Genomic DNA, 207,597 nt, shown 5'->3' with positions numbered 1-207,597 from the left:
ATGTCGCCGGTGCGGATGCCCTTGTCGAGCACGTTGGCGATCGCCTTTTCGAGGTTGTCGGCTTCCTTCACGAGGTTGAAGGAATAGCGCAGGCACATGGCGAAGGAGGCGATCATGGCGATCGGGTTGGCAATGCCCTTGCCGGCAATGTCCGGTGCCGAGCCGTGCACGGGCTCGTAGAGCGCCTTGCGCTTGCCGGTCTTCGGATCCGGCGCGCCGAGCGAGGCGGAAGGCAGCATGCCGAGCGAACCGGTGAGCATGGCGGCGACGTCGGACAGCATGTCGCCGAAGAGGTTGTCGGTGACGATCACGTCGAACTGCTTCGGCTGGCGCACCAGCTGCATGCCGCCGGCATCCGCCAGCATATGCTCCAGTTGCACATCGGCATATTTCGCCTTGTGCGTTTCGGTCACGACCTGGTTCCAGAGCACGCCCGATTTCATCACATTGCGCTTTTCCATCGAGCAGACACGGTTGTTGCGCGTGCGGGCGAGTTCGAAGGCAACGCCGGCGATGCGCTCGATCTCGTAGGTATCGTAGACCTGCGTGTCGATGCCGCGCTTCTGGCCGTTGCCGAGGTCGATGATCTCCTTCGGCTCGCCGAAATAGACGCCGCCGGTCAGTTCGCGCACGATGAGGATATCGAGGCCTTCGACCAGCTCCGGCTTCAACGAGGAGGCGTTGGCAAGCGCCGGATAGCAGATGGCGGGCCGCAGGTTGGCGAAGAGCTCCAGATCCTTGCGCAGGCGCAGCAGACCGGCTTCCGGCCGCACCTCGTAGGGTACCGCATCCCACTTCGGTCCACCGACGGCGCCGAAGAGCACGGCATCGGCGGCAAGCGCCTTCGACATGTCCCCTTCCGAAATGGCCGCGCCATGGGCGTCATAGGCCGAGCCGCCCACAAGGCCCTCGTCCGTCGCGAAGCCGGCGCCAAGCTCGGCATTCATGTAGGCGATGATTTTGCGGACTTCCGCCATGGCTTCCGGGCCGATGCCGTCGCCGGGCAGAAGGAAGAGTTTGCGCACAGTCATGGATAGTCCTTCTCAAGGGGAAACTCGGGCGCGTTCTTAGCGCAACTTCGTATCGAGGGAAATCTTTGTAACGAAAGATTTGTGCGCGGCGCGGCGGGTTCCCCGCGAAACAGGCGTGCTCGTCCGCCTGTGAGAAGGTGTTGGGCGACACCAGTTCCGGGTCGCGCAAAGGCGAAAGAAAGTCCCATGCGCAAATTCGTTCGGGCCGTTGCGGACCTGATCCGCGCTACGATCGACGCCCTCACCTTCCGCAACCCATCACGTGGCCGCTGATGATGCCACAAAATGCGGTGTCGCGCCGCCGTTTCACGATCCATTTCCGCTTGACGGAGTAACTGCCGGACGCTCGAATGGCCGGACTCTAAACGGGGATTCCAGATGTCCGAGACGCTTCTTGTCAGTGCCTTTCTCGCCGCGCTTTCCTATACGCTGATCCCCGGCCCCGCCTTTCTGGCGCTGCTCGGCATCGGTGCTGGCCAGGGCCGGAAGGCCGGTGCGCTGTTCATGGGCGGGCATCTCGCCGGCGACATCGTCTGGTCGACGCTGGCGCTTGTCGCGATCGTCGGTGCGCGATCGATCGGCACGGCAATCTTCGACATTCTCGGCCTGTTCTGCGGCGCCTATCTCGCCTGGATCGGCTGGACCGCCCTTCGCGCCCGGCCGAAGGGCGAGAATCGCGCCCTGCTGACGGTGGAGCGACCGCTGCGCCGCGGGCTGATTTTCGGGCTCACCAATCCCAAAGGCTATCCGGTGGCACTGGCGACCTTCACGGCGCTGCTTGCCGGTTCCGCCAATGCGCTCGAGTTCAACGCCTTGCCGATGCTGCTCGCCGTGTCGCTCATCGGGTTCCTCGTCGCCGACGTGATTTTGATCGCGATCATCGGCGCGTCCGTCGTGCGCCGCTTCTATCGCCGTCACGAACTGGCCATTGTCCGGCTTTCCGGCCTCCTGTTCATCGGTTTCGCCGCGCAGGCGGTCTGGCATGCGGCGCCCGGTCTTTTCGGGGTGCGCAAGCCTTGACGTTGATCAGGTTGCCAACCACTTCAAACGTCTCCGCCGGCACGCCGATGATCTCCTGCGTCCGCCGGTCCTGCATGCGAAAGGAATTCTCATGACTGCAAGCGCTTCGCTCAACCCTGCCCTGGTGAACTGGACCGGACACGAAGGCCTGCCGCGCTTCGATGCGGTGAAGGACGAAGATTTCGCGCCCGCCTTCGACGCGGCACTCGCAGCCCATGAAGCGGAGATCGATGCGATCGCCCATAATCCGGAAGCGCCGACCTTCGAAAACACGGTCATCGCCCTCGAAATCGCCGGAGACGAGCTTTCTCGTGTCTCGGCGCTTTTCTGGAACAAGGCCGGCGCCCATACCAACGACGTGATTCAGGCCCTCGAGCGCGAGATCGCGCCGAAGATGTCGCGGCATTATTCGAAGATCGGGATGAATCCGGCCCTGTTCAGCCGCATCGACACATTGTGGGAGAAGCGGGAAGAGCTCGGCCTCGACCTTGAGGCGATGCGTGTCCTCGAGCGCCACTGGAAGGGCTTCGTCAAATCGGGCGCCAAACTCGACAAGCCTGAGCAGGAGCGGCTTGCCGCCATCAACGAGAAACTTGCCGGCCTTGGCGCCAAGTTCGGTCAGAACGTGCTTGCCGACGAGAAGAACTGGGCCCTGTTTCTGACGAGCGAGGAGGAACTCGCCGGCCTTCCGGAGTTCCTCAAGGATGCCATGGCGGCCGCCGCCCGCGACCGAGGCGAAGACGGCAAATATGCGGTCACCCTCTCGCGCTCGATCATCGAACCGTTCCTGACCTTCTCCGACAATCGCGAGCTTCGCGAGCAGGCCTTCAGGGCATGGACGGCCCGCGGTGAAAACGGCGGTGAGACCGACAACCTCGGTATCATCGCCGAGACGCTGTCGCTCCGGGCCGAGAAGGCAAAGCTGCTCGGCTACGAGAATTTCGCGGCGCTGAAGCTCGATGACACCATGGCAAAGACTCCTGATGCCGTGAACGGGCTGCTGATGCAGGTCTGGGAAAGGGCTGTGGTGCGCGCCCGCGAGGAAGAGGCGGATCTTGCCAAGATGATCGCCGCCGAAGGCCGCAATCATGAGGTCATGCCCTGGGATTGGCGCCACTATGCGGAAAAGCTGCGCGCCGAAAAGTTCAGCTTCTCGGAAAGCGAGCTGAAGCCCTATCTCCAGCTCGAGAAGATCATCGACGCCTGCTTCGATGTTGCCCATCGCCTTTTCGGCGTGACGGCCACGGAGAAGAAGGGCGTTCCCGCCTATCATCCCGATGTGCGCGTCTTCGAGATACGCGACGCCTCCGGCAAGCTGGTGGCGCTGTTCCTCGGCGATTACTTCGCCCGTTCCTCCAAGCGTTCCGGCGCGTGGATGAGTTCATTCCAGTCGCAGCACAGGCTGAAGCTGAAGAATGGCGGCATCGGCGAAATCCCGATCGTCTACAATGTCTGCAACTTTGCGAAGCCGGCCGACGGCAAGCCGGCGCTGCTCTCGATTGACGACGCGCGCACGCTGTTCCATGAATTCGGCCATGCCCTCCACGGCATGCTCTCCAACGTCACCTACCCGTCCGTCTCCGGCACCGGCGTTTCGCGTGATTTCGTCGAGCTGCCTTCGCAGCTCTACGAGCACTGGCTGACGGTGCCGGATATCCTCAGGACCTATGCGGTGCACTATCAGACCGGCGAGCCCATGCCGCAGGCCCTGCTCGACAAGGTGCTGGCGGCGAGAACCTTCAATTCCGGCTTCGCAACCGTCGAATTCACCTCCTCGGCGCTGGTTGACATGGCCTATCACACGGCGGAAACGCTCCCCGAGCCGATGGCGCTGGAAGCGGCGACGCTGGAAAGGATCGGCATGCCGAAGTCGATTGTCATGCGCCATCGCAGCCCGCATTTTCTGCACGTCTTTTCCGGCGATGGTTATTCCGCCGGCTACTATTCCTACATGTGGTCGGAGGTGCTCGACGCCGACGCCTTCGCCGCCTTCGAGGAAACCGGGAATCCGTTCGATCCGCAGACCGCGCAGAAGCTCAAGGACAACATCTATTCGGTCGGCGGCGCCATTGATCCGGAGGATGCCTACAAGGCTTTCCGCGGTAAGCTGCCGGATCCGGACGCGATGCTGAAGAAGAAGGGGCTGGCGGCTGTAGCGCCGCCCTCGCCCGCCACTTAGATCACGATGATTTAGGTCGAATCGACCTAAATCATAAACGTGATCGATTCTAATGAGTTAGAGAGCGGGATGCGGGCGGAGAACCCTCGGACTTTCCTCGTCCCGCTCTAGTCCGCCTGCTCGACGCCGAGGACGGCGAGAAAATTGCGCATCCGCGCCACTGCCAACTCCGGCTTGTCGAGCACATTGGCGCGGTCAGCCAGCCGGAAGATGTCAGCATAGTGCAAGAGCCCGCGGGCGGACTGCAGGCCGGCCGGCAGGGTGAAATGGCGCTGGTGGCCGTTCAGCCAGGCGAGGAAGACGACGCCGGCCTTGTAGTATTGCGTCGGCGCCTCGAAGATCTTGCGCGACAAGGGCACCGTCGGCTCGATCACACCGCGGAAGGTGGTGAGATCGCCGTCTGCCAGGGCGGCAAGCGCCTTTGAAGCCGAGGGCGCCACGGCGTCGAAGATGCCGAGCAGCGCATGGCTGTATTTCTGGCCGTCCCCCTCGATCAGTTCCGCATAGTTGAAATCGTCGCCGGTGAAGCAGAGCACGCCTTCTGGAAGGCCGTTGCGCAGCGCCACTTCCTTGGCGTTGTCGAGCAACGATATCTTGATGCCTTCGACCTTGGCGCTGTTCTCGGAGATGATCGACAGTACCGTTTCCAGCGCTTCCTCGAAATTCTCCGATCCCCAGTATCCCCTTAGCTGTGGGTCGAACATGTCGCCAAGCCAGTGAAGCACCACCTTGTCCTTGGCCTGGCGCAGGATATGGCCGTAGACACGGCGGTAGTCGTCGGTCGATCGTGCAATGCGGGCGAGAGCGCGGCTCGCCATCATGATCGCCCGGCCGCCCTCACCCTCGACGAATCCGATCTGCTCCTCATAGGCGGCGATGACGTCCTCGATCGAGCGCGCCGCGTCCGGAGAAAGATGGTCGGTGCCGGCGCCGCAGGCGAGATCGGCGCCCGCAACACTCTTCGCCTCGGCAAGCGAACGGCGGATCAGCTCCTGCGCGTCGGCCCAAGCAAGCCCCATGCCGCGCTGGGCAGTGTCCATCGCCTCGGCGATGCGGAAGCCGAGGCTCCAGAGGTGATGGCGAAAGGCCATCGTCGCTTCCCAGTCGATTGCCGGCCTTCCCCAAGGATCGCTGTCACGCAGCGGATCGGAAACGACATGCGCGGCCGCATAGGCGATGCGGTTGAAAGTCGGGACACTCGTGGGCCGGGCGATCGGCGTCCCCTGGAGCCGGTAGGTTTCTAGCGAGCCGTCTTGGCGCGGCAGGAGCAGGCTGGTCATGAGCGTGAATCCTCCTCAGGTTTGCGCCATGGAATAATTTAGAACGTTCCAAATATCAAGTTCGAAAATCAGCCACCGCATCTGATTGCGATCGTTTTAGATCCCGTCAAAGGCCGGCGCCTTTCATGTGGAAGGGTCGTCATGCTACCTAAGTGTCGAAAAAACAAGCGTATTTTCCGTTTAGCGTCGCGCTGACTGGTTCCCCAGAGCCAAGTACAGGGCCGTAAAAATGTGAACAAAAGCCTCTTGACGAAATTGGAACGTTCCAATTATTAAGTGGGAGAGAGATGAAATGCAGGTCGGGAGGATATTGATGGCAAAGGAGCGGGTGACGGTTATCGACATTGCGCGCGCCGCTGGCGTGTCGAAGTCGACCGTGTCGCTCGTCCTGCAGGGCAGCTCGCTGGTCAACGAGGCGACGCGGGCCAAGGTGAACGCGGTGATCCGCGAGCTCGGCTATGTCTACAATCGCAGCGCCGCCAACCTGCGCCAGGCGACATCGAAGATCATCGGCATCGTCGTTAACGACCTGACCAACAGCTTCTTCGCGGAACTCGCCGTCGGCGTCGATGCCGTGGTGCAGTCCGCGGGTTTCGTGCAGTTCCTTGCCAACACCGGCGAGAAGAGCGAGCGCCAGCGCGAGGTCATCGCGTCGATGCGCGAGCATGGCGTGTCAGGGCTCATCATCTCGCCGGCGCGCGGAACGGAAGCCGCCGATCTCGCGCCGCTCGTCGAGAGCGGCATTCCCGTGGTGCTCGTCGTGCGCGACATCGCCGGCGCGGGCGTTTCATCGCTGATCTCGGACAATCGCGCCGGGGCGCTGGCGGCGGTCCGCCACCTGATCGCGCGCGGCCATCGCCGCATCGCCTTTCTGGGCGGCTTTGCCGATACCGCGGTCTTCGAGGCGCGCGTGCGCGGCTATCGCGATGCGCTCCGCGAGGCGGGCCTTAACGCGGGAGATGACCTTGTCATCGGCTCCGCGCCGTCGCGCGCCGGCGGCGTGACTGCGATCGAACAGGCAATGATGCTGGAGGAGCGGGCGACCGCGGCGCTCTGCTTCAACGATGCCGTCGCCTTCGGGGTCTGCGACGGGCTCAGGGCGCGGCGGCTGGAGCCGGGCGCGGATTTTGCCGTGATCGGCTTCGACGACGTCATCGAGGCGAAGACGGCGGTGCCTGCGCTCACCACGGTCTCGGTCGATCCGCAGGGCATGGGCGAGCGTGCTGCGGAATTGCTCTTGAAGCAGATCAAGGCGGGCCGGGCGGAGCCGGAGGCAATTGTCAGTCCGGTGCGGCTCGTCGTTCGCCAGAGCTGCGGTGCAGCGATCGAACGAAGATTGAAGGAGGTTTCGTCATGATTCGCTGGGGATTGATCGGTGCGAGCACGATCGCGCACGAATGGGTAATCGGCGCCATCCGCGCCGCGGGCGGAGAGGCTGTTTCGGTGATGAGCTCCAGCGAGGAGCGCGGCCAGGCCTATGCTGCGGAAAACGGCATCGCCACGGCCGTCACCAGCGTCGCGGATCTTGTCGGCGATCCGGACGTCGATGCGGTCTATATCTCCACCACCAACGAACTGCATCACGACCAGGCGCTGGCGGCAATCCGTGCCGGCAAGCACGTGCTCTGCGAGAAGCCGCTGGCGATGAACCTCAATGACGCCTGCGAAATGGTGCTCACCGCATGCGAGGCCGGTGTCGTGCTCGGTACGAACCACCACTTGCGCAATGCCGCGACCCATCGCGCCATGCGCGACGCAATCGCCGCTGGCAGGATTGGTCGGCCGATCGCCGCACGTGTCTTTCATGCCGTCTATCTGCCGCCGCATCTTCAGGGCTGGCGGCTCGACAGGCCGGAAGCGGGCGGCGGCGTCATCCTCGACATCACCGTGCATGACGCCGACACGCTGCGCTTCATCTTGAACGACGACCCGATTGAGGCCGTGGCGATCAGCCACAGTGCCGGCATGGGCAAGGAGGGGCTGGAAGACGGCGTGATGGGGGTCCTACGCTTCCGTTCAGGCGTCATCGCCCAGTTCCACGATGCTTTCACGACGAAATATGCCGAGACCGGTCTTGAAGTGCATGGCACCGAAGGCTCGCTGATCGGCCGCAACGTGATGACGCAGCGGCCGGTCGGCACCGTCTTGCTGCGCAACGAAGAGGGCGAAAGCGAACTGCCGCTCGACCACAGCAATCTCTACGAAACGGCGCTTTCCGCTTTCCATGCGGCAATCGAAGGCAAGGGCGCCCCCACCGCCACCGGCGAAGACGGCGTTTGGTCGCTGGCGACCGGCCTTGCAGTGCTCAAGGCGGCGGCGACTGGCACGGCCGCGGCAATCGAAACGGGACTTTGAACTCCATGAACAAGCATATTTCCCCGGCGGAAGCGGCAGCCCTGATACCCGACGGCGCGGTCGTGTCGGTCTCCTCCTCCAGCGGTCTCGGATGCCCGGACTTGATGCTGAAGGCGATCGGCGAGCGTTTCGATGCGACCGGCCACCCGCGTGGCCTGACGACACTGCATCCGATCGCGGCCGGCGACATGAGCGGGATCAAGGGCGTCGACTATATCGCCAAGAAGGGCTTGCTGAAGAAGATCATCGGCGGATCCTATCCTTCCGGCCCGTCGAGCGCCGAGCCGCCGCTGATCTGGCAGATGATCGGGGCCAACGAAGTGGCGGCCTACAACATTCCTTCCGGCATTCTCTTCGACATGCATCGCGAGGCGGCGGCGAAACGCCCGGGGGTCATGACCAAGGTCGGGCTCGACACCTTCGTCGATCCCTCGCGCGAAGGCTGCGCCATGAACGCGTCCGCCGCGGCCGAGCCGGTGGTGAAGAAGATCGCCTTCGAGGGCGAGGAATGGCTCTATTTCAAGGCGATCGCGCCTCAGGTGGCGATCATCCGGGCGACGACCGCCGACGAGCGCGGCAATCTTACCTACGAACACGAGGGCGCCTATCTCGGCGGGCTCGATCAGGCGCTCGCCGCCCGCAACAACGGCGGCATCGTCATTGCCCAGGTCAAGCGCATCACCAAGGAAGGCTCGCTTAAGCCCCATGACGTGCGCGTGCCGGGCGTGCTCGTCGACTATGTGGTGGTCGACCCGGACCAGAAGCAGACGACGCAGACGCATTACGATCCCGCCATCTCCGGCGAGATCTTCCGCCCGCTCGACAGCTTTCGCGTTCCCGAATTCAGCATCCAGAAGGTGATCGCCCGCCGCGTCGCGCAGGAGCTCGAAACGGGGAGTGCGGTCAATCTCGGCTTCGGCATTTCTGCCAATGTACCGCGGATCCTGCTGGAAGAAGGCCTGCACGGCGCGGTCACCTGGGTGATCGAGCAGGGGGCGGTCGGCGGCGTGCCGCTCCTCGACTTCGCCTTCGGCTGCGCGTCGAATGCCGACGCCTTCATGCCGTCGCCCTACCAGTTCACCTATTTCCAGGGCGCCGGCTTCGATGCCTCGCTGCTTTCCTTCCTGGAAATCGACCGCACCGGCTCGGTCAACGTGTCGAAGCTCAGCTTCCGGCCGCATGTGACGGCGGGCGCCGGCGGTTTTGTCGACATCACCGCGCGGGCGAGAAAGATCGTCTTCTCGGGCATGTTCAATGCCGGCGCGAAACTCTCGGTCGCCGACGGTAAGCTTGTCATCGAAAGGGAAGGCAAGCTTAAGAAACTCGTCAATGCGGTCGAACACGTCACCTTCTCCGGCCGCCGGGCGGTCGAACAGGGGCAGGATGTCACCTATGTGACCGAGCGCTGCGTGCTGAAGCTGACGCCGGAAGGCGTCGTGCTCACCGAAATCGCGCCCGGCGCGGACCTCAAAGAACATATCCTCGACCAATCCGAATTTCCGCTGATCGTGTCCGACCGGCTGAAGCAGATGGATAGCGTGCTATTCAACGAGGCGCCGCTCGGTCTGACGCTGCCGGCGAAGGCTGCGCGGAAAATTGCGGGAGGCGCGCATGGCTGACGAGCGCATTCGGATTGAGGTCGAAGGCGCGGTCGCCATCATGACCGTGTCGAGGCCCGAAAAGCTCAATGCCTTCGACATCGATATGCTGAAGGCGCTCGCTGCCGCCTGCGACGCGGTCGAGGTGAAACGTGCTGTGCGCGTCGTGATCCTGACCGGGGAGGGCAAGGCCTTTTCCGCCGGCGGCGATATCAAGGCCTGGGGTGGCATGGATGCCGCCGAATTCGGCCATGATTGGGTGCGCTTCGGCCACCGCGTCTTCGAGCGACTGGCGACGCTCCGCATGCCGGTGATTGCGGCGCTCAACGGTCATGCGCTCGGTGGCGGGCTGGAACTGGCGGCGGCCGCGGATATCCGCATCGCTGAACGCCAGGTGAAGATCGGCCTCCCCGAAACGAGCCTCGGCATGGTGCCGGGCTGGTCCGGCACGCAGCGCCTGGTCTCCCGCTTCGGCGCACAGATCGTGCGCCGCATGGTGCTCGGCGGCGAAATGTTCTCCGCGGAGGAGGCGAGGGCGGAGGGGCTGGTTGATGCCGTGGTCGAGACAGGCACCGTCATGCAGGCATCGCGGGACTATGCCGCGCGCATCGCAAGCCGCGGACCGGCGGCGCTCGAAATATCGAAACTGATGATCGCCTCGGCGAATGGCGAGGACAAGGGCGCTGCGGTCGAGGCGCTGGGGTCGATCCTTGTCGCCAAGACCGGCGATCTCAAGGAGGGCGTCGCGGCCTTCAGCGAAAAGCGCGAAGCGCGCTTCAAGGGAGAATGGTGATGACGGTTCTGGTGAAACCCAAGGCGCTCGGCGATTACAAGGTTCGCGAATTCCGGATGCTGATCGACGGCAAGTGGGTTGATGGCGCGGAAGGCAGCACGATCGAGCGGGTTGCGCCCGGCCATGGCGTCACCGTCAGCCGCTACCAGGCGGCGAAGAAGATCGATGCCGAACGCGCGATCGCTGCGGCAAGGCGTGCCTTCGATGACGGCCCGTGGCCACGCATGACCGCGTCGGAGCGGTCACTCGTCCTGCTGCGCGCCGCCGACATGATCGCCGCCCGCGCCGATGAGCTCGCCTTTCTCGATGCGATCGAATCGGGCAAGCCGATCAGCCAGGCGAAGGGCGAATTGGCAGGAGCGGCCGATATCTGGCGCTACGCCGCAGCACTCGCTCGCGATCTTTCCGGCGAAAGCTACAATACGCTCGGCGACGGCACGCTCGGCGTCGTGCTGCGCGAGGCGATCGGCGTCGTCTCGATCATCACGCCCTGGAACTTCCCCTTCCTGATCGTCAGCCAGAAGCTGCCCTTCGCGCTTGCCGCCGGCTGCACGACGGTGGTGAAACCGTCCGAGCTCACCTCGGGCTCGACGCTCGTTCTCGGTGAAATTCTTGAGGCGGCGGGTGTTCCGGCGGGTGTCGTCAATATCATCGTCGGCACGGGACCGGAGGCCGGTGCGCCGCTGACGAGCCATCCAGACGTCGACATGGTCTCGTTCACCGGTTCGACGGGTGTCGGCCGGCTGACCATGGCGAACGCCGCCCAGACTCTGAAGAAGGTCTCGCTGGAACTCGGCGGCAAGAACCCGCAGATCGTCTTCCCCGACGCCAATCTCGACGAGTTCATCGATGCCGCCGTCTTCGGCGCCTATTTCAATGCCGGCGAATGCTGCAATGCTGGCTCCCGGCTGATCCTCCATCGCGATATCGCCGACGAGGTGACGGCGCGCATCGCCAGCCTCTCGGCCAAGGTGAAGGTCGGCGATCCCCTTGACCCCGAAACGCAGGTTGGGGCGATCATCACGCCGCAGCACCTCGAAAAGATCGCCGGCTATGTTTCTTCGGCTTCCAGCGATGGCGCGACTGTCGCCCATGGCGGTGCGGCGCTCGACCTCGGCATGGGGCAGTTCATGGCGCCGACCATTCTCTCTGCCGTCAGGCCGGAAATGGCGGTCGCCCGCGAAGAGGTCTTCGGCCCGGTTCTGTCCGTCCTCACCTTCGAGACGACGGAAGAGGCGATCAAGATCGCCAACTCCATCGACTACGGACTTTCGGCCGGCGTCTGGAGCCGCGATTTCGACACCTGCCTCACGATCGGACGGCGCGTGCGCGCCGGCACGATCTGGATGAACACCTTCATGGACGGCGCCTCGGAACTGCCCTTCGGCGGCTACCGGCAGTCCGGCCTTGGCCGTGAACTCGGACGTCACGCGGTCGAGGATTACACCGAAACCAAGACGCTCAACATGCATATCGGCCAGCGCACCAACTGGTGGATGCCGCGCTGAAGCCGGATTGGGAGGAGAGCTGACATGCGGACACGGACGGCAAGCGCGAAGTGGAGCGGGAGGCGATTTTCGCACTCCCGTGCGCGCCGGCCTGTCGCGCCGGGTTCAGTCAGCCACGCTCGCCGGTTGCGTCTCGAAGGGAAGCTCGGGGCTCAGCAGCAACTGCAGTTCGTTGACGTCGGTGCTGCCGGCAATGCGGCGCAGCAGGATGCGGCCCATATGCTCGCCGGTTGCGGTCAGGTCTTCGTAGATCGTGTCGACCCGTGGCTGGATCGCGCTCAAAAGCTGCGACGTCTGCTTGGCGACGATGTCGTATTCGAGCCCAAGCGTCAGGCCGCAGTCGGTCATGCCGGTAATCGTCGCAAGCGCGCAGACCTCGCCGCCGCAGGCAAAACCGTCCGGCGGGTCCTTCTCGGCGTAGCGCCGGCGGATGCGGTCGCGGATCGCGCCCGCCGGGCTGTCGAGGTCGATGTCGGAAAGGATCTCATAGGCGCAGCCGGCCTCGCGCACTGCGGTCATGAAGCCGTGCTGGATATGGCCGGCGAAGGTGTAGCCGGCGGGTCCGCTGATCAGCGCCAGCCTGCGCCGTCCCTTGGCGATCAGCCGGCGCGTCGCTTCGTAGGCGAAGGTGAAATTGTCGTAGTCGACGAAGGGATGCGGCGTCGCGAGTTCGGTGCGGCCGTGCGTGACGAAAGGGAAGCCGTTTTCGGAGAGCAGCATGACGCGGGCATCGAGCGGCTCCGTACGCGAGAAGATCAAGCCGTCCGCCATGCTGTTGCGAATGATGTAGTTGATCGCATCGATGTTCGCCGAATTCAGGAAATTCGGCATGACGATCAGGTGATACGACGTGCCCTGCAGCGCCTTGGCGATGCCGGCCATGACGGAGGTTCCGTATCCGAGTATTTCCTCATGGGGCTCGAGCAGGACCGCAATGACGTTGGTGCGGCCGGTTTTCAAGCGTTGGGCCGCACGGTCCGGCGAGTAGCCGATATCGAGCGCCACCTGGCGAACGCGGTTGCGCGTCTCGATGGAGATTTGCGGGGCGTTGGCGAGCGCCCGCGACACCGTCGTGACGGCAAGACCGGTAATGTCCGCTATGGTGCGCAGGGTCGGCTTGCCGCGGCCTTTTGCCGGGCCGTTGCCGGAACTGACGGGTTTGGAGCGAGCGGCCAAGGGTTCCTTCCTGCGAACGATCAAGAGCGGCTTTGTAACGTGACGCGAACCATTAGGCAATCGTATGATGAAAACGTTTTAAATGGATAGAAGGAGCCGGATTTGTTGCGTTGCACCATGTCGGTGTTGCCGTATAATCCAGCAAATTCAGTTGGTTTGGCTGGCAAAGCATCAGAAAGGGCTTGTGCGCTTGACTTGGCTGTATTTGTAACGTTTTAAATTGGCCGGGCGGCGCATGCCGCAGGCCCATTGCCGTCCGGGGAGAACGGGCGGCATCGAATAAAGCGGGAGGAGATTCCGCTTCGGTAACTTGCAAACGGGAGGATAACGATGCGCAAGTTGATGACGACGACGGCTGTTGCAGCACTGATGTTGGCGGCGACGGCCGTGCGCGCAGCAGAGAACGTGGAAGTGTTGCACTGGTGGACGTCCGGCGGCGAGGCTGCGGCACTCGACGTTCTGAAAAAGGACCTGGAAGGCAAGGGCATCGGCTGGACCGACATGCCGGTCGCCGGCGGCGGCGGCACGGAAGCCATGACCGTGCTTCGCGCCCGCGTCACCGCCGGTAACGCTCCGACGGCGGTGCAGATGCTTGGCTTCGACATTCTCGACTGGGCCAAGGAAGGCGCGCTCGGCAACCTCGACGACATCGCCGGCAAGGAAGGCTGGGACAAGGTCGTTCCGTCCGCGCTGCAGCAATTCTCGAAGTATGACGGCCACTGGATCGCCGCACCGGTCAACGTCCATTCGACGAACTGGGTCTGGATCAACAAGGCCGCCCTCGACAAGGCCGGCGGCAAGGAGCCGACGAACTGGGATGAGCTGATCGCCCTGCTCGACAAGTTCAAGGAGCAGGGCATCACGCCGGTCGCTCATGGTGGCCAGCCCTGGCAGGATGCGACGATCTTCGATGCCGTCGTGCTCTCGCTCGGCAACGACTTCTACAAGCAGGCCTTCATCGACCTCGATCCGGCAGCGCTCGGTAGCGACAAGATGAAGGAAGCCTTCGACCGCATGACGAAGCTCCGCTCCTATGTCGACGATAACTTCTCCGGCCGCGACTGGAATCTTGCTTCGGCCATGGTCATCGAGAACAAGGCCGGCCTGCAGTTCATGGGCGACTGGGCGAAGGGCGAATTCCTGAAGGCGAAGAAGGTGCCGGGCACCGATTTCGTCTGCATCCGTTTCCCGGGAACTCAAGGGTCCGTCACCTTCAACTCCGACCAGTTCGCGATGTTCAAGGTCTCGGATGACAAGGTTCCGGCCCAGCTGCAGATGGCTTCCGCCATCGAAAGCCCGACCTTCCAGTCGGCCTTCAACGTCGTCAAGGGATCCGTTCCGGCCCGTACCGACGTTCCGGACACCGACTTCGACGCCTGCGGCAAGAAGGGGATCAAGGACCTCGCCGAAGCAAACGCCAACGGCACGCTCTACGGCTCCATGGCCCACGGCCATGCCAATCCGGCCGCCGTCAAGAACGCGATCTACGACGTCGTGACCCGCCAGTTCAACGGCGAGCTCAGCTCGGAAGACGCGGTGAAGGAACTTGCCGCTGCGGTCGAGGCCGCGAAGTAAGCGACGCAAGGAGGGATTGCCCCTCATCCGCCTGCCGGCACCTTCTCCCCGCTCGCGGGGAGAAGGGACTAGGCGGCGAGCTCTAGCGTTCCCTGTCCCTTTGGGATCGGAGGCAAGCTGCGGCACCTTCGTCCCCTCTCCCCGCTGGCGAGGAGAGCGCTAGGGTGAGGGACAGATCCGCAGCACGAACGAAACGATACGGTGGTAACAAACATGGATAGCCGCACCCGGCTGCAGGAGCTTTTGCCCAAGCTCGTGCTCGCCCCCAGCTTTCTCATCGTCCTGGTGTTCGTCTATGGCTTCATAGCCTATACCGGTTTCCTGTCGATGACGGACAGCAAGATGCTGCCGTCCTACAATTTCGTCGGCCTGTTGAATTACAGCCGGCTCTGGGCGCTGCCGCACTGGTGGCGGGCGGTCAGCAACCTGGCGATCTTCGCGTCGCTCTACATCGTCATCTGCTCGGTGCTCGGCCTCGCGCTCGCCATCCTGCTCGACCAGAAGATCAGGGCGGAAGGGTTTCTTCGGCCGATCTACCTCTATCCGATGGCGCTTTCCTTCATCGTCACGGGAACGGCCTGGAAATGGTTCCTCGATCCCGGCATCGGGCTTGAGAACACGATGCATCTCTGGGGCTGGGAGAGCTTTTCCTTCAACTGGATCAAGGACCGCAACTACGCGATCTACTGCGTCGTCATCGCCGCGGTCTGGCAATCGACCGGCTTCATCATGGCGATGTTCCTCGCTGGCCTCCGCGGCGTCGACAATGAGATCATCAAGGCGGCGCAGATCGATGGGGCTGCGACCATGACCATCTATCGCCGGATCATCATTCCCCTGATGCGGCCCGTCTTCCTCTCAGCCTTCGTCGTTCTCGCGCATCTCGCGATCAAGGCCTATGACCTGATCGTCGCGCTGACGGGCGGCGGGCCGGGACAGGCGACCGAGCTACCGGCGACCTTCATGTATTCCTACACGTTTACCCGCAACCAGATGGGCATCGGCGCATCCTCGGCGATCATCATGCTGGTCATGATCTTCTCGATCATCATTCCTTACCTCTATTCCGAAATCCGGGGAGGAAAACGCTGATGCGCGCCCCCAGCCCAGACAATGTCATCTCGCACAACCGTCTCACACGGGCGTTGATCTACACAGCGCTCATCGTCTTCGCGCTCTATTCTCTGCTGCCGCTCTACGTGATGGTGGTGAATTCCCTGAAGCCGCTCGACGAGATCCGCCAGGGCGGCATGCTGAACCTGCCGCAGACCTGGACGGTCGAGCCCTGGCTTTCGGCCTGGTCGACGGCGCAGATCGGCGTCCAGCCGACGGGCCTTCGCCCCTTCTTCATCAACTCGATCCTGATGGTGGTTCCGGCCGTCGCGATCTCGACGATCGTCGGTGCGCTCAACGGTTACGTCCTGACAAAATGGCGCTTCCCGGGTGCCAACATCTTCTTCGGCATGCTGCTGCTCTCCTGCTTCATCCCGTTCCAGATCGTGCTGATCCCGATGGCGCGCATCCTCGGCGTCCTCGGCCTCGCAGGGTCGATCTGGGGACTGATCCTCGTGCATGTGGTCTATGGCATCGGCTTCACGACGCTCTATTTCCGCAACTACTACGAGGCCTTCCCGACCGAACTGGTGCGCGCAGCGCAGATCGACGGCGCCGGCTTCTTCCAGATCTTCCGGCGGATCATGCTGCCGTCCTCCGGTCCGATCATCGTCGTGTCGGTCATCTGGCAGTTCACCAATATCTGGAACGACTTCCTGTTCGGCGCCTCGTTCTCGGGTCCGTTCTCGACGCCGATGACGGTCGCGCTCAACAACCTCGTGAGCTCGTCGACAGGCGTCAAGGAATACAACGTTCACTTCGCGGGCGCGATTCTCGCCGCCCTGCCAACGCTCATCGTCTACATCGTGTCCGGCCGCTACTTCGTTCGCGGGCTGATGTCCGGTGCCGTGAAAGGATAAGCTCATGTCATTCTTGAAAATCAGCAACCTGCGCAAGTCCTACGGCTCACTGGAGATTCTCAAGGACATCAATATCGAGATCGAAAGGGGCGGGTTTCTCGTGCTCGTCGGCCCGTCTGGCTGCGGCAAGTCGACCCTCCTGAACACGATCGCGGGTCTGGAACCGATTACCGCGGGCGACATCGCCATCAACGGCCGGTCGGTCTCGGGGCTGCACCCATCGAAGCGCGACATCGCCATGGTGTTCCAGTCCTACGCGCTCTATCCGAACATGACGGTTGCCGGAAACATCGCCTTCGGCATGGAGATCCGCGGCGTGCCGAAGGAGGAGCGCGAGAAGGCGATCAAGCAGGTTGCCGACATGCTGCAGATCGGCCACCTGCTCGACCGCAAACCGAGCCAGCTCTCGGGCGGCCAGCGCCAGCGCGTTGCCATGGGCCGCGCGCTGGTGCGCAATCCGCAGGTCTTCCTCTTCGACGAGCCGCTGTCGAACCTCGACGCGAAGCTCCGCGTCGACATGCGTACCGAGATCAAGCGCCTGCACAACCGCATGAAGACGACGATCGTCTACGTGACGCATGATCAGATCGAGGCGATGACACTCGCCACGAAGATCGCCGTCCTGCGCGACGGCGTGCTGCAGCAGTTCGGAACGCCGTCCGAAATCTACAACAACCCCGCCAACATGTTTGTCGCGGACTTCATGGGATCGCCGGCGATGAACCTGCTGAAGGCCCGGATCGAGGCGGCAGGAGCGAACGTCGCGGTGACTTTGGAGCGGCCGAACAGCGAGCCCCTGAAGCTCGCGGTGCCCCATAATGGCGCGCTTTCGGCCTATGCCGGCAAGGACGTGGTGTTCGGCATTCGTCCGGAAGCCCTGACCGATCCGGACGGCGCCGACCGCAATGCGAAGTTCATCGCCGAGGGCGACTGCCTGATCGAAGTGGTAGAGCCGGCCGGCTCCGACACCTTTGCGGTCACTCGTCTCGGCGGCAAGGAGATCGTCGCGCGGCTGCGCGCCGATGCGCGTATCGCGCCGGGTCAAACGTCGCGGCTCGCCTTCAACCTCGACAAGGCGGTGTTCTTCGACCCGCAGAGTGAGATGCGGATCGCATGAGCATGGCAGGCCAACCGGATATCGTCATCGTCGGATCTGGAATCGGCGGCGCGACCGTCGCGGCGGGCCTTGCCCCGTCGGGCGCCGAGATCCTGATCCTCGAGGCGGGCGTTCACATCGAGGACCGTCCGGAAAACCGGGATCAGCGGGCGATCTTCCAGCGCGGGCATTTCCGGCCGAAAGAGACCTGGTACGAGGCGGGCGGCCTCGGCTTCAACCCGGGCAACTACTACAATGTCGGGGGCAACTCGAAATTCTACGGCGCTGTGCTCACCCGTTACCGCCGTGAGGATTTCGAGGAGATGCAGCATCTCGACGGCGTCTCCCCCGCGTGGCCGTTTCCGTACGAAGAGCTGGAGCCGTGGTATTCCAAGGCGGAGGCGCTCTATCAGGTGCGCGGCGTCCTCGGCGAAGACCCGACCGAGCCTTACCACTCAAACACCTACAGCTACGGCCCCGTTGCGGACGAGCCGCCGATCGCTAGCGTCCGCAAGCGTCTGTGGCGAAACGGCCTGCATCCCTATTCGCTGCCGCTCGGCATCGACATCGAACGCTGGCTCGCCAAAGCGAAGACGCCCTGGGACGCGCATCCGAACAGCTTTGACGGCAAGATGGATGCCGAGACCGCGGCGCTGACGACGGCGCTGGAATACCCGAATGTCAAGTTGCAGATCGGTTCGCGTGTTACCCGGCTGGCGACGGCGCCGGACGGCAAGACCATCGAGACCGTCTACTACGTCCAGGATGGCGTGGAGCGAGCCGTGTCGCCACGGCTCGTCATACTTTCCGCCGGGGCGGTGCAGTCGGCCGTGCTGCTGTTGCGCTCTGCGGATAGTCGCAACCCGACGGGGCTTGCGAACCGCTCCGATCAGGTTGGCCGCAACTTCATGAACCACAATTCAAGCGCGGTCATCGCGCTCAGCCCCTGGTATCGCAACGACTCGGTCTACCAGAAGACCTTCGGCCTCAACGATTTTTATCTCTCGGACGGAGAGGGCGGACCGCCGCTCGGCAATATCCAGCTCCTTGGGCGCGTGTCGGGCGCGATCCTGAAGGCGAACATGCCATCAATGCCGGAGTGGCTCCTGAACCAGGTGTCGGGCCACGCCATCGACTTCTACGCCATGAGCGAAGACCTGCCGTCGCCCGAAAGCCGCATCATGGTCGATGGCGACCGCGTCGTGCTCCAATGGGTGCGAACGAACTGGCAAGCCCATCTCAACCTGGTCAGCAAGCTGAAGAAGGTGTTGCGGCAGGCAGGCTTTCCGGTCGTGCTGGCGCGGGCCTTCGACAAGCGCACGCCGTCGCATCAGTGCGGCACGGTCAGGATCGGCAAGGACCCGAATGAGGCGCCGCTCGATGTCTATTGCCGGGCGTTCGATCATCCGAACCTTTTCGTCGTCGATGCCGGCTTCCTGCCGACCTCAGCTGCGGTAAACCCGGCGCTAACCGTGGCGGCGCAGGCGCTGCGCGTCGCGGATCACATTGCTAAAGAGGATCTTCGGTCATGACGGACAAGGCACGTCCCGTTGCGGTTGTCACCGGCGGCCGGCGCGGCATTGGGCGTGGCATCGCTCGCGCGCTCGCGGCAGGCGGTTTCGACATCGCCATCACGGGCATCGGTGATGCCGATGGTGTAGCACCCGTACTCGCCGCGCTCCGTACTCTCGGTGCCCGCGCGATCTTTCTTCAGGCGGATCTTGCCGACCTCGCCACCCACCAGGCGACCGTGGACTCGGTCATGGAGGCGTTCGGCAGCATCGATTGCCTCGTCAACAATGCCGGGATCGCGTCCGTCGTGCGCGGCGATTTCCTCGACCTGGAGCCTGAGAATTTCGACACGATCGTCGGCATCAACCTGCGCGGCACGGTTTTCTTCACCCAGGCGGTCCTGAAGGCGATGCTGGCCACGCAGCCCATTGCGCCCCGCTCGATCATCAACATCACCTCGGTCTCCGCGGCGATGACATCGCCGGAGCGGCTCGACTATTGCATGAGCAAGGCGGGGCTCGCGGCCTTCAGCCAGGGACTGGCGTTGAGGCTCGCCGAGACCGGTATCTCGGTCTTCGAAGTTCGGCCCGGCATCATTCGCTCGGACATGACCGCGAGCGTTTCCGGCAAATACGACGCGCTGATTGCGGACGGGCTGGTGCCTATGCGGCGATGGGGAGAGCCGGACGACATCGGCAAGATCGTCGCCGGGCTTGCCGGCGGGCAGTTCGGTTTCGCCACGGGGTCGGTCATCCAGGCCGATGGAGGACTGTCGATCAGCCGGTTGTGAGGTCGTCGCGTGGGGCGCTGCCCCTCAACCCTAACCCTCTCCCCGCAGGTGGGGAGAGGGGACGTGCCCGGCGAGATGCGATCGCTGTGAGGGGCCGCGAGTCCCTTCTCCCCGCCTGCGGGGAGAAGGTGGCGGCAGCCGGATGAGGGGCGGCCAATCGGCAAAGAGGCAATGAACTAATGATCGCGCCAAGGCGCGAACCTTGAGGACGATGTGAATGGCCTACGACTACATCATCACTGGCGCCGGCCCGGCCGGATGCGTTCTTGCCAACCGATTGAGCGAGGACCCGACGGTCAAGGTGCTGCTGCTCGAAGCCGGTGGCGGCGACTGGAACCCGCTGTTCCACATGCCCGCTGGCTTCGCCAAGATGACAAAGGGCGTCGCAAGCTGGGGCTGGCATACGGTGCCGCAGAAGCACATGAAGGGCAGGGTGCTGCGCTATACGCAGGCGAAGGTGATCGGCGGCGGCTCTTCGATCAATGCACAGCTCTATACCCGCGGCAACGCCGTCGATTACGATCTCTGGGCGCGCGAAGACGGCTGCACCGGCTGGGACTATCGGAGCGTGTTGCCCTATTTCAAGCGCGCCGAGGACAACCAGCGCTTTGCCGACGATTATCATTCCTATGGCGGGCCGCTCGGCGTTTCGATGCCGGTCTCGGCGCTGCCGATCTGCGACGCCTATATCCGCGCTGGCCAGGAACTTGGCATTCCCTACAATCACGATTTCAACGGGAAACAGCAGGCGGGTGTCGGCTTTTATCAGCTGACGCAACGCAACCGCCGCCGCTCGTCCGCCTCGCTTGCCTATCTCTCGCCGATCAAGGATCGAAAAAACCTCACGGTGCGCACCGGCGCCCGTGTCGCCCGAATCGTGCTTGAGGGTAGCCGAGCGGTCGGCGTCGAGGTGGTGACGGCCAAGGGGAGCGAAACGATCCGGGCGGACCGCGAGGTGCTCGTCGCTTCTGGCGCAATCGGCTCGCCGAAGCTGCTCCTGCAATCCGGCATCGGGCCGGCTGACCATCTGCGCGCGGTCGGCGTCGCCGTCCGCCACGATCTCCCCGGCGTCGGCGGCAACCTGCAGGACCACCTTGATCTCTTCGTTATTTCCGAGTGCACCGGCGACCACACCTATGACAATGTCGCCAAGCTGCACCGCACGTTCTGGGCGGGCCTGCAATATGTGCTCTTCCGCACCGGTCCCGTCGCCTCCTCGCTCTTCGAGACCGGCGGCTTCTGGTATGCCGATCCGGATGCGCGCTCGCCCGACATCCAGTTCCATCTCGGTCTCGGCTCCGGCATCGAGGCGGGCGTCGCGCGCCTCAAGAATGCAGGGGTGACGCTGAACTCCGCCTATCTGCATCCGCGCTCGCGCGGCACTGTCCGGCTTTCCTCCTCCGATCCGGCGGCGGCGCCGCTCATCGATCCGAACTATTGGGAGGATCCGCACGACCGCAAGATGTCGCTCGAAGGTCTCAGGATCGCCCGCGAAATCATGCAGCAGCCGGCGCTCAAGTCCTATGTGCTCGCCGAACGTTTGCCGGGTAACGATATCCGGACGGAAGAGCAGCTCTTCGAATATGGCTGCACCAACGCCAAGACCGACCACCACCCCGTCGGCACCTGCAAGATGGGCACGGACGCCATGGCTGTGGTCGATCTGGAGCTCAAGGTGCGCGGGCTCGACGGCTTGCGGGTCTGCGACAGTTCGGTGATGCCGCGCGTGCCCTCCTGCAACACCAACGGGCCGACGATCATGATGGGCGAGAAGGGGGCGGATATCATCCGCGGCCTGCCGCCGCTGCCGCCTGCGATCTTCCAGCATGAGCGCAACGACATGCGCCCGCGGGCGCGGGCCGAGGTTCGCTGAAGGAGGTGGGTGCGATGATCCGCGATTGCGTCTTCCTCGCCGGGAGCTCCGGATTTGGCCCCTCATCCCGCTGCCGCGACCTTCTCCCCGCAGGCGGGGAGAGGGTTAGGGTGAGGGGCAATCGCTGCCGTCGAACTCGCCAGCGCCTCGTAGAGGTGCATGACGCCTATCTCGACGACGCAGAACATCAAAAGACCGGCGCAAAAATCGTTGCGGCGGCGCAAGGCGGCGTCCAAGGTGTCTTCGTCTACGATCTCGAAATCCCGGACTGATTCCATGGCACCGATCGAGCCGCGCTCCTTCCTGATCTCCCTCTTCGAGGCTGCCGTGGTGGCGGCCGATCCTTACGCCGCCATCCGCGCGCATTTGCCCGAGAGGCCGAAGGGGCGCACGATCGTCATCGGCGCCGGCAAGGCGGCAAGCCAGATGGCCGCCGCCTTCGAGCGGCTCTGGGACGCGCCGCTGACGGGCGCCGTCGTCGCCCGGCACGGGCCGGTCGAGAAATGCGAGCGCATCAAGGTGTTGCAATCGGCCCATCCGGTGCCGGACGAGGCCGGGCTTGCGGCATCCTCCGCGCTTCTCAAGCTGGTCGAGGGACTCACGGCGGACGATCTGATGATCGCGCTCGTCTCCGGTGGCGGCTCGGCGCTGTTGCCCGCGCCACCCACGGGGCTGACGCTCGAAGACGAGATTGGCGTCAACCGTGCGCTGCTCGCCTCCGGCGCGCCGATCTCGGCGATGAACGTGGTCCGCAAGCATGTCTCGCGGATCAAGGGCGGGCGGCTAGCGCTTGCCGCCGCGCCGGCGCGCGTCGTGAGCCTCGTCGTCTCGGATGTTCCGGGTGACAACCCCGCCTTCGTTGCCTCGGGCCCGACCGTGCCGGATCGGTCGAGCCTTGAGGAGGCGCGCGAGATCGTCGCCCGCTACAGCATGGCCTTGCCCGAGCGCGTGATGGCGCATCTCGCGTCCGATGCCGCGCGAGCCCCCGGCCCGGGCGAACCCGCCTTTGCCGGCAACGAGGTCCATGTGATCGCCTCCGCGAGCGTTTCCCTGGAGGCGGCGGCGGCCCGCGCACGAGAATTCGGCATCGACGCCATGATCCTCTCGGATGCGATCGAGGGCGAGGCGCGCGACATCGGCCGCATGCATGCGGCGCTCGCCCGCGAGGTTGCAATGCGAGATCGACCCTTCGAAAAGCCTGTCGTGCTGCTTTCCGGCGGCGAGACGACGGTGACGATTTCCGGCAACAACTACGGCAAGGGTGGGCGCAACAGCGAGTTTCTGCTCTCGTTGGCGCTCGACATCGATGGCGTTGGCGGCATCGATGCGCTTGCCGCCGATACCGACGGCATCGACGGCTCGGAGGACAATGCCGGCGCCTTTGCCGACGGCGCGAGTGTCGCCCGCATGCGGGCGGCCGGCGCCGATCCGCGCGGCCATCTCGCCCGCCACGATGCCTGGTCGGCCTTTGCGATGAGTGGCGACCTTTTCGTGCCCGGCCCGACCGGGACGAACGTCAATGATTTTCGGGCCATATTGATCCGCTGAGTCGTTCGGCAAAGCGGATTGCCATGCTGGGACGGTGCGTGAATGCCCCTCCCCAACCCCTCCCCACAGGCGGGAGGGGCTTAACTTGCCGCACTGTTCCCCACCTCTCTTGATCGTTACGAGAGACTCGAAGCCTGGGGAATGGCAGTTGGGTACTGCAGGCGCCAAAGCCCCTCCCACCTGTGGGGAGGGGTTGGGGAGGGGCCTTATCTCACGCGTCAGTACCCTTACTTCACCCGCTTCAATGCGTCCGCGAGCATCGAGACGATCTCACCGAAATGCTTCTTTTCGACGATCAGCGGCGGCGAGAAGGCGATGATGTCGCCGGTGACGCGGATAAGGAGCCCCCTTTCGAAGCAATCGACGAAGACCTCGTAGGCACGGGCGCCGGGGGCGCCGTCGCGCGATTGCAGCTCGATGCCGGCAATGAGGCCGATGGTGCGGATGTCGATGACATGTGGCAGGCCCTTCAGCGAATGCATCGCCTCGTGCCAGTCCTCCTGCAGCTCGGCAGCGCGGGTCATCAGGCCCTCGTCGCGATAGATGTCGAGCGTAGCGATGCCGGCGGCGCAGGCGGCCGGGTGGCCGGAATAGGTGTAGCCGTGGAAAAGCTCGATCTGGCCTTCCGGACCGTGCATCAGCGCATCGTGCACCTTGCGGCTCGCAAAGACCGCGCCCATCGGGATGGCGCCGTTGGTGAGACCCTTGGCCGTGGTGACGAGATCTGGGGTGACGCCGAAATAGTCGGTTGCGAAGGCGGCGCCGAGGCGGCCGAAGCCGGTGATCACCTCGTCGAAGATCAGGAGGATGCCGTGCTTGTCGCAGATAGCGCGCAGCCGTTCGAGATAGCCCTTCGGCGGGATCAGCACGCCGGTTGAGCCGGCAACCGGTTCGACGATGCAGGCGGCGATGGTTTCGGCGCCGTGCAGTGCGACGAGCCTTTCGAGGTCGTCGGCAAGCTCGGCGCCATGTTCTGGCTGGCCCTTGACGAAAGCGTTTTTCGCTGGGTCATGGGTATGGCGCAGATGGTCAGAGCCCGGGAGTTGCGGGAAGACGCGGCGATTGTTGACGATGCCGCCGACGGAGATGCCGCCGAAGCCGACACCGTGATAACCGCGCTCGCGGCCGATCAGCCGTGTGCGCGTGCCCTGGCCGATCGAGCGCTGGTAGGCGAGCGCGATCTTCAGCGCGGTGTCGACGGATTCTGAACCGGAGCCGGTGAAGAACACGCGGTCGAGCTTGGCGCCAGCGGGGCCGGGCGCGATTTCAGCGAGCCGTTCGGCAAAATCGAAGGCGATCGGATGGCCCATCTGGAAGGAGGGGGCGAAGTCCATGGTCGAAAGCTGCCGCTCGACCGCGGCAGCGATCTGCCGGCGGCCATGGCCGGCATTGACGCACCAGAGGCCGGCGGTGCCGTCAAGGATCGTCCGGCCGTCGATGCTGGTATAGTGCATGCCCTCGGCCGAGGCGAGCAGTCGGGGCGCGGCCTTGAACTGGCGGTTGGCAGTAAAGGGCATCCAGTAGCTGTCGAGCACCGGGGCGTTGGGCTTGTTGTGGGCGTCCATGGCATCCTCCTGTCGAATTCACGATTGACGCCATGATTTGGATTGCCGAACAAGTCCTTTTCTTCGTTTGGCTAAGCCACTGTATTTTATGGAGGCGACTTGCTAGAGTTTCGATATTTCAAACAACGTCAACACGGAACCTGCGATGAGTGTCGATATCGGCAAACGCCTGCGCCATGTGCGGCTGATGCACAATCTCTCCCAGCGCGAGCTTGCCAAGAGGGCGGGCGTCACCAACTCCACCATCTCGCTAATCGAATCGAATGCCTCGAACCCGTCGGTTGGCGCCTTGAAGCGCATTCTCGACGGTATTCCGATCGGGCTTGCGGAGTTCTTTTCCTTCGAGCCGGAAAAGCCGCGCAAGGCCTTCTATGCGGCGGAGGAGCTGGTCGAGATCGGCAAGGGGCCGATCTCCTATCGCCAGGTTGGCGACAATCTTTTCGGCCGTAGCCTGCAGATATTGAAGGAGTGCTATCAGCCGGGGGCGGACACCGGCAAGGTGCCCCTGGTGCACGAGGGCGAGGAGGGCGGTATCGTGCTCTCCGGGCGGCTGGAGGTCACCGTCGATGACGAGCGGCGCGTCCTCGGGCCGGGCGACGCCTATTATTTCGAAAGCCGCCGACCGCATCGTTTTCGCTGCGTCGGGCCGGTGCCGTGCAAGGTGATCAGCGCCTGCACGCCGCCGACGTTTTGAGGTAGGGCAGTGTTGCGGGGCGGGCTGCACGTGGTGTTCGGTAAAGCTCGGGAAGGCCCCTCATCCCGCTGCCGCGACCTTCTCCCCGCAGGCGGGGAGAAGGTGTATGCCGCGCCGCCGAAGTCCCCCCGCACGCGGGGAGAGGGCTAGGGTGAGGGGCAGACTACGCCCGTTTGTTACTACTCTCACGACAGCCGCGCGCAGGCGGCGGCGATGCGGGTGAGCGCTTCCTTCAGCTCCGCTTCCGACGTCGCATAGGAGATGCGGAAGAAGGGCGAAAGGCCGAAGGCCGAGCCCGGGACGACGGCGACGTGGGCGTCGTCGAGCAGGTAGGAGCAGAAGTCCGTATCGGTTTCGATCGTCTTGCCCGATGGCGTCACCTTGCCGAGCATGCCTGCGCAGCCGGAGAAGGTATAGAAGGCGCCGTCCGGGACGCGGCAATCGAGACCTTCGATGGCGTTCAAGCCGCTGACCACGAGATCGCGGCGGCGCTGAAAGCTTGCGGTGCGTTCCTTGAGGAAATCCTGGGGGCCGTTCAGCGCCGCAACAGAGGCCGCCTGGCTGACCGAGGACGGGCAGGAGGTCGCCTGGCTCTGGACGACGGCCATCGCCTTGATGAGCTCGCGCGGGCCGCCGGCATAGCCGATCCGCCAGCCGGTCATGGCATAGGCCTTCGATACGCCGTTGACGGTGAGCGTACGGTCCTTCAGCCGAGGCTCGAGCTGGGCCGGAGTCACGAAGCGGAAGCCGTCATAGGCGATGTGCTCGTACATGTCATCGACGAGCAGCCAGACATGCGGATGCCTGAGAAGCACTTCGAGCAACGGCCGGTAATCGGCCGCGCTGTAGGCGGCGCCAGACGGGTTCGAGGGTGAGTTGAGCAACACCCAGCGCGTCTTCGGCGTGATCGCCGCTTCGAGCTTGTCGGCGGTGAGTCGGAAGCCGGAAGATGCATCGCAAGCGATCAGCACCGGATTGCCTTCGCAGATCTGGACGATGTCCGAATAGGAGGTCCAGTAGGGCGTCGGGATGATCACCTCGTCGCCGGGATTGATCGACGCCATCATGGCGTTGAAGAGAATCTGCTTGGCGCCGGTGGCGACCGTGATCTCGTCCGTCTCGTAGGCGAGACCGTTCTCGCGCTGGAACTTTTCGCGGATCGCCTTCTTCAACTCCGGCGTGCCATCGAGCGCCGTATATTTCGTCTCGCCGCGCTGGATCGCGTCCCATGCCGCTTGCTTGACATGGTCCGGCGTGTCGAAGTCCGGCTCGCCGGCGCCGAGGATGATCACCGGCTTGCCTTCGCGCTTCATGGCGTTGGCGCGAGCGCCGATCTTCAGGATTTCGGAAACGCCGATCGAGGCGATCCGCGAGGCGGGCAGAAAGCCCGCCTCCTTCACCGTTGCATTGATGGTCATGATCGATCCTATTCGAAGCCGCGAATTATTCGATGTCGAACGAAACGCCCTGCGCCAGCGGCAAAGCCTTCGAATAGTTGATCGTGTTGGTGGCCCGGCGCATGTAGGCCTTCCAGGCATCGGAGCCCGATTCACGGCCGCCGCCGGTTTCCTTCTCGCCACCGAAGGCGCCGCCGATTTCCGCGCCGGAGGTGCCGATGTTGACGTTGGCGATGCCGCAGTCAGAGCCGTCGGCCGCGAGGAAGCGTTCCGATTCCTGCATGTCGCGGGTGAAGATCGACGACGAAAGGCCGGCCGCGACCGCATTGTGGTCGGCGAGTGCGGCGTCGAAGTCGCTGTACTTCATGACATAGAGGATCGGCGCGAAGGTCTCTTCGAGAACCGGGCCCTCCTGCTTCGGCATTTCGACGAGCGCCGGCTTCACGTAGTAGCCGTGCTCATGCCCGAGTTCGACGCGCTCGCCGCCGGTGACGGCACCGCCATGGGCCTTCGCGTCGGCAATCGCCTTCTGCATATTGTCGAAGGCGGCCTTGTCGACGAGCGGACCGACAAGCGCTGTCGATTCCAGCGGGTTGCCGACGGACACCGACGTGTAGGCCTTCTTCAGGCGCGGGACGAGCTGATCGTAGACGCTTTCATGGACGAAGAGGCGGCGCAGCGTCGTGCAGCGCTGGCCGGCAGTGCCCATGGCGCCGAAGGCGATGGCGCGGAGCGCCATGTCGAGATCGGCCGACGCGCAGACGATGCCGGCATTGTTGCCGCCGAGTTCGAGGATGGCACGGGCGAAGCGCTTCGCAAGACGCGGGCCGACTTCGCGGCCCATGCGGGTCGAACCGGTGGCCGAGACGAGCGGCACCTTCGGGTGATCGACGAGCACTTCGCCGACCGTGCGGTCGCCGATCAGCACTTGCGATAGACCTTCCGGCGCATCGCCGAAGCGGGCGAGGGCACGCTCAAGGATCGCCTGCGATGCAAGCGCGGTGAGCGGCGTCTTTTCGGACGGCTTCCAGACGACGGCGTTGCCGCAGACGAGCGCCAGTGCCGCGTTCCACGACCAGACGGCGACCGGGAAGTTGAAGGCGGAGATGATGCCGACGACGCCGAGCGGATGCCAGGTTTCCATCATGCGGTGGCCCGGGCGTTCGGTGGCGATCGTGAGACCATAGAGCTGCCGGGAGAGGCCGACGGCGAAATCGCAGATGTCGATCATCTCCTGCACCTCGCCAAGGCCCTCCGACGGGATCTTGCCGGCTTCGAGCGAGACCAGACGGCCGAGGTCGGCCTTGAAGGTGCGCAGCTCCTCGCCGAGCAGACGGACGAGCTCGCCGCGCTTCGGCGCCGGCACGAGTCGCCAGGCGCGGAAGGCTTCGTTGGCCCGTTCGATCCGGGCCGCGGCTTCGGCGGCCGAAACGATCTTGAGGCTGGCGATCTGTTCGCCGGTGACCGGGCTGTAGGACGGCATTTCGCCGCTCACATAGAGTTCGCGGGCGACGCCCATCTTGTCGAGGAGGGCAGCGGCCTCTTTGGCGACGTCGACTTTCTTGGTTGCAATGTTCATCTCAACTGACTCCCGTTTTGTCTCATTTATTGGTTGCGCGGGATGCGGGCGGAAAACCGCTTCACACTTTCCTCACCCCAAGGGCTTAACCAAAACGTACGCTGCCGAGCTTTCCCGGCGATGTAAGTGTTTTCAGGCCGCGGGCCATCTCCTTCAGTTTCTCCGGCGTGTAGAAATCGTAGAAAGCCTGGTTACGCCGGCCGATTGCATGCTCCGCACTGAAGCTGCCGCCATATTGCTCGACGGCCACCGCGAAGACCCATTCGCGCAATCGCTGTTCGAAGCTCGCCTCAGCCAATAGCGGGCTATCCTTTGCCACGACGAGATTGAAATGCACGCCGCCGTCGCCGATATGGCCGAAATCGCAGACGGTGACGCCTGGGAACTTCTCCGGCATCTCGGTCTTCATATGGTCGCAGAAGGCCATGATATCACCTCTGCGGAACGAAAGGTCGAAGGCGATCAGCTTGCCGAGATGCTTTACACCTTCGGGAAGCGCGTGGCGAAGCGCCCAGATCTCGTGCGGCGGACCGACGAAGGCGTCGGCAAGCGGCGCCTCTTCCGATTCCCAGATTTCGGCGAGCACGCTTTCGAGAACGGCGTCGAGCGATTGTTCGCCCTCGCGCGGCGCCCAGGTGCGGGAGATCTCGGCGAGGATCACATAGTCGGGGACATTGCCGCCCTGGAAAGGATTCTTCAGCGACGGCACATGTGCCAGGGTCGCAGCGATCGCGTTCTTCGACATGCCTTCGAAGGCCGAAAGATAGGCGCCGAGCCGCTCTTCCATGGCGTTTAGCAGGTGCAGCACATCAGCGCCGCTTGCCGGGACGAGGAAAGCCGTTGCCGTCTGTTTCGGCACCCGCTCAAGGTTCAGCACGCATTCCGTGACGATGCCGAAGGCGCCGGTGGTTCCGATGAAGATCTGCTTCCAGTCGATGCCGGTGTTGTTCTTGCGCAGGTCGCAATCGAGGTCGAGAACGGTGCCGTTCTCGTCGGCGAGCACCACCTTCAGGCCCAGCGTATTGCGGCGCACGCCGCCGTACTTCAGGAAGCGCGAACCGCCGGTATTGGTCGCAATCATGCCGCCAAGCCGCGGATCGGAACCAAGGTCGATCGGGAAGAACAGGTCGTGTTCCTCCAGCCGCCGATTGAGGTCGGAGAGGCGAAAGCCGGCATCGACACGCACAGAGCGATTGTTTCTGTCGAGCTCTAGCTGCCTGGTCAGCCTGTCTAGACTAAGAACGATCTCCGTGCCGGTGTTGTCCGGCGTCGATCCCGACACGACGCCGGTATTGCCGGACTGCGGGATGAGCGCGAGGTCGTTTCGGACGCAATAGGCGACCGCGGCCGAGACCTCCGCCGTTGTCCCCGGGCGCAAAACGGCAGCCGCGCGGCCCTCATCGTAGCGCGCACCGGTCTCATAGGCTCGCATGTCTTCCGCACGCGCAACGACGCCCTTGTCGCCAAGGATCTTCGTCAGCGCGTCGATATGCTCTTTTCCAATCATCTCATCGTCGCTGTGTCATTCCGCTGCCATTGCGACGGAGAGCGCCTGAAGGCAGCTTTCGATTGATGCCTGTTCGATACCGGCATAGTGATCGAACTCGTTGAGGACGGCGACGCCCAGATCTGCCTCGAAGCGCTTCTGGTTCGGACTTGCGACGAACTCCTGCTGGGCGCCGTCGCCGAGGTTCGACTGGAAGATACCGGCGGCGCTGACCGGAAGGAAGTCCTCGTAGACGATTGGATCGAACTCTACGAGGCCTTCGGCGACTAGCGCGTCTATGTCGCGGCGTCCGGCGAGCTTCGTCTGCCGGCCCTTTTCTGTCAAAGAATAGCTGAAATAGCCAAGCCCCGCTTCACGGATCTCCGCCCAGCTGTCGGGGAAGGCCCCGAAGGCCTGGGCAAGGGCTGCTTCGTATTGCTTCGCGTTGGAGCCGTCGGCGGCGGGCCGCACGATCCTGCGCGATTCGTCGAGCAGCCGGTCGTAGAGGCTGCGCCCCTTGGGCGTCAGCGCGATGCCGCGCTGTTCGATCTCGCCGAAACGCGCCGTATGCGAACCGGTTTTCCACGCGCCCTCGCCGTCACGGAAGGAGACGGGTTCTCCCAGCGCCTTGAATGACGTCTGGCGAAGGAGGATCGCGCATTTGCGCGTCGGCGGGCCTTCGACGACGGCCTTCGGGGCAATGCCATATTCGGGCATCAGCGCTTGGACCTTGTCGATGTCGAGCGTGCGCGGCGTCAGATGGTTGATGTGCGGTCCCTTGAAGGAAACGACGTCGGCGATCAGCCGGTGCGCGTCGTGCAGGCGCTTGTACATGTCGGTGCTGACATTGGCCTTGTCGTGCCAGCGGAAGGTCTCCAGCACCTCCGCGACGAAGCGTTCGGCGTCGGCCTCGTCGAGCCCGCCGTCGCGCTCGGCTTTTTCGGTGAGCTCGATCGCGCCAGAGGTGAAGATCCGGCGCTCGCGAAGAATCACTTCCGCCTCGGCGCGCAGGCTCTCGTTGGCGATAAGGTCGAGCCTCAAAAGCGAGGTGAAGACGCGGAAGGGATTGCGCTTCAATGCGGCATCGCCGACCGGCCGGAACGCGGTCGAATGGACCGGTACGCCAGCGGTCGAAAGGTCGTAATAGCCGACCGGATACATGCCCATGACGGCGAATACGCGGCGCATCATCGAAAGTTCGGCCGGCGTGCCGAGGCGAATCGCCCCATGGCGCTCCTCCGAGATGCGGTCGAGCGAGCAGGTTGCCTCCAGGCGGTCCTTCAAAGTCGCGTCCGCCGCCAGCGTATCGGCATTGACCTTCGCCACCAGTTCCATGAGCGTGCCATAGGCCGGCACCTCTTCGCGGTACATGACCGACATGGCGGCGGAGAAGGCCGAGCGGATCTCGTCGGCGGATACGAAACTATTTTCTTTCACTGTGGCTCGCCTCGCGCTAAGGGTGAAGGACAAGGTCATTCTTATTTCTGATCATATCCGAACGACGCAGGCTTGGATCGCGCTGCTTCTGACTATGTTGATGCGAGGCTGGAATGAAGTTAAGCCGACGACTGGTTCCTGACGTGACGACGCTGCAGGCCTTCGAATGCGCCGCGCGCCACGGCAGCTTCACCCAGGCCGCGGCCGAGCTCAACCTCACCCAAAGCGCCGTCAGCCGGCAGATCAAGGACCTCGAAACCCAACTCGGCGTCCTGCTCTTCGAACGCGTCCGCCAACGGGTCATCCTTTCCGATGCCGGGCAGAAGTTCTTGCCGGAAGTGCGGCGGCTGCTGCATCAGACCGAGGAGTTGATGGTGCGCGCCATGGCGTCGGCGCGCGCCGACTCGACCCTCTCCATCGCATCGCTGCCGACCTTTGGCAGCCGCTGGCTGGTGCCGCGCCTGCCCGATTTTCTGAGGCGTCATCCGGGCACCGTCATCAACATAGCCTCGCGCTCGGCGCCGTTCGATTTCGATGAGCAGAATTTCGATCTGGCGATCCACTACGGCCAGCCGGTCTGGGCGCGGGCAACCTGCAGCTATCTCTGCAGCGAAGTCATCGTTCCGGTTGCCAGCCCGTCGCTCCTGAGCGCCAATCCGGTCGAGGCGCCGGAGGATATCGGCGGCGGTCCGCTCCTCCATCTCGCCACGCGTCCGAAGCTCTGGGCGCATTGGTTCGAGACAAACGGGGTGGACGGACATGGTGCCTATCGCGGCAACCGTTTCGACCAGTTCTCGATGGTCATCGAAGCGGCAACCGCAGGTCTCGGTTTTGCCCTTTTGCCTCGCTATCTGATCGAACAGGAACTCGCCGCAGGCACGCTGCGGATCGTTCTCGATCGACCGATGCAGACCGAAAACAGCTACTACCTCGCCATTCCGGAGGGCAAGCGTGAAAACCCGATCAGCCTCGCCTTCAGGGAATGGATTGCCGAACAGGTCGGTTGAGTTCGACCCGACGTGGACCGCCTGAAGCGGGATCTTCGCCGGCGGCTTAGCGTTTCGTGCCGCCATGCCGCAACGCACCAGGAAGGGGCTGACTTGACAGGAACGTTCTTCGAACCGGCGGGAGTGCGTGCAATGGTCCGCTTCCTCCCGTTCCGGGCTTGCCCAATTCGTCCGAACCTGCGCTCGCAATCCTTGCAAGCTGCTGACACTGTGGCTAAAAAATGCCATCTTCATGCATCACGCGGCCGTGAAATCCAACGTGCCGTCGGCTTTGCGATCTCCAATGCCCAAGTCCCAGGCGGCGCCCATTTCCGGCGCCTTCCCGCCTTCGGGAGGATGACGGCGGATGGGAGGGCACATGAACGTGTCTAGAAACGCGCCGACGCCGCTTGGACCATCAGGGCCGCAATCCGCCTGGCCGAACAACGAAAGCCGGGCCGAACAACATCGGTTGGAATCAGAAACCTCAGCCATGCTCCTTCAGAACAAGCCGTCTCATTCACCGCGCGACCCCGAAGCGAAACAAATCGATTATAACGATTCGATTCGCTCGACCTATTTCTCGATCGACGACCTTCGGCAATGCGGCGAGAACCTCGCCCTGAACGGCGCTTCGTCGCTGCCCGGCTTCTTTTCGTTCGATTTCCGCGCGCGGCACCGGGAAAACGAGAAGGAAATCCTCCGAGTCTATCGCGCGACGGCGGCCGACGTCGAAGCCGGCGCCTCGATCACGCCCGCGGCCGAGTGGCTGCTCGACAACCACCATGTGGTCGAGGAGGCAATCCAGGAGGTCCGGCGCGATTTTCCGCGCAGGTTCTATCGACAGTTGCCGACGCTTTCGGTGTCGGGTGTCGTCATCCCACGCACGATGGCGCTGGCCTGGCTCTATGTCGCCCACACCCACAGCATGGTTTCGCGGGAAAACATCACCGCGATGGTCGAGGGTTTCCAGCAGCATGAGACCTTCAAGATCGGCGAGTTGTGGGCGTTGCCGTCGATCCTGCGTTTCGTGCTGATCGAGAACCTGCGCCGGATCGCCATTCGGGTCGAGCGCTCGCGCGGCATGCGGCAGAAGGCGAACGACCTTGCCGACCAGATCGTGCGCCTGAACGATCCCGAAAGGTGCAGGGTACTGCTCGCGGAAGCGGAGGCGCTCTCCGCCGACAACACGTTCATCGCACAGCTTCTCTATCGCATGCGCGACGGTTCACAGACTTCGGGCGCGGTGATCGGCTGGATCGAGGAACGGCTCGAAAGGCGCGGCACGGACGTCGAGGAGGCGCTGGTTGCCGAGCAGAATCGCCTGGGTTCCGGCAACGCGACGATGAGCAACATCATCCGCAGCCTGCGCGAAATCGACGATACGGATTGGGCCGTCTGGTTCGAGAGCGTCAGCAAGATCGACGCGACGCTTCGCGAAGGCTCCGACTATGCCTCGCTCGATTTCGGCTCGCGCAACAAGTACCGCGACACGATCGAGAAACTGGCGCGCCGCTCCGGCCACAGCGAGCATGAAGTCACCCAGATCGCGATCGAAATGGTCGAGGAAGCAAGGGCGGCCGCGGCTGTCGAAGCCCCGTTGCAGGAGCCGAATGTCGGCTCCTTCCTCGTCGGCATGCGGTACAAGGAGCTGGAGGAAAGGATCGGCTATTCGCCGTCGCCGCTCCAGCACATCGTCCGGTTCGGCCGCAAGCTGGGCTGGTTTGCGATCGCCGGACCGAACATTCTCTTGACAATTCTCGCAATGGTCGCCGTCTACGCCTTCGTCAGCCCGATGGAGATCCCAAACGGCGCCAAGCTGATCATGCTGCTGCTTTTCGCGTTGCCGGCTTCGGAAGGCGCGATGGGGCTTTTCAACACGCTGGTCACGCTCGTCGTCAAACCGTCGCGGCTCGTCGGCTACGAGTTCCTCAACGGCATCCCGGCGGATGCCCGCACACTTGTCGTCGTCCCGTGCCTGATCGCCAAGCGTGACCATGTCGACGAACTGGTGCGCAATCTGGAGGTGCACTATCTCGCCAACCCCCGCGGCGAGATCTATTTCGCCCTGCTCAGCGACTGGGCCGACAGCAAGTTCGAGGAAACGCCCACCGACATGGATGTCCTCGAATATGCGAAGCGTGAAATCGCCGGGCTCGCGGCCCGCTACGCCTATGACGGCAAGACGCGCTTCTTCCTGTTGCATCGCCGCCGGCTCTTCAACGAGGCCGAGGGCGTCTGGATGGGTTGGGAGCGCAAGCGCGGCAAGCTCCACGAGCTCAATCTCCTGCTGCGCGGCGACCGTGATACCTCGTTCCTGCCGGGCGCCAACATGGTTCCGGACGGCGTCCAATATGTGATGACGCTCGATTCCGACACCCGCCTGATGCGCGACGCTGCGACGAAGCTGGTCGGCAAGCTCTACCACCCGATCAACCGGCCGGTCGTGAACACCAAGACGCAGGAAGTGCTGACCGGCTACAGCCTGCTGCAGCCGCGTGTGACGCCATCGCTCACCACGGGCAGCGAGGCCTCCGCCTTCCAGCGCATCTTCTCGATACACCGCGGTATCGATCCCTATGTCTTCACGGTCTCGGACGTCTATCAGGACATCGTCGGCGAAGGCAGCTTCACCGGCAAGGGCCTCTACCATGTCGACGCATTCGAGGCGGCGCTGAAGAGCAGGATCGAGGAGAATGCCGTGCTCAGCCACGACCTGCTCGAAGGGTCCTATGCACGTTGTGCGCTCGTCACCGACATCGAGCTCGTCGAGGATTTCCCGACCCGCTACGAGGTGGAAATGTCGCGCCAGCATCGCTGGGCGCGTGGTGACTGGCAACTGCTGCCCTATATCTTCAATCCGTCGAACGGCCTGTCGATGCTCGGCCGCTGGAAGATGTACGACAACCTTCGCCGGTCACTCATCCCGGTCGCATGGCTCGTCGCTTCGGTCATGGGCTGGTACTACATGGAGCCGACCGAGGCCTTGATCTGGCAGCTCGTGCTGATCTTCAGCCTCTTCGTTGCACCGACCCTGTCGCTGATCAACGGGATCATGCCGCGCCGCAACGACATCGTCGCACGGGCGCATCTGCATACGGTGCTCTCGGATATCCGCGCCGCCAACGCCCAGGTGGCGCTCCGCATCGTCTTCATCGCTCACAATGCCGCAATGATGGCAGATGCGATCGTTCGTTCGCTCTACCGAACCTTCGTCAGCCGCAAGCTGATGCTCGAGTGGCGCACCGCCGCGCAGGTTCAGAGCGCCGGTCATGGCTCGATCGGTGATTATTTCGGCGCGATGTGGACGGCGCCGGCCTTGTCGGTCATTTCGTTGGCGCTTGCCGCGGTGTCCGATACCGGACTGCCCTACATCGGCATCCCCTTCGCGCTCATCTGGGCGACTTCGCCTCTGGTTGCGTGGTTTGTCAGTCAGTCGGCCGAGACCGAGGACCAGTTGGTCGTGTCGGATGATGCGATCGACGAGATGCGCAAGATCGCCCGGCGCACGTGGCGCTACTTCGAAACCTTCGTGACCGCCGAACAGAACTTCCTGCCGCCGGACAATTTCCAGGAAACGCCGCAGCCGGTGCTGGCGGAGCGTACGTCGCCCACCAATATCGGCGTCTATCTCCTGTCGGTGATGTCCGCGCGCGATTTCGGCTGGATCGGCTTCGAAGACACGATCACGCGGCTCGAGCAGACGATCGCGACGATCGACCGCATGCCGAAATATCGCGGCCATCTCTTCAACTGGTATCGGACGCGATCGCTCGAAACGATGGAGCCGCGCTATGTCTCGTCGGTCGACAGCGGCAACCTCGCCGGCCACCTGATCGCTGTTTCGTCCATGTGCCGGGAATGGGCCGAGGCTCCCTCCGCCCATGTACAGGGCAATCTCGATGGCATCGGCGACGTGGCCGGCATTCTCTCGGAGGTGCTCAACGAACTGCCGGACGATCGCAAGACCGTTCGGCCGTTGCGCCACCTGATCGAAGAGCGCATCGCCGGCTTCCAGAACGCGCTTGCCGCCGTCAAGCGCGAGCGCGAATTCGCATCGATCCGCGTGATCAATCTGGCGGTGCTTGCGCGTGACATGCACAAGCTTGCCGCCAACCTCGATCACGAAGTACGCACCGCCCAGAGCGCCGAGGTGGAGAAATGGGCGGGCTCGCTCGTCTCCACCTGCGAGGCGCATATCGCCGACGGCGTCTTCGATCTCGGCGCGATCGAGGCGCTGCGCCAGCGTCTCATGGTGCTCAAGGAGCGCGCGCGCGACATCGCCTTCTCTATGGATTTCGGCTTCCTGTTCCGGCCGGAGCGGCGGTTGCTGTCCATCGGCTACCGCGTCAATGCCAACGAACTCGACGAGGCGTGCTACGATCTGCTTGCCTCCGAAGCGCGGCTGACGAGCCTTTTTGCGATCGCCAAGGGCGATCTGCCGACGGAGCACTGGTACAAGCTCGGGCGCCCGATCGTGCCGATCGGCGCACGCGGCGCTCTGGTCTCGTGGTCCGGCTCGATGTTCGAGTATCTGATGCCGCCGCTGGTCATGCAGGAGCGGCAGGGCGGCATTCTCAACCAGACGAACAATCTGGTGGTTCAGGAGCAGATCAACCACGGCCGGCGCCTTGGGACCCCGTGGGGTATATCGGAAGCCGCCTTCAACGCGCGCGACCATGAGCTCACCTATCAGTACACGAACTTCGGTGTGCCGACGCTCGGCCTGAAGCGCGGTCTTGGCCAGAATGCGGTGATCGCGCCCTACGCGTCGATCCTCGCCTGCATGTACGATCCGAAGTCTGCGCTCGCCAACCTGGCGCGGCTCCGGGAGGTGGGTGCTCTCGGCGCCTACGGCTTCCATGACGCCGTCGATTTCACGCCGACGCGCGTTCCCGAAGGGCAGAAATGCGCCGTGGTGCGCAACTACTATGCCCACCACCACGGCATGTCGGTCGCGGCGGTCGCGAACGTCGTGTTCAACGGGCGCCTGCGCGAGTGGTTCCATGCCGATCCGGTGATCGAGGCGGCCGAACTGCTGCTGCAGGAGAAGGCACCGCGCGACATTCCGGTGATGAATGCCAAGCGCGAGCCGGAATCGCTCGGCAAGGGCCAGGCCGATCTCCTCAGGCCGGAAGTCCGCGTCATCGAGGATCCGCTGACGCAGGACCGCGAAACCGTCTTCCTGTCGAACGGGCACTATTCGATCATGCTGACCGCGACCGGCGCCGGCTATGCGCGCTGGAACGGCCAGTCGGTTACGCGGTGGAAACCGGATCCGGTCGAAGACCGGACGGGTACGTTCATCTTCCTGCGCGACACCGTCACCGGCGACTGGTGGTCGGCCACGGCCGAACCGCGCCGGGCGCCGGGCGAAAAGACCATGACCCGTTTCGGCGACGACAAGGCGGAGTTCGTCAAGACCGTCGGCGATCTGACAAGCGAAGTCGAATGCATCGTCGCGACCGAGCACGATGCGGAGGGCCGAAGGGTCATCCTGCTCAACACCGGCACAGAGGACCGCTTCATCGAAGTCACATCCTATGCGGAGCCGGTGCTTGCGACGGACGATGCCGACAGCGCCCATCTCGCCTTCTCCAAGATGTTCGTGCGCACCGAGATCAGCCGACAGGGCGACGTCATCCGTGTCTCGCGCAACAAGCGCGGCGCGGGCGATCCGGACATGGAGGTTGCGCACCTTATCACCGACAATGCCGGCAGCGACCGCCACACCCAGGTGGAAACCGACCGTCGGCGCTTCCTGGGGCAGGGCCGCACCCTCGCGGAGGCGGCGGCCTTCGACCCCGGCGTCACCCTTTCGGGAACGGAAGGCTTCACGCTCGACCCGATCATGTCGCTACGCCGCGTCGTGCGCGTTCCGGCGGGCAAGAAGGTGAGCGTCATCTTCTGGACGATTGCCGCACCCAACCGCGAGACCGTCGATCGGGCGATCGATCGCTACCGGCACCCGGAAACCTTCAACCACGAACTGATCCATGCCTGGACGCGCAGCCAGGTGCAGATGCGCCATGTCGGGGTGACGTCGCAGGAGGCGGCAAGCTTCCAGATGCTTGGCCGTTACCTTGTCTATCCGGACATGCACCTGCGTGCCGATACGGCGACCGTCAAATCCGGGCTCGCCTCTCAGTCGGCGCTATGGCCGCTGGCGATTTCCGGCGATTATCCGATCTTCTGCCTGAGGATCAACGACGACGGCGACCTCGGCATCGCGCGCGAGGCGCTGCGGGCGCAGGAATATCTGAGGGCGCGCGGCATCACCGCTGATCTCGTCGTCATCAACGAGCGGGCATCCTCCTATGCCCAGGACCTGCAGCACACGCTCGACTCGATGTGCGAAAACCTGCGGTTGCGTGGCCTTTCCGACGGTCCGCGGCAGCATATCTTCGCCGTACGCCGCGATCTGATGGAGCCTGAGACCTGGTCGACGCTGCTTTCGGCCTCGCGCGCCGTCTTCCATGCCCGCAACGGCACGATCTCCGACCAGATTGCCCGTGCCACGGCGCTCTACGCGAGGCCTGCCGCGAAAACCACCGAGAGCACACAGATGCTGTTGCCGGTGATCGAGGAGGCGGGCGAGCGTCCCGCAGCCGAAATCAGCGGCGACGGGCTGGAGTTCTGGAACGGCTTTGGCGGCTTTGCGGATGAAGGGCGCGAATATGTCGTGCGGCTGCGCGGCGGTGAAGCGACACCGCATCCGTGGATCAACGTCATTCCCAACGAGCACTTCGGCTTCCACGTTTCCGCCGAGGGCTCGGCGTTCTCCTGGAGCCGAAATTCGCGCGACTACCAGCTCACACCGTGGACCAACGATGTCGTGGTCAACCGGCCAGGCGAGGCGATCTTCGTCCGCGACATGGCGAGCGGCTCGGTGCTGACCCCCTATGCCGCGCTTTCGCGGCGCAAGTCGGCCGTGTTCGAAGCCCGTCACGGCCTCGGCTATTCGAGCTTTGCAAGCACGCAGGACGAGCTCGAAATCGAGGCGATCCATACCGTACACAGGACATTGCCGGCGAGACTCGTGCGGCTCTCGATCCGCAATCGCGGCGCCTCCGCGCGCCAGTTGCGGATCTACGGCTATGCCGAATGGGTGCTCGGCAACAACCGCGGCCGGACGGCTCCGTTTGTCCTGCCCGAATGGCGCGAGGAAGCCCAGGCGCTCGTCGCGACCAATCCGTACAGCCTCGACTATGCCGGCCGTTCGGCCTTCCTCGCGATCGACGCTGAGGTCGCCTCCTATACGGCGAGCCGGCGGGAATTCCTGGGGCAGGCCGGCGGAATTCTGGCGCCGCAAGCGGTCATCGCCGGTGCTGCACTGGCCGGCTTCACGGAGACCGATGGCGATGCCTGTGCGGCCCTTTCGTCCGATCTCGTTATCGAGCCCGGTGCGGAACGGCAGATCACCTTCTTCCTCGGCGACGCCGACAGCGGCGAACAGGTGCAGTCGATCCTCACCGAATTGCGAGGGACCGCCTTCGACACGACGCTCGAAGCGGCGAAGGCGTTCTGGAGCGAATTCACCGGCGTCGTGAAGGTCGAAACGCCCGACAGGGCCTTCAACCACATGGTCAACCATTGGCTGCCTTATCAGAGCCTCGGCTGCCGCATCATGGCGCGCTCCGCCTTCTACCAGGCAAGCGGGGCTTACGGTTTCCGCGACCAGTTGCAGGATACCCTCGCCTTCCTCTTGCATCGGCCGGAGCTTGCGCGCGCGCAGATCCTCAACGCGGCCGCCCGGCAGTTCGTCGAGGGTGACGTGCAGCACTGGTGGCTGCCCGGCACCGGTGCCGGCGTCCGCACGATGATTTCCGACGATGTCGTCTGGCTCGCCCACGCGGTCGCGCATTACTGCGCGGTCACCGGCACCACGGACATCCTCGCGGAGAAGGTGCCGTTCATTGTCGGACTCGCCCTCGAAGAGGGCCAGCACGACAGCTTCTTCACACCGGAGAGCGCGGACGAGACGGCCGATATCTACGAGCATTGCGCCCGCGCACTCGATCTCGCGATCAAGCGGACGGGGGCGAACGGTCTGCCGCTCATTCTCGGCGGCGACTGGAACGACGGCATGAACCGCGTTGGTATTGCCGGGGAGGGCACGAGCGTCTGGCTCGGCTGGTTCCTCGCCGGTGCGCTGCGCGCCTTCCTGCCCCATGCCCGCGAGCGGAAGGATAATGCGCGCGCCAAGCTTTGGGAGACGCATCTCGAGATGCTGAAAGCAGCGCTCGACGGGCCAGGCTGGGACGGTGATTACTATCGCCGCGGCTACTACGACGACGGCACGCCGCTCGGATCCGCCGAAAATGTCGAGTGCCGGATCGACTCCATCGCCCAATCGTGGAGCGCGCTCTCCGGCGAAGGCGAGGCCGAGCGCTCCAAGCGTGCGATGGACGCAGTGATGGCGGAACTCGTCGATCCGGAAAAGCGGATCGTGCGGCTCTTCACGCCGCCGCTCGAAAAGACGCAACATGACCCGGGCTACATCAAGGCCTACCCGCCGGGCGTGCGCGAAAACGGCGGCCAATATACGCATGCGGCCACCTGGGTTGTGCTCGCCTTTGCCGCTCAGGGACGGGCGGAAGAGGCGTGGCGGACCTTCCAGATGCTCAACCCCGTATCGCACGCGCTCAGCCGCGACGATGCCGAGCACTACAGGGTCGAGCCCTATGTTGTCGCCGCCGATGTCTATGGCGAAGGCGAGCTCGCCGGGCGTGGCGGCTGGACCTGGTACACAGGCTCTGCCGGCTGGCTCTATCGCGCGGGCGTCGAGGGCATACTCGGCATTCGCATGAAGGGAAAGAAGCTGGTGATTCGACCCGTGCTGCCCGCGGATTGGGCGGGCTATTCCGCCGAGGTCCGGCTGAACGGCGCGACGCATCGAATTTCCGTGGATCGCGATTCAAAAACCGGTGAACCGATCGTCAGCGTAAATAATAGTGTCACAAAAAACGCGCATGAAGGCATTTTGCTGTAACCGCCGGAATTGAGCATGGGAGGAAGCCGGCTTTGTACCAGACGGGCAAAGCCGGTTTTCGTTTGCCGCACAGTTTCAGCCGCGATCCCCTGTCGCACTTTGCAGTGTTCGGGATCGCGCTTCATCGACGGTGCCGAAAGCCACTCGGAGATCGCCTGGGCGCGTTTTCGGCATCCTGTTTTCAACAGGGGTAGGGCGGGGCGCCAAATCCCGGATACCAGACCGCATGCTGCAAATGACATTTGGCAAGGAACCGATCAAGGCTGCCGGCTCGGATCACCAAGATCCCGGCTCCAACCAGTCCAGGATCAGCGTTCCTCGCCCTGTGCCGGCTACCGAGCGCGACACACGCCTCGACGTCTTCCGCGCACTCTGCCTGCTGACGATCTTCATCAACCACGTCCCAGGCCAGTATCTCGAATATCTGACGCACAAGAACATCGGCTTCTCGGATTCCGCCGAGGCCTTCGTGCTGATCTCAGGGCTGGCGGTCGGTGCTGCCTATGGCGGAAAATTCGTCGCCGGCGCAAGACTGGCCCTGACCCTGAAAATGTGGCGGCGTGCGCTGACGCTCTATGTCGCCCATATCATGACGAGCGTCGTGACGCTGGCGATTTTCGCGGGCGGCGCGCTCTATTTCGGCCGCCAGGACCTAATCGGCGAAATCAACATCCGGCCGATCGTCGAGCAGGCCGAGCAGGGCATCGTCGCGATGGTCCTGCTTGGGCATCAACTCGGCTACAACAATATCCTGTCGCTCTATGCAGCACTGTTCCTGATGCTGCCGGGTATCCTGTGGCTGAATGTGGTGGGGCGCTGGCTGCTCCTTGCGCTATCGGCGGCGCTGTGGCTCGCCGCCGGCTGGTTCAAGCTGGTGCCGTCCAACTTCCTCGACGAGGGCTATTGGTTCCTCAATCCCTGGTCTTGGCAGTTCCTATTCGTCATCGGCATCCTCTCCATGAATCACGTCCGCGCCGGCGGGCGCCTGCCGCGACACTGGTTGCTGATCGGGGTTTCCGCCGCCTATCTCACCGTCTCCGCCTTCTGGGTCCTGTTCTCCTGGTGGAACATCGACTTCTCCTTCGGGCTGCCGGCGGTTCTGACCGGCTTCGACAAGACCTTCCTGTCGCTGACGCGGCTCCTGCATGTGCTTGCGCTCGCCTATCTGCTCGCGATCACCCCTGTCATCAGCCGGCTGACCAGACTTGAGAACAATCATCCGCTGGTGATGATCGGCCGGCATTCGCTGGCCGTCTTCATCTTCGGGACGATTCTTGCGATGGCAGGCCAGGTGCTTCTCTTCGTCACCGGCAAAAACCCGATCATCGGCTCGCTCTTTGTCATCGCCGGCATCGGGCTCCACTTCGTCTATGCCTATTACCTCGAATGGCTGAAGGACGTGGCGGTGGCAAAGCCGCTCAGAGCTGTGTAGCAGAGTTGTCAGCGGCGTAGCGCGGATCGCCACGATCCGCGTTAACATGCCCACGCGATCATTGATTCGCGTGCAATAGGGCATTTCGGTTGAAAGTAGCGACAGCACAGAGTGACGTCTCGCCGGAGATTGCGGTGAATGGAGCAGTGATACGCGAGCTGATCAACAGCGCCGCGCGTCAGGCCGCGCGTGTGATCAACTTCTGCGAAGGTGCGCTGTCGGGCTATGCGAAGCCGCAAATAGGAAGTCCTGATCGCTGGCGGGATTTCGATTGGGATCGACAGGAAGCCGAGCTTCGGTCCATAGCCGAGGTCTGCCGACAACTCCGCATCTTTGCCGTCGTCGGTGCTGCGCATCGGCTCTCGGGGGGTTATCCGCCCCACAACAGCCTCTACGTGTTTGCGGACGATGGAAGGCTGCTTACGAGATACGACAAGAGATATCTTTCGAACAGCGAACTCGGCGGCTGGTATACGCCGGGAGTACAGCCGATCACGTTCGAGGTCGATGGCCATCGTTTCGGCTGCGCGGTATGCATCGAGTGCCAGTTTCCGGAGGTATTCGCCGAATACGAGCGTCTCGGCGTCGATGCGGTTCTGTTTTCCTCCTATGGCATTCCACCGCACTTCCAAATCGCGCTGCAGGCACATGCGGGGCTGAACTGCCTTTGGATCGCCGCCGCGACACCAGCACAAAAAGCCCACAAGGGCGTCGGAGGCATGATCGGCCCCGATGGACAGTGGATCAATCGATGCTCGCAATCGCTTGAGCCCAGCCTAGCGATCGCGACGCTCGACCGGGCCGATCCGGCTTACGAAGTCCCGCTTCAAAAGGCCCGTCCCTGGCGGGCCAGGGCAAGGCAGGGAGAGATCTACCGGGAGAAAATGGTGAATGATCTCAGAAGCCTCAACAGAAGCAGATACTGAGTCCCATTGACTAAAAACAAGAATGCCCCGGCATGGCCGGGGCATTTAATCTGACGTCTACCGATATCACGCCGCCGTGAGGCTCTTGCGGACATCCTCGTCCGTGAGAATACCGCTGGCGCGCAGCAGCGCGGCGAAGCGGCCGTTGCTCTGGCTGAGCTCGTTGAAGCCGCCCATTTCGACGACCCGGCCCTGATCCATGAAGACGACGAGGTCGGCCTCGCGCACCGTCGACAGGCGGTGGGCGATGATGAAGGTGGTGCGATCCTTGCGCAGCATATCGATCGCGTCCTTCACGCGGGCCTCGGTCTCGACGTCGAGCGCGCTTGTCGCCTCGTCGAGTACCAGGATCGGCGAGTTCTTGAGGATCGCGCGGGCGATGGCAACGCGCTGGCGCTCGCCACCCGAGAGGCGGTTGCCGCGCTCGCCGACGAGGGTGTCGTAGCCGTTCATGCGGCTTTCGATGAAGTCGGCGGCGGCTGCGGCTTCGGCGGCGGCCATGACCTCGTCGAGCGAGGCGTCGTCGCGGCCGAGGCGGATGTTGTCGCCGATCGAGCGGTTCATGAGGCCCGCATCCTGGAAGACCGTGGCGATCGACCGGCGCAGCGACTTGCGGGTGACCGTCGAGATGTCGACGCCGTCGATCAGGATCTGGCCGTGCTTCGGATCATGGACCCGCTGCAGCAGGTTGACGAGCGTCGTCTTGCCGGCGCCGGTGGGGCCGACGATGGCGATCGTCTGGCCGGCCTTCGCCGTGAAGGAGACGTTATGTACGCCCTGGTTCGTATTGGCGAAGTCGAAGGACACGTCGCGGAATTCCACCTCGCCGACGACGCCGGTCAATTCCTTGGCGCCGGCCGGCTCTTCGCGTTCGCGGACCGAATCCTCGAGGTTATAGAAGTCCTCGAGCTTGGCGCGCGCCTCGAAGATCTGGGTGGCAAAGGCCTTCATCTGGTCGAGCCGGCCGATCAGGAGGTTGGCAAAGCCGATGAAGGCAACGACCTTGCCGACGCCGAGCTCGCCGCTCTGCACCAGAACCGTGCCGATGACGAGGATCGCCATCATCGAGATGGTCGAGGCCATGCGGTTGAGCGCGCTGGCGAGTGCCCACCAGTCGAGCACCGGATACTGCGCCGACAGCAGCCGCTCGGTGAACTTCTTCAGTTCGTGCGTTTCAGCCTCGATGCGGTTGTAGCTGTGCACCACGGAAACGTTGCTGATCGCATCGGAGACGTGGGAGAAAACCGTATGGTAGTGGTTCTCGACGGACGCCTGGCCGTCCTTCGTGCGGTCCATCACGACCTTGCTGATCGCCACATAGGCCACGCCGAGGATGACGAGGACGATCGACAGGCGGACGTCCATGGAGAAGGCGGTCGGCACCAGGAGCGCGAGTGCGACGACGGTCGACAGGTGCTGCCGCATGCCTTCGAGCCAGAGACCGAAGAGGGTCTCGCAGGCGCGAAGCAGCGTGTGCAGCGCGTTGGAGGTGCCGCGCTGGCTGTGCCAGGAGAGCGGCATGGAGATGATCCGCCCGAAGGCTTCGGTCAGGAGCGACGCCCGCCGGCCATGCGCAAGGCGGTCGGCCCCGCGGGAGACGAGCACGAAGGCGACGGTATTGAAGATGCCGAAACCCGCCCACAGGAAGAGCACCGGCGCGACTTCCTTTTGCGACGAGATCGCGTCGATGATTCGGCCAAAGAGAATCGGCTCGGCAATCGTGACGACGGCAAGCACGATGTTGGCGATGACGATCGCCCCGACGCGGAATTTGTGAACGGCAAGATACTGAAGCGCTCTTGCATACACCTGGAACAAAGACACTGTCTCACCCCTTCTGGGCATCGGATGTTGCGCCGCAGCAATGTTTCGATGCGGCAGTGCATTTGCGCCTTTGGCGATCCGGGGTGGGGGAATTCTTCCCACCGTGCCGGGCCGTCAAAGCCCCACTGGGCGGCCTGTGAAATTCCTGCCGAAAACGTGGAGGCAAAACTCTGCTGACTTGCGGGAAGATCCGGTGCCAAGGGAGGATTGGCGGGATAATCCATAGTCCGCTATCTTTGCCTCCATTCCGATATTTTGCAGGTTTCGTACAAGACCGGGCGTGATAAGAAGAATTATCGCGGTTGCAACATGAATGGCTTCTGAACGGCGCGTTCATGTGAGGTCCTCATGCGCTGCGACCCTCGCATTCTCGACCTGAAGGTGTTCCATGAATATCACGTTGCTCGTTCAGTTTCTGGCGCTCCTGGAGGAGATGAAGACGCGCGAGGAGATTCTGCCCGAGTTCGAACGGCTGCTCGATCGTTGCGGTTTCGACTTCTACGGTGTCGTGCGCCAGCCCAAACCCCATGAGAACCCACTGAGGCTGCTCCTTGCCGGCCGCTGGCCGGACGGCTGGCCGCAGATCTACATCCGCAAGAAATATGTCGTCATCGATCCGACGATCCGCTATCTCGGCCATGCCCAGCGCGGCTTCCGCTGGCGCGACACGCTTGCGGCCTTCCGCTCGGATCCGCATCGCAAGCGCATGGAAAGCATGATGGTCGAGGCCCGCAATCACGGCCTCTTCGACGGCTATATTTTCCCGGTGCACGGCCGGCGCGGCCTGATGGGCAATCTCACGGTCGGTGGCCGCGTGGTGGACCTCAGCCCGGTCGAATTGAGCCTTTTCGACGCGATCGCCAAGAGGCTCTTCTGGAAGCTGCTGGAGCTCACCGATCCGGAAATCATGGCCGAGCTTATCTCGCGCGTCGAAGTCCAGATGACGCGGCGCGAAATGGAGGCGCTGAACTATCTTGCCGACGGCATGACGTCGAACGACATCAGCAAGGTCCTCGACATATCGAGCCACACGGTCGACTGGTACATGAACGGCATTCAGGAAAAGCTGAAGGCGAAGAACCGCCATCACGTCGTCGCCATCGCCTTCCGTCTGGGGCTGATTTCTTAGTCCGTTCTCAACCAGGCGCTGAGCCAGACCCCCTTTGGCCTGCCGGCCATCTCCCCCACAAGGGGGAGAATACTTGCGGCCTGCTCCTCGCTCCAAACAATACGGTGCTGCAACTGGGAACAGTGCTGACGAAGCGCAAAGGGGTGCCACATCTGTTCTCCCCCTTATGGGGGAGATGGCCGGCAGGCCAGAGGCGGTGGCCTCCGGCCCCGGGTGGGAACTGTTCCGACCTGGAGCCGAGTGACCGAATGGGCCAGGTTCGGTGTCGCATCTGAAATTGCACTTCCTCAAGTGACTCGCTAAAACTTTATTTCGCGGGTGCAGCATTCCCGCGTTTCAAGTCTTGAGGAGACCGACTTGCCCATCTCTAAGATCCTTGTTGCCAACCGTTCCGAAATTGCCATCCGCGTCTTCCGCGCGGCCAACGAACTGGGACTTAAAACGGTCGCGATATGGGCTGAGGAGGACAAACTGGCGCTGCACCGCTTCAAGGCGGACGAGAGCTATCAGGTCGGACGCGGCCCGCATCTTGCCCGCGATCTCGGCCCGATCGAAAGCTATCTGTCGATCGACGAGGTGATCCGCGTCGCGAAACTGTCCGGCGCCGACGCCATTCATCCGGGCTACGGTCTCTTGTCCGAAAGTCCGGAGTTTGCGGAAGCCTGCGCCGCCAACGGCATCACCTTCATCGGCCCGAAGCCGGAGACGATGCGCCAGCTCGGCAACAAGGTGGCGGCGCGCAACCTGGCGATCTCGATCGGCGTGCCGGTCGTGCCGGCGACCGAGCCGCTGCCGGACGATCCGGAGGAGGTGAAGCGGCTCGCCGCCGAGATCGGCTATCCGGTGATGCTGAAGGCTTCCTGGGGCGGCGGCGGCCGCGGCATGCGGGCGATCCGCGACCCGAAAGACCTGATCCGCGAAGTGACCGAGGCCAAGCGCGAGGCGAAGGCCGCCTTCGGCAAGGATGAGGTCTATCTCGAAAAGCTGGTCGAGCGTGCCCGCCACGTCGAAAGCCAAGTCCTGGGCGACACCCACGGCAACGTCGTGCATCTCTTCGAGCGCGACTGCTCGATCCAGCGGCGCAACCAGAAGGTCGTCGAGCGTGCGCCGGCGCCCTATTTGACCGACGCGCAGCGGCAGGAACTCGCCGACTATTCGCTGAAGATCGCCAAGGCCACCAATTATATCGGCGCCGGCACGGTCGAATATCTGATGGACGCCGACACGGGCAAATTCTACTTCATCGAGGTCAATCCGCGCATTCAGGTCGAGCACACGGTAACCGAGGTCGTCACCGGCATCGACATCGTGAAAGCCCAGATCCACATCCTCGACGGCTTTGCCATCGGCGCGCCGGAATCGGGCGTGCCGCGCCAGGAGGACATCCGCCTCAACGGCCACGCGCTGCAGTGCCGTATCACGACTGAAGATCCCGAACAGAACTTCATCCCCGACTACGGCCGCATCACCGCCTATCGCGGCGCCACCGGTTTCGGCATCCGGCTTGACGGCGGGACGGCCTATTCCGGCGCGGTGATCACCCGCTACTACGATCCGCTGCTCGAAAAGGTGACCGCCTGGGCGCCGAACCCGGACGAGGCGATCAAGCGGATGATCCGCGCGCTCAGGGAATTCCGCATCCGCGGCGTGGCGACCAACCTCACCTTCCTCGAAGCGATCATCAGCCATCCGAATTTCCAGGACAACAGCTACACGACGCGCTTTATCGACACGACGCCGGAGCTGTTCCAGCAGGTGAAGCGTCAGGACCGCGCCACCAAGCTACTCACCTATCTCGCCGACGTCACGGTCAACGGTCATCCGGAAGCCAAGGGCCGGCCGAAGCCCAATGACGACATCGCCGCGCCGGTAGTGCCGTTCATCAATGGCGAGGCGAAGCCGGGCACGAAGCAACTGCTCGACCAGCTCGGACCGAAGAAGTTCGCCGAATGGGTGAAGGCGCAGCCTCAGGTACTCCTGACCGATACGACGATGCGCGACGGCCACCAGTCGCTGCTCGCCACCCGCATGCGCACCTATGACATCGCCCGCATCGCCGGCACCTATGCCCGGGCGCTGCCCAATCTGTTTTCGCTCGAATGCTGGGGTGGCGCGACCTTCGACGTGTCGATGCGCTTTCTCACCGAGGATCCGTGGGAGCGGCTGGCAATGGTGCGCGAGGGTGCGCCGAACCTGCTCCTACAGATGCTTCTGCGCGGCGCCAACGGCGTCGGCTACAAGAACTATCCCGACAATGTCGTCAAATACTTCGTCGCGCAGGCGGCGAAGGGCGGCATCGACGTCTTCCGCGTCTTCGACTGCCTGAACTGGGTGGAGAACATGCGCGTCGCGATGGACGCGGTGGCGGCGGAGAACAAGATCTGCGAGGCAGCGATCTGCTATACCGGCGACATTCTGAATTCCGCCCGGCCGAAGTACGACCTGAAGTACTACACGGCGCTTGCCGCCGAACTGGAGAAGGCCGGCGCCCACATCATCGCCGTCAAGGACATGGCGGGACTTCTGAAGCCGGCCGCCGCTCGCGTGCTGTTCAAGGCGCTGAAGGAAGCGACCGGCCTGCCGATCCATTTCCACACGCACGACACTTCGGGCATTGCCGCCGCGACCGTGCTTGCGGCGGTCGAATCGGGTGTCGATATCGTCGATGCGGCAATGGATGCACTCTCCGGCAACACCTCGCAGCCCTGCCTCGGCTCGATCGTCGAGGCACTGGCCGGTTCCGAGCGCGATCCGGGCCTCAATCCGGAATGGATCCGCCGCATTTCCTTCTACTGGGAGGCGGTGCGCCACCAGTACGCGGCCTTCGAAAGCGACCTCAAGGGGCCGGCCTCGGAAGTCTACCTGCACGAAATGCCGGGTGGGCAGTTCACCAACCTCAAAGAACAGGCCCGGTCGCTCGGGCTGGAGGCCCGCTGGCACGAAGTGGCGCAGGCCTACGCCGACGCCAACCAGATGTTCGGCGACATCGTCAAGGTGACGCCGTCGTCGAAGGTCGTCGGCGACATGGCGCTGATGATGGTTTCCCAGGACCTGACGGTGGCCGACGTCGAGAACCCGGCGAAGGACATTGCCTTCCCGGAATCGGTTGTCTCGATGCTCAAGGGCGATCTCGGCCAGCCCCCGGGCGGCTGGCCGGAAGCGCTTCAGAAGAAGGTGCTGAAGGGCGAAGAGCCCTACACCGCCGTGCCGGGCTCATTGCTGCCGCCTGCCGATCTCGACGCGGAGCGCAAAAGCATCGAAGAGAAGCTCGGGCGCGAGGTCACCGACTTCGAATTCGCCTCTTATCTGATGTATCCGAAGGTCTTCACCGACTATGCGCTCGCCGCCGAGACCTATGGCCCAGTCAGCGTGCTGCCGACCCCGGCCTATTTTTACGGCATGGCGCCGGGAGAGGAGCTCTTCGCCGACATCGAGAAGGGCAAGACACTGGTCATCCTCAACCAGGCGCAGGGCGAGATCGACGAGAAGGGCATGGTCAAGATGTTCTTCGAACTGAACGGTCAGCCGCGCTCGATCAAGGTGCCGGACCGCAACCGCGGCGCTTCCGCGGCCATCCGCCGCAAGGCGGAGGCCGGCAATGCCGCCCATCTCGGCGCGCCGATGCCGGGTGTCATCTCGACCGTCGCCGTCATCACCGGCCAGCCGGTCAAGGCCGGCGACGTGCTGCTCTCGATTGAGGCGATGAAGATGGAGACGGCGCTGCATGCCGAAAAGGACGGCGTGATCGCCGAGGTGCTGGTCAGGGCCGGCGACCAGATCGACGCCAAGGATTTGTTGATCGTGTTTGGCGGATGAGGCTGCTCACCTTGTTGGATTGAAGGGCCGGCGTTCCAGGTGCCATTCTGCTGTGGATGTCGGCGTCGGGTTCCAGCCTGGACTTTGCCGGCCAAGTGCTTCTGAAGCTGCCTCTCAATGCCCCTTCGCACGCGAATTATGTTATTGTTGTGCGTTCCACGGAGCCTTTGAGGGGGGAACCGATGTCAAATGCATCCGCACTTCTTGGAACCTGGCGTATGCTGTCCTGGAAACGGAAGGCCGTCGCCACCGGCGAGGTCAGCGACGCCATGGGCGCGGACCCTGTTGGATACCTTTCGTACCACGCGGACGGTCGCATGATGGCGTTCGTGGCCAGTCGCGGACGTCCCATGCCCAAAGGCGCGAAGCCAACGGATGGCGAAAAGATCACTCTTTTCGATTCCATGCTGGCCTATTGTGGCTCTTACACCGTGGAGGGTGGCAGAGTCATCCATCATGTCGATGCAAGCTGGAATCCGGCGTGGGGAATATCCGATCTGGTCCGGCCGTACTCGGTCGATGGTGACAGGCTCGTCATCAGCGATGCTCCGGGGGTAGACCCTGGGACGGGCGAGGAAGTGCTTTACCGGATAGAGTTCCAAAAGGTCTGAGAAACTTTTATGTAGGTCCGCCTCGGCCGGCCTCGGGCGGCTGGGAGATGCTCCAGCCGCACGACGTGCGAGTCCGGCCAAGCGCGTCGCGTTCAATCGGACTCATGCGACGCGATTTAGGTCATTACTTTTATGCATGTCGTTGTCCCAAAACCGCTGCACACTTTTGGGCGACATGCATTAGATCAAATATCATAGCTCATCGGCGCGCTGAGCGAGGCGATGAACTTCTTCGTACGCTCGCGCTCGGGCGTCGAGAAGATCTTGCGCGGCGGACCGCTTTCGACCACGACACCGCCATCGAGGAAGATCACGTGATCAGCGACGCGAGAGGCGAGGCGAAGGTCGTGAGTCGCCATGATCATCGTCGTGCCTTCGCGGGCGAGGCGGCTCAAGACTTCCACAACCTCCTCGGCGAGTTCCGGATCGAGCGCGGAGGTCGGCTCGTCGCAGAGAAGGACGCGCGGTGAGGGCGCAAGCGCACGGGCGATCGCCACGCGCTGCTGCTGGCCTCCGGAAAGCGTCGAGGGCCAGGCATCCGCCTTGTGCGCCATGCCGACCTTTTCCAGGAGTTCGAGCGCGCGGGCGCGGGCGCGGTCGGCCGGCCATTTGAGGACGGTCACGAGACCTTCCATCACGTTGCCGAGCGCGGTCTGGTGGGGGAAGAGCTGAAAATTCTGGAACACCATGCCGGTTTGCCGGCGCAGCTTTTGGATCGCTCTCCAGCCGACCGTGCGGTGAGGTGCGAACTCCAGCCGTTCGTCGCCAAGCCGGATCGTCCCGTGTGTCGGGATCTCCAGCAGGTTCACGCATCTGAGCAGCGTGCTCTTGCCGCCGCCGGATGGGCCGACAAGCGCGGTTACCGAGCCTTCGGCCATCGTCACGCTGATTCCCTTGAGCACCAGGTTGGTGCCGAAGCGCTTTTCGATATCGGTGAGTTCGATCATGCGCGCGCCTCCAGGAAACCGCCATAACGGGCGAAGCGGTGCTCAAGCCTGACCTGCAGGGCCGACAGTACGGAGCTCATGGCAAGGTAGATCAGCGCCGCCTCGATATAAAGGATCAGTGGTTCATAAGTGGTCGCGACGATGCGCTGCGCCGTTTGAAAGAGCTCGGGCACGGTAATGGCTGCGGCGAGCGAAGTGTCCTTCACCAGCGAGATGAACGTGTTCGAGAGCGGCGGGATTGCGACCCGGGTCGCCTGCGGCAGGATCGTGCGTCGCATGACCTGGCTCCAGCTCATGCCGATCGAATAGGCCGCTTCCCACTGGCCGCGCGGCACGGAGGAGATCGTTGCGCGGATGATTTCGGATGTATAGGCGCCGATGTTGAGCGTGAAGCCGATCAGCGCGGCGGGGAATGCATCGAGCAATATGTTCATGCTCGGCAGGCCGTAGAAAATGACGAAGAGCTGGACGAGGAGCGGCGTTCCGCGGATCACCCAGACATAGAACCGCGCCACGGCGACGAAGGGGGCCGGCGCGAAGAGACGGACGAGTGCAGTGACGAGGCCCAGCAAAAGCCCGAGGGCGAAGGAAAGCAGGGTCAGCGGGACCGTGAAGATCAGCCCGGCCCAAAGCAGGGTCGGCAGCGATTCCGCCATCAGGTGAAGCCAGTTGGGCAAGGGAAAGCCTTTCAAAAAAGCGCGATCCGCTCCGGGGCCGGAACGGACCACGATTCATAAAGCAGGTTGGGGAAGGGTGTGAAGCCCGCATTCTCTGCAACTGCCCGTCGGGACCCCGGCCCTGCGGGCTGCCGCTCACCCTAGCCCTCTCCCCGCACGCGGGGAGAGGGGAATCTGGAGCGAGCCGCTTGTCCCTTCGCCCCGCTTGCGGGGAGAAGGTGCTGGCAGGCCGATGAGGGGCGGACGCGGCGCGTTCCCCAAGCTATTTTGAGACGTCGGCGCCGAAATACTTCTGCGATATCTTGTCGTAGGTGCCGTCGGCCTTGATTTCGGCAAGCGCCTTGTTGATCGCGGCCAAAAGGTCCGGCTCGTTCTTGCGGATGATGATGCCGGAATAATCGGCGTCGGCCTGTTCGGCGGCGATCTTCACGTTGGCGTCCGGCTTCTGCTTCTTGAAGTCGAGGAAGGATAGGCTGTCATTGATCGTCGCGTCGGCGCGCCCGGTCAGCACGAGCTGGATCGACTGGTCGAAGCCGTCGGTGCCGACGAGCTCGGCCCCGGAGGCCTGAGCGAGCTTGCCGAAGTTGCTGGTCAGCGACTGGGCGGATTTCTTGCCCTTGAGATCGGCGAAGCCCTTGATCTCCTCGTTGTCGCCCTTGACGATCAGCACGGCCTTGGAGGCGATATAGGGTTCGGAGAAATCGTATTTCTTCTTGCGCTCTTCGGTGATGCCGACCTGGTTGATGACCGTGTCATAGCGGTTGGCGTCGAGGCCGGCGATCAGACCGTCCCACTTGCCTTCGAGGAATTCGGCCTTGACGCCAAGACGCTTGGCAACTTCCTGGCCGATTTCGACGTCGAAGCCCACCAGCGTTCCGCCGGCATCATGATAGGTGAAGGGGGCGTAGGTGCCCTCGGTGCCGATTTTGAGAACACCGGCAGACTTGATCTGATCGAGGTTCGATTCCGCATGGGCAGGAGCGAAGGCGGCGACTTGCAGGAGCGCGGCGGCGAAAAGCGTCGGAAAGAGTTTCATTGTCTTGTTTTCCATCTCTTGTTCTCCGGCCCGTCGTCCGGATTGCGGCGAGATTCGCACAAATCCGGGCGCGCCTGAGCGCATAAAACACCAATTCATCCGGCTTTCGATGAAGATTTTTCCTCAAACAGCCTCGAAATCCCAGCGAAAACACTCCGTTGGGGAATGTGTTGAGGCAATTGAAGTTCCACGAGCGGGCGAAGTTCCACGTGCGGGGCAATTGAATTCTTCGCGAAAGACTGCTATTCACGTTTTGACCGATTCATGCACGTTTATGCACGATTTGAGATATGGCGACCGACCTGCTGCTGCGCGAGAGGAAATTCCTGATCCAGGAACGGCTGAAAACCGACGGCCGGGTGCTGGCCGCCGATCTCGCGCGCGAATTCGGAGTCTCGGAAGACACGATCCGTCGCGACCTGCGCGAGATGGCTGCGGCTGGCCTCTGTGAGCGTGTCTATGGCGGAGCCCTGCCGCTCGCGCCGATGGCCGGCTCGCTCAGCCAGCGCGCCTCTCTGGCGCCGGAGCGCAAGGCGGCGCTTGCCCGCGCCGCGGTCGGCTTTATCCGTGAGGGCATGACGGTTTTCCTCGACGCCGGTTCAGCCAATCTGGCGATTGCCGAGGCGATCGAGCCGAACCTTTCGGTGACGATCGTCACCAACACGCCGCTTATTGCGGCTGCATTGATGGACAAAGCGGGCGTGGAACTTATCCTTGTCGGTGGTCCGCTCGATCGCGCGGTCGGGGCTGCGGTCGGCGCGCGGGCGCAACGCGATGCCGAGCTTCTGCGCCCCGATCTTTGCGTTCTCGGTGCCTGTGGCGCCGACCCGGAGGCGGGACTGACAGCCTTCCATTTCGAGGACGCGGCGTTCAAGCGTCTCATCGCCTCGCGAAGCCGCGCGGTTCTTGCCGCTATAACGAGCGACAAGCTTGGAACTGCCGCTCCCCATGCGGTGATCGGCATCGAGGCAGTGGCGACGCTGGTGCTCGAGGCCGACGCCCCCGAAGCCGCGATTGCCGCCCTCCGCGCGCGCGGCGCTGACGTCATCCTGGCGAAGGAGCCTGCCCGATGAACATCGCGCATGTCGCTCTTTGGACAAAAGATATCGACCGGATCGCCGCCTTCTGGACCGACTTCTTCGACGCCAGTGTCGGCGAGATCTATGAAAGCCGCCGCCGTCCCGGCTTCCGTTCGCGTTTCCTGACGCTTGGGAGCGGGCCGTCGATCGAGGTGATGGAGGGGCCGTGGCTTGCTCCCCATGACGAGGCGACGGTGGAACGCGTCGGCTATGCGCATATCGCCCTTTCGCTGGGCAGCGGCGAGAAAGTGGACGACATGGCGGAGCGGGCCGGGAAGAAGGGCATTCTCGTTTCCGGGGTGCGATGGACGGGTGACGGCTTCTACGAGGCCGTGATCCGCGATCCCGACGGCAATCTCATCGAAATCACCATTTGAGCCGGACGGTTCCGGCTGCGGGAAGGTTACTCAGGGATCAGCGCATGGATCAGCGCACGCAAACCGCCTCTCAAGGCCTCGTCCGACAGGGTTACATGTCGAAGAACCGGCTTGCCGTATCGCTCCTGTTCCTGATGAACGGCTTCGTCACCGGCAGCTGGGCGCCGAAAATTCCGGAATTCAAGGACCGGCTCGGGATCGGCGAGAGCGTGCTCGGCCTGCTGATCCTGGTGTTCGGCATCGGCTCGCTGGTGCTGATGCCGATTGCCGGCGGCTTCATCGCCCGCGCCGGTTCGCAAAAGGTGGTCAAGGTCACAGCCGTCATTCTGTCGCCGCTGCTCCTGCTCCTGACGCTGGCCCCGAATGTCTGGACGGCGGCGATCGGCATGTTCCTCCTCGGCGGCTTTGTCGGCGCGATGGACGTGGCGATGAACGCCAATGCGGTCGAGGTCGAAAAGTCGATGCGGCGCGCCATCATGTCCTCCTGCCATGCCTATTGGAGTCTCGGCGGGCTGATCGGCGCCGGCATCGGCGGCGTCCTGATGGCGCGCGTCGGCGTCCTGCCGCACGTGCTTGTCGTCACGGTCCTTAGCCTTGTGTTTCTTGCTGTCGCCTGGCCGATGATCCTTGCCGACCAGCCTCATCCGGCAGCGGCGAAGGAGAAAGTGCGCCTGCCGCTCACGCCCCTGCCCTGGCTGATCGGCATTATGGCCTTGTTCTCGATGGTGCCGGAAGGTGCTGTCCTCGACTGGGGCGCGCTTTACCTCAAGAACGAACTCGGTGCCTCGGTCGAGCTTTCGGGCTTCGGCTTTGCCGCCTTCTCGGCGACCATGGCAACCATGCGCTTTGCCGGCGACCACGTGCGCGATCTGCTCGGCGCGAAGCGGACCTTGCGCATCTGCACGGTCACCGCGCTCGTCGGCATGGTCTTCGCCGGGCTTGCGCCAAATGCGTTCGTCGCGATCCTCGGCTTCGCCATCGCCGGGATCGGTATTTCCAACATGGTGCCGATCGCCTTCTCGGCCGCCGGCAACATGCCGGGGCTGCAGCCGGGCATCGGGCTCGCCGTCGCGACCACGATGGGCTATTCCGGCATGCTCTTTGCGCCGTCACTAATCGGCTTCATCGCGGAGCACAGCGGCTTCGCGATCATCTTCACCTCCGTCCCCGTGCTCTTCATTGTCGTGCTCTTGCTCTCGCATCACGCCGTTCATGCGGATCATGGCAAGGGGCATTAGATCACGCGGGATGCGGACAGGCCGCTATTCTCGTCCCGCTCAGAAGCGGAATGCCCCTCATCCCGCTGCCGCGACCTTCTCCCCGCAGGCGGGGAGAAGGGGCGTTCCGTCGGCGCCTCGCTTCTTGTTTTCTCGCAGCGTACCGCTACCTGCAGGCGCCAAAAGAAGCGAAGGAGCTGGGTGTGTGCCGCTTGTCCCCTTCGCCCCGTTTACGGGGAGAAGGTGGCCGGCAGGCCGGTTGAGGGGCCAATCGCCTGCCTTTACGAATCCCGCCATCAATTCGCCGTCAGCACATGATGTTGCCGTTGACAAGCGCGGATTCGTCCTCCACCTCAGGAGGCGAAAAGCGCGGAGCTTTTCTCAGTGCGTTTCCGCTCCGCTATGATGGGATAAAGAAGAGGCCTTCATGTCTTCTGCCTTCGATTTCGAGCCACAGCCACGCCGCGCCTCGGTCGCCGTCGATGTCGGCGGCGTGATCGTAGGTGGCGGTGCGCCGGTCGTCGTCCAGTCGATGACGAACACGGATACGGCCGATATCGACGCGACGGTTGCCCAGGTGGCGGCCCTCCACAAAGCGGGGTCCGAACTGGTGCGAATCACCGTCGATCGCGACGAAAGCGCTGCAGCGGTGCCGAAGATCCGCGAGCGCCTGCTGCGCCTCGGCATGGACGTGCCTCTTGTCGGCGATTTCCACTATATCGGCCATAAGCTCTTGGCCGATCACCCGGCCTGCGCCGAAGCGCTGGCGAAATATCGCATCAACCCGGGTAATGTCGGCTTCAAGGACAAGAAGGACAAGCAGTTCGCCGAGATCATCGAGATGGCGATGCGCTACGACAAGCCGGTGCGCATCGGCGTCAACTGGGGTTCGCTTGATCAAGAGCTGCTAACCCGGCTGATGGACGAGAACCAGGCCAAGGGCTCGCCGCTGACGGCACAGCAGGTCACGCGCGAGACGATCGTGCAGTCGGCACTTCTCTCGGCGGAACTGGCTGAAGAGCTCGGCCTGCCGCGCAACCGTATCATCCTTTCTGCCAAGGTTTCGGGCGTGCAGGACCTGATCGCCGTCTATGCGATGCTGGCCGCCCGTTCCGATCATGCGTTGCATCTCGGGCTTACCGAAGCCGGCATGGGAACGAAAGGCATCGTCGCATCCTCCGCCTCGCTCGGCATCCTGATGCAGCAGGGCATCGGCGATACGATCCGCATCTCGCTGACGCCGGAACCGGGCGGCGACCGCACACGCGAAGTGCAGGTGGCGCAGGAATTGTTGCAGGTCATGGGATTCCGGCAGTTCATTCCGGTGGTTGCCGCCTGTCCCGGTTGCGGCCGCACGACATCAACGGTCTTTCAGGAGCTGGCCCAGAAGATTCAGGAGGATATCCGCGCGAGCATGCCGGTCTGGCGCGAGAAATATCCGGGCGTGGAAGCGCTGAAGGTTGCCGTCATGGGCTGCATCGTCAACGGCCCCGGCGAAAGCAAGCACGCCGATATCGGCATCTCGCTTCCCGGCACCGGCGAGACGCCGGCGGCCCCCGTCTTCATCGATGGCCAGAAGGCGATGACGCTGCGCGGGCCGAAAATCGCCGAGGAATTCCAGCTTCTCGTCGCAGATTATATCGAGAAGCGCTACGGTCGCGGCCAGGCGGCCGCGGAATAGTCGGATCTATTCCAATAAGTGGAGCGGGATGCGAGCGGAAAGCCGCACAAACTTTTCCTCATCCCGCGCTAAAGTCGCGCGGTCAGCAGCTTCAGGCCGGCAAAGGCGAAGAAGCCTGCCATCAGGCTTTCGATCATGCGCCGCGATTTGAGATAGGCGCGGTGGACCGGCGAGAGCGAGAAGACGATCGCGAAGCCGCAGAAGCACACGAGTCCGAGGGGGCCAGCCTCAGAGAATCTCGTCGAGCGCCGCGACCAGTCTCGCGCATTCCTCGTAGGTGCCGATGGTGATGCGCAGGAAATCCGAGATCCGCGGCTTGGCGAAGTGGCGGACGATCACCGCGCGTTCACGCAGTTTCGCTGCCAGCGCTTGGCCCGCGTGGTCCGGGTGACGGGCGAAGACGAAATTTGCCTGGGATGGAAGGACCTCGAAGCCGCGCTTCTTGAGGTCGCTTGTCAGCTTCTCCCGCGACGCAATGATCTTGCCGCGCGTCGCCTCGAACCAGGCCTCGTCCTCGATTGCGGCGATCGCGCCGGCCTGGGCTGCCCGTCCGAGCGGATAGGAGTTGAAGCTGTCTTTGACGCGTTCCAGCGCCTCGATCAGATGCCGCTGGCCAATCGCGAAGCCGACCCGCAATCCGGCAAGTGCCCTCGACTTCGAAAAAGTCTGCACGACGAGCAGGTTTTCGTATTTCGGAACCAGAGCGGACGCTGATTCGCCGCCGAAATCGACATAGGCCTCGTCGATTACCACGGGCTGGTCGGGGTGCTCGGCGACGAGCGCCTCGATCTCGGCGAGCGGCAGGCCGATGCCGGTGGGCGCATTGGGGTTGGGAAGAATGATTGCGCCGGCGGGACGACGGTAGTCGGGGATGTCGATGCCGAAGGCGTCGTTGAGCGGTACCTCTACCGCGTCGATGCCGAAAAGCCCCGCATAGGTCGGATAGAAGCTGTAGGAGATATCCGGATAGAGCAGCGGCCGATCGTGTTTCAGGAGCGCGGCAAAACTGTGCGCCAGCACTTCGTCGGAACCATTGCCGACGAAGACTTCCTCCGGTTCGACGCCGTATCTCGCGGCGACCGCTTTCCGAAGGTCGAGCGCGAGCGGATCCGGATAGAGTCTGAGGTCGGCGCTTGCCGCGGCCCGGATCGCCTCGATCACCTTGTCGGAAGGCGCGTACGGATTTTCGTTGGTGTTCAGCTTGACGAGGTTCGCCATGCGCGGCTGTTCGCCCGGCACATAGGGTTTCAGCGCGGAGACGATAGGCGACCAGTATTTGCTCACGGGGCTCTAACTCCTGCGGTTGGCGATGAAGCGGGCGGTCTCGACGAGGATGGCCGAGCGGGCGCCATAGGGCTGGAGCAGATTTTCCGCCTGCGCCACCAGTTCCTCCAGTTCGCGCTCGGCCCAGGCCTGGCCGTGAAGCGCCACGAGCGTGCCCTTGCCACGCGCGGCGTCCTTGCCGGTGGCCTTGCCCATCGCCTGAGCATCCGCCGTCAGGTCGAGCAGATCGTCGGCGAGCTGGAAGGCGAGGCCGATCTTTTCGCCGAAGGCGCGCAGCCGTCGCCGGTCCTCGTCCGACGCATCGGCGATGATCGCACCCGCCTCGCAGGCGAAACGGATGAGCGCGCCGGTCTTCATTGCCTGCAGCGTGACAATGCCGGCCTCGCCGGGCGCCGATTTCTCGGCGGCGAGGTCGAGCGCCTGCCCGCCAGCCATGCCGCCGTGTCCGGACGCGCGCGCAAGCGCCAAAATCAGCGCCGTCTTTTGCCGGTCCGGAAGCGGCGTTTCCGGTGCGGCGATGATATCGAAGGCGAAAGTCAGCAGGCTGTCACCCGCCAGAATGGCAGTCGCCTCGTCGAAGGCGATGTGCACCGTCGGCTGCCCGCGTCTCAAATCGTCATCGTCCATCGCCGGCAGGTCGTCGTGGACGAGCGAATAGCAATGCACGCATTCGAGCGCGGCGCCGATCCTGAGTGCCGCATCGGCGTCGCCCCCGAGGAGCGCGGTAGATGCGCTCACAAGAAAGGGCCGCAGCCGCTTGCCGCCGTTGAGCACGCCATGGCGCATCGCGGCGAGCAGGTTTCGTGGCCGCGCGATTTCATCCATGCCGACGACCGGCCCCAGAAGGTCGGAAAGCAGTTCTTCCACGGCCAACGCATTGGCCTTCAGGTGTGCGGAAAAGGATGACGTCTCTTTCATGCTGCGCTCTTTGGCATGCGAGAGAGAGGCTTTCAACGGGCATTCGCGTCGCAGCTGCCTGCTTTATATGGGATGAGCGTGCAAGCGTCTTGCCTTTTGTAAGAAACGCCATTCAACTTTGCTCACCCATGAAATAAGAGAGGCGGATGGACAAAGAGGTGGACAGTCAAAGCGTGGACGTCGTTCCGGAAGCGTTGGAGGAGGGCCAGATGTCCGCCAACCGCTGGCCTGCCGCGTGGCAGGCGAGGTTCCGCCGCCTCGTTCTTGCCGTCCTTGCCCTCTTCGTGCTGCCCTATGTGCTGATCGTCTTCTATGCCCTGGACTTCGTTCGGCCGATCTCGACGCTGATGCTGCGCGACCTCGTGCTGCTGCGCGGCTTCGACCGGCAATGGGTTGAGTTCGACGACATCGCCCCGGTGCTCGTCCAGTCGGTGATGATGTCGGAGGATGGCCAGTTCTGCTCGCATGCCGGCATCGACTGGAACCAGATGCGCGGCGTCGTCGAGGATGCGCTCGACGGCGAACAGACACGCGGCGCAAGCACGATCCCGATGCAGACGGTCAAGAACCTGTTCCTCTGGAACGGCCGTTCCTTCGTCCGCAAGGCGCTGGAGCTGCCGCTCGCGATCGTCGCCGATTTCGTCTGGAGCAAGCGCCGGATGATGGAGATCTACCTGAATGTCGCCGAGTGGGGCGACGGCATCTACGGCATCGAGGCCGCCGCGCGGCACCACTTCGGCGTTTCGGCCGCCAAATTATCGCGCCGACAGGCTGCCCTGCTCGCCGTATCGCTGCCCAACCCGATAGACCGCAACGCCGGCAAGCCCGGCCGGGGCTTGAGGCGTCTTGCATCGCTCATCGAGCGACGCGCCAGCCGGTCCGGCGGTTACATCACATGCCTTTATGATTGAGATGACACCAATTCATTGGCCTCGCCGTCATTGATGTGGCAAGCCTGCGCCTCACAACGCAGGTGGGAGACACGCGCATGACGAAGCTCGTCCTTTATGTCGGCAACAAGAACTATTCCTCCTGGTCGCTTCGACCGTGGCTGGCGCTGGAAGCCTGCGGGGTTCCGTTCGAGGATGTCGTCATTCCCTTCGATTTCCCCGCTGGGAATCCGCGCTTCCGCGAGATCTCGCCGACGGGACGCGTGCCGGTGCTCCATCATGGCGATGTCCGTGTCTGGGAATCGCTGGCGATCATCGAATATGTGGCGGAGCTCTTCCCCGAGGCCGGGCTCTGGCCCGAAAACCGCGAGGATCGCGCCCGCGCCCGCAGCTATTCGGCGGAGATGCTCTCAGGCTTCCGGGCGCTGCGCGGCGCCTGCCCGATGAACATTCGCCGGCCGCGCCGGGCAATCGCGCTGCCGGACGATGTCCGGGCCGACGTCGCTCGCATCGAAGAGATCTGGCGGGAATCGATCGCCCGCTCCGGCGGACCGTTTCTCTTCGGTCGCTTTACGGCGGCGGACGCGATGTTTGCCCCGGTTGTCAACCGCTTTGACGTCTACGAGCTGGTGACAGAGCCCGACACGCTTGCCTATATGGATGCCGTCAAGACGCACCCGGCCTTCCGCAAGTGGGAGGAGGCGGCGAGGGCCGAGCCCTGGATCGTTCCGGAGGACGAGGCGTGAAGCTTCCTCGCGCCGCGCCGAGTCGAAAAAATATAGCCGGGGACTGGTCAAACCGTGGTTGGCCATGTATAAGCGCGCGAAATTTCCGAGATCGACATCTGTTTGACCCGGCCATTTTCGGCTGCTGAACAGTGTTTTGCCCGATAAGTGGAGAATGAAATGGCTGTACCGAAAAGAAAAACGAGCCCGTCCAAGCGTGGCATGCGCCGTTCCGCTGACGCCCTCAAGGCTCCGACCTACATCGAAGACAAGAACTCCGGCGAACTGCGCCGTCCGCACCACATCGACCTGAAGACCGGCATGTACCGCGGTCGCCAGGTGCTGACGCCGAAGGAAAGCGCATAAGCGCTGCCGTTCGCAGATGAAGTTCAAGGGCTGGCTTTGCCGGCCCTTTTTCTTTTGTGGCGGCAGGTGTGGTTGGATTTTTGAGTGGCGCTCGCGCCTTGTCCTGGCCCCTCATCCGGCCTGCCGGCCACCTTCTCCCCGCGAGCGGGGCGAAGGAGACTCGCGGCAAGCGCCAGCCCGAAGTCCCCTCTCCCCGCCTGCGGGGAGAGGGGACGGGTGCAGGCACATGCAAAATCGGTGCGATCGCTGGAGCCACTTCAGCCCAGATTGTCGAGCTTTGTCTGCAGGGCGCGCAACTGTTCCTTGAGCTCGTCGATGTCCTTGGCCTCAGCCTTCTTCGTTTCCTTGGCCGGCGGGGAGGCCATGAAGGGCGAGAACATCTGCATGGCCTGGTGGAACATTTCGGTGTTGCGCCGCACCTGCTCCTCGACCAGTTGCAGCGGCACCTGCAGGTTCTTGCCAAGCGGGGTGTCGCCAAATGCCTTGTTGATCTGCTCGCGCATCTGCGCCTGCTGTTCGGTGAACGCCTGCATCGAATGTTCGAGGTAGCTCGGCACCACCATCTGCATCTGGTCGCCGTAGAAAGAGATCAGCTGGCGTAGAAAGGAAATCGGCAAGAGCGTGTTGCCGGTCTTCGATTCCTGCTCGAAAATGATCTGCGTCAAGACGGAGTGGGTGATGTCTTCGCCGGACTTCGCGTCCTGCACCACGAACTCTTCACCCTTCTTTACCATCACGGCCAGGTCGTCGAGCGTTACATAGGTGCTGGTCCCGGTATTGTAGAGGCGCCGGTTCGCATATTTTTTGATAACGATCTGGCCTTCGTTCTTCGCCATCAGGGTCTCCTCTTACCCATCGTCCCGTCTTTATTGTATTTTTTAGAGTATCCGCAAAATCGAGGCTCTGACAATCTCTTTGTGCAATGCGGCGACGCACGTGCGAAATATGGTAACCGCGCGAATCGTGAAGCTTTTGCGGCGGTGCATCAATGGGTTTGACTTGCGCTCACGGCTTTGCCAGTCTGGGTACATCAGGCAAACGAAATATGAGGAAACGTCCCATGAACAATCCCTCCGTCGTGATCGCCAGCGCGGCTCGCACCGCCGTCGGATCCTTTAACGGTGCCTTCGGCAACACTCCTGCGCACGAGTTGGGCGCCGGCGTCATCAAGGCGGTGCTCGAGCGGGCGGGCGTCGACGCTGGGGAAGTGGACGAGGTGATCCTCGGCCAGGTTCTTCCTGCGGGCGAAGGGCAGAACCCGGCCCGCCAGGCAGCGATGAAGGCCGGCCTCCCGCAGGAAAAGACGGCTTGGGGCATGAACCAGCTTTGCGGTTCGGGCCTGCGCGCCGTGGCGCTCGGCATGCAGCAGATCGTGGTTGGCGATGCGGATATCGTCGTGGCCGGCGGTATGGAATCGATGTCGATGGCACCGCATTGCGCGCATCTTCGCGGCGGCGTGAAGATGGGCGACTTCAAGATGATCGACACGATGATCAAGGACGGCCTGACCGACGCCTTCTACGGCTACCACATGGGCATCACCGCCGAGAACGTCGCCCGCAAGTGGCAGCTTACCCGTGAAGAGCAGGATGAATTCGCGCTCGCTTCGCAGAACAAGGCTGAAGCCGCGCAGAAGGCCGGCCGTTTTGCCGACGAGATCGTGCCCTTTATCGTAAAGACCCGTAAGGGCGATGTGACCGTCGACCAAGACGAATATATCCGCCACGGCGCAACGCTCGATTCCATGGCGAAGCTCCGCCCCGCATTCGACAAGGACGGAACGGTGACCGCCGCAAACGCCTCCGGGCTGAACGATGGTGCAGCCGCGACATTGTTGATGACCGAAGCGCAGGCGGAAAAGCGCGGCATCCAGCCGCTCGCCCGCATCGTTTCCTGGGCGACGGCCGGCGTCGATCCGCAGATCATGGGGACCGGGCCGATTCCGGCCTCGCGCAAGGCGCTGGAGAAGGCGGGCTGGTCTGTCGGTGACGTCGAACTCGTCGAGGCCAACGAGGCCTTCGCGGCACAGGCTTGCGCCGTCAACAAGGACCTCGGCTGGGATCCGTCGATCGTCAACGTCAATGGCGGCGCGATCGCGATCGGCCATCCGATCGGCGCTTCCGGTGCCCGCGTTCTCAACACCCTGCTGTTCGAGATGAAGCGGCGCGGCGTTTCCAAGGGGCTTGCCACCTTGTGCATCGGCGGCGGCATGGGCGTCGCCATGTGCGTCGAGCGCCTGTAGCCCGGCCGCAATCCAATGCAGCAGGCCGGCCGAACAGTTTTCCGGTGCATTCGCCGGTCCGCTGGCCTGCTGTCCCTATATGACATCGGCGAAATTGATCGAGCAATTGATCGAGTAGCTGTGGCCCGTTTATGCCGGGGCACATGCCGATCACCTATGCAAAATTGAAATCAACCTTGTGGGAGGCGAACATGAGCAGGGTAGCGTTGGTTACAGGTGGATCCCGCGGCATCGGTGCGGCCATTTCGGTGGCTCTCAAAGCGGCGGGCTATGCGGTCGCCGCAAACTATGCCGGCAACGACGAGAAGGCCCAGGCCTTCAAGCAGGAAACCGGCATCCCCGTCTACAAGTGGGATGTCTCCAACTACCAGGCCTGCGCCGAGGGCATCGCCAAGGTGGAGGCCGATCTCGGGCCGGTCGACGTCCTCGTCAACAATGCCGGCATCACGCGTGACGCGATGTTTCACAAGATGACGCCAGAACAATGGGGCGAAGTGATCAGCACCAATCTGACCGGCCTCTTCAACATGACCCATCCGCTCTGGTCGGGCATGCGCGACCGCGGCTTCGGACGCGTGATCAACATCTCCTCGATCAACGGTCAGAAAGGGCAGATGGGCCAGGCGAATTATTCGGCGGCAAAGGCGGGCGATCTCGGTTTCACAAAGGCACTCGCCCAGGAAGGCGCGGCAAAAGGCATTACCGTCAACGCGATCTGCCCCGGCTATATCGGCACCGAGATGGTAAGGGCGGTGCCGGAAAAGGTGCTCAACGAACGAATCATCCCGCAGATTCCGGTCGGGCGCCTCGGTGAACCGGAAGAAGTTGCGCGTTGCGTCGTATTCCTCGCATCCGACGATGCCGGCTTCATCACCGGCTCGACGATTTCGGCCAACGGCGGTCAGTTCTTCGTCTGAACCTGGCAAACGCCAGGACATTGTCATCTCTCGCGGCGCCTTTCGGGGCGCCGCTTGTGTTTCACGTCAGCGAAATTTGCCGGCTCGATGCAATGGTTAACGACGCAGCCTTGCGGCGTGCCGATCGGAAAAATCGGAACGCAATTCTATTGATCTGCGAGTACGAGGGCCACTATATGTTGTGGTGAACAAAACGAGAAAGCTGGCGCGTCAGCGATTCGTCGCCGATTCGTTCCGGCTTTGATCGAAAGGTTAATGCGGCGATTCTTATTCCTCGACTCGCCGAGTCCGAAAACGAATCCGGGTTAAAATTTTCTAAACTTTCCAGAGTCTTGGATTCGGAATCCTTGATGGCAATTAATGCTCTGGAAGGGAAAGTTAACGGCGCCGGCGGCATTCGTTTGCACGATGTTCCGGCAGATTCAGCATGTGGTGCGACTCATGCCGCGGCAATCTATATATAGCCGTGAACATACAGTGAATCGAGGCGAGTCAGCGATTCGTCGCTGATTCGTTCCACGGCTGTTCCGAGTGTTAATGCGGACGGCACCAAATGTGGCTCGGGGAGGAGGCCGCAAACGGTTTTAATTGCCCGCGCCCCTTGCGTTTGGCCCTGCGCGTGGGCATGTGTTCCCCGCCGGCACGCGAAAGCGCGCGGGCTCGTTGAGAATGCCAGGATCGGTGAAGTGTCCTTTCAATCCATGATCCTGAGTGGTCGCGGCGTGACCGCGGTGCTCGGGCCAACCAACACCGGCAAGACCCACTATGCGATCGAGCGCATGGTAGCCCATGAGAGCGGCGTCATCGGCCTGCCGCTGCGGCTGCTTGCGCGCGAGGTTTACACGCGTCTCGTCGAGAAGGTGGGCCACCACAATGTCGCGCTGATCACGGGTGAGGAGAAGATCGCGCCGCATCGGGCGCGCTATTCCGTCTGCACCGTCGAAGCCATGCCGCGCGAAACGACGGCGTCGTTCGTGGCGATCGACGAGGTGCAGCTGGCCGCCGACCTGGAGCGAGGCCATATCTTTACCGACAGGCTGCTGCATCTGCGCGGCCGCGACGAAACGCTGCTGCTCGGTGCCGCGACGATGCGGCCCATTCTCCAGCAGTTGCTGCCGGGGATCACCTTCATCGAGCGTCCGCGCTTGTCGCAGCTTCTCTATGCCGGATCGAAGAAGATTACCCGGCTTCCGCACCGTTCCGCGATCGTCGCTTTCTCGGCCGACGAGGTCTATGCCATCGCCGAGCTCATCCGACGCCAGCGCGGCGGTGCCGCCGTCGTGCTTGGGGCGCTGTCGCCTCGCACCCGCAACGCGCAGGTTGCGCTTTACCAGGAGGGCGACGTCGAGTACCTTGTGGCGACCGATGCCATCGGCATGGGGCTTAATCTCGACGTCGACCATGTCGCGTTTGCGCAGGACCGCAAGTTCGACGGTTACCAGTTCCGCAATCTCAATCCGGCAGAGCTTGCCCAGGTGGCAGGACGGGCGGGCCGGCATGTGCGGGACGGGACGTTCGGCGTCACCGGACGCGTCGATCCGTTCGAGAATGAGCTCGTGCATCGCGTCGAGTCGCACGAATTCGATCCGGTCAAAGTCTTGCAGTGGCGTTCGAAGGCAGTCGACTATTCTTCGTTGAAGGCGCTCAGGAAAAGTCTCGAGGCAGCGCCGGCCGTTGCCGGCCTGACCCGTGCCCTTCCGGCCGTCGACCAGCAGGCGTTGGAGCATCTGATGCGTTATCCCGAAATCGTGGACGTCGCCACCACGTCCGAGCGGGTCGAGACGCTGTGGGAGGCCTGCGCCCTGCCCGACTATCGGCGCATAACGCCGGCGCAGCACGCCGACCTGATTTCGACGATCTACGCCGATCTCGTCCGCGATGGCACGGTCAACGAAGACTTCATGGCCGAGCAGGTCCGCCGCGCGGATCACACAGATGGCGAGATTGACACACTTTCGGCGCGAATTGCGCAGATCAGGACTTGGACCTATGTGTCTAATCGGCCCGGATGGCTTGCCGATCCGACACACTGGCAAGAAAAGACGCGGGAAATCGAAGATCGATTGTCCGACGCGCTACATGAAAGGTTGACGAAACGCTTTGTTGATCGCAGGACATCTGTGCTCATGAAGCGCCTGAGAGAGAATGCGATGCTGGAAGCTGAAATCAGTGTGAATGGTGATGTCTTCGTCGAGGGGCACCACGTAGGCCAATTAACCGGTTTCCGGTTCACTTTGGCGGCCGGTGGTGAAGGGTCTGATGCGAAGGCCGTGCAGGGTGCTGCCCAGAAGGCGCTCGCGCTGGAATTCGAGGCGCGCGCCGCACGCCTGCATGCGGCCGGCAATGGTGATCTTGCGCTTTCGTCGGATGGCCTCGTACGCTGGCTCGGCGATCCTGTGGCACGGCTCGCCGCGAGCGATCACGTCATGCGTCCGCGCGTCATCCTGCTCGCCGACGAGCAGCTCCAGGCCAATGCCCGCGAGCATGTGCTCGCCCGGATCGAACGCTTCGTGAACCACCATATCGGCACGATATTGAAGCCGCTTGACGATATCTCCCGTGCGGAGGACCTCGAAGGTCTCGCCAAGGGCCTGGCTTTCCAGCTCGTCGAGAATCTCGGTGTGCTCTTCCGCCGCGACGTCGCCGAGGAGGTGAAGTCGCTCGACCAGGACGGTCGCGCTTCCATCCGCAAATACGGCGTTCGCTTCGGCGCCTATCACATCTTCCTGCCGGCTCTTCTGAAACCGGCGCCAGCGGAGCTCATCACGCTGCTTTGGGCACTGAAGAACGACGGACTCGACAAGCCCGGCTATGGCGAACTCATTCCGATGCTTGCCGCCGGCCGTACCTCCGTCGTCACCGATCCGTCTTTCGAACGGACATTCTACAAGCTCGCGGGCTTCCGCTTCCTCGGCAAACGCGCCGTGCGGATCGATATCCTCGAGCGGCTCGCCGATCTCATCCGTCCGCTCCTGCAGTGGAAGCCGGGCGCAGAGCCGCGTCCTGATGGCGCCTATGACGGCCGCCGCTTCATGGCGACGACCGCGATGCTGTCCATTCTCGGTGCAACGCCCGACGACATGGAGGAAATCCTGAAGGGCCTTGGCTATCGCGCCGACAGCGTGACCGCCGAAGAGGCGGCCGCTTTCCTCGCAAGCCAGAACGGCGATGCGACCCCGGCGGAGACGCCGGTCGAAACTGTGGCAACCGAGAACGCAGATACGGATGTGAAGGGCGAGATTGAGCCGGCCGGTGTGGCGCAGACGGACGCGGCCGCGGCCGAAGCAACCGACGACGCGCCGGCGGAAGCAAGCCCGGCGGAAGAGCCTGCCGAAGTAAGGCCCGTGCTCCTCTGGCGTCCCGGCACGCGCCAGGACAACCAGCGCCAGGGCGGCCGCCACCAGGGTGACCATCGCCGTGGTGGCCAGCGGCATGGCCAGGGTGAAGGCAGAGAGGGTGGCCGCAAGGGCGGCGCGCCCATGCGCGGCAAGGCACAGGAGAGCAGACCGGGCGGCGGCCAGCGCAAGGATCGGCCCGATCGCCACGACCGGGGCGCCAAGCCCGGCGGCCAGAAGTTCGAGGGACGCCCGCCACGCAAGGAAAAGCCGCTGGATCCGGATTCGCCCTTTGCGAAACTTGCCGCGCTCAAGGAGCAACTGAAAAAGTAGGAAGGCAATGGAGAAACAGCCAGCGTCTGCGCCCGCACCTCGTCAGCGGCTCGACAAGTGGCTGTTCTTCGCGCGGCTGATCAAATCGCGCTCGCTTGCCCAAAAGGCGATCGAGGCCGGTCATGTCGCGATCAACGGCGCGCGGGTGACGCAATCGTCCGCTCAGGTAAAGGCCGGAGATACGCTTGAATTGGCACTCGAGCGGCGGGATCTCGTTCTTCGCGTGCTCTTGCCCGGAACACGGCGGGGGCCCTACGAAGAGGCCCGCCTGCTCTACGAGGACCTGACCCCGCCGGCCTCGTCCCGGAGGCTCACGGCTTTTGAGCAGGCGACGCGTGAGCGAGGTGCCGGGCGACCGACGAAGCGGGAGCGGCGCGATACGGATCGCCTTAAGCCCGATTTCGGCGAGGACGATTGAGCCGCGGGCGGCGGTCACCATGCCGCCTGGCCCGTGAAAAATCGGCGAAATCAACGATTTTGGATCGAAGCGATCGAAAATCATTCCACTCTGGAAAACTCTGCCTGCTTCCCGGCAAACGGCGCATGGATTATTCTTGCAAAGGGCCCTCAAAGCCGTTACCTGACAAACCACGTTGAATGGCATTCGGGGTCTGCTTCGGCAGCTATGCGCGCCGGACATTCCTAGCATGCACGGACGATGGGCATCACCATTGGTTGCCGTCTGCCATCAAATGTGAGCTTGGCTGGAGTACCTCATGACGTATGTCGTGACCGACAATTGCATTCGCTGCAAGTATACGGACTGCGTGGAAGTCTGCCCGGTGGATTGCTTCTATGAAGGGGAGAATTTCCTCGTCATCCACCCGGACGAGTGTATCGATTGCGGGGTGTGTGAGCCGGAATGTCCGGCCAATGCGATCAAGCCGGATACCGAGCCGGGGCTCGACATGTGGTTGAAATTGAACGCTGATTTTGCGACGAAGTGGCCGAATATCACGGTCAAGCGGGATCCTCTGCCCGAGGCGAAGGAGATGGACGGCGTCGAGGGCAAATACGACAAGTATTTCTCTGCCGAGCCGGGACAGGGTGACTGAAGCAATCGTCCGTGCTTGGTTCGCCGGCGCTGACGAACGGATACAAAGCGAGGGCCGAAATCTGGGGAAATCCGGCCTCAGCCTCACAATTGTGTGCGTGGTGGCTTGATCGCTGCCATGCAGCAAATTATTGATTTGCGCACTTTTTTGTGATAGCTTCCTGTTACTGATCCACCGAGGGTGTTTTTGCGCGCCCGAAAACCATCACGAAAGCAAACGATCTCCACGGCGCGGCTCTTTCCCAAATAAGCAACGTTCCGTTGCCTGTGACCGCGTTCCATGAGGCCATTTGCGTTCCGTTGGACGGACCAGGATTGACCCCACCCGGCGGTATCCCCGTCTATCCCGGGCCTGACCGACCCGGCCCCGGCCTTTGAGAGGCCGGGTGCGCAATAGGGAGTTTTTGAAACGAATGACGACCCAGCAGAAAAAATCTTCAACGCGCCAAGGCTTCAAGACCGGTGAATCGATCGTATATCCGGCTCACGGTGTTGGCCAGATCGTTGCGATTGAGGAGCAGGAAGTCGCTGGCATGAAGCTCGAGCTTTTTGTCATCGATTTCGAGAAGGACAAGATGCGTCTCAAGGTGCCGGTGGCGAAAGCCGTCAGCATCGGCATGCGCAAGCTGTCCGAAACCGATTTCGTCGATCGTGCGCTGAAGGTCGTGCAGGGCAAGGCACGCGTGAAGCGGACCATGTGGTCCCGTCGTGCCCAGGAATACGATGCCAAGATCAATTCCGGCGATCTCATCTCCATCGCGGAAGTGGTGCGCGATCTCTATCGCGCGGAAAACCAGCCGGAACAGTCCTATTCCGAACGCCAGCTTTATGAGGCCGCTCTTGACCGCATGGCGCGCGAAATCGCTGCCGTCAACAAGATGTCGGAAACGGAGGCGGTACGTCTCGTCGAAGCCAACCTGAACAAGGGGCCGAAGCGCGGCAAGGCCATCGAAGAAGAGGATACCCAGGACGAGGCCGCTTAAGCCGCAGTCTCGGAAACAGAAGCCACGACCAAGAAGCCCGGCCCTCGCGTCGGGCTTTTTTTTGCTCGCATGGCTACTCTATGTTTCCATTGAGGATGGAAGCATGCAGAACTTCAAACGTGCGACAGCGGCCCTTGCGCGTCTGATAGGACGCGCGGCTGCATGCCTTGGCCGCAATGCAGAAACACCCATCCCGAAATCATTGCAGGCAAGGGAACCTTTTGCGCCGGCGCGCGTTGGGAAAGGCCGGTGCGAAGGTGTTCGCCTTTGCGGCCCGGACGATCTTGGTTCTGTGATCTCTCACCGTGTCAGGTTCGTATCTTCGATTTAGGGCGCTGCACCGGTTCTTCAAGTACGACCTGGCGCTCACCGTTTCCTGTCGCCGGATGCTCCGACAAGCGTTTGGCCCTTCGTGTTCAATCGTTAACGGCGCCCGGGCGCCAGCTACGGAGCGATCGATGAAGACCCTTACAGCAGACAGGCGCATGATCAAGATTGCCATGGACGCGCCCTATCTCGAACGCGACGAGGAGCATGCCCTGGCGCAGGCCTGGAGGGACAACAACGATCAGGAGGCGCGCAACAAGATTGCCATGGCGCACATGCGCCTGGTGATCGCCATGGCGGCGAAATTCCGCAGCTTCGGGTTGCCTATGAGCGATCTTGTCCAGGAGGGGCATGTCGGCCTGCTGGAGGCGGCGGCACGCTTCGAGCCAAGCCGGGACGTTCGCTTCTCCACCTATGCCACCTGGTGGATCCGCGCGTCGATGCAGGACTATGTGCTGCGCAACTGGTCGATCGTGCGCGGAGGCACAAGCTCGGCGCAAAAGGCGCTGTTCTTCAATCTCAGGAGACTGCGGGCGCGTCTTGCCCAAGGCGACCGGCAGCTGACCTCGCAGGCGATGCACGAGGAGATAGCCGCCGCGCTGGGCGTCAGCCTCGCCGATGTGCAGACGATGGATGCGCGCCTGTCCGGAAGCGACGCGTCTCTGCAGGCCCCGGTTGGCCACGGAGATTCGGATGGCGGCGAGCGTCTCGACTTTCTTGCGAGCGAAGCGCCGCTGCCCGATGAACAGGTCAGCGACATGATCGACGGCGAACGCGCGCGTCGCTGGCTTCATATCGCCCTTGGAGAGTTGAGCGAGCGCGAGATGAAGATCATCCGCGCCCGGCGATTGTCGGAAGACGGCGCGACGCTGGAGGAGCTTGGCGTCGATCTCGGCATCTCGAAGGAGCGCGTCAGGCAGATCGAGACCCGGGCGCTGGAAAAGCTGCGTGCCGCGCTCGCCGCCAAGGCGCCGGCATTGACGGCCGGCATGCACTGACTACGGCCATCGTGGCGCTCTACAGCGCCGCGCGTCCAATCGGACGCGCAAAGATCGTTGTAGTACTTTGATTTGCTGCATGATTCCTTAAATCGATTCCGATTTAAGGAATCATGCAGTAGTGCCGTTCAGGCCAAACCAATCAATGAATCGTCGGTAGGTTACCGCAGACTACTCCGCGATGATCTTCACCTTGTCGCCGGGTTTGACGGTGGAGGTGATCTGCATCGCGTTGATCAGGCGGAAGAGATCGAGCTTGCGGTCCGTCCCCATCATCCGGGCGGCAAGCGTCGCCATGGTGTCGCCGGATCTCACCGTAACCACGCGAATGCGCAGCGGCTTCAGCGATTGAACCTCCGCTTGCGTCATCCGGCGGAAAGAGCCGCGCAACTGGCTCGCCGTGGCTTCGAGCGCGCGCGATCCCTTGGGTACCGCGGTCAGGAACCGGTAGATGCGGTTGTCGATGCGGATCACGGTGACATCGAAGTCCCACCGGTCGGCGGACGCGCGTGCCGTTGCCGCCTCGAGGCCATTGACCGAGATCGGACGGATGGTATCCGGCTGCAGACCGGTGACCCAGCCGCTGGCGATATAATCCGTGAGGCTGCGCCCTCCGGTGTCGGCGACGCCATCGAAACGGATCGCGATGTCACCCGGGCCGGTCGCGAGCACCGCCTCGGCCTTGTTGTCGATCTGGAAGCCGAACGGCACGTCGAAGCGGATGCCGAGCTGGCCGTGCAGGAATGTCTGGCCGCGGACATACCCTTCCTGCGGGCTGTCGCCATAGAGGATGCCGTCGATACCGGCGAGATAATAGTCGCGTCCGCGATCGCCGATCGTGCCTTCGGCGCCGAAGGCACGCGCGTGCCGGCGCGCCAGTTCGACGCGCTGCGGCGCGTTGGGGTGGCTTGACAGGAAGTCGAGGCTCTGGTCGGTTTCCGGGTCGACCGCCGTGAAGCGGGCGTAGGCCGCCATCGAATCGAGGAAGCGGGCGGCGGCATAGGGGTCGTATCCCGCCTCGCCGAGCATGCGCACGCCGATCACGTCGGCCTGGAGCTCCTGATTGCGCGAGAAGGCGGCAAGCCGCAGCTTGCCGCGGGCGAGCGCCTGTTTTCCGGCCAGATTGGAGGAAAGCACCTCGGAGACGACCCGGCTCGCGATCACCTCGGCCTCTTCGCGCTGCTGGCGCTCGATGCCGTGGTTAGCGGTGACGTGCGCCATCTCGTGCGAGAGCACGGCAGCGACCTCCGAGGCATCGTTCGCGAGCGCCAGAAGACCGCGCGTGACGTAGAGATAGCCGCCCGGGAGTGCAAAGGCGTTGATCGCAGGGGAATTCAAGATGGTAATGCGATAGGACTGCTGCGGATTTTCCGAAACCGCCGTCAGCGCGCCGGTGATGCGCGCCACCAGCCGTTCGGTCTTGGCGTCCTTGTATTCGCCACCGTAGCTCGCAACGATCCGCGGGTGTTCGCGTGCGCCGAGCTGGGCGCGCGGATCGTTCTTCTGCACTTCCTCGACGATCTGCGGATTTGACGAGGGGGAAACGGTCGGCTCGTAGGTCTGTTCGATCAGCGACTGGCAGGCCGACAGCAACGTAGTCGCCAGGAATGCAACCATTAATCGTGCATTCTTGCCGCCGCGTCGCGTCGGATTCCGGCCGTCGATGACTGTATGCCTAACCATGCCTCAGCCCGTTCCCCTCGCCGGCGCCTGCCACAACTTAAGCGCCGACGTTGAAAAATCCTACTTTTTCAGCCGGATACCGTGTTCCAGCCTGGGTGTTTCAGCCATGACCGTGCTGTAACGATTTCAGCGCAGTCTGCCTACTGATCCCCGCAGAAATAGTTGCCCCGTGGTATCACAGCAACGGATGCGCGAACATCGCGCCAACCGTCGGATATTCCGCGCGTCGCACAGCGCGGCGGTCAAATTGTGGCGAACGGTAATTTAGCGAAAAATTCCCACGGACGCCTTGCGTGTCTTCCGACGCGCCAGGGTCGCCGGAGCGCTTTGACTTGCTGCATGATTTCGTCCTCAAATCGGCGACGGCAAGCCTCATTCGCGGCCGAGGAAGCGGTTGATCGCCGTGACGTCGCGCCGTTCGACAAACCGATCGACAGGGTCGTGAGCGATGATACGTCCCCGGTCGAGAAAGAGCACGCTGTCGGCGAGCAGTCTCACGTCATCGGGGTGATGCGTGATCATCAGGATCGTATTGCCTTCCTCGTTGTGGAGGTCGCGCAAAAGTTCGCGCATTTCCGCTCTCATGCCCGGATCGAGCGCGGCAAAGGGTTCGTCAAGCAAGAGCAGCGGCCGGTGGCGGACGAGCGCGCGGGCGAGCGCGACCCTCTGACGCTCGCCGCCTGAAAGCGTCGGCGGCAGGCGTCCGCCGAAGCCATCGAGGCCGACGCGCTTCAATGCATCGGTCACCTTGGCCCGGTCGATATCGGTCAGGCGCAAGGCCGGGCTGATGCCGAAACCGACATTGGTTGCGGCGTCGAGATGAGCAAAGAGGTTGTGCTCCTGGAAGATGACCGACACCGGGCGCTCGGCCGGCAGGCGGCCCGCCATGTCCTCTCCGAGAACATCGACCGCACCCTGCTCCGGCTCTTCAAATCCGGCGATGACGTTAAACAGTGTCGATTTGCCCGACCCCGACGCACCGACGACCGCGACGATCTGCCCGGCCGGAATCACGCAGTCGAACGTGAGCTTCGTCGTTTTGAAACGGACTTCGACGTCCTTGAGTGAAACGGCCGCGGAAGCGGAGGCTGGCGAATTCATGCGTCTCTTCCTTCGCGCACGCCGTCCTCTCCCGCCGTGCCGAGCACCGTGAGGATCAGGCAGATGAGCCCGAGCAGCAATGAAAGTCCCGCGGCGTCGGCGGTGCGATAGCTTCCCATGCGGCTGTAAAGCAGCCACGGCAATGTCGTCATGTCCTGCGATCCGAAGAGCGCCACCGCTCCAAGATCGCCAAGCGACAATGCCATGGCGAAGGAAAAGGCCATGAGGAACGGTTTGCGCAACGGCGGCCAGTCGATCCATCGCAGACGATGAAAGCCCGCGATACCGAGGCTCGCCGCCAGCCGATCCGTGCGTGCCGCATGAGTGGCCATTGCCGGAGCGAGCACGCGATGGACGAAGGGAAGCGCCATCAGCGCATTGATGGCGATCACGACGGCCGGTGCAAAACGCGCGACATCGCCGAAGGGACGCAACAGCAGGAACCAGCCCGCGCCGAGAACGACCGGCGGCACCAGCAGGACGAGAGAGGTACTGGCGCCGATCATGCCGGAAAACCCGCGTGCGGCCGCTCCAACCTGCCGTCGCCTCAAGGTAACCTGCTGCGCGCGAATCATCATGGCGGTCGCGCCAACGGAGATCGCGGCCGAAAGCAGGGCAATCGCACCGCTGGTGGCGAACGCACGGTGGACAGCCGCATCGCGGGCGAGCCTCGGCAAATCCGCCTGCAGGCCGGAATAGGCGATCGCGGCGAACGGCAGTCCGACGAAGACGAGCGCAAGAACGAGCCAGAGGCCGTCGGCTAGTCGTGACCGTCCGCTCAAGCCATCGAACCGCCGCATTGCCTTGCCGGTCGTCTCGCTTTCAGGCGGTGGCGGCGCTAGGACCTTCAGAACGAGCAGCAGCGCACCCGTGAGCGCGATCTGAAGGCCGGAAAGGGCGATCGCGCGCGGCGGGTCGAAATCGAAACGCAGCGCCTGATAGATCGCCACTTCGATCGTGCTTGCGGCAGGTCCCCCGCCGAGCGTCAGCACGAGCGTGAAACTGGTGGCGCAGAGCATGAAGATAAGACCGGCGATGCCCGGCAATAGCCCGCGGATCGCCGGCCATTCGATGAAGCGGAAGATTGCGGCCGAAGGCATGCCGAGATTGGCGACAGTGCGCCAGTATTCCCCCGGAATCCGTTCGATTCCGGCAAGCATCAACCGCGCGGCAAGCGGCATGTTGAAGAAGACGTGGGCGAGAAGAATGCCGACGAGGCCGTAGATGCTGATCGGACCGTTGAGCCCGATCGCGACGAGAGCGCTATTGAGAAAGCCCTGCCGGCCCCAAACCTCAATGAGGCCAAGCGCCGCGACGAGCGCGGGCAGGCCAAGCGGCAGCGCCATCAGCCGCAGCAACCAGATGCGGCCGGGAAAGCGCGCCTGGCGGGCGAGCGCACGCGCCACCGGCACTGCGAACAGGATGGAGAGAATCGTCGAGAGGCTCGCCTGAAGCAGCGTGAAGCGGGTGACGCGCCAGACATAGGCGTCGAACGGGGCACCGGTATAACCGCCGCCCGACTGGGCGAGGAGGGCGACCACGGCGAGGGCGACAAAGAGCAGAATGCCGCCAAGGCCGAAGGCCCCCGCGGCAATCGTCATCCGTTTTTCGGCCGCAGCGGACAAGCTGGCCTCAGTTCTTGCTCATGGCCGCCAGCCATTCGTCGATCCAGGCCTTGCGGTTGGCGGCGACCTCCTCGGAAGACATCAGGAATGTCTTTTGCGGGGTGACGAGCTTGCCGAAGGCGTCCGGCAGGGGTTCCTTGGTCGCCGCAACCGGCATCATCCAGTTGGTCGTAGGAATGATCGACTGGAATTCCGGGCCGGTCATGTAGGCCAGAAACTTCTTGGCGAGTTCCGGCTCCTTGGCGTTCTTCGTCACGCCGGCCACTTCGATCTGGATGTAGTGACCCTCGGCGAAGGGAGCGGCCTGATAGCGTTCAGTGTTTTCCGCCACCATGTGGTAGGCCGGTGAGGTGGTGTAGGACAGCACCATCGGTGCTTCGCCCTTGGTGAAGAGGCCGTAGGCTTCCGACCAGCCGGGGGTCACGGTCAGCACCCGGTCCTTGAGCTTGGCCCAGGCGGCGGCCGCCTCATCGCCGTAAACCGATTTCACCCAGAGCAGCAGCCCGAGGCCCGGTGTCGAGGTGCGCGGATCCTCGATGACGATCTTTTGCGAAGGATCGCCCTCTACCAGTTCCTTCAAGCTCTTCGGCGGGTTCTTCAAGGTTTCGGTATCGTAGATCACGGCGAAATGGCCGTAGTCATAGGGAACGAAGGTGTCGTCCGAGAAGCCGCCCGGAACTTTCAAAGCTGCGGTGTCGAGACCGTGCGGGACGAAGAAGCCGGTCGCCTTGGCTTCCGCAACGAGGTTGGTGTCGAGGCCGAGCACGATGTCCGCCTTCGACTGCTCGCCTTCGAGCTTCAATCGTGTCAGAAGCTCGACGCCGTCGGCGACGCCGACATAGTTGACGTCGCAGCCGCAGGTTTTCTCGAAAGCCTCGGCGACTTTCGCGCCAGGCCCCCATTCACTGATGAAACTCTCATAGGTATAGATCGTCAGAGTCTTTTCGGCGGCATGAGCGGCGAACGGCAAAGCCGCGGCCATCGCCGTAATCGCCAGCCGGCGAAGCAACTTGGTGTAATTGGGCATGACGGGCACCTCTCTCCCTGTTGTTGATGTTGCGGGAAAAGGGCGCATCGGTCCGATCGCTTCTAATCCCTCCGCCGGTATGAGCCGGATCAGGTTCCGCGGGTTGGCTTGAGCCTCTCAGCCTTGGTTCCATGAAGCGGACCGAAGGCACCCCGTTAGAGCTGCAAAAGATTTAGCTTTCAGCGGCAGGTCTTGCAAGCCGGGTCTCGGCGGAAACATTTGCCGTCCGAGACATCTGCGCTATTAGACCAAACAATTGTCGGCGGCGTTTGTTCGCCAACCGCATGTTTCCTCAAGTCTTGGCCGGTTTGAGGGTAACCACATGCCGCAAGTCAAAGTGCGAAGGCGCGTCTGATTGAACGCTGCGCCGTAGCGGGGAGGTATTCTCATGCCAGACATGCTCGTCCGTCTCTACGCCTTGCCGGAAAGGCGTGCTTCCCGGCTCGGTCCCGGCATCAGCATTCGCCGGGCGATGGCTGCGGAACGCAGGATCGTCCTCACGTGGATCGAACAACGGTTCGGTGCCGGTTGGGCGGGCGAGGCGGAGGCCGCCTTCTCGTCGACTCCGACGCGGATTCATGTCGCCGTTCACGAGGAGCGGATCGTCGGCTTCGCCTGCCACGACGTCACCGCGCTTGGCTTCTTCGGGCCGACAGGCGTCGACGAGGCGATGCGCGGTCAGGGGATCGGCGAGGCGCTGCTTATCGAAAGCCTGATGGCGATGCGCGCCGCCGGCTACGGCTATGCTGTCATAGGCGGTGTCGGGCCTGCGGATTTTTACGTCCGCACCGTCGGCGCGGTGGAGATAGCGGATTCGACGCCCGGCATTTATGCCGGTATGCTTTTTCCCGGCGAAACGCTGTCGGAAGGCTGATCGCGAGCGATCGAGCTGCCGAAAAGCGCGACCCTTGCTGCCGCAAAATGGTTTTCGGCCCTTAGAGCGGGATGAGGAAAAGTGCGCGCGGTTTTCCGCCCGCATCCCGCTCTAATCCATTGGAATCGATCACGATGATTTTGGGTCGAATCGACCCAAAATCATCGTGATCTGGTCGTTTGTTTGCGCTATGGGCTTCTGCCATGGCCCAACAGACCTTCACCATCCTTCTCGGCGGCTCGCTCACCCGGACCGAGCGGCTTGCAAGCCAGCTCTCCGGCAGTCGCTTCATCGCGGCCGACGGCGGCATGCGTCATGCAAAGACGCTTGGTATCGTTCCCGAGCTCTGGGTCGGCGATTTCGATTCGACCGACGACGCGTTGCTGGCCGCATATGCGGAGGTGCCGCGCGAGCGCTATCCTGCGGCCAAGAGCGCGACCGACGGCGAGATCGGGGTCGATGCGGCGCTCGCGCGGGGCGCAACGTCGCTGATCTTCGTCGGTGCCCTCGGCGGCACCAGAAGCGACCATGCCTTCCTGCATCTTTTGCGCGCCGTGGCAATCGCCGAAGAGGGGTTGCCGGTGCTGATGACCTCCGGCGAGGAGGAAGCCTATCCCTTGCTGGTAGGATCTCAGGAGATCGACCTTCCCAAGGGCAGCCTCTTCTCGATTCTCGGGCTCAGCGCACTGTCCGGCCTCTCCATCGGAAATGCGCGTTATCCGCTCGACGATTTCGCTCTGCCCTTCGGTTCGTCACGGACCATTTCCAACGTTGCGGAGGGGGCGGTCCGCTTTTCCTTGAAATCCGGCCGGGCGGTCATTCTTGCCCGGCCCCATGATCTTTCCGGAGCCTGAAACCTTGGCGCCACCCATTCTGAAGCTTGATGACATCTTTCTGACCTTCGGCGGTGCACCGCTTCTCGCGGGCGCCAACCTGCAGGTCGAGCCCGGCGACCGCATCTGCCTCGTTGGGCGCAACGGTTCCGGCAAGTCGACGCTGATGAAGATGGCCGCCGGTCTTGTCGAGCCGCAATCGGGCGAGATCTTTCGTCATCCCTCGGCGACGGTGCGCTACCTGCACCAGGCGCCAGACTTCGAGGGCTTCGACACGGTCCAGGCCTATGCGGAAGCGGGGCTTGGCCCGAGTGACGATCCCTACCGCGTCGCCTATCTGCTGCAGCATCTGGGGCTGACGGGGCAAGAGGATCCGCGGCAGCTTTCGGGCGGCGAGGCGCGGCGCGCAGCGCTTGCGCGCGTACTGGCACCGGAGCCCGACATCCTGCTCCTCGACGAGCCGACCAACCATCTCGATCTTCCGACGATCGAATGGCTGGAAGACGAGCTCGTCCGCAGCCGCTCGGCACTGGTGCTCATCTCGCACGACCGGCGCTTCCTCGAAAAGGTTTCGACGGCGACCGTCTGGCTCGACCGCGGCCAGTCGCGCCGGCTCGATCGCGGCTTTGGCCATTTCGAGGCTTGGCGCGACGAGGTGCTTGAGGCCGAGGAACTGGAGCAGCACAAGCTCGGCAAGGCGATCGAGCGCGAGGAGCACTGGCTGCGCTATGGTGTTACTGCCCGGCGCAAGCGCAACATGCGCCGTCTTGGCGAACTGCAGGACATGCGGGCGCGCTATCGCGGCCACAAGGGGCCGCAGGGCACGGTGCAAGCGACGGCCGCCGACGCGAAGGAATCCGGCAAGCTGGTCATCGAGGCGGAAAAAATCACCAAGGCCTATGGCGATCGCATGATCGTCGCGCCGTTCTCGATCCGCGTACACCGCGGCGACCGGATCGGCCTCGTTGGCCCGAACGGCGCCGGCAAGACGACATTGCTCAAGTTGCTGACCGGCCAGATCGAGCCGGACTCCGGAACCGTCAAGCTTGGCACCAATCTTGAGATGGCGACGCTCGACCAGAAGCGCGAGGGCCTGAATCTCGACGAGACGCTGGCGCACTACCTGACCGATGGCCGTGGCGACAACCTCCTCGTCAATGGCGAGCAGCGCCACGTCACCGGCTACATGAAGGACTTTCTCTTCCAGCCGGAGCAGGCCCGTACGCCGATCCGTGAGCTTTCGGGCGGCGAGCGGGCGCGGCTTATGCTGGCGCGTATTCTAGCGCGCGCCACCAATCTGCTGATCCTCGACGAGCCGACCAACGATCTCGACATCGAAACGCTCGACCTCCTGCAGGAGATCGTCGCCGGCTTCGCCGGAACGGTCATTCTCGTCAGCCACGACCGCGATTTCCTCGACCGCACCGTGACGTCGACGATCGCGCCGGCCAATCCGGAGGCGCCGGACGGCCGCTGGATCGAATATGCCGGCGGTTATTCCGACATGATGGCGCAGCGCAAGGGCGCGATTGAAGACAGGCGGAAGGCCGAAAAGTCGGAAAAGGCCAAAGCGAACGATGCTCCGGCGGCTGCATCCGAAGCGCCGAAGGCCAAGGGTAAGCTCTCCTACAAGCAGAAGTTCGCGCTGGAAAATCTGCCGAAGGAGATTGCCAAGGCCGAAGCCGAGATCGCCAGGCGCGAAGAGAAGATGGCCGACCCCAATCTGTTTTCGAAGGACCCGAACGGCTTTGCCAAAATTGCCGCCGAGTTGGAAAAGCTCAAGGAAGGGCTCGCGCGGATGGAAGAGGAATGGCTGGAGTTGGAGATGCTGCGCGAAGAGCTCGAGGGCTGAGTTGTTCTCCAGATTACGACAAGACCCCTCCCAACCCCTCCCCACAAGGGGGAGGGGCTTTCGATGCCGCGCCCACATCCCTCTCGTGCCGAACGCTTGCGCGAGCTCAGAAGATAGAATGGCAACTATGCTGGCCGCGGCCGCCAAGCCCCTCGCCCTTGTGGGGAGGGGTCTTGGGCCTTTGGTACTGACGTTTCATCGCCCTGCGTTGAACGCATCCAGGGAATATGATAAGTAAAACTTACTATTCCCTATGAACGATTGAAATGCCGAGAAAACTTGAATCCGAAACGACCGGGATGCTGCTCAACGACGTCTCCCGCCTGCTCCGCGCCGCCTTCGACCGCAAGGTCAATGCGATGCAGCTCGGGATCACGCCGGGCGAGGCGCGCACGCTGATCCAGGTCGCCACGACGGAAGGCATCAAGCAGGCGGAAATCGCCACCCGCATGGGTATCGAGCCGATGACGCTCTCGGCCTATCTCGATCGCCTGGAAGCGCTGGGGCTCGTCGTGCGGGTGCCCGACCCGGCCGACCGGCGCGCCAAGAACGTCGTCGTCAGCGACCGGGCCGATCCGCTCATCGACGAGATGATGGCGGGTTTGCGTGAAATGATGGGCGCCTATACCGAGGGTCTCGGCGAGGGGGGGCTGGAATTGTTGCGCGGCAATCTCCGGATCCTGCGCGACAACCTTCGCCGGCTTGATCCCTGCCTTGCCGGCAAGGAAGGCAATCGGGAAAAAGGGGCGGCCGAATGACGCTCAGGATGAGCGAGCGACGCACGAGCATCATCGGTGCGTTCCTGGTGGCGCTCGGCCCGGTTTCCATGGCGCTCTACACGCCGGCGATGCCGGAGCTCGTACGCGCCTTCGCCACCAGCGAGGCGGCGATCAAGATGACGCTATCGCTCTATTTCGGCGGCTTCGCCTTTGCCCAGCTCGTCTCGGGCACGCTCTCCGACGTTATCGGCCGCCGCTCGTCGACGCTGATCTTCATGGCGATCTATCTCGCCGGCAGCCTGATGGCCGCCTTCGCTCCCTCGATCGGCGTCTTGCTGGCCGGACGTCTGGTGCAGGGGGTCGGCGCCTCCGTCGGCATGACGGTGGCGCGCGCCATCGTGCGCGACCAGTTCACCGGCACCCCCGCTGCCCGCATCATGAACATGATCGGCATGATGCTGGCGCTCGGTCCGGCGGTTTCGCCAACGCTCGGCGGCATCGCGCTCGGCCTCTTCGGCTGGCAGTCGATCTTCTTCCTGATGGTGGGCTTCGCCCTGATGGCTTGCTTCACCGTGCAGTTCTTCATGGTGGAAACGGTGACGCCGGACCGCAGCAAGGGGCGCTTGCGGCCGATCCTCAGGGCTTATGGCGAACTGCTGACGGACAGTCGCTTCGTGTCCTCGACGTTTGTGATCGCCGGTGCTGTCGGCGCGCTTTACGCATGGGCGACGATGCTGCCCTTCGTGCTGATCGGGCAAGTGGGCCTAACACCGACCGAATTCGGGGTCGGCATGCTCATGCAATCCGGCCTCTTCTTCTCCGGCACCGTCACGGTGCGGCTGCTGATGCGGCGTTTCACGCCGCAGGCGCTCGTGCCCGCTGGCCTCGCCTTCATCGGTATGGCCAGCCTTGCCCTCTCCTTCACGATGCATGCGCTCCAGCCCACCTTCCTCTCGGTGATGGCGCCGGTCGGCATCTACGCTTTCGGCATTGCTTTTGTGATGCCCTATATGATGACAGCCTGCATGGTACCCTTCCCGCATATCGCCGGCACGGCATCGGCCATGATGGGCTTCATCCAGATGAGCTCGGGGCTCATCGGCGGGGCGCTCGCCGCTCTCGTCGGCGCCCCGGCGCTGGCGCTTGGCACGATCATTCCGGGTTTCGGTCTCATCTCGATAGCGAGCTATTTCTGGTATCGAAGGACCGTACGTTTGAGGCCGCTCATCGCGCCGACGGCCGCGGAGACGCCGTTTCGCAAAGCGGCGGAATAGCGCAGGATCAAACGGCGGTGTTGTAGTCACGAAAAAGCCGCGGCAGATTGCTCCGCCGCGGGTTTCGTCTGAAATGCCAGTTCTTAACGGTTACGCGCCGCCAGCGTGCGCAGGCGCAAGGCGTTGAGCTTGATGAAGCCGGCGGCGTCCTTCTGGTCGTAGGCGCCCTGGTCGTCCTCGAAGGTGACGAGCTTGTCGGAATAGAGCGACTTCGCGCTCTCGCGGCCGGTGACCATTACGTTGCCCTTGTAGAGCTTCAGCGTCACTTCGCCCTCGACATGCTCCTGGCTCTTGTCGATCGCCGCCTGCAGCATCTCGCGTTCCGGCGAGAACCAGAAGCCGTAATAGATGAGCTCGGCATAGCGCGGCATCAGCTCGTCCTTCAAGTGCGCGGCGCCGCGGTCGAGCGTGATGCTTTCGATCGCGCGATGCGCCGCCAGCAGGATGGTGCCGCCGGGCGTTTCGTAGACGCCGCGCGACTTCATGCCGACGAAGCGGTTTTCGACGAGGTCGATGCGGCCGATGCCGTTGTCGCGGCCATACTCATTGAGCTTCGCGAGCAGCGTCGCCGGCGACATGCGCACGCCGTTGATCGAAACCGCGTCGCCGCGCTCGAAGCCGATCTTGATGACGGTGGCCTTGTCCGGCGCGGCTTCCGGCGAGATCGTGCGCATATGCACGTATTCCGGGGCTTCCTGTGCCGGGTCCTCCAGCACCTTGCCCTCGGAGGAGGAGTGCAGGAGATTGGCGTCGACGGAGAAGGGCGCTTCGCCCTTCTTGTCCTTGGCGACCGGGATCTGGTGCTTCTCGGCGAATTCGAGCAGCTCGGTGCGGCTCTTGAACGACCAGTCGCGCCAGGGAGCGATGATCTTGATGTCCGGGTTCAAGGCATAGGCCGAGAGCTCGAAGCGGACCTGGTCGTTGCCCTTGCCGGTCGCGCCATGGGCGATCGCGTCGGCGTCGGTCTTTTTGGCGATGTCGATCAGGTGCTTGGAGATCAGGGGGCGGGCGATCGAGGTGCCGAGCAGGTAGATACCCTCATAGACGGCATTGGCGCGGAACATCGGGAAGACGAAGTCGCGCACGAACTCCTCGCGCACGTCCTCGATGTAGATTTCCTTGATGCCGAGCATTTCGGCTTTCTTGCGCGCCGGCTCCAGTTCTTCGCCCTGGCCGAGATCGGCGGTGAAGGTCACCACTTCGGCGCCGAGTTCCGTCTGCAGCCACTTGAGGATGATCGAGGTGTCGAGACCGCCGGAATAGGCGAGAACGACCTTTTTCACGTCTTTATGCGATGCCATGGTTTCTGTCCGTCTGCTCGGGGGCGGCGATGCCGCATCGAAATCTGCGGCACTTTAGCCAGAACTTGAAGGGATACAAGCACTACAGTACCCCGCGTCGAAATTTGACGCGTCGGGAGTTGCCGCCGCAGGTGGTATCGCCAGCGGACATACGAAAACCGCTGGCAAAAGAGCCTGTCCGACGATATCACCGGCAATCGGCTCATCGAGGAATTCGCCATGGACTTCGTCCCCAGCCTGCCAACGCTGCTCACCTTTGCCGCCGCCAGCCTGCTTCTTGCGGCAACGCCCGGACCGGACATGACGCTTTCGATCAGCCGATCCCTGGCGCAGGGAAGAAAGGCGGCGCTCTTCGTCGTCCTCGGCACGGGGCTCGGCATCGTCGTTCATACGATGCTCGTCGCCTTCGGCATCTCGGCACTGATCACCGCGTCGCCGACGGCCTTTCTGGTGCTGAAGACAGGTGGTGCTGCCTATCTCTTCTGGCTCGCCGTCCAAGCAATCCGCCACGGCTCGACGCTCTCGGTGAAGAAGATCGAGGGAGCGAAGGGAACGGTCCTTTCGAACGTTGCGACCGGCTTCTGGGTGAACATTCTCAACCCCAAGGTCGTAATTTTCTTCATGACCTTCCTGCCGCAGTTCGTCAGCGCACACGATCCGTCGGTCACCGGCAAACTCCTGTTCCTCGGCTTCTTCTTCATCGTCATCGGCATGCCGGTGAATGCGATGGTGGTGCTTGCCGCCGATTGGCTTGCGGCCTGGCTGCAGAAGAACAGGCGCTTCATGCGTGCGCTTGACTTCAGCTTCGCCGGCGTCTTCTCGGTCTTTGCGGTCAAGATCTTCGTGACGCAGGCAAGGTGAGCCGATCGGGCTCACCCAATCAGCAGCGCGTCGTCGTCGAGCGTCTGGCCGCGGATGCGGCGGAACATGGCGATGAGGTCCTCGACCTGCAGGGTCTTGCGGCTGTCGCCGGCGACATCGAGCACGATCTCGCCGCCGTGAAGCATGATCGTGCGATGGCCATAGTCGAGTGCCTGCCGCATTGAATGGGTGACCATCATCGTCGTCAGCTTGCGCTCGGTGACGATCTTCTGCGTGAGGTTCATGACGAATTCCGCCATGCCCGGATCGAGTGCCGCGGTGTGCTCGTCGAGAAGCAGAACTTCCGAGCCCGCGAGCGTCGCCATCACCAGCGACACGGCCTGCCTCTGGCCGCCTGACAGGAGATCCATGCGGTCGCCCAGGCGGTTTTCCAGTCCAAGGTTGAGCTCGGCAATACGCTCGCGAAAATGCTCGCGACGTTTCGCGCCAAGCGCCGGCGTCAAGCCGCGGCTTTCGCCACGCCTGGCGGCAAGCGCCAGGTTCTCCTCGATCGAAAGCGCGCCACAGCTACCGGCGAGCGGATCCTGGAACACGCGCGCAACGAGGCCCGCGCGCGCAGCCGTTCCCTTGCGGGTGACGTCCGTGTGCCCGATCGTCACCTCGCCCTCGCTCGGCAGGACGTCTCCGGCGAGCACGCCGAGCAGCGTCGACTTGCCGGCGCCGTTCGAGCCGATCACGGTGACGAACGAGCCCTGCTCGATCGTCAGGCTTACGCCGTTCAGCGCCTGCTTCTGCAAGGGGGTGCCCTTGCCGAAAACGACCTTGATGTTCTTGACGCTGATCATGCGGCACCTCCGCGACGCAGGCGAGGAAGGACGAGCGCCACGGTGACGAGCGCCGCGGTCACGAAGTTGAGGTCGGAGGCCTGCAGACCGAGCATATCCGTCGAAAGCGCGAGCTGAATGGCGATGCGGTAGAGGATCGAGCCGAGCACGCAGCCGGCGAGCGCGATCAGAATGCCGCGGGCGCCGAACAGCGTTTCACCAACGATGACGGCCGCAAGCCCGACGACGATCGTGCCGACGCCGGAGGTCACGTCGGCAAAGCCGTTGGTCTGGGCGAAGAGCGCGCCGCCGAAGGCAACGAGCGCGTTGGAGATCGCCATGCCGAGATAGATCTGGCGGCTGGTATCGACCCCTTGGGCGCGCGCCATGCGGGCATTGGCGCCGGTCGCCCGCATCGCGAGGCCGGCGTCGCTCTCAAGGAAGCGCCAGACGATGACGACGGCGACCAGCACGAGAATGCCGACGAAGAGCGGGCGAACGTAGAAGTCCCTGAGGCCCAGCCCGTAGAATGGCGACAGCATGGTGTCGGCATTGATCAGCGCGACATTCGGCTTGCCCATGACACGCAGGTTCACCGAGAAGAGCGCGATCATCGTCAGGATCGAGGCGAGCAGGTTGAGGATGCGGAAGCGCACGTTGAGGAGCGCCGTGACGATGCCGGCTGCAGCTCCGGCGACCATCGCGACGGCTGCGGCGAGCCACGGGTTGACGCCCGCAATGATCAGGACCGCGGTGACTGCGGCACCAAGCGGAAACGATCCGTCGACCGTCAGGTCGGGAAAGTCGAGCACACGGAAGGCGAGGAAGACGCCGACGGCGACAAAGGCATAGACGAGCCCCAGTTCCACGGCTCCCCAAAAAGCGATTTGACTCAACGTCGCTGGTCCTTCTCTTCGATGTCCGCGGGCTCACCGCAACGCGCGCGAACTGCTGTTCCAATGTCAGGGCGAGGGACGGAACGCCGCGCGGGCTTTCTCGTCCTGCTCTATAAGCGAACCGCCCCCGTATGGAACGAGGGCGGCAAAAAGGCAACAATTCCGGTCCGAACGTATCGGGATTTGTTACTCGACCGTGCGGGTTGCGCGGCTGACGACGCTTTCCGGCAGCGTGACGCCCATCCTGGTTGCGGCCCCCTTGTTGATGACGAGGTCGGTGCCGGCAGCGACTTTGACGGCGATGTCGCCGGGGTTTTCGCCCTTGAGAACACGAACGACCACTTCGCCCGTCTGCTTGCCGACATCGTAGTAGTTGAAGCCGAGTGCGGCGATCGCGCCGCGCGAAACGGAGTCCGTATCGGCGGTGAAGAGCGGCAGCTTGCTTTCCTCGGCGACGGCAACGGCGCCTTCGAGCGCCGAGATGATCGTGTTGTCGGTCGGGATGTAGATTGCGTCGGCACGGCCGACGAGCGCGCGGGCGGCACCCTGGACTTCGGCCGATTTCGTCGCGGCGGACTCGACTACGGTCAGACCAGCCTTTTCGGCTTCGGCCTTGAGTGCTGCGAGGAGCGAAACGGAGTTCGCTTCACCGGAATTGTAGAGGTAGCCAATCGACTTCACGTTCGGCAGGATCTCCTTGATCAGCTTCACATGCTCGGCAACCGGCGACATGTCGGAAAGGCCGGTTACGTTGCCGCCGGGCTTCTCCATGTCCTTGACGAGTTGGGCGCCGAGCGGATCGGAGACAGCGGTGAAGACCACCGGAATGTCGCGCGTCGAGGAAACCACGGCCTGGGCCGAGGGCGTGGAGATCGGCACGATGACGCTCGGCGCTTCACCGGCGAACTGGCGGGCGATCTGTGCGGCGGTCGCCGGGTTGCCCTGGGCCGACTCGTAGATGAACTTGAGGTTCTCGCCTTCCTTGTAGCCGGCAGCAGCGAGCGCGTCCTTGACGCCGTCGCGGGCGGCATCGAGGGCGGGATGTTCGACGATTGCCGTCACGGCAACCGTAACCTCGTCGGCGCGCGCCGGGAGCGAGAGCGCCACGGTGGCGGCAAGAGCGATGAGAAGTGAGCGCATGGATGTCCTCCGTTTGGCGAACGGGATGCCGGCGGCTGAACCGCTTCGCATGTTTCTCATCCCGCTCCAGATGAATTCGCCGCCTTCTTAGGAAAGCGAAGCGGTGAAATCAATCGATGGAAAGAGCTTCATCCATCAAACTTCTTCATCGATCGAGATTGCGCATCGCGCTTCGGTTCTGCCCCTCACCCTAACCCTCTCCCCGCTCGCGGGGAGAGGGGACTGGAACGGCGCGGCATCCTCCCTTCTCCCCGCCTGCGGGGAGAAGGTGGCCGGCAGGCCGGATGAGGGGCGAACCTGAGCGCAACCCGCCCCGCGCATCTCCTTGCCCGGCCTCAGTCCTCGCCGTGATTGGCGATCATCATTGCCTCGAAGGCAAGGCGGTCGACCTTGCGCATGCGTTCCGATTCCGACTTGAGCTGACCGCAGGCGGCGAGAATGTCGCGGCCGCGCGGGGTGCGGATCGGCGAAGCGTAGCCGGCCTGGTTGATGAAATCGGCAAAAGCCTCAATCTGCTCCCAGTCCGAGCACTGGTAGTTGGTTCCCGGCCAGGGATTGAAGGGGATGAGGTTGATCTTGGCCGGAATGCCCTTCAACAGCTTCACCAGTTCCTTGGCGTCCTCGAGGCTGTCGTTGACATCCTTCAGCATCACGTATTCGAAGGTAATGCGGCGCGCGTTCGACAGGCCCGGATAGGCGCGGCAGGCTTCCATCAGCTCCTTCAGCGGATACTTCTTGTTGATCGGCACAAGCATGTCGCGTAGGTCGTCGCGCACGGCATGCAGCGAGATTGCCAGCATGACGCCGATCTCCTCGCCGGTGCGGTAGATCTCGGGCACGATGCCGGAGGTCGAGAGCGTGATGCGGCGCTTCGAGAGCGAAAGACCGTCGCCGTCGGACGCGATCAGGAGCGCGGTCTTGACGTTCTCGAAATTGTAGAGCGGCTCGCCCATGCCCATCATTACGATATTGGTGATCTTGCGGCCTTCGGCAGGCACGATGGCGCCTTGCGGCGTATCGCGTTCGGGGAAGTCGCCGAGGCGGTCGCGGGCGAGCAGCAGCTGGGCGAGGATTTCTTCTGCCGTCAGGTTGCGCACCAGCTTCTGGGTGCCGGTGTGACAGAAGGAACAGGTGAGCGTGCAGCCGACCTGGCTCGAGATGCAGAGCGTGCCGCGGCCTTCCTCGGGGATATAGACGGTCTCGATCTCGACCGGCCGGCCGGCACCACGCGGCGGGAAGCGCAAGAGCCACTTGCGCGTGCCGTCGTTGGAAATCTGCTCCTCGACGATCTCCGGCCGGGCGATGGTGAAATGCTGCTTGAGCATCTCGCGCATGTCCTTGGAGACGTTCGACATCTGATCGAAATCGGAAACGCCGCGGACATAGAGCCAATGCCAGAGCTGGCTCACGCGCATCTTGACCTGGCGCTCGGGCACGCCTCGTTCGACAAGCAGCTTGGCCATGTCTTCGCGCACAAGGCCGATCAGCGATGGCTTCTCGGCCTCAGGCATCCGGCGCACTTGCGGCGCCTTGACGATGTCCGCCCTGTTCAAGATCTCAGTGGCTGCCATGCTTGCGATGTCCTGTCATACAGCGAAGGTCCGTCCGGAGAAGGTTCCGGATCATGTTCCGATGCTCGAATTGAAACTGGCGAGCCTTCGGGCGCGGCAACGGGGCGCGGGGCTCTGAATTTGGCGGCGCTTTAGCATTCTTTTCGCCGTGAGTCGACATGAGCGGGCTTGCGATGGAGAAAAGTGTCGGTCTTCGTGCGGAGTTGCCCCTCATCCGGCCTGCCGGCCACCTTCTCCCCGCAAGCGGGGCGAAGCGGACTCCCCGCACCCGCCCAAGTCCCCTCGCCCCGCTTGGGGGAGAGGGCTAGGGTGAGGGGCAATTGCCCAATGCAAAAAGGCCGGTCCAGAGGGCCGGCCTTCGCGATATAGCTCAAGCACCAGCGGGTTACTTGCAGGCTTCGATCTGCTTCAACGCGGCGGAAATGCCGGAGAGGGAATAGGAATAGGAAGTCGCGGTTCCCTTGCGGGACTTCGCGTTGACCGACATGTCCTTGCCCGACTTCATCGCCGCCACCAGCGCCGGTTCTTCCGCAGCGTTTTCGACCCAGGCGGAATTACCCTTGGTAAACATCACGAAAGTCTTGCCGTCGATGACCACATTGACCTTGGAATTGTCCTGCAGCGGGTAGCCCATCATCGCCTGAGGCTCGTAGCTGATGTTCTGCCCCGGGCGCTGCGAGACGAGGAAGAAGATATCGCCATGGTCGACACCGGCAGGGCTCTTCTCCTTCGGAACGGACAGGACGTAGCAGACCTTGCCGGCGCCGGCCTGGTAGGAATAGGCGCCCCAGGCATTGAATTGCTGGATCCGTGTCGGAGATTGAGCGGAAGCAACGCCGGCTGCTGCCACTACGAGTGCGATTGCAGTTGCGATCTTTCTTACAAACATGAGGTCCTGCCGCTTGTCTTGCTTGCGATCGCCCGAAGGTGGGACGGGCATCGCATAGTCATGATTTGATTTATTTTGACTTAATTCAGGTTACTAAACCGTCAACGATCACCGCAATCCGCTCGTTTCCGCCCCAAAACAGGCCGGAGACACGCCCGGCAGTCGGAGTTAGCGCGCTCATCCGGCGGGCCATCTCTTCGTGTCTGCGGATTTGCCGGTTCGGTCGATCGTCAATTCCGGAGGGCCGTGGCCGGTAGGAGTCCCCTGTCTCAAATCTCGCGCAACGCACTGTCCTCAAGCCTATTCGCCCACAGCCGCTGCGTCTGCGGAATCTATGTCACAAAGAATCAGGCAAGAGTTTGTCTTTCCGGCAGAAATGCGGCGGTCCCGCATTCTGATAATCATTCCTCATCCGGCCTGTCGCGCAGGGCTTCGTCGGCCTTGTCGTAATGCGTTTCCTTGATCTGGCCGCTGATCGCGGCGAAGGCAGCCGTCAACACGGCGATGTCGTCGGAAAAGCCGACGACGGCCAGCATGTCCGGCACGAAATCGAGCGGCAGGACGAAATAGGCAAGGGCTGCAAGCAGAATGCCGCGCGTACGCGTCGGAGTCTTCGGATCCACCGCGCAATAAAAGGCGGCAACGAGATCGCGGCTGAAGGGAATCTGGCGGGCTGCACGGCGAAAGGTCGGCCAGAACCGGCGGCGTACCTTGCGCTCCCGCCGTTCCTGTTCGGATTCCTCGCCGGGAAGAAGAATTTCACCGATCTTGATATCGTCCATCGCGTCCGTTTCCGAGTTGGGCCCTGCAGCGCCGCGCGTCTTTCCGGACGCGCGGAGAAACATGCAGGAAGCTGATATGGGAAGGGTGCCGGCTATTTCAAATGGTCGGGCATTCGTCCGGCAGCCGCGCGATCCATCTTTGCCGCCAGCTTGAAATCGAGTTCCGTCAGTCCGTTCGCATCATGCGTCGAAAGCGTGACGTCGACCCTGTTGTAGACGTTGAACCATTCAGGGTGGTGGTCGAGCTTTTCCGCCGCAAGCGCGCATTGAGTCATGAAGCTGAACGCCTCGGCAAAATTCTTGAAGCGAAACGCCTTCCAGATCGATGCGCCATCCTCGGCCAGAACCCAACCTTCCATCTTGTGCAAATGCTCGGCGACAGCCTCGGCGTCCAGTTTTTCCGGCCTCATGCTGTTTCTCCCTGTGATCTTTGGTGCTTAACAACGGCCTAGAACACGCTTTTATCCTTAAATGGGTTCCGATTTAAGGATAAAAACATGCGGCAATTCGAAGTACTGCAGCGGCCTTTGTCCACTTGAAAAGACACAGGGCGCTTTCGCCACGGATAAACTCCGCCCATGCCATGCGGCACAACTCTCGATGCCAACGGGGTGACATGAAGCCGGTCAGAATTCTCTTCGTTTGTCTTGGCAATATTTGCCGTTCGCCGCTCGCCGAGGGCGTCATGCGGGACCTCGCGCAGAAGGCCGGCCACGGGCAGGCGATTTCGGTCGATTCCGCCGGCATCGGCGCATGGCATGTCGGCGCTCCGCCGGATCAGCGGTCGATTTCGGTGGCGAAGGCGCACGGCATCGATATTGCGGCCCTGCGCGGGCGCCAGGTCAGCGCGGCGGATTTTGCGGCCTTCGACCTGATCCTCGGCATGGACATGAGCACCGTCCGCGACTTGAGCGTGCTCGCGCCGCCCGCAATGGCGGGCAAGGTGCATCTATTCATGCGTTATGCCACCGGTCGGGCGGGAGACGTTCCGGATCCCTATTACGAAGCGGCGGACGTCTTCGAAGCGCTCTACCAGATACTGGAAGCCGGGTGCTTGTCCCTGCTGGCAAGGCTCGAGGTTCGCGCCTCGTGAAGCGGAAAAACCTCTTCGGTCAGGTACGGACCGCCGCCGACCGAATCGCGCGACGACAGGAGAACGAAGCGGGAGACCGCAAAAGGTGAGGTGAGGAAATTGCCGCGCCCGGAAAGATAATTCACGACATCCTCGACGCGCGAGGAACGCAGCCTCGCGAGCGTCACGTGAGGCGTGAACTTGCGCGGGTCCGGCGGCAGGCCGAGGCGCTGGCAGATGCGTTCGATTTCCGCCTGGAGCGCAAACATTTCCGGGTCGTTGCTGACACCGGCCCAGACCGAATGCGGCTTTTTTGAGCCGAAGGCACCGGTGCCCGTCAGTTGCAGCTGGAATTCGGGGCGTTCGATCCGGTCGAGCCTTTCAACGATCTCGTCGGCGGTACGTCCGTCGACATCGCCGATGAAACGCAGAGTGATGTGATAGTTCTCCACATCAATCCATCGAGCTCCGGGAAGACCTCCGCGCAGCAAGGAAAGGCTCATTGCTGCATTGCGCGGAATTTCGAGGGCGGTAAACAGTCTCGGCATGGCGAGCTCCCCGAATCTCTTGCAGATGTCTTAGCGAATCACGCATCGAGTCTGCACGCAACTGTTATTTGGGCCGACAGAGTGTTAACTTTCTCTTAACTGTGGACCGATTGATCAGTCTCCTTTCGCAAGCCCTGCAATAAATCGTTCGGCGGCGGGCAGGAAGCGTTCGACCATCTCGCCGACGCCCCGGCTGTTCGGATGCATGCCATCCTCGAGCTTCAGCGCGCCGTCAGTCACAACGCCGTCGAGGAAGAACGGATAGAGCTCGAGATCATATTTCTGCGCCAGCTCCGGGTAGATGGGGTTGAAGCGGGCGGCATAGTCGGCACCCATGTTGGGCGGTGCCATCATGCCGGCAAGAAGCACCGCGATGCCGCGCTCCTTCAACCGGGAAATCATCGCCTCGAGATTTTTCCGCGACTGTTCCGGCGGAATACCCCGCAATGCGTCGTTCGCACCTAACTCGAGGATGACGCCTTTCGTTCCATCCGGCACCGACCAGTCGATGCGGGAAAGGCCGCCGGAGGTTGTATCTCCGGAAACGCCGGCATTGGTGATCGTGACGTCGAAGCCTTTGTTTTTCAATGCCTTTTCGAGTCGCGCAGGAAAGGCGTCCTCGGGCGGGAGCTGGAAGCCCGCCATCAGGCTGTCGCCGAAGCCGACGAGGCTTACACTCTCGGCGCGCACCGCTGACGATAACGCAATTGTCATTGCCAGGCTCAAGAAAAAGCGCAGAAAATCTTTTAATGCCATAGGCTCGTTCCTAAATCCCCGAGGGCAACCGTTTCGTCATCCGATCCAATTTCATATAGGGCTGTTTCCGCGTGGCAAGAACCATCATCGAGCTGAAAAATGCCGACTTGACGCTGGGCGAGGCGGCGGCCGCAGTCCATGTCCTGAAGGCTGTGAGCCTTACGGTTGACGCTGGCGAATCCGTCGGGATCGTCGGCCCATCCGGATCGGGAAAGTCGACGCTGCTGATGGTGCTGGCAGGTCTGGAGAGGCTCGACAGCGGAGAGATCACCATCGACGGGACTCCCTTGCACGGCCTGAGCGAGGACAAGCTTGCGGATTTCCGGGGTCGCAACGTCGGGATCGTCTTCCAGTCCTTTCACCTCATTCCCAACATGACCGCACTTGAAAACGTCGCGGTGCCGCTTGAGCTTGCGAATGTCCGCAACGCCTTCGACGTCGCGCGCCAGGAACTCGTCGCAGTCGGCCTCGGTGACCGGCTGACGCATTATCCGGGGCAGCTTTCGGGTGGCGAGCAGCAGCGCGTCGCGATCGCCCGTGCGCTGGCGCCGTCACCGAAGCTGCTGATCGCCGACGAACCGACCGGCAATCTCGACGCCGAGACCGGCCGGCAGATCGCCGATCTTCTCTTTGCGGAACAGCGCGAACGCGGCATGACGCTGGTTCTTGTTACGCATGATGCAGCACTTGCCGGGCGTTGCGGGCGGCAGGTGCAAGTGCGCTCCGGCGAGATCGTTTCCGGCGGGCATGCCAAATCGACGGCCGCCGCGGTTCGCCAGGAGGCGGCATCGGCATGAGCGAGACGGGCGCCATCAACCGCTTTCGCCCGTTTCTCGCCCTCAGACTGGCGCTGCGCGAAATGCGCGGCGGCCTCAAGGGCTTCTACATCTTCCTTGCCTGCATCGCGCTCGGCACCGCGGCGATCGCCGGCGTCAATTCGCTTTCACAGTCGATCAGCGCGACGATCGCGTCGCAGGGCCAAGAGCTCCTTGCCGGCGATATTCGCTTCGAACTCAACAATCGTGTGGCGACAGCCGAGGAGCAGGCCTTTCTCGACAGTCTCGGCAGCGTTTCCGCTTCCTCGGGTCTGCGTTCCATGGCGCGCCTCCCCGATGGATCCAACCAGGCGCTGGTCGAACTGAAGGCCGTCGACGGTGCTTACCCGCTCTACGGCACTCTTGAGAGTGAACCGGCAAGGCCGCTCGCCGAACTCCTGTCCAAACAGGGAGAGGTGTTCGGCGCGATCGCCGCGCCGCTGCTGCTCGAGCGTCTGGGCATCAGCCTCGGCGATGAAATCCTGATCGGCAATGCCCGCGTTCGGATCAGCGCAACGATCGTGCGGGAACCGGACGCGCTTTCCGACGGGTTCGGTTTCGCGCCGCGGCTGATGGTCTCGGCCGACGCGCTTTCTGCCTCGGGGCTCGTACAGACCGGCAGCCTCGTCGAGCACGGCTACAAGGTGAAGCTTGCCGATCCTCAGCGCGTCGCGTCCGTTCGCGCCGAGGCCGAGAAGCGATTCCCGTCGGCCGGCTGGTCGATCCGGACGAGCGGCAATGCCACCCCGTCGCTCAACGCCAATATCACGCGTTTCTCGCAGTTCCTGACCCTCGTCGGCCTGACGGCGCTGATCGTCGGGGGCGTGGGCGTCGCCAATGCCGTGCGCGCCTATCTCGATGGAAAGCGCAGCGTCATCGCGACCTTCAAATGCCTCGGCGCCCCGGCGTCACTGGTCGCCATGGTCTACCTTGCGCAGATCCTGATGATTGCGCTGATCGGTATTGGCATCGGCCTCGTTTTCGGCGCGCTGATCCCCTTCATCGCGGCCCAGTTCCTTGCCGATGTGCTGCCCGTTCCGACGTCGTTCCAGCTCTACCCGTCGGCGCTCGGCCTCGCGGCGCTTTTCGGCCTGCTGACGGCGCTCGCCTTCGCCATCCTGCCGCTCGGCCGCGCGCGCCGGGTGCCGCCAACGGCGCTCTTCCGGCAACAGGGTTTCGAACCGACCGGCTTTCCGGCCTGGCCCTATCTCGCAGGGGCTCTCGCCTGTCTTGCCGCGCTCGCCGGACTTGCCGTCTGGACGGCCTATGATCGCAGCATTTCGCTGATCTTCCTCGGCGCAATCGCCTTTGCCTTCATCCTGCTCAGGGGCGTGTCGTGGCTCATTTCCTGGCTGGCGCGGCGCAGCCCGCGGGTGAATTCGCCGGCGCTGAGATTGGCGATCGGCAATATCCATCGCCCCGGCGCCCTGACCCCGTCGGTGGTGCTGTCGCTGGGTCTCGGTCTCGCCCTGCTGGTGACGCTGGCGCTGATCGACGGCAATCTCCGGCGCGAACTCACCGGCGACATGGCCGAGCGCGCGCCCAACTTCTTCTTCGTCGACATCCAGGGCAGCGAGATCGAGGGGTTCCGGTCGCTGCTTGCGCAGGCGATGCCGGAGGGCAAGGTCGTCGAGGTGCCGATGCTGCGCGGGCGCATCGTGGCGTTCAACGGCGAGGACGTGAACAGCCGCAACGTACCGCCCGGCGGGCAATGGGTGCTGCGCGGGGACCGTGGCATCACCTATGCCAAAAATCGGCCGGAGAACTCGACGCTGACCGAAGGTACCTGGTGGCCCGAGGACTACCAGGGGGAGCCGCTGGTCTCTTTCTCGGCGGAGGAGGCCCGCGAACTCGGCCTGAAACTCGGCGACGCGGTGACCGTCAACGTGCTCGGCCGCAACATCACCGCGAAGATCGCCAATTTCCGCAATGTCGAATGGGAATCCTTGTCGATCAACTTCGTCATGGTCTTTTCGCCCAACACCTTTGCCGGTGCGCCGCACGCCTGGCTCGCAACCGTCATCGATCCGGATGCCACGGCCAAGGAGGAAGCGGCGGTCTTGAAGTCGGTCACCAATACCTATCCCACGATCACCAGTGTGCGCGTCAAGGATGCTCTCGATATCGTCAACACGCTTCTCGCACAGCTTGCCACGGCCATCCGCGCCGCCGCCGCCGTCGCCCTTATCGCATCGGTTCTCGTTCTTGCGGGGGCGCTCGCCGCCGGCAATCGGGCGCGCATTCACGATGCGGTGGTGTTGAAGACGCTGGGCGCCACGCGCGGCACGCTGATCCGCGCCTTCAGCTACGAATACATCATTCTCGGCTTCGCAACCGCCGTGTTCGCGCTGTTTGCCGGGGGCGTTTCCGCCTGGTTCGTCGTCAGCCGCGTGATGACGCTGCCGTCCGATTTCCTCCCGGATGTCGCGGTCGCCACAATCGTGATCGCGCTTGTCATGACCGTCGGCATCGGTCTTGCCGGAACCTGGCGCATTCTCGGCCAGAAGGCCGCTCCGGTGCTGCGTGAATTGTGAGCGCCGAAATTAACCGTAAATCACCCTTGTTTGATGGCTCAGGCCCCGGCTTTGCGCGATTCCGGCTCTTGCGGGTCTTGTGCGTGATCCGTTTCAACATCATATTTGTCCACAGGCATGCTGGAGCCCCGCAGCGGCGCCTGGGCGCTTGAAGGACAAGCACTTACCGCCCGACACCGTCACTCCAACCGGGGCTTAAATGAGGAAACAATGGCTGATCTGAGAAACTACCAAACCCGAATGTCGCCCGCCGGCGCTCAGGCGGGTGCCGTGATCGACGAAGGCCTTCGCGCTTACATGCTGAAGGTCTACAACCTGATGGCTCTCGGGCTGGCGATCACAGGTGTAGCAGCTTACGGAACCTATGCGCTTGCCGTCTCCAATCCGGCATTCGCCCAGCTCATCTACGCTTCGCCCTTGAAGTGGGTCGTAATGCTGGCGCCGCTGGCGCTGGTCTTCTTCATGAGCTTCCGCATCAATTCGATGAGCGTCTCCGCAGCGCAGACGACGTTCTGGATCTACGCCGCCTTGATGGGGGTTTCGCTGTCCTCGATCTTCCTGGTCTTCACCGGCCAGAGCATCGTGCAGACGTTCTTCGTCACGGCCGCCTCCTTCGGCGCCCTGTCGCTTTACGGCTACACGACGAAGAAAGATCTGTCGGGCTTCGGCACGTTCCTGATCATGGGCCTCTTCGGCCTGATCATTGCGTCGATCGTGAACATCTTCCTGGCGTCTTCGGCGCTCGCATTCGCGATCTCGGTCATCGGTGTGCTGGTCTTCGCCGGCCTGACCGCCTACGACACGCAGAAGATCAAGGAAATGTACTACGAGGCCGATGACGTCGCGGTTGCTGGCCGCAAGGCCATCATGGGCGCGCTGACGCTCTATCTCGATTTCATCAACCTGTTCATGTTCCTGCTGCAGTTCCTGGGCAACAGGAACGAGTAGTCAGACGCGCATTTACAGAAAAGGCGGCTTCGGCCGCCTTTTTTGTTGTCGCGTCGTCGTGCGTCCGATTGGATGCGCGGCGCCGTAAAGTAGAGCGGCCTTGATCGCGCCGTCCGATCCATGCGATTTGATCGGGATCAGCCAACATCACGAAGTCCCATGTCTGTCACTCTCCGCGACGCCGTCGCTGCCGATCTTCCCGCAATTACCGAAATCTACCGCGAGTCCGTTCTGAACGGCGTGGCGACCTACGAGATAACACCGCCCTCCGAGGCGGAGATGGCGCTGCGCTTTTCGACGATAACCGGCAACGGCTATCCCTACATCGTGGCACAGGAGGACTACGGCAGAGCGATCATCGGTTACGCCTACGCTTCCGCATTCCGCACGCGGACGGCCTATCGCTTCCTGGTGGAGGATTCCATCTATCTTGCGCCGGAGGCCCGGGGCAAAGGCGTGGGCAGGGCGTTGCTGGCGGAGCTGGTCAAACGGTGCACCGCGCTTGGCTTCCGCCAGATGGTCGCGGTGATCGGCGGCGCGCATCCGTCATCGATTGCATTGCATCGCGCTCTCGGCTTCGAGCATCAGGGGTTCATGAAGGCGACCGGTTTCAAGCACGGGCGCTGGCTCGACACGGCGATCATGCAGCTCGCGCTCGGAGACGGAGCGGCTTCGGACCCGGACGAGGGCGCCTACCCCGATACGCTCTACCGGACCTAGCGCATCGGACCCGATTTTCGGAAGGCACGATGCGTGGAATCAAAGAGTTACAGCGTCCTTTGTGCGTCCTAAAGGATGCACGGCGCTGTAAGTCGCGTCGGGTCATCGCTCCTATGCATGTCGTTGTCCCAAAACCGCTGCACACTTTTGGATGACATGCGTTAAGTCAGGTCGGCTTTGGGTGGCGGGCTTGCACCTCTTCCCGTTCGCAAGAAGAGCGAACTTGAGGCGCACAAAGGCCTTCGACCCGCCTGCGGGGGAAGGCGCCGGCAGGCGGATGAGGGGCAATTCCACAGGAGATATCGCGTCAGGTCTCGACGAGTTTCAGGACCTTGTCGAACACCTTGAGCACCAGGGCAAGCTCATGGCCGCGCTTCAGGATCGTGCCATGGGCATTGAGCACGCTGTAGGCGCCCTGCTTTGCCGCAAGCTTCGGGTTTTTCTCGATCCGGTAGAGCGGTGTCTCCCCCGATCGCTTGAACACGGAGAAAACGGCTCGATCCTTCGTGTGGTCGATCGCATAGTCGCGCCATTCGCCCTCGCCGACCATACGGCCATAGACCCGCAAAATCTGGTCCAGCTCGCGGCGATGAAATGTAACGGGTGGGGGATTCCTGGCGCTCTTGTATTCGTGAAAGTCGACCACTTGCGACGTGGCCTGGCCCTGGCGACGCGTCTCGCCTTCCGGTAAATCCGGTTGATCAGTCATCAGTATTTCGGCCTTCTGATGTGACAGGACTACGACAGTGTGCCTGACACGAGCGGAAAAGCAAGTCGGAAGCCGGTGAACAATGCCGGCAATTCTTGTCCTTGCCGCAATTCAGTCAAATCGGCGCCCCAATTCACGGCAAGACTTCCACCGCTGCCGGACAGAGTCGTTGCCACCGTATGTCCGGACAGGTCGTCATGCTGCGGGAGATTACGAACGCAGACATGACCGGTTCGGTCCGGTAACTTCGAACCCTCAGCCCCAGCCCCTCGATGCTGCCGGGCCGAACCACCCCCTTCTCAGAAAATCCCCTGTGTCGGAAATCACCGGGTTCAAAGCTTGCCCTGCGGGCCGGCAAGAACAGCTGCCGCTCCGACAATGGCCCCCGGCGTTTCCGCGTCCTTCATCGATTGCAGCAGGACGGCGCAGCCACTGTTGCCCTTTCCCTCGATCAGGACGGAGGCGGGCAAGGTGAATTCGGCCGGCTTGCCATCCCACATGCCGATCGTCTGGATGTCGCGCACGGCATGCCAATAGGCGATCTGCTTGCCGCTGTTTTCGCCCTTCTCGACATCGACCACCTTGGCCCGCTCGAAATAGACGACGACGACATTTGCCTTGCCTTCGCCGGCCCCGACCTTGATCGAGATTCCACCGTCGCCAATCGCCGCCTGCACCGGAACGGCCAGTCCCCGGCCCTCCGTGTTCATTGCGTCGAGCCGACTCCTGATCGCCTGCAGGTTGGCGCCGTTGAGATGATCGCGCCCGTTGAGGACCGCTTGCGGCGTATAGACGCCGTTGCGGCCGAGCATGCGCGCATAGGCATATTGCCGTTCGGTATTTTCCTTGGAAGCGAGCGTGTCCGCCCAGCCGAGATAGTTCCAGTAGTCGACGTGATAGGCGAGCGCGACGACGTCGCCCTCGTCGACCAGCTTCTTGAGCGCCGCGTCCGCCGGCGGGCAGGAGGAGCAGCCCTGGCTGGTGAAGAGTTCGACCACGCCCTTGACTGTTTTTCCGTCATCCGCCGCAACCGCTCCGCAGCCTGCCCCCAGAAAGCCTATCGTCAGGGCGAGACGCCGGATGGTTGTGTTATAGGCGAATGTCATGGCGTCACTTTTTTATAGGCAGGCTCGAATGCTGGAGTTCATACATACGACGGCCATTCTTCAACGGAAAGTCACGTTGGAGTGAGCATTTCACCGCTTATCGATACGGGGACGTGAAAAAGCCGGGGCACCATTCGATGCCCCGGCTCTCAAGCCGTGAAAACGTCAGCAGGCTCAGGCTGCGAGGTCGCGCAGAACCGTCTGCAGGATGCCGCCGTTGTTGACGTAGGTGACCTCGTCAAGCGTGTCGATGCGGCAGATCAGCGGAACTTCCTTGACCGAGCCGTCGCCATAGGTGATCCGGGCCACGCGCTTCTCGCGCGGCTGGACTTTGGCGAGGTTGTCGATGGTCACGACCTCGTCGCCCTTCAAGCCCAGCTGCTCCCAGGTCATGCCTTCCTCGAAGACGAAGGGGATAACGCCCATGCCGACGAGGTTCGAGCGGTGGATGCGCTCGAAGGACTGGGCGATCACCGCCTTGACGCCGAGCAGGTTGGTGCCCTTGGCCGCCCAGTCGCGCGACGAACCGTTGCCGTATTCGACGCCGGCGAAGATGACGAGCGGAACGCCTTCTTCCTTGTACTGCATGGCGGCGTCGTAGATCGACATCTCTTCCTTGGACGGATAGTGGATGGTGTAGCCACCTTCCTTGCCGTTCGGGCCGAGCATGTGGTTGCGGATGCGGATGTTGGCGAAGGTGCCGCGCATCATCACCTCATGGTTGCCGCGACGCGTGCCGTACTGGTTGAAGTCGGCGACGCCGACGCCATGGCCGAGCAGGTAGGAGCCTGCCGGCGACTGAGCCTTGATCGAACCGGCCGGAGAAATGTGGTCGGTGGTGATCTTGTCGCCGAAGAGACCGAGGACGCGGGCGCCTTTGATGTCGGAAATGCCAGCGCCCTTCTTGCCCATGCCGACGAAGTAGGGCGGGTTCTGGACATAGGTGGAAGCCTCGTCCCAGGCATAGGTTTGCCCGGCCGGAACCTGAACCGCCTGCCAGTTGGCGTCGCCCTTGAACACGTCCGCATATTTCGTCGCATAGAGTTCGCGCGTGACATACTTGAAGATGAAGTCCTGGATCTCCTGCGAGGTCGGCCAGATGTCCTTCAAGTATACCGGCTTGCCGTCCTTGTCCTCGCCGATCGGCTCCTTGGTCAGGTCCTTCTGCACCGTGCCGGCCAGCGCATAGGCGACGACGAGCGGCGGCGAGGCGAGGTAGTTCGCCTGGACGTCTGGCGAAATGCGTCCCTCGAAGTTGCGGTTGCCGGAGAGAACGCCGGCGGCGATCAGGCCCTTGTCGTTGATCGTCTTCGAGATCGGGCCCGGCAGCGGTCCGGAGTTGCCGATGCAGGTGGTGCAGCCGAAGCCGACCAGGTTGAAGCCGAGCTTGTCGAGGTCGGCCTGCAGGCCGGACTTCGCCAGATATTCGCCGACAACCTGCGATCCGGGTGCGAGCGAGGTCTTGACCCACGGCTTCGTCTTCAGGCCCTTGGCGACCGCGTTGCGGGCGAGCAGGCCGGCGGCGATGAGTACCGACGGGTTCGACGTGTTGGTGCAGGAGGTGATGGCAGCGATCGTAACGTCGCCGTGGCCAAGGTCGAAATCCGTGCCTTCGACCTTGTAGCGGTTCGAAAGCTGGCCGGGCTTCTTGTAGTCGCTTTCGAGCGCGGTTGCGAAGCCGGAGGCGATGTTTTCCAGCGAGATGCGGCCTTCCGGACGCTTGGGACCGGCCATCGACGGCACGACGTCGCCGAGGTCGAGTTCCAGCGTGTCGGTGAAGACGAGATCGGAGCCATCGCCTTCGCGCCACATGCCCTGCGCCTTCGAGTAAGCTTCGACCAGCGCGATACGCTGTTCTTCACGGCCGGACATGGTGAGGTAATTGATGGTTTCGGCATCGACCGGGAAGAAGCCGCAGGTCGCGCCGTATTCCGGACCCATGTTGCCGATCGTCGCGCGGTCGGCGAGCGTCATGTTGTCGAGGCCCTGGCCGAAGAATTCGACGAACTTCGAGACCACGCCCTTCTTGCGCAGCATCTGGACGACCGTCAGCACCAGGTCGGTCGCGGTGACGCCTTCCTTGAGCTTGCCGGTCAGCTTGAAGCCAATGACTTCCGGCAGCAGCATGGAGACCGGCTGTCCGAGCATCGCGGCTTCCGCTTCGATGCCGCCGACGCCCCAGCCGAGCACACCAAGGCCGTTGATCATGGTGGTGTGGCTGTCGGTGCCGACGCAGGTATCCGGGTAGGCGGTGACTTCGCCGTCCTCTTCGCGGGTCCAGACCGTCTGGCCGAGATACTCGAGATTGACCTGATGACAGATGCCGGTGCCCGGCGGCACGACGCGGAAGTTCTTGAAGGCCTGCTGGCCCCACTTCAGGAAGCGGTAGCGCTCACCGTTGCGCTGGTATTCCAGTTCGACGTTGCGGGCAAAGGCCTGGGGCGTGCCGAATTCGTCGACGATGACGGAGTGGTCGATGACGAGGTCGACGGGGACGAGCGGGTTGATCTTCTCCGCGTCGCCGCCGAGCGAAACCATGGCGTCGCGCATCGCCGCGAGGTCGACGACGGCCGGAACGCCGGTGAAGTCCTGCATCAGCACGCGCGCCGGGCGGTAGGCGATTTCGTTTTCCGCAGTGCCCTTGTCGCTGAGCCACGCGGCGACGTTCTCGATGTCCTTCTTGGTGACCGAGCGGCCATCCTCATTGCGCAGCAGGTTTTCCAGCAACACCTTCATCGAATAGGGGAGCTTCGAGACACCGGCAAGGCCGTTCGCTTCCGCCTTCGGAAGGCTGTAATAGACATATTCCACGCCATTGACGGTGAGCGTGGAGCGACAATTGAAACTGTCTAGGGATTTGGACACTGGATAATACCCCGTTCCGTCTGATCGCCAAAAGCTGACGTACGAACGCCCGAGCGCCTGTGAAGCGCGAAATGGGATGCGGGTGCGGCCATTTCCGCTGTCCGTACGTGGAATGTCATTCCATGTTCGGCGCTTGGATGATATTCACGCCGACCGCTGGCGTGTTGGCCGCGTTATAGATAATTTCTCCAGATGGTGCCAGACCAACCAAGGTTCAATCGGAACTTTTTTTGCTGTGCGGCAACGAGCGTCAAGGGAAGCTGAAAATACATGCGCCTGCTGGCTGAAGGTTTGAGTGCGAGGCGCGGCGAGGACCTGATTTTTAACGATATTTCCTTTGCTCTCGGAGAGGGAGAGGCCCTTGTGATCACGGGGCCGAACGGCTCCGGCAAGTCGACCTTGCTTAGGGTGCTCGCAGGTCTTTTGCGGGCCGAATCGGGCACGTTCAGAATCGAGGGGGGACCGGCGGAATTCGCGCATCCCCATGAGCTCAGCCATTATCTCGGGCATCGCAACGCAATGAAGCGGGAACTGACCGTCCGGGAAAATCTTTCCTTCTGGCAGCGGTTCATGGGTGATTCGCAAGGAGGGTCCGGGGTCGACATCGCGGCGGCCGCCGAAGCCGTCGGGCTTGCCGGCATCACGCACCTGCCCTTCGGCTATCTCTCTGCAGGCCAGCAACGGCGCATGGCCATGGCCAAGCTCCTCGTCGCCTACCGGCCGATCTGGTTGCTCGACGAGCCGACCGCCGCGCTCGATGCGGGGGCGGACCGGTTGTTCGCCGGACTTGTGAAGGCGCATCTCGAAGGCGGCGGTATCCTCATTGCCGCGACGCATCAGCCTCTTGGGTTCGGGTCGGCGCAGAGCTTGCAGATGAAGGGGTTCACGCATTGATCGCCCTCTTCTTCCGCGACCTCAAGCTTTCCGTGCGCGCCGGTGGCGGCGCGATGATCGGCGTGCTGTTCTTCATGACCGTCGTTGCGGTCGTCCCCTTCGGGGTCGGGCCGGATCTCAATCTCCTGTCGCGTATCGGTCCGGCGATGCTTTGGATCGGCGCGCTGCTCGCGTCACTGCTCGGCCTCGACCGTCTTTTCCAGGCGGAGCGCGAGGATGGGTCGCTCGATCTCCTGCTGATGCAGGAAACACCGTTGCTCATGACCGTATTCGTCAAGTGCGCGGCTCATTGGGCCGCGACCGGCCTGCCGCTTGTCATCGCCTCGCCGCTGCTCGGCCTTTTCATGAATATGAACGAGTTGGCGATCGGTGCGACCATGCTCACGCTCCTTGCCGGAACGCCCGCGATCACCTTCATCGGCGCGGTCGGTGCCGCGGTCGCGGTCGCCTTGCCGCGGGGCGGGCTGCTCGTCTCGATCCTCGTCCTGCCGCTTGCCATCCCCGTGCTGATCTTCGGTGTCAGTGCGGTCTATGCGGCGATCGAGGACCCCGCCCCGTTTCTGCCGCCTTTCATGATATTGATGGCGATAACCCTGTTCTTCGCAGTGATCGGTCCCGTCGCGGCAGCCGCGGCGCTCAGGCATTCGGCTGATTGAGGCGTGCGATATGCGCTAACGCAATCGTGATTGATCACGGCGTAATTCCTTAGATCGAAATCGTTCTGAGGCTAAAATCATGCAGTCATTCAGGGTGCTGCAGCGACCGTTGCGCGTCTAAAGGACGCGCGGCGCTGCAGGTCAATTGCGGAAGGGATGCTTCCGCGTTAAAGAGCCGTCATGAGCGAAAACAGCCTGGCTATCCGCAAATTCAGCGATCTCGCCAACCCGACCCGGTTTCTGGCGCTGGCTGACCGTGTCCTGCCCTGGTTTGCCGCCGCCACCGCCCTGTTCTTCGCCGCCGGTCTCTGGCTTTCATTCACGACCGAAGGTGACTACCAGCAGGGCGAGACGGTGCGCATCATGTATCTGCATGTGCCGGCCGCCTGGCTGTCGATGATGTGCTACACGGTGATGGCGATCTCGGCGCTCGGCACGCTCGTCTGGCGCCACCCGCTCGCCGATGTTTCCGCCAAGGCGGCCGCGCCGATCGGCGCCTGCTTCACCTTTCTCGCGCTGGTCACCGGTTCGCTCTGGGGCAAGCCGATGTGGGGAGCCTGGTGGGTCTGGGATGCGCGGCTCACCTCGGTCTTCGTGCTCTTCCTCATGTATCTCGGGCTGATTGCGCTCAACCGCGCCATGGACGATCCGGCCCGTTCTGCCCGCGTCTCCGCCGTTCTCGTGCTGGTCGGCTTCGTCAACATTCCGATCATCAAGTTCTCGGTCGAATGGTGGAACACGCTGCATCAGCCGGCGAGCGTTCTGCGTTTCGGTGGGCCGACGATCGATCCCGAGTTTTTGCGGCCGCTTCTCATTATGGCGGTCGCTTTCACGCTGCTGTTCTTCACGCTGCACATTGCGGCGATGCGCAACGAGATCTGGCGTCGCCGGGTCACGTCGCTCCGCCGTCAGGCTGTTCGCAACGCCGGCCGGGAGGCACAGACACTATGATGAGCCACGCCGCCTATGTCTTTGCGAGCTACGCCGTCGCCGCCGTTACGGTGGCGGGACTCGTGTTCTGGGTCATCGGCGATGGCCGCGCCCGTCAGCGTGAGCTGAAGGAGCTCGAGGCGGCAGGCATCCGACGCCGCTCGGCGGAGGCTTCTAGCGGAGCCGGCCGATGAGCAGCACCCACGCACCCCAGCCGGACGAGCGTAAGCCCGGCGCATTGCGTTTCGTGTTCGCGGCGCTGCCGCTCGTCATCTTCGCGGCATTAGCGCTGATCTTCTGGAGCCAGCTGAATTCCGGCAGGGATATCAGCGAAATCCCCTCGGCACTGATCGGCACCAAGGCGCCTAAGCTCGACCTGCCGCCGCTTGAAGGCGCGGCGCTTGCGGGCCAGCCGATGCCGGCACTCAACGATGCGGCAATCAAGGGCAGGCTGACGCTCGTCAATGTCTGGGCCTCCTGGTGCGTGCCCTGCCGGCAGGAGCACCCGATCATCCTCGAGCTCTCCAAGGATCCGCGGCTTCTGGTCGTCGGCATCAATTACAAGGACCAGAACGAAAACGCGTTGCGTTTCCTGGGTGAGCTCGGCAATCCGTTCTCGGCGATCGGTGTCGATCCGCGCGGCAAGGCCGCGATCGACTGGGGCGTCTACGGCATCCCGGAGTCCTATCTCGTCGGCGCCGACGGCACGATCCTTTACAAGCGCGTCGGCCCGTTCGACGAACGCAGCCTCAAGGAAGGGCTGATGCCGGCGATCGAAAAGGCGCTCGCGGGTTCGTGACGGGCCCAGCGGCTCTTTCGTCCCACAATTTGCCCCTCATCCCGCTGCCGCGACCTTCTCCCCGCACGCGGGGCGAAGGGACTTGCGGCACTCGCCCGCCCCTCCTCACCGAAGGCGGTCATGGCTTGGGAAGAAGAGAAGGTAGCGAATTTCCAGTTCTCCCCCCGTACGTGTAGCGATGGGATTTAGGTGGGCGCCGCGAGTCTCCTTCGCCCCGCGTGCGGGGAGAAGGTGGCCGGCAGGCCGGATGAGGGGCGAATGCGGACGAATTAAAGCCCCGCCTGCCATGCCTTCACCGCATCGAGCGGCCAGACGAGCATCAGCACGTTCAAGGTCAGGTTGTCGCGCACCGTCCAGGCGGTGAAGAGCTCCAGCACGATTGCGATTGCGACGGTCACAGCGACCGGTAGCCGCGATGCGAGCAGGAAGCCAGTCGCCATGGCGAGTGTATCCATGGTGGAGTTCAGGATGCTGTCGCCGAAATAGTCGAGCGAGATCGTTGCCGAACGGTAGCGGTTGATCACCATCGGCGTGTTTTCGGCAATTTCCCAAGCGGATTCGATTACGGTCGCAAACAGGAGGCGCGCGCTCAGCGGCTTTCCGCGCAGGAATAGGTGACCGAGACCGTAAAAGAGGAAGCCGTGAATGATATGGGACGGCGTGTACCAGTCGCTGAGGTGCTGCGAGTTGCCGCTGGACTTGACCACGCCTTCCCACAGCTTGACGTAGCCGCATTCGCAGATCCACAGCCGGCCCATGAGATGCTGTGTCAGTATCTGAATCGCAAGCACACCAAGGCAGGCGATCAGCCAGAACCAGGCCCAGCGCTGTCTGTTGTCGTCGGTCCCGGCCGCGATCGTCACTCGGCGCTTTCCTGTTCGAGCGAATGTTTCATGATCAGCGGCATCTGGGCAAGGGTGAAGACAATGGTGATCGGCATCGTTCCCCAGACCTTGAAGGCCACCCAGAAATCCGTCGAGAAGGTTCGCCAGACAATCTCGTTCAGCACCGCGAGGAACAGGAAGAACAGACCCCAGCGGATGGTGAGCTTCCGCCAGCCATCCTCGTCCAGCCTGAAGGCGGAATGGAAGACGTAGCCGAGCAGGGATTTGCCGAACAGGAGGCCGCCGAGCAGGATCGCGCCGAAGAGCGTGTTGACGATCGTCGGCTTCATCTTGATGAACGTGTCATTCTGCAGCCAGAGCGTCAGCGCGCCGAAGACGAAGACGACGATTCCGGAAACGAGCGGCATCATCGGCAGCGTTCGGGTCAGCATCCAGGAAGCGACAAGCGCAATCGCCGTTGCCGCCATGAAGAGCCCGGTGGCGATGAAGATCGGTCCACCGAGTTCGGCAAGCATGGGAAAGCGGCCCGCCAGCCAGTCGCCGCGGGAATTGGCGAAGAAGAAGACCATGAGCGGCCCGAGCTCCAGCACGAGCTTAAGGAGTGGGCTCACCTCTGTCCGCGCCTTGGCGGCTTCGATTGTCGACATATGCGGATCCTGTTCTTGCATATCGCGCCTTCTACCGCGCCACGCGTCTTACGGGACGCGCAAAGGCCGCTGTAGCATTTGAGTTGCTGCATTCTCCTTAAATCGGGCTCGATTCAAGGAGAATGCACCGGAGCGGGTGGAAACACTTCCTCGCCCCATCCGGCTGCTCATAACACCAGCATTGCGGCAAAACCATATCAACGAGGCGGGCGGTGTCCAAACGTCCTTCGAACCATTGTCTGCTGTCGCCATCAGGCGGCAACGCCGGCGATCGCATCGGCGAAATCCTTTGCCTCGAAGGGTTCGAGATCGTCGACGCCCTCGCCGACACCGATGAAATAGACCGGCAGCTTATGCTTGGCGGAGATCGCGACGAGAATGCCGCCGCGCGCCGTGCCGTCGAGCTTGGTCATGATCAGGCCGCTGACGCCCGCGACGTTGCGGAAGATCTCGACCTGCTGGAGGGCATTCTGCCCGGTCGTCGCGTCCAGCGTCTGCAGGACCGTATGCGGCGCGTCCGGGTCGAGCTTGCCGAGGACGCGGACGATCTTTTCGAGCTCCGCCATCAGCTCGGCCTTGTTCTGCAGCCGCCCGGCCGTGTCGATGATCAGCACGTCCGACTTCTTCTCGCGCGCGAGCTGGAACGCCTCATAGGCTAGGCCGGCTGCGTCGGCGCCGAGCTTCGAGGACACGATGTCGGATTTCGTCCGATCGGCCCAGATCTTCAATTGCTCGATCGCTGCGGCGCGGAACGTGTCGCCGGCCGCAAGCATCACTTTCAGGCCCGCGCCGGAAAGCTTGGCGGCAAGCTTGCCGATCGTCGTGGTCTTGCCGGTGCCGTTGACTCCGACGACGAGGATCACATGCGGCTTGTGGCTGAGATCGAGTTCGAGCGGCTTGGCCACCGGTGCCAGCACCTTCGTGATCTCGCCGGCCATGATGCGCGACACGTCCTCGCCGGAGACGTCCTTGCCATAGCGCTCGGAGGCGAGCGTATCGGTGATGCGCATTGCCGTCTCGACGCCGAGATCGGCCTGGATCAGCAGGTCTTCGAGATCCTGCAGCGTCGCCTCGTCGAGCTTCCTCTTGGTGAAGAGGCTGGTGATCTGGCCCTTCAGGTGGGACGAGGAGCGCGCAAGACCGCGGCGCAGGCGCTGGTACCAGGGAAGCTTCGGCTGAGGGGCGGGCGCTGCTTCCTTCGGACGCTTGTCGGCGGTGGCAAAGCCTTTGGGGAGGCTTGATGCCGTTGCGATTTGATCTTCCCGCTTGTGGGGGAGATGCCCCGAAGGGACAGAGGGAGGTGTCGCCGCTCGAGCCTCTTCCTCTTGCTTCTCGGCGTATCCGGAAGCGGCCTCACCCCCCTCTGCCCTGCCGGGCATCTCCCCCACAGGCGGGGAGATTGGAGGAGGCGCGCGCTCGTCTTTCACCGGAACGGTTTCGTCCGCGGCTGCGTCTTCATGGGCGGCGAAGTCGGGGCTTGCCTCGGCCTTCTCGCCTCTCGTATCGGTGTCTTCTGCGCTTGTGTCGGGCGAAGCGGCGATATCGTTCACACCGGCCGCTTTCTCCGCAGCGCGGGTCTGTTCGTCCTCTGCGGTTACCTCGGTCTCCGCCTGATCTCCCCTCTTGTGGGGGAGATGTCCCGAAGGGACAGAGGGGGGTGTGGCGGCCTTGGCCCTTTCACCTTCGCGCGTCTCGGCGTGATCAGATGGGGACGCACCCCCCTCTGCCCTGCCGGGCATCTCCCCCACAAGCGGGGAGATTGGGGGAGGCGCGCTCTCGTCCTCCACCGGGACAGTTTCGTGCACGGCAATGTCTTCATACGCGGCTATATCGAGGCTTGCGTCGGCATTCCCGCCTTTCGTATTGGCGTCATCGGCGCTTGTGTCGGGCGATGCGGCAATATCGTCCACACCACCTGCGGCCTCTCCAGCGCGGGCCTGCTTCTCGGCGGTCGCCTTGGGCTCCACCCCCTCTCCCCCCTCGTGGGGAAGATGTCCCGAAGGGACAGAGGGGGTCGTCGCAGCCCCGCTGGAGACCGCGTCCGGTGCCGCTTCCGGCGCCTCCTGCGGCGGCGCGGGTTTCTCCTCTACGGCGCCTTTGCCAAAGGAGAAGATCTTTTTGATGAAACCAATCGCCATGAGAATTCTCGGATTTCAGGCCGCAGCCATCTGTTTTTGTTGCATCGTCAGATGCTTGCCATTGTGGCCGGTAATTGTGACAGCAACGAGCGACCGCGGCTCGAGGCCGGCCGCATCGACGAGTGTGAAGTTTTCGGTGTGCGCCAGCCCGTTCATCTCGACCAGAATTGTCTGCTTGCTGCCGATCATGCGATCGAGATGGGCGGCGTGGAGTTCCGCCCCTTTGGCGCGCAGGCGGGCGGCGCGCTCCTTGACGAGCGCACGGTCGAGCTGCGGCATGCGCGCGGCCGCCGTGCCGGGGCGCGGGCTATAGGGAAAGACGTGGAGATGGGCGATGCCGCAGTCCTCCGCAAGGCGCGCGGCATTTGCGAACATCGCATCGGTTTCGGTCGGAAAGCCGGCGATCATGTCGGCGCCGAAGCTGATCTCGGGCCTCAAACCGCGTACCTCGTTGCAGAAGGCGCGGGCGTCGGCGCTCGAATGGCGCCGCTTCATCCGCTTCAGGATCATGTCGTCGCCGTGCTGGAGCGAAAGATGCAGATGCGGCATGAAGCGCGGCTCGTCGGCGATGAGGTCAAGGAGATGCCGGTCCGCCTCGATGCTGTCGATTGACGAGAGGCGCAGGCGCAGGATTTCCGGCACCTGCTTCAACAGCGTCTTGGCAAGCAGACCGAGTGTCGGCGTTCCGGGGAGATCGGCGCCATAGCTCGTCGCATCGACGCCGGTCAGCACAATCTCGCGATATCCGCTTTCGACGAGCCGGCGGGCCTGATCGACGACGGCGCCCATCGGCACGGAGCGGGAATTGCCGCGGCCATAGGGGATGATGCAGAAGGTGCAGCGGTGGTCGCAGCCGTTCTGCACCTGGATGAAGGCCCGGACGTGGCCGTCGATGTGTTTGACCATCTGCGGCGCGGTGGCGCGCACGCTCATGATATCGTTGACGCGCAGCTTCTCCTCTGCCGAAACGCCGAAATCCGGCAGCGAGCGATAGGACGTGCTCTTGAGCTTCTCTTCGTTGCCGAGGACCGCATCCACCTCGGCCATTTCGGCAAAGGTTTCCTTCTCGGTCTGGGCGGCGCAGCCGGTGACGATGATGCGGGCGTGCGGGTTGTCGCGGCGGGCACGGCGGATCGCCTGGCGTGCCTGGCGCACGGCCTCGGCGGTGACCGCGCAGGTGTTGACGAGTATGGCGTTGTTCAGTCCCGCCTTCTCGGCCTCGGCCCGCATCACTTCCGATTCATAGGTATTGAGGCGGCAGCCGAAGGTTATGACCTCGACGCCGCTCAAAGCGCCCGCGCTCCGCTTTCGCCAGCCGCTGCACGATCGCGCTGAAAGGCGCCGGTGGCGGGATCAAGCGTGCCCGACCATTCCCACTCGGCCGGCCCCGTCATGATCACGTGGTCGTCCTTCTCGCGCCATTCGATGAGGAGGGGCCCGCCAGGAACGTTCACGGTTACCGTCCGCTCCGTGCGGCCAGTTCTTGCGCCGCTGACGGCGGCGGCACAAGCTGCCGAGCCGCAGGCAAGCGTCAGCCCTGCGCCACGCTCCCAGGTCCTGAGATCCATCTCGTCGCGCGAACGGACGCGGGCGATCGAGATATTGGCGCGCTCCGGGAAGATCGGATGATTTTCAAGGAGCGGCCCGAAGCGATCGAGCTCGTAGGACGAGACGTCGTTCTCGACCCAGAAGATCGCATGCGGATTGCCCATCGAGGCGACGGAAGGTGAGTGCAGGACCGGAGCGTCGATCGGCCCGATCTGCAATTCGATCCGACGCGTGTCATGAAATTCCTCGGCGAGCGGAATCTCGTCCCAGCCGAAGCGTGGGCGTCCCATGTCGACCGAGATCGCCCCGTCCTCATGCTCCTTCGCTTCGAGCAGGCCCGCAACGGTATGGAAGAGGAAGGCCTTCTTGCCGGTTTCGGCGGCGAGCGCCTGCACGACGCAACGGGTGCCATTGCCGCAGGCCTGCGCCATCGATCCGTCCGAGTTGATGATGTCGATCCAGGCATCGGTGCCGGCGGCCTTCGGATCGTGGATCGCCATGATCTGGTCGAACTCGGTCGCCGGATCGGCATTGAGCGCGACCGCAGCATGAGGCGTGACGCGATCCTTCCGGCCGCGCATGTCGACAACCAGGATCTTGTTCCCAAGCCCGTTCATCCTGGCAAATTGCACGCTGTCGGCCATGTCGCGATTATCCAAACTCGCCTCCACTTCGGGGAGGCGTCCTTCATTTGCGCTGTATATGGCGGAAAAGCCCGGAAATTACCAGTGCCGGCTTCATTCGGCCTTCGATGCGGTCGCGGGAACGTCGAAGATCTCGCCGGGACGCATCGCCCTGAAACGCGCCCGCTCGATGCCGGCGCTGTCGAGTGCCGCCTCCAGGGCTCGCAGCGGCTCTTCGATCCCTTCATTGTTCAATCGGAACGTGCCCCAATGGTGCCCGGCGACGTGTTCGGCGCCGCAGGCGATCATGCCCATGACCGCTTCTTCCGGATTCTGGTGCTGGGACGCCATGAACCAGCGCGGCTCGTAGGAGCCGAACGGCAGGTTGGCGAGGCGGAACGGGCCGTGTTTGGCGCGGGCGGCGCGGTAATTGATGCCGTCGTGAAAGCCGGTGTCGCCTACATGATAGATCTTGCCCGCCGGCGCCTCGATGACGAAGGCGGCCCATAGCGCCATGCGCCGGTCGCCGGAACGACGGGCCGCCCAGTGGTGGCAGGGCTCGGCATGGATGGTGATCCCATCTTCCACCTCGACCCGGTCACCCCAATCGACAACGGATATTTCGGCGCTCGGGACCGAACGCCGGATGATGGTGTCGTTGCCGAGCGGTGTCACGACGCGCGGTGCGTGCTCCTCGTTCAATGCCATGAGCGTGGCGAGATCGAGGTGGTCATAGTGATTGTGCGTGACAAGGACGACGTCGATCGGCGGCAGGTCGTCCATGAGAATGCCGGGTGCATTGCGCCTGTGCGGACCGGCGAAGGTAAAGGGGCTCGCGCGGTGCGACCAGACCGGATCCGTCAGGATGTTCAGGCCGCCGACCTGGATCAGGAGCGTCGCGTGTCCGACCATAGTCACCCGGAGACCGTCACCGTCGACGTTGAGATCGGGTTTCGCCTGAAGGAACGGACTGGCATGGTGCTGAGGCCACCGCACCCGGCCGCCGCCAAGCTGCCAACGCAGGAGAGCGCCGAAGCCGCGCGGTGCGGTGCCGCCGGGATTGAAGAAGCGAACGCCGTCGAAATGATCCGAAACGGGGCCGGCGTAATAGGGATTGACACCTTTCCTCATTGCCGTCCTCGGTGCCGTTGCGATGAAACAAGATAGGCGCACCGGAGGTCCCATCACAGGGTTCAGGCAATAGTCTTTAACAAATTCTTGAAGATGACAACTCGATTGCTATCATCGGCCGATGCTCGTCCGATTCGACAAACAGGAACGCCTCTACAAGGCCATCAAACTTGTCCGCCCCATCCAGCTCAACGTCAACAGGACGGTGGAGAAGATGCTCGACGGGGCGGGGATCACGGTTGCCGAGCGGGCTATCCTCGAAGTGCTTTGCAACGAGCCGCTGACGGTGCCGGAGGCGGCAAGGCGCCTGTCGATGAAGCGGCAATTTGTCCAGCGCATCACGGCGGGGCTGTTTGCAAAGGCCCTGATCGAGAAAAAACCCAATCCGGAGCATCGCAAGGCCTATTTCTGTGTCCCGAGCGCCGTCGGCCGTGAGTTGTTCAACGCCGTTCACCAGCGCGAACTGGAACTGCTGCATGCGGCTCTCGGCGATATCAACCAGACCGAGGTGGTGGTGGCTCTCCGGGTGATGGCGCGAATCGACTCGGCTTTCGAGGAACTGGCACATCAGTTGGGCGCGGAGGAAAGCGGATGACTACGGTTCTCGCGGCGGTGGCGGCAGTCGTCGTTGTCGGCGCCCTCTTCGTCATCCGCCTGAAGTATGAATTGCGGAGGGCGAATACGCCGACCACCGGCGAGCGCATCGACATTTCCATGCGGCCGAACCTGGCGCTGCTCGTCATCGACATACAGAAGGACTTCACCTCGATCGGCGGAAAATACGGATGGGACGAGGCCTATCTGAAGAAGCGACTTGCCATGATCAGCACGGCTGCCGTCAAGGCGAGCCAAGCCGAGATACCGGTGATTGCCATCCGCCATGTCTATCGCGCGCCGCTCATCAGGCTGATGATCTGGTTTTTTGGCGAGGGGCGGGGAATCCCGGGATCGAAAGGGCTCGGTCTCGCGTTGCCGCTGTCGCCGGATTTCGATATCGTGAAATCGCTGAGCGATGGCTTCTCCTCACCGGAGCTCGAAGGCTATCTGGCTGCAAACAGGATCGGTACCTTGCTGCTGACGGGGCTCGACGGTTGCCATTGCGTCCAGAACACCGCCAACGGTGCGCTCAACCGCGGCTATCGGGTCGAAATCCTCGAAAACGCCGTATTGAGCCGCGACAAAGCCGGATGGCGCAAGCATGCCGAGGCGCTTGAAGGGCGGGGCGCCGTGCTCACCTGAAGTGGCTTCCAAGCTCATTTGCCGCCAATCCTTGACTTTTCACCCGCTTTCCTGTTTATCGCGGCTAATTCCTTCGCAAGTGATGACTTCGAAGCCGCCGACCGGGCCCCGCAAAGGTATAAAGAGAGCCCGGAGGTCAACATCCGACAGCGCGTTGCGCCCTCGGGTGGTTTTTGGCTTTGCGCCTTGTTTTCCGCGCGAGGGAACCCACGTTTCCGGCTGAGCAATTGGTAAACCGGAAACCAGAAGGATGAGAGTATGTTCGAGAGCCTGCAGGACCGCCTTGGTTCCATATTGAATGGACTGACCGGCCGCGGCGCACTGTCGGAAGCTGATGTTTCCGCGGCGCTTCGGGAGGTTCGCCGTGCGCTGCTCGAAGCCGACGTCGCGCTCGATGTGGTGCGGTCCTTCACGGAAAAGGTTCGCGAGAAGGCGGTCGGCGCCGAAATCCTGAAATCGATCAAGCCCGGCCAGATGGTCGTCAAGATCGTCCACGACGAGCTCGTCGCGATGCTCGGCTCGGAGGGCGTGCCGATCGATCTCAACGCGCCGGCCCCGGTTGTCATCATGATGGTCGGCCTTCAGGGCTCGGGCAAGACGACGACCACCGGCAAGATCGCCAAGCGGCTGACCGCGCGGGACAAGAAGAAGGTCCTGATGGCCTCGCTCGACACGCGCCGTCCGGCCGCGCAGGAGCAGTTGCGTCAGCTCGGCGTCCAGACCGGCGTCGATACGCTGCCGATCATCGCCGGCCAGTCGCCGACCGACATCGCCGCGCGCGCCGTCCAGGCAGCCAAGCTCGGCGGCCATGATGTCGTCATCCTCGATACCGCCGGCCGCACCCATATCGACGAGCCGCTGATGATCGAGATGGCGGAAATCAAGCGGAAGTCCAATCCGCATGAGATCCTGCTCGTGGCCGATGCCCTGACTGGTCAGGACGCGGTCAATCTCGCACGCAATTTCGACGACCGCGTGGGCATCACCGGTCTGGTGCTGACCCGCATGGACGGCGACGGCCGCGGCGGTGCTGCCCTGTCGATGCGCGCCGTCACTGGCAAGCCGATCAAGCTGATCGGCGTTGGCGAGAAGATGGGCGAGCTCGAGGAGTTCCATCCGCGCCGCGTTGCCGACCGCATCCTTGGCATGGGCGACATCGTTTCGCTGGTCGAAAAGGCGGCGGAAAACATCGATGCCGAGAAGGCGGCGGCCATGGCCGCCAAGATGGCCAAAGGCAAGTTCGACCTGAACGATCTCGCCGACCAGCTCAGGCAGATGCAGAAGATGGGCGGCATGGGCGGCATCATGGGGCTGATGCCGGGCATGGCCGGCATCAAGGACAAGATGGCCGCTGCCGGTCTCGACGATTCACTCTTCAAGCGCCAGCTCGCCATTATCTCCTCGATGACCAAGGCCGAGCGCGCCAATCCGGACATCCTCAAGCATTCGCGCAAGAAGCGCATCGCTAGCGGCTCCGGCACCGATGCTGCCGACATCAACAAGCTTCTGAAGATGCACCGCCAGATGGCGGACATGATGAAGATGATGGGCGGCAAGGGCAAAGGCGGCATGATGAAGCAAGTGATGGGCGGCCTTGCCAACAAGATGGGTCTTGGTGGATTGGGCGGCGGCATGCCGGATCTGTCGAAGATGGACCCGAAACAGCTCGAGGCGCTGCAGAAGCAGGCCGAGGCCGCCGGTCTCGGAAAGCCCGGCGGCGGCCTGTCCGGTCTTGGCGGCGGTGGATTGCCAGGCTTGGGCGGCACCAAGCTTCCGGGTCTTGGTGGCGGTTTCCCGGGTCTACCCGGCCTGCCGAAGAAGAAGTGAGGATCGCAGAGAATGGTTGATCCCGAGATCAGAGAGGAATTGGCGGGCTACCGGCAGTCGATCGACAATATCGATGCCGCGCTCGTCCACATGCTGGCCGAACGTTTCCGCTGCACCAAGGCGGTCGGCGTTCTTAAGGCCAAGCATCAATTGCCGCCGGCCGATCCGGCGCGCGAGGAATACCAGATCGAACGCCTTCGCCGTCTGGCGAAGGATGCCAATCTGGACCCGGATTTCGCCGAGAAGTTCCTGAACTTCATCATCAAGGAAGTCATCCGGCATCATGAAGCCATCGCCGCCGATCGCTCGCAGCCCGCGGGCAACGCCGGCGCCACCCATTCCGCTTGAACGAAGCGGTCAAGAAAGCCTGCAAGGAGTAACTGAAATGGCACTGAAAATTCGTCTCGCCCGTGGCGGCTCCAAGAAGCGCCCGTATTACCAGATCGTCGTTGCCGATGCGCGCAGCCCGCGTGACGGCCGCTTCCTCGAAAAGCTCGGCTCCTGGAACCCGATGCTCGCCAAGGACGACGAAAAGCGCGTCGAGCTCAACGCGGAGCGCGTGAGCCACTGGATCGCCCAGGGCGCACAGCCGACGGACCGCGTCCTGCGTTTCCTCGATCAGGCTGGTCTCGCCAAGCGCCCGGCCCGCAACAACCCGAACAAGGCACAGCCCGGCAAGAAGGCACAGGAACGTGCCGCCGAAGCCAAGCAGCGCGCTGAAGAAGCTGCGGCCGCCGCTGCCGAAGCAGCCGCCGAATAATAATATCGCCGTCAAAACGGTGTGGCATACGGGTGGCATTTCCATGCCGCCCGTTTTGTTTTATGTGCACACGGAATTCGGATCGCGCCGGAAATGGATCGAGACCATGAGCAAGCTTGAAAACCCAGTCCTGATGGCGACCATCGGCGCGGCCCAGGGCCTGCGCGGCGAGGTGCGGGTGAAATCCTTTACGGATGATCCGACGGCGCTCGGCGACTACGGCAACTTGCACAGCGCCGACGGGCGCGTCTTCGAGGTGCTCGAAATCCGCGAGGCGAAGAACGTGGTCGTGGTGCGCTTTCGCGGTGTCAACGACCGCAATGCGGCCGAAGCCTTGAACGGGCTGGAGCTCTTCATCGAGCGCGACAATCTTCCCGACGATGATCTCGACGAGGACGAGTTTTTCTACGCCGATCTCGAGGGGCTGGAGGCGGTGGACGGCACCGGCAAGAGCTATGGCTCGGTGACCGGCGTCTTCGATTTCGGTGCCGGCGATCTCCTGGAACTGAAAGGACCGGGCAGGCGGCCCGTGCTGATCCCCTTCACCGAATGGTCGGTGCTCGAAATCGATCTCGAGGCGGGAAAGCTACTGGTCGACCCGATCGCGGCGGGCCTTGTTGACGACAAGGACGAAGGCACCGGGAATCCGTTCTCGAAAAAGAGCAAGTGAGCGGTTCGGCGATGTCTTTTCGTGCCACGGTCCTGACGCTCTATCCGGAGATGTTTCCCGGACACCTCGGCGTCTCGCTTGCCGGCAAGGCGCTGGAACGCGGTGAGTGGTCGATCGAGGCCGTGCAGATCCGCGATTTCGCCGAGGACAAGCACCGGACCGTCGACGATACGCCGGCCGGCGGCGGCGCCGGCATGGTGCTGAAGCCCGACGTGCTGGCGCGCGCAATCGATAGAGTCGCGGCCGACGATGAACGTCCGCGGCTGCTGATGAGCCCGCGCGGCCGGCCCTTGACGCAGGAGCGCGTGCGGGAAATGGCTGCCGGCCCCGGCGTCGTCATCGTCTGCGGCCGCTTCGAGGGTGTCGACCAGCGGGTCATCGATACGCGCAATCTCGAGGAAGTGTCGATCGGCGACTATATTCTTTCCGGCGGCGAGCCGGCGGCACTCGTGCTGCTCGATGCCGTCGTGCGCATCCTGCCGGGCGTGATGGGCAACGAACTGTCCGGCGTGCACGAAAGTTTCGAGGGCGGCCTGCTGGAGCATCCGCACTACACCCGGCCGCAGGTCTTCGAAGGCCAGGAAATCCCGGCGGTGCTGACTTCCGGAAACCATGGCGCCATCGCCAAATGGCGCGAGGCCGAGGCCCGAAAATTGACGGCGGAGCGCCGGCCGGATCTGCTGGCGCGTGATCCGAAATGTGGGAACCGGTTTTCGGAATAATCACGCGCGGATCAAAACTTGCCGTGCGGCCGGTCAGCCGGTGAAGAAATAATAGGCGGCAAGCAGCAGACCGACCGCGACGACGAGTGCGCGAATGATCGCCTGCGGAACGCGCCGCGCCGCCCAGACGCCCGAAAAGCCGCCAAGTGCCGCTCCCGGAACCATGATGGCGGCATGCAGCCAGGAAACGACGCCGCCTGCGGCAAAGACCGCGATGGCGATTGCGGCGATCACGATCGAGATGAAGTTCTTCAGCGCATTCAGCCGATGGTAGCCGCCACCGGTCGCAAGGCCGAGAACGGCCAGCATCATGATGCCCATGCCGGCGCCGAAGAAGCCGCCATAGACGGAGGTCGCCATCTGGCTGGCGACCCCGAGCGGGCCGATTCGGTGTTCGTCGCTGCGTGCCTTGGGCTTCAGCAGCGGACCGGCCGCGAAGATCGCGGTCGCGGCGATCAGCAGCCATGGTACCATCGCACGGAAGGACGGATTGGAGAGCGAGAGCAGAAGCAGCGCACCGGCCAGTCCGCCGACTGCCGAAATGACGCCGAGCAGGATCGCGTTCCGCCGGTCGGCGCGGATTTCCTTTGCATAGGCAAGCGCCGAGGTGATGTAACCCGGAAACTGGATGATCGACGAGGTGGCGTTGGCAACGATCGGCGGCAGGCCGCCAAGCGTCATGGCGCCGAAGGTCAGAAAGGTGCCGCCGCCGGCGATGGCGTTGACGACACCGGAGAGGAATCCCGAAACAAAAAGCAGAAAAGCTTGAACAATCGTCATGGCCATCCCCGTACCGCGTGGACACCGGGATAGCCGCTGGCGATATCGACCGCAAGCCCGTAGCCGAAACTGTCTCCAAAGCCTGGAATTTCAGGCAATTCTGATAAAATGCCGTTTCTGAGGCGGCAAGTGCCCGGAAAATCGGCTTTCGGGGATGACAAGGCGGATTGTTTGGTGTATGTGCCGCCCCGGTTCGGGTTCTTTGCCCGTCGACCATCAACAAAGAATGGCGAATCCGCTCCTGCCATGGATACGGCAAGGCTTGAAGGGAAATCCAACAGGCTGATCGAGAGCGCTCTGGCTGTTTCAGAAGAACGCAAAGGTTAGACCGATGAACATCATCCAACAGCTGGAAGCCGAACAGGCCGCCAAGATCGCCGCAAAGCGCACCCTTCCCGATTTCTCCGCCGGCGACACCGTCCGCGTCAACGTCCGCGTTGTCGAAGGCAACCGTACCCGTGTCCAGGCCTATGAAGGCGTCTGCATCGCCCGTTCCGGCGGCGGCCTCAACGAAAGCTTCACCGTTCGCAAGATCTCCTACGGCGAAGGCGTCGAGCGCGTATTCCCGGTTTACTCTCCGCTCGTCGAGAGCGTCGAAGTGGTTCGCCGCGGTAAGGTTCGTCGCGCCAAGCTCTACTATCTGCGCGATCGTCGCGGCAAGTCGGCCCGTATCGTGGAAAACACCGGCACGCGCGCCCGCAAGCTGAACGAAGCCGAGCGTCAGGCCGTTGCCGACGAGAAGGCACGCATCGAGGCTGAAAAGGTTGCAGCCGCCCAGGCTCTGGCCGCCGAGAAGGCTGCAGCGGAAGCCGCTGAGGCAAAGGCAGCAGAAGAAGCAAAGGCAGCGGAGAACGCAGCCGAATAAGATTTCAATTCCTCGGAATTGTCAGGAAGGCGGCCTCGGGGCCGCCTTTCTTTTTGCCGTAGCGGAATCAGGAAAAGTGTGAAGCAGTTTTACGCCCGCGTCCCGCTAGGCCCTCAAGGGAATCGGATTTCGCATCGACCCAAGATCTAGCGATCTATCTTCTTGTCTTCCCGGTAGAATTTGTGACATTTTCTGTCGCCACAATTTTCGGGAGCTTCTCCAATGACATGCCGTCGCCATGTGCTTGCGGGTATAGCCGCAGCCCTCGCCATTCCATTCGCATTCTCCGCGCCCGCTCACGCGAGCGATCTGCCGGACCTCGGCGGCAAGACGGTCGTCGTCGTGACCGAGAATGCCTACCCGCCGCTGCAGTTCGTCGACCCCAAGACCGGCCAGGCGGTCGGCTGGGAATATGATGCGATGAACGAGATTGCCAAGCGGCTGAACTTCAAGGTCGAGTACCAGAACACGAGCTGGGATGCGATGATCCAGGCGGTCTCCGACGGCCAATACCAGATCGGCATGACCGGAATTACCATCAAGGACGACCGGAAGGAAAAGGTCGACTTCTCCGATCCCTATATGCGCTCGCAGCAGTTCATGCTGGTGCGTGGCGACGAAGCCCGCTTCAACGACGCCAAGAGCTTCGCTTCCGTCGAGGATGCGTTGATCGGTGCCCAGCCCGGCACCTCTCCCTTCTACACGGCCGTCTATGAAATCCTCGACGGCAACGAGCAGAACCCGCGCATCAAGCTGTTCGAGACCTTCGGTGCGACCGTGCAGGCGCTCAAGGCCGGCGACGTCGACCTCGTGCTGACCGACAGCGTGGCGGCGAAGGGCTATGTCGATTCGTCCGAAGGCAAGCTCAAGGTCGTCGGCGAGCCGCTCGGCACCGAGGATTTTGGCTTCATCTTCCCGAAGGGCTCCGATCTCGTCGCCCCGATCAATGCCGCCATCAAGGCGCTGAAGGAGGACGGCACCTTCGATGTGCTGAACAAGAAATGGTTCCTCGACTACAAGATGGGCGGCTGATCGCCGGAGCGGGATGAGGAGTGTGCGGCTTTCCGCCGGCATCCCGCCCCAACTTATCGGAATCATGATGGCGCCAGTTAAATCCGACACTTCCGAAAAGGGCGACTATCCCTGGTGGCTGGTCGCCCTTCTCCTGATCGCCGTGTTGCTCGCCGCGGTCATTGCAACCAACGACATCTTTTCCCAGGTCTTCGGCGTTGTCCTCAAGGGCATTGGCGTCACCATTTTCGTGACGCTGGTGGGTTTTGCGCTGGCGACGGTGCTCGGCCTCGGCGTGGCGTTGATGGCGCTTTCCGAGCATGTCGCGCTGCGCCAGACCGCGCGCTTCTATACGGAGGTGATCCGTGGCGTGCCGATCCTCGTGCTGCTTTTCTACATCGCCTTCGTCGGGGCGCCGGCGCTGGTGGTCGTGGCGAATTTCGCGGCTGCGCCGTTCATTTCTGCAGGCTGGATGGAGCCGCTCGTCGTTCGCGATATCTCGCTGATGTGGCGGGCGATCATCGCCCTGATGATCGGCTATTCGGCCTTCATCGCCGAGGTCTTTCGCGCCGGCATCCAGTCGGTCGACAAGGGGCAGGTGGAGGCGGCCAAGGCGCTCGGGCTTTCGCGCTATCAGCGCTTTCGCCTCGTCGTCTTCCCGCAGGCGATCCGCGTCATCCTGCCGCCGCTCGGCAACGACTTCGTGGCGATGGTCAAGGATTCCTCGCTGGTCTCGGTGCTCGGCGTCGCCGACATCACCCAGATGGGCAAGATCTACGCCTCGGGCTCGTTCCGCTTCTTCGAAACCTATTCCATCGTCGCCTATGTCTATCTCATCCTGACGATTGGCCTCTCGTTGGCGCTCCGGGCGCTCGAGCGGCGGTTGAGACGGGCGGAGACGCGGTAGGCATTGCGTTCTTGGCAAGACCCAACCCCTCCCCACAAGGGGGAGGGCTTCCGGTGCCCACGTCCGGCGGGGTGCCAAATTCCGACATCCGAGTTCACGGGGCCGCTAAGACAGGAATGGGATGGCGCGGCATCGTAACCCCTCCCCCTTGTGGGGAGGTGGGGAGGGGTCTTGATCGTCTGCGTCCCATCTCTTCGATTGCCGAACCGTCGAAAAATTGATATGAGCACCGGCCATGGAATCCAAATTCGGATGTCGCGAACAGAAAATCGTCGTGCTGCAAGACCACAAGCGTCTGCCGGCACGCTTTTTCGCGCGGGTTTCCGGCGCGCTCACCAGCCGCCTATCCTGATCGTTCGATCAGTTTTCCGGCCGTCTGCAGCCGGCATTTCCCCATATTCTGAAAATCGAATGGACATATCGCCATGAGCGCACCGCGTACCCTCTATGACAAGATCTGGGACGATCATCTGGTCAACAGCCAGGACGACGGCACCTGTCTTCTCTACATCGATCGTCACCTCGTTCACGAGGTGACGAGCCCGCAAGCCTTCGAGGGCCTGCGCATGGCCGGCCGCAAGGTCCGCGCGCCGGAAAAGACGCTCGCCGTCGTCGACCATAACGTCCCGACCTCACCCGATCGCCATCTTGGCATCAAGAACGAGGAGAGTCGCATCCAGGTTGAGGCGCTCGCCAGGAATGCTGCCGACTTCGGCGTCGAATACTATTCCGAGAACGACAAGCGCCAAGGCATCGTCCACATCGTCGGTCCCGAACAGGGCTTCACGCTGCCCGGCATGACGATCGTCTGCGGCGACAGCCACACCTCCACCCACGGTGCCTTCGGCGCGCTCGCGCATGGCATCGGCACTTCGGAAGTGGAACATGTTCTGGCGACGCAGACGCTTATCCAAAAGAAGGCGAAGAACATGCTGGTGCGCGTCGACGGCCAATTGCCGCCGGGCGTCACTGCCAAGGATATCATCCTCGCGATCATCGGCGAGATCGGCACGGCCGGCGGCACCGGTCATGTCATCGAGTTTGCCGGCGAAGCCATCCGTTCGCTCTCGATGGAAGGCCGCATGACGATCTGCAACATGACGATCGAAGGCGGCGCCCGCGCCGGCCTGATCGCGCCGGACGAGACGACCTTCGCCTATATCAAGGACCGGCCGCGCGCGCCCAAGGGCAAGGCCTGGGACATGGCGCTCGAATACTGGAAGACATTGCACACGGACGAGGGCGCCCATTATGACCGCGTCGTCGTGCTCGACGCCGCCAACCTGCCGCCGATCGTGTCCTGGGGCTCCTCGCCGGAGGACGTGGTCTCGGTGCAGGGCATCGTTCCGAACCCGGATGAAATCCAGGACGAGACCAAGCGCGCCTCGAAATGGCGTGCGCTCGACTATATGGGCCTGAAGCCGGGCACGAAGATCACCGACATCGCCATCGACCGGGTCTTCATCGGTTCCTGCACCAATGGCCGCATCGAGGACCTGCGCGCCGTCGCCAAGGTCGTTGAGGGCCGCAAGGTTGCCGCGACCGTTTCGGCGATGATCGTGCCGGGCTCCGGCCTCGTCAAGGAACAGGCGGAAGCGGAAGGACTCGACAAGGTCTTCAAGGAAGCAGGTTTCGACTGGCGCGAGCCCGGCTGCTCCATGTGCCTGGCGATGAACGACGACCGGCTGAAGCCGGGCGAACGCTGCGCCTCGACGTCGAACCGCAACTTCGAAGGCCGTCAGGGCTTCAAGGGGCGCACGCATCTGGTTTCGCCGGCGATGGCCGCCGCTGCGGCGGTTTCGGGGCACTTCGTCGATATCCGCGAGTGGAAATAAGCCGGTTCGAGCTTTTCCGGCATCTCAGGCCGCCCTTCGGGGCGGCCTTTTTTATTGCGCACGACGGTGCGAGAATGGAACAACCGCCGACAGATGAGGAGCGCCCCCATGCCTGACGACGCCAGCCCCCCGACACGCCGCCTCCTGTTGCTGCGCCACGGCAAATCCGCCTGGCCCGAGGGGGTCGCCGACCATCGCCGTCCGCTCGCCGGCCGCGGCCGGAAAGCGGCGCCGGCAATCGGCGCTTTCATGGCACGGCAGGAGTTGATCCCGGACCTCGCGCTCGTTTCGACCGCCCGGCGCGCGCAGGAGACCTGGGAGCTTGTCGCCAACGAACTGCCACAGAAGGTCGAAACCCGCGACGCCGTCGCCATCTACGAGGTGACAGCCAAGGCCATGATAGATGTGATCCGCGAGGTGGAGCCGTCGGTCGAGAAGTTGATGCTCGTCGGGCACAATCCAGGCATGGTGGAGCTTGCACTTCTGCTCGTCGGCGGTGGTGACGAGGTGGCGTTGGCGCGCCTGCGCGACAAGTTCCCGACGGCCGCTCTCGCCGTCATGGATTTTACCATCGAGCAATGGTCGGAGATTGCGCCCGGGACGGGCCGGCTCGTTCGGTTCGTGACGCCCCGCATGCTGGACGGCGGAGGGTGAGGAAATCGCCTCTGCATGATTCCTTACATCGGGACGGATTTAAGGAATCATGCAGCAATTCAAGATGCAACACCGAGCGCGTCCGTCTGGTTGCCCGGCGCTGTAGTTCCTACACCACCTTCACGATCGTTCCCTGGCGCATATGCCGGATCAGCCGCTTCATTGCCGGCAGGCTGACGGCGACGCAGCCCTGCGTCGGCTCGTAGCCGGGGCGAATCAGATGGAAGAAGATCGCGGAGCCGGCATTGCGCCGTCTGCAGAAAATGTTCCAATCCATGACGAGGCATACGTCATAGAGGCCGTCGTCGCGCATCATCGTCTCGTGGCTTGCCGCAAGCGGGGGCTTGGCCGGGCGATTGTATGAGGCGTGGCCGGGATCGTCGCACCACAGCATGTCGCGGCGGGTGGCACGCATGGGCAGCCGCGTCGGCGGCAACGAGATGCGGTCACGGCGCGTGTAGCCGCCGATCAGCTTCATCGATGCCCGCGGCGTCGCGCCGTCACCCTCGCGCTTGATTACCGTTATGCCGCTGCGGCCGATCGCCGCCTGTTCCGTTCTGCCGGCGAAGCTGACAAGCGCGCGCCGGCGGTCGCGCGGCGCCATTCTGACGACGATCGTTGATTTTGGCGATCTTACTCCCGACGTTTTCTTGCGCATTATTCTCACAAAATTTTGCCTTGTCCGCGAGTAGGTGACGACCATAGGCATGGTTGCATTTATGACGGTGTTCAACGGCGGCCGGCTTGCCAAGAGCGGCATTTGAGCTAGTTTTGATTCAGGAAGCAAACAGGAATTGTCCCTATGGCGACACGTACCATTCTCCTTGTCGATGACGACAATGACCTGCGCGAAACACTGGTAGAGCAGCTTTCTCTCTATGAAGAGTTCGATCTCCTGCAAGAGGCAACCGCCGGCAAGGGGATCCAGGCGGCCCGTGCACATCAGGTCGACCTTCTGATCATGGATGTCGGCCTACCCGACATGGATGGTCGCGAAGCGGTCAAGATCCTGCGCAAGGGCGGCTTCAAGGCGCCGATCGTCATGCTGACCGGGCACGACACCGATTCGGACACCATCCTCGGGCTCGAAGCGGGCGCCAACGACTACGTCACCAAGCCCTTCCGCTTTGCCGTGCTGCTCGCGCGCATCCGCGCCCAGCTTCGCCAGCACGAGCAGAGCGAGGACGCCACCTTCAGCGTCGGTCCCTACACGTTCAAGCCGAGCCAGAAACTGCTGACAATGGAGAATGGCCAGAAGATCCGCCTGACCGAGAAGGAAGCGGCGATCATCCGCTATCTCTATCGCGCCGATCAGAAAGTGGTCACGCGCGATGTCCTGCTCGAGGAGGTCTGGGGCTACAATTCCGGCGTCACCACGCATACGCTGGAGACGCATGTCTACCGGCTCCGCCAGAAAATCGAGCGCGACCCTTCCAATGCGGAGATTTTGGTGACAGAGAACGGCGGCTACAAGATTGTTCCTTGAGCGGGATCGCGGAAAGGTGTGAAGCGGCCTTCCGTTCCGCATTCCGCCCCCAAAGCGAACAGGGAGAATGCCGCCTTGGCACTCAACGACGACATCGCGCTTTTGTCCAATGTGGCGCTCTTTGCCGATATCAGCGAGGACAAGCTGAGGCTGATCGCCTTCGGCGCCGAACGCCGCCGCGTCTTGAAGGGCCAGGAGCTTTTTCGCGAAGGGGCGCCGGCCGACTGTGCCTTTGCCGTTGCTGCCGGCAGTTTCACGCTTTCGAAGGCGGACGGCGAGGGCCGACAGCAGCATGTGGCCACCGTCGAGCATGGCGCGCTCCTTTCTGAACTGGCATTGATCTCGATGGTCGAGCGCAAATTCACGGCGACCGCCGACGAAGACAGCGAAGTCATCCGCATCAATCGCCCGCTTTTTCGCCGGATGTTGGAAGAGTACCCGGAGGTGACGGCGCTTGTCGAAGCCCGCATCCGCGAGAATCTGCTGGCGATGATCCGGCGCGCCGAGGCGCTTGCGGGGCGGTTTGCCTGACGGGATCATTGAGGTCCTACCACTTAAAAGACCCCTCCCCACCGGTGGGAGGGGCTCCGATGCCGCACCGCTCAATTCATGTCATTACGGTTCAATGAGCGCGAAAATGTTAGAATTTAGCACGCTCTCGGACGCGGGTGCGTAGCCCCTCCCCCTTGTGGGGAGGGATAACCGCGAATCAGAGCTCGAAATGCGCGATCACCGGCACGTGGTCGGAAGGGCGATCCCAGCCGCGGGCCTCGCGGATGATGTCGACGCGGCTCAGTTTCGGCGCGATATCGGCCGAGGACCAGATGTGATCGAGGCGGCGGCCGCGGTCGGCCAGCTCCCAATCCTTCGCGCGATAGCTCCACCAGGTGTAGAGCTTTTCGGGCGGGGGCACGTGCTGGCGCATCAGGTCGACCCAGGCACCCCCGGTCATCACCGATATCAGGCCCTCGGTCTCGATCGGGGTGTGGCTGACGATCTTCAACAGCTGCTTGTGCGACCAGACGTCGTGCTCGAGCGGCGCGATGTTGAGGTCGCCGACCAGGATGGACGAGACGCCGGCCTCGGCTTCGGCGTGCAGGAGCTTCATTTCATCGACAAAGTCGAGCTTGTGGCCGAACTTCGGATTGATCGTCCGGTCCGGCTCGTCGCCACCGGCCGGCACATAGAAATTGTGCAGGCGTATCGTGTTGTCCCCGGCCTTAAAGACGACAGAGAGATGGCGGGCGTCGCCGACGCCGCAATAGTCGCGGCGGTCGGAAAGCTCATGCAGCGGCAGGCGCGAAACGGTCGCCACGCCGTGGTAGCCCTTCTGGCCGTGCATCTCGATGTATTTGTAGCCGAGGCTTTTCAGCGGCGACGACGGAAACTGGTCGTTCGGGCATTTGGTTTCCTGCAGGCACAGGATGTCGGGCTGCCATGTCTTCAGAAAGTGCTCGACCAGCGGCATCCGCAGGCGAATGGAGTTGATGTTCCATGTGGCGATGGAAAGGGTCATTCCGCGTTCCCTACTGCATGATTCCTTAAATCGGGATCGATTTAAGGACAAAATCATGCATCATTTCAAAGTGCTACAGCGACCTTAGCGCGTCCGATCGGACGCGCGGCGCTGTAGAAAGGATGAGTGCGCCGGCAATTGGGCAGGAAGCCCCGGCAGTCCGTTCGCGTTTCTAAGAGGTCAAACGGCAAACGACAAGGCATGAAAACGCCTGCGGCGCGTGTCTATTCAGACGCGCAGCGGTCGCTCGAGCACGTTGAATTCTGTGATTATCCTTGATCGGTTTCGTTCGCCGCAGCCGGCGTCGCGCTTCAGCCGCCTCTTCTGTTGCGCACTTCGTCATAGGGGATGCGGAAGACCTTGTCGTCCAGCTCCATTCCGGTGCGAACGTTGAAGATCATCACCGAGGTATCCTTCTTTTGCGGGTCGGTGATCGTCCACTGCCTGAGATCGTAAGTCTTCGGGTCGAACATCATCGTGATGGTCGAATCGCCGAAGACCGAGCGGTCTCCGAGCACGATGGTGATGAGATCGGACTCCTCCCGGACGGCGCGCACCATCCTGCCGGTCAGGTCGATCCTCTCGCTCAGCAGCAGATTGAGCGGCGTCTTCGAAAGCGGGTAGATGTCCCAAGTCTTCAGCTTCATATTGCCGATGACGACCGACTTGCCGTCGGCGATCACCCGCATCGGCGAGGGGGCTTCGTAATTGAAGCGGATGCGCCCGGGGCGGCGGATGTAGAACTTGCCGCCCGTCTGCTCGCCGCGCGGTCCGAACTGTACGAACTCGCCCGCCATGGTCTTCACCGACGAAAAGTGATCGGCGATCTTCTGGGCGACGCCGGTGGCCTGTGCGGAGGCGTGCCGCGCATCGAGCGTCGTTCCGGCCATGCCCGCAAGAGCCGCCAGGCCGCAAACGAAGACACGCCGCGAGATTGCCTGATTGCTGCCCTGGCCGGTTTTTGTCTTTGTCATCGCAGTCTCCTTCATTTCAGGATCATTTGAAGAGCAAGTGGGGCGCCTTCAAGGCGCTCACCGATGCCGCAAGGGGCGTCGTTTCAAATGACCGTTACCGGCCGCGCGTCATGGCGGCCGGCGATGAGGGCCGGATTACCGGCCGGTGATTTCCGCCTCGGTCGGCACCAGGATCTCGCGCTTGCCGGCATGGTTCGCCGGTCCGATGATGCCTTCCTGCTCCATGCGTTCGATCAGCGAGGCGGCACGATTATAGCCGATACCGAGGCGTCGCTGCACGTAGGAGGTCGAGGCCTTGCCATCGCGCAGCACGATCGCCACCGCCTGATCGTAAGGATCGTCGGAATCGGCGAGGTTGGAGGTGCCGGCCGGACCGCCGCCGTCCTCGTCCTCGCCATCGTCCTCGGTGATCGCATCGAGATATTGCGGCACGCCCTGGGTCTTCAGGTAAGCCACCACTTCCTCCACCTCCGTGTCGGAAACGAAGGGGCCGTGCACGCGCTGGATGCGCCCGCCGCCGGCCATGTAGAGCATGTCGCCCATGCCGAGCAGTTGTTCGGCGCCCTGCTCGCCGAGGATCGTGCGGCTGTCGATCTTCGAGGTGACCTGGAAGGAGATGCGCGTCGGGAAGTTGGCCTTGATCGTGCCGGTGATGACGTCGACCGAGGGACGCTGGGTTGCCATGATGACGTGGATGCCGGCGGCGCGCGCCATCTGGGCGAGCCGCTGGACGGCGCCCTCGATATCCTTGCCCGCGACCATCATCAGGTCGGCCATTTCGTCGATGATCACGACGATATAGGGCAGCGGCGTGAGATCGAATTCCTCCGTCTCGTACATCGCTTCGCCCGTCTGGCGATCGAAACCGGTCTGAACCGTGCGGGTGATCGCTTCGCCCTTGGCGAGCGCCTGCTCGACGCGTGTGTTGAAGCCGTCGATGTTGCGCACACCGATCTTCGACATCTTCTTGTAGCGCTCTTCCATCTCGCGCACGGTCCATTTCAGCGCGACGACGGCCTTCTTCGGGTCGGTCACGACCGGCGAGAGCAGGTGCGGAATGCCGTCATAGACGGAGAGTTCCAGCATCTTCGGGTCGATCATGATCAGGCGGCACTGGTCGGGCCTGAGCCGATAGAGCAGCGACAGGATCATGGTGTTGATCGCCACCGATTTGCCCGAACCGGTGGTACCGGCGACGAGCAGATGCGGCATCTTTGCAAGATCGGCGATGACGGGCTCGCCGCCGATCGTCTTGCCGAGCGCCATGGCGAGCCTGGTCTTGGTCGTCTCGAAGTCGCGCGAGCCGATCAGCTCGCGCAGGTAGACCGTTTCGCGCCGCTGGTTCGGCAACTCGATGCCGATGGCGTTGCGGCCGGGGACGACTGCGACACGGGCGGCGATCGCGCTCATCGAACGGGCGATGTCGTCGGCAAGGCCGATGACGCGGGAGGATTTGATGCCCGGAGCCGGCTCCAGTTCGTAAAGCGTCACTACCGGGCCTGGGCGGACATGGATGATCTCGCCCTTGACGCCGAAGTCCTCCAGCACGCCCTCGAGCATGCGGGCGTTCTGTTCGAGCGCGTCGGACGAGAGCGAGGGATCGCGGGCAATGTTCTTCGGTTCGGCGAGGAATTGCATCGGCGGCAGCGTGAATTCGCCGTCGTCCTCGACGAACGAGCGCTGCGCCTCGCGCTCGATGCGCTGGCCCGACTTGGGGCGCGGCGCCGGCGACGCGACGCGGGATCCGGCCTTGGCAAGCCCCGCCTTCGGCGGAGCCGCTCTCGGCGCCCAATCGGCGGCAATGTCATCGTCGTCGTCATCCGGCAGTATGCCCGCAGGGCGCTGCTCGTCGAGGTCGAAAGGCGGATCGTCATCGTCAGCCATGATCGGCGGCGGTGTCACCACGCGGCGCTCCGCGCGGTCAAGGGAAGGCTCGACACGGCCGGTGAGCGGCTTCGGCCGCACGGGTTCGTTCAGCGTGCCGAATTCGTCGTTGTTGAAGTCATAGGGCTCGTCATACTGGCGTTTGGTGTTCCGCTTGCTGCTCATGCCGAAGGCACGCCGCAGGCGGGCTTCAAGCGTAAAGCGCATATGGGCAAGCGAGCCCATGAGTAGCGTCAAGGGGCCGCCAGCATCCTCGTCGTCGAGTTCCTCGCCGATGGTGCGGGCCTTGCTGGGTGCGACTTCCTCCGCCGGCTCTTCCTCCTGCTCTTCGCTGACGCCGATGAGGCCGGCGCTATAGATCAGGCACCAGGCAGCCGGGACAGCGAAAAGGCAGGCGAGAACGGTCGCGAAGGTGCCGGTCGGGAAGGCGCCGGTGAAAAGGGCGGGGAAGCGCAGGATCATATCGCCGAAGACACCGCCGAGACCGTTCGGTAGCGGCCAGGTGATCGGTGCCGGAACGCAGCTCAGCGCCGCGCCCGCGAGTACGGAGCCGACGAACCAGAAGCCGAGGCGTTTGAAGACCTTGTCGAACGGCTTGCCGCCGATGAGGACAAGCGCCCAGGCGACAGCGGGAAGCAGCGCGACGACGCTCGCCAGCCCGAAGAACTGCATGAAGATGTCGGCGAAGGCGGCGCCGGCATGGCCGAGCACGTTGGTCGGTTCCTCCGAGGTCGCGTAGGAGAAGCTCGGATCGGACACGTTCCATGTCGAAAGCGCGGCGACGGCAAGCGCCAGCGCGCCAAACAGGGCAAAACCTGCCAGCGAGGCGATCTGACGCCAAACGAAAGTCGCCAGCACGAACCGGTTGGAACGGCCGTCAAGCGTTGCGGGATTGCTTCTGCTCATATTGCCTGTTGCCCGTGTCGATCCTTCGGAGCGTCGCGCGTCCATGGGTAGGCCATGGGGACGTTCCAGTAACTTGGTTCCGGAGCATCTCTCCCACGTTCGAAGAGCGTGTGAGCGGGTGCTTCGGGCACATTGCGTGCGATGGAATCAACCTAAGCGGAGCAGGGTTAATACGACATTAACCATGAGCGTGTGCCGCGAATTTAGCGGATTTGCTCATGGAGGGAACAATGGAGTCGCTAAAAAAGGCCCGGATCTTTGGATCCGGGCCAGTGGCGGTCCGCAATAACCGGACGGACCGCGACGGGACTGTCGGCGGCGCCGCTTTCGGGCGCCGCAATCGCTTAGCTTGCGTGGTACGCGGCTTCGCCGTGCGAGGAGAGGTCGAGACCCTCACGCTCGGCTTCGACCGAGACGCGCAGACCGACGATCGCGTCGACTACCTTGTAGAGGATGGCCGAGCCGATGCCGGACCAGACGACGGTGACGAGGACGCCCTTGAGCTGCGCCCAGACCTGCGTTGCCGTGCCAGCATAGCCCGCGGCGAAGTCGGCGGTCGAATAGTCGACGATGCCTGCGCCGCCGAGTGCCGGGTTGACGAGGATGCCGGTTCCGATCGCGCCGAGGATGCCGCCGACGCCGTGGATGCCGAACACGTCGAGGCTGTCGTCATAGTTGAACTTGTTCTTCACGACGTCGACGAAGAAGTAGCAGACCGGCGAGACGGCGAGGCCGAGAACGATCGCGCCCATCGGGCCGGCGAAACCGGCAGCCGGCGTGACAGCGACGAGGCCGGCAACGGCGCCCGAGGCAGCGCCGAGCATCGAGGCCTTGCCGCGGACGAGCGTTTCAACCACGGCCCAGGAGATGATTGCGGCGGCCGTAGCGAGGAAGGTGTTGATCATGGCGAGCGCCGCATAGGCGTTGGCTTCCAGGTTGGAGCCGGCATTGAAGCCGAACCAGCCGACCCACAGCAGCGAGGCGCCGACCATGGTGAGCGTCATCGAATGCGGTGCCATGATCTCCTTTTTGTAGCCCGTGCGCTTGCCAAGCAGGATGGCGCCGACGAGGCCCGCGATACCGGCATTGATGTGGACGACAGTGCCGCCGGCAAAGTCGATTGCGCCGAAGGAGAAGATCAGGCCGGTCGGAGCCGTATAGGCGCTCGGACCGCCCCAGAACCAGACCATGTGGGCGACCGGGAAGTAGACGAAGGTGACCCACAGGACGACGAAGAGCATGACGGCCGAGAACTTGATGCGTTCGGCGAAAGCACCGACGATCAGCGCCGGCGTGATGCAGGCGAAGGTCATCTGGAACACGACGAAGACGTATTCGGGAATGAAGACGCCCTTAGAGAAGCTTTCCGCGAGCGTCGTCGTGTCGACGCCGGCGAGGAACATCTTGGAGAAGCCGCCGACGAAGGAGTTGAGCGAGCCGCCATCGGTGAAGGCCAACGAATAGCCGTAGGTCACCCAGATGATCATGACGACGGCGGTGATCATCAGAACCTGCATCAGCACCGAGAGCATGTTCTTGGCGCGCACGAGACCGCCGTAGAAGAGTGCCAGCCCCGGAACGGTCATGAGCAGCACGAGAATGGTCGACAGCAGCATCCAGGTGGTGTCGCCCTTGTCGGGAACCGGCGTTGCCGCAACGGCCTCGGCGGCGGCAGGGGCCGTCTCCTGGGCGAAGGCGACGACCGGCGCAAGCAGGGCGGCAGCGGTTGCGCCCAGGCGTCCAAGAGAGGTGGAAAGTTTGAACGATGACATCTGAGAAATGCTCCCTGAACGGCGTGGTTTACAACGCTTCTGAATCGGTTTCGCCGGTGCGGATGCGCACGGCATGGTCGATCGCGTAGACAAAGATCTTGCCGTCGCCGATCTGGCCGGTCTTGGCGGCAGAGGCGATCGCGTCGACGGCCTTGTCGACGATCTCCGACGGCACGGCGATCTCGACCTTGAGCTTCGGCAGGAAGCTCACGGCGTATTCGGTGCCGCGGTAAATTTCGGTGTGCCCCTTCTGGCGGCCGTAGCCCTTCACTTCGGTTACGGTCAGCCCCTGGATGCCAACTTGGGTGAGGGCTTCGCGAACCTCATCGAGCTTGAACGGCTTGATAATGGCCATCACAATTTTCATCTGGTTTCCCATCCTATTCCGCCTCCGCCGGAGGCCGTTCTCCTTGCTGCTTAAGCGCGCGAAGCGCCGGGCAACCGGAAACAGACATTCAAGGGGCGTGCCAGATTCGACGGGAGGGATTAAGTCATTGAGAAAACGTGCGAAAATAGAATTCCGGGTAGATTGTTCCACGGAATGCTAAAAAATCATCAGATCTTCAGCGTAAAAAATGAGCAGAAATTGAAAAATGCTCAATTATTATTCAGTTGCCTTTTTGCGGATCAATCCTTCCTGCGCCACGGAGGCAATCAACACCCCTGAGCGGTCGAACAGGCTGCCACGGGTCATGCCGCGGGCGCCATGCGCACTCGGGCTGTCCTGGGTATAGAGCAGCCAATCATCCATCTTCGAGGGGCGGTGGAACCACATGGCATGGTCGAGACTGGCAACCTGCAGGTTTCGGTCGAAGACCGAAGTGCCGTGGGCGTAGAGGGAGGTGTCGAGCAGGGTCATATCAGAGAGATAGGCGAGCACGGCCGCCTGCAGATGGCGCTCGTCGGGCACGGTGCCGACAACCTTCACCCATACATCCTGCGTCGGCTGCAGCTTGTCGCGCGAGAAATAGTGCTCGAGCGCGACCGGGCGAATCTCGATCGGTCGCGGCCGTTCCCAGTACCTGCGGATTGCCTCGGGCGCGTGCACGAGGAACTTTTCCTTGAGTTCCTGCTCGCCGGGCAGGGTCTCTGGCATCGCCACCTGCGGCATCTCGAACTGATGCTCGAAACCGTCCTCGTCGTATTGGAAGGATGCCGACATGGAGAAGATCGCCTTGCCGTGCTGAATCGCCACGACCCGCCGGGTGGCAAAGCTCGAACCGTCGCGGATGCGATCGACCTCGTAGATGATAGGGACCGACGGATCGCCCGGCCGCATGAAATAGGCGTGCAGCGAGTGCACATAGCGGCCCTCGTCGACGGTGCGTTGCGCCGCCACCAGAGCCTGGCCGATCACCTGTCCGCCGAAGACCCGTTGCCAGCCGACCTGAGGGCTCAAGCCGCGAAAGAGGTTCTCCTCCAGTTTTTCGAGGTCGAGTATCGCAAGGAGCGCATCCATGGGCGTGGCGGTTTCGGCAGGGCGCGACATTTCGGCGGTCTCCGGTGTAGGAACAGCGATGGCATTGATCTATATAGCCACAGATCAATGCTCAAGTGGGATGGGGCTCAAGTACGATGGGCCCAAAGTGCGACGGGAGAAGCGGATGATCGATGTGTTGATTGCCGGAGGCGGCTATGTCGGTCTGTCGCTTGCCGTGTCGCTGAAGAAAGCGGCGCCCCATCTCGACATCACGGTCGTCGACGGTGCGCCGGAAGGCGCCTGGAAGAAGGACGAGCGGGCGTCCGCCGTCGCCTCGGCCGCTGAGCGGATGCTGGATGTTCTCGGCGTCTGGGATGCGATTGCGCCCGAGGCCGAACCGATCCTCAGGATGGTGATCACCGATTCGAAGGCGGCCGATCCCGTTCGTCCGGTCTTTCTCACCTTCGAGGGCGACGGCGGCGATGGCCGTCCCTTCGCCCATATGGTTCCGAACACGGCACTGGTCGGCGCGCTGCGCGCCGCCTGCAAGGACCTTGGCGTTTCCATCCGGCAATCGACGATGGTCGAGAGCTTCAAGAGCCGCGAGCACGCAGTGGCGATCACGCTTGCCGGTGGCGAAACGCTCGAGGCACGCCTTCTGGTCGCCTGCGACGGCGTTCGCTCCAGGCTGCGCGATGCGGCCGGCATCAAGGTGGTCGAGTTCGACTACGGCCAGTCGGGGATCGTCACGACGGTCGAGCACGAGCGCCCGCACGAGGGCACGGCCGAGGAGCATTTCCTGCCCGCCGGCCCCTTTGCCACGCTGCCGCTGAAGAACAACCGTTCCTCCCTCGTCTGGACCGAGAGCACCTTCGATGCCGAACGCCTCGTCAAGGCAGACGATTTCCTCTTCGACGAAGAGCTCGAACGCCGCTTTGGCCACAAGCTCGGCCACCTCAAGGTCGTCGGCGGCCGCAGGGCGTTTCCGCTTGGCCTGACGCTTGCCCGGGAGTTCATAGCACCCCGCTTCGCGCTGGCGGGCGATGCCGCTCACGGCATCCACCCAATCTCGGGCCAGGGGCTCAATCTCGGTTTCAAGGACGTGGCGGCGCTCGCCGAAACGATCGTCGAGGCGGACCGCCTCGGCCTTGACATCGGGTCGCTCGCGGTCCTCGAGCGCTATCAGATCTGGCGGCGTTTCGATACCTTCCGGATGGGGGTGACGACGGACGTCCTGAATCGGCTGTTTTCCAACGACATCACACCGATCAGGATCGCCCGCGACGTCGGCCTCGGCATCGTCGATCGCATTCCGTCGCTCAAGAATTTCTTCATCCGCCAGGCGGCCGGTGTGGCCGGCGAGCGCGACCCGCGCCTGCTTGCGGGCCAGCAGATCTGAACGATCTTGGACTACAAGAAGTTCTTTCGCGTGTAAGCCCTCATCCGGCCTGCCGGCCACCTTCTCCCCGCAGGCGGGGCGAATGAGACGCGCGGCACCTGTCTGCAGCGATCACGGGAGGAGAGCAAACGGCAAGCTCCCGTCCCCCCCCCTCGCCCCCCTCGCGGGGAGAGGGTGAGGGGCAACTACTCAGTGCCAATGATTGCTCACTGCTCCGATAGCTTCATGTCCGGGTGATAGTCCTTGCCTGCCACCTCCTTCACTACCGCCTGGCCGCACTGCATGTGCTGGGTGTCGGCATTGAAGGCGTAGGTCGGCGGACCATGCAGCATCCATCCCTGGTTCAACGCCGCCGTGACCTTGTGGCAGAAGGAGGCGTCGTCAGGGCCGGTGAGGAAGCGGTAGAGTTTCAAGGTTTTGCCTTTCGTCTTTCGATCATGTCCGCCTTGGCGGCGAGTTTCAGGGCCTGGTCGAGATGCAGCCGCTCGACCATGCGGCCGTGGAGATTGATCACGCCCTTGTCGGCGTTTTCCGGAAGGTCGAAGGCGGCGATGATCGCGCGTGCCTCCTCGACTGCCGCCTGATCGACGCCGAAATGCTCGTTCGCCGGACCGATCTGGGCCGGGTGAATGAGCATCTTGCCGTCATAGCCCATGTCGCGCCCCTGGCGGCATTCGGCCTCAAAACCGTCCGCGTCGCGGAAATCGTTGTAGACCGCATCGATGACATCAAGCCCGCTGCCGCGCGCTGCGAGCAGGATCTGCATCAGCCAGGGCACCAGATAGGCGCGGCCGGGATTCGCGGGAACGCCTGTGTCCTTCCCGAGATCGTTGAGCCCGACGACGAAGCAGTCGAGCCTGCCGCCGAAGGTGCGGCCGGTCTCGGCGATTGCCGCAACATTGAGCAGGCCGCGCGGCGTTTCGATCATCGCCCAGAGCCTGAGGCTTTCAGGCGCATCATTTTCGCCAAGCCAGTCGACGGCCGCCTGGATGTCCGACGGGCTCTCGACCTTCGGCAGAAGGATGGCGTCGGGACCGGCGGCAACTGCGGCGGTGAGATCCATCTGGCCGAAGCCTGATCCCAGCGCATTGATGCGAATGACCACCTCACAATCGGGCCTGTGCTTCGAAAGATGCCGGACAAGCGCTTCGCCCTTGTGTTCGGGAGCGACGGCATCCTCCAGGTCGAAGATCACGGCGTCGGCGGCAAGCTGCCGCACCTTTGCCAGGGCGCGAGCATTGTCGGCCGGAACGCAAAGCACGGAGCGACGCAGGCGAGCGGGATGATGATGGGCGATAACAGTTGTCATGGAACCGTTGTGCCCGCCTTTCGATTGTTACGCAAGACGAGCGACTGCAGCGCCGCGCGTGCAATTGGGCGCGCCAAGGTCGCTGCGACACTTTGAAGTGGGCAACCTCTTGCAAGAGGCGCATTGAGCTCCCACATCGCATGTCAGAAAGGTTGAAGATCATGCAAAGCATTCGCTCTGTTCTCCTGACGACCGCAGCCATTGCCATTACCTTGGCAGCTCTCGTCTTCACCGCATCGCTTGCCGTGGCTCTGGCCGGCATCGCCGCCGTCGTTGCGATCGGCAGCGCCATCGCCGCAAGGCTCAATGGCAAGCCCGCGCCTGCGCACGCCCGGGTGAATCCGACCGGAGAACGGCGCGAAATGCGGATCTGGAATGACGGACGCGGCACGATCATCGATCTGTGACGTCTCGCAAACGCAGATTTTCCTTCATTTCGGCGCGAAACTGCTCTAAACGCTCTTCCAACGTTTCCGCTGAAATCGAAGGCCAAAGTCATGGAAAAGTTCGTCAAGCTCACCGGCGTCGCTGCGCCCCTGCCCGTCGTCAACATCGACACGGACATGATCATTCCGAAGGACTACCTGAAGACGATCAAGCGCACCGGCCTTGGCAAGGGACTTTTCGCCGAAGCCCGCTATAACGAGGACGGCACGCCGAATCCGGATTTCGTGCTCAACAAGCCGGCCTACCAGAACGCCAAGATCCTCGTTGCCGGCGACAATTTCGGCTGCGGCTCCTCGCGCGAGCATGCGCCATGGGCGCTCCTGGATTTCGGCATCCGCTGCGTTATTTCGACCTCGTTCGCCGACATCTTCTACAACAACTGTTTCAAGAACGGCATACTGCCGATCGTCGTCAGCCAGGCCGACCTCGACAAACTGATGGACGATGCCAACCGCGGCTCGAACGCCGTGCTTTCGGTCGATCTGGAAGCACAGGAAATCACCGGCCCCGACGGCGGTTCGGTCAAGTTCGAGGTCGATGCTTTCAAACGCCATTGCCTTCTGAACGGCCTCGACGACATCGGCCTGACGCTGGAGAAGGCGAGCGCCATCGATAGCTTCGAGCAGAAAAACGCCGCATCGCGCCCCTGGGCGTAAGCGCGGGCGCCCATGACGCGCAAGCTCATCTCATCCGGTTCCCCTTTCGAAAAGACGGCAGGCTATTCGCGTGCCGTCGTCAAGGGGGACTGGTGCTTCGTCTCCGGTACGACCGGTTATGACTATGCGACCATGACGATGCCGGAGACGGTGGAGGAACAGGCGCGCAACTGCCTGAAGACGATCGAGGGCGCCTTGAAGGAGGCCGGATTCTCGCTTTCGGATGTCGTGCGCAACCATTACTACGTCACGGACGCGAGCTTTGCCGACCGGGTCTTTCCGATCTTCGGCGAGATGTTCGGCGACATCCGCCCGGCGGCGACGATGATCGTCTGCGATCTCATCCGCCCGGAAATGCTGATCGAGATCGAGGTTACGGCGCTTCGCGGGTGAAGCCTGTGCTCTCCAACTGAGCGTAGAGAGACCGAAGAGAAGCCCATGCAGTTCGAAGGCACGGCCGACTATATCGCCGACAAGGACCTGATGATCGCCGTCAACGCGGCAATCCGGCTGGAGCGTCCGCTTCTCGTCAAGGGCGAGCCCGGCACCGGCAAGACCGAGCTTGCACGCCAAATCGCGGCCGCCCTCTGTCTCGATCTCATCGAGTGGAACGTCAAGTCGACGACCAAGGCGCAGCAGGGGCTTTACGAATACGACGCCGTCTCGCGGCTGCGCGACAGCCAGCTTGGCGATCTCCGCGTCAATGACGTGAAGAACTACATTCGCAAGGGCAAGCTCTGGCAGGCTTTCGAGGCGCCGCGGAAAACCGTGCTGCTGATCGACGAGATCGACAAGGCGGACATCGAGTTCCCGAACGACCTCCTGCAGGAGTTCGACCGGATGGAGTTCCACGTCTACGAGACCGGCGAAACGATCCACGCGCGGCACCGGCCGATCGTCATCATCACCTCCAACAACGAGAAGGAACTGCCGGACGCCTTTTTGCGCCGCTGCTTCTTCCATTACATCCGCTTCCCCGATGCCGAGACGCTGGCGCGCATCGTCGAGGTGCACTACCCAGGCATCCGCAAGACGCTGCTGTCGGCGGCACTCACCGCCTTCTACGGCATCCGCGAAGTGCCGGGGCTGAAGAAGAAACCCTCGACCTCCGAGGCGCTCGACTGGATTCGGCTGCTGGTCGCCGACGAGATCGATCCGGCGGATCTGCGCGCCGACCCAAAAACAATGCTGCCGAAGCTGCACGGGGCGCTGTTGAAGAACGAGCAGGATGTACATCTCTTCGAGCGCCTGGCCTTCATGGCGCGCCGCGACGGATGATCCATATGGTACCTACCTTTGCCCCTCACCCTAACCCTCTCCCTGCAAGCGGGGCGAGGGACTTAAGAGGGTGCCGCGAGTCTCCTTCGCCCCGCTTGCGGGGAGAAGGTGGCCGGTAGGCCGGATGAGGGGCGGCCGCGACGGAGCCGAATCGTTTTTCATTGACCGCCAGCCACTTACCGCGCTATCAAACAAACCGTGGTGATTTGGCCGGCCGGCTTGCAGCCACGTTAAAGAAATCGCTAAAGGGCCGAGGAAAAGTGGATTTCCAAGGACCGGTCGCGATCATCTCGCCGCCGGTTTTTTTGTATTGATCGAGTGGACCCCATGCCCATCAAGATTCCCGATACGCTGCCCGCCTTCGAAACCCTTGTGCATGAGGGCGTGCGGGTGATGACCGAGACCGTGGCGATCCGTCAGGACATCCGCCCGCTTCAGATCGGGCTCCTGAACCTCATGCCGAACAAGATCAAGACCGAGATCCAGATGGCGCGGTTGATCGGCGCGACGCCGCTGCAGGTCGAGCTGACGCTGGTCCGCGTCAACGGCCACCGGCCGAAGAACACGCCCGAGGATCACCTGCTCGCCTTCTACGAGACCTGGGAGGAGGTGAAGGGCCGCAAGTTCGACGGCTTCATCATCACTGGCGCGCCGGTCGAGACGCTCGAATACGAGGACGTCACCTACTGGAAGGAACTGCAGCGCATCTTCGACTGGACGGCGACGAACGTACATTCGACGATGAACGTCTGCTGGGGCGCGATGGCGGCGATCTACCATTTCCACGGCATTCCGAAACACCCGCTCAAGGAAAAGGCCTTCGGCGTCTACCGCCACCAGAACCTGAAACCCTCCTCGGTCTATCTGAACGGATTTTCCGACGATTTCGCCGTGCCGGTTTCACGCTGGACCGAGGTGCGCCGCGCCGACATCGACCGCGTGCCGGAGCTCGAAATCCTGATGGAATCGAAGGAGATGGGCGTCTGCCTGGTGCACGAGAAGAAAGGCAACCGGCTCTATATGTTCAACCACGTGGAGTATGATTCGACCTCCTTGTCGGACGAATATTTCCGCGACGTGGATGCCGGCGTGCCGATCAAGCTGCCGCACGATTATTTCCCGCACAATGATGCGGACCTGCCGCCGCAGAACCGCTGGCGCAGCCACGCGCATCTCTTTTTCGGCAACTGGATCAACGAGATGTACCAGACGACGCCCTACGAGCTCGAAAAGATCGGCACGGGAGACCATTGAGCCTCGATGTTCATCCCCTTCTTCCTCGAATTGAAGGCCGCGAAAGTCCCGGTGACGCTCCGGGAGTTCCTGTCTTTGATCGAGGGAATGGAGACGGGAATCGCGACCTTCGACGTCGAGGCCTTCTATTTCCTCGCCCGCGCAGCGCTGGTGAAGGACGAGCGCCACATTGACCGGTTCGACAGGGTGTTCCGGCATTGTTTTGCCGGTCTGGAAGCGGTTTCCCCATCGGAGGCCTTTGGTGAGGCAATCATTCCCGAGGAGTGGTTGAAGAAACTTGCCGAGAAATACCTGACAGAGGAGGAGAAGAAGCTCGTCGAGGCGCTCGGCGGCTTCGACAAGCTGATGGAAACGCTGCGCCAGCGGCTTGCGGAGCAGACCGGCCGCCATCAGGGCGGCTCGAAATGGATCGGCACCGACGGCACCTCACCTTTCGGCGCCTATGGCTACAATCCGGAAGCGGTGAGGATCGGCCAGGAGGGCTCGCGTCATCGGCGCGCGGTCAAGGTCTGGGACCGGCGTGAATTCAGGGACTATGACGACACGGTCGAACTCGGCACGCGCAACATCAAGGTGGCGCTGAAACGGCTGAGGCGCTGGGTGCGTGAGGGCGCTGCCGAGGAACTCGATCTTTCCGGCACGATCCGCTCCACCGCCGAGCATGGCTATCTCGACGTCGTGACACGGCCGGAGCGGCGCAACGCGGTCAAGCTCCTGATGTTCTTCGACGTTGGCGGATCGATGGACGACCATATCCGCGTCGTGGAAGAACTCTTCTCGGCTGCGCGCGGCGAATTCCGGCACATGGACTATTTCTACTTCCACAATTGCGTCTATGAGGGCCTGTGGAAGGACAATCGCCGCCGGCGCGTCGATGTGACCCGCACGGCGGAGCTCTTGCGCACCTTCGGCGGCGACTATCGCGCCATCTTCGTCGGCGATGCCTCGATGAGCCCTTACGAGATCAGCCATCCGGGCGGATCGGTCGAACACTGGAACGACGAAGCCGGCGCACTCTGGCTCACGCGCATCACGGCGCATTTCCCGCGCTCGATCTGGCTCAACCCGGTTCCCGAGGAGCATTGGCGCCACACCCAGTCGATCGGCATGATCCGCGCCCTCTTCGGCGGCCGGATGTTTCCGCTGACGCTCGCCGGCCTGCAGGCCGCGACGAAGGAACTGTCGCGGTGAACGACGCGTACGGCGCTTGCCCCTTCGCTCCGCCTGCGGGCAGAGGGGGCGTGGGCGGAGCGGCATGTCCTTCTCCCCGCAAGTGGGGAGAAGGTCGCGGCAGCGGATGAGGGGCAGCCGGACGCAGGCAGAGGAAAAGTATGACTTTCCGGTTGCCGCGTCGCCGGAAATACCGCAGGTTGACGCCGACTCGCAGAAGATGGAGACAAGATGAGCGCGGACATGGAAATCTTCGGTCACCTGCCCTCCGGTGAACCGGTTCATCGCGTGACGCTCAGAGGCGGCGGCTTGACCGCGAAGGTGATCACCTGGGGGGCGGTCATCCAGGACCTGCGGCTCGAAGGGCACCAGCCGCCGCTGGTGCTCGGTTTCGAGGATTTCGACAGCTATCCTGCGCATTCGTCCTATTTCGGCGCGACCCCCGGCCGCAACGCCAACCGCATCGGCGGCGGACGTTTCACGCTCGACGGCAAGGCCTATCAGCTGGAGCGCAACGAAAAGGGTGTGACCCATCTTCACGGTGGCAGCGATAACATCGCCAACCGCAACTGGACGATTATCGACCTTGCAGAGGATCGCGTAACGCTCAGGATCACCGATCCCGACGGACGGGCCGGCTATCCCGGCAATTGCACGACCACCTGCAGCTATACGCTGAAACCCGGTGGCGTGTTGAACGTCGCTTACGCAACGGAAACCGATGCCCCGACGCTCGCCAATGTCTGCCAGCACAGCTACTTCAATCTCGACGGCAGCGACGACGTGTTCGGCCATGACATCATGATCGCCGCCGATCACTATCTGCCGACCGACGAGCGGCAGGTCCCGACCGGCGAAATCCGCGCCGTTGCCGGCACGGCCTTCGATCTCAGGGAAATGACCTCGCTGCGACGGCAGACGGAAGGCGAAAAGATCACCTACGACCACAATTTCTGTCTCTCGCCGGAGCGGATGGAAAAACACTCGGTGGCGCTGGTGCGCAGCATCAATTCCGGGATTTCGCTGGAAGTGCTGACGACCGAGCCCGGCATCCAGCTCTATACCGGCTTCAAGCTCGACGTGCCGGTGCCGGGCCTGGAGGGCCGCCGCTACGGCCCCTTCGCCGGCTTCTGCCTCGAAACGCAAATCTGGCCCGACGCCATCAATCACGAAGGTTTTCCGAACGCGGTGCTCAGGCCGGGTAAAACGCTGCGTCAGGAGACGGACTACGTATTTATGAAGAGCTGAGGGGCTGCTGCGGCTGCAGTAATTCAAAGTGCTAGGGTCTTTGCGCGTCCGATTGGACGCACCCCACGTTAAAGCAGCGTGGCTCAACGATAGAGGCCAAGGCGACAATGAAATGAAGTGGTTGGAAAATTGGAGCGGGTGAGGCGATTCGAACGCCCGACCCCAACCTTGGCAAGGTTGTGCTCTACCCCTGAGCTACACCCGCTCATCATCCGCGGCCCGGGGGTAGTCGGTGGACCGTGGTGCCGCCCCGTCTTGCGGCGACGGGCGCTATATGGCCTAAGCCTTTTTCAAATGCAACAGGGAAATGACGCAAATGCGAAGAATTTTTTCGGGGCAATCCAGAAAGCCTGGAAATGCTGGTGTTTTCCACTGACGCATGTTGGTCAAGAGTGCGCACCGCATGGGAAGCGTGAACGGCTTCCGCCCACATGCCGCACCAGCCCCTGAGAATCGCCGCGCCTGAGATTGCGGAGCGCGCCTGTTCTCCGTAAAGCAGGGCGAAAATCGCCACGACAGGAAGGATTTGATGATGAGCGAGGCTGAGCCGAAGACCGCGGAGGACCTGTTCCGTTTTCTCGACGACCTTGGGATCGAACACACGACGAAGCGCCATGCGCCGGTCTTCACGGTGGCCGAATCGGTGGCGCTGCGCGACGAAATTCCCGGCGGACATACAAAGAACCTGTTCGTGAAGGATAAGAAGGACAACTATTTCCTGCTGACCGTCGAGGAGCACGCTACGGTGGACCTGAAGACCGTCCATCAGGTCATCGGCGCGGCGAGCAAGGTTTCCTTCGGCAAGCCGGAAAAGCTGATGGAATATCTGGGCGTCATCCCCGGCGCGGTGACCGCATTCGGCGCGATCAACGACACGGGCGGCAACGTGAAGTTCATTCTCGACGAGGCGTTGATGGAATTTGACACGATCAACGGCCACCCGCTCTCGAACGACCAGACGACCTCGATCGCGTCGAAAGACATGCTGCGTTTCATGGAAGCGACAGGGCATGAGCCGCTTGTCTTGAAAGTGACGAGCTGACATACGATCTTTGGCGCGGATGCATGAAGTCGGACGGCAAGTCCGCGAGGAGAGAAGAATGAGCGGTAGCGACAATCCCTATGCAGGTTCTTTCGGCAACCAGATGACGGCTTCGGCTTCGTTCGGTGGCCAGCCGGCGCCGAAGGCCGCAGCCGCAGGCGATCTGATCAAGGAGACGACCACCGCCACCTTCTCCCGCGACGTGCTGGAAGCCTCGCGCCAGCAGCCGGTCCTCGTCGATTTCTGGGCGCCCTGGTGCGGACCCTGCAAGCAATTGACCCCGGTGATCGAAAAGGTCGTGACGGAAGCTGCCGGCCGGGTGAAGCTCGTCAAGATGAATATCGACGACCATCCCTCGATCGCGGGCCAGCTCGGCATCCAGTCGATCCCCGCCGTCATCGCCTTCGTCGGCGGACGCCCGGTCGACGGCTTCATGGGTGCGGTTCCCGAAAGCCAGATCAAGCAGTTCATCGACCGTATCGCGGGACCCGCCGTGAGCGATGGCAAGGCCGAGATCGAAGCCGCACTGACCGATGCCAAGGCATTGCTCGATGCCGGTGAGGCGGAAAACGCCGCCGGCCTCTATGGTGCCGTCCTCCAGGCGGAGCCGGAAAATGCGACCGCCATTGCCGGCATGGTCGAATGCATGATTGCGCTCGGCCAGCTTGCCGAGGCGCGCCAGGCGCTTTCGGAATTGCCGGAGGAGCTTGCGAAGGACGCCGCCATCGGCGCCGTCTCGAAGAAACTCGACCAGATCGAAGAAGCACGCAAACTCGGCGATCCGACGGCGCTCGAGCATCAGCTGGCGCTCAATCCGGATGACCACGCGGCGCGGCTGAAGCTTGCCAAGATCCGCAATGTCGAAGGCGACCGGAATGCGGCGGCCGACCACCTGCTTTTGATCATGAAGCGCGACCGCAGCTTCGAGGACGATGGCGCCCGGCGCGAGCTCCTGGGCTTCTTTGAAGTCTGGGGACCGAAGGATCCGGCGACGGTCGCGGCGCGGCGCAAGCTTTCGTCGATTCTTTTTTCTTAAGCGGCAAGACTGCAGCAGGATCCGCGTCTTTTTCCCTTGAGATTTTCAAGGGACGCACCATTTCTTGATCGGGGGTCGTGCCTGCGATGAGGCGCGGCAATCCGGTATCTGCAAGGTCTACCAGAATGCATGTCGGAAATGCGCGCTACCTCGGTCCTCAGGACTTGCCGGAGATCCTTCCGGTATTTCCGCTGACGGGCGCGCTCCTGCTTCCAGGCGCGCAACTTCCGCTCAATATCTTCGAACCGCGCTATCTTGCGATGTTCGATGACGCGCTTGCCGGAAACCGGCTGATCGGCATCGTCCAGCCCTCCTTCTCCGAGGGGCGCAACGATATCGACTCGGGGCCCGTGCCGGCGCTTTGCCAGGTCGGCTGCATCGGCCGCATCACCTCCTTTGCGGAGACCGGTGACGGGCGCTACATCACCTCGGTCACCGGTGTGTGCCGCTACCGCCTCTTCGCCGAGGTGGCTGGCTGCCGCGGCTATCGCCGCTTCCGCATCGGCCCCTTCGCAACCGATCTCGAAAATCCCGACGATGAGGGCCTGGTCGACCGCGAGGCGCTGCTCGCCGCTTTCCGCGCCTATCTCGACGCCAACAAGCTGGAGGCGGACTGGGAGAGCGTCGAGCGGGCGAGCAACCGCACGCTCGTCAATTCCATGGCGATGATGTCGCCCTACGGCCCGGCGGAAAAGCAGGCGCTGCTGGAAGCGCCTGACCTGAAGACCCGCGCCGAAACGCTGATTGCGATCACCGAGATCGTGCTTGCCCGCAATTTCGGCGACCTCGACAACATCCTCCAGTAGGGCAAAGCCATGGATGTCAATGCCATCAAGGTCGATCCGAAACTCCTCGAACTGCTCGTCTGCCCGCTGACGAAGGGGCGGTTGAGCTATGACGCGGAAGCGCAGGAACTGATATCCGAAAAGGCCCGTCTCGCTTATCCGATCCGCGACGGCGTTCCGATCATGCTCGTGTCGGAAGCGCGCAAGATCGAAGACTGAGGCTTGCGTTGAAAGTCAGGTGAGGGACGGAAAACTGTTACACGCTTTTTCCTGGACTACCCGCCCACGTGTTCGACGCTGGCCTCGATCCGCTCCATGTCGTCGTCGGAAAGGCCGAAATGGTGGCCGATCTCATGGATCAGCACATGGGTGATGATGTCACCCAGCGTTTCCTCGTTTTCCGCCCAGTAGTCGAGGATCGGGCGGCGATAGAGCGTGATGCGGTTCGGAAATTGGCCAGTCTCCATGGTGAAGCGTTCGCCGATCCCGCGGCCTTCGAACAGGCCAAGCAGGTCGAAAGGCGTTTCAAGCGCCATGTCTTCGAAGACGTCGTCGCTTGGAAAATCGGCGACTTCGATCATGAGATCGGTCGTCAGCTTGCGGAATTCCTCCGGCAGATGGCTATAGGCTTCGAGCGCAAGCAGTTCGAATGTGCTGAGCGTCGGTGCGTGGCGTTCCCGCCAATCATCGGTCTGGTCAATGCGGGCCATGGGCACTCCTTGTTGCCCTTCATATAACGATTTCTCCTTTGTTTTTCGAGTGTTGAATTCTGCCAGGGCAGGATGAGGAATAAATTCTCAAACATCGTTGTTGACTCTTGCGGCGGGCTCTGGAATCCATAGGAACATAAAGTGAACATCTGGTGGAGCCGACCGTCATGGCCGAGAAAGCCGTGCAGCGGGAAACCGTTCTTTCCCTCCGCGAAACCATAGCGCAGATTGAAAATCGCCGGCTGCCCGGGGTCCTGCGTGCAGCCAAGGCGGCCGATCCTGCCGGTTTCCGGCGCCAAAGAGAGGAGGCATCCCGCAACAAGATCCTGCCCCTTGGCGTCCCGCCGCTTGATGACGTGCTCGAAGGCGGGCTGCCGCTTGCGGGCATGACGGAAATCCGCAATGCCGAAACGCGCGATGCGGGTGCAGCCGCCGGTTTCGTGACGGCGCTTGCGGTGCTCTGTCAGCGGCGAAAGAAGGAGAAAGGTCATCTGGCACCGGTCCTGTGGATCAGTCAGGCGCTTGCCTCTCGTGAGGCCGGATTTCCATATGCGCCGGGCCTCAAATCCTATGGGCTCGACATCGAGCGCTTCCTGTTCGTTTCGATACGTACGGTCAAGGATGCGCTCTGGGTTGCCGAAACGGCTCTTTCGGTACCGGTCTTTGCGGCCGTCGTTCTGGAAATCCGCGGCAATCCCGCCTGTCTCGCCTTGAGCGAGAGCAGGCGCCTGCATGTAAGGGCCCGGGCGGGCGGAGTGCCTCTTTTCCTCTTCCGGCAGGCGGGCGAGGAGGAGGCCAGCAGCGCCTTTTACCGGCTACAGATCAAGCCGGCATCGGCCGGCGAGCGACCTCTTCCCGATGGCGCGATGCTTTGCGGCAGCATCGGTCATCCAGCCTTTCACGTCCTTGTCGAAAAAAGCAGGGCTTACGCCTCTGCCGATATCTTTCTGGAATGGAATGCCCATGACCGCCGCTTCTACCCCATCGAGCAGTCCGTCGCTTCTCAGGCAGACGGGCAATCAGAGAATTCTGTCGATCCATTTTCCGCATCTGTCGGCCGATCGAGTGGCGCGGATTCGATGGGGCGCCTCCTGGCTTACGCAAGGGCGTCCTGATCATCCGCCCGTCGTGTTCGCTGCCAAGATCGACAATGCCATGCGGCTGGTCGCTCTCGACACGCTTGCCGAACGGGTGGGCCTGAAGCGGGGCCAGGGGGCGGCGGACGCCCGCGCCATGTGTCCGTCGCTCGACGTGATCATCGACGATCCGGCGGCGGACCGGGCCCTTCTGGAAGGGCTTGCCGACTGGTGCGATCGCTATACGCCGCTGGTCGCGCTCGACGGAAAGGATGGCCTGTTCCTCGACATCACCGGTTGCGCCCATCTTCACGGTGGCGAGAAAGTGCTGGTCAATGACGTGCTTTCGCGTCTCTTCCTGCTCGGCGTCGAGGCGCGTGCGGTGATCTCCTCCTCTGCGGGCCTCTCCTGGGCGGTTGCCCGCTACGGCAGTGCGGCCGTCATCGCGCCCGAGGATGCCGAACGGGTTCTCGCACCCTTGCCGGTCGCCGCCCTGCGCCTGCCGGAGGAAACCGTCGCCTTGCTCGATCGGGTCGGGCTGAAAGAGATCGGTGATCTTCTTCAGGCGCCGCGCGCGCCTCTTACCCGCCGCTTCGGCTCCTTGCTTCTCCTGCGGCTCGATCAGGCGAGGGGCCACGCGGACGAGCCTCTCTCGCCCCGTCTTCCCGTTCCGAGCTTTTCTGCCGAACGCCGCCTTGCCGAACCGCTTCAGGACGAAGAGCACATTCTTGAACTGGCGCGGCATCTTTCCGGTGATGTCCGTCTCTCGCTGGAGCGGCATGGCGAAGGCGGGCGCCTGTTCGAGCTTCTTCTCATTCGCGTCGATGGCCGGGTGTTCCGCATTCAGGCGCATGCGGCCGTCCCCTTGAACGACGCCGATCGGATCGCGGCTCTCTTTCGCGAGCGGTTGCAGGCGGTTCATGATGACCTCGATGCCGGATATGGTTTCGAGATCCTTCGGCTGTCCGTCCTTAGAAGCGAAAGGCTCGATCCTGCCCAGGATGACTTTTCCGGCGTTCCCGATGAAAGCCAGCCGCTCGCCGCCTTCGCCGACAAGCTGTGTGCCCGCTTCGGGCCGGATTGCCTGACCTTTGCGACCCTTGCCGAAAGCCATCTGCCGGAACGCGCGGGCGGATTTGCGCCCCTGACGGATGTCGCGACGGTCATCGGATCTCGTCCGGTCGATGAAAAAGCCTGTCCCGAAAACCGCCCGCTCCGGATTTTTACGCATCCCGAGCTTGTCGAAGCGACGGCCGAAGTGCCCGATGGCGCGCCGCGCAGCTTCAACTGGCGCAAGACCCAGTATCGTGTCGCCCGTGCCGAGGGACCGGAGCGCATCGCCGCCGAATGGTGGCTCGATGGGGAGGGGCATCCGACCCGCGACTACTTCCGGGTCGAGGATCAGGAAGGCCGCCGTTTCTGGCTGTTCCGCGAGGGTCTTTACGGACGGGAGACATCCTCGCCCCGCTGGTTCATGCATGGAGTTTTCGCATGAGCGCGGATCCTGCCTTCTACGAACTTGGCGCGCGTACGAATTTCTCCTTTCTGGAAGGAGCAGCACCCGCCGAGGAGATGATCGTCTTTGCCAAGAAGGTCGGGCTTGCCGGCCTCGGCATCGCCGATCGCAACAGCGTCGCGGGCGTCGTCCGGGCCCATGCCAAGGCAAAAGTGGAGGGCTACCCTTTCCGGCCGGGCGCCCGCCTGGTTTTTGCCGACGGCACGCCGGATATCCTCGCCTATCCAAGAAACAGGAAGGGGTGGGGGCATCTGTGTCGCCTGCTCAGCGCCGGAAACCTGCGCTCAAAGAAAGGGGAGTGCACGCTTTATCTCGCGGATCTTTTCGAGTGGCAGGAGGATCTTCTCCTTATCATCATGCAAGGCGAGGGGCGACCGGACGCAGGCTTTCTTGGAGGTATCCTGGAGAAGCTGCAGCAACAGGCGGGCAACCGGCTCTATCTCGGAATGACGCCGCGTTACGACGGCTTCGACCGGCATGATTTCGCCGTTCTTGCCGCTCTCGCCCGGAAGGCCGGTGTCCGGCTTCTGGCCACCAATGACGCGCTCTATCACGATCCGCAATACAGGCCGCTCGCGGATGTCGTCACCGCCATTCGGGAACATGTGGCAGTCGCGAGCGCCGGCTTCCTTCTCCAGAAGAATGCCGAGAGGCACCTGAAGGGCCCGAAGGAAATGGCCCGGCTTTTCAGCGACTACCCCGAGGCGATCGTCAATGCGCGCAAGTTCTTCAAGCGGCTCGCCTTCAATCTCGACGAGCTCAGCCACCAGTATCCGGATGAAAACGCCGAAGGCGAAACGCCGGCGGAAACCTTGAAGCGGCTCGTCGCCGAAGGTGCGGCCGAACGCTATCCCGCCGGCGTGCCGGAAAAGGTGACGCGGCAGATCGAATATGAGCTGGAACTCATTAACGACAAGAAATACGAGCCCTATTTCCTGACCGTGCACAAGCTGGTGAAATTTGCCCGCGAGGAGAAGATTCTTTGCCAGGGGCGGGGATCCGCGGCCAATTCCTCGGTCTGCTTCTGCCTCGGCATCACCGATGTCGATCCGCAAAAGTTCACCCTGCTCTTCGACCGGTTCCTGTCCCGCGACCGTGACGAGCCGCCCGATATCGATGTCGATTTCGAACATGAGCGGCGCGAGGAGGTCATCCAGCATATCTACAGGACCTATGGCAAGGAGCATGCCGGCCTGACCGCCGCGGTGATCAGCTATCGCTCGCGTTCCGCCGGGCGCGAGGTTGCCAAGGCCTTCGGCCTTTCGGAGGATGTCCAGTCGGCGCTGGTGAGCTCGATCTGGGGCTGGAGTTCTTCGGCCTTCACCGAGGAGCAGGCAAAGGCTGCGGGTCTCGATGCCTCGGACCCGCTGACGAGGCGCGTTCTCGGCTATGCCAGCCTTCTCCTGAACTTTCCGCGGCACCTATCGCAGCATGTCGGCGGCTTCGTGATCACCCGCGACCGGCTCGACGAGGTGGTGCCGATCATGAACACGGCCATGCCCGACCGTTACATGATCGAATGGGACAAGGACGACCTCGACCATCTGAAGATCCTGAAGGTCGACGTGCTGGCGCTCGGCATGCTGACCTGCCTCGCCAAGGCCTTCAAGCTATTGGAAGCGCATTACGAGGAAAAGAAAGAGCTGGCTGAAATCTATCAGGATCAGAAGAAGGTCGTTTATGACATGATCTGTCGCGCCGACACGGTCGGGGTCTTCCAGATCGAAAGCCGGGCGCAGATGAGCATGCTGCCGCGTCTCCAGCCGCGCGAAATGTATGATCTGGTGATCGAGGTCGCGATCGTCCGCCCCGGCCCCATCCAGGGCAACATGGTGCACCCCTATCTGAAACGGCGCGAGGCGCAGCGTAGGGGTGAAAACGTATTCGATTTCCCGAAACCGGAGTTGAGGCCGGTCCTTGCCCGGACGCTCGGCGTGCCGCTGTTCCAGGAACAGGCGATGCAGATCGCGATCACCGCCGCCGGCTTTTCGCCCAGCGAAGCCGATCAGCTCCGCCGCGCCATGGCGACTTTCAAGCGGACCGGCACGATCCATACCTTCGAGCGAAAGATGATCGAGGGCATGGTCAAGAACGGTTACGACAGGGAGTTTGCCGAGCGCTGCTTCAACCAGATCAAGGGGTTCGGTGAATACGGCTTTCCCGAGAGCCATGCGGCCTCCTTCGCATCCCTCGTCTATGCCTCGTCCTGGTTCAAGGCCTATTACCCGGACGTCTTCTGTGCTGCGATCCTGAACTCGCAGCCGATGGGTTTCTATGCGCCGGCGCAGCTCGTGCGCGATGCCCGCGAACATGGGGTCAAGGTGCTGCCGGTCGACATCAATTTTTCGAGCTGGGACGCACTGCTTGAGGGCGAAGGCATGTTCAAAAAGGCCGCGATCAGTCCTCGTCATGCCGGGATGGCAGGCGTGATCCGGACTGAAAAGGCCGTCCGGCTGGGCTTCCGGCTGATCAAGGGGCTAAGGCAAGAGGATATGAATGCACTCGTTGCGCATCGCGACAGGGGATACCGCTCCGTCCATGATCTCTGGATGCGGTCCGGGCTTACCCGGTCCGTTCTGGAACGCCTTGCCGATGCCGATGCCTTCCGTTCCATCGGCCTTGATCGGCGTGCGGCCCTCTGGGCGGTGAAGGCGCTGGACGAGGCGTCAGCGGTCGAGCGCCTGCCGCTTTTCGATGGCGCGGGTTCCGCGGACCTGCAGGCCGAGCCGGCGGTCACTCTGCCCGATATGCCCCCTGGGGAGCATGTCATCAACGACTACCGCTACCTGACGCTTTCGCTGAAGGCTCACCCTGTTTCCTTCATGCGGGAGGATTTCTCGCGAATGGGCATAGTTGCCAATCGCGATCTGGCGAGGACCGCCGCAGGAAGAAGGGTCACGGTCGCCGGCCTTGTGCTCGTTCGCCAGCGCCCGGGTTCGGCCAAGGGTGTCATCTTCATGACGATCGAGGACGAGACCGGCGTCGCCAACATCATTGTCTGGGAAAAAATGTTCAAGAAATACCGGGCAGAGGTCATGGGCTCGCGGCTCGTGAAGGTCCGTGGCCGCTTACAGAGCGAAAGCGATGTCATCCATGTGGTGGCCGAGCATATCGAGGACATAACGCCCATGCTCGGCCTCTTGCGCACGCAAGCACGGCGTTTCGCAGCCAACGACCGTGCGGACGAGGCCTTGCGGCCGACAGCCGATGCCCGCGAAAGGAAAGCGCTTAAACAATTGCGCCTGGCCCTGCCCGCCCGCCCCAATCAGCACGCGGAAGCGACAACCGACGTGGCCGATGTCATACCGAAAGGGCGCAACTTCCACTGAGTTTAGGTGAGATCACGCCCTTCGCCTGGTGAGTTCCACAAGGTTTGCGGCGCCTGGGTTCGTCCTGTGTAAAAATGTCGCAGGCTGTTCGGCAAAAATTGCAAGTTCTGGAAGAAAAACCGTCTCCTTAGAATCGGCTAATGCGATGAAAATGCGATGATTTCCGTCAAGTTTAGAACCGATCTAACATACCCCTCAACTTTACGGGGAGGAGTTTTTTCTTGACGGCAAATATCCTCTTTTGCTTTATGCGAGAAATCAGGGCGTTGCGTTTGATAGGCAAGACGAGATGCTGGTTTGCAGCTGCAATTTCATCACTGAAAAAGAGATCGAAGATACGATCATCAGCCTCCTCGACGAAGACTGTTGGCAGTTGATCGTGCCGGCGAAAGTCTATCACGCGATGGAAAAGCGCGGCCGTTGCTGCGGCTGCTTTCCGAACGTCGTCGACATCATCATCCGCACCACCGAAGAATATCACGCCCGTCGCGACTCGACGGAAGCCGAGATATTTGATTTCATGATCCGCCTAAAACAATTCCACGAGGAAAACCGGAGGGCGGATTTTGAAAGGCGACAAAAAGGTCATCGAGCAGCTTAACGAAGCGCTCTTTCTCGAACTTGGTGCCGTCAACCAGTACTGGCTGCATTACCGCCTCCTCGAAGACTGGGGTTACACGCTGCTCGCAAAAAAAGAGCGTGAGGAATCCATCGAGGAAATGCACCATGCCGACAAGCTCATCGACCGCATTATCTTCCTTGAAGGCCATCCGAACCTGCAGACGGTCGCGCCGCTGCGGATCGGGCAGAATGTCAAGGAAGTGCTGAAGGCTGACCTCGCCGGCGAGTATGATGCGCGCAAGGCCTACAAGAATTCCCGCGATGTCTGTCACGCGGCCGGCGACTATGTCTCGATGAAGCTTTTCGAGGAGCTGCTTGCAGACGAGGAAGGCCATATCAACTTCCTCGAGTCGCAGCTTCAGCTGCTCGACACGATCGGCGAGCAGAAGTACGGCCAGCTCAACGCCGCCCCCGCCAACGAAGCCGAATAAGCGTTGATCTTTCTCTGACGCGAGCGCCGTCGCCTTGAAAGGCGAGGCGCTCTTTCTTTACCGATCGAACTGGGCGTCACCTCGGCCCGCCGCCCGCAGGCGGAAGGAAGGTTCCGGCAGCAGGATCAGCGGAGAAACGCGCGCGGAAAATCGCCGATTTCCTCAACGCACCAGATGGGAGAAGGCTGCAACGACTTCCTCGTACACCTTGCGTTTGAAGGGCACGATCAGATGCGGCAATTCATGCATTGGCTTCCATTCCCAGGCATCGAATTCAGGATCGTGGCCGCCGGGCGGTGGATTGATGGCAATTTCGCTTTCCTCGCCTTCGAAGCGGAAGGCATACCAGCGCTGCGTCTGCCCACGGTACTTGCCCTTGAGGCCGATCCCGATCAATTGCGGCGGCAGATCGTAGTTGATCCAGTTCGGCGCCTCGGCCAGCAGTGATACCGAGCGAATGCCGGTCTCTTCGTAAAGCTCGCGGTAAGCGGCCTTGAGCGGATCCTCGCCCTCGTCGATCCCGCCCTGCGGCATCTGCCACAGTTGCGGCGAGCCGTCATATTCCGAATTGCCGACGGCGAGCCGATGCCCGGCCCAGACAAGGCCTTCGCGGTTCAGGACCATGACCCCGACGCAGGGCCGGTAGGGCAGGTCTTCCGCCTTCACGACCTTGCTTTTGTCCTTGCTCATACTGACTTCCTTCTCTCGCCCCCTACGGCGCCGCGTCTTACCAGATGCGGAAACATTGCAATGGGCCCCACAAAATCAACGCCATAGCGACACAGCAGCCCGATCGGGAGCGCCTTCTCTTTCGCCCGCTTATCTCATTTTTGTTGCGGATCGTTGACGAGCGCCGAAACGCCGACGAATTCGATGCCGCGCCCGCCCGCCTCCTGCATCCATTCTGCGATCGCCGCCACGCTTTCATCGAAGGCGGAGGCGACGCCGATCGCCGTGCCGTTTCGCCTTGCGACGCGCTCCAGTTCGTCGAGCTTGCGCAGGATTGCGCCGCGGCTGAGCTCACTGTCGACAACGACATCGGCAAAACCATGCGGCACGTCGAAGGCACCGGCGAGCGTGCCCGAGAGTGACTGTGCCGATGTGCCGTCGTCGAGGAAGAGCAGCCCGCGCTTGCCGAGGTCGCGCATTACCGGCTCGAGCGCATCGGCGTCGGAGAGGAAGCGTCCGCCGAGATAGTTCATGATGCCGGTATAGTTGGTGATCTGGCCCATGCTCCGGTGCAGTTCTGCGAGGTTCTTGGTGGCGCCCAATGAAACGCGGAGCGCGTGCGGACCCGGATCATTGTCCGGATAGTCGAAGGGCTCCATCGGAACCTGCAGCAGGATCTCATGGCCGTCGCGTCGCGCGTCCTGCATCCAGCGCTGAAGGCTGTTGCCGGCGGCGGCGAAGGCGAGCGTCACGTCCGGCGAAAGGTCACGGATCGCCCGTTGCGTTCCGGTCTGGCTGAGGCCGAGACCGCCGACGACGAGCGCAATGCGGGTGCCGCGCGCGCCGGACCACGGGCGCGCATACTGGTCCATCGGTCTCAGCCCGTCCGGACCGGTAATCGGCAGACGGCCCTGGGGGCTGTCCTCCAAGAGATCCTCGTTCGGCAGCGCCGCCATGCGCGGATCCTGGCCGCGAACCGGTCCGACGTTGATGAATGCCGGGCCGTCGCTTTCGCGTGATCGCGGCGTGTACTTCGTCACCGTCGCCCCGTCGTTCGTCAGCATCTCTTCGACATGGGCGCCGGAAAGTGCACCGTTCGGGCGAAGAGGATTTTTCCGCCTTCCTGCGGAATCAGCGGTTCCGGCCGTCGTCTCTCCGGCGGATGCTGCGCCTTTTGGGGCAACTTCCGACGCCTCGGGCGCATGGGTAAGCCCGTCTGGCGCCAGAGCGCTCCAGGCGGAAAGGCCGAGGACGGTGACGGCACAGAGGCTTGCGAGCGCATAGCCGAGGAAGCTGCGGAAGTCGCGCCGGCGGGCAGGCTTTACCTTCCTGTTCTGGCCAAGTGGGGCATTGAGATCGGTTCCCAAACGGAGCCTCGGTCGACCTGAAGGAAGTTGCTCTTGAAAGACGCCGCTCACGAAGAATCATCGGATCTTCGCTGGCTGTTGCCGTTGCATAATATAAAGGCGCCGGGTTGAACAGCCCGGCGCCCGCGTTGACGAATTTCTCGAGCTTCGCTTACTTCTTGAGTTCGGCCTGTTCCGGGTTGGCCGGGAAGGACGGATCCGTCTTCTTGCCGCGCAGGAGATCGAGCGCGTAGTTGAGCTGGATGTCGTCCTTGGCTTCCGGCGGGACATAGGCCACGGAGCCGGAACCCTCATCGTCCTCGTTCTGGCCCTTGATGTGGCCACGGAGGTCGGATTCGCCCTGCGCTTCCACCTTGCCCAGAAGCTCCGGCGGCAGCGGCTGCTCGACCTTGATGTCCGGCGAGATGCCGGTGCCCTGGATCGATTTGCCGGACGGCGTGTAGTAGAGCGCCGTCGTCAGGCGCAACGCGCCGGCATCGCCCAGCGGAATGATCGTCTGAACCGAGCCCTTGCCGAAGGACCGCGTGCCAAGCACCGTGGCGCGCTTCAGATCCTGCAGCGCACCGGCAACGATTTCCGATGCGGATGCCGAGCCGCCGTTGACGAGGACGATGACCGGCTTGCCGTCGGCGAGATCGCCCGGCGTCGCATTGAAGCGACGGGTCTCGTCCGGGTTGCGGCCGCGGGTTGAAACGACCTCGCCACGCTCGAGGAAGGCGTCCGAAACATTGATCGCCTGGTCGAGCAGACCGCCCGGATTGAGGCGAAGATCCAGCACGTAGCCCTTCAGCTTGTCCGCCGGAACGTCCGCCTTGATCTTCTCGATGCCCTTCTTCAGGTCATCGAAGGTCTTCTCGGTGAAGGAGATGACGCGCAGATAGCCGACGTCGCCTTCGGTGCGGTATTTCACGGCACGGACGGCGATCACGTCGCGAACGATCGTCAGCTCGATCGGCTTTTCGGCGCCCTTGCGCAGAATGGTGAGCTTGATCGGCGTGCCGACGGCGCCGCGCATCTTGTCGACAGCTTCCTCGAGCTTCAGGCCGCGAACGTCCTGGCCGTCGATCTTCGAGATGAAGTCGCCGGCAAGCACGCCGGCGCGCGCCGCGGGCGTATCGTCGATCGGGCTCGTCACCTTGACGAGATCGTCTTCCATGGTCACTTCGATGCCGAGACCGCCGAATTCGCCGCGCGTCTGCGTGCGCATGTCCTCGGCGTCCGTCGAGTTCATGTAGCTCGAATGCGGGTCAAGGGAGGAGAGCATGCCGTTGATGGCATTCTCGATCAATTTGTCATCCTGCGGGGGCGTCACATACTGCGCCCGCACACGCTCGAAAACGTCGCCGAAAATCGCCAGTTCGCGGTACGTCGACGAATTGGCTGCCTCGGCCGGAATGGTCGCCGAATAGACGACGCCCATCGCCGTCGCACCCATCAGCGCCCCGACCAGAACAAGTGAAGCTCTACGTATCATTTCGCGCCTTTCCAACCTCTGCTGCGGACCACCACGGTCGGGAATCGACCGGTTTTCCGTCTTTTCGGAATTCAATGTAAAGCGTTGGCCTGTCTGTTTCCAGCGCCAAGGCCGCCGCACTCGCCACTCTTTTTGCACCCATCGTCGCCAATGGCTCGCCGGCCACGACGAATTGTCCCGTCCGGACACTGACATTTTCCATTCCCGACAGAACGATATGATACCCGTCGCCGGGATTGAGAATGATCATCTGCCCGTAGCTGCGAAAACTTCCCGCGTAGACAATCCAGCCGTCCGCCGGCGTTGTCACCAGCGCGCCTGCATTGGTTTCCAGCATGATGCCCTGCAGCGAATGCCCGGTGCCGTCCGCATCGCCAAACTGCCGCAGGAGTGACCCCGCGACGGGATAGGCAAGCCTTTCCCGCAACTCCGAAAACACATATGCGGGCGCAATGCGGTTTTTGTCGGGCACCGCGTTGCGGGCGATCTCGCGGGCCTCTTCGCGCTCGGCCTCGCTCATCCGCCGACGCTCTTCTTCCTGTGCGCGAGCGGCCGCGGCGGCATCCCGCACCGAGGAGATCTCGTTCTCCAGCGACGAAATCAGTCCTTCGAGATTGGTCGCCTGCGAGGCCAGCTCCTGGGCCTTGCGCTGCTCGACGGCAAGTTCGTTCGCATTCTGCTGCCGCAACTTTTCCTTCTCGGTCACCAGCATCGACATGCGGCGCTCTTCCTCGAGATTGGCCGTCATCGCCGCCGTCAGTTCCTCGCGCTGCTTTCCGATGCCGCTGCGAATATCCGCGAGCGCCTTCAGGTCGGCGACGAGGCTGTCGGTCTGCTCGCGCATCTCCGGCACAACGGCGCCAAGGAGGATTGCACTGCGAACCGAGGCCAGTGCGTCCTCCGGCGTGACGAGGATGGCAGGCGGCGGGTTGCGCCCCATGCGCTGCAGGGCGGCAAGCACTTCTGCAAGCACGCCGCGCCTGCCACGGAGCGATCGCCGCACCACGTCCTCTTTCACGCGCAGGTCGTTGAGCTTGTTTTCGCCATCGGCGATCTGCTGCTCGAGCCCGCGTCGTTTGCTTGCCGACTCGACGATCGCGGCGCGCAGCGCCTCGCTGCTCTTGTCGATCTCGGCGATCGTTTGTTCCAGCGCTTCGGCGCGCTCACGCGACAGCGTTATGGTCTTCGAAAGCGCGTCGAGCTCGCTGCGCGTGCTGTCGCGCCTGAGCGCCAGATCGGCTGCGGGATCTACCGTTTTCTGCTCGTTCGACGGCGCGCCCGCGGGGTTTCCGGGGGCTGTGTCCTGGGCTACAGCCGGCGCGGCGATCACGCCCAAGAGAACGGCCAATGCCGCGGCACCGCGTCCGACACGACGCACCGCCCATCCCAAGTCGGCACATTTTTCTCGGCGCGTCATACGGCCCGATGCTTTCCTGCAATAATTAGATGAGAGAACCCTAATCTGATTTGGCTCGGCCAACCAACACATAATCGTGTTATTGCATCCGCGAATAAACAAGCGTCTCTTCAAGCGCGGTGATAGGGATGGCCCGACAGGATCGTTACGGCACGGTAAAGCTGTTCGGCGATCAGAATGCGCACGAGCTGGTGCGGCCAGGTCATCTTGCCAAGACAGAGTATAGCGTCAGCGCGCGCATGCAGCGCCGGGTCCAGGCCATCGGCGCCGCCGATCGCAATCATCAGATCGCGTTTTCCGCTGTCCCGAAAGGTGCTGATGAGCGAAGCGAAGCTTTCCGAATCGATCGCCTTTCCACGTTCGTCGAGCAAAACGAGCAGGCTGCCGTCCGCGAGCGCCTTTTCAAGCTGGGCCGCCTCCTCGCGCTTACGCGTCTCCGCATTGCCGGCACGGCTTTCGTTGACTTCCACGACCCGCGCAAGCTCCAGCCCCACCGCGGACCCCGCCTTGGCGAAGCGGCCGAGATAGCGGCCCGCGAGGTCCTTTTCCGGCCCCGCCTTCAGGCGGCCGACTGCGAAAAGTCCGATACGCACGACCCGATCATCCCCACCGGTGCCAGCCCGATCCTGCAAAGCGACTGGCAAAACCACTCTTGCTGTCATCGGCCCAGCCGGGCGATGACAGCCGCATTTTCATTCGACACCGGCGCAGTCGCTCCGTCCTGAGGTTTGGGTCAGGCTCGGGCGGCGCGTCTCAGTGCAGGGTACCGTCCTCGATTTCCGGGGCCGCCCACATCTTTTCGATGTTGTAGAACTCCCGGATCTCCGGCCGGAAGATGTGAACGATCACATCGCCGGTGTCGATCAGCACCCAGTCGCCACCTTCAAGGCCTTCGACGCGGGAATTGCCAAACCCTTCGTCCTTCAGGTCCGTGATCAGGTGGTCGGCAATCGCCATCACATGCCTGTTCGACCGCCCGGAGACGACAACCATGAAGTCTCCCAGCGCCGATTTTCCGGCAATGTTGATGGTGACGATATCTTCTGCTTTCGAGTCCTCTAGGCTTTCGAGGACCAGGTTAAGCGCACGGACAGCGGCTTCGTCGCTTGATTCCGTGCTGCGCGGGTATGCGGTTGCCGCATAACCCTTGGCGTGTACTGTTGTCAGGGTCTTTCCTTTCCAAAAGAACAGAACAGGCACTTCCGATTCGATGATCAGGATCGAACCGTTCATAAATGTAGGCACCAAACCATGAGGGTTTCAAGACGCGAGAAATGAATCATGGCAATTCATGCGGATTTCGCGTCTGATGAGGCGCGCGGCGCTGTAGAGCGAAGCGCCGTGGAACTCAGCGGCGAGCGTGGTCCGTGAATGAATGTCCAGGCGGGCGCGGGGTGGAAGGCGAGCGCCAGAGCATCGTCCTCGTCGATACGGGCATAATCGAAGGTCCGCGCCATGCGCGAGGAAAGATAGGCAAGCGTCGAGCCCGGCCTGTCGATAACCGCGATCGGAAAGGTCGCGACAATCTTGCGCCAGCTCTGCCAGCGGTGGAAATTCTTGAGGTTGTCCGCCCCCATGACCCAGACGAAGCGCACATCACGGTTGCGTGCGCGCACGATTTCGAGCGTACGGGCCGTGTAGCTCTGGCCGAGCGCCTGCTCGAACGCCGTGACCTTGATGCGGGGATTGGAGGCGAGCTTTTCGCTCGCCTCGATACGTTCTGCCAGCGGCGCGAGATCGTTGTGGTTCTTCAGCGGGTTGCCGGGCGTCACCATCCACCAGAGCTGGTCGAGACCAAGCTTGCGCAGCGCCGTTTCGGCTACGAGGAGATGGCCGCCATGGGGCGGGTTGAACGAGCCGCCGAAGAGGCCGACCGTCATCCCGCCTTCGACATGCGGCATGCGCAGATAGCGTGCGTTCACTCGAGGCGGAATCACGTCAGGACCGCACCTGTCCCGTGCCGCGCACGCGGTATTTGAACGACGTCAGCTGTTCGACGCCGACGGGCCCGCGTGCATGCATCTTGCCGGTGGCGATGCCGATCTCGCCGCCCATGCCGAACTCGCCGCCGTCGGCAAACTGCGTCGAGGCATTGTGGAGGAGGATAGCGGAGTCGATTTCCGAGAAGAAGCGTTCCACTACGGCCGGATCTTCCGCGATAACCGCTTCGGTATGCGCCGACGACCAGGTGTTTATGTGGTCGATGGCACCGGAAATGCCGTCGACCAGCTTCGCCGAAATAATCGCGTCGAGATATTCGGTTGCCCAATCCGCGTCTGTCGCGGGCTTCAGGCCCGGCAGCAGCGCTTCCAAGTCCTTCGAAGCCCGGACTTCGCAGCCGGCGTCAACGAGCGCCTGAAGCAGCGGCTTCGCCAACCGATCCGCGGCATTGCGGTCCATGAGCAGTGTTTCGGCGGCGCCGCAGATGCCGGTGCGCCGCATCTTGGCGTTGACCACGATCTTCTTCGCCATGTCTAGGTCGGCCGAGGCGTCGACATAGATATGGCAGAGGCCTTCGAGATGCGCGAAGACCGGCACCCGCGCCTCGCTCTGAACGCGAGCGACGAGGCTCTTTCCCCCGCGCGGCACGATCACGTCTATCGCGCCGTTGAGGCCGGTGAGCATGGCGCCGACGGCGGCGCGGTCGGCAACCGGCACCATCTGGATGGCATGCTCCGGAAGACCCGCGGCCTTCAGCCCCTCGACCAGGCAAGCGTGGATCGCCCGCGACGAATGAAAACTGTCGGAGCCGCCGCGCAGGATCACGGCATTGCCGGCCTTGAGGCAAAGTGCGCCGGCATCCGCCGTGACGTTGGGCCGGCTTTCGTAGATCACGCCGATCACGCCAAGCGGCGTGCGTACGCGCTCGATATGCAGACCATTCGGGCGGTCCCATTCGGCGATCACGTCGCCGATCGGATCCCTGAAGGCGGCGATCGCACGGATGCCGTCGGCCATATCGCGGATGCGGTCCCGGTTGAGCGTGAGACGATCGATGAAGGCCTTGGCGACTCCGGTTTTTTCGGCGTTTTCAAGGTCGACCACATTGGCCGAAAGGATCTCGTCCGTGCTGGCGACAATGGCATCTGCCATGGCGATCAGGGCGGCGTGCTTGCGCTCGGCACTCGCAACGGCAAGCGGCCGGCTTGCCGCCTTGGCCCGGCGGCCGATTTCCAGCATGACGCTGCTGACGTTCTCGCCGTTATTGACCGCGTCAGGCATGAACCTCGCCCTTCCTCTCGTCTCTTCCGTCGTCCAGACGCGTCCCGGCGGGACCCGTCATCACCAGGTCGTCGCGGTGCACCATCGCCGTGCGGCCGGCATAGCCGAGGATCGCGGCGATCTCGGCCGATTTCTTGCCGGCGATCTGGCGTGCCTCGTCGGCATCATAGCCTGCGAGGCCGCGGGCGATTTCGCGGCCCGACGAGCCGAGGATCGCGATCGTGTCGCCACGGCTGAAGCTGCCCGTTACCTGCCGGACACCGGCCGGCAGCAGGCTCTTGCCCGAGCGGAGCGCCGTTTCGGCCCCGGCGTCGATTATAAGCGTGCCAGCCGGCAGAAGCTGCCCAGCGATCCAGGTCTTGCGCGCGGTCACCGGCGAGCCGGCCGGCGCGAACCAGGAGGAGCGGGCGCCGGACTCGATCGCGGCGAGCGGATGCTCCGGCTTGCCCGAGGCGATGATCATCGCGCAGCCCGCAGTGGTCGCGATCTTGCCGGCATCGATCTTGGTGCGCATGCCGCCGCGCGAAAGCTCGGAGGCCGCACCCCCGGCCATCGCCTCGATCTCCGGCGTGATTTCGGCGATCGTATCGAGGAAGCGCGCGTCGGGATCGAGATGCGGCGGGGCGGTGTAAAGGCCGTCTATATCGGAAAGCAGCACGAGCAAATCGGCGCCGACCATCGTCGCCACCCGGGCGGCCAGCCGGTCGTTGTCGCCGTAGCGGATCTCGGTGGTCGCCACCGTGTCGTTCTCGTTGATGATCGGCACGGCGCCGAGCTTCAGCAACTGGCTGATGGTCGCGCGGGCATTGAGGTAGCGGCGGCGCTCTTCCGTGTCGCCGAGCGTCAGCAGAACCTGGCCCGCAATGATTTGATCGGTCGAGAGGCTTTCCGACCATGCACGCGCCAGAGCGATCTGGCCGACGGCGGCGGCCGCCTGGCTTTCCTCGAGCTTGAGCGCCCCGGCCGGAAGATCGAGCACCGTCCGCCCGAGCGCAATCGCGCCCGAAGAGACGACGAGCACCTCCACGCCCTTTGCCTTCAGTCCGGCAATGTCGGAGCACATGGCGTCGAGCCAGGGCTTTTTCAGTCCCGATTTGCGATCGACCAACAGCGCCGACCCGATCTTGATGACGACCCGGCGGTATTTTTGCAGCGGCTTGCGGGTCCTGGTCATGCTACGCGCTCTCTTCTCCGGCCTTGGCGGCGGAAATGACGCTGCGAAGCGCCCGGAGCGCCTCCGTCATGCCCTTGCTCGTGACCGCCGAAATCGTGAGCGGCGGCGAGCCGCAGGCCTTGGCGAGCGCCTTGGCCTTTGCCTTCAGTTCCTCGTCATCGAGCACGTCGATCTGTGCCAGTGCGACGATTTCCGGCTTGTCCTCCAGCCCGCCGCCATAGGCTTCGAGTTCGTGCTTCACGGTCTTGTAGGCCTTGGCGACATCCTCTTCCTGCGCCGAGACGAGATGGAGGAGCACGCGGGTGCGCTCGACATGGCCGAGGAAGCGGTCGCCGATGCCGACACCCTCATGGGCGCCCTCGATCAGGCCCGGGATGTCGGCGAGGATGAACTCCTGACCATCGACGGTTGCGACGCCGAGGTTCGGATGGAGCGTCGTAAAGGGATAGTTGGCGATCTTCGGCCGGGCGCGGGTGCAGGCGGCAAGAAAAGTCGACTTGCCCGCATTCGGCAGGCCGACGAGGCCGGCATCCGCGATCAGTTTCAGCCGGAGCCAGATCGTCTTTTCCTCGCCCTCAAGGCCCGGATTGGCCCAGTTCGGCGCCTGATTGGTGGACGACTTGAAGTGGGCGTTGCCGAAGCCGCCATTACCGCCGGCGGCAAGCCGATAGCGCTGGCCTTCGGCCACCATGTCGACGATCAGCGTTTCGTTGTCTTCCTCGAAGATCTGTGTGCCGACCGGCACCTTCAGCGTCACGTCGGCGCCGCCGGCGCCGGTACGGTTGCGGCCCATGCCGTGCATGCCGGTCTTTGCCTTGAAGTGCTGCTGGTAGCGGAAGTCGATCAGCGTGTTGAGGCCATTGACGGCCTCGACCCAGACGTCGCCGCCGCGGCCGCCATCGCCGCCGTCCGGTCCACCGAACTCGATGAATTTCTCGCGGCGGAAGGAGACCGCGCCTGCGCCGCCGTCCCCGGACCGGATATAGACCTTTGCTTCGTCGAGAAATTTCATCTGGCTGCCATCTGTTCAGTATATTTGCGCCATCGATATAGGCGGTTACCCTGGAGGTCAAAGACTATCGTGCGGTTCACAAGCTACAATATTCAATACGGCATCGGTCTCGACGGGCGTTTCGACCCCGAGCGCATCGCCGCCTCTCTCCGAGAGGCCGACATCATCGCCCTACAGGAAGTGACGCGCAACTTTCATCGCAACGGCAATGCCGATCTCGTTTCGGTCTTCGAAGATCTGCTGCCGGACTATTTTTCCGTGTTTCATGCGCCCTGTGAGATCGATGTCGGCTCGGCGATCGAGAATGGCCGCGCGATCAATCGCCGGTTCCAGTTCGGCAACATGATCCTGTCGCGCTGGCCGATCCTTTCGACGCGGCTGATCGCCTTGCCGCGGACGCGCACGGTCAGCCCCATGAACCTGCAGCGCGGCGCGACCGAAGCGCTGATTGCGACGCCGACCGGCCCGTTGCGGGTCTATTCCGTCCACCTCGACCATGTGCTTCCGGGCGAACGCATCAGCCAGATCGAGTTTCTGAAACAAAGGCTTGTCAACTACCCGCTCGAAGGCGGCGCGATTTCGGGTGCCTCTGATTTCGGCTTTGCCGAGCCGCCGCATCCGGAGGATTTCGTCGTGATGGGCGATTTCAACATGGTGCCGGAATCGCCCGAATACAATGCGATGGTCGGGACGCGCGACGCTTTTTACGGACGCTCGCTGCGCATCGGCAATCCGGTCGACGCGCTCGCCCATCTCGGCCGGCTGACGCCGGAAAGCTATAGCTGGATTCATCCTGAAGATCATCAGCGGCGAATGCATCTCGACTATTGCTTCCTCAGTGCCGGCCTCGTTCCGCGTCTGAAAGATGCGTGGACCGACTATGATGCGACGGGCTCCGACCACCTGCCGGTCGGAATCGAGCTCCATTGAGCGGAAAAACAACCCGCGAAGGCTCACCTTCGCGGGTTTCTTTTTAGTTCGGCCGACGCAGGTCCGCCGCCGTCAGCCGCGTCTCGATATGCGCGACCATGGCGTTGCGGGCGAGGGCGTAGATCTGGCTGCAGCCGGTGATCTTGAAGCCGAGCTTTTCCTGGACCCGGAGCGAGCCCGGATTGTCGGCAAAGACGCCCGAATGGAGCACCGTCTCCGGCATGCGCCGGAAGAAGCGCTCGACTGCGGCATGAACCGCCTCGCTCGCCAGCCCCTTGCCCCAGTAGAACCGGTTCAGCCAGTAGCCAACATGCCACTGACCATGGCGGAGCTCAATGCCGACGCAGCCGATATGGACGTCGTCGCCGGTGGTGACGGCGAGCGTCCAGTCGGGCAGGACGTTGGCCGCTTGGCGGTTCAGCCAGTCGAGCGCATCCTGATGATCATAGGGCGCCGGGACGCGCGCCAGCATGCGCGCGACCTGGAAATCGCCGAGCGACTGGGCGATCGCCTCCGCATCGGCAAGCCGATGCGGCCTGAGCCTGAGCCGCTCGGTTTCGATGATCGGTGAGGGGCCGGGATCGGGACGGACGATAACCCGCGACCGTTCGGGAACGAGCGCGTTCATCGCATGCCTCCCCAGCTTCTCAGCGAAACCCAGGTCTTGCGGTCGAGCCGGTACCATTCGACCGACATCATGCCGCCGAGCGCCAGGCTTTCGACCATGCCGGAGCCCTGGAACTGGAAACCGCACTTCTGGATGACCCGGCGCGAAGCGATGTTCATGACCCGGCAGCGCGCATCGATCTGGTCGATGTCGCGGGTGCGGAAGGCCATGTCGGTCAGCGCTTGCGCGGCTTCCGTGGCGTAGCCCTGGTTCCAGTAGGGCTCGCCCAGCCAATAGCCGAGTTCGGCCGTCTTGCCGTCGGGATGCGGCTCGATGCCGCAGCAACCCAGGAATGCGCCATTGTCCGCCTTGGTGATCGCGTAGACGCACTTGCCAATCGTGCCGGCTTTTGCGCGTCGCACGAAATCGGCCGCATCCGCCGTGGTGTAGGGGTGCGGCATGCGCGAGACCATGGTGGCGATATTGGCGTTGTTGGCAAGATGGGCAAGGGCGTCGATATCGTCTTCGTGGGGCGCGCGCAAAACGAGCCGGGGCGATAACAATATCGGGCAATCGGTCCTTGACCGCTGAGGCCTCAGCCTTTGTTCGGGAGACCGGGATTGGTCTTCCCTCAAGAGCTCGGTTTGCATGGTTCTTCCTCCAGACATGCGAAAAGGGGAGTTGGGTACCGTCCCATCTCCCCTTTTGAAGTCTGGCTTTTGAACCTTGCAGGTGCTTCAGCCGGGTCGATGAGACGCCGGCTGTTTTAGAGCGCTACCGGCTTATTCCGCTGCTTCCGCTTTCGGCATTACAGACACGTAGACTCGGCCATTGGCCTTCGTACGGAAGTCCACGTTGCCTGCCGTAAGCGCAAAAATCGTATGGTCCTTGCCGAGGCCGACATTGGCGCCCGCATGCCACTTCGTGCCGCGCTGGCGCACGATGATGTTGCCCGCGATAACGGCTTCGCCGCCGAACTTCTTCACGCCAAGGCGCTTGGACTCAGAATCGCGACCGTTGCGCGACGAACCGCCAGCTTTTTTGTGTGCCATTGGTGTTCTCCTTTAAAGCTTCGATCCCGGAACTCAGTTTGCAGCTTCTTCAGCGGCGGCTTCGGTCTTCTTCGAAACCTTCTTCGCCTTGCCGCCGGCAGCAGCGATGTCCAGGATGCGGACGGTCGTCTGATGCTGGCGATGGCCGCGCGAACGCTTGGAGTTCTGGCGGCGGCGCTTCTTGAAGGCTATGACCTTCTTGGCGCGGCCCTGTTCCACAACTTCGGCGCTGACAACGGCACCTTCGACAAACGGAGCACCGATGGCGGCATCGGCGCCGGCGCCGACCATCAGGATCTCGGTGAATTCAATCTTGTCGCCTTGAACGCCTTCCAGCTTTTCGATGGTGATGACGTCATTGGCTGCCACGCGGTACTGCTTACCGCCGGTCTTGATGACTGCGAACATATTTTATCCTTTCATGTTCGGTCCGGCTCTTTACCTTAAAAAGGCAAGGCCGTCTTTTTATCAGTCGTTACATTGAGCGAAGCGTCTCGGAAAACCCTTGACCTCCACCAGTGGATGGGCACAAACTTTTACCCTTCGCGGTGCGGTCAGACCACACCACTTCATTGCGCGGATTACGGGAATCGCTCCTCCCTGTCAAGGCGAAAGCCGCGGTTGGGCAAGATATTCTTTTCACGGCCCCTTGCCAGGGCGCAAATCTGCCGCTATGAACCCGACCGCGCCGACTAAGCGCCAACCAGACCTGCGGAGAGGTGGCAGAGTGGTTGAATGCACCGCACTCGAAATGCGGCATGGGTGCAAGCCCATCGGGGGTTCGAATCCCCCCCTCTCCGCCAGTAAACGACGCGATGGCTAAACCAACGCCTAGCTGCCCGTTGCGCCACTCGCCGACAGGGCTGCCCTGTTCTCCGCCAAAGCCTGTCTCGCCCACTCCGCCCAAAGCTCCGCCGGCGGTAGCCAGAGCCAACCTCCGGCGTCGTCCCCAACGATTTCGGACTTGCCTGCGGCGGCGGTTGCCGCTGTCAGTAGGCAGATCCACGCTGCCCTTTTTTCATGGTCTCGTTCGGTTGTGACCTTCTGAAGCAACGTCTCATTGTTCCAGCCGATGGCGCGAAGAAGTCTGTCGAAGACGCGGCTTTCAACCGCATGGTCGTACAGCCAGTCGAACTTCCTGCGCTTCGCCGCCTTCGACATGGTAAAACGCTCATTCTCAAGAAGGACGCCGAGAAAGGCGTTGGGGAAAGCTTCGATGATTGCGGCTCCGGGGATGACGGACTTGGCGATCATCGGTGCGGCCGCAAGGTGCCTGACCTGCGCTGCCGTCTCGGCCGCGGCTTTTCTCAGGGCGAGACCATGGCCGTGGTGGCTGAGTCCCGGCTTGCAGCGCGTTTGGAATGCCCCGCGGATAAATAGGCGTTCGCAGAAACGACCGAGGTCATCGGGCGCGTCGGGCGGCATCAAGGGGCCGTCGATGGCGATAACCGAGAATGTCGTCGACGCCGGAATGTGGCGCTGTCGGCGGTCCCAGTCACTGTGCGTCCGTGCGCAGCCGAAGTTTCCGTCGACACACCACGCAAAGCCCGTGGTCGGCCGCGACAGCGAGTATCCGACGTCGATGCCGAGCAGTTTGTCGGAGCGGGTTTCCTTCAATGTTGCAACTCCCATGGCAAGCGCTGCTCGTGCCGAAATCACACCTGTAGGCTCATCCCCGCGCGTTCGTGCGCAGCCATGCCTCCAACGCGGCGATCACCGCCAATCTCATGCTTGCGCCGCGGGCAAGCGCATGGGCGAGGGAACGGTCGTCGGGGGCGAACCCGATTTCCTGCATGACGTCGCCCGGCTTCAGCCGGCGTTGGGCCATGATCGCTTTGATCTCCGTGATCGCGGAGGGCAGCAGATAGCGGCCGCTTGCGATCGGAGCCTCCACGGCAGCCGCAGAGGGCGATGGGGCGGGGGAATGCGCAGCAGCCGTTGTTGACAGCGCGCCTTTGGCCGCGAGCCAGTTCAAAAAGGCATCACGCTCGGCGTCGGTCGCCTTCCCCCAGGAATTCTTGAGCTTATCAAGCCGGGTGCGCTCCGGCTTTATGCCGGCGATCACGAGGGCCTTGCGCAAGGACGGGATCCTGCCGGAAAGAAAAGCGCCATGGACATCGGGGAACTCGGATGTCAGCCGCTGCAGATAATGTGTATTGTCGGTTTTCTTCTTCGCCATCCTCACATCCGCCGTCGAGTTCCGTGATCCTCTATCGTGCCTGCAATGCAAGGGCGAGCAAAAAGCGTACCCACAGCGGGGCGCAGCCGGAACATGTAGCAATCCAAAGCGCTACAGCATCCTTTGCGCGCCTGATTACAGTACACGACGATAGCGCTACGGGTTTGACGAATGTATTTCTGCCGTCATCCCTGTGCTTGTCACAGGTATCCAGCAGCGCCGCGTCCGCGGCGCAGAAGAGTCATTCAGCCCAAGGACTTGAGCTGGCTGGATTCCTGTGACAAGCAGGAATGAGGCTTGAGGAGAAGCGTTGCCGTACCGCAGCCGACGAGGCAGCACGACGTTGCTGTCGTGTAAGACAGGCGGCGCTGCAGCGGGCGGTGATTTGCACCACTCCTCAAGCCCCGCACAAGTCGGCCTTCCTATCACCGTCTCAACTGCCGGAATGTGACGCGGCGAAAGAGGACGATGAGATGTCAATTGATGTTCAGCACTACAGCGACCCGCAGGATGCCGCTCTGGCCCTGCTTCTCGCCAACAATCGCGGCGACGAACTCACGGACATTCTGGTTGCCGCGCTCGAAGATGCATTTCGGATCCTTGACGAGGATTGGGCGTCCGAGGCGGTGCATTGAAGCTTATGCCGCATCATTCAGCCGGCTTGCAGCAACCTTTCGACGGACGCCGCTGCGGCCAGCAGCGTCCGGTCCGTCCCGCTTCGTCCGACCAGCATCAAACCCGCCGGTAGGCTTGTGCCTGCCATCGGCAGCGTGACAGCCGTCAGGTCGAATTGATTGGCGACCTGCGTGTTGCGCAGGAGCAGGTCTTCGACGCGACGATACTCCTGTTGGTCGTGTTCCACAGAGACAATGCGGACGGCGGGGATCGGCGTGGTCGGAAGGACGATGAGGTCGTAGGGCGCCAGCCGCTCGTGCATGGCGCGAATGAGGACCTGTCGCGTCTGCAGCAGCTTTTCCAGTGTGGCATCGGGTACGGTCAGGCGCCGGCGCAGCGTGGATGTTACCCGGGTATCGACGGGTGCGTCCCCGTCGTCAAGCCAGTCGCGATGTATGCGGCTGCCTTCGATGGCGGCGATCGAGCCGATCTGCGTTGCCTCGGCAAAGCGGAGGAGCAGATCGTCGATGCTGCATTCGGCGATTTTTGCGCCGGCGCGGGAGAGCGTTTGCAGGCTCGCCTCGAAGGCCCTGGCGATCTCCGGCGCGAGGTCGTCGAGGAGCAGGCCTTTCGGAAGCCCGAGCGTCAATCCGTCGAGGGCCAGCGGCGTCAACGGTCCTGGCGTATCGCCCGCCATGATAGCATCGGCAAGCGCGCAGTCGGCGACCGTGCGTGCGAGGGGGCCGATCGAATCGAGGCTTGGCGATAGGGGGAATGCGCCGCCGAGGGGTACACGCCTTGCGGTCGGCTTGAAGCCGACGAGGCCGTTCAACGCCGCCGGAATGCGCACCGAGCCGCCGGTGTCCGAGCCGATGGCGATCTCGCTTGTGCCTTCCGCCACAGAGACGGCCGCGCCGGACGATGAGCCGCCGGGTACGAGGCGCGCGTCGATCGCATTGCCGGGTACCGGATAGTGCGGATTGAGGCCAACGGCGGTAAACGCGAATTCGGTCATGTGCGTCTTGCCGATGATGACGGCACCGGCGGCGCGCAGCCGCTGGACGACCGCCGCGTCCGCCGCAGCCGGTTCTGCCGCCCGGCGAATGACCGAGCCGGCAAGCGTCGGCTCGCCGACGACGTCGAAGAGGTCCTTGATCGAGACGATCCGGCCGTCGAGCGGGCCGAGGCTCTTTCCATCGCTCAGCCTTCGGTCGGCGGCGTCGGCCTCCGCGCGGGCGATGTCTGAATAGAGTTTCACGAAGACACGTTCTTTGGCCCGGCGCGCATCCAGGCGGGCGAGAACGGCTTCGAGCCGGTCGCGAGAGGGGGTGTTCGATTGGGCCAAGGAGAAGACCTCGTGAATGGGATAGCCGCTATTTGCACGATTCCGTAATTCGGGACCCGAGTTATGGACAATTCATGCGGCAATTCAAAGTGCTGCGTCTTCATTGCCCGCGGCTGCCTTGCGCGGGACGCCGGCGCCAGGCGGCGCAGCGTCGTTTAAAAATCGCGGCCATTGATGTATGATGTCAGGTGTCAGCGACTTCTGGAAATCAACCGGGAAGACGCCAATGCCAATGTTGCAATCGTCCGCGATCCTGGACTCTTCCGCGATCCAACGTGTCAATTACGACGCGCGCCATCGGACGCTCAGCGTCTGGTTCGTCGGCAATCGCAGACCTTACCATTACCTCGATGTTCCGGAGAGCATCTACGAGGAACTGGTGCATGCGGACTCCGCCGGCGGCTATTTCAACCATCACGTCCGGGATCACTACGATTTCACGCACTGATGCGGGAATGAGGTGAGGCGGCTTTCGGCGCATCTGCGCCCTGCCAGTCGCTTCGGTGGCGCAAGGCCGCCGCGGCACCTGTACCCGGCAGCGTGACGACGGAACATCGCCCCTCGCCAACCCTATGGTGATAGGCGGCCATTGGCGGGGTTCGCCTTACCGCCGCCCTTTCATAGAACTGTCGCCAAACCGTTCAAATAGTTTCATCCCGCTGTAAAGCCGCTGACATGCGGCTCGCCAATGGTCCGCCGCGAGAAACCGATGATTCGCGAAACGGTACCGGAGGCAGAATTTGGCTGACATTCGAAGCACGCTGACCAGGCGCTCTTTCCTCTTCTCCGCCGGCGCCGCCGGTCTCGTTGCTTCCTCCGGTGTTGCGACACCCTTCTATGCCCGCGGCTATGGGCGGCCGGAATTCCTGCATGGCGTGCAGTCCGGTGACGTCGATACGCAATCGGGCATGGTCTGGACGCGGGTCGACCGGCCAGCGCGGGTGGCCGTCGAATATTCGACCACCGAAAGCTTCTCGAATGCGGTCCGGCTTCCCGACATCGACGCGACGCCGCAGACCGACTGCGCGATCAAGGGCCGGCTCGACAACCTGCTGCCGGACCAGGACATCTTCTACCGCTTCACCGCGACCGATCTTTATGACCCCAATCGCGTGTCCGAGCCGATCGTCGGACGTTTCCGCACGGCGCCGTTGCGCCGACGGTCGGTGCGTTTCGTCTGGTCCGGCGACACGGCAGGCCAGGGCTGGGGCATCGACGAGGTCGGCATGAAGACCTATTCGACCATGCAGCTTCACGAGCCGGATTTCTTCATCCATTCCGGCGACACGATCTATGCCGACAATCCCATCCCGGACGAGATCAAGCTTCGGGACGGGGGCATGTGGAAGAACCGGATCGTCACGCCCGAGAAACGTGACGTCGCCCGTACGCTCGAAGAATATCGCGGCCAGTGGAAATACAATCTGCTCGATGAGCACGTGCGCGGGCTCAATGCCGTCTGCCCCACCTTCTATCAATGGGACGACCACGAGGTCTTGAACAACTGGTCGGCCTCGACCGATCTCAGAGACGATCCGCGCTATCCGGAAAAGGACGTGGCGGTCTACGCGTCGCGTGCTGCTCGTGCCTTCCACGAGATGACGCCGATCCGCACCTTGCCGACACAGCCTGGACGCATCTTCCGCAAGGTTGCTTACGGCCCATTGCTCGACGCCTTTTTCGTCGATCTGCGCTCCTATCGCGGCCCCAACCAGGGGGAGGGCGACGGCGGTCTCTTCGGCTGGCGGCAGGCGGACTGGCTGAAACGGGAACTGGCTGCCTCGCGCGCCACCTGGAAGGTGATCGCCTGCGACATGCCGATCGGCCTCGTCGTCTGGGACGATTATTCGGCAAGACGCGGGTCGGACGCGATTTCCAACGGCCAAAACGGCGCGCCGATGGGAAGGGAGACGGAATTCGCTGACCTGCTGCGGTTCATCCGTGACAACGCGATCGAGAACATTGTCTGGCTGACGGCGGACGTCCACTATACGGCCGCACATCACTACGATCCGTCGCGCGCCGCCTTCAAGGAATTCCTGCCCTTCTGGGAGTTCGTGTCCGGCCCCTTGCATTCCGGCACCTACGGTCCGAAGGAACTCGACATGACCTTTGGCCCGGAGGTCCGCTTCATCAAGGCGTCGGGCGGCGGCATCGACAGCAACCTGCCGCCATCTGCCGGCCTGCAATTCTTCGGCATCGTCGACATCAACGGCCGGACGCAACAGATGACCGTTCGGCTGATGGATCGCCAGGATAAGGAGCTCTGGCGCGTAACGCTCGATCCGGCGGCCGTTGCTTGAGCGATTCAGAAAGGCGTACCGGATATGGATGGGAGAAGCGCGGATAACCCCCTCTGGCCTGCAGGCCAGAGGGGGTCCAACGCAGCCCTGCTATGTGCGCTGGCCCCTTTCGCTCCTGCAAAAAAACCTGTATGAGCGCGGCAACTGAAAAGCGGTACCCGCCTTGTCGCGCGTACCCACGAACTTTCCGAGACAAAAAATGAGCATTCGTAACATCGCGATCATCGCGCACGTCGACCATGGGAAGACCACGCTCGTCGACGAGCTTCTGAAGCAATCGGGGTCCTTCCGCGAGAACCAGCGCGTTGCCGAACGTGTGATGGATTCCAACGACCTGGAAAAGGAGCGCGGCATCACCATTCTTGCCAAGGCGACCTCGGTCGAGTGGAAGGGGACGCGCATCAATATCGTCGACACCCCCGGTCACGCTGACTTCGGCGGTGAAGTCGAACGCATCCTGTCCATGGTGGATGGCGCGATCGTGCTCGTCGATGCCTCCGAAGGCCCGATGCCGCAGACGAAGTTCGTCGTGGGCAAGGCGCTGAAGGTCGGACTGAAGCCGATCGTCGCGATCAACAAGATCGACCGCCCGGACGGCCGCCACGAAGAAGTCATCAATGAGGTCTTCGACCTCTTCGCCGCGCTCGACGCCACCGACGAGCAGCTCGATTTCCCGATCCTCTACGGTTCCGGTCGTGACGGCTGGATGAACGTCAATCCCGAAGGCCCGAAGGACCAGGGAATGGCGCCGCTGCTCGACCTGGTTCTGAAGCATGTTCCCGAGCCGACAGTGGCGGAAGGCCCGTTCCGCATGATCGGTACGATCCTTGAGGCGAACCCCTTTCTCGGCCGCATCATCACCGGCCGCGTACACTCCGGCTCCGTCAAGCCGAACCAGGCAGTGAAGGTGCTGGGTCAGGATGGCAAGCTGCTCGAATCCGGTCGTATCTCGAAGATCCTCGCTTTCCGCGGTATCGAGCGTCAGCCGATCGAGGAGGCCCATGCCGGCGACATCGTCGCAATCGCCGGGCTGACCAAGGGCACCGTTGCCGACACCTTCTGTGATCCCTCGATCGCCGAGCCGCTCGAGGCGCAGCCGATCGATCCGCCGACTGTCACCATGTCCTTCATCGTCAACGATTCGCCGCTTGCCGGCACCGAGGGCGACAAGGTGACCTCGCGCGTCATCCGCGACCGCCTGTTCAAGGAAGCGGAAGGCAATGTGGCGCTGAAGATCGAAGAATCCTCCGAGAAGGACTCCTTCTTTGTCTCCGGCCGCGGCGAACTGCAGCTCGCCGTGCTGATCGAAACGATGCGCCGCGAAGGCTTCGAGCTTGCCGTCTCGCGTCCGCGCGTCGTCATGCACAAGGACGAGAGCGGCCAGCTGCTCGAGCCGGTCGAAGAGGTCGTGATCGACGTCGACGAAGAGTATTCCGGCGTCGTCGTGCAGAAGATGTCGGAGCGCAAGGCCGAGATGGTCGAGCTTCGTCCGTCGGGCGGCAATCGCGTCCGTCTCGTCTTCTTTGCCCCGACCCGCGGCCTTATCGGCTACCAGTCGGAACTGCTGACCGATACACGCGGCACGGCGATCATGAACCGCCTCTTCCACGACTATCAGCCCTACAAGGGCGAGATCGGCGGCCGCATCAACGGCGTGCTGCTGGCGAACGAGGCGGGCGAAGCCGTGGCCTACGCGCTCTTCAACCTCGAGGACCGCGGCCCGATGGTGATCGAACCGGGCGAGAAGGTCTATGAGGGCATGATCATCGGCATCCACACCCGCGACAACGACCTCGAAGTCAACGTCTTGAAGGGCAAGAAGCTCACCAACATGCGCGCCGCCGGCAAGGACGAAGCCGTCCGCCTGACGCCGCCGATCAAGATGACACTCGAACGGGCGCTTTCCTGGATCCAGGACGACGAGCTGGTGGAAGTGACGCCGAAGTCGATCCGGCTCAGGAAGCTCCACCTCGACCCGCATGAGCGCAAGCGCTTCGAAAAGGCCCGGACCGCCGGCGCGGCGTAACTACCCTTCTGTCGCAGGACGCAGCGCAGGCCCCCATCCGCCTGCCGGGGCCGCCTCGGTCCCTTCGCCCCGCTTGCGGGGAGAGGGTTAGGGTGAGGGGCAACTGCCAGTTCCTGCTGCGATAGGCGGCCCCCGAAATCGGAAAACATTTACAACCCCGGAGCGATCCGGGGTTTTTGCTGTGCGTGCCGATCGCGGGCGGCTTGCGGATAAAGTTAAAAAGGCGTTAACCTTCATTTGGATGCCGTTAAAGTTGCCTGTGGGTTAACGCCGCCCGGCAGCCCGGCGGGATTCCGGTTCGCCGTGTCGTGTGTTTAGAGTCGAGTCATGAAGACTGTTTCGATCGAGGTCAGGCCCGGGGAGCCACATGAGGCGGCGGCGATTGCCGAGGTGCATCGCGTTTCCTGGTTGCAGGCCTATGGCGGCATCATTCCGCATCGACCCTTGATCCAGATGGTCAACCGCCGCGATGAAACCTGGTGGCGCAAGGCCACGCGCGGGCCGGCAACGCTGCTCGTCGTCGATGTCGCCGGAACGATCGCCGGCTATGCCACGTTGGGCCTGAGCCGGGCGAGGGCCCTGCCGCAAGAGGGTGAGATCTACGAAATCTACCTGCGCCCGGAATATCAGGGCATCGGCCTCGGGCGCATCCTCTTCCGGGAGGCGAAGAGCCTCTTGAAGTCGCTTGGATGCCGGGGCCTTGTCGTCTGGTGCCTCGAAGACAGTGAACACGCCTACAGCTTCTTCCAGGCGGCCGGCGGCAGCGACATTGCCGAGGGCATGGAAGATTTCGGCGACAAATACCTGAAGAAAGTCGGCTTCATCTGGAACTGACCGGCCCGCGTCGTGCCTGCATCGGTTCAGAGTGCTACAGCGTCCTTTGCGCGTCTGATAAGACGCGGGCGCCGTGGTCCTTGGGATGAAGAGACCCTTCCGCAAAATGCCCCGGTGCCGCCCACTTTTGGCCGCGCCGCCTGCCTACTTCAAGCTATGGCGACTTTGCCCGCCCGGCGAGACGGGCGGCGCTGCAGAGCCATTCCGCCCATCGGAACGAAAGTCATGTTGCATTGCGGCATGTTTCCCTTTATCCGACGGGGCGAATTTTTAAACCGACCCCTGGAGGTACTTATGCGGATCGACGCGATTTCCATCGGAAAGAATCCACCGGAAGATGTCAATGTGATCGTGGAGGTTCCTGTCGGCGGGCATCCGATCAAGTACGAAATGGACAAGGAAGCCGGCACGCTGGTGGTCGACCGCTTCCTCTATACGCCGATGACCTATCCGGGCAATTACGGCTTCGTTCCGCACACGCTGTCCGACGACGGCGATCCGATCGACGTGTTGATCTGCAACACCCGCCCGCTGGTGCCGGGCTGCGTCATCAATGTCCGCCCGATCGGCGTGATGATGATGGAAGACAATTCCGGTCAGGACGAGAAGATCATCGCCGTGCCGTCGAGCCATCTCACCAAGCGCTACGACAAGGTCCACGACTACACCGACCTGCCGGAAATCACGCTGAAGCAGATCGAGCACTTCTTCGAGCACTACAAGGATCTGGAGCCCGGCAAATGGGTGAAGATCTTCGGCTGGAAGGATGCAAGCGTCGCCAAGCAGCTGATCCAGGAAGCGGTCGAGCGCGCCAAGACCAAGAAGTAGTCTATTTTAGCTACCAGATCACGCAATTCCGGACGGAAAACCGTTACACACTTTTCCTGGAATTGCTCTACAGCGCCGTGCGTCCTTTAGGACGCACAAAGGACGCTGTAACTCTTTGATTCCACGCATCGGCCCGAAAATCGGGTCCGATTTTCGGGCCGATGCGCTAGCCGACGATTTCGGCGAGCCGCTTGATGATGTCCTCCGGATCGGCCTCGATCCGGAGGATTTTTTTGCGCTGCGTGTCGCCGGAAATAAGCGCGATCCTGTTCTTGGCGATGCCGAATTGTTTTGCCAGCAGGGCAATAAGCGCCTGGTTCGCTTTGCCCTTTTCCGGCACGGCGCGCACGCGAACCTTGAGATATTCGCCGCCGTCCGCAGCACTTTCGAAGCCGTCGATCGCATCGCGGCCGCCGTTCGGCGTCAGCCGAACGGTCAGGCGAACGTGGTCGTCAAGGCTCGTCAGTGCCGCGTGCACTTATATGCCGATTACCGCCGACGCGACCGTGGTGTTGAGGAAGTACCAGATGAAATAGAGGATCACCAGGACCACGAGCGGCGAGAGATCGACGCCGCCCATGTCCGGCAGGAAGCGGCGGATGGGCCTGTAGAGCGGCTCGGTCAGCTGATAGAGCGAGCGGCCGATCATGTTGATCGCGTGGTTGTTCACGTTGATCACGTTGAAGGCGTAGAGCCAGGAGAAGATGGCCGACGCTATGATCAGGAACCAGGCTATGTTGATAATAAAGTTCAAGGTTGCGATGACAGCAATCATGCCAGTCTCCAATTCGTTGTTGACAGACATGTAGACATTGGAAACTAAACGGGCAAGTACGACGCTTCGTCGTGCGCGATCATGTTTAACGGCATTGCGCCAGTGCTTTGCTGCCCCGAGGAGCTTCCCCCGTATGTCCGCCGTCCAAGCCGCGCATCGTTTCGCCGCCTTCAGGCATGTCGGCTATCGGCGGTATTTCTTCTCCCGCTTCCTCGCCTATTTCGCCATCCAGATCATGTCCGTCGCCGTCGGCTGGCAGATCTATGACCTGACGCGCGACCCGTTTGATCTCGGCCTCATCGGCCTCTTCCAGTTTTTGCCGTCGCTGGCGCTCATTCTGGTGACGGGTACCGTCGCGGACCGCCACAACCGGCGCGTCATCATGGGAATCTGCATGACGGTGAGCACACTTTGTGCGGCCGCGCTGCTCCTGTTGACGGTGACAGGGCTGTTTTCGCCCTGGCCCGTCTATGCGATCCTCGTCGTCTTCGGGATCGAGCGGGCGTTTCTCGGCCCGGCCGCGCAATCACTCGCACCCAATCTGGTGCCAGTCGAACACCTGCCCAATGCGATCGCCTGGAACTCGACCTCCTGGCAGACGGCGACGATCGTCGGGCCGGTCGCCGGCGGCCTGATCTATGGTTTCGGCCCGACTGTACCGTACACGGTCAGTCTCTGTTTCTTTGCAGCGGCGGCCCTGATGGTCTTTGCCGTGCCGAAGCCCATGGTGCGTTCGCCCGCCTCGGGACAGAGCTGGCAGACGATCACGGCAGGTTTCCGCTACATCACCGCGGAGAAGGTCGTGCTGGGGGCGATCTCGCTCGATCTCTTTGCCGTGCTGCTTGGCGGGGCGGTCGCGCTGATGCCGGTCTTCGCCCGCGATATCCTGGCGCTCGGCCCGTGGGGGCTTGGCCTTCTGCGCGCCGCACCGGGAGTCGGCGCCGTCGGCATGGCGGTCTGGCTTGCCGCTCACCCGATCCGCAACCGGGCCGGTCTTTATATGTTTATCGGCGTTGCGCTCTTCGGCCTTGCGACGATCGTCTTCGGCCTGTCGGCGACGCCCTGGATCTCGATCGTCGCACTTGTCGTCATGGGCGCGGCGGACATGATCTCGGTCTATGTTCGCGAAATCCTGATCACGCTCTGGACTCCCGACGAACTGCGTGGCCGCGTGAACGCGGTCAACATGGTGTTCGTCGGCGCGTCGAACGAGCTTGGCGAATTCCGCGCCGGCATGATGGCGTCGGGCTTCGGTGCCGTCTTCGCCGTCGCCTTCGGAGGCGTGGGCACGCTTCTTGTGTCGTTGCTCTGGGCGGTCGGTTTTCCGCAATTGCGCAAGATCGATACGCTCGATGTTCCGGAGCACCAACGCGTCTGATTGGACGTCACGCCGTGCCGTTACGCGCGATCTGCCTTTTCGGCGCGGCCGGCTCCCCGCCGCGCAAGAAAATCAGTTCGAGGAAATTCTCCATCCAGGTCCGCAAGGGGTGATCGTGGATCATGCGCCCCTCGAGGTGCGCCTTGCCGATCTGGGCGCCGGGCAGCACGAAGCGGTGTGCGCCGTGGACCACCCAGCGATGCATCATTGCGCGCGTCAGCTCGCCGTGAAACTGAATGCCCCAGGCGTTCTCGCCGTAGCGGAAGGCCTGGTTCGGATAGGTCTCCCCGGTCGCCAGCAACTCGGCGCCGGCAGGCAGATCGAAGCCCTCCCGATGGAAGTGATAGACCATGGCCGGCCAGTCCATCAGCGCCTTGCCGGCCGCGGTGGCCTTTAGCGGGTACCAGCCGATTTCCGTCATGCCCTCGTGATGCGGTGCGACCTTGCCGCCGAGATTGCGGGCGAGCATCTGCGCGCCGAGGCAGATGCCGAGATAGGGCTTGTTCTCCAGGAGCGGGACCGAGAGCCAGTCGATCTCGCGGCGGACGAACTCCTCCTCGTCGTTGGCGCTCATCGGGCCGCCGAAGACGATAGTTCCGGAATGGGCTTCCAGCGTCGGCGGCAGCTCGTCGCCGAGGGCGGGGCGGCGGATGTCGAGCGCAAAGCCCTTCTGCTGGAGTATCTGCCCCACGCGGCCGGCGCTCGATCGCTCCTGATGCAGGATTATGAGGATGGGTCTTTTAACGTCGTCGGCCTCTGCGGGCATTTCAGTCTTCCTGCTGCGCGTCGTTCTCCTCCTTTGCGTCGATCTTGGCGGCAGCCTCCTGCCGCTTCAAGATGCGATCGCGACCGGATACGCCCAGGAGGTCGGCGATCCGCCAGATCACATGATCTTCCATTTCGTTGCGAACGCCATCGGCATAGACGATCTCCCACAGCATGCCGACAAGCTCGATCCGCTGCTCTTCAGACAGATGGCGCTTGATTTCGGCGGTGAACTTGTAGAAGTCGATCGCCTCGCTTTCGGCGGTCTCGCCTGCCGCGATGAGCGCATCGAGACCTTCGTCGTCGAGTTGATATTGTTCCTCGATGATATCGCGCATCTTGCGACGCTCGGCAGCCAGCACGGTGCCGTCGGCCTCCATGACCTGGACGCAGAGCGCGATCACGGCGACGCGCGGGTCACCTTTCTTAATGGACGCCGGAGGGCCCGCCAAATCTTCGAGAAACGCTCGGAACCGCTCTAACATCTTTCCGTCCACAGTCTTTGAGGTTCAAAACAGCCGCAAACCCGCCTTGTCCGACGCCTTCTCGCCGGCTGTTGCTTCGCGCACGCCGGGATCGTCCGGCGGCCGGCCGAAGAAGGGAGCCGGTTCTTCCTCCGTGGCCTCTTCCTTTTTCCTGGCGGGAGAGGGAGCAGGTTCCTTCCTCTCCGGAACCTTTATCATCGTCTCATGCTCGGCTTCCAGGACGGTAGGCGTTGCCGCTACTGGTGCCGGCTTCGGCGTCGCGGGTGCTGCCATCTGCTGGGCGGTCGCGACTGGCGGAAGGCTGCGGATCGCTTCGTCGGCGCTCGGATGACCATTTTTGAGCTTGTCGGAAAGCTGCAAGGCCGGGGCCTTCCATTCGAAGGCGTCGAGCCGGCCGCTGATCGGCGATACCGGCAGCCAGGACGGCGAGGTGACGCCGTCGGCGGTCCAGGCCGGATCGCGCGGACTGCGCAGCGCCTGCGCCATCCAATGGCGGATGCGGCCCTCGTCGCCGGTGTCGGCCTCCTCGATATCGGCGAGCAGCAGGAAGACGCTCTCCGTCGGTTCGAGCCGCGCAGCCGCTTCCGCCTTGGTGCGGGCAAGCGGCAGTTCGCGTGCCTCGAGCGCGGCCTCGGCGACCGTTGCCAGTGCGACCGCATTGTTGCTGCGGAGCGATTCGAGCTTCTTCGCACGCTTCAAACGGTCGAGGGCGGAATCGCCTCCGCGCGCTCTGACATAGAGCCTTGCTACGTCCGGATGCGGTTGCTGCTTCCACATCCTTTCGAGGATCCCCGCGCCCTTGCGCAGATTGTCTTCGCGGAACAGGGCCTTGGCCGTTACCAGCGCCGCCGGCACCAGGCTGTCGTCGAGTTTCAGCGCGGCAAGGCCGTCGTCGCGCGCCCCTTTCGGGTCGGCGTCGAGCTTCGTCATTGCGCGGGCGGTCAGAAGCACGGCCTTCTTCCGGTCCGCCTCCTTGCGGTCGAGGATATTGGCGGCGCGGCTCTGGTCGAGGAGGCGGATCGCCTCGTCCCATTGTCCTGCCTGGCTGCGGTGATCCAGCGTTGCCAGCGTCGCCCACGGCAGCTGCGGCGCCTTCTCCGCGGCGCGCTCCGCATATTGCCGGGCCGCCTCGTTCGCGCCGAGCCGCTTGGCTTCGAGGAAGAGGCCGCGCAGGCCGAGCTCGCGCGTTTCGGGGTCGTCGGCCATCAGCTCGAATTTCTTGCGCGCGTCGTCATATTTGCCTTCGATCAACGCGGTCTGCGCCTCAAGCAGGTGGATGAGCGGCTCCTGGTCGGCGCTGATCAGGCCCCGGCTCCGTGCCGACATCTTGCGGGCAAGATTGGCATCGCCGGCACCCGCGGCGATCAGCCCGGTCGAAAGCGCCTGGTAGCCGCGATCACGCTTGCGGGCACGGAAATAACGCGTGACGGTATGGGGCGACATCCAGATCGTGCGGAGCAGCCAGATCACGATCAGGACGGCGGCAATGAGCGAGATCAGGATGGAGGCGGCGCGCATCAGGGTCATCTCGATGCGCTGTCCCTGCCAGATCAGCGACAACTCCCCCGGTCGATCGGCGAGCCACGCAAAGCCGAGGCCGAGACACAGCACGAGAAGGATGAAGAACAATATACGGATCATCTATTCTTCTTGCCTCCTTTTAGCCGGCGGTGCCGGTACGCGTCATGGTTTGCGCCACGGCGGCATCAATGGCGGTCTCGACCCGCAGGCGCTGATCGAGCTTCGCCTTGAAACCCGCGCCGGCCGACTTCGCCGCTTCGGGCAGGCCTCCCCACTCCAACGATGCGCCCTTGAGATCGCCATTGTTGAGCTTGTCCTCGATGCGCGCGATCACGGCCTCCGGCGTGTCGCCCTCGACGCTGCCGACCGGCCGGATGCGGATGCCGGACATGGCGCTTGAAACGAGGCGAGCGAAAATGCCCTCGTTCGGATCGGGCTGGTTGAGCGCGTCGAGCATCGCGTCTGCCGTTTGCGGGAAGCCCGCGCGAAGGTCGGTCCGCGTCGCCACGCCGGTTCCGGCGTCTTGAGCCAGAGCCTTCACCGCCGCGTCGTCAGGCGCAATGCTGCGCAGCGCGTCGAGTTCGGCCAGGAAGGGCCCGCCGCGATCGATCGCGGTCTTCAGCGCCGTGACGGCGACGGCCTTCGCCATCTCTATGTCGTTGACCGGCTCGTTGAGCTTCTGTTCCGCCTGGTCGATGCGTCCGGCAAGCTCGGCCTTGGCGGCGGCTGCCGACTGTTCGGCGTCGGCGAGGCTGGCTTTCAGTCCGGCGACTTCCTTGGTCAGATTGGCGACTTCCGCTTCGAGCGCAGTGATCTGCGGCGCGCCCGCGCCGCCCGGCTGCTTGGCGGCCTGTTCCAGCGCCGCCAGACGGTTCTCCAGCGGGCCGATATCTGTCGCCGGCGCCGATTGCGATGCGATCTGCGTCTTGATTGCCTCGATTTCGCTGGCAAGGCTTTGCTCGAGGGCGGCGCTGCCGCGATCCGGTCCGAGCGGCGGAATATAACCGGCATATTGCAGCACGCCGGCGCCGGCGAGCGTCACGAGACCGCCGAGAATGCCGGCCGCCAGCGCGCCGGCGCTCGTCGCCTGCCTCTGCTGCGCCGGCTGTGCCATCGTCTCGTTGCTCAAATGCGGGGGCTCTTCGTCGAAGGCGGCCGCGGCGGCATCGGCGCGCTCCTCCTCCGTCTGTTCTTTTCCATCGGCGGCATCTGCCGCATCCGCTGCATTTTCGCTTTCTGCCTGGCTCGTCGAAATCTCGGCAGGCTCGTCAGTAATCGATTCCTGGCTTGCGACAGATTCGGCTTCGTCGGTCGCCGTCTTTTCCGCCTGGAGGTCGATCGTCAACGGTTCCTTCTCGGATTTCGAGCGGCGCGGCGGGTTTTCCGATACCATGGTGACCTCTTACCGTTGTATTGCCAGTCAGCCTATTGCGACAAACGTAGTCAGGCGAACTCGTGAGGGAAAGCCCCCAACTCGGTTTTTGCTGGAAATGCCGTCAGATGACCCCAAGGAAGGTTGGCGCGTGCGCGGAAAACCGCTGCCGGCTTTGCTGTTCACGCCGCGACCATGCGGCAGACCATCGCTTAAATACCGCTTCGCGCGCCTATCAGAGCAGCTTCAGAAGGTGCTGTTCGTCGGGCATTATGGCGACTTCCGCCGCTGCGTCAGCCGGCAAGACCTCCGCTATCGCTGCACTCAGGCAGAGATAGCGCCGGGCAAAGGCAGCAGCGCTAAGGCGGCTCTGCGAGAGAAGAGCGGCAAACTGCCGCGCGGTTTGGCGTGAATAGAGCAATACGGCGTCAAACCGCCCCGCGCGCAGAAGGCTGGAGAGCTCGTCTGGGCGACAGGCGATCGGCGCCATCCGATAGCATTCGACGGTGCTGTAATCGACGCCGCGCTGCCGCAGCGCCCGTTCGAGGCCATCGGAGCGCGGCGAACCGGCAAGATAAAGGAGCGGTTCGCGGGTTCCCCCGGCGAATGCGGCTGCAATCGTTTCGGCAAGACCTTCGCCCGTGCCGGGGCCGACATGAATGTCGGTGAACCCGAGCTCCGCAGCGGCACGGCCGGTCGCCTGGCCGACGCAGAAGAGCGGTGTTGCAAGGTGGGGTTCAAGCGCGCGACCAAGCGCGGCCAGCGCCCGGGTCGCTTCCGCGCTTGTTAGTGCGATCGCGCCATGGCTTTGCTTCAATGCGGTCTCGACAGCGGCCACGAGATGCTCCGCCTGCATCAGCGGCAGCAGGATCGCTTCGTGGCCCATCGCCTCGAGCTTCAGCGCCGTCGCGGTAGCGGCCGGGCGCGGCCGAGTGACGAGCACGCGCATCGGCTCACGTCCAGCTCGAGAAAAATCCCGGTCCGGCCTTGGCGCGGATCTCTTCGCCGGCCCGGCGCCCGAGTTCGGTCGCCTCCGTCGCCTTGCCCTCGACGGCGATGCGATGGCAGGTTGTGCCATCCGGCGTCAGGATCATGCCGGCAAAGCGGATATGCGTGCCGTCCGACTGGGCGTGGCCGGCGATCGGCGTGCGGCAGGAACCGTCGAGCGTCGCGAGAAAACCGCGTTCGCAGGCAACGGCCTCGTGCGTGCGCGGATCGTCGATGGCGGCAAGCAATGTATTGACGCGCGGGTCGCCGATACGGCTTTCGATGCAGATCGCCCCTTGCGCCGGCGCTGGCGGAAATTCCTCCGGATCAAGCAGTTCTGTCGGGACGTCGGTCATGCCGAGCCGCTTCAGGCCGGCATAGGCGAGCAGCGTGCCGTCGACCTGGCCTTCTGCGAGCTTGCGCAGCCGCGTTTCGACCTGGCCGCGATAGGTGATCACGTTGACGTCGGGCCGCAGGCGCCGAATGAGCGCCTGACGGCGTAGCGACGACGAGCCGACCGTGGCGCCGTGCGGCAGGTCCAGCAGTTTCGGTGCTGTCCGCCCAACAAAGGCATCGCGTATATCCTCGCGCGGCAGGAAGGCGGAGAGGAACAGCCCATCAGGCAGCTTTGTCGGCATGTCCTTCGACGAATGCACGGCGAAATCGAGGTCTCCCGACAAAAGCTGTTGTTCGAGTTCCTCGGTGAACAGGCCCTTGCCGCCGATCTCCGCAAGCGACCGGTCGGTGATCCGGTCCCCCTTGGTGGAAAGGATCACGATCTCGAACATTTCCGGCGGCAGACCATGAGCGGCGGCGAGCCGGTCACGCGTCTCATGCGTCTGGGCGAGCGCCAGCGGGCTGCCGCGCGTGCCGATGCGGAAAGGTTTTGTTTGCATCCTCGGTCATCCATTGTTACTGCATGGTTCCTTAAATCGGGACCGATTTAAGGATGAAACCATGCAGCAGTTCAAAGCGTTACAGCGTCCTTTGTGCTTCTGAAAGACGCACGGCGCTGACACAAGTTCCGTGTACCCACCTTTCCTTGCGACCGCAATCTTTGAGTAGACCACCTATGTCCGCGCCCCTGCGTATCCTCGGCATCGAAACAAGCTGCGACGAAACCGCGGCGTCCGTCGTGCTGCGGGAAAAGGACGGCAGCGGCCGGATCCTCGGCGATGTCGTGCTCAGCCAGCTGGAAGAGCATAGCGCCTATGGCGGCGTCGTTCCGGAGATTGCCGCGCGCGCCCACGTCGAGGCACTCGATACACTGATCGAGGAAGCGCTGCTGCGCGCCGGCGTCAAGCTTGACGACATCGACGCGATCGCTGCGACAAGTGGTCCCGGGCTGATCGGCGGGCTGATCGTCGGGCTGATGACCGGCAAGGCGATTGCGCGTGCGACCGGCAAGCCGCTTTATGCGGTCAACCACCTCGAAGGCCACGCGCTGACGGCGCGGCTCACCGATGGCCTGATCTTTCCCTATCTGATGCTGCTCGTCTCGGGCGGCCACACGCAATTGATCCTCGTGAAGGGCGTCGGCGACTACGAGCGCTGGGGCACGACGATCGACGATGCGCTCGGCGAGGCCTTCGACAAGACGGCAAAGCTGCTCGGCCTTCCCTATCCTGGCGGGCCGGCGGTCGAGCATATGGCCCGGACTGGCGATCCCAAGCGCTTCGACTTTCCCCGCCCGCTCGTCGGCGACGCGCGGCTCGACTTTTCCTTCTCCGGCCTGAAGACGGCGGTTCGCCAGGCGGCGCAATCGCTGGAGCCGGTGACCGAACAGGATATCGCCGACATTTGCGCCTCCTTCCAGCGCGCCATTTCGCGCACGCTCAAGGACCGTGTCGGGCGCGGACTGAAGCGGTTCAAGGCCGAGTTCGCGACCGTCGAGCAATCGGCACTGGTTGTGGCCGGTGGGGTTGCCGCCAACCAGGAGCTGCGGGCGACGCTTCAGGAGCTTTGCGACCGGAACGGCTTCCGCTTCGTGGCGCCGCCGCTTCAGCTTTGCACCGACAATGCGGCGATGATCGCCTGGGCCGGCGCCGAGCGGCTGGCGGCGGGACTGGCGGCGGATGGCCTCGACGTTGCGCCGCGCTCGCGTTGGCCGCTTGACAGCCAGGCGCAGGCATTGATCGGCTCCGGCAAGCGCGGCGCCAAGGCATGATGGACAAGATGAGCGAAAAACCGAAGATCGTCGTCGTTGGAGCCGGAGCCTTCGGGACCGCGCTTGCAGCCGTCGCGGCGGCGACCGGCAATGCCAAGGTGACATTGCTTGCCCGGCGACAGGAGACGGTCGAGCAATGCTACCGCACGCGCCGGAACGATGCGTTCCTGCCCGGCATTCCGCTCCCGGCGGAACTTGGATTTTCTTCCGATACCGCCGTGCTTATGGACGCCGATATCATCCTCTTCGCCATGCCTTCGCAGGAGCAGAGGGCCGCGGCCCGCAGCTATGGCGCCTCGATCGGCACCGGTGCGACGATCGTCACCTGTGCCAAGGGGATGGAGCAATCGACCGGCCGGCTCCTGACGGAAGTGCTCGACGAGGAGCTGCCGGGCCACAAGGTCGGTGTGCTGTCCGGTCCCGGCTTTGCCGCCGATATCGCTAGGGGTCTTCCGACGGCAATGGTCGTCGCGGCTCGCGACAGCGACACCGCCACGGAACTCGCGGAAACCCTTTCCGGCCGGACGTTTCGGCTCTACCCCTCGGCGGACCGCATCGGCGTGCAGCTTGGCGGGGCGCTCAAGAACGTGCTCGCGATCGCCTGCGGCATCGTCGAGGGCGCCGGTCTCGGCGATTCGGCCCGTGCGGCGCTGATCTCCCGCGGCCTTGCGGAAATGTCGCGCTTCGTCGTGGCGCAGGGCGGGGAACCGGATACCGTCCGTGGCCTTTCCGGGCTCGGCGACCTCGTGCTGACGGCGACGAGCCATCAGTCGCGCAACCTGCGCTTCGGCATCGCGCTCGGCAGGGACGGGCCGGCGAGCGGACAGGGCCGGGAACTGGTCGAGGGCGCCTTTGCCGCGTCGGTTGCCGCGCGCGTCGCGCACGAACTCGGTGTCGACATGCCGATCACCGAAGCGGTCGCCGCCATCATCGACGGAAGGCTCGATGTCCGCACCGCCCTGGAGCAGTTGATGTCGCGCCCGATCACCCAGGAATGATTCGGCGGCGGGATGGGCAAAAGCGTAAAGCGGCTTTCGGCTCGCCTCCCGCTCCGATCGATAACGTCAGGAGGAACCATGCTCTTCGCACTTCTATGCACGGACAAGCCCGGCGGCCTGCAACTCAGGCTGGATACGCGTCCCGACCACCTCGCCTATCTCGATGATCTCAACGCCAGGGGCATCCTCAAGATCGCCGGGCCCTTTCTTGGGGCGGATGGAAAGCCGACGGGAAGCCTGGTGATCGTCAAGACCGAGACGCTTGAGGAGGCGAAAGCGATCGCCGCGGCAGATCCCTATGCCAAGGCCGGCCTCTTCTCGAATGTCGAGATCAAGGCCTACAACTGGGTCTTCAACAATCCGGAGGCGTGAGGGCGATGGCTTTCTGGCTTTACAAATCCGAGCCGAACAAGTGGTCCTGGCAGATGCAGAAGGACGCCGGCGAAAAGGGTACCGAGTGGACCGGCGTTCGCAACTACCTGGCGCGCAACAACATGCGGGCGATGCAGATCGGCGACAAGGGCTTCTTCTATCATTCCAACGAGGGCCTGGAGATCGTCGGCATCACCGAGGTCTGCGCGCTGTCGCACCCGGATTCGACGGCTGAAGGCGATGCCCGTTGGGACTGCGTCGATATCCGTGCAGTCATGGACATGCCGCGCCCGGTCTCTCTCAAGGAGATCAAGGAAAACCCCAAGCTTGCCAAGATGTCGCTGGTGACGTCGATGCGGCTTTCGGTGCAGCCGGTTACCGATGAGGAGTGGATCGAGGTCTGCCGCATGGGCGGGCTCGACAACCCGCCGCGCTGAGACGTTCTCCTTGAAGACCAATCCCGAAAGCTTCATCCGCGCCAACACGGGCATTCTCTCGCCGCCGCATGTACCGGAGATCCGGCTGCGTCTCGCGAGCGAAGCGCACGATCTTTGGCTGAAGACGCAGGAGGAGCTTGAGGAGATAGGTCTGCCGCCGCCGTTCTGGGCTTTCGCCTGGGCGGGCGGGCAGGGGCTTGCGCGTTATGTCCTCGACCGCCCGGAAACCGTGCGCGGCCGCCGTGTGATCGATTTCGCCTCCGGCTCAGGCCTCGTCGCGATTGCGGCGATGAAGGCAGGCGCCGCTTCCGTCCTCGCCGTCGACATCGATCCCTGGGCGGAAACGGCGGTACGGCTGAATGCGGCGTTGAACGGAGTCGAAATCGCGTTCAGCGACCGAAACATCATCGGCGAGCCGAAGTACGCCGACGTCTATCTCGCCGGCGACGTCTTCTATGACAAAGGGTTTGCCGATCTGCTTCGCCCCTGGCTTGCCGGGTTGGCGAGGGCGGGTGCTGCCGTGCTCGTCGGCGACCCAGGGCGCGCCTATTGCCCGCGGCAGATGATGACGGCGCTTTCGACCTATGAAGTGCCGGTCACGCGAGCGCTCGAAGACAGCGAGGTGAAGCGCACGACCGTCTGGCGCTTCGAGCCGGCCAACAGCTTCGGCTGACAGGCGCCCACACTTTGCGCGTCTTTGGGTGGGCGGGCGGACGCACCCGCGCGCCCATCCTGCCGCCTTATTCCGCCTATGGCCGGATGACGCAGACCCCATGTTCCCACGAGCAGACGCGGTCGTTCGGTTGCGGCGAGACGGCGATGATCTTCGCACGATTAGGCGGTGGGGCGGGATCGGCCGCACCCTCAGCCACATAGTTGTTGTTGTCGTATCGGCTGAAATAGATGCCGTTGCCCTCCTGCCGGAAGGCCGAAATGCCGCCGGCATAGGTTCCGATGCCGGGTGTGACCGAAGGAAAGTCGTCGCCGCCATAGGACCCTATGGCATCGTATGGGCCGAAGCCCCCGCCAATCACGACCACGTCAACGTCCGGGCGCCAATCACGCCGCGCGAAGCCCCTCAGGTGATGCTTCAGCCGTACGTGCCGGGTGCGGGTCTGAATATTGGGCAGGCCTTGCGAAGTGAAGGACGAGAAATCATCGATGCCTGACATGACGGAGCGGTGTCTCCGATAGCCGGCAAAGAACCGATGGTCGCGGTGGAATTTGCGAAAGCCATGATGGCTGAAGCCGTGCTTGAGCCGGACATGGCGTGTGCGGGTCTGGACGTCGCCAAAGCTCGCGCCGTTCGCCGCTGCCGCCGGCAGACCGACAGGCATTACCAGGGCGCAAGCCAGTACCAGGACTTTGGTCGCACCGACCACTCGCAACAGATCCATTCTGCCGTGCCCTCCGGATCATCCTTAACAAATCGTTAAAGCCATCCTGGGCCAGTTGCGGGCAAATGTCACGGATTTGCTTATGTTTTTTGCGCTTATCGTTAATTCGCTCCCATGTCTCAGCAGGGCTCAAAAATGCCGTTTTTTGTCTAATCGATTTTATTTATTTTGCACCGCAAGGATACTTGTCGTGATGCCCTGGGGTGATTAAAGGTCCGAATGACTGAATTGCGCACAATCGTGTGCGATACCGGACTAAAGCGATCAAGTTTTTGGGCGCGGCAATCCGATCACACCGTGAGGTTCCGATGACGAATGTCACAAGAAGCCGGCCGCTCTCGCCGCATCTTCAAATCTACAAACCCATCCCCACCATGGTGATGTCGATTGTGCATCGCATTACCGGCGGCGCCCTTTATTTCGGCACGATCCTCGTGGCCTGGTGGCTGATCGCCGCCGCCTCGGGTGCCGCCTATTATGATTGGGTCAGCTGGCTGTTCGGCACCTGGATCGGCAAGCTCGTCCTCTTCGGCTACACCTGGGCCCTCGTCCATCACATGCTCGGCGGCATCCGCCATTTCGTGTGGGATCTCGGCTACGGCTACGAGAAGCATTTCGCGACGAAGATGGCCAAGGCGACGATCATCGGATCGGTTTCTCTGACACTGCTGATCTGGGTGATCGGCTATCTGGTTCGGTACTGAGGGAATACGACATGGATATGCGCACACCTCTCGCCAAGGTTCGCGGCCTAGGCTCCGCCAAGGAGGGGACCGATCATTTCTGGCGCCAGCGTCTGACGGCTGTCTCCAATATTCCGCTGCTGATTTTCTTCGCTTTCTTCGTGGCCCGCTATGCGGGCGCGCCCCATGCGGAGGTCGTCGCGGCGCTTTCCAATCCGTTCGTCGCGGTGATCATGGCTCTCGTGCTCCTTTCCGCTCTCACACACATGAGGCTCGGCATGCAGGTGATCATCGAAGACTACGTGCATGCGGAAGGCATCAAGATCGCTCTTCTCATGCTCAACACATTTTTCGCGATCGCGGTCGGCGGGCTCTGTCTTTTCGCCCTCCTGAAGATCGCTTTTGCAGGGTAATTTCGCCATGGCATCGATCAGTTCACCCGCTGCAAACGGCAGGGCTTACCAGTATGTCGACCACGCCTTCGACGTGGTCGTTGTCGGCGCCGGCGGTGCGGGCCTGCGCGCGACCCTCGGCATGGCCGAACAGGGGCTGAAGACGGCCTGCATTACCAAGGTCTTCCCGACGCGCTCGCACACCGTTGCGGCCCAGGGCGGCATCGCTGCTTCGCTGCAGAACATGACGCCCGACAGCTGGCAGTGGCATCTCTACGACACGGTCAAGGGGTCTGACTGGCTCGGCGACGTCGACGCCATGCAGTATCTCACCATGGAAGCGCCGAAGGCGGTCTATGAGCTCGAGCATTACGGCGTGCCTTTCTCGCGCAACGAGGAAGGCAAGATCTACCAGCGGCCATTCGGCGGCCACATGCAGAATTACGGCGAAGGCCCGCCGGTGCAGCGCACCTGCGCGGTTGCCGACCGCACCGGCCATGCGATCCTGCACACGCTCTACGGTCAGTCGCTCAGGAACAACGCCGAGTTCTTCATTGAATATTTCGCCATCGACCTGATCATGTCGGACGACGGCCGCTGCACCGGCGTCGTCGCCTGGAACCTCGATGACGGCACGATTCATCGCTTCTCGGCGAAGATGGTGGTGCTGGCGACCGGCGGTTATGGCCGCGCCTATTTCTCGGCGACCTCGGCGCACACCTGCACCGGCGACGGCGGCGGCATGATTGCGCGCGCCGGCCTGCCGCTCCAGGACATGGAGTTCGTGCAGTTCCATCCGACCGGCATCTACGGCTCCGGCTGTCTGATCACCGAGGGTGCGCGCGGCGAAGGCGGCTATCTCGTCAATTCGGAAGGCGAGCGCTTCATGGAGCGTTATGCCCCGTCCGCCAAGGATCTTGCCTCGCGCGACGTCGTCTCGCGCTGCATGACGCTGGAAATCCGGGAAGGCCGCGGCGTCGGCAAGAACAAGGACCACATCTTCCTGCACCTCGACCATCTCGATCCGGCCGTGCTGCACGAGCGCCTTCCGGGCATTTCCGAGAGCGCGAAGATCTTCGCCGGCGTCGACGTCACCCGCGAGCCGATCCCGGTTCTGCCGACCGTCCACTACAATATGGGCGGCATTCCGACCAACTATTGGGGCGAGGTGCTGAATGCCGACGGCGAGAACCCCGAGCGCATCGCGCCCGGCCTGATGGCGGTCGGCGAAGCGGGCTGCGCCTCGGTTCACGGCGCCAACCGGCTTGGCTCCAACTCGCTGATCGACCTCGTCGTCTTCGGTCGCGCTGCGGCAATCCGCGCCGGCCAGATCATCGACCGCAACGAATCGATTCCGGCGCTCAACACGGCTGCCTGCGACCGCATCGTCGAGCGCTTTGACCGCCTGCGCCATGCCAATGGCAGGACGCCGACTGCCGTGCTGCGCGAGAAGATGCAGCGCGCCATGCAGGAAGACGCCGCCGTCTTCCGCACGCAGGAATCCCTCGAATCCGGCTGCCGCCGCCTCTCGGAAATCTGGAAGGAGCTTTCCGACGTCAAGGTCACCGACCGCTCGATGATCTGGAACTCCGACCTTGTCGAAACGCTGGAGCTGGAAAATCTGATGGCCAATGCCATCACGACCATCTACGGCGCCGAGGCGCGCAAGGAGAGCCGCGGGTCGCATGCGCGCGAGGATTATACCGAAGGTCCGTTCGGCGGGCGCGACGACGACAACTGGCGCAAACATACGCTTGCCTGGGTCAACGCGGCTGGCGATGTCCGGCTCGACTATCGCCCGGTTCACACCGACCTGATCGCCGAGGGCATCGATCCCATGAAGATCGCCCCGAAGGCGCGCGTGTATTGATCTCGAGGACTAAGGCACATGGTTGAACTCGCTCTCCCCAAGAACTCGCAGATCACCGAAGGCAAGGTCTGGCCGAAACCGGTCGGCGCGACGAACCTGCGCGAATACCGCGTCTATCGCTGGAATCCGGACGACGGCAAGAACCCGCGCGTCGACACCTATTACATCGACATCGACGACTGCGGTCCGATGGTGCTCGACGGACTGCTCTACATCAAGAACAAGATCGATCCGACGCTGACGCTTCGCCGCTCCTGTCGCGAGGGCATTTGCGGCTCCTGCGCGATGAACATCGACGGCACCAACACGCTCGCCTGCACCAAGGGCATGGACGAGATCAAGGGCACGGTGAAGATCTATCCGTTGCCGCACATGCCGGTGGTCAAGGACCTCGTGCCGGATCTCACCAATTTCTATGCCCAGCACCGCTCGATCGAACCCTGGCTGAAGACGGTTTCGCCGACGCCGGCCAAGGAATGGAAGCAGAGCCATGAGGACCGGCAGAAGCTCGACGGCCTCTACGAGTGCATCCTTTGCGCCTGCTGCTCGACCTCCTGTCCGAGCTATTGGTGGAACGGCGACCGCTATCTCGGCCCGGCCGTTCTCCTGCAGGCCTACCGCTGGCTGATCGATAGCCGCGACGAGGCGACCGGCGAGCGGCTCGACAACCTCGAGGATCCGTTCCGGCTCTACCGCTGCCACACGATCATGAACTGCGCCCAGGCCTGTCCGAAGGGGCTCAACCCGGCCAAGGCGATCGGCGAGATCAAGAAAATGCTGGTCGAGCGCAGGGTCTGATTCCCGGTAACTTTCTTCGGCTTCGACGGCGGGCATTCTGGTCCGCCGTCAGATCATAAACGTGATCGACTCTACGCATCGGCCCGAAAATCGGACCCGATTTTCGGAAAGCACGATGCGTGGAATCAAAGAGTTACAGCGTCCTTTGTGCGTCCTAAAGGACGCACGGCGCTGTAATAAGTTAGAGCGGGGTTGCGGGCGGAAAACCGCGCACACTTTTCCTCATCCCGCTCTTGCGTATTTCACGAACTTCACGGCCCCGTGTCGGCATTTGATTTTGAAACTTTCGGCGGTCCTCATAGCTTTATGCTGGGGATCGGAGATCGCGATGAATCGTTTGCTGTTTGCACTTGCCGCTGCGTGCTTGCTGTCATTGCCGGCGCGGGCGGCCGAGCCGCAGTTTGCGCTGTTTGCCGGCGGCTGTTTCTGGTGCGTCGAGACCGATTTCGACGGCGTCCCCGGCGTGCTGGAGACGATCTCGGGGTACGCCGGCGGCAAGAGTGCCAATCCGACCTATGAGAACTATGTGAAGGGCGGCCATCGCGAAGTCGTTCGCATCAAATTCGATCCGGACCGCGTTTCCTATTCGACGCTTGTCTCGGTGCTGTTCCACACGACCGACCCAACGGATGCCGGCGGTCAGTTCTGTGATCGCGGCTTTGCCTACACGACCGCGATCTACGCGCTCGACGAGCGGCAGGCGATGGACGCCAAGGCCGGAAAGATCAAGGCTGAGGCCGAACTCGGGAAGCCGATCGTGACACCGGTCGAGCGGGCCGCAAAATTCTGGCCGGCCGAGGACTATCATCAGAACTTCGGCGCACGAAACCCGATTCGCTACTGGTACTACCGAAACGGCTGCGGCAGGAACCGGAAGGTCGAGTCGCTCTGGGGCGACCGTGCCTATGCGGGTGTCAATCATTGATTGCATTTGCGCCGCCCGGCCACGCCGTGTTTTCAGCATCGGCGGGGGTGGCGCGCACCCGTTCGACGCGGCGTTTCAATCGTGCAACAGGCACTGCTGAAATGCCTTCCCTTGATTTGTCAGGTGGATTTGCTGTAGTTCGGCCATTATTATCGCGTTGCATCATGGTTCGACGAAGATATCGGGGGTAAGAGACATGCGGGTTTTTCATGCGGCGGCGGGGCTGGCGGTTGTGCTTGCGCTGACCGGATGCCAGCGGACATCCATGGGTGGTTTCGGTTCTCAGGATGTTTCACCTGCTCCGCTGCAGGCTCAGCCCGTTCCGACGGTTTCGTCGAGCCAGCTCCCGGATCCGACGACGAACACTTCCCAGTTCCCGGCGGCACCCGCCGCCGGCGCAGCCGTACCCGGCGGCGCGCCGGCCGGCACGCAAGTTGCGGCCAATCCCAACGCGCTTGACGTGACGAAGGAATCGATGGTCGGCAACTGGCGCGTGTCGAGCGCCGGCAGCTCCTGCGACATGTTCCTGACGCTGACGAATCTCGGCAGCGGATCGCGCGGCGGCACGCGCGGCTGCGCCGGCGAACTGACGACGATGGGCTCCTGGGAGGTCGCTGGCAAGCAGGTGGTGCTGAAGGACCGCGGCGGCAATCCGATCGCCCGCCTCTACAAGACCGCGGACGCGCGCTTCGACGGTTCGACCAACAGCGGACAGCCGGTCAGCCTCAGCCGCTGATCGCCACCAACGCCGGCGCGCCCAGCCGGATGCGACGCGGGACGAGGACGTGTGAGCAGCCTTGCCCGTCCCGCGCCTCTCACCGAAATTGCTCCTTGCTCACCTTGGGTGCCGCGTGCTCAACCCAGACGACAGCATTCTTCACAAGCTTGAAACGCTCGTTGCCACCGGCGAACGGCAGCGCGATCCGGCGCAAATCGCCATCGCGCGGCGGCTCGACCACCTGACCGCGGAGCTGCTTGCCAGCAGGCCGTTGCGCAAGTCCAACGCGCTCGGCTGGCTCTTTGCCTCGCGCAAGAAGGAGCAAGCTCCAGTCCGGGGCCTCTATATTCACGGCGGCGTCGGTCGCGGCAAGACGATGCTGATGGACATGTTCTTCGACGCCGTGCCGATCCAGCGCAAGCGCCGGGCGCATTTCCACGAGTTCATGGCGGATGTGCACGAGCGCATCTACAAGCATCGGCAGAAACTCAAGAACGGCGAGACGAAACAGGCCGACCCTATCCCGCCGGTGGCCTCCGAGCTCTTCGGCGAGGCGCGGCTGCTGTGCTTCGACGAATTCTCGGTCACCGACATTGCGGATGCGATGATTCTGGCGCGCCTCTTCGGCGAACTCTTCGCCAAGGGATGCGTTCTCGTCGCGACCTCAAATGTCGAGCCGAACGATCTTTATCGCGACGGTCTCAATCGGGGACTCTTCCTCCCGTTCATCGACCTGCTGAAGGCGAACACGGAGATCATTTCGCTCGACACAGAGACGGATTACCGCCTGCAGAAGACCGACGGAAACCCGGTCTGGCTTTCGCCGCTCGGCCCGGAGGCGGAAGCGGCGATGGCGCGCGCCTGGTATGTCGAGACCGGCGGAGCACCGGAAGCACCGGCAGAGATCAGCCGCAAGGGGCGCAAGATCCACGTGCCGTCGGCGTCCGGCCGAAGCGCCCGGTTTGCTTTCGCCGACCTTTGCGCGCAGCCACTCGGTGCCGCCGACTATCTCGCCATCCTGACGCAATACAGCACCATCTTCCTCGACCACGTCCCGCATCTGGGGCCGCATCTGCGCAACGAAACCAAGCGATTCATCATCCTCGTCGACGCGCTCTATGACCAGGGTGCCCGACTGTTCGCCTCTGCCGCAGCCGAGCCGCACCAGCTTCTGACTGCGAAAAAGGGAACCGAGGGCTTCGAGTTCGATCGCACCGTTTCGCGCCTGATCGAGATGCAGAGCGAGGAATATGCGGCGCAACATCCGGCAAGAACGGCCGCTAGATGACGCAATGATGACACGTAATCTTACGTTTACGTAAGAATTTTGTCATCTAACCGATTGAATTTGCTCTGTCGAAAAGTATGCGTTGATATTTTACCATTTGCCGTTTAAGGGCTTTCCCGAAGGTTTGGCGTTTGCCGCGTTTCAGGCCTCGATCATTTTGGGATCACAAAGGAAGCACTTTCATGGCGCGCAACAAGATCGCACTTATCGGCTCAGGGATGATTGGTGGCACGCTGGCGCATCTCGCCGGCCTGAAGGAACTGGGCGATATCGTCCTGTTCGACATTGCCGACGGCATTCCTCAGGGCAAGGGCCTCGATATCGCACAGTCGTCCCCGGTCGAAGGTTTCGATGCCTCGCTCACCGGCGCGAGCGACTATTCTGCCATCGAAGGTGCGGACGTCTGCATCGTGACCGCCGGCGTGCCGCGCAAGCCGGGCATGAGCCGCGATGACCTCCTCGGCATCAACCTGAAAGTGATGGAGCAGGTCGGCGCCGGCATCAAGAAATATGCCCCGAACGCATTCGTCATCTGCATCACCAACCCGCTCGACGCCATGGTTTGGGCGCTGCAGAAATTCTCCGGCCTGCCGAAGAACAAGGTCGTCGGCATGGCCGGCGTGCTCGACTCGGCTCGCTTCCGCCTTTTCCTCAGCCAGGAATTCAACGTGTCCGTCCAGGATGTCACGGCTTTCGTGCTCGGCGGCCACGGCGACACGATGGTGCCGCTCGCCCGCTATTCGACCGTTGCCGGCATCCCGTTGACCGATCTCGTCCAAATGGGCTGGGTCAAGAAGGAGCGCCTCGAGGAAATCATCCAGCGCACCCGTGACGGCGGCGCCGAAATCGTCGGCCTCTTGAAGACCGGCTCGGCCTATTACGCGCCGGCTGCTTCCGCGATCGAGATGGCGGAAGCCTATCTCAAGGACAAGAAGCGCGTGCTTCCCTGTGCGGCCCATCTTTCCGGCCAGTACGGCGTCAAGGACATGTATGTCGGCGTGCCGACGATCATCGGCGCCGGCGGTGTCGAGCGCATCATCGAGATCGATCTCAACAAGAGCGAGAAGGAAGCCTTCGACAAGTCGGTGGCGGCGGTCGCGGGCCTTTGCGAGGCCTGCATCAACATCGCACCCAGCCTGAAGTAACCGCCATCCGGCCAATCAGACAGGAAAAACCCCATGAACATTCATGAATATCAGGCCAAGGCTCTCTTGAAGAGCTACGGCGCTCCGGTCGCCGAAGGTGTCGCGATCTTCTCCGCCGACGAAGCGGAAGCCGCTGCGAAGAAGCTGCCGGGACCGCTCTACGTGGTGAAGAGCCAGATCCACGCCGGCGGCCGCGGCAAGGGCAAGTTCAAGGAACTCGGCCCCGACGCCAAGGGCGGCGTGCGCCTTGCGAAGTCCGTCGACGAGGTCGTCGCCAACGCCAAGGAGATGCTCGGCAACACGCTGGTGACCAAGCAGACGGGTCCGGCCGGCAAGCAGGTCAACCGCCTCTATATCGAGGACGGCGCCGACATCGACCGCGAACTCTATCTCTCGATCCTCGTCGACCGCTCGGTCGGTCAGGTTGCCTTCGTCGTTTCGACCGAGGGCGGCATGGACATCGAGGCAGTTGCCGAGCACACGCCGGAGAAGATCGTCACCGTCGCGATCGACCCGGAAAAGGGCGTCACCGCGGAAAACCTGAAGACGCTCGCCGACGCGCTGAAGCTCGAAGGCGAGGCGCGGGCCGATGCTGAAAAGCTCTTCCCGGTCCTCTACAAGGCGTTCGTCGAGAAGGACATGAGCCTGCTCGAGGTCAACCCGCTGATCGTCATGAAGAACGGCCGCATGCGCGTGCTGGACGCCAAGGTCTCCTTCGACGGCAATGCGCTCTTCCGCCACGAAGACGTCGTCGCGCTGCGCGATACGACCGAAGAGGACGAGAAGGAAATCGAAGCTTCCAAGCACGACCTTGCCTATGTCGCGCTCGACGGCAACATCGGCTGCATGGTCAACGGCGCCGGTCTCGCCATGGCGACCATGGACATCATCAAGCTCTATGGCGCCGAACCGGCCAACTTCCTCGACGTCGGTGGTGGCGCTTCGAAGGAGAAGGTCACGCACGCCTTCAAGATCATCACTGCCGATCCGGCCGTAAAGGGCATTCTCGTCAACATCTTCGGCGGCATCATGAAGTGCGACGTCATCGCCGAAGGCGTGCTCGCCGCCGTCAAGGAAGTGGGTCTCAAGGTGCCGCTCGTCGTCCGCCTCGAAGGCACGAATGTCGAGCTTGGCAAGAAGATCATCAATGAATCGGGCCTCAACGTCATCTCCGCCGATGATCTGGACGATGCCGCCCAGAAGATCGTTGCAGCCGTGAAGGGAGCCTGAGGCCGATGTCCATCCTGATCAACAAAGACACCAAGGTCCTCGTTCAGGGCCTGACCGGCAAGACCGGCACCTTCCACACCGAACAGGCGCTCGCCTATCACGGCACGAAGATGGTCGGCGGTATCCACCCGAAGAAGGGTGGCGAGACCTGGACCGGCGCCAAGGGCGAACAGCTCCCGATCTTCGCGTCCGTTGCCGAAGGCCGTGAGGCGACCGGCGCCAATGCGTCGGTCATCTATGTTCCGCCGGCAGGGGCTGCGGCTGCGATCATCGAGGCGATCGACGCGGAAATTCCGCTGATCGTCTGCATCACCGAAGGCATCCCGGTCGCCGACATGGTCAAGGTCAAGGCGCGTCTGGAAAAGTCCTCCTCGCGTCTCATCGGCCCCAACTGCCCGGGTGTGCTCACCCCGAACGAATGCAAGATCGGCATCATGCCCGGTAACATCTTCCGCAAGGGCTCGGTCGGTGTGCTGTCGCGTTCGGGAACGCTGACCTATGAGGCCGTCTTCCAGACCACCAACGAAGGCCTCGGCCAGACAACGGCGGTCGGCATCGGCGGCGACCCGGTCAAGGGTACCGAGTTCATCGACGTGCTGGAAATGTTCCTCGCCGACGACGAAACCAAGTCGATCATCATGATCGGTGAGATCGGCGGTTCGGCCGAAGAGGACGCCGCGCAGTTCCTCAAGGACGAAGCCAAGCGCGGCCGCAAGAAGCCGATGGTCGGCTTCATCGCCGGCCGCACGGCCCCTCCCGGCCGCACCATGGGCCATGCCGGCGCGGTCATCTCCGGTGGCAAGGGCGGCGCGGAAGACAAGATTGCGGCCATGGAATCGGCCGGTATCCGCGTCTCGCCGTCGCCGGCACGCCTCGGCAAGACGCTGGTCGAAGTCCTGAAGGGCTGACATTCCGATAGCGAGGCTTGGGGCTGGCGTCTTCCGCCGGCCCCCAGCCGGACCCAATTAATGACGCAAGCTTGGTGCACTAAAAAGCGCCGAATAAACATGAACGACCGGGAAGACCCGGCATCCCAACTTCAGTCAGGAGGCGAACCAGGGGTTCGCGAAAGACCATGACAAGGCAAGAGGCCAACGAGCAATTCCAGCTCACATCGTTTCTGGATGGCGCCAATGCTGCTTATATCGAGCAGCTCTATGCTAGTTACGAAGCGGATCCGTCCTCCGTTTCGTCCGAATGGCAATCCTTCTTCAAGGCGCTCGCCGACCGGCCGGAAGACGTTGTGAAGGCCGCCAAGGGCGCCTCCTGGAAGAAAAGCAACTGGCCGATCGCCGCAAACGGCGAACTCGTGTCGGCGCTCGACGGCGACTGGGGCGTCGTTGAGAAGGTCATCGAAAAGAAGGTCAAGGCCAAGGCCGAGGAAGCAGCCGCCGTCGCCGGTGTCCCCGTGAGCGAAGCGGAGGTCCATCAGTCGACGCGCGACTCCGTCCGCGCCATCATGATGATACGCGCCTACCGCATGCGTGGCCACCTGCATGCCAAGCTCGACCCGCTCGGACTTGCCGACCCGGTCGAGGACTATGACGAACTCTCGCCGAAGACCTATGGCTTCGAAGAGAAGGATTACGACCGCAAGATCTTCATCGACAACGTTCTCGGCCTCGAATACGCGACCGTGCGCGAAATGGTCGAAATCCTCGAGCGGACCTATTGCTCGACGATCGGCGTCGAGTTCATGCACATGTCCAACCCGGAAGAGAAGGCCTGGATCCAGGAGCGGATCGAGGGACCGGACAAGGGCGTCGAATTCACGCCCGAGGGCAAGCGGGCGATCCTGCAGAAGCTCATCGAAGCCGAGGGCTTCGAGCAGTTCATCGACGTCAAGTACAAGGGCACCAAGCGCTTCGGCCTTGACGGCGGCGAATCGCTGATCCCGGCGCTCGAACAAATCATCAAGCGCGGCGGCCAGCTCGGCCTCAAGGAGATCGTCCTCGGCATGGCCCACCGCGGCCGACTGAACGTTCTCTCCCAGGTCATGGCGAAGCCGCATCGCGCCATCTTCCACGAATTCAAGGGCGGCTCCTACGCACCGGACGACGTCGAAGGCTCCGGCGACGTGAAATACCATCTCGGCGCCTCGTCCGACCGGGAATTCGACGGTAACAAGGTGCACCTGTCGTTGACCGCGAACCCGTCGCATCTCGAGATCGTCAACCCGGTCGTCATGGGCAAGGCGCGCGCCAAGCAGGATCAGATCGCGACCGTGTTCGAAGGCGACATCATTCCGCTGCGCGAACGCGTCAAGGTCATGCCGATGCTGCTCCATGGCGACGCGGCCTTCGCCGGCCAGGGCGTCATCGCAGAAATCCTCGGCCTCTCCGGCCTGCGCGGCCACCGCGTTGCCGGTACCGTGCACTTCATCATCAACAACCAGATCGGCTTCACCACGAACCCGGCCTTCTCGCGCTCCTCGCCCTATCCGTCGGACGTGGCGAAGATGATCGAAGCGCCGATCTTCCACGTGAATGGCGATGATCCGGAAGCCGTCGTCTACGCGGCCAAGGTCGCGACCGAGTTCCGGATGAAGTTCCACAAGCCGGTCGTCGTCGACATGTTCTGCTACCGCCGCTTCGGCCACAACGAGGGCGACGAGCCGGCGTTCACGCAGCCGAAGATGTACAAGGCCATCCGCGCCCACAAGACGGTCGTCCAGCTCTATTCGGAACGGCTGATCGCCGAAGGTCTGATGACCGAGGGCGAGGCCGAGAAGATGAAGGCGGACTGGCGCGCTCATCTCGAGCAGGAGTTCGAGATAGGCCAGTCCTACAAGCCGAACAAGGCCGACTGGCTCGACGGCGTCTGGTCGGGCCTTCGCACGGCCGACAACCAGGATGAGCAGCGCCGCGGCAAGACCTCGGTGCCGATGAAGCAGCTGAAGGAAGTCGGTCGCAAGATCTCGGAGATCCCGGCCGGCTTCAACGCCCACCGCACGATCCAGCGATTCATGGAAAACCGCGCCAGCATGGTGCAGACCGGTGAGGGGATCGACTGGGCAATGGCGGAAGCGCTCGCCTTCGGCACGCTCGTCACCGAGGGCACGAAGATCCGCCTCTCCGGCCAGGACTGCGAGCGCGGCACGTTCTCGCAACGCCACTCGGTTCTTTATGATCAGCAGACGGAAGAGCGCTACATTCCGCTCGCCAACCTGTCGCCGACTCAGGCGCGCTACGAGGTCATCAACTCGATGCTCTCGGAAGAGGCGGTGCTCGGCTTCGAATACGGCTATTCGCTTGCCCGTCCGAATGCACTGACGCTGTGGGAAGCCCAGTTCGGCGACTTCGCCAACGGCGCTCAGGTGGTCTTCGACCAGTTCATCTCGTCGGGCGAACGCAAGTGGCTGCGCATGTCCGGTCTCGTCTGCCTGCTGCCGCACGGCTATGAAGGCCAGGGGCCGGAGCACTCCTCCGCACGGCTCGAACGCTTCCTGCAGCTCTGCGCGGAAGACAACATGCAGGTCGCCAACGTCACCACGCCGGCGAACTACTTCCACATCCTGCGCCGCCAGGTGAAGCGCGACTTCCGCAAGCCGCTGATCCTGATGACGCCGAAGTCGCTTCTGCGCCACAAGCGGGCGGTCTCCAGCCTTTCCGAAATGGCGGGCGAGAGCTCCTTCCACCGGCTGCTCTGGGACGATGCGGAAGTCATCAAGGACGGCCCGATCAAGCTACAGAAGGATTCGAAGATCCGCCGCGTAGTGCTCTGCACCGGCAAGGTCTATTACGACCTGCTCGAGGAACGCGAAAAGCGCGGCATCGACGATATCTACCTGCTGCGCGTCGAGCAGCTCTATCCGTTCCCGGCCAAGGCGCTGATCAACGAGCTCAGCCGTTTCCGCAATGCGGAGATGGTGTGGTGCCAGGAAGAACCGAAGAACATGGGCGCATGGTCGTTCATCGATCCCTATCTCGAATGGGTGCTCGCCCATATCGATGCCAAGTATCAGCGGGTGCGCTACACCGGCCGTCCGGCCGCCGCTTCGCCGGCAACCGGCCTGATGTCGAAGCACCTGGCGCAGCTTGCCGCCTTCCTCGAGGACGCGCTGGGGGGCTGATCGGCTCCCCACGGTCTGCCAATCGCTGGAGCACTTCCAGGAAAAGTGCATAGCGGTTTTCCGTCCGGAAGTGCGTAACTCAAAGAGCTAGAAACAGATATCTGATCAACGGAACAAAAATCATGGCAACAGAAATCCGCGTTCCCACTCTTGGCGAATCCGTCAGCGAAGCGACCGTCGGCACCTGGTTCAAGAAGGTCGGCGATGCGATCAAGGCCGACGAACCGATCCTCGAGCTCGAGACCGACAAGGTAACGATCGAAGTGCCGGCACCGGCGGCCGGCACGCTCTCCGAAATCGTGGCGCAGGCGGGCGAGACCGTCGGCCTCGGTGCGCTGCTCGGCCAGATCGCCGAAGGCGCCGGTGCTGCGGCCGCAGCTCCCGCTCCGGCGGAGAAAAAGCCTGAACCCGCTGCCGCCGCTCCGGCCCCGCAGCCTGCCGCTGCAGCGCCGGCGAAGCAGGCGCCGACGTCGATGCCGCCGGCTCCGGCTGCCGCCAAGCTCATCGCGGAAAACAACCTCGCCGCCGACCAGATCGACGGTTCCGGCAAGCGTGGCCAGGTGCTGAAGGGTGACGTGATCGCTGCCCTTGCCAAGGGCGTTTCCGCTCCCGCCGCCGAACCGGCGAAGGTTCAGGCGCGTGCGCCGGCGCCGGCCGAGGATGCCCTTCGCGAAGAACGGGTCAAGATGACGCGGCTGCGTCAGACGATCGCCAAGCGCCTCAAGGATGCACAGAACACGGCCGCGATGCTCACCACCTACAACGAGGTGGACATGAGCGCGGTGATGAGCCTCCGCAACAAGTACAAGGACATCTTCGAGAAGAAGCACGGCGTCAAGCTTGGCTTCATGGGCTTCTTCACCAAGGCCGTCACCCATGCGCTGAAGGAGCTTCCGGCGGTCAACGCCGAAATCGACGGCACCGACATCATCTACAAGAACTTCTGCCACATCGGCGTCGCCGTCGGCACCGACAAGGGCCTCGTCGTGCCGATCGTGCGCGATGCCGACCAGATGTCGATCGCCGAGATCGAGAAGGAAATCGGTCGCCTCGGCAAGGCTGCCCGCGATGGTGTGCTGTCGATGGCCGACATGCAGGGCGGCACCTTCACCATCTCGAACGGCGGTGTCTATGGCTCGCTGATGTCTTCGCCGATCCTCAACGCGCCGCAGTCCGGCATCCTCGGCATGCACAAGATCCAGGACCGCCCGGTTGCGATCGGCGGACAGGTCGTCATCCGTCCGATGATGTATCTGGCGCTTTCCTACGATCACCGCATCGTCGACGGCAAGGAAGCGGTCACCTTCCTGGTGCGCGTCAAGGAAAGCCTGGAAGATCCGGAGCGGCTGGTGCTCGATCTCTAAGACAGGCGGGGGCACGACAAGCAGCCCCCCCTTCTTCTTCCGGGTGCGCGGATGTCGCTGGAATTGATCTACCTGCTCGCCAGCGCGGTGCTGGCTTTCATCTACATGCTGGCGCAGGCTGGTGCCTATCGCTTGCAGCACGGCGTCATCGACCAGGATCCCAACCGCGATCGGGAAGAACAGCCGAACATGCTGACGGCGCGCGCCGGCCGCGCGCTTCGCAACTTTCATGAGACCTACCCGATCTTCATCGTGCTGGTGGTCGTGGTAGAGTTCACCGGGCGCAGTGGACTGCTGACGCAGTGGGGCGCCGCAATCTGGTTCTGGGCGCGCGCCTCCTATCTGCCGGTCTATGTCGGCGGGCTCGGGCGCATTCGCTCGGCGATCTGGGCTGTATCGGCAGTAGGGCTGGCGCTGATCCTTGCGGGCATTCTCATCTAGACGGAGGAGAAAAGCATGGCATTCGAACCGAACGTTCCCCCGATCCAGGCGCATATCTGCGTAAAGGACGGCCTTGCCGCCATCGCCTTTTACGAAAAGGCGTTCGGCGCGGTAAACACGTTTCACCAGATGGCCGAGGACGGCAAGCGCGTCATGCACGCCAATCTCGCCCTCTTCGGCGGCGAGATCATGCTGCATGACGAGTTTCCGGAATTCGGCATGAGCATCAGCTCGCCCAAGACGGCGGGCGGCGCCAGCGTCGCGATCAATATCAACCTTCCGAAGGCGGAAGAGGTCGATCAGGCCTATGCCAGGGCGATTGCCGCCGGGGCATCCACAGTGATGGAACCGCAGGATACGTTCTGGCAAGCACGCTATGCGCGCATTCAGGATCCCTTCGGCCACATCTGGGCCCTCAACGCACCGGTCGCAAAGTCATGAGCCACTATCTGATCGAACTCGCATCGCTGATGGCGATCTTCTCGTTCGCCATCATCTCGCCCGGTGCCGATCTCGCCATGGTGATGCGGCAGTCGCTGGTGCATGGGCGCCGCCAGGCCATCATCACGTCCTTCGGCATCGGCACGTCGCTGATGTTCCACGTGACCTATACGATTCTCGGCCTGGGGCTGATCATTTCCCAGTCGATCTATCTGTTCAACATCGTCAAGTGGTGCGGCGTCGCCTACCTCGTCTATATCGGCATCAAGGCGCTCCGCGCCGGCCAGACGGAGATCGCAGTCGATGCCGGAGAGGCCAGGGCAGGCAGCGAGCAGTCGGCGGCGAAGGCCTTTGGCCTCGGCTTCGCCGCCAATGCGCTCAACCCGAAGGCGGTGTTCTTCTTCCTGTCGATCTTCTCGACGGTCGTGAACGCCCATACGCCGATGATGGTCAAGTTCGGCTATGGCCTCGTGATGGCGAGTTGCCTGATCCTCTGGTTCGTCGGTGTCAGCCTGTTCATGACGACACCGCGCATGCGGGCCGCCTTCACCCGGGCGAGCAAGTGGATCGACCGGGCAAGCGGCGTGGTCTTCATCGGGCTCGGGTTGAAACTCGCGACGGAGAAGGCCGCCTGACGATGAAGGGCCGGAACGCTCTCCTGGCTTCGCTCGCGACCATCCTGGCCGCCGCACCCGCCCTTGCGGACGAGTGCGCCCAGGCGCAGGCGATCTATGCCGACCCTGCCGGCACCTACGAGTTGCGGTTCGAGCCGGTCGGCTCGGAAAGTGCCGTCACCAGCAATCACTTCAAGGTCAAGATCGGCAAGACCCGCCTGTCGCTCGATGGCGTCGTGATGCAGTCCGGCGAGCCGCTGCGCGCGAACGGGATCGTCATGCATGACTGCCCGACGGGCGACGTCACCGGCGCGGAGCTTGAGGCCTGCACCGTCTGGGAGGGCGTGATCTACACGGTCGACAAGGCCGGCCGCATCGGCCTGCTTCTGGCGGAGGATGCCCCGGCGGCCGAGCAGATCCTGCTTCCCGGTTTCGGCCCATCGCTGCGCACTTCGAGCGCATGGGGCGAGGGCAAGGCGAACGCCGACAGCTCCGACGTCTTCGAGTTCAAAGGATGTGCTGCATGAGTGGCGAGCGTGTTCTTCTCGTCACGGGGGGCAGCCGCGGGATCGGTGCTGCCGTCTGCATCGCAGCGGCAAGCGAAGGCTGGCGCGTCGCCGTGAACTATGCATCCAACCGGCAGGCGGCGGATGAGGTGGTGCGAGCGGTCGAGGCAGCGGGCAGTGCCGCAATCGCCATCGAGGGCGACGTCGGTTCCGAAGCCGGCGTGACGGCGATCTTCGCCGCGGTCGACGCAGCCTTTGGCAGCCTCGACGGCCTCGTCAACAATGCCGGCATCGTCGGCCCGCCACAACGCATCGACGAGATTTCGCCGGAACGGCTGGACCGCATGTTCCGTGTCAACGTGACCGGTTCGATCCGCTGTGCGGCCGAAGCGGTGCTCAGGATGTCGACGCGCCACGGCGGGCGGGGCGGTTCGATCGTCAACCTGTCCTCCATCGCGGCCGTGCTCGGCGCGCCGGGGCAATATGTCGACTATGCCGCCGCAAAGGGTGCGATCGACACCTTCACCGTCGGCCTGGCGCGTGAAGTGGCGGCCGAGGGCATTCGCGTGAACGCGGTGCGCCCCGGCATCATCGACACCGACATTCACGCATCCGGCGGACTGCCGGACCGCGCCCGCGACATGGCGCCCTCGATCCCTGTGCAACGCCCCGGCACGGCCGGCGAGGTTGCCGATGCAATTCTCTATCTCCTGTCGGATAAGGCGACCTATGTGACGGGAGCAATTCTCAACGTCAGCGGCGGCCGGTAACCGCCCTGAAACAAGGATTATCAAATGGCTTAT

General features: G+C 62.9%; 191 protein-coding genes, 2 tRNA genes, 2 pseudogenes and 2 riboswitches (1 of these 197 running past the window's edge). Of the genes and pseudogenes, 117 read left to right on the top strand and 78 right to left on the bottom strand.

All coding sequences use genetic code 11. From position 1 onward, the window contains the following. Window positions 1-1,031, bottom strand: a 1,031-nt coding sequence (leuB, locus tag GHK62_RS03030; protein WP_153436856.1) for a 3-isopropylmalate dehydrogenase, incomplete at its 3' end; no start/stop codon positions are given. A 378-nt stretch (window positions 1,032-1,409) separates the two neighbouring features. Between leuB and GHK62_RS03025 the strand changes: the two genes are divergently transcribed. Both GHK62_RS03025 and GHK62_RS03020 read left to right on the top strand, forming a co-directional pair. Then, entirely contained in the window at window positions 1,410-2,051 is a 642-nt protein-coding gene (locus GHK62_RS03025) for a LysE family translocator (protein WP_153436855.1), read from the top strand. Window positions 2,052-2,142: 91 nt separating this feature from the next. Further along, entirely contained in the window at window positions 2,143-4,230 is a 2,088-nt protein-coding gene (locus tag GHK62_RS03020) for a M3 family metallopeptidase (protein ID WP_153436854.1), read from the top strand. Window positions 4,231-4,337: 107 nt separating this feature from the next. Here the strand turns inward: GHK62_RS03020 and GHK62_RS03015 are convergent, their stop codons facing one another. Then, window positions 4,338-5,510 (bottom strand): dihydrodipicolinate synthase family protein, encoded by a 1,173-nt coding sequence (locus tag GHK62_RS03015; RefSeq protein WP_153436853.1) that lies wholly within the window; start codon window positions 5,508-5,510, stop codon window positions 4,338-4,340. Between the two features lie 313 nt (window positions 5,511-5,823). Between GHK62_RS03015 and GHK62_RS03010 the strand changes: the two genes are divergently transcribed. The 5 genes from GHK62_RS03010 to GHK62_RS02990 are packed head-to-tail and all read left to right on the top strand — an operon-like array spanning window position 5,824 to window position 11,764. After that, window positions 5,824-6,867 (top strand): LacI family DNA-binding transcriptional regulator, encoded by a 1,044-nt coding sequence (locus tag GHK62_RS03010; protein ID WP_153436852.1) that lies wholly within the window; start codon window positions 5,824-5,826, stop codon window positions 6,865-6,867. Continuing rightward, window positions 6,864-7,865 (top strand): Gfo/Idh/MocA family protein, encoded by a 1,002-nt coding sequence (locus GHK62_RS03005; RefSeq protein ID WP_153436851.1) that lies wholly within the window; start codon window positions 6,864-6,866, stop codon window positions 7,863-7,865. Before GHK62_RS03010 ends, GHK62_RS03005 begins: the two co-directional genes overlap by 4 nt. Before the next feature lie 5 nt (window positions 7,866-7,870). After that, window positions 7,871-9,484 (top strand): acyl CoA:acetate/3-ketoacid CoA transferase, encoded by a 1,614-nt coding sequence (locus GHK62_RS03000; protein ID WP_153436850.1) that lies wholly within the window; start codon window positions 7,871-7,873, stop codon window positions 9,482-9,484. Further along, window positions 9,477-10,256, top strand: coding sequence for an enoyl-CoA hydratase/isomerase family protein (locus tag GHK62_RS02995; RefSeq protein ID WP_153436849.1), 780 nt, complete (start codon window positions 9,477-9,479; stop codon window positions 10,254-10,256). The genes GHK62_RS03000 and GHK62_RS02995 overlap by 8 nt, the downstream gene beginning before the upstream one ends. Continuing rightward, entirely contained in the window at window positions 10,256-11,764 is a 1,509-nt protein-coding gene (locus tag GHK62_RS02990; RefSeq protein ID WP_153436848.1) for an aldehyde dehydrogenase family protein, read from the top strand. The genes GHK62_RS02995 and GHK62_RS02990 overlap by 1 nt, the downstream gene beginning before the upstream one ends. Before the next feature lie 105 nt (window positions 11,765-11,869). On the opposite strand, the gene GHK62_RS02985 is transcribed toward GHK62_RS02990, so the two are convergent. Further along, window positions 11,870-12,940 carry a LacI family transcriptional regulator gene (locus tag GHK62_RS02985; protein WP_153436847.1) on the bottom strand — a complete coding sequence of 357 codons (1,071 nt, stop codon included), beginning with the start codon at window positions 12,938-12,940 and terminating at the stop codon, window positions 11,870-11,872. Between the two features lie 330 nt (window positions 12,941-13,270). On the opposite strand from GHK62_RS02985, the gene GHK62_RS02980 reads away from it, so the two are divergent. The 9 genes from GHK62_RS02980 to GHK62_RS02940 all read left to right on the top strand — a co-directional run bounded on the left by GHK62_RS02980 (window position 13,271) and on the right by GHK62_RS02940 (window position 23,307). Further along, window positions 13,271-14,515 (top strand): ABC transporter substrate-binding protein, encoded by a 1,245-nt coding sequence (locus GHK62_RS02980; RefSeq protein WP_153436846.1) that lies wholly within the window; start codon window positions 13,271-13,273, stop codon window positions 14,513-14,515. 213 nt (window positions 14,516-14,728) lie between these two features. Continuing rightward, window positions 14,729-15,607: a carbohydrate ABC transporter permease gene (locus GHK62_RS02975; protein ID WP_153436845.1), complete on the top strand. Its 879-nt coding sequence runs from the start codon at window positions 14,729-14,731 to the stop codon at window positions 15,605-15,607. Beyond that, complete coding sequence (locus GHK62_RS02970; protein WP_153436844.1) at window positions 15,607-16,488, top strand: carbohydrate ABC transporter permease; 882 nt, start codon at window positions 15,607-15,609, stop codon at window positions 16,486-16,488. The genes GHK62_RS02975 and GHK62_RS02970 overlap by 1 nt, the downstream gene beginning before the upstream one ends. A 4-nt stretch (window positions 16,489-16,492) precedes the next feature. Next, window positions 16,493-17,605 (top strand): ABC transporter ATP-binding protein, encoded by a 1,113-nt coding sequence (locus tag GHK62_RS02965; RefSeq protein ID WP_153436843.1) that lies wholly within the window; start codon window positions 16,493-16,495, stop codon window positions 17,603-17,605. A 2-nt stretch (window positions 17,606-17,607) separates the two neighbouring features. Beyond that, entirely contained in the window at window positions 17,608-19,116 is a 1,509-nt protein-coding gene (locus GHK62_RS02960; protein ID WP_153436842.1) for a GMC oxidoreductase, read from the top strand. Beyond that, complete coding sequence (locus tag GHK62_RS02955) at window positions 19,113-19,886, top strand: 3-ketoacyl-ACP reductase (RefSeq protein WP_153436841.1); 774 nt, start codon at window positions 19,113-19,115, stop codon at window positions 19,884-19,886. Before GHK62_RS02960 ends, GHK62_RS02955 begins: the two co-directional genes overlap by 4 nt. A gap of 217 nt (window positions 19,887-20,103) precedes the next feature. Beyond that, window positions 20,104-21,759 (top strand): GMC family oxidoreductase, encoded by a 1,656-nt coding sequence (locus GHK62_RS02950; RefSeq protein ID WP_153436840.1) that lies wholly within the window; start codon window positions 20,104-20,106, stop codon window positions 21,757-21,759. A 110-nt stretch (window positions 21,760-21,869) separates the two neighbouring features. Further along, window positions 21,870-22,031, top strand: coding sequence for a hypothetical protein (locus GHK62_RS02945; RefSeq protein ID WP_234886746.1), 162 nt, complete (start codon window positions 21,870-21,872; stop codon window positions 22,029-22,031). A 4-nt stretch (window positions 22,032-22,035) separates the two neighbouring features. Next, complete coding sequence (locus tag GHK62_RS02940) at window positions 22,036-23,307, top strand: glycerate kinase type-2 family protein (RefSeq protein WP_153436839.1); 1,272 nt, start codon at window positions 22,036-22,038, stop codon at window positions 23,305-23,307. 227 nt (window positions 23,308-23,534) lie between these two features. Here GHK62_RS02940 and aptA read toward each other — a convergent pair whose 3' ends face one another. After that, on the bottom strand, window positions 23,535-24,872 hold the full coding sequence (gene aptA, locus GHK62_RS02935; RefSeq protein WP_153436838.1) for an omega-aminotransferase AptA: 1,338 nt from the start codon (window positions 24,870-24,872) through the stop codon (window positions 23,535-23,537). A gap of 145 nt (window positions 24,873-25,017) precedes the next feature. On the opposite strand from aptA, the gene GHK62_RS02930 reads away from it, so the two are divergent. Next, window positions 25,018-25,566, top strand: coding sequence for a cupin domain-containing protein (locus GHK62_RS02930; protein ID WP_153436837.1), 549 nt, complete (start codon window positions 25,018-25,020; stop codon window positions 25,564-25,566). 185 nt (window positions 25,567-25,751) lie between these two features. Here the strand turns inward: GHK62_RS02930 and GHK62_RS02925 are convergent, their stop codons facing one another. The 4 genes from GHK62_RS02925 to hglS form a co-directional block, all read right to left on the bottom strand. After that, on the bottom strand, window positions 25,752-26,984 hold the full coding sequence (locus tag GHK62_RS02925; protein WP_153436836.1) for a pyridoxal phosphate-dependent aminotransferase: 1,233 nt from the start codon (window positions 26,982-26,984) through the stop codon (window positions 25,752-25,754). A gap of 25 nt (window positions 26,985-27,009) precedes the next feature. After that, window positions 27,010-28,542 (bottom strand): L-piperidine-6-carboxylate dehydrogenase, encoded by a 1,533-nt coding sequence (amaB, locus tag GHK62_RS02920; RefSeq protein WP_153436835.1) that lies wholly within the window; start codon window positions 28,540-28,542, stop codon window positions 27,010-27,012. Between the two features lie 85 nt (window positions 28,543-28,627). After that, window positions 28,628-30,049, bottom strand: coding sequence for an FAD-binding oxidoreductase (locus GHK62_RS02915; protein WP_153436834.1), 1,422 nt, complete (start codon window positions 30,047-30,049; stop codon window positions 28,628-28,630). Between the two features lie 15 nt (window positions 30,050-30,064). Then, window positions 30,065-31,465: a 2-oxoadipate dioxygenase/decarboxylase HglS gene (gene hglS, locus GHK62_RS02910; protein ID WP_184108631.1), complete on the bottom strand. Its 1,401-nt coding sequence runs from the start codon at window positions 31,463-31,465 to the stop codon at window positions 30,065-30,067. 113 nt (window positions 31,466-31,578) lie between these two features. On the opposite strand from hglS, the gene GHK62_RS02905 reads away from it, so the two are divergent. The 4 genes from GHK62_RS02905 (at window position 31,579) to GHK62_RS02890 (ending at window position 43,801) form a co-directional block, all read left to right on the top strand. Then, window positions 31,579-32,472 (top strand): LysR family transcriptional regulator, encoded by an 894-nt coding sequence (locus GHK62_RS02905; RefSeq protein WP_153436832.1) that lies wholly within the window; start codon window positions 31,579-31,581, stop codon window positions 32,470-32,472. A 358-nt stretch (window positions 32,473-32,830) separates the two neighbouring features. Next, complete coding sequence (ndvB, locus tag GHK62_RS02900; RefSeq protein ID WP_153436831.1) at window positions 32,831-41,443, top strand: cyclic beta-(1,2)-glucan synthase; 8,613 nt, start codon at window positions 32,831-32,833, stop codon at window positions 41,441-41,443. Window positions 41,444-41,669: 226 nt separating this feature from the next. Continuing rightward, window positions 41,670-42,875: an OpgC family protein gene (locus tag GHK62_RS02895; RefSeq protein ID WP_234886745.1), complete on the top strand. Its 1,206-nt coding sequence runs from the start codon at window positions 41,670-41,672 to the stop codon at window positions 42,873-42,875. 89 nt (window positions 42,876-42,964) lie between these two features. Beyond that, complete coding sequence (locus GHK62_RS02890; protein WP_153436830.1) at window positions 42,965-43,801, top strand: carbon-nitrogen hydrolase family protein; 837 nt, start codon at window positions 42,965-42,967, stop codon at window positions 43,799-43,801. Between the two features lie 66 nt (window positions 43,802-43,867). Here GHK62_RS02890 and GHK62_RS02885 read toward each other — a convergent pair whose 3' ends face one another. Then, window positions 43,868-45,625 carry a glucan ABC transporter ATP-binding protein/ permease gene (locus tag GHK62_RS02885; RefSeq protein WP_184108633.1) on the bottom strand — a complete coding sequence of 586 codons (1,758 nt, stop codon included), beginning with the start codon at window positions 45,623-45,625 and terminating at the stop codon, window positions 43,868-43,870. Between the two features lie 388 nt (window positions 45,626-46,013). Here GHK62_RS02885 and GHK62_RS02880 point away from each other — a divergent pair, with 388 nt between their 5' ends. The 3 genes from GHK62_RS02880 to GHK62_RS02870 all read left to right on the top strand — a co-directional run bounded on the left by GHK62_RS02880 (window position 46,014) and on the right by GHK62_RS02870 (window position 51,181). Continuing rightward, window positions 46,014-46,754, top strand: coding sequence for a LuxR family transcriptional regulator (locus GHK62_RS02880; protein WP_153436828.1), 741 nt, complete (start codon window positions 46,014-46,016; stop codon window positions 46,752-46,754). Window positions 46,755-47,111: 357 nt separating this feature from the next. Next, on the top strand, window positions 47,112-50,570 hold the full coding sequence (gene pyc / locus GHK62_RS02875) for a pyruvate carboxylase (RefSeq protein WP_153436827.1): 3,459 nt from the start codon (window positions 47,112-47,114) through the stop codon (window positions 50,568-50,570). 182 nt (window positions 50,571-50,752) lie between these two features. Further along, window positions 50,753-51,181 carry a lipocalin-like domain-containing protein gene (locus GHK62_RS02870; RefSeq protein ID WP_153436826.1) on the top strand — a complete coding sequence of 143 codons (429 nt, stop codon included), beginning with the start codon at window positions 50,753-50,755 and terminating at the stop codon, window positions 51,179-51,181. Between the two features lie 185 nt (window positions 51,182-51,366). Here GHK62_RS02870 and GHK62_RS02865 read toward each other — a convergent pair whose 3' ends face one another. From GHK62_RS02865 to GHK62_RS02855, 3 genes are all read right to left on the bottom strand, one after another. Next, window positions 51,367-52,128: an amino acid ABC transporter ATP-binding protein gene (locus tag GHK62_RS02865; RefSeq protein ID WP_153436825.1), complete on the bottom strand. Its 762-nt coding sequence runs from the start codon at window positions 52,126-52,128 to the stop codon at window positions 51,367-51,369. Next, window positions 52,125-52,805 (bottom strand): ABC transporter permease subunit, encoded by a 681-nt coding sequence (locus GHK62_RS02860; protein WP_136505321.1) that lies wholly within the window; start codon window positions 52,803-52,805, stop codon window positions 52,125-52,127. The genes GHK62_RS02865 and GHK62_RS02860 overlap by 4 nt, the downstream gene beginning before the upstream one ends. 262 nt (window positions 52,806-53,067) lie before the next feature. After that, window positions 53,068-53,841, bottom strand: a complete 774-nt coding sequence (locus tag GHK62_RS02855) for an amino acid ABC transporter substrate-binding protein (RefSeq protein ID WP_153436871.1) — start codon at window positions 53,839-53,841, stop codon at window positions 53,068-53,070. A 290-nt stretch (window positions 53,842-54,131) separates the two neighbouring features. On the opposite strand from GHK62_RS02855, the gene GHK62_RS02850 reads away from it, so the two are divergent. The 4 genes from GHK62_RS02850 to ispG all read left to right on the top strand — a co-directional run bounded on the left by GHK62_RS02850 (window position 54,132) and on the right by ispG (window position 58,195). Beyond that, window positions 54,132-54,914 carry a DeoR/GlpR family DNA-binding transcription regulator gene (locus GHK62_RS02850; RefSeq protein WP_153436824.1) on the top strand — a complete coding sequence of 261 codons (783 nt, stop codon included), beginning with the start codon at window positions 54,132-54,134 and terminating at the stop codon, window positions 54,912-54,914. Continuing rightward, a complete protein-coding gene (locus tag GHK62_RS02845; RefSeq protein ID WP_153436823.1) occupies window positions 54,911-55,297 on the top strand; it encodes a VOC family protein in 387 nt (128 codons plus the stop codon). The genes GHK62_RS02850 and GHK62_RS02845 overlap by 4 nt, the downstream gene beginning before the upstream one ends. Window positions 55,298-55,341: 44 nt before the next feature. Further along, window positions 55,342-56,535 carry an MFS transporter gene (locus GHK62_RS02840; protein WP_167528133.1) on the top strand — a complete coding sequence of 398 codons (1,194 nt, stop codon included), beginning with the start codon at window positions 55,342-55,344 and terminating at the stop codon, window positions 56,533-56,535. Window positions 56,536-56,941: 406 nt separating this feature from the next. Then, a complete protein-coding gene (ispG, locus tag GHK62_RS02835; protein WP_153436822.1) occupies window positions 56,942-58,195 on the top strand; it encodes a flavodoxin-dependent (E)-4-hydroxy-3-methylbut-2-enyl-diphosphate synthase in 1,254 nt (417 codons plus the stop codon). A 68-nt stretch (window positions 58,196-58,263) separates the two neighbouring features. Here the strand turns inward: ispG and GHK62_RS02830 are convergent. The 3 genes and pseudogenes from GHK62_RS02830 to GHK62_RS02820 all read right to left on the bottom strand — a co-directional run. After that, window positions 58,264-58,413 (bottom strand): annotated as a pseudogene (locus tag GHK62_RS02830) (LysE family translocator); the annotation flags it as partial. Between the two features lie 10 nt (window positions 58,414-58,423). Next, complete coding sequence (gene hisC, locus GHK62_RS02825; protein ID WP_184108635.1) at window positions 58,424-59,479, bottom strand: histidinol-phosphate transaminase; 1,056 nt, start codon at window positions 59,477-59,479, stop codon at window positions 58,424-58,426. A gap of 6 nt (window positions 59,480-59,485) precedes the next feature. Further along, complete coding sequence (locus tag GHK62_RS02820) at window positions 59,486-60,397, bottom strand: polyprenyl synthetase family protein (RefSeq protein WP_153436821.1); 912 nt, start codon at window positions 60,395-60,397, stop codon at window positions 59,486-59,488. A gap of 209 nt (window positions 60,398-60,606) precedes the next feature. On the opposite strand from GHK62_RS02820, the gene mtgA reads away from it, so the two are divergent. From mtgA to rpmF, 3 genes are all read left to right on the top strand, one after another. Then, window positions 60,607-61,308 carry a monofunctional biosynthetic peptidoglycan transglycosylase gene (gene mtgA, locus GHK62_RS02815; protein ID WP_234886749.1) on the top strand — a complete coding sequence of 234 codons (702 nt, stop codon included), beginning with the start codon at window positions 60,607-60,609 and terminating at the stop codon, window positions 61,306-61,308. A gap of 77 nt (window positions 61,309-61,385) precedes the next feature. Then, entirely contained in the window at window positions 61,386-62,033 is a 648-nt protein-coding gene (locus tag GHK62_RS02810; protein ID WP_153436819.1) for a glutathione S-transferase family protein, read from the top strand. A 159-nt stretch (window positions 62,034-62,192) separates the two neighbouring features. Further along, window positions 62,193-62,378, top strand: coding sequence for a 50S ribosomal protein L32 (gene rpmF, locus GHK62_RS02805; RefSeq protein WP_012067326.1), 186 nt, complete (start codon window positions 62,193-62,195; stop codon window positions 62,376-62,378). A gap of 257 nt (window positions 62,379-62,635) precedes the next feature. Here rpmF and phaR read toward each other — a convergent pair whose 3' ends face one another. Then, window positions 62,636-63,214 carry a polyhydroxyalkanoate synthesis repressor PhaR gene (gene phaR, locus GHK62_RS02800; RefSeq protein ID WP_153436818.1) on the bottom strand — a complete coding sequence of 193 codons (579 nt, stop codon included), beginning with the start codon at window positions 63,212-63,214 and terminating at the stop codon, window positions 62,636-62,638. A 224-nt stretch (window positions 63,215-63,438) separates the two neighbouring features. Between phaR and GHK62_RS02795 the strand changes: the two genes are divergently transcribed. The 7 genes from GHK62_RS02795 to GHK62_RS02765 all read left to right on the top strand — a co-directional run bounded on the left by GHK62_RS02795 (window position 63,439) and on the right by GHK62_RS02765 (window position 72,567). Continuing rightward, window positions 63,439-64,620, top strand: a complete 1,182-nt coding sequence (locus tag GHK62_RS02795) for an acetyl-CoA C-acetyltransferase (protein WP_153436817.1) — start codon at window positions 63,439-63,441, stop codon at window positions 64,618-64,620. Window positions 64,621-64,811: 191 nt separating this feature from the next. After that, entirely contained in the window at window positions 64,812-65,537 is a 726-nt protein-coding gene (gene phbB, locus GHK62_RS02790; protein ID WP_153436816.1) for a beta-ketoacyl-ACP reductase, read from the top strand. A gap of 701 nt (window positions 65,538-66,238) precedes the next feature. Beyond that, window positions 66,239-69,205, top strand: a complete 2,967-nt coding sequence (locus GHK62_RS02785; protein ID WP_153436868.1) for a helicase-related protein — start codon at window positions 66,239-66,241, stop codon at window positions 69,203-69,205. A gap of 7 nt (window positions 69,206-69,212) precedes the next feature. Then, entirely contained in the window at window positions 69,213-69,623 is a 411-nt protein-coding gene (locus GHK62_RS02780) for an RNA-binding S4 domain-containing protein (RefSeq protein ID WP_153436815.1), read from the top strand. 298 nt (window positions 69,624-69,921) lie between these two features. Continuing rightward, complete coding sequence (gene fdxA / locus GHK62_RS02775) at window positions 69,922-70,260, top strand: ferredoxin FdxA (protein ID WP_153436814.1); 339 nt, start codon at window positions 69,922-69,924, stop codon at window positions 70,258-70,260. A 412-nt stretch (window positions 70,261-70,672) separates the two neighbouring features. Further along, a complete protein-coding gene (locus GHK62_RS02770) occupies window positions 70,673-71,242 on the top strand; it encodes a CarD family transcriptional regulator (RefSeq protein ID WP_136505337.1) in 570 nt (189 codons plus the stop codon). 458 nt (window positions 71,243-71,700) lie between these two features. Next, window positions 71,701-72,567, top strand: a complete 867-nt coding sequence (locus GHK62_RS02765) for an RNA polymerase factor sigma-32 (protein WP_153436813.1) — start codon at window positions 71,701-71,703, stop codon at window positions 72,565-72,567. A gap of 171 nt (window positions 72,568-72,738) precedes the next feature. Here the strand turns inward: GHK62_RS02765 and GHK62_RS02760 are convergent, their stop codons facing one another. From GHK62_RS02760 to thiB, 4 genes are all read right to left on the bottom strand, one after another. Next, window positions 72,739-74,250, bottom strand: coding sequence for a M48 family metalloprotease (locus tag GHK62_RS02760; protein WP_153436812.1), 1,512 nt, complete (start codon window positions 74,248-74,250; stop codon window positions 72,739-72,741). 372 nt (window positions 74,251-74,622) lie between these two features. Next, the gene (locus GHK62_RS02755) at window positions 74,623-75,351 is read right to left on the bottom strand and encodes a thiamine ABC transporter ATP-binding protein (protein WP_153436811.1); all 729 of its coding nucleotides are present in this window, start codon (window positions 75,349-75,351) and stop codon (window positions 74,623-74,625) included. Beyond that, window positions 75,348-76,976, bottom strand: coding sequence for a thiamine/thiamine pyrophosphate ABC transporter permease ThiP (gene thiP, locus GHK62_RS02750; protein ID WP_153436810.1), 1,629 nt, complete (start codon window positions 76,974-76,976; stop codon window positions 75,348-75,350). Before thiP ends, GHK62_RS02755 begins: the two co-directional genes overlap by 4 nt. A gap of 7 nt (window positions 76,977-76,983) precedes the next feature. Then, complete coding sequence (thiB, locus tag GHK62_RS02745; protein WP_153436809.1) at window positions 76,984-78,003, bottom strand: thiamine ABC transporter substrate binding subunit; 1,020 nt, start codon at window positions 78,001-78,003, stop codon at window positions 76,984-76,986. 49 nt (window positions 78,004-78,052) lie between these two features. Continuing rightward, window positions 78,053-78,168, bottom strand: a riboswitch (TPP riboswitch). Window positions 78,169-78,391: 223 nt separating this feature from the next. Between thiB and GHK62_RS02740 the strand changes: the two genes are divergently transcribed. The 5 genes from GHK62_RS02740 (at window position 78,392) to GHK62_RS02720 (ending at window position 83,555) form a co-directional block, all read left to right on the top strand. Continuing rightward, window positions 78,392-78,877, top strand: a complete 486-nt coding sequence (locus GHK62_RS02740) for a GNAT family N-acetyltransferase (protein ID WP_153436808.1) — start codon at window positions 78,392-78,394, stop codon at window positions 78,875-78,877. Between the two features lie 203 nt (window positions 78,878-79,080). Next, window positions 79,081-79,731, top strand: a complete 651-nt coding sequence (locus tag GHK62_RS02735) for a thiamine diphosphokinase (RefSeq protein ID WP_153436807.1) — start codon at window positions 79,081-79,083, stop codon at window positions 79,729-79,731. Between the two features lie 4 nt (window positions 79,732-79,735). Further along, window positions 79,736-81,562 (top strand): ABC-F family ATP-binding cassette domain-containing protein, encoded by a 1,827-nt coding sequence (locus GHK62_RS02730; RefSeq protein ID WP_153436806.1) that lies wholly within the window; start codon window positions 79,736-79,738, stop codon window positions 81,560-81,562. A gap of 266 nt (window positions 81,563-81,828) precedes the next feature. Beyond that, window positions 81,829-82,320 (top strand): MarR family winged helix-turn-helix transcriptional regulator, encoded by a 492-nt coding sequence (locus GHK62_RS02725; RefSeq protein WP_153436805.1) that lies wholly within the window; start codon window positions 81,829-81,831, stop codon window positions 82,318-82,320. Further along, on the top strand, window positions 82,317-83,555 hold the full coding sequence (locus tag GHK62_RS02720; RefSeq protein WP_153436804.1) for a multidrug effflux MFS transporter: 1,239 nt from the start codon (window positions 82,317-82,319) through the stop codon (window positions 83,553-83,555). The genes GHK62_RS02725 and GHK62_RS02720 overlap by 4 nt, the downstream gene beginning before the upstream one ends. A gap of 83 nt (window positions 83,556-83,638) precedes the next feature. On the opposite strand, the gene GHK62_RS02715 is transcribed toward GHK62_RS02720, so the two are convergent. Beyond that, window positions 83,639-84,856: an argininosuccinate synthase gene (locus tag GHK62_RS02715; protein ID WP_153436803.1), complete on the bottom strand. Its 1,218-nt coding sequence runs from the start codon at window positions 84,854-84,856 to the stop codon at window positions 83,639-83,641. A gap of 219 nt (window positions 84,857-85,075) precedes the next feature. On the opposite strand from GHK62_RS02715, the gene GHK62_RS02710 reads away from it, so the two are divergent. Then, complete coding sequence (locus GHK62_RS02710; RefSeq protein ID WP_153436802.1) at window positions 85,076-85,717, top strand: LysE family translocator; 642 nt, start codon at window positions 85,076-85,078, stop codon at window positions 85,715-85,717. 11 nt (window positions 85,718-85,728) lie between these two features. On the opposite strand, the gene GHK62_RS02705 is transcribed toward GHK62_RS02710, so the two are convergent. From GHK62_RS02705 to GHK62_RS02675, 7 genes are all read right to left on the bottom strand, one after another. After that, complete coding sequence (locus GHK62_RS02705; RefSeq protein ID WP_153436801.1) at window positions 85,729-86,523, bottom strand: ABC transporter ATP-binding protein; 795 nt, start codon at window positions 86,521-86,523, stop codon at window positions 85,729-85,731. Further along, window positions 86,520-87,398 carry an ABC transporter permease gene (locus tag GHK62_RS02700; protein WP_153436800.1) on the bottom strand — a complete coding sequence of 293 codons (879 nt, stop codon included), beginning with the start codon at window positions 87,396-87,398 and terminating at the stop codon, window positions 86,520-86,522. The genes GHK62_RS02705 and GHK62_RS02700 overlap by 4 nt, the downstream gene beginning before the upstream one ends. Before the next feature lie 186 nt (window positions 87,399-87,584). Then, on the bottom strand, window positions 87,585-88,538 hold the full coding sequence (locus tag GHK62_RS02695) for an ABC transporter substrate-binding protein (protein ID WP_153436799.1): 954 nt from the start codon (window positions 88,536-88,538) through the stop codon (window positions 87,585-87,587). 335 nt (window positions 88,539-88,873) lie between these two features. Beyond that, entirely contained in the window at window positions 88,874-90,049 is a 1,176-nt protein-coding gene (gene rlmN, locus GHK62_RS02690; RefSeq protein WP_380785596.1) for a dual-specificity RNA methyltransferase RlmN, read from the bottom strand. Between the two features lie 445 nt (window positions 90,050-90,494). Further along, complete coding sequence (locus tag GHK62_RS02685; RefSeq protein ID WP_153436797.1) at window positions 90,495-90,998, bottom strand: invasion associated locus B family protein; 504 nt, start codon at window positions 90,996-90,998, stop codon at window positions 90,495-90,497. Window positions 90,999-91,399: 401 nt separating this feature from the next. Next, complete coding sequence (locus tag GHK62_RS02680) at window positions 91,400-91,780, bottom strand: YkvA family protein (RefSeq protein WP_153436796.1); 381 nt, start codon at window positions 91,778-91,780, stop codon at window positions 91,400-91,402. 92 nt (window positions 91,781-91,872) lie between these two features. After that, window positions 91,873-92,190 (bottom strand): 4a-hydroxytetrahydrobiopterin dehydratase, encoded by a 318-nt coding sequence (locus GHK62_RS02675; RefSeq protein WP_136505355.1) that lies wholly within the window; start codon window positions 92,188-92,190, stop codon window positions 91,873-91,875. Window positions 92,191-92,396: 206 nt separating this feature from the next. On the opposite strand from GHK62_RS02675, the gene GHK62_RS02670 reads away from it, so the two are divergent. Then, window positions 92,397-92,873 carry a low molecular weight protein-tyrosine-phosphatase gene (locus tag GHK62_RS02670; protein WP_153436795.1) on the top strand — a complete coding sequence of 159 codons (477 nt, stop codon included), beginning with the start codon at window positions 92,397-92,399 and terminating at the stop codon, window positions 92,871-92,873. Here GHK62_RS02670 and thpR read toward each other — a convergent pair. Both thpR and GHK62_RS02660 read right to left on the bottom strand, forming a co-directional pair. Then, window positions 92,810-93,400: an RNA 2',3'-cyclic phosphodiesterase gene (gene thpR, locus GHK62_RS02665; protein ID WP_153436794.1), complete on the bottom strand. Its 591-nt coding sequence runs from the start codon at window positions 93,398-93,400 to the stop codon at window positions 92,810-92,812. The two genes, GHK62_RS02670 and thpR, sit on opposite strands and share 64 nt — an antisense overlap. A gap of 114 nt (window positions 93,401-93,514) precedes the next feature. Then, a complete protein-coding gene (locus GHK62_RS02660; RefSeq protein WP_153436793.1) occupies window positions 93,515-94,156 on the bottom strand; it encodes an arylesterase in 642 nt (213 codons plus the stop codon). Window positions 94,157-94,227: 71 nt separating this feature from the next. Here GHK62_RS02660 and GHK62_RS02655 point away from each other — a divergent pair, with 71 nt between their 5' ends. The 4 genes from GHK62_RS02655 (at window position 94,228) to GHK62_RS02640 (ending at window position 99,173) form a co-directional block, all read left to right on the top strand. After that, window positions 94,228-94,953: an ABC transporter ATP-binding protein gene (locus GHK62_RS02655; protein WP_184108637.1), complete on the top strand. Its 726-nt coding sequence runs from the start codon at window positions 94,228-94,230 to the stop codon at window positions 94,951-94,953. Next, on the top strand, window positions 94,950-97,505 hold the full coding sequence (locus GHK62_RS02650; protein ID WP_153436792.1) for an ABC transporter permease: 2,556 nt from the start codon (window positions 94,950-94,952) through the stop codon (window positions 97,503-97,505). The genes GHK62_RS02655 and GHK62_RS02650 overlap by 4 nt, the downstream gene beginning before the upstream one ends. 210 nt (window positions 97,506-97,715) lie before the next feature. Beyond that, window positions 97,716-98,453, top strand: coding sequence for a Bax inhibitor-1/YccA family protein (locus GHK62_RS02645; protein WP_153436791.1), 738 nt, complete (start codon window positions 97,716-97,718; stop codon window positions 98,451-98,453). 159 nt (window positions 98,454-98,612) lie between these two features. Continuing rightward, window positions 98,613-99,173 (top strand): GNAT family N-acetyltransferase, encoded by a 561-nt coding sequence (locus tag GHK62_RS02640; protein WP_153436790.1) that lies wholly within the window; start codon window positions 98,613-98,615, stop codon window positions 99,171-99,173. A 307-nt stretch (window positions 99,174-99,480) separates the two neighbouring features. On the opposite strand, the gene GHK62_RS02635 is transcribed toward GHK62_RS02640, so the two are convergent. From GHK62_RS02635 to acnA, 3 genes are all read right to left on the bottom strand, one after another. Further along, complete coding sequence (locus GHK62_RS02635) at window positions 99,481-99,882, bottom strand: DUF2794 domain-containing protein (RefSeq protein ID WP_153436789.1); 402 nt, start codon at window positions 99,880-99,882, stop codon at window positions 99,481-99,483. Window positions 99,883-100,214: 332 nt separating this feature from the next. Continuing rightward, on the bottom strand, window positions 100,215-100,988 hold the full coding sequence (locus GHK62_RS02630; RefSeq protein ID WP_153436788.1) for a DUF1223 domain-containing protein: 774 nt from the start codon (window positions 100,986-100,988) through the stop codon (window positions 100,215-100,217). A 174-nt stretch (window positions 100,989-101,162) separates the two neighbouring features. Continuing rightward, a complete protein-coding gene (gene acnA, locus GHK62_RS02625; RefSeq protein WP_184108639.1) occupies window positions 101,163-103,853 on the bottom strand; it encodes an aconitate hydratase AcnA in 2,691 nt (896 codons plus the stop codon). A gap of 270 nt (window positions 103,854-104,123) precedes the next feature. On the opposite strand from acnA, the gene ccmA reads away from it, so the two are divergent. From ccmA to GHK62_RS02600, 5 genes are all read left to right on the top strand, one after another. Beyond that, entirely contained in the window at window positions 104,124-104,747 is a 624-nt protein-coding gene (ccmA, locus tag GHK62_RS02620) for a heme ABC exporter ATP-binding protein CcmA (protein WP_153436787.1), read from the top strand. After that, window positions 104,744-105,403, top strand: a complete 660-nt coding sequence (gene ccmB / locus GHK62_RS02615; protein ID WP_153436786.1) for a heme exporter protein CcmB — start codon at window positions 104,744-104,746, stop codon at window positions 105,401-105,403. Before ccmA ends, ccmB begins: the two co-directional genes overlap by 4 nt. A 180-nt stretch (window positions 105,404-105,583) precedes the next feature. Then, window positions 105,584-106,354 carry a heme ABC transporter permease gene (locus GHK62_RS02610; RefSeq protein WP_153436785.1) on the top strand — a complete coding sequence of 257 codons (771 nt, stop codon included), beginning with the start codon at window positions 105,584-105,586 and terminating at the stop codon, window positions 106,352-106,354. Then, window positions 106,351-106,527 (top strand): heme exporter protein CcmD, encoded by a 177-nt coding sequence (ccmD, locus tag GHK62_RS02605; protein ID WP_153436784.1) that lies wholly within the window; start codon window positions 106,351-106,353, stop codon window positions 106,525-106,527. Before GHK62_RS02610 ends, ccmD begins: the two co-directional genes overlap by 4 nt. Then, window positions 106,524-107,132 (top strand): DsbE family thiol:disulfide interchange protein, encoded by a 609-nt coding sequence (locus GHK62_RS02600; RefSeq protein WP_153436783.1) that lies wholly within the window; start codon window positions 106,524-106,526, stop codon window positions 107,130-107,132. Before ccmD ends, GHK62_RS02600 begins: the two co-directional genes overlap by 4 nt. A 269-nt stretch (window positions 107,133-107,401) precedes the next feature. On the opposite strand, the gene GHK62_RS02595 is transcribed toward GHK62_RS02600, so the two are convergent. From GHK62_RS02595 to GHK62_RS02570, 6 genes are all read right to left on the bottom strand, one after another. Beyond that, entirely contained in the window at window positions 107,402-107,995 is a 594-nt protein-coding gene (locus GHK62_RS02595) for a DUF2585 domain-containing protein (RefSeq protein ID WP_184108640.1), read from the bottom strand. After that, entirely contained in the window at window positions 107,992-108,624 is a 633-nt protein-coding gene (locus GHK62_RS02590; RefSeq protein ID WP_153436782.1) for a septation protein A, read from the bottom strand. Before GHK62_RS02590 ends, GHK62_RS02595 begins: the two co-directional genes overlap by 4 nt. Window positions 108,625-108,875: 251 nt before the next feature. Continuing rightward, a complete protein-coding gene (ftsY, locus tag GHK62_RS02585) occupies window positions 108,876-110,363 on the bottom strand; it encodes a signal recognition particle-docking protein FtsY (RefSeq protein ID WP_380785598.1) in 1,488 nt (495 codons plus the stop codon). 414 nt (window positions 110,364-110,777) lie between these two features. Then, complete coding sequence (gene mtaB, locus GHK62_RS02580; RefSeq protein WP_153436780.1) at window positions 110,778-112,052, bottom strand: tRNA (N(6)-L-threonylcarbamoyladenosine(37)-C(2))-methylthiotransferase MtaB; 1,275 nt, start codon at window positions 112,050-112,052, stop codon at window positions 110,778-110,780. After that, window positions 112,049-112,954, bottom strand: coding sequence for a diaminopimelate epimerase (gene dapF / locus GHK62_RS02575; protein WP_184108657.1), 906 nt, complete (start codon window positions 112,952-112,954; stop codon window positions 112,049-112,051). The genes mtaB and dapF overlap by 4 nt, the downstream gene beginning before the upstream one ends. Before the next feature lie 93 nt (window positions 112,955-113,047). Continuing rightward, window positions 113,048-114,064: an MBL fold metallo-hydrolase gene (locus tag GHK62_RS02570; RefSeq protein ID WP_153436778.1), complete on the bottom strand. Its 1,017-nt coding sequence runs from the start codon at window positions 114,062-114,064 to the stop codon at window positions 113,048-113,050. A 121-nt stretch (window positions 114,065-114,185) separates the two neighbouring features. On the opposite strand from GHK62_RS02570, the gene GHK62_RS02565 reads away from it, so the two are divergent. The 7 genes from GHK62_RS02565 to trmD all read left to right on the top strand — a co-directional run bounded on the left by GHK62_RS02565 (window position 114,186) and on the right by trmD (window position 119,282). Next, window positions 114,186-114,659 (top strand): MarR family winged helix-turn-helix transcriptional regulator, encoded by a 474-nt coding sequence (locus tag GHK62_RS02565; RefSeq protein WP_153436777.1) that lies wholly within the window; start codon window positions 114,186-114,188, stop codon window positions 114,657-114,659. Further along, window positions 114,656-115,303 carry a cysteine hydrolase family protein gene (locus tag GHK62_RS02560; protein ID WP_153436776.1) on the top strand — a complete coding sequence of 216 codons (648 nt, stop codon included), beginning with the start codon at window positions 114,656-114,658 and terminating at the stop codon, window positions 115,301-115,303. The genes GHK62_RS02565 and GHK62_RS02560 overlap by 4 nt, the downstream gene beginning before the upstream one ends. Window positions 115,304-115,561: 258 nt before the next feature. After that, complete coding sequence (ffh, locus tag GHK62_RS02555) at window positions 115,562-117,130, top strand: signal recognition particle protein (protein ID WP_153436775.1); 1,569 nt, start codon at window positions 115,562-115,564, stop codon at window positions 117,128-117,130. 12 nt (window positions 117,131-117,142) lie between these two features. Further along, window positions 117,143-117,478 (top strand): chorismate mutase, encoded by a 336-nt coding sequence (locus tag GHK62_RS02550; RefSeq protein ID WP_153436774.1) that lies wholly within the window; start codon window positions 117,143-117,145, stop codon window positions 117,476-117,478. 37 nt (window positions 117,479-117,515) lie between these two features. Next, window positions 117,516-117,890: a 30S ribosomal protein S16 gene (gene rpsP, locus GHK62_RS02545; protein ID WP_153436773.1), complete on the top strand. Its 375-nt coding sequence runs from the start codon at window positions 117,516-117,518 to the stop codon at window positions 117,888-117,890. Window positions 117,891-117,996: 106 nt separating this feature from the next. Continuing rightward, entirely contained in the window at window positions 117,997-118,560 is a 564-nt protein-coding gene (rimM, locus tag GHK62_RS02540; RefSeq protein ID WP_153436772.1) for a ribosome maturation factor RimM, read from the top strand. Window positions 118,561-118,571: 11 nt separating this feature from the next. Beyond that, a complete protein-coding gene (gene trmD, locus GHK62_RS02535; protein ID WP_153436771.1) occupies window positions 118,572-119,282 on the top strand; it encodes a tRNA (guanosine(37)-N1)-methyltransferase TrmD in 711 nt (236 codons plus the stop codon). 33 nt (window positions 119,283-119,315) lie between these two features. On the opposite strand, the gene GHK62_RS02530 is transcribed toward trmD, so the two are convergent. Then, window positions 119,316-120,062 carry a sulfite exporter TauE/SafE family protein gene (locus GHK62_RS02530; protein WP_153436770.1) on the bottom strand — a complete coding sequence of 249 codons (747 nt, stop codon included), beginning with the start codon at window positions 120,060-120,062 and terminating at the stop codon, window positions 119,316-119,318. Then, window positions 120,059-120,382: a hypothetical protein gene (locus GHK62_RS02525; protein ID WP_153436769.1), complete on the bottom strand. Its 324-nt coding sequence runs from the start codon at window positions 120,380-120,382 to the stop codon at window positions 120,059-120,061. Before GHK62_RS02525 ends, GHK62_RS02530 begins: the two co-directional genes overlap by 4 nt. An 11-nt stretch (window positions 120,383-120,393) precedes the next feature. Here GHK62_RS02525 and rplS point away from each other — a divergent pair, with 11 nt between their 5' ends. From rplS to GHK62_RS02495, 5 genes are all read left to right on the top strand, one after another. Next, window positions 120,394-120,927 (top strand): 50S ribosomal protein L19, encoded by a 534-nt coding sequence (gene rplS, locus GHK62_RS02520; RefSeq protein ID WP_136505385.1) that lies wholly within the window; start codon window positions 120,394-120,396, stop codon window positions 120,925-120,927. 222 nt (window positions 120,928-121,149) lie between these two features. Further along, window positions 121,150-121,959, top strand: a complete 810-nt coding sequence (locus GHK62_RS02515) for a basic amino acid ABC transporter substrate-binding protein (RefSeq protein WP_153436768.1) — start codon at window positions 121,150-121,152, stop codon at window positions 121,957-121,959. Between the two features lie 67 nt (window positions 121,960-122,026). Beyond that, window positions 122,027-122,845 (top strand): amino acid ABC transporter permease, encoded by an 819-nt coding sequence (locus GHK62_RS02510; RefSeq protein ID WP_153436767.1) that lies wholly within the window; start codon window positions 122,027-122,029, stop codon window positions 122,843-122,845. A 425-nt stretch (window positions 122,846-123,270) separates the two neighbouring features. After that, window positions 123,271-124,680: a 3-isopropylmalate dehydratase large subunit gene (gene leuC / locus GHK62_RS02500; protein WP_153436766.1), complete on the top strand. Its 1,410-nt coding sequence runs from the start codon at window positions 123,271-123,273 to the stop codon at window positions 124,678-124,680. A gap of 108 nt (window positions 124,681-124,788) precedes the next feature. Next, complete coding sequence (locus GHK62_RS02495; RefSeq protein ID WP_153436765.1) at window positions 124,789-125,334, top strand: SixA phosphatase family protein; 546 nt, start codon at window positions 124,789-124,791, stop codon at window positions 125,332-125,334. A 109-nt stretch (window positions 125,335-125,443) separates the two neighbouring features. Here the strand turns inward: GHK62_RS02495 and GHK62_RS02490 are convergent, their stop codons facing one another. After that, window positions 125,444-125,992 (bottom strand): L,D-transpeptidase family protein, encoded by a 549-nt coding sequence (locus GHK62_RS02490; protein WP_153436764.1) that lies wholly within the window; start codon window positions 125,990-125,992, stop codon window positions 125,444-125,446. A gap of 144 nt (window positions 125,993-126,136) precedes the next feature. Here GHK62_RS02490 and GHK62_RS02485 point away from each other — a divergent pair, with 144 nt between their 5' ends. Both GHK62_RS02485 and GHK62_RS02480 read left to right on the top strand, forming a co-directional pair. Further along, window positions 126,137-126,820, top strand: coding sequence for a response regulator transcription factor (locus tag GHK62_RS02485; RefSeq protein WP_153436763.1), 684 nt, complete (start codon window positions 126,137-126,139; stop codon window positions 126,818-126,820). A gap of 75 nt (window positions 126,821-126,895) precedes the next feature. Further along, entirely contained in the window at window positions 126,896-127,351 is a 456-nt protein-coding gene (locus GHK62_RS02480; protein ID WP_153436762.1) for a cyclic nucleotide-binding domain-containing protein, read from the top strand. Window positions 127,352-127,529: 178 nt separating this feature from the next. On the opposite strand, the gene GHK62_RS02475 is transcribed toward GHK62_RS02480, so the two are convergent. The 6 genes from GHK62_RS02475 to tesB all read right to left on the bottom strand — a co-directional run bounded on the left by GHK62_RS02475 (window position 127,530) and on the right by tesB (window position 135,361). After that, complete coding sequence (locus GHK62_RS02475; RefSeq protein WP_153436761.1) at window positions 127,530-128,336, bottom strand: exodeoxyribonuclease III; 807 nt, start codon at window positions 128,334-128,336, stop codon at window positions 127,530-127,532. 311 nt (window positions 128,337-128,647) lie between these two features. Then, complete coding sequence (locus GHK62_RS02470; protein WP_153436760.1) at window positions 128,648-129,310, bottom strand: outer membrane lipoprotein carrier protein LolA; 663 nt, start codon at window positions 129,308-129,310, stop codon at window positions 128,648-128,650. 135 nt (window positions 129,311-129,445) lie between these two features. Next, entirely contained in the window at window positions 129,446-132,100 is a 2,655-nt protein-coding gene (locus GHK62_RS02465) for an FtsK/SpoIIIE family DNA translocase (protein WP_153436759.1), read from the bottom strand. Window positions 132,101-132,444: 344 nt separating this feature from the next. Further along, window positions 132,445-133,872, bottom strand: a complete 1,428-nt coding sequence (locus GHK62_RS02460) for an ammonium transporter (RefSeq protein ID WP_153436758.1) — start codon at window positions 133,870-133,872, stop codon at window positions 132,445-132,447. A 28-nt stretch (window positions 133,873-133,900) separates the two neighbouring features. Beyond that, on the bottom strand, window positions 133,901-134,251 hold the full coding sequence (locus GHK62_RS02455; protein ID WP_167528132.1) for a P-II family nitrogen regulator: 351 nt from the start codon (window positions 134,249-134,251) through the stop codon (window positions 133,901-133,903). A 225-nt stretch (window positions 134,252-134,476) separates the two neighbouring features. Further along, window positions 134,477-135,361 carry an acyl-CoA thioesterase II gene (gene tesB, locus GHK62_RS02450; protein WP_153436756.1) on the bottom strand — a complete coding sequence of 295 codons (885 nt, stop codon included), beginning with the start codon at window positions 135,359-135,361 and terminating at the stop codon, window positions 134,477-134,479. Window positions 135,362-135,431: 70 nt separating this feature from the next. Between tesB and GHK62_RS02445 the strand changes: the two genes are divergently transcribed. Next, the gene (locus GHK62_RS02445; RefSeq protein WP_153436865.1) at window positions 135,432-136,691 is read left to right on the top strand and encodes a ubiquinone biosynthesis hydroxylase; all 1,260 of its coding nucleotides are present in this window, start codon (window positions 135,432-135,434) and stop codon (window positions 136,689-136,691) included. A 206-nt stretch (window positions 136,692-136,897) separates the two neighbouring features. Here the strand turns inward: GHK62_RS02445 and GHK62_RS02440 are convergent, their stop codons facing one another. Together GHK62_RS02440 and GHK62_RS02435 are read right to left on the bottom strand one after the other, a co-directional pair. Then, window positions 136,898-137,104, bottom strand: coding sequence for a DUF1737 domain-containing protein (locus tag GHK62_RS02440; protein ID WP_153436755.1), 207 nt, complete (start codon window positions 137,102-137,104; stop codon window positions 136,898-136,900). Next, on the bottom strand, window positions 137,101-138,000 hold the full coding sequence (locus GHK62_RS02435; protein ID WP_153436754.1) for an HpcH/HpaI aldolase/citrate lyase family protein: 900 nt from the start codon (window positions 137,998-138,000) through the stop codon (window positions 137,101-137,103). Before GHK62_RS02435 ends, GHK62_RS02440 begins: the two co-directional genes overlap by 4 nt. 161 nt (window positions 138,001-138,161) lie before the next feature. Between GHK62_RS02435 and GHK62_RS02430 the strand changes: the two genes are divergently transcribed. From GHK62_RS02430 to GHK62_RS02400, 7 genes are all read left to right on the top strand, one after another. Next, a complete protein-coding gene (locus GHK62_RS02430; protein WP_153436753.1) occupies window positions 138,162-138,407 on the top strand; it encodes a hypothetical protein in 246 nt (81 codons plus the stop codon). Window positions 138,408-138,497: 90 nt separating this feature from the next. Beyond that, complete coding sequence (gene leuD / locus GHK62_RS02425; RefSeq protein ID WP_153436752.1) at window positions 138,498-139,103, top strand: 3-isopropylmalate dehydratase small subunit; 606 nt, start codon at window positions 138,498-138,500, stop codon at window positions 139,101-139,103. Between the two features lie 12 nt (window positions 139,104-139,115). Next, window positions 139,116-139,496, top strand: coding sequence for a RidA family protein (locus GHK62_RS02420; protein WP_153436751.1), 381 nt, complete (start codon window positions 139,116-139,118; stop codon window positions 139,494-139,496). Between the two features lie 45 nt (window positions 139,497-139,541). Next, on the top strand, window positions 139,542-140,381 hold the full coding sequence (locus GHK62_RS02415; protein ID WP_153436750.1) for an AAA family ATPase: 840 nt from the start codon (window positions 139,542-139,544) through the stop codon (window positions 140,379-140,381). A 188-nt stretch (window positions 140,382-140,569) separates the two neighbouring features. Then, window positions 140,570-140,647, top strand: a riboswitch (SAM riboswitch). Between the two features lie 61 nt (window positions 140,648-140,708). Continuing rightward, the gene (gene metA, locus GHK62_RS02410) at window positions 140,709-141,635 is read left to right on the top strand and encodes a homoserine O-acetyltransferase MetA (RefSeq protein WP_153436749.1); all 927 of its coding nucleotides are present in this window, start codon (window positions 140,709-140,711) and stop codon (window positions 141,633-141,635) included. Between the two features lie 6 nt (window positions 141,636-141,641). Next, the gene (locus GHK62_RS02405; RefSeq protein ID WP_153436748.1) at window positions 141,642-142,826 is read left to right on the top strand and encodes a vWA domain-containing protein; all 1,185 of its coding nucleotides are present in this window, start codon (window positions 141,642-141,644) and stop codon (window positions 142,824-142,826) included. 210 nt (window positions 142,827-143,036) lie between these two features. After that, window positions 143,037-144,053 (top strand): aldose epimerase family protein, encoded by a 1,017-nt coding sequence (locus tag GHK62_RS02400; protein ID WP_153436747.1) that lies wholly within the window; start codon window positions 143,037-143,039, stop codon window positions 144,051-144,053. Between the two features lie 130 nt (window positions 144,054-144,183). Here the strand turns inward: GHK62_RS02400 and GHK62_RS02395 are convergent. Next, window positions 144,184-144,258, bottom strand: a tRNA-Gly gene (locus tag GHK62_RS02395). 327 nt (window positions 144,259-144,585) lie between these two features. Between GHK62_RS02395 and GHK62_RS02390 the strand changes: the two genes are divergently transcribed. The 4 genes from GHK62_RS02390 to GHK62_RS02375 all read left to right on the top strand — a co-directional run bounded on the left by GHK62_RS02390 (window position 144,586) and on the right by GHK62_RS02375 (window position 147,135). Beyond that, a complete protein-coding gene (locus GHK62_RS02390; protein ID WP_153436864.1) occupies window positions 144,586-145,095 on the top strand; it encodes a prolyl-tRNA synthetase associated domain-containing protein in 510 nt (169 codons plus the stop codon). A gap of 58 nt (window positions 145,096-145,153) precedes the next feature. After that, on the top strand, window positions 145,154-146,131 hold the full coding sequence (trxA, locus tag GHK62_RS02385) for a thioredoxin (RefSeq protein WP_153436746.1): 978 nt from the start codon (window positions 145,154-145,156) through the stop codon (window positions 146,129-146,131). A gap of 125 nt (window positions 146,132-146,256) precedes the next feature. Next, window positions 146,257-146,937, top strand: coding sequence for an LON peptidase substrate-binding domain-containing protein (locus GHK62_RS02380; RefSeq protein WP_153436745.1), 681 nt, complete (start codon window positions 146,257-146,259; stop codon window positions 146,935-146,937). Between the two features lie 9 nt (window positions 146,938-146,946). After that, complete coding sequence (locus GHK62_RS02375; protein WP_153436744.1) at window positions 146,947-147,135, top strand: Trm112 family protein; 189 nt, start codon at window positions 146,947-146,949, stop codon at window positions 147,133-147,135. Between the two features lie 56 nt (window positions 147,136-147,191). Here the strand turns inward: GHK62_RS02375 and GHK62_RS02370 are convergent, their stop codons facing one another. Continuing rightward, window positions 147,192-147,626: a metallopeptidase family protein gene (locus GHK62_RS02370; RefSeq protein WP_153436743.1), complete on the bottom strand. Its 435-nt coding sequence runs from the start codon at window positions 147,624-147,626 to the stop codon at window positions 147,192-147,194. A gap of 167 nt (window positions 147,627-147,793) precedes the next feature. On the opposite strand from GHK62_RS02370, the gene GHK62_RS33820 reads away from it, so the two are divergent. From GHK62_RS33820 to bfr, 5 genes are all read left to right on the top strand, one after another. Further along, on the top strand, window positions 147,794-148,741 hold the full coding sequence (locus tag GHK62_RS33820; protein WP_184108642.1) for an ImuA family protein: 948 nt from the start codon (window positions 147,794-147,796) through the stop codon (window positions 148,739-148,741). After that, the gene (locus GHK62_RS02365) at window positions 148,692-150,197 is read left to right on the top strand and encodes a DUF6504 family protein (protein WP_327791032.1); all 1,506 of its coding nucleotides are present in this window, start codon (window positions 148,692-148,694) and stop codon (window positions 150,195-150,197) included. The genes GHK62_RS33820 and GHK62_RS02365 overlap by 50 nt, the downstream gene beginning before the upstream one ends. Further along, window positions 150,194-153,547 (top strand): error-prone DNA polymerase, encoded by a 3,354-nt coding sequence (locus GHK62_RS02360; RefSeq protein ID WP_153436741.1) that lies wholly within the window; start codon window positions 150,194-150,196, stop codon window positions 153,545-153,547. The genes GHK62_RS02365 and GHK62_RS02360 overlap by 4 nt, the downstream gene beginning before the upstream one ends. 289 nt (window positions 153,548-153,836) lie before the next feature. Further along, a complete protein-coding gene (locus GHK62_RS02355; protein ID WP_136505458.1) occupies window positions 153,837-154,148 on the top strand; it encodes a (2Fe-2S)-binding protein in 312 nt (103 codons plus the stop codon). After that, window positions 154,114-154,599, top strand: coding sequence for a bacterioferritin (gene bfr / locus GHK62_RS02350; protein ID WP_153436740.1), 486 nt, complete (start codon window positions 154,114-154,116; stop codon window positions 154,597-154,599). The genes GHK62_RS02355 and bfr overlap by 35 nt, the downstream gene beginning before the upstream one ends. 162 nt (window positions 154,600-154,761) lie before the next feature. Here bfr and GHK62_RS02345 read toward each other — a convergent pair whose 3' ends face one another. From GHK62_RS02345 to obgE, 10 genes are all read right to left on the bottom strand, one after another. Then, complete coding sequence (locus GHK62_RS02345) at window positions 154,762-155,289, bottom strand: RNA pyrophosphohydrolase (RefSeq protein WP_153436739.1); 528 nt, start codon at window positions 155,287-155,289, stop codon at window positions 154,762-154,764. A 134-nt stretch (window positions 155,290-155,423) separates the two neighbouring features. Further along, window positions 155,424-156,635 carry a divergent polysaccharide deacetylase family protein gene (locus GHK62_RS02340; RefSeq protein ID WP_153436738.1) on the bottom strand — a complete coding sequence of 404 codons (1,212 nt, stop codon included), beginning with the start codon at window positions 156,633-156,635 and terminating at the stop codon, window positions 155,424-155,426. Window positions 156,636-156,786: 151 nt separating this feature from the next. Further along, window positions 156,787-158,109, bottom strand: a complete 1,323-nt coding sequence (locus tag GHK62_RS02335; RefSeq protein WP_153436737.1) for a S41 family peptidase — start codon at window positions 158,107-158,109, stop codon at window positions 156,787-156,789. After that, window positions 158,099-159,526: a murein hydrolase activator EnvC family protein gene (locus GHK62_RS02330; protein WP_153436736.1), complete on the bottom strand. Its 1,428-nt coding sequence runs from the start codon at window positions 159,524-159,526 to the stop codon at window positions 158,099-158,101. The genes GHK62_RS02335 and GHK62_RS02330 overlap by 11 nt, the downstream gene beginning before the upstream one ends. Before the next feature lie 110 nt (window positions 159,527-159,636). Next, window positions 159,637-160,119, bottom strand: coding sequence for a 23S rRNA (pseudouridine(1915)-N(3))-methyltransferase RlmH (gene rlmH, locus GHK62_RS02325; protein ID WP_184108644.1), 483 nt, complete (start codon window positions 160,117-160,119; stop codon window positions 159,637-159,639). Window positions 160,120-160,279: 160 nt separating this feature from the next. Beyond that, window positions 160,280-160,759: a ribosome silencing factor gene (rsfS, locus tag GHK62_RS02320; protein ID WP_153436735.1), complete on the bottom strand. Its 480-nt coding sequence runs from the start codon at window positions 160,757-160,759 to the stop codon at window positions 160,280-160,282. A 56-nt stretch (window positions 160,760-160,815) separates the two neighbouring features. Continuing rightward, complete coding sequence (locus GHK62_RS02315) at window positions 160,816-161,427, bottom strand: nicotinate-nucleotide adenylyltransferase (RefSeq protein WP_153436862.1); 612 nt, start codon at window positions 161,425-161,427, stop codon at window positions 160,816-160,818. A gap of 37 nt (window positions 161,428-161,464) precedes the next feature. Next, window positions 161,465-162,748 carry a glutamate-5-semialdehyde dehydrogenase gene (locus GHK62_RS02310; protein ID WP_153436734.1) on the bottom strand — a complete coding sequence of 428 codons (1,284 nt, stop codon included), beginning with the start codon at window positions 162,746-162,748 and terminating at the stop codon, window positions 161,465-161,467. Then, window positions 162,741-163,922 carry a glutamate 5-kinase gene (proB, locus tag GHK62_RS02305; protein ID WP_153436733.1) on the bottom strand — a complete coding sequence of 394 codons (1,182 nt, stop codon included), beginning with the start codon at window positions 163,920-163,922 and terminating at the stop codon, window positions 162,741-162,743. The genes GHK62_RS02310 and proB overlap by 8 nt, the downstream gene beginning before the upstream one ends. A 1-nt stretch (window position 163,923) precedes the next feature. After that, a complete protein-coding gene (obgE, locus tag GHK62_RS02300; RefSeq protein WP_153436732.1) occupies window positions 163,924-164,934 on the bottom strand; it encodes a GTPase ObgE in 1,011 nt (336 codons plus the stop codon). A gap of 69 nt (window positions 164,935-165,003) precedes the next feature. Between obgE and GHK62_RS02295 the strand changes: the two genes are divergently transcribed. Beyond that, window positions 165,004-165,864: an endonuclease/exonuclease/phosphatase family protein gene (locus GHK62_RS02295; protein ID WP_184108645.1), complete on the top strand. Its 861-nt coding sequence runs from the start codon at window positions 165,004-165,006 to the stop codon at window positions 165,862-165,864. Between the two features lie 43 nt (window positions 165,865-165,907). On the opposite strand, the gene GHK62_RS02290 is transcribed toward GHK62_RS02295, so the two are convergent. The 4 genes and pseudogenes from GHK62_RS02290 to rplU all read right to left on the bottom strand — a co-directional run. Further along, entirely contained in the window at window positions 165,908-166,492 is a 585-nt protein-coding gene (locus GHK62_RS02290; RefSeq protein WP_153436730.1) for a GNAT family N-acetyltransferase, read from the bottom strand. Next, on the bottom strand, window positions 166,489-167,121 hold the full coding sequence (locus tag GHK62_RS02285) for a GNAT family N-acetyltransferase (RefSeq protein ID WP_167528129.1): 633 nt from the start codon (window positions 167,119-167,121) through the stop codon (window positions 166,489-166,491). Before GHK62_RS02285 ends, GHK62_RS02290 begins: the two co-directional genes overlap by 4 nt. A 132-nt stretch (window positions 167,122-167,253) precedes the next feature. Further along, window positions 167,254-167,523 (bottom strand): 50S ribosomal protein L27, encoded by a 270-nt coding sequence (rpmA, locus tag GHK62_RS02280; RefSeq protein ID WP_012709652.1) that lies wholly within the window; start codon window positions 167,521-167,523, stop codon window positions 167,254-167,256. 96 nt (window positions 167,524-167,619) lie between these two features. After that, a pseudogene (gene rplU, locus GHK62_RS02275) lies at window positions 167,620-167,931 on the bottom strand (50S ribosomal protein L21); the annotation flags it as partial. A 305-nt stretch (window positions 167,932-168,236) separates the two neighbouring features. On the opposite strand from rplU, the gene GHK62_RS02270 reads away from it, so the two are divergent. Continuing rightward, window positions 168,237-168,326: transfer RNA gene (locus GHK62_RS02270), tRNA-Ser, on the top strand. A 28-nt stretch (window positions 168,327-168,354) separates the two neighbouring features. Here GHK62_RS02270 and GHK62_RS02265 read toward each other — a convergent pair. Next, window positions 168,355-169,155, bottom strand: coding sequence for a DUF429 domain-containing protein (locus GHK62_RS02265; protein ID WP_153436728.1), 801 nt, complete (start codon window positions 169,153-169,155; stop codon window positions 168,355-168,357). Window positions 169,156-169,192: 37 nt separating this feature from the next. Next, window positions 169,193-169,702 carry a hypothetical protein gene (locus GHK62_RS02260; RefSeq protein WP_153436727.1) on the bottom strand — a complete coding sequence of 170 codons (510 nt, stop codon included), beginning with the start codon at window positions 169,700-169,702 and terminating at the stop codon, window positions 169,193-169,195. A gap of 473 nt (window positions 169,703-170,175) precedes the next feature. On the opposite strand from GHK62_RS02260, the gene GHK62_RS33445 reads away from it, so the two are divergent. Then, a complete protein-coding gene (locus GHK62_RS33445) occupies window positions 170,176-170,337 on the top strand; it encodes a hypothetical protein (RefSeq protein ID WP_167528128.1) in 162 nt (53 codons plus the stop codon). A gap of 17 nt (window positions 170,338-170,354) precedes the next feature. On the opposite strand, the gene GHK62_RS02255 is transcribed toward GHK62_RS33445, so the two are convergent. Beyond that, window positions 170,355-171,662, bottom strand: a complete 1,308-nt coding sequence (locus tag GHK62_RS02255; protein ID WP_153436726.1) for an amidase — start codon at window positions 171,660-171,662, stop codon at window positions 170,355-170,357. A 226-nt stretch (window positions 171,663-171,888) separates the two neighbouring features. On the opposite strand from GHK62_RS02255, the gene GHK62_RS02250 reads away from it, so the two are divergent. From GHK62_RS02250 to ppa, 5 genes are all read left to right on the top strand, one after another. After that, entirely contained in the window at window positions 171,889-172,110 is a 222-nt protein-coding gene (locus GHK62_RS02250) for a KTSC domain-containing protein (RefSeq protein ID WP_153436725.1), read from the top strand. A gap of 292 nt (window positions 172,111-172,402) precedes the next feature. Next, window positions 172,403-173,965: an alkaline phosphatase D family protein gene (locus tag GHK62_RS02245; protein WP_153436724.1), complete on the top strand. Its 1,563-nt coding sequence runs from the start codon at window positions 172,403-172,405 to the stop codon at window positions 173,963-173,965. A gap of 199 nt (window positions 173,966-174,164) precedes the next feature. Then, complete coding sequence (typA, locus tag GHK62_RS02240) at window positions 174,165-175,991, top strand: translational GTPase TypA (RefSeq protein ID WP_153436723.1); 1,827 nt, start codon at window positions 174,165-174,167, stop codon at window positions 175,989-175,991. 327 nt (window positions 175,992-176,318) lie between these two features. Continuing rightward, complete coding sequence (locus GHK62_RS02235; RefSeq protein WP_153436722.1) at window positions 176,319-176,825, top strand: GNAT family N-acetyltransferase; 507 nt, start codon at window positions 176,319-176,321, stop codon at window positions 176,823-176,825. Window positions 176,826-177,119: 294 nt separating this feature from the next. Continuing rightward, the gene (gene ppa / locus GHK62_RS02230) at window positions 177,120-177,653 is read left to right on the top strand and encodes an inorganic diphosphatase (protein ID WP_153436721.1); all 534 of its coding nucleotides are present in this window, start codon (window positions 177,120-177,122) and stop codon (window positions 177,651-177,653) included. 166 nt (window positions 177,654-177,819) lie between these two features. On the opposite strand, the gene GHK62_RS02225 is transcribed toward ppa, so the two are convergent. Next, window positions 177,820-178,131, bottom strand: a complete 312-nt coding sequence (locus GHK62_RS02225) for a DUF167 domain-containing protein (RefSeq protein ID WP_184108646.1) — start codon at window positions 178,129-178,131, stop codon at window positions 177,820-177,822. Further along, entirely contained in the window at window positions 178,132-178,428 is a 297-nt protein-coding gene (locus GHK62_RS02220; protein WP_136505441.1) for a YggT family protein, read from the bottom strand. A 133-nt stretch (window positions 178,429-178,561) separates the two neighbouring features. On the opposite strand from GHK62_RS02220, the gene GHK62_RS02215 reads away from it, so the two are divergent. Continuing rightward, window positions 178,562-179,806, top strand: a complete 1,245-nt coding sequence (locus GHK62_RS02215) for an MFS transporter (protein ID WP_153436720.1) — start codon at window positions 178,562-178,564, stop codon at window positions 179,804-179,806. A 7-nt stretch (window positions 179,807-179,813) separates the two neighbouring features. On the opposite strand, the gene GHK62_RS02210 is transcribed toward GHK62_RS02215, so the two are convergent. The 6 genes from GHK62_RS02210 to hemC all read right to left on the bottom strand — a co-directional run bounded on the left by GHK62_RS02210 (window position 179,814) and on the right by hemC (window position 185,832). After that, the gene (locus GHK62_RS02210; RefSeq protein ID WP_153436719.1) at window positions 179,814-180,572 is read right to left on the bottom strand and encodes a glutamine amidotransferase; all 759 of its coding nucleotides are present in this window, start codon (window positions 180,570-180,572) and stop codon (window positions 179,814-179,816) included. Between the two features lies 1 nt (window position 180,573). Beyond that, window positions 180,574-181,056, bottom strand: coding sequence for a tellurite resistance TerB family protein (locus tag GHK62_RS02205; RefSeq protein WP_153436718.1), 483 nt, complete (start codon window positions 181,054-181,056; stop codon window positions 180,574-180,576). Between the two features lie 24 nt (window positions 181,057-181,080). Beyond that, entirely contained in the window at window positions 181,081-182,697 is a 1,617-nt protein-coding gene (locus GHK62_RS02200) for a heme biosynthesis protein HemY (protein WP_153436717.1), read from the bottom strand. A 19-nt stretch (window positions 182,698-182,716) separates the two neighbouring features. Beyond that, window positions 182,717-183,970 (bottom strand): COG4223 family protein, encoded by a 1,254-nt coding sequence (locus GHK62_RS02195; protein WP_153436716.1) that lies wholly within the window; start codon window positions 183,968-183,970, stop codon window positions 182,717-182,719. Window positions 183,971-184,184: 214 nt separating this feature from the next. After that, entirely contained in the window at window positions 184,185-184,898 is a 714-nt protein-coding gene (locus GHK62_RS02190) for a uroporphyrinogen-III synthase (RefSeq protein ID WP_153436715.1), read from the bottom strand. A 4-nt stretch (window positions 184,899-184,902) separates the two neighbouring features. Beyond that, window positions 184,903-185,832, bottom strand: a complete 930-nt coding sequence (gene hemC, locus GHK62_RS02185; protein ID WP_153436714.1) for a hydroxymethylbilane synthase — start codon at window positions 185,830-185,832, stop codon at window positions 184,903-184,905. A gap of 176 nt (window positions 185,833-186,008) precedes the next feature. On the opposite strand from hemC, the gene tsaD reads away from it, so the two are divergent. From tsaD to GHK62_RS02160, 5 genes are all read left to right on the top strand, one after another. After that, window positions 186,009-187,103, top strand: coding sequence for a tRNA (adenosine(37)-N6)-threonylcarbamoyltransferase complex transferase subunit TsaD (gene tsaD, locus GHK62_RS02180; RefSeq protein ID WP_153436713.1), 1,095 nt, complete (start codon window positions 186,009-186,011; stop codon window positions 187,101-187,103). A gap of 8 nt (window positions 187,104-187,111) precedes the next feature. Beyond that, window positions 187,112-188,101: an NAD(P)H-dependent glycerol-3-phosphate dehydrogenase gene (locus tag GHK62_RS02175; protein ID WP_167528126.1), complete on the top strand. Its 990-nt coding sequence runs from the start codon at window positions 187,112-187,114 to the stop codon at window positions 188,099-188,101. 78 nt (window positions 188,102-188,179) lie between these two features. Further along, a complete protein-coding gene (locus tag GHK62_RS02170) occupies window positions 188,180-188,473 on the top strand; it encodes a YciI-like protein (RefSeq protein ID WP_153436711.1) in 294 nt (97 codons plus the stop codon). 5 nt (window positions 188,474-188,478) lie between these two features. After that, window positions 188,479-188,910 (top strand): EVE domain-containing protein, encoded by a 432-nt coding sequence (locus tag GHK62_RS02165; RefSeq protein ID WP_153436710.1) that lies wholly within the window; start codon window positions 188,479-188,481, stop codon window positions 188,908-188,910. 10 nt (window positions 188,911-188,920) lie between these two features. After that, a complete protein-coding gene (locus tag GHK62_RS02160; RefSeq protein ID WP_153436709.1) occupies window positions 188,921-189,583 on the top strand; it encodes a class I SAM-dependent methyltransferase in 663 nt (220 codons plus the stop codon). Between the two features lie 76 nt (window positions 189,584-189,659). Here the strand turns inward: GHK62_RS02160 and GHK62_RS02155 are convergent, their stop codons facing one another. Further along, entirely contained in the window at window positions 189,660-190,307 is a 648-nt protein-coding gene (locus GHK62_RS02155; protein WP_153436708.1) for a hypothetical protein, read from the bottom strand. 308 nt (window positions 190,308-190,615) lie between these two features. Between GHK62_RS02155 and sdhC the strand changes: the two genes are divergently transcribed. From sdhC to lpdA, 18 genes are all read left to right on the top strand, one after another. Continuing rightward, window positions 190,616-191,011 carry a succinate dehydrogenase, cytochrome b556 subunit gene (sdhC, locus tag GHK62_RS02150; protein ID WP_153436707.1) on the top strand — a complete coding sequence of 132 codons (396 nt, stop codon included), beginning with the start codon at window positions 190,616-190,618 and terminating at the stop codon, window positions 191,009-191,011. Between the two features lie 11 nt (window positions 191,012-191,022). Further along, window positions 191,023-191,403 carry a succinate dehydrogenase, hydrophobic membrane anchor protein gene (gene sdhD, locus GHK62_RS02145; RefSeq protein WP_153436706.1) on the top strand — a complete coding sequence of 127 codons (381 nt, stop codon included), beginning with the start codon at window positions 191,023-191,025 and terminating at the stop codon, window positions 191,401-191,403. Between the two features lie 7 nt (window positions 191,404-191,410). Beyond that, window positions 191,411-193,252 carry a succinate dehydrogenase flavoprotein subunit gene (gene sdhA, locus GHK62_RS02140; protein WP_153436705.1) on the top strand — a complete coding sequence of 614 codons (1,842 nt, stop codon included), beginning with the start codon at window positions 191,411-191,413 and terminating at the stop codon, window positions 193,250-193,252. 18 nt (window positions 193,253-193,270) lie between these two features. Next, window positions 193,271-194,050, top strand: a complete 780-nt coding sequence (locus GHK62_RS02135) for a succinate dehydrogenase iron-sulfur subunit (protein ID WP_153436704.1) — start codon at window positions 193,271-193,273, stop codon at window positions 194,048-194,050. Between the two features lie 328 nt (window positions 194,051-194,378). Then, window positions 194,379-194,975, top strand: coding sequence for a peptide-methionine (S)-S-oxide reductase MsrA (gene msrA, locus GHK62_RS02130; RefSeq protein ID WP_153436703.1), 597 nt, complete (start codon window positions 194,379-194,381; stop codon window positions 194,973-194,975). A 196-nt stretch (window positions 194,976-195,171) separates the two neighbouring features. Beyond that, window positions 195,172-195,711, top strand: coding sequence for a protease inhibitor Inh/omp19 family protein (locus tag GHK62_RS02125; protein ID WP_153436702.1), 540 nt, complete (start codon window positions 195,172-195,174; stop codon window positions 195,709-195,711). A 115-nt stretch (window positions 195,712-195,826) separates the two neighbouring features. Then, the gene (gene zapE / locus GHK62_RS02120) at window positions 195,827-196,981 is read left to right on the top strand and encodes a cell division protein ZapE (protein ID WP_184108647.1); all 1,155 of its coding nucleotides are present in this window, start codon (window positions 195,827-195,829) and stop codon (window positions 196,979-196,981) included. Window positions 196,982-197,163: 182 nt separating this feature from the next. Continuing rightward, window positions 197,164-198,126, top strand: coding sequence for a malate dehydrogenase (mdh, locus tag GHK62_RS02115; protein ID WP_153436701.1), 963 nt, complete (start codon window positions 197,164-197,166; stop codon window positions 198,124-198,126). Between the two features lie 33 nt (window positions 198,127-198,159). After that, on the top strand, window positions 198,160-199,356 hold the full coding sequence (gene sucC, locus GHK62_RS02110; RefSeq protein WP_153436700.1) for an ADP-forming succinate--CoA ligase subunit beta: 1,197 nt from the start codon (window positions 198,160-198,162) through the stop codon (window positions 199,354-199,356). A 5-nt stretch (window positions 199,357-199,361) separates the two neighbouring features. Further along, a complete protein-coding gene (gene sucD / locus GHK62_RS02105) occupies window positions 199,362-200,264 on the top strand; it encodes a succinate--CoA ligase subunit alpha (protein WP_153436699.1) in 903 nt (300 codons plus the stop codon). Between the two features lie 167 nt (window positions 200,265-200,431). Continuing rightward, window positions 200,432-203,428: a 2-oxoglutarate dehydrogenase E1 component gene (locus GHK62_RS02100; RefSeq protein WP_153436698.1), complete on the top strand. Its 2,997-nt coding sequence runs from the start codon at window positions 200,432-200,434 to the stop codon at window positions 203,426-203,428. A 122-nt stretch (window positions 203,429-203,550) separates the two neighbouring features. Then, entirely contained in the window at window positions 203,551-204,792 is a 1,242-nt protein-coding gene (odhB, locus tag GHK62_RS02095) for a 2-oxoglutarate dehydrogenase complex dihydrolipoyllysine-residue succinyltransferase (protein WP_153436697.1), read from the top strand. A gap of 51 nt (window positions 204,793-204,843) precedes the next feature. Then, on the top strand, window positions 204,844-205,233 hold the full coding sequence (locus tag GHK62_RS02090) for an MAPEG family protein (protein ID WP_153436696.1): 390 nt from the start codon (window positions 204,844-204,846) through the stop codon (window positions 205,231-205,233). A 15-nt stretch (window positions 205,234-205,248) separates the two neighbouring features. Continuing rightward, complete coding sequence (locus GHK62_RS02085) at window positions 205,249-205,674, top strand: VOC family protein (protein ID WP_153436695.1); 426 nt, start codon at window positions 205,249-205,251, stop codon at window positions 205,672-205,674. Continuing rightward, on the top strand, window positions 205,671-206,309 hold the full coding sequence (locus GHK62_RS02080) for a LysE family transporter (RefSeq protein WP_153436694.1): 639 nt from the start codon (window positions 205,671-205,673) through the stop codon (window positions 206,307-206,309). The genes GHK62_RS02085 and GHK62_RS02080 overlap by 4 nt, the downstream gene beginning before the upstream one ends. Before the next feature lie 2 nt (window positions 206,310-206,311). Further along, on the top strand, window positions 206,312-206,815 hold the full coding sequence (locus tag GHK62_RS02075) for a hypothetical protein (protein WP_153436693.1): 504 nt from the start codon (window positions 206,312-206,314) through the stop codon (window positions 206,813-206,815). After that, window positions 206,812-207,564 (top strand): SDR family oxidoreductase, encoded by a 753-nt coding sequence (locus GHK62_RS02070; RefSeq protein WP_153436692.1) that lies wholly within the window; start codon window positions 206,812-206,814, stop codon window positions 207,562-207,564. The genes GHK62_RS02075 and GHK62_RS02070 overlap by 4 nt, the downstream gene beginning before the upstream one ends. Window positions 207,565-207,588: 24 nt before the next feature. Beyond that, window positions 207,589-207,597, top strand: partial view of a dihydrolipoyl dehydrogenase gene (gene lpdA, locus GHK62_RS02065; protein ID WP_153436691.1) — the beginning only. 1,398 nt of this gene lie beyond the right edge of the window; the window shows 9 of its 1,407 coding nt (coding positions 1-9); the start codon lies at window positions 207,589-207,591; its stop codon lies off the right edge, out of view.

Source organism: Sinorhizobium terangae (assembly GCF_009601505.1).
GTDB classification, from domain to species: domain Bacteria; phylum Pseudomonadota; class Alphaproteobacteria; order Rhizobiales; family Rhizobiaceae; genus Sinorhizobium; species Sinorhizobium terangae.
This window is presented reverse-complemented; position numbering and strand designations above follow the sequence as displayed.

Excerpts from the sequence above, each read along its gene's own strand:
- GHK62_RS03025 (WP_153436855.1), top strand. The coding sequence starts at position 1,410 with ATGTCCGAGACGCTTCTTGTCAGTGCCTTTCTCGCCGCGCTTTCCTAT.
- GHK62_RS03020 (WP_153436854.1), top strand. The coding sequence starts at position 2,143 with ATGACTGCAAGCGCTTCGCTCAACCCTGCCCTGGTGAACTGGACCGGA.
- GHK62_RS03015 (WP_153436853.1), bottom strand. The coding sequence starts at position 5,510 with ATGACCAGCCTGCTCCTGCCGCGCCAAGACGGCTCGCTAGAAACCTAC.
- GHK62_RS03010 (WP_153436852.1), top strand. The coding sequence starts at position 5,824 with ATGGCAAAGGAGCGGGTGACGGTTATCGACATTGCGCGCGCCGCTGGC.
- GHK62_RS03005 (WP_153436851.1), top strand. The coding sequence starts at position 6,864 with ATGATTCGCTGGGGATTGATCGGTGCGAGCACGATCGCGCACGAATGG.
- GHK62_RS03000 (WP_153436850.1), top strand. The coding sequence starts at position 7,871 with ATGAACAAGCATATTTCCCCGGCGGAAGCGGCAGCCCTGATACCCGAC.
- GHK62_RS02995 (WP_153436849.1), top strand. The coding sequence starts at position 9,477 with ATGGCTGACGAGCGCATTCGGATTGAGGTCGAAGGCGCGGTCGCCATC.
- GHK62_RS02990 (WP_153436848.1), top strand. The coding sequence starts at position 10,256 with ATGACGGTTCTGGTGAAACCCAAGGCGCTCGGCGATTACAAGGTTCGC.
- GHK62_RS02980 (WP_153436846.1), top strand. The coding sequence starts at position 13,271 with ATGCGCAAGTTGATGACGACGACGGCTGTTGCAGCACTGATGTTGGCG.
- GHK62_RS02975 (WP_153436845.1), top strand. The coding sequence starts at position 14,729 with ATGGATAGCCGCACCCGGCTGCAGGAGCTTTTGCCCAAGCTCGTGCTC.
- GHK62_RS02970 (WP_153436844.1), top strand. The coding sequence starts at position 15,607 with ATGCGCGCCCCCAGCCCAGACAATGTCATCTCGCACAACCGTCTCACA.
- GHK62_RS02965 (WP_153436843.1), top strand. The coding sequence starts at position 16,493 with ATGTCATTCTTGAAAATCAGCAACCTGCGCAAGTCCTACGGCTCACTG.
- GHK62_RS02960 (WP_153436842.1), top strand. The coding sequence starts at position 17,608 with ATGGCAGGCCAACCGGATATCGTCATCGTCGGATCTGGAATCGGCGGC.
- GHK62_RS02955 (WP_153436841.1), top strand. The coding sequence starts at position 19,113 with ATGACGGACAAGGCACGTCCCGTTGCGGTTGTCACCGGCGGCCGGCGC.
- GHK62_RS02950 (WP_153436840.1), top strand. The coding sequence starts at position 20,104 with ATGGCCTACGACTACATCATCACTGGCGCCGGCCCGGCCGGATGCGTT.
- GHK62_RS02940 (WP_153436839.1), top strand. The coding sequence starts at position 22,036 with ATGGCACCGATCGAGCCGCGCTCCTTCCTGATCTCCCTCTTCGAGGCT.
- aptA (WP_153436838.1), bottom strand. The coding sequence starts at position 24,872 with ATGGACGCCCACAACAAGCCCAACGCCCCGGTGCTCGACAGCTACTGG.
- GHK62_RS02930 (WP_153436837.1), top strand. The coding sequence starts at position 25,018 with ATGAGTGTCGATATCGGCAAACGCCTGCGCCATGTGCGGCTGATGCAC.
- GHK62_RS02925 (WP_153436836.1), bottom strand. The coding sequence starts at position 26,984 with ATGACCATCAATGCAACGGTGAAGGAGGCGGGCTTTCTGCCCGCCTCG.
- amaB (WP_153436835.1), bottom strand. The coding sequence starts at position 28,542 with ATGAACATTGCAACCAAGAAAGTCGACGTCGCCAAAGAGGCCGCTGCC.
- GHK62_RS02915 (WP_153436834.1), bottom strand. The coding sequence starts at position 30,049 with ATGATTGGAAAAGAGCATATCGACGCGCTGACGAAGATCCTTGGCGAC.
- GHK62_RS02905 (WP_153436832.1), top strand. The coding sequence starts at position 31,579 with ATGAAGTTAAGCCGACGACTGGTTCCTGACGTGACGACGCTGCAGGCC.
- ndvB (WP_153436831.1), top strand. The coding sequence starts at position 32,831 with ATGAACGTGTCTAGAAACGCGCCGACGCCGCTTGGACCATCAGGGCCG.
- GHK62_RS02895 (WP_234886745.1), top strand. The coding sequence starts at position 41,670 with ATGCTGCAAATGACATTTGGCAAGGAACCGATCAAGGCTGCCGGCTCG.
- GHK62_RS02880 (WP_153436828.1), top strand. The coding sequence starts at position 46,014 with ATGAATATCACGTTGCTCGTTCAGTTTCTGGCGCTCCTGGAGGAGATG.
- GHK62_RS02870 (WP_153436826.1), top strand. The coding sequence starts at position 50,753 with ATGTCAAATGCATCCGCACTTCTTGGAACCTGGCGTATGCTGTCCTGG.
- GHK62_RS02865 (WP_153436825.1), bottom strand. The coding sequence starts at position 52,128 with ATGATCGAACTCACCGATATCGAAAAGCGCTTCGGCACCAACCTGGTG.
- GHK62_RS02855 (WP_153436871.1), bottom strand. The coding sequence starts at position 53,841 with ATGAAACTCTTTCCGACGCTTTTCGCCGCCGCGCTCCTGCAAGTCGCC.
- GHK62_RS02850 (WP_153436824.1), top strand. The coding sequence starts at position 54,132 with ATGGCGACCGACCTGCTGCTGCGCGAGAGGAAATTCCTGATCCAGGAA.
- GHK62_RS02845 (WP_153436823.1), top strand. The coding sequence starts at position 54,911 with ATGAACATCGCGCATGTCGCTCTTTGGACAAAAGATATCGACCGGATC.
- GHK62_RS02840 (WP_167528133.1), top strand. The coding sequence starts at position 55,342 with ATGGATCAGCGCACGCAAACCGCCTCTCAAGGCCTCGTCCGACAGGGT.
- ispG (WP_153436822.1), top strand. The coding sequence starts at position 56,942 with ATGTCTTCTGCCTTCGATTTCGAGCCACAGCCACGCCGCGCCTCGGTC.
- GHK62_RS02820 (WP_153436821.1), bottom strand. The coding sequence starts at position 60,397 with ATGAAAGAGACGTCATCCTTTTCCGCACACCTGAAGGCCAATGCGTTG.
- mtgA (WP_234886749.1), top strand. The coding sequence starts at position 60,607 with ATGTCCGCCAACCGCTGGCCTGCCGCGTGGCAGGCGAGGTTCCGCCGC.
- GHK62_RS02810 (WP_153436819.1), top strand. The coding sequence starts at position 61,386 with ATGACGAAGCTCGTCCTTTATGTCGGCAACAAGAACTATTCCTCCTGG.
- rpmF (WP_012067326.1), top strand. The coding sequence starts at position 62,193 with ATGGCTGTACCGAAAAGAAAAACGAGCCCGTCCAAGCGTGGCATGCGC.
- phaR (WP_153436818.1), bottom strand. The coding sequence starts at position 63,214 with ATGGCGAAGAACGAAGGCCAGATCGTTATCAAAAAATATGCGAACCGG.
- GHK62_RS02795 (WP_153436817.1), top strand. The coding sequence starts at position 63,439 with ATGAACAATCCCTCCGTCGTGATCGCCAGCGCGGCTCGCACCGCCGTC.
- phbB (WP_153436816.1), top strand. The coding sequence starts at position 64,812 with ATGAGCAGGGTAGCGTTGGTTACAGGTGGATCCCGCGGCATCGGTGCG.
- GHK62_RS02785 (WP_153436868.1), top strand. The coding sequence starts at position 66,239 with ATGATCCTGAGTGGTCGCGGCGTGACCGCGGTGCTCGGGCCAACCAAC.
- GHK62_RS02780 (WP_153436815.1), top strand. The coding sequence starts at position 69,213 with ATGGAGAAACAGCCAGCGTCTGCGCCCGCACCTCGTCAGCGGCTCGAC.
- fdxA (WP_153436814.1), top strand. The coding sequence starts at position 69,922 with ATGACGTATGTCGTGACCGACAATTGCATTCGCTGCAAGTATACGGAC.
- GHK62_RS02770 (WP_136505337.1), top strand. The coding sequence starts at position 70,673 with ATGACGACCCAGCAGAAAAAATCTTCAACGCGCCAAGGCTTCAAGACC.
- GHK62_RS02765 (WP_153436813.1), top strand. The coding sequence starts at position 71,701 with ATGAAGACCCTTACAGCAGACAGGCGCATGATCAAGATTGCCATGGAC.
- GHK62_RS02760 (WP_153436812.1), bottom strand. The coding sequence starts at position 74,250 with ATGGTTAGGCATACAGTCATCGACGGCCGGAATCCGACGCGACGCGGC.
- GHK62_RS02755 (WP_153436811.1), bottom strand. The coding sequence starts at position 75,351 with ATGAATTCGCCAGCCTCCGCTTCCGCGGCCGTTTCACTCAAGGACGTC.
- thiB (WP_153436809.1), bottom strand. The coding sequence starts at position 78,003 with ATGCCCAATTACACCAAGTTGCTTCGCCGGCTGGCGATTACGGCGATG.
- GHK62_RS02740 (WP_153436808.1), top strand. The coding sequence starts at position 78,392 with ATGCCAGACATGCTCGTCCGTCTCTACGCCTTGCCGGAAAGGCGTGCT.
- GHK62_RS02735 (WP_153436807.1), top strand. The coding sequence starts at position 79,081 with ATGGCCCAACAGACCTTCACCATCCTTCTCGGCGGCTCGCTCACCCGG.
- GHK62_RS02725 (WP_153436805.1), top strand. The coding sequence starts at position 81,829 with ATGCCGAGAAAACTTGAATCCGAAACGACCGGGATGCTGCTCAACGAC.
- GHK62_RS02720 (WP_153436804.1), top strand. The coding sequence starts at position 82,317 with ATGACGCTCAGGATGAGCGAGCGACGCACGAGCATCATCGGTGCGTTC.
- GHK62_RS02715 (WP_153436803.1), bottom strand. The coding sequence starts at position 84,856 with ATGGCATCGCATAAAGACGTGAAAAAGGTCGTTCTCGCCTATTCCGGC.
- GHK62_RS02710 (WP_153436802.1), top strand. The coding sequence starts at position 85,076 with ATGGACTTCGTCCCCAGCCTGCCAACGCTGCTCACCTTTGCCGCCGCC.
- GHK62_RS02705 (WP_153436801.1), bottom strand. The coding sequence starts at position 86,523 with ATGATCAGCGTCAAGAACATCAAGGTCGTTTTCGGCAAGGGCACCCCC.
- GHK62_RS02695 (WP_153436799.1), bottom strand. The coding sequence starts at position 88,538 with ATGCGCTCACTTCTCATCGCTCTTGCCGCCACCGTGGCGCTCTCGCTC.
- rlmN (WP_380785596.1), bottom strand. The coding sequence starts at position 90,049 with ATGCCTGAGGCCGAGAAGCCATCGCTGATCGGCCTTGTGCGCGAAGAC.
- GHK62_RS02685 (WP_153436797.1), bottom strand. The coding sequence starts at position 90,998 with ATGTTTGTAAGAAAGATCGCAACTGCAATCGCACTCGTAGTGGCAGCA.
- GHK62_RS02680 (WP_153436796.1), bottom strand. The coding sequence starts at position 91,780 with ATGGACGATATCAAGATCGGTGAAATTCTTCTTCCCGGCGAGGAATCC.
- GHK62_RS02675 (WP_136505355.1), bottom strand. The coding sequence starts at position 92,190 with ATGAGGCCGGAAAAACTGGACGCCGAGGCTGTCGCCGAGCATTTGCAC.
- GHK62_RS02670 (WP_153436795.1), top strand. The coding sequence starts at position 92,397 with ATGAAGCCGGTCAGAATTCTCTTCGTTTGTCTTGGCAATATTTGCCGT.
- thpR (WP_153436794.1), bottom strand. The coding sequence starts at position 93,400 with ATGCCGAGACTGTTTACCGCCCTCGAAATTCCGCGCAATGCAGCAATG.
- GHK62_RS02660 (WP_153436793.1), bottom strand. The coding sequence starts at position 94,156 with ATGGCATTAAAAGATTTTCTGCGCTTTTTCTTGAGCCTGGCAATGACA.
- GHK62_RS02650 (WP_153436792.1), top strand. The coding sequence starts at position 94,950 with ATGAGCGAGACGGGCGCCATCAACCGCTTTCGCCCGTTTCTCGCCCTC.
- GHK62_RS02645 (WP_153436791.1), top strand. The coding sequence starts at position 97,716 with ATGGCTGATCTGAGAAACTACCAAACCCGAATGTCGCCCGCCGGCGCT.
- GHK62_RS02640 (WP_153436790.1), top strand. The coding sequence starts at position 98,613 with ATGTCTGTCACTCTCCGCGACGCCGTCGCTGCCGATCTTCCCGCAATT.
- GHK62_RS02635 (WP_153436789.1), bottom strand. The coding sequence starts at position 99,882 with ATGACTGATCAACCGGATTTACCGGAAGGCGAGACGCGTCGCCAGGGC.
- GHK62_RS02630 (WP_153436788.1), bottom strand. The coding sequence starts at position 100,988 with ATGACATTCGCCTATAACACAACCATCCGGCGTCTCGCCCTGACGATA.
- ccmA (WP_153436787.1), top strand. The coding sequence starts at position 104,124 with ATGCGCCTGCTGGCTGAAGGTTTGAGTGCGAGGCGCGGCGAGGACCTG.
- GHK62_RS02610 (WP_153436785.1), top strand. The coding sequence starts at position 105,584 with ATGAGCGAAAACAGCCTGGCTATCCGCAAATTCAGCGATCTCGCCAAC.
- ccmD (WP_153436784.1), top strand. The coding sequence starts at position 106,351 with ATGATGAGCCACGCCGCCTATGTCTTTGCGAGCTACGCCGTCGCCGCC.
- GHK62_RS02600 (WP_153436783.1), top strand. The coding sequence starts at position 106,524 with ATGAGCAGCACCCACGCACCCCAGCCGGACGAGCGTAAGCCCGGCGCA.
- GHK62_RS02590 (WP_153436782.1), bottom strand. The coding sequence starts at position 108,624 with ATGTCGACAATCGAAGCCGCCAAGGCGCGGACAGAGGTGAGCCCACTC.
- ftsY (WP_380785598.1), bottom strand. The coding sequence starts at position 110,363 with ATGCCCGGCAGGGCAGAGGGGGGTGCGTCCCCATCTGATCACGCCGAG.
- dapF (WP_184108657.1), bottom strand. The coding sequence starts at position 112,954 with ATGGCCGACAGCGTGCAATTTGCCAGGATGAACGGGCTTGGGAACAAG.
- GHK62_RS02570 (WP_153436778.1), bottom strand. The coding sequence starts at position 114,064 with ATGAGGAAAGGTGTCAATCCCTATTACGCCGGCCCCGTTTCGGATCAT.
- GHK62_RS02565 (WP_153436777.1), top strand. The coding sequence starts at position 114,186 with ATGCTCGTCCGATTCGACAAACAGGAACGCCTCTACAAGGCCATCAAA.
- GHK62_RS02560 (WP_153436776.1), top strand. The coding sequence starts at position 114,656 with ATGACTACGGTTCTCGCGGCGGTGGCGGCAGTCGTCGTTGTCGGCGCC.
- ffh (WP_153436775.1), top strand. The coding sequence starts at position 115,562 with ATGTTCGAGAGCCTGCAGGACCGCCTTGGTTCCATATTGAATGGACTG.
- GHK62_RS02550 (WP_153436774.1), top strand. The coding sequence starts at position 117,143 with ATGGTTGATCCCGAGATCAGAGAGGAATTGGCGGGCTACCGGCAGTCG.
- rpsP (WP_153436773.1), top strand. The coding sequence starts at position 117,516 with ATGGCACTGAAAATTCGTCTCGCCCGTGGCGGCTCCAAGAAGCGCCCG.
- rimM (WP_153436772.1), top strand. The coding sequence starts at position 117,997 with ATGAGCAAGCTTGAAAACCCAGTCCTGATGGCGACCATCGGCGCGGCC.
- trmD (WP_153436771.1), top strand. The coding sequence starts at position 118,572 with ATGTCTTTTCGTGCCACGGTCCTGACGCTCTATCCGGAGATGTTTCCC.
- GHK62_RS02530 (WP_153436770.1), bottom strand. The coding sequence starts at position 120,062 with ATGACGATTGTTCAAGCTTTTCTGCTTTTTGTTTCGGGATTCCTCTCC.
- rplS (WP_136505385.1), top strand. The coding sequence starts at position 120,394 with ATGAACATCATCCAACAGCTGGAAGCCGAACAGGCCGCCAAGATCGCC.
- GHK62_RS02515 (WP_153436768.1), top strand. The coding sequence starts at position 121,150 with ATGACATGCCGTCGCCATGTGCTTGCGGGTATAGCCGCAGCCCTCGCC.
- GHK62_RS02510 (WP_153436767.1), top strand. The coding sequence starts at position 122,027 with ATGGCGCCAGTTAAATCCGACACTTCCGAAAAGGGCGACTATCCCTGG.
- leuC (WP_153436766.1), top strand. The coding sequence starts at position 123,271 with ATGAGCGCACCGCGTACCCTCTATGACAAGATCTGGGACGATCATCTG.
- GHK62_RS02495 (WP_153436765.1), top strand. The coding sequence starts at position 124,789 with ATGCCTGACGACGCCAGCCCCCCGACACGCCGCCTCCTGTTGCTGCGC.
- GHK62_RS02490 (WP_153436764.1), bottom strand. The coding sequence starts at position 125,992 with ATGCGCAAGAAAACGTCGGGAGTAAGATCGCCAAAATCAACGATCGTC.
- GHK62_RS02485 (WP_153436763.1), top strand. The coding sequence starts at position 126,137 with ATGGCGACACGTACCATTCTCCTTGTCGATGACGACAATGACCTGCGC.
- GHK62_RS02475 (WP_153436761.1), bottom strand. The coding sequence starts at position 128,336 with ATGACCCTTTCCATCGCCACATGGAACATCAACTCCATTCGCCTGCGG.
- GHK62_RS02470 (WP_153436760.1), bottom strand. The coding sequence starts at position 129,310 with ATGACAAAGACAAAAACCGGCCAGGGCAGCAATCAGGCAATCTCGCGG.
- GHK62_RS02465 (WP_153436759.1), bottom strand. The coding sequence starts at position 132,100 with ATGAGCAGAAGCAATCCCGCAACGCTTGACGGCCGTTCCAACCGGTTC.
- GHK62_RS02460 (WP_153436758.1), bottom strand. The coding sequence starts at position 133,872 with ATGTCATCGTTCAAACTTTCCACCTCTCTTGGACGCCTGGGCGCAACC.
- GHK62_RS02455 (WP_167528132.1), bottom strand. The coding sequence starts at position 134,251 with ATGGGAAACCAGATGAAAATTGTGATGGCCATTATCAAGCCGTTCAAG.
- tesB (WP_153436756.1), bottom strand. The coding sequence starts at position 135,361 with ATGTCGCGCCCTGCCGAAACCGCCACGCCCATGGATGCGCTCCTTGCG.
- GHK62_RS02445 (WP_153436865.1), top strand. The coding sequence starts at position 135,432 with ATGGGGCTCAAGTACGATGGGCCCAAAGTGCGACGGGAGAAGCGGATG.
- GHK62_RS02435 (WP_153436754.1), bottom strand. The coding sequence starts at position 138,000 with ATGACAACTGTTATCGCCCATCATCATCCCGCTCGCCTGCGTCGCTCC.
- GHK62_RS02430 (WP_153436753.1), top strand. The coding sequence starts at position 138,162 with ATGCAAAGCATTCGCTCTGTTCTCCTGACGACCGCAGCCATTGCCATT.
- leuD (WP_153436752.1), top strand. The coding sequence starts at position 138,498 with ATGGAAAAGTTCGTCAAGCTCACCGGCGTCGCTGCGCCCCTGCCCGTC.
- GHK62_RS02420 (WP_153436751.1), top strand. The coding sequence starts at position 139,116 with ATGACGCGCAAGCTCATCTCATCCGGTTCCCCTTTCGAAAAGACGGCA.
- GHK62_RS02415 (WP_153436750.1), top strand. The coding sequence starts at position 139,542 with ATGCAGTTCGAAGGCACGGCCGACTATATCGCCGACAAGGACCTGATG.
- metA (WP_153436749.1), top strand. The coding sequence starts at position 140,709 with ATGCCCATCAAGATTCCCGATACGCTGCCCGCCTTCGAAACCCTTGTG.
- GHK62_RS02405 (WP_153436748.1), top strand. The coding sequence starts at position 141,642 with ATGTTCATCCCCTTCTTCCTCGAATTGAAGGCCGCGAAAGTCCCGGTG.
- GHK62_RS02400 (WP_153436747.1), top strand. The coding sequence starts at position 143,037 with ATGAGCGCGGACATGGAAATCTTCGGTCACCTGCCCTCCGGTGAACCG.
- GHK62_RS02390 (WP_153436864.1), top strand. The coding sequence starts at position 144,586 with ATGAGCGAGGCTGAGCCGAAGACCGCGGAGGACCTGTTCCGTTTTCTC.
- trxA (WP_153436746.1), top strand. The coding sequence starts at position 145,154 with ATGAGCGGTAGCGACAATCCCTATGCAGGTTCTTTCGGCAACCAGATG.
- GHK62_RS02380 (WP_153436745.1), top strand. The coding sequence starts at position 146,257 with ATGCATGTCGGAAATGCGCGCTACCTCGGTCCTCAGGACTTGCCGGAG.
- GHK62_RS02375 (WP_153436744.1), top strand. The coding sequence starts at position 146,947 with ATGGATGTCAATGCCATCAAGGTCGATCCGAAACTCCTCGAACTGCTC.
- GHK62_RS02370 (WP_153436743.1), bottom strand. The coding sequence starts at position 147,626 with ATGGCCCGCATTGACCAGACCGATGATTGGCGGGAACGCCACGCACCG.
- GHK62_RS33820 (WP_184108642.1), top strand. The coding sequence starts at position 147,794 with ATGGCCGAGAAAGCCGTGCAGCGGGAAACCGTTCTTTCCCTCCGCGAA.
- GHK62_RS02360 (WP_153436741.1), top strand. The coding sequence starts at position 150,194 with ATGAGCGCGGATCCTGCCTTCTACGAACTTGGCGCGCGTACGAATTTC.
- GHK62_RS02355 (WP_136505458.1), top strand. The coding sequence starts at position 153,837 with ATGCTGGTTTGCAGCTGCAATTTCATCACTGAAAAAGAGATCGAAGAT.
- GHK62_RS02345 (WP_153436739.1), bottom strand. The coding sequence starts at position 155,289 with ATGAGCAAGGACAAAAGCAAGGTCGTGAAGGCGGAAGACCTGCCCTAC.
- GHK62_RS02335 (WP_153436737.1), bottom strand. The coding sequence starts at position 158,109 with ATGATACGTAGAGCTTCACTTGTTCTGGTCGGGGCGCTGATGGGTGCG.
- GHK62_RS02330 (WP_153436736.1), bottom strand. The coding sequence starts at position 159,526 with ATGACGCGCCGAGAAAAATGTGCCGACTTGGGATGGGCGGTGCGTCGT.
- rsfS (WP_153436735.1), bottom strand. The coding sequence starts at position 160,759 with ATGAACGGTTCGATCCTGATCATCGAATCGGAAGTGCCTGTTCTGTTC.
- GHK62_RS02315 (WP_153436862.1), bottom strand. The coding sequence starts at position 161,427 with ATGCCGCATGTCGAAGGCGGGATGACGGTCGGCCTCTTCGGCGGCTCG.
- GHK62_RS02310 (WP_153436734.1), bottom strand. The coding sequence starts at position 162,748 with ATGCCTGACGCGGTCAATAACGGCGAGAACGTCAGCAGCGTCATGCTG.
- proB (WP_153436733.1), bottom strand. The coding sequence starts at position 163,922 with ATGACCAGGACCCGCAAGCCGCTGCAAAAATACCGCCGGGTCGTCATC.
- obgE (WP_153436732.1), bottom strand. The coding sequence starts at position 164,934 with ATGAAATTTCTCGACGAAGCAAAGGTCTATATCCGGTCCGGGGACGGC.
- GHK62_RS02290 (WP_153436730.1), bottom strand. The coding sequence starts at position 166,492 with ATGAACGCGCTCGTTCCCGAACGGTCGCGGGTTATCGTCCGTCCCGAT.
- GHK62_RS02285 (WP_167528129.1), bottom strand. The coding sequence starts at position 167,121 with ATGCAAACCGAGCTCTTGAGGGAAGACCAATCCCGGTCTCCCGAACAA.
- rpmA (WP_012709652.1), bottom strand. The coding sequence starts at position 167,523 with ATGGCACACAAAAAAGCTGGCGGTTCGTCGCGCAACGGTCGCGATTCT.
- GHK62_RS02265 (WP_153436728.1), bottom strand. The coding sequence starts at position 169,155 with ATGGGAGTTGCAACATTGAAGGAAACCCGCTCCGACAAACTGCTCGGC.
- GHK62_RS02260 (WP_153436727.1), bottom strand. The coding sequence starts at position 169,702 with ATGGCGAAGAAGAAAACCGACAATACACATTATCTGCAGCGGCTGACA.
- GHK62_RS33445 (WP_167528128.1), top strand. The coding sequence starts at position 170,176 with ATGTCAATTGATGTTCAGCACTACAGCGACCCGCAGGATGCCGCTCTG.
- GHK62_RS02250 (WP_153436725.1), top strand. The coding sequence starts at position 171,889 with ATGCCAATGTTGCAATCGTCCGCGATCCTGGACTCTTCCGCGATCCAA.
- typA (WP_153436723.1), top strand. The coding sequence starts at position 174,165 with ATGAGCATTCGTAACATCGCGATCATCGCGCACGTCGACCATGGGAAG.
- GHK62_RS02235 (WP_153436722.1), top strand. The coding sequence starts at position 176,319 with ATGAAGACTGTTTCGATCGAGGTCAGGCCCGGGGAGCCACATGAGGCG.
- ppa (WP_153436721.1), top strand. The coding sequence starts at position 177,120 with ATGCGGATCGACGCGATTTCCATCGGAAAGAATCCACCGGAAGATGTC.
- GHK62_RS02220 (WP_136505441.1), bottom strand. The coding sequence starts at position 178,428 with ATGATTGCTGTCATCGCAACCTTGAACTTTATTATCAACATAGCCTGG.
- GHK62_RS02215 (WP_153436720.1), top strand. The coding sequence starts at position 178,562 with ATGTCCGCCGTCCAAGCCGCGCATCGTTTCGCCGCCTTCAGGCATGTC.
- GHK62_RS02210 (WP_153436719.1), bottom strand. The coding sequence starts at position 180,572 with ATGCCCGCAGAGGCCGACGACGTTAAAAGACCCATCCTCATAATCCTG.
- GHK62_RS02205 (WP_153436718.1), bottom strand. The coding sequence starts at position 181,056 with ATGTTAGAGCGGTTCCGAGCGTTTCTCGAAGATTTGGCGGGCCCTCCG.
- GHK62_RS02200 (WP_153436717.1), bottom strand. The coding sequence starts at position 182,697 with ATGATCCGTATATTGTTCTTCATCCTTCTCGTGCTGTGTCTCGGCCTC.
- GHK62_RS02195 (WP_153436716.1), bottom strand. The coding sequence starts at position 183,970 with ATGGTATCGGAAAACCCGCCGCGCCGCTCGAAATCCGAGAAGGAACCG.
- GHK62_RS02190 (WP_153436715.1), bottom strand. The coding sequence starts at position 184,898 with ATGCGCGTGCTCGTCACTCGGCCGCGCCCGGCCGCTACCGCGACGGCG.
- hemC (WP_153436714.1), bottom strand. The coding sequence starts at position 185,832 with ATGCAAACAAAACCTTTCCGCATCGGCACGCGCGGCAGCCCGCTGGCG.
- tsaD (WP_153436713.1), top strand. The coding sequence starts at position 186,009 with ATGTCCGCGCCCCTGCGTATCCTCGGCATCGAAACAAGCTGCGACGAA.
- GHK62_RS02175 (WP_167528126.1), top strand. The coding sequence starts at position 187,112 with ATGAGCGAAAAACCGAAGATCGTCGTCGTTGGAGCCGGAGCCTTCGGG.
- GHK62_RS02170 (WP_153436711.1), top strand. The coding sequence starts at position 188,180 with ATGCTCTTCGCACTTCTATGCACGGACAAGCCCGGCGGCCTGCAACTC.
- GHK62_RS02165 (WP_153436710.1), top strand. The coding sequence starts at position 188,479 with ATGGCTTTCTGGCTTTACAAATCCGAGCCGAACAAGTGGTCCTGGCAG.
- GHK62_RS02155 (WP_153436708.1), bottom strand. The coding sequence starts at position 190,307 with ATGGATCTGTTGCGAGTGGTCGGTGCGACCAAAGTCCTGGTACTGGCT.
- sdhC (WP_153436707.1), top strand. The coding sequence starts at position 190,616 with ATGACGAATGTCACAAGAAGCCGGCCGCTCTCGCCGCATCTTCAAATC.
- sdhD (WP_153436706.1), top strand. The coding sequence starts at position 191,023 with ATGGATATGCGCACACCTCTCGCCAAGGTTCGCGGCCTAGGCTCCGCC.
- sdhA (WP_153436705.1), top strand. The coding sequence starts at position 191,411 with ATGGCATCGATCAGTTCACCCGCTGCAAACGGCAGGGCTTACCAGTAT.
- GHK62_RS02135 (WP_153436704.1), top strand. The coding sequence starts at position 193,271 with ATGGTTGAACTCGCTCTCCCCAAGAACTCGCAGATCACCGAAGGCAAG.
- msrA (WP_153436703.1), top strand. The coding sequence starts at position 194,379 with ATGAATCGTTTGCTGTTTGCACTTGCCGCTGCGTGCTTGCTGTCATTG.
- GHK62_RS02125 (WP_153436702.1), top strand. The coding sequence starts at position 195,172 with ATGCGGGTTTTTCATGCGGCGGCGGGGCTGGCGGTTGTGCTTGCGCTG.
- mdh (WP_153436701.1), top strand. The coding sequence starts at position 197,164 with ATGGCGCGCAACAAGATCGCACTTATCGGCTCAGGGATGATTGGTGGC.
- sucC (WP_153436700.1), top strand. The coding sequence starts at position 198,160 with ATGAACATTCATGAATATCAGGCCAAGGCTCTCTTGAAGAGCTACGGC.
- sucD (WP_153436699.1), top strand. The coding sequence starts at position 199,362 with ATGTCCATCCTGATCAACAAAGACACCAAGGTCCTCGTTCAGGGCCTG.
- GHK62_RS02100 (WP_153436698.1), top strand. The coding sequence starts at position 200,432 with ATGACAAGGCAAGAGGCCAACGAGCAATTCCAGCTCACATCGTTTCTG.
- odhB (WP_153436697.1), top strand. The coding sequence starts at position 203,551 with ATGGCAACAGAAATCCGCGTTCCCACTCTTGGCGAATCCGTCAGCGAA.
- GHK62_RS02090 (WP_153436696.1), top strand. The coding sequence starts at position 204,844 with ATGTCGCTGGAATTGATCTACCTGCTCGCCAGCGCGGTGCTGGCTTTC.
- GHK62_RS02085 (WP_153436695.1), top strand. The coding sequence starts at position 205,249 with ATGGCATTCGAACCGAACGTTCCCCCGATCCAGGCGCATATCTGCGTA.
- GHK62_RS02080 (WP_153436694.1), top strand. The coding sequence starts at position 205,671 with ATGAGCCACTATCTGATCGAACTCGCATCGCTGATGGCGATCTTCTCG.
- GHK62_RS02075 (WP_153436693.1), top strand. The coding sequence starts at position 206,312 with ATGAAGGGCCGGAACGCTCTCCTGGCTTCGCTCGCGACCATCCTGGCC.
- GHK62_RS02070 (WP_153436692.1), top strand. The coding sequence starts at position 206,812 with ATGAGTGGCGAGCGTGTTCTTCTCGTCACGGGGGGCAGCCGCGGGATC.